Raw genomic sequence first — 222,041 nt, 5'->3', positions numbered from 1 at the left:
ATTTGGTCCATGATGGAGATTCTTCAACCTATACCTGGACGGCACCAGATTTTGGTTCATTGATTGATCAGAATGTGGACATCATAGTTAGGAATACAACTCGTAGCAAAGCAGACACAAGCGAAACCTTTCGAATATATTTCGAGCCGGAAGTGGATATTACATCTCCAACAGATGGCCAATATGTGCTTCAAGGATCTGTTTTGCCAATTACCTGGATCAATGGTGATTTGGGAACTAATGATTATTTCAACATCCGGTATAGTACCAATGGTGGAACGTCATTTACAACAATTGCAAATCCATATTATAGTGGATTAACAAATAATGGAGATCAATCTACCTACAACTGGACGACTCCACTGATTGACAATTCGTCAATAAAAGTTTTGGTAATTAATAGCACTAGAAACGTTAGAGATACGACTCTTTCTTTCAGTATTTGTAGCACTTGCCCTTCTGTAGCTTTATTTACACCTAATGGAGGAGAAATTTTAGCTGCTGGTGCTGAAACAACAATTGGTTGGAATTTAGGTGCTGATTGGACAGGTACCGATGCCGTAACCATTGAGTTTTCTGATGATAATGGAGCAACATACAGTTCCATTTTTGATGGCACTTATGCTTCGGTATCTGAAAATTCATACTCTTGGATAGTTCCTACATTGGTGACATCTCAAGGATTAATCCGTATCACAAACACGACTCTTGGTATCTCTGATGTGAGTGATGCCACGTTTTCCGTGGCGGTTCCTGCAATCGCGCCATCGGATTTTTACATAATCGAAAATAGTAATAACACCGCTACACTATATTGGACAGATAATGACACCTCTGAAACAAACTACAGAGTTCAGTATTCATCCAATAACACCACTTGGAGTACCTACACCAATAGTCTGGCGGCCAATTCCACCCAATACACTCCTAGTATTAACAGCAATGTGGGATATTGGTGGAGAGTTGTAGCAGTTAATGCCAATTTTACAGCTCCTTCAGAGTCTAGGTATGGTACCAACTATTTTGCTCCGGGTAGAGCGTTGAATTTTGATGGTACAGATGATAAAATCACCCTGGATAGTGTTGAGGCCTTTAATTTTGGTACAGGTGCTTATACCATTGAAACATGGTTCAATGTTTCAGATCTAAGCTCTAGTAGGGTTTTACTTTCAGACTATAACAATACTACTTCAGGATCACAGGGAATTTACCTGACCACTTCAGGAACTATCGCGGCATTTATAGGAAGCAACACGCCAGATCTCACCACTTCTGCCTCAGTGAGTACTGATGTTTGGAATCACATGGCATTAGTTAGAGCTGGAGATTCCGCTGTTATTTACCTCAACGGAATAGAAGCTGCAAAAGCCAGTGGACTTGGAAGTCGCGAATTGAATAGCACTCAACCAATGACCATTGGACAACAACCAGCCGGAAGTTCATTTCCTTTTGTGGGATCAATGGATGAAGTCCGTATATGGTCGGATGCACGTTCACTGGCTGAGCTTAATGAATACATGCTTACAACAGTACCTGAGAATTCCGCAGATCTGTTGGCCTATTATAAGTTTGATCATCAGTCTGGTAATTTTTTAGCTGATGTGGCCAGACACAACATTCAAGGAAGTTGGTCTGGTTCTTCTGGGTCGAATACTCAAGCGAATTGGGTAATATCAGGCGCATTGACGGATAATACTCCAACCGTCTCATTGACTTACCCGAATGGAGGTCAATCATTTACCGAAAACCAGCAAATCAACATTACATGGACCTCTACCAACTTTAGTTCTATAGATAATCTTACTATCGGATTGTCAACGGAAGAAGGTGGAGATTTTGTGACTATTCATGAAGGCACATCTGGTGAACTTGGTAGTTCTTACACTTGGGTAATTCCTGACAGCACTACCACTACAGCACTCATTAAAATCAGCAATACCACTAAAGGAGTTGAAGATCTGAGTGATTCTTATTTTTCTATGACTGAATTGATTCCTTCGGTTATAGTGACTACACCAAATGGTGAGCAGGATTATACCGTAGGACAGCAAGTAACCATTACCTGGTCTGCTGCTAATTTTGATGAAACCGACAATTTAGTCATTGGTTTGTCTACTACTGAAGGAGGCGAATTTGCTACGTTAGTTGAAGGTACTCATAGTGAGCTTGCAGGTTCATATACTTGGACTGTTCCTGAAAGTGTTACGACAACTGCTTTGATTCAAGTGGAGAATACAACTCAATCAGTTTCAGATGTTAGCAACAGTTACTTTACAATCAGTCAAACGGTACCAACAGTAACTCTAACTGCACCAAATGGAGGAGAAACCTACACAGTTGGTGATGAAGTAAGCATTAGTTGGACAAGTACCAATTTTACAGCAACAGATGCGATTACATTGAGCTTATCGACTACTGAAGAAGGTGAATTCGCTACGATAGTTGAAGGTACGCATAGTGAATTGGCAGGATCTTACACTTGGATCGTTCCAGACAGCATCACTACAACTGCACTAATCAAGATAGAGAATACAACCCAGGAGATTTCAGATATCAGCGATGCCTATTTCACGATAGCAGAAGTTACCTCGACAATTGTTGTTAATACTCCGAACGGTGGTGAGACTTATACTGTTGGTGATCAAGTGACCATAGAATGGACACAAGCAAATTTTGATGATACTGATGAAATAATAATTGGTTTATCTACTGCTGAAGGTGGTGAATTTGCTGCGATAGTTGAAGGTACTCAGAGTGAGCTTAATGGTTCTTTCAGTTGGACCGTTCCTGATAGTGTTACCACAGCAGCACTGATCAAGGTAGAAAATGTGACCAAGGCTATTTCGGATGTTAGTGATGCTTATTTTACAATCAACGAACTAGTTGAACCATCAGTAACCGTGCTTTCACCAAACGGAGCGGAAATTTTATCTACGCTTTCTGATTTCACGATTAGTTGGGACATGGTTGGCGCCGAGGAAACAGATCAAGTAGCCATTAGCTTGAGTATGGATAGTGGCGAAACATTCGGGTACCTTTCTCAAGGAATTCTAGAAACTACCTATCCGTCAAATTCATTCACCTGGGAAGTTGGTGATAGTGTTTCTACAACCGCATTGATTGTCGTTGAGAATGTGACCAAAAACGTTCGAGATACTTCCGACGCTGTATTTACCATTGAAAATATTGTTAGGAATCTGTCTATCTCGTCTCCTACTGGAGGTGAGCAGTTTATACAAGGAGAGTCATACACCATTTCATTCGAATCGGAAGGCTTATTGCCAACGGATGAACTCAGTTTCGCTCTCAGTGTGGATGGCGGATTGACTTATCCATATACGTTAATACAGGCTTCATTCTCTGTATTTACAGACGAGTCATTTACGTGGACAGTTAATCAGCCTGTGAGCAGCGAGGCTTACCTCAAAGCGTCAGTTGCTGCTTATGGCATTGCAGATACGATAGATGTTGAGTTTACGATCATAGAGCCAACGGATGCACCGATCTTTATCAGCAAGTCTGCATCAATCGTGGGTGATGAAATGAGTCTTCAATACAGTATGGACGATGCAGGAAGTGTCTATGTGGTGGTTTTAGAGGATCAAAGAGCTAAACCAACTGCGGATCAGGTAAAAGCTGCCGCGATTGGCGGAGAGCCTCTAGCCGGCCAGATGACTTCAGGAAGTTATACATATGCTACTGCTAATACAGAATCAACGGAGTTGTTGTCAGCGTCATTTATCAGAGGGTCGGTTTACGATGTTTATCTGACGTCTGAGGATGACCTTGGAAATCTGAATCCAGGAGTGAGCATTCCAAATGTAAAAGCTCAATACACGTTATTGGAACAAGATTCCATTATCATATCCAATGTGTATGTCACTATGGGAGGCGCTGACTGGGAAAATACAGCGGAAGATTGGAACAATCTGACCCTCGCTCAAAGAGAAGAAATTAGTGTTGAGAATAGTAGGATTACCGGAGTAGATTTCACTGATAAAGGAATGACTGGTGATTTCACTAATGAAATTTTAGGTTTGGATGCTTTGAGTGAATTAATACTCAGCGGCAATTTATTGACATCAGTTCCAGATGTGAATTCTCTGGAAAGCTTGACACTTTTTGATGTGTCTGATAATAGTCTTGACTTTGCTGATCTAGAACCTTTAGTTTCTCTGTTTTCTGAATCTGAGCAATACAGCCCGCAGGCACTTTTAGGAGAAGCGGATAGTGTTGCAATTATCCGGGGATCATCCTACACGTTTGAATATGATATAGCTGGTTCTGCCAATTCTTATAGTTGGAAAGTAGACTATTATAAAACTTATGCAGAAGATTTCACGACATTAGAAGGTGCAACTTCGCCTACACTTACGATCTCTTCTTTGCAATATGACAGTATGGGTACCTATCAAATGGAGATCGAAAATGAATTGCTGCCTGGGTTAACTTTAGCTACTGCACCTGTGCGTCTTTGGGGTATGACCATTCTTGAGTTAACCGTTTTTGGTAAGGACAATGAGCTGTTATCAGAAGGAGCCGCATATGCATTGAGAAATCGTGGGCCGGGCATACCATTTGATAGTATACCGAAGTTAGAAAATGGTCAAATCAATCCTGATGGATTCAAGTTCACCAATGGTAAACTGGTTTTTGATAACTTAATCCTTGGGGATTATTTGATTGCGGTAAGAGCCGACCCTGATGAATATCTTCCTACTTACTACAGTAGCACCTATTTATGGGAAGAAGCAGATACCATTTTGTTTAGAGGTGATTTTAAAGATACGATGAAGATGGCAAGCATACCGGAACCACTTACTCCTGACGATGGATCTGGACTTTTATCTGGAACAGTGGAATCAGACTTTGGAGCGAATGGTCGTATCGATGCCCGTAGAAAAGTGAAAAGAGCAGGCTGCTCGGTAAGAAGATTTGTACCAAAGGGAAGGACTGAGCAAGAGGATGGCGAATTTGAGTTGATCGCCTATGTGGAATCTGATGATGAAGGACGTTTTACGATAGAGTTTCTTCCTGCAGGATTGTATCGTTTCAATATAGAATATCCTGGTATCCCGATGGATAAGGATTCTTATGTGGAATTCGAAATTGGAGAAGAAGGTACAACCAACAATAAAATAGAGCTCCAAGCTACTGTAACTGAGGATGGGATTGTGGTGGAACGTATTAATCTGCTGTCAACCAGAACATCTTTAGTCGATGTAAATGTTTATCCAAATCCGGTTTCTGATTATGTAACAATAAGCTTAAAGTCCGATTTAACAGGACACTCAGTTAGCATAATCAATGCAGCAGGTGATAAGCTTTATAACGCCGAATATGATGGAAAAGACTTGATTTGGAATGCACAAAATGTAGCATCTGGAATCTATTACTTGCTTGTTATAGATGAAAGGAACCATAATAGGTTGATAACCAAAAAGATAATTGTTCAGAATTAAGGGTAGACTAACTACCACAATACTGGTATATTTAAAGATAATATTGAAAAATTTATATAGTTAATCGGTGATTCATTACATTTGGTCTGCCAATAAGAAGATCTTATCGAAATGAATCACCGTTCTCTACTCTTACTTGCTGTTGGCACACTATTCCTATGTCTAGCCGCAACAGCACAAAACTCCGTTGGAATTGGTACTGAAACTCCTAACAGCAATGCTGTACTTCATTTGGTTTCACCTGAAGGAGACCAGGGTTTTTTAGTACCACAGCTTACCACAGTACAACGTACTGCCACAACTTTTACAGACAACCTAGCAGCATCTGATGCCGGGCTTCTTGTGTTTGATACGGATGAAGCCGTATTTTTCTATTGGTCTGGAAGTGATTGGTCAACGATTAGTCCCCAGCAATTGACTGCTGGTACAGGCATTACCATCACCAATGGAGTAATCGCCAATTCAGGTGATCTGGATGCAACCAATGAAATTCAAGACTTGAGTCTTTCTGGAAACAGTTTGACAATAACCAATAATGGCGCCTCCACCACTATTGACTTAACGCCATATTTAGATAATACAGATGATCAAACAGCAACAGAAGTTCCTGTGACTGCATCTGGTAACCTTACTTCAACGAACGTTCAGGACGCCCTATCTGAACTTCAGGGTGATGTTGATAATATCAACCTCACTGGAGGAGACAATCAGACGTTAAGTTTGTCAGGCAGCACACTTTCTATCTCAGGAGGAAATAGTGCTGACCTGTCATCTTTGATTGACGATGCAGATGCAGATGCTACTAATGAGATTCAGGATTTGTCTCTCGGTCGCAATTTATTGTTAATTTCTGGGAGCGAATCTTCAGTTGACCTGAGTGGTTACTTGGACAATACAGACGATCAGACACTATCTTTATCAGGTACTGATCTTACTATTTCAGGATCAGAATCAACCGTTGATTTATCAGTTCTAGCAGACGGAACTGGCACTGACAGCCAAAGTTTGACTTTTACAGGAACATCATTATCTATTTCTGGTGGTAACACAGTTAATCTGTCGTCATTACAGGACGGTACCGGTACTGACAATCAAACATTGTCGCTTGCTACAAATACCCTGACCATATCAGGCTCCGGATCTAATGTAGACTTAAGTGGTTACTTGGATAACACCGACGCACAAGACCTCACTTTGACAGGGAATACTTTAGCCCTCACAGGTGATGGTACCAGCGTAGATCTTTCAGGATATTTGGATAATACGGATGCTCAGGATCTTAGCTTGTCGGGTAATACCTTGTCATTAACAGGAGATGGTACTAGTGTTAGTTTAGCTGCTTATTTGGACAATACAGATAATCAAACAGCAACGGAAGTTCAAGTTACACCAGGAAATGGAATGATTTCATCCAACGCTCAAGCTGCTCTAGCCGAACACCAAACAGATATTAATAGCCATACATCAAGTATTTCTTCGTTGAATTCTAGAGTTTCCACTTTAGAAGGTGGGAGTTCAGAAATAATGATCTTGTCGCCAACGGATTTTGCTCCTGTAGAAGAAGGAGGACCGATTCATCAAATTAGGTTAATAAATGGAGGTCAGGTTGGTGTATTTTATACTACTAATGCGGAAGCCTCCGGTAGTATTGGTACAGTTGCAGCGATGTTGAAGCTTCCTAATGGGGCTAAGCTTAATAAGATAACAATATATGTAGATGAAGGATCTAAGTCGGGAAAAACGGTTACTGCAACACTTTATCAGGGATCACTTGGAATTTTAGGAGGGACTACAGAGGGCAGTGGTGCGACCAAATCCCCAGGCACTATTGAGCCTGTTACTATTGATTTGGAAGGTGGATTGGGGATCGATAATTCTTCAAGGTTTTATATGCTGACTATAGAAGGGTCTTTAACGAATGATACCGAAGCTGCTGAATACACCAGACTTATGGCAGTATCATTAGAATACGATAATTGATCATGAAAGCCTTGCGATTTCTGATCATATGGTTATTCGTTTTACCAATAGGGCTATCTGCTCAAATGGTGAATGATGGAGCGCAAATTTCGGTGACTTCAGCTACCACAGTTTCTGGTATTCCTGAATTGAGCAATAATGGAAGTCTTACGAATGAAGGAAAACTTCAACTCCTGGGGTCGTTCACGAACACGGCGACATATAATGGTTCAGGTGAAGTAGAACTTTTGGGGGAATCTCAGTCTTTGGATATCAACGACACTATTTCAGTCCTTACCTTATCAGGTTCTGGGGCTCATTCGCTAGGTAGTTCATTGTTAATTACTGAGGAAATTGTTTTTAATGACTCAAAGCTCGAAACCAATGAAGTCCTTGCTCTAGGAGATGCCGTTACTGTGACAAACGCTTCTTCATCTGCATATTTAATTGGCTCACTTAAGATATTTGGAGAATCTGATCAGCAGTACCCAATCGGTACTGAGACCGCCTATTTACCTGTTAGTTTATCTTCTATTTCAGGATCAGATTTAGCAGTAAGTATCACTCCGAATTCGGCTGATCCATCTGGGGTTGCTGGATATGGATTGCTTTCAGTAGCAAATGATAAGTTTTGGCAATTATCCCACACAGGTATTTTTACACAAGGAACATTGACACTTCCTGTAAGTAATGAATCATTGGTTACTTCCCTTGATGATTTAAGAATTGGAATATCCGAATCAAGCAATACATACTCTGGACTTGAAGTCGCATCAGTATCAGGAGATTTACAGTCTGGACAAATTAGCTCAGCGATTTCTACTTCAGGAAGTTTTACTTTGGGCAGATATTTTGATGAATCTTTGAGAGAGGCCGATTCATTAGCGCTTGTTAATATATATGAGGCTACAGCTGGTGATGGCTGGACTGATAATTCAGGCTGGAAATCAGCAGCAATTGATGAATGGTTTGGGGTGACAGTAACAAATAAAAGACCCGTCAGTTTAGAGTTAGGTTCAAACAACTTAATTGGAGCAATAGCTGGTTTTGATATATCTCTTGACAGTTTAGACACCATTGATTTATCAGACAACTTTCTTACTTCCATAGAGGCAATGAATGCCTTGCCATCTGTGAGCTCTCTGGACATCTCCAATAATCATTTGCAATTCGGAGATATTGAATCGCATCTAGGTGTCACAAACTTTAGCTATTTACCTCAAGGAGAGGTTCTGGACTCCATACTAGCTTTCCAGGAGATTACTACACTTTTCGAGGCGGATAGGACCCTATCTGGATCTGCTAATAATTACCAGTGGTATAAAATTAGGAATGGCACAACTTCTGAACTCGCTACCACCGATCCAGTTCATTCTTTGGAAGTTTCCTCTTTTGCAGACGAAGGCTATTATTACGCATCAGTTTCATCTGATGTAGTGACAGATTTGACATTGACTACAAGACCAGTCAGACTTAAGGTTTCATCTATTGAAAGAGATTCCCTTGCACTGGTAGCCTTTTACATTGAAACGAATGGCACATCCTGGACGGATGATTCTGGTTGGCTTTCTGAGTCTCTGGAAAATTGGAATGGAGTTTCCATAGGAGATTTTAGGGTAACAGAGTTAAACCTTACTGAAAATAATGTGACGGGTAAAATACCTGAAGAATTATTGGATGTTCGTCAAATGACGGCAATTAACTTATCCGATAACAGAATCAGTTCAATTCCTGATTTTCATGACCTTTCAAATCTTACAACACTGGATGTAAGTGGTAACAATCTTGATTTTGGAGACCTTGAACAGGTATCTGATATCTCGTTTATTACCTATTCTCCGCAACGACAAATTGGGTCGGTGATGGTAGATACTTTGGCTATTGGTAGTACTGTGGAGTTTGTACAGTCAGTTGGAGGTACAAATAATTCTTATCAATGGAATTTTGAAGGGTTGGAAGATTCTACAGTGATTGCCGGAGCTACTAGTGATAATTATGAAGTTGTTGCCTTGAATTACTACAATATGGGCTCCTATTCATTGGAAGTGACAAATTCGCTTGTTCCAAACCTTACATTGACCAGTTTCCCAAAAACTGTCTGGGCTTCAAGTTCAGTAAGGCTTAATGCACAAAATCAATCTGGAACATCAGTGAATGAAGGGGTAGCTTACCTGTTCAAAATAATTGAAGGTCAACCATATGATTCATTGCCTTCTGTAGAAGGTTCTACTGAAGGGTATTTGTTTGAAGATGTAGTACTGGGCAACTATTTGGCGTTAGTAGAGGAGGATTTGGATTTATACCTACCTACTTATTATTCGAGCACTGATTTGTGGTCAGAAGCTACCCCAATTGAACTTCGAGAAGACTTTACTGAAACCATCACCATGGTATCTCAACCAGGAGTTGGACCTGCGGGTCCGGGTGAAGTTTTAGGTACAGTTGAATCAGAGTTTGCAGATGAAACAAGCTCAGGGAGAATCAATGCCAGAAGAAAAGTAAAAAGAGCCGGTTGCTCTGTGAGAAGATTTGTACCTAAAGGTAGAAATGATCAGGAGGATGGTGAGTTCCAGCTGGTAGCTTACGTACAATCAGATGATGAAGGACGTTTCGAATTTGATGATTTGATTGCGGGCTTGTATCGCTTCAATGTTGAATATCCGGGTATTCCTATGGATGAAGACTCGTATGTAGAATTTGAAGTTGGAGAAGCTGGATCAGAGAACGATCGCATTGTATTGGAAATCTTGATTACCGAAGATGCAGTGACGGTAGTGAAAGTAGAAGAACTTGGATTCTTTAAGAAGCAATTTGAAGGGTTGAAAGTATATCCCAATCCTGCTGATGAAATGTTGTCTCTAGCTTATGATAGATTAAATAGTGAATCGGTAGAAGTACAATTGATGGATCTTTCGGGACATGTTTTAATGACCAAAGAAGTTAGTCAATCGGTGAATGAAGCCATTGATTTTGATGTGTCAGACCTTGTTAATGGAATCTACCTACTTCACTTCAAGGATTATTCAGGTCAAAATAGGTCTAAGCTTTCTTATAAGGTGATTATTAATCACAAGTGATGACAAGCTGCCATCTAAAAGCCCATTTCCAGGAAAGGCTATAATTTTCGATTTCCGCTTCTTTTAAGATTGTGAGAAGTTCAGCCTTTTTAAAACCTCTGGCCACGGATACGGCAGCATCATTTCTCACCATATAGGACTTGGAAAAGAATCGAGTGATCCATTTGATACTATGATAAGCTAAAAAGTGACGATGTAGGTCATTTACAATGATTGCCTTTTTTGCCTGAGTTTTGAATTGCTTGAATAAGTCTACCAACTCCTGATGAGTAAAATGATGAAGAAATAGACAGCAATGGATTACATCGAATGATTTTGATTTAAACTCCTTTGAGAAGATATTTTCGCAGTGAGCTTTTAGGTTGTTGAAATCAGCAATATGTTCGTTGGCATAAGTGACAATATTTGGATTAGCATCAAACCCAAAATATTGAGCTTTTGGATTGATTTTGTTCATTCTAATCAGAATATCTGCACTACCACAACCAAGATCAGCCAGGGAGTTAATTGAAAACCTCTGACAAATCTGCTTATAAGATGAAAGGCTAATTTGGTTGCCACCTAATAGCTGATTTATGGTATCTAGCTCTTTCAGGGTTTGCGGAACAACCTCTCCGGAGATATCCAGATCATCCATGATTTCAAGTTCGTTTGACCTGGACAATAGATTCATGAGTGAACAACTTTTAGTAACATACTTTCCATTGTTAAACCCGGTCCGAAGGCAAAACTCAAAACATGATCACCGTTTTGTTCGATGGTGAGTTGGTTCATTAATTCTTTAATTACAAAAAGGACAGTAGGAGAACTCATGTTTCCGTAGTTATAGAGCACATCATATGCTATTTTATTGTGCTCAGCTGTTAGGTTTAACTCCTCTTCGATGACCTTCAATATTTTTTTGCCACCTGGGTGGATTGCAAAATGATCGATTTCTGAAGCGGATAGTTCGAGTTGATTGAGAAGCTTTTGAGTGAGCTTGGCAATTCCTTTTTTAATGACCTCCGGTACTTCACTAGTCAGCTTCATGTCAAAGCCGAAATCATCTATGTACCAACCCATCGCATTTTTTCCAGAGGTATCTATATCAGCGTAAAAACCCTTAAGCTCTAAAGCTTTTGATGTTGGATTACTTTCAATAAGAACAGCTGCTGCACCGTCTCCAAATAATGCATTGGAGAGAATGGAATCTTCTGATGTGTTTTTCAACAAATGGATGCTACAAAGTTCTACAGCTACGATTAAAACTTTGCTATTCGGTTCTGAAGAAACCAATGAGTTACCAATCTTCAGAGCATTGAAAGCCGCATAGCAGCCCATGAAATTGATGGAAGTGCGTTGAATGTCGGTTCTCAGACCTAGCTCCTCGATCAACTCAATGTCTATACCAGGTGCATACATACCGGTGCAAGACACGGTTATCAGATGCGTAATTTCTTTCAGTGTTTCGTGACTTACTGCATTTAGTGCAGCCTCCTTGGCTAATTTGATGGCCTCATTTTGATAAAGAGCCATTCTGGATGCTACAGAAGGAAAAGGTTCCAATTCTAAGCTAGGTGGGAAGAATGAATAGTCTTGAATTTCTCTTCCAAAATCTGAAATTACCGAATGTCTGTGGCCAATTCCACTGGCGCGATAGATCAGTTCTATATTTCTTCTGATTTCTTCTGAGGATCCAAGATGTCTAATCATGAATTCTCTAATATCCTTTTGACTCAACCTGTTTTTCGGGACAGCAGTCCCGATAGAAGAAATGAATGATGACATATTTTAATTAAGCTAGTTAATAATAACTAACTTTTCGCAAGAGGTTCACTCAACTGCATGAAAAAGTCGACATTAATACATTTAAGGTTTCCATTTTCGTTTTTTCTTTTACCGGTCTTCCTTTTTGCCATAGCTTGTTTGCCAGATTTTGAATGGTCAAGGTTTGTGGTTGTCTTCGGGATATTACATTTTTTCTTATATCCTGCTAGCAACGGTTACAATAGCTATTTTGACAAGGATGAAGGAAGCATTGGTGGGGTTAAAACTCCTCCGAAGGTTACACGAGAATTATTCTCTATTTCCTGGTTACTTGACCTTCTGGCCATAGCCTTTGGTTGGACCATCTCATGGAAGTTTGCTGTGATGTTATTTATTTATGGTATGGTGAGCAAAGCTTATAGCCACCCGGCCATACGATTGAAGAAACGACCAATAATCGGATGGTTAACTGCTGGTGTTTTTCAGGGTTACTTTACTTTTTTGATGGTGGCAGTTGGCATGAGTCATGAGGAGGTTTTATTCACAACTAAAATACAATGGGGTGCTCTTCTCAGCACGTTGCTTCTTTTTGGGTCTTACCCTATGACACAAGTCTATCAGCATGATGAAGATGGGAAGCGCGGCGACATCACTCTGAGTTTGATTTTGGGCGTGCTAGGAACTTTCCATTTTACTGCCATCTGCTTTACGGTTTCGGTGGCGTTGTATGTGCTGTTTTTCAATGTCTATTTCTCATTGACCACAGCAGTAATTTTTACTTCGGCTCTTAGTCCTGTGCTGGTTTATTTTGGGATGTGGTATCTAAAAGTTCGAAAAAGTCTTCAATTGGCAGATTATGATCATACGATGAAATTGAATCTGATTTCATCAGCTTGCCTGAATGCCTTTTTTCTATATCTAATACTTAACTAAATGGCTCGCCATGAGTCTGACGAATGATGATATCGGTGATGTTGCCGAATAGTTTTCCAGTCAGAACAGCAATGTTTGATGAAAAAGGATTGCTAAAAAATACCTTTTGAATTACTTGACCTCTTTTTAAATGTGCTTTGAATTGGCGGTTCCATTCGGAGGTATAGTGCTTTTCAATTTGTGCAATATTAATCGTCCCTTTCACATGATTGGATAAAATGATTTCTGAAATTAGGGCAGCAGACCGAATTGCCATAGCCATACCATTTCCGGCCAGAGGGGTAATCATTCCTGCAGAGTCCCCAATCATGAGTACCCCATCAAATACGGGTTCTTTGGCTTTGAAGGAGATTTCATTGATTACGAATGGGGAATCAAATACAAAGTCTCCACTTTTCCAGATGTCATTTAAGTGCGGGTTTTGCATGATTACCTTCTTCTCGAAGTTTTGGATGCTTCCATGCTTTTTAACCGGTTCGCGATGAGTTAGGTAGCACAGGTTATAGGTGTTTCCCTCCACTTTGCTAAAGCCACAATATCCACCTTTAAAATTATGCAGAGATATAGACGTTGGATCAAAATTGCCTTTTACATGATACTTCACTCCTACAAATGGTGACCGGTCTTTGAGAAACGGCCTTTTTAGTTTTTGGTCCAGCTTTGCACGCTTCCCATGTGCTCCTATGACTATCTGACCGTAATATGTTGAGCCACTCTTGGTAATAACTTCCCAATTGTCAGTTTTTGTAATTGTTTGTGCTTCGGTGTTTTGGAGTATCTCTACACCGGATTCTCTGGCTTTTTCTGCTAGCCATAGGTCATATACATATCTGCTAATACCAAACCCTCCGAGATCTAATGGCCTTTGAAAGTAACTCCCATTTGTTGAACTGAGTTTGAGTTCATTGATTGATGATGGATCCAGTTCATGGGGAAATAAGTCATGTTTTTCAAGAAATGGAATGACTTCATTCGAGATATACTCTCCACAGACTCTGTGAAAAGGATAGGAATTTTTTTCAATTAATAGTGTGTGAAGTCCACCTCTGGACAATAAAATGCTACTGATCAGACCACCGAGTCCTCCGCCTACTATGATGACATCATACATGATCATCTAAGTTAGAAGAACTAAGTTATATCAATCTTCTAAGCCTGAATTTTAGTTTGATTTTTTTATCATCACGAAGTATCAAAACATGGATTTTACGATTTTCTTTACTTCTTAATAAGGTGCTGATTTCAGAAAAGGTGCTGTTTTCGATACTTTTCCCATTCATTTTGAGAATGTAATCTCCTGTTTGTATATCCACTTCTGATGCGGGAGAATCATCTAGGACTTTCATTACCTGGATGCTATCCAACTCATCCCCAACAACCCCAAGTAGCATACCACTCATATTGAATTCAAATTTATCCCGGTAACGTTGGCCTTTAGTGATGTACAGGTTGTTGCCCTGATAATCGAAAGTAGCATTGAGTCTGGAAAGTATGTCTCCACCAATAGTTCCTTGTCTGGAGCCTCTTTTGATAGCCTTCATATAGCTTCCCGAAACCGGGATAGAAACAAGTGGATCTGAAAAGTTGAACGCGTTTAATTGGCAAGAGGCCATACGCCCAATTACTCCGGGTATTTCACCGCCTAACCCTTGACCTAATGCTGTTGGAAGAACATCATTGGGCAACATAATGTCATCTGTATGATCCACGTCTAATAGCATGGCATGGCTAGCTCCCGAATCAACCATTAAGGTAACTGTATCAGCTTTTTCTTTTTGTTGTACCGTCATGGAGATGTATGGTTTGGTGTTAACCACTTCCATTGGAATTCGAACTTGAGACCTTCTTGGTTTGTAATTTCCTGGGTCATAGAAGGTCAGTATGCGATCATCATAATCAACATTGATGGTAAATCGACTAAAAACATCGTAACCAATGATGCCATAAATCTCTTCCCCAAGGTTTTTATTTAACTCTAGATAATCTTCTTTTAAAACCAGCATATTGATCCCTTTCCCAGATATTCCCCCAGGGAGGCTCATGGTGATATTAGTAGCTACGAAGGCTTCCAGTGAGTCAATTTCACCCGGTGCAGTGATATTGATTTGACGGACATAGTTAAGGCCAAGAATGTCTCCGAATAACTTTTCTGTAAGAATCGCCGATTCTGCTCCGGTATCCAGTATAAATTTTAAAGTAAGGGTTTTATTAATGCTGATAGGAATGACTATCAGGTTATTATAGATCTCGAAAGGCACCTCTACCTTTCTAGCTTTTTCTGGCATGACAAACCCTATTTTGGTTTGTCCATGTCCATCATTGGGGAACCCCAGGGCACTTACAAAAAGTGCCATGTTTATCAGGAGGCAATATAGTCCGAGCTTTTTCAGCATTTGTTTTAATAACAACAAAGCCGAAAGACACCCTATGCTTAATGCAAATATTTCTTTGAATGTGTTCCTCACTAAAGCTAATAGTTCTTAATCCAGCTAGAATTAAGTTAGTCGAATGTTGGGACTTTTCTTAGCGAAGTGAAGAAATAGAAGCTCTACTAATCGAAGAGTTTGGTAATATCCTCTTTGGTTAGGCTTTTGACAAAACTCTCTTCTATAGTGATCAGGTCTTGAGCCAACTGAAGCTTGCTTTGTTGTAATTTGAGGATCTTTTCTTCTACCGTATCTCTGGCGATGAACTTATAGGTAAAGACTTTGTTAGTTTGTCCAATGCGGTGAGCTCTATCAACCGCTTGTGCTTCAATAGCCGGGTTCCACCATGGATCCAACAAGAATACATAATCTGCCTGAGTCAAGTTCAGGCCTAAACCACCGGCTTTAAGTGAAATCAAGAAAACAGTGACATCTTCATTATTCTGGAAACGCTCCACTTCTCCTTTTCGATCTTTTACAGAACCATCCAGATAGGAGTATTTGATTTTCTCATCTTTCAAATACTTTTCAACGATCTTCAGGTGTTTCACAAACTGACTGAAGATTAGCAACTTATGATCTTTGCCCAAGGCATTGGAGATCATGTGACAGATGTCTTCGAACTTTCCAGAATCCCCATCATAGCCCTCATCCACCATAGACGGGTGATTGGCAATTTGACGGAGCTTAGTAAGTCCTTGGAGTAAGATCATTTGTGACTTTTGAATTCCATCATGTTCTATCACATCCAGGATTTGGTTCCTGTATTGATCACGTTCCTTGTCATAATACTCGCGCTGTTTCGCAGACAGATCACAATAACGGATATTCTCCACTTTCTCAGGAAGGTCTTTAGCAACCTGAGTCTTTTCTCGTCTAAGTATGAATGGTTTGATTAACGCATTGAGTTTCCTGGTTCTATTCTCGTCTCTTTTCTTCTCTATTGGAATTTGATATTCCGTTTTGAAGTACTTCTGACTTCCCAGGAGGCCAGGGTTAACAAAGGACATTTGTGACCACAGATCCAATGTGCTATTTTCTATTGGTGTACCAGTAAGAATGAGTTTCCTTCTGGACTTCAATTCACGTACTGATTTGGAAATGATAGAGTCTGGGTTTTTAATAGCCTGAGACTCATCCAAAATGATGTAGTTAAAGTAGAATTGACTTAAAATTTCTGAATCAATTCTTACAATACCATAACTGGTTATAACTATATCATATCGAGCGAACTTTTCAGGGTCCTTGTCTCTATTGGTACCTGTATAGTTTAATATTTTCAAGTTTGGAGTGAACTTGCCGGCCTCCATCTCCCAGTTATAAATAAGCGAGGTTGGCATGATCAAAAGACTGGTAGAGCCATTGTCCTTTTCTTTTTCACTTTGAAGAAGTGTAAGTGTCTGAACAGTTTTACCAAGACCCATGTCATCTGCCAAACAACCACCAAAAGCATATTCATTGAGGAAATGCAGCCAGTTGAATCCAGCCTGCTGATAAGGTCTCAAGTCACCTTTAAATTTTGTAGGCAGAGTCACGTCTTCTATCGTATCAAAGTCCATTAGCTTTTCAAGCTTTCTGGTCATTGCTACTTTGGCGTTGTTGTTGTCTTTCAGGTCTTTTACCAAAGACACGTGCATTTTATTCAGTGTGAGTGTGTCATCACCCTGATGAGCAAAGGCAAATAGATCACTGTATTCATCTACCCATCTGTCTGGAATTACCGCATACTCTCCACTTGGAAGTTTAAACTCTCGTTGCTTATGAAGTATGTGCTTTCTAATTTCAGAAAATGGAATTTCGTAATCACCAAACTTGATAATCGCTTTGATGTCAAACCAATCAATACCTTCAGATATTTCCAGATCAATACTCGTATTGCCAAGGAAATACTTTTTAACCGATTCATCTTGCTGATTTATCTCAAAACCTCTAGACCTAAGTTCAGATAGGTTCTCATTTAACCAGGAAATGGCGTTGGTCTTATTTAATGTAGAACGGGAGCTTTTCAGCTGAAGTCCTGTTTTACTCAATGTTTCGATATAGTCTTTTTCCTGAGCAGAATCTCGTTTGATTCTGTGGAAGATATAGTCGTCGTTATGCTTTTCAATGGAAACACTTACCTGCTTTAGCTTATCTGCTTTATAAGAATAGGTTCCGTATTTGAAGCTTAGTTCAAACAAGATTTTATTGACAGACTCTTCCCCGTTTTCATTGTTGTTATTGTCAAAAAGGGAGCCAGTTGTTTGAGCCGCTGTTGCTAACTCCGAAAATGTAAGAACAGGCGTTGGAGTGAGTGCTTCTGATTTTATTTCAAACCCTTTGGCGTACACATCGAAGGATGCAATCAAAGGAGCAACGAATTTCTTGTAATACGTTTCTTCAACGTTTTTAGGGATAAGGATGAATTTCTTATTGAAAAAAGGTTTGATCTTCTTGCCATTCACCTCTTTCTCAAATGTGAACAAAGTATCATTTACAACGAGCCAAGCCGGCTCTTTGCACAACAAGAGGCTGTTGTTTTGATAGAAATCAACCTTTTCTCCATTCAATTTGATGGTAGGGAAGTAATGAGTATTCTCTTCATTTCTTCTGAAATGAAACAGAATGGTTGCTTTCTCTTCGGAAATATTGATTTTTTTCCAAGCAGGCTCACCATCTTTACCCATCTCATAGAGCTCTTTGCCTGCCATTAATGATAGAACTTTAGCTCTTCTCCGCTCCAGATATCGATCTATTTCTTCTTGAAGAAGTTTGTCTCCTGCCTTTTTATCAAATACTTTCAAGAAGAACTCATCCATTTTAAGTTTCTTCTTGTGGAAATGGTTGAACACAGCTTTTTGCTGCATTTCATCCATAGTTTTGATCAGCTCATAGTCATTAGCATCAAGACCAGAATCAAACTCATCTGCATTTTGTGCAGAGATATTCTGATGCGAAAAGGTAAGGTTACCTTTCTCATTCAGCTGAATAACAAAAGATTCGAACAAGAATCCAAGGTATTCGTGCTCAAAAAGAGAGTAGACTATTTGAAAGGGCTGATCCGGAGAAACTTTCATACTTTTTAATGCTAGGCAAATTTCGAAGCTAATAAAAATCGAGCTAAAAAGCACCAATTTCTAAGTTAGAGATTGGTTAGAATTTTTGACTTAAACTGCGTTGTATGTAAAAAAATTATTGCAACTCGTTGAGCGCAATGTTTTTAGAGGCATTGATGGCCGGTTGTATGGCTGTAATTAAAGTAATGCACACAATACAAAGTATGGTGAAGAAAATATCTAACCATTCAATCTTGACTGGATAGGCATTCATGATGGCTGTTTCCATTCCCATTCCGATCAGGCCATACTCTTGCTGGACAAAACTAACGAGTAATCCCAACGCCAATCCTGTAAATGCGCCTGTAAATGCTACAATGCATCCTTCGAAAAGGAATATGTTTCTTACCAAACTTCTGCTCGCTCCTTGTGCTGTTAATATCGCCACATCTTTCTTCTTATCAATTGCCAGCATGCTAAGAGAAAAGAAAATGTTGATGGATGCAATCCCAATAATTACGGAAAAAGCCAGGAACACAAAAAACTTTTCGTAAGACAATACTTTATAAAGACCTCCATGTACTTCATCATTGGTAAGCACTTCAAACTGGTCACCAATAGCAGTTTGAATTTCTTGCTTGAGGTTTTTAACATCAGCACCTTCGCCTAGCTGAATTTCCAGGCTGGTTCTTTTACCCTTTTTATTGAATAGTTCTTCTGCAAAATCTACAGGAACAAAAACCAGGTTGTCGTCATAGGACTTTTCAATGGCGAATACGCCTGCAGGCAAAATGTTTTTCAATCGATACATTTTGTCTATGTTGGTCATTCCCGGTTTTATCTCATCGGGGAAGACCATTTGGATGGTATAAAAGTCATTTTTTGGATTGATGGAAAGGTCATAGCGAACCCCACTGCCCACAATCGCATAATTCACATCTCCTTCTTTTAGTTTCAGGTCACCGAATGCCAGATGATTATCTAGCCGACCTTCTTCAATAAAATTTTCTGAGATACCTTTTACATTGGCTACTCGCTGGGCATTGTTGTATTTGATCAATGCATTGTCTTCCAGTACATCAGTGATGTAAGTGACGTCTTCAAAGGCTTCGATTGCTAGCTTGATGTCTTCAGTATATTCGAAACTCTTTCCTTCAACCGGTTTCACCACCAGGTTTGAATCTACACTTCCGTAAAGTCCACGCAATAGGTCTTCCATTCCATTGAAAACAGAAAGAACGATGACTAATGCCATGGTTCCTATGGCTACTACCAACATCGATATGATTGATATGATGTTGATGAAGCTCTTCTTTTTCTTAGAAAGGAAATACCTTCTAGCTATGAAGTAGGAAAGGTTCACTCTTCTTCTTCGTCGTTTTCGTCTGCTTTTGGAATATTCAGGCTATCAATAAGTTGGTCCATTTTAGAAGCCTCTTCTTCCGTGTTATCGTGGAAAAAGGCTATTTCTGGAACGATCCGAACCTGTTTGCCTATTTTGTTACCAAGATGCTTTCTTACTTCGCTTTTCTTCTCATCCAATTTAAAGAATACTTCTTCTGCATCTTTGATAGGAAAGACACTAAGAAAAACCTTGGCAAAGCTCAAATCTGGAGACATTTCTACTCCTGTAATAGTCACTAAACTATGACCAAAATAGTGTCTTGGATCCTTTTGAAATATATCTCCAAGGTCCTTCTGAATCTGACGGCCAAACTTTACTTGTCTCTTACTCTGTGTCATTCTGCAAATATCACGGTTTTTGGCTCACCTACCATCAATTTAATTTGTTAATTTCGAACGTTCAAGACCAGAAGACATTACACTTTGCTCCAGTTTTTTCGAATAAACGACCCTTACAGAATCATTTTTGTTTTCCTAATACTCGTGATCATACGCATTACATGGGCATTGATCGGGCTGCCATTATCCATTCCTGAGTTAAAATGGTTGTTGGTAGGTCAGCGATTGGGAGATGGGTTTACTATGTACCGAGATTTGTATGATTATACAGGTCCGGTCGCTGTTTTCTTCTACAAATGGCTGGACATGATCTTTGGCAGAAGCCGATGGGTGCATGTTGTTTTCAGTACTCTGCTGATTACCGTTCAAGCTGGTATGCTCAATGGATTACTAATTAGAAATAAGGCTTATGCTGAGAATAATTACCTACCTGCATTCATTTATGTGATTTGCATGTCGGCTACCATGGACTTTTTCGCCTTGAGTCCCCAATTGATTTCGGTGACATTCATTATCATGGCGCTAAATCATGTGTTTAGAAGAATCGATAACGTTATAACAGATGAGCTTTTTCTATACAGTGGATTTTACCTTGGTTTAGCTCTGATGTGTTATTTACCCTCTGCGGTATTTTTCCTCATCTTTTTACTTAGTTTGATTCTGTTTTCATCAGCGGTTGCCCGAAGAATCCTACTGTTTGTTTATGGTGCTTCTGTAGTGGTATTGATTATTTGGGCATACTATTTTTGGTTCGATGCTAGTTCAGACTTTTTCTATGACTATTTCGCTACACCATTTTTAAAAGAGAAAATGTGGTATGTGAATTTTCTAGGACTAGCCAAGATTAGTGCGGTACTTATTATTGCTATGTTGTTGGGTGTCTCAGTTGTGTTTACTCAGAGAGTCACCAACTTTCAGCAGAAAATGCAACAAGTGATGTTGTTGTTCATCGTAGCAGGATTTGGAGTATTGTTTCTGAATAGTGATCTAATGACCGCCGATCTGGTTTTCTTTGTTCCTTCCATCACCTTTTTCCTGGTTTATTATTTCTTAGGATTAAAGAGAAGAGTATGGAAGTTCATGTTGCCATATGGACTCATCATTTCGTTATTGGTATATCCATACTTCTGGGTCAACTCAGAAGTTTTGAAGAACATTATTGTTCCTTCTGGTGGCCCTAAACCGGTCAGCAAAGAATCACTTATGGGAATAGGCGTGGATATTACTTCTTATGAAAACTATGATATAGCCGGTCCATTTCTCGACCCATTTGTATCAAAGAGGAAAATTGACCAGCTTGATTACTTCGATGGGGTTTCTGGATTGTATTATGGTATTACTTCCTCTGAGCCTGATCTGATTTACGACGAAGCTGAGGTAGTATCGATCCTTTTTCAGAGATTTCCGAAATTCGCCAAAGCTTATGAGCAATCAGCTGCTAATCATTACAAGAAAATTAGCAACTGATTTTATCTACTCTTCTTTGGTGTCTACCCCCTTCAAATTCCGTATTTAAGAAGGTATCGACAATAGTTTCTGCCAATTCATAAGCAGTCCATCTTGCTGCTAAGCAGACAACGTTAGAGTTATTGTGCTGACGAGTAACCGCAGCTAAATCTGTATCCCAACACAAAGCAGCTCTGATTTGCTGGTGCTTGTTAGCTGTGATCGTCACACCTTGACCTGAACCACAGATCAATACTCCAAAATCATAACCACCGTTTTCAATAGAATCGCAAACAGGGTGCACAAAATCAGGATAATCTGCGGAATCGGCAGAGAATGGCCCAAAGTCTTTTACTTCATATCCTTTTGATTCAAGGAATTTCACCATTTTCTCTTTGTGGAAATAACCGGCATGATCGCCTCCGATTGCTATTTTCTTACTCATCTACTTTTTGGAGTTCTGTGGATTGTTCTTTTTTAATAACTCTAGCTGAAATAAAGATACTGACCTGATACAAGCCAAATAAAGGCATGGCTATTAATATCTGGCTAAATGGATCTGGAGGTGTCAGCATAGCACCTAATATCAGAATAACAATGATCGCATGTTTTCTGTACGTTCTCATGATCTCTGGTGTGATAAGTCCAGCTCTTGTCAGGAAATAGACAACAATAGGTAGCTGAAACAAGATCCCGCAGGCCAGCACCAATGTGATGACAGTAGATATGTATGATATGATGTCAAACTCATTGAGAATACTTGGGTCCAATTGATAATTGGAAAGGAAATTGATGGAAATTGGAGTAACTACAAAATATCCAAAAAGCACTCCAATGATGAAGAGGAAGCTCACAAAGAAAGTAGCTCCACGAGCGGCTTTTCTCTCCGTAGGGTAAAGACCAGGCTTTATGAACCTCCAGATTTCCCAGAAGGCATAAGGAAAAGCACATATAATGCCCACAACAAAAGAGGAAGTTACGTGCATTGAAAACTGCCCGGTCATTTTCCGGCTTTGGATAATGAATGGGAGCTCATCAATGCAGAGAGCCTCTGATTTTAGTATTTCCGATAGTCTACATAACATCTCATAGGTCCAGAAATCAATTCGACTTGGACCTAAAAGGATGGTATGAAAAACTAAATTTTTTGCAAAAAATGCAGCTACGGCAAAGACCATAATGGCCCCTAATGACCTTATCAAATGCCACCTGAGCTCTTCCAGGTGGTCTAGAAAGCTCATCTCTACCTCTTCCTCTATCTGATCTAGGGGCATATATGCTTATGAGTATAATGGGAAGTTTTTCATCCACTCGTTGATAGCGGACTTCACTTCTTTCAATTTAGATTCGTTTTCATGGTTACTCAACACTGTGTCTATGAAATCTACAGTTTTAGCCATGTCTGTTTCTTTCATTCCTCTAGTGGTGATTGCCGCTGTACCCACTCTGATACCAGAGGTGATGAACGGTGACTTGTCATCAAAAGGTACCATGTTTTTGTTAACGGTAATATCAGCCTGAATCAACGCATTTTCAGCGTCTTTACCGGTAATACCTTTAGATCTCAGATCTAACAACATTAAGTGATTGTCTGTTCCGCCAGAGATCAAGTTATATCCTTTATCAATGAAAGCTTGTGCCATCACTTTAGCATTCTTCTGAACTTGTAATACATAGTTCATGTAATCGTCAGATAGTGCTTCTCCAAAAGCAATAGCTTTAGCAGCAATAATATGCTCTAATGGACCTCCTTGAGTACCTGGGAATACTCCAGAATCAAGAATAGAACTCATTTTTCTAACCACACCTTTAGGAGTAGTGATACCAAATGGGTTGTCATTATCTTCTCTCACCATGATCAAACCACCTCTTGGCCCTCTCAACGTTTTGTGAGTAGTTGTAGTTACTATATGGCAGTGATCTAACGGATCATTCAATAAGCCTCTTGCGATAAGACCTGATGGGTGAGAGATATCTGCTAATAGAACAGCTCCAACTTCATCAGCAATGACTCTAAATCTTTCGTAATCCCAATCTCTGGAATATGCTGAAGCACCACAAATGATCATTTTTGGCTGAACTTTTTTGGCAGTTTCTTCTACCACGTCCATGTTGATCAAACCCGTTTCTTTTTCTACACCGTAGAAGTTGGCATTGTAGTATTTACCAGAAAGGTTTACTGGTGAGCCATGTGAAAGGTGTCCACCATGTGAAAGATCAAAACCTAAAATACTATCACCTGGCTGAAGGCAAGCTAAAAATACTGCAGCATTTGCCTGAGCACCTGAGTGTGGCTGTACGTTTGCCCAGCTAGCACCAAACAATTCTTTGATACGCTCAATAGCTAATGTTTCAACCTGATCTACTACTTCACAACCACCATAGTATCGTTTACCTGGTAGACCCTCAGCATATTTATTGGTCAATACACTCCCTGCAGCCTCCATCACTTGTGGTGATGTGAAGTTTTCAGAAGCAATCAATTCAATGCCTTCGATTTGTCTCTTCTTTTCTGCTTCAATTAATGCAAAGATTTGTTCGTCTCTTTTCATGTCCTGTGTAGTTATACCAGCGTATCGATTTTGCGGGTAGGTGGTTTAGTAATTGAGCGGCAAAATTAACGGAAGAGTCTCATTTTACCAATCTGAATTTTGCTCGTTATTCTAAATGCAAAAGGTTATTTTAGCTTTTCAATTATTGAGATGCGTGAGATGCTAGATGATCTAAGAAAACAGATAGACCAAATAGATGATGAGCTAATTAAATTGCTCAACGGGAGAATGGACATTGTGAAGAAAGTTGGAGAACTCAAACGCAATGATAAAAGTGCCATTTATCGACCAGAAAGAGAGAAAGCCATCGTAGACAGATTGGAAGCTAATAGCAATGGTATCTTAAGCCGTGCCGCAATTGAAGCTATCTTTTTCGAGATTTTTGCTGTTAGTAGAAATTACGAGCTGCCTGAAAGAATTGCGTATTTGGGACCTGAAGGTAGTTTTACGCATCAGGCAGCCGAGAGTAGATATGGCGCAATGAGTGACTACATTCCTTTGGATACGATTCCCTCGGTTTTTGAAGCGGTAAAAACTTCTCGCGCTCGTTTTGGCGTAGTACCGATTGAGAATAATCAAGAAGGTACCGTACAGGAAACTATAGACTTACTTGCTCAACATAAATTGACGATTGCTGCAGAGATCGTTTTGCCGATCCATTTTGCGTTTGCTAGCAAAGAAGATAATCTCGAAAATGTAAAAGTGGTTTATTCAAGAGATATCGCTTTCCGCCAGTGTAAGAACTTTCTCAATGATTACTTCAAACATAATGTGAAGCTCGTGCCCGTGAGTTCTACCAGTAGGGCTTGTCAAATGGCCGGTGAAGAAGAAGGAGCAGCTGCTATCTGTGCGCCAATCGCTGCCCGTCAATATGGCTTGCCTATTCTTTATCAGAACATACAGGACTCTGCGGATAATCAGACGCGATTCTTGATCATTAGTCAGAATTTTGTGAATCAGATGAGTGGCCAGGATAAGACATCTGTTATTGCTAAGCTTCCTGATGAACCTGGTGCACTAGTAAGGTTTTTACAGAACTTCCAAAACGCTGGTATTAACCTTTGTAAAGTAGAAAGTAGACCTGCTAAAAAGGGAACGACATTCAAATACGTCTTCTTCGTAGAGTTTGAAGGTCATTTCCATGATGAGAAAGTACAAAACACGATTAGGCCATATGCTGATGACATTATGTGGCTGGGTAGTTACGTGCAGTTGTGCTAATTAATTAGCGATTTTCCAGGTGAGTGATATTTGTGTGTAATCATTGGAAATATCACTCATCTGAAGATATGCATCATACTCGCGGATTTTAGTTAAGCCCTTGCTGTATCTGAAATTTACATCCAGGAAGTAAGAGATACTCAAGCTTACGCCTAAGGTTGCGGAGAGTTCAAACCTTTTGTCAAAATCGTCCAATAGCTTAACATGCTCTTCAGGATAGGTATTTTGTGCCTGCATGAGAAAGGCGGGCTCTAATCCAGCATTGAGTTTCACAAAGCTTAATGGATAATAGTCTATTAAGACAGGCATGTTTGCATAATGTAGTCTGTAATTGACAGAATCAGTGTTGGCATTACCTCCTTTTAAAACATATCCGGGCTCGAAAGTAAGTCCAAGTGGAGAATTGTCAAACTCAGAGCATATGACTAATCCGAAAGTGGATGAATGAAATGATTCCATATCAATGGTTGATTCATTATTTCCATTCATTTGCGGCATGGCATAGCCTGTTTTGATTCCGAAATAGGATTCTTGAGCAGATACAGAATAAAGAGTTAGTATAAACAGACAAGAAATTAGTGCTTTCATTACTGGCGATTATTAGATTTGAAATATTCAGGCGATTGCGAAACTACTAATTTTACAGTTCTATTTTTATTGCACTTAAAGGATTTATCAGGTGGCTAAGACAAAAACAACTTTCTATTGTCAAAATTGTGGTGCTAACTCTCCAAAGTGGTTAGGCAAATGCCCTGCCTGTGGAGAATGGAATACCTATGTGGAAGAAGTTGTTTCTAAATCATCATCAGCGTCTGAAAAGGAAGTTTGGCAGGATGAATCCAGAAAAAGAAATAAACCCACCAAGATACAAGAGTTACAGTTTGATAACCACCGACGGATAGAAACTGGAAGTGGGGAGTTAGATCGGACGCTTGGAGGAGGAATTGTCCCCGGATCATTGGTACTGATCGGTGGAGAGCCTGGAATTGGTAAATCTACCCTACTACTTCAGATGGCTATCCAGATGAAAACGGTGAAAACGCTTTATGCTTCAGGTGAGGAGAGTTTGGAGCAAATCAGAATGCGTGCTGAAAGAATAGGGATAGATGCTGAAAATTGCTATTTGTTAGCAGAAACGGCGCTTTCAGATATTTTGACACATGCGGCACAACTTAAACCTGATGTCTTGATTATCGACTCTATTCAAACATTGTATACGGATAATATAGAGGCTTCTGTTGGCTCTATCTCCCAGGTAAGAGAATGTACGGGGAAGCTAATGAAATACGCGAAGCAAACGAATGTTCCAGTATTCCTAATTGGTCATGTGAATAAAGATGGTGCGATTGCAGGGCCTAAGGTGTTGGAGCATATGGTGGATACTGTACTGCAGTTTGAGGGAGATCGACATTTGTCTTATAGAATCTTAAGAACATCTAAAAATAGGTTTGGATCAACTTCTGAGCTTGGCATTTATGAAATGCGCGAATCTGGATTGCGAGAGGTAACAAACCCGTCTGAAGTGTTGATCTCGCCACGAGAAGGATTCCTAAGTGGAGTGGCCATTGGTGCTACATTAGAAGGGAATCGACCTTTACTGATTGAGGTGCAATCATTGGTTAGCCCGGCCACATACGGTAACCCACAGAGAAGTACCACCGGATTTGATGTGAAACGTCTCAACATGTTGCTCGCAGTGTTAGAAAAAAGACTTGGAATACGCCTTAGCGCTCAAGACATATTCCTGAATATGGCTGGTGGTATTAAAGTGAATGATCCTGCGCTCGATTTATCTATTTGTGCTGGGATTTATTCGTCTTTTGACGATATAGCCATACCAAGTTCGATATGTTTCTCCGCAGAAGTTGGTCTTGGTGGTGAGATACGAGCGGTTAACAGAATTGAGTCCAGAATCACTGAAGCTGCAAGACTAGGGTTCTCACAGATTTATGTTTCTACTCACAACATCAAAGGTGTTGATTTATCCAAGTTCGATATTGAAGTGAAAGCATTCAGCAAGCTGGCGGATGCATTTGCTGATTTATTCAACTAGTTTTTACGCTTTTTCTTTCCTTTTGGAATAGGTGAGCTTTTTCTACTTTTTACTTTTTTGCCTCCTGAGGGTATTGGGTCGCTTTTGCCTCCACGTTTGATTTTTTTAGAACCCGGAATTGGATCACTTTTTCCTCCGCGTGCCTTACGTTTCGCTTTTGGTATAGGATCGCTTTTTCCGCCTCTTACTCTTTTATTGGATCCAGGTATTGGTGGGCTTTTGACAGTACCTCTGCTTTTTTTGGTTTCAGAAGGAATTGGATCACTTTTCCCTCCAAAAAACTTTCTTAAACTTTCCGATGGGATTGGTTCGCTAATTACTTCTCCCTCATAATATCCACCTTCCGAAGGAATATCAGCTGCTGGATTGGTGTAGTCTTTTTGCTTTCTTCTATCCTGTTTTTTAATGACTGTATAAATATCATCTTGCCCCTTGACTTTCACTTTTTTGCCAAGGAAACTATTAGCTGATGCTTGTGTTTTTGGTTGTTTGATAGAACTACCACCCGAAGTGGAGGCGCTTGATTTGGCTTTGCGTTTACCAATGATGAAGTTCATTCCTACCCTAAAATCGAATGATTTAGCTTTAGTTAAATCAAACTTCACTAGCTGATCTGCAGCTAAATAGAATTGAACGGGGCCACCCTTTATGGCAAGTCCAGCACCCACATTAAGAAATTGCTGAGGAAGCCGAGTGACACTAGCCGATCCAATGAAGTATTTTCCAAATCGGTGACGATATCCAGCACCTACCAGGTAATTGAATTTACCCTTGATATATCTCGTCCCAAGAGATCCAACCACTTCACCTCCAATTGGGGTTTTGTAAGAAATGCTGGTGTAAATTTTTGGGTTTAGAGAAGTGGTATAGGCATCTGATGTTTTGACCACCCTATTTTTAAACCTGTTGATTAATGAATCTTTGATGTTTTGTTCTAATCCCTTGGGCTCTTTGAGGTTCAGTCCGCCATACCTCATCACAGTATCTGGAATCGTGTAATTTTTGATATCCTCTTGCCAGGAAATGAATCCTAGATCGACAATTGATGCAGAAAAGTTAACATATCTATTGACCTCCATGGACATTCCAAAATCAGCAGAAACTCCTTTATTGGCATTGTTTATCAGGTAACTTACCGGATCTATAGTAGTGTTTCCTTGCAATGTTTCAACACCGCTTGTTCGTAACGCAGCGCCTTCCAAATCAAGGTCAAGCTGATAATCGACATTGTTAGTAGTAAGCTGCGCGGTATAATTAGAAGTACTCGCATTGGCGATTCCTTGTAAATACTTTAGCCTGGCGCCAACATTCATTTTCAACTTGGGAATAGCTCCTGAAAACCCAACTCCTATCTCTCTGAAGTAGGTAGCAGATGCCGCAGTTTTATCAATCTTTATCGTTTCACCTAGATGTGAAATATTGCCTTCTATGGCAAACTGCATCAATTGGCGTGTATACAGTACGTCCGTTTGAACTCTTTCATTCGCGAAAAGTGAGAAGTTCATCCCATTTCTAGCCGTATAGGCTACATGAAATAAATTCAAGTCCACCGTAGCAGAGACCGTATTGTTTTTTTGAAGCGATGCCAGAAAGCCATTCAGATCTATTTTATTTCCGGTTTCAGTTCTAACAAATACGTCTGAATAATCAAACTTATTGTTGATGTTGAGGTGAACGCCAGAAAGTACCGGCAACCCGATGAATAGTTTGCCTTCCGGAATATATGTTGGGTTGTAAAAACTACTCTGGAAAGTAGCATTTCCCATATTATAAAAGCCCATACTCGTCTGTGCTGATAGCCTGGTTGAAACAGCTAATACTAGACTAAGTATAAGGTGAATGCTTAAGACTTTAATACTCCTCATAAGTCAATACTGAGTTTTCCTACTACCGAGACTTTTGCGTCTAGTCTATAATCGGCGAGTATTTTCACAAATATTTCCCTGTTGCTGGATGGGGTATTAAGTGTTAATATCAGTTTTAATCTGCTTCCAATTCCTAAGGCATCAACGCCGCTTTTGTTAATTGGTATATCCGAAACTTGCCTTCTGGATTGGGTTACCAACCCTTGAAGGTTCAAAAACGGTGCTTCCAAAACTAAAACGAAAGGCACAGAGTAGAGTGTAGAGTCATTTTCATCTACAATGGAAAGTTTTACACTGGCAGAGAAAGGAAATCCATTATCCGCCACAATGCGCAGGCTCACAGAATCAGCAGCATCAAATTCAAGACCATCACCAAGATCAAAACCAACTTCTTGAGTCAGATCATCGAGAGATAACTCCATTGGTAATTTCATCTCAATGGTAGTTGATATTTTACTGCTATCTATGACAAAATTTGAAAGTGTTGGATCTTCAGGATTTGTTATTGAAGTCAAACTAAAACCAATGGTATTTGGAGAAACTCCTAATAGGTCTCGAATGGACGAATTATTTGGATTCAGAGAAATTCTAGATGAAATGTTATCTCCTGGAGATGTCGCACCTTCTATGAGTTGAGGAATTGTGGCAGCGTCTCCAGTCAAATAAACGGTGTCTATTCCATTTTCAGTACTATCAACACCATACATGCCATTAAAAAGGATTCCAAGAGGTAGGCCAAACGTACTAGTAAAGTTGAAGTTGATTTCAGGACTACCAAACCTCAATCCTGACTCACCTAAATCTGAGAAGAATTTCACATCCAAAGTCTCATTTCCCACATTTAAAGTGTCTTGTCCGAATTTGCCATAAATAAGGTTAAACTCTTGATTCTGATACCTAAGAGTAATGTCTATACTGTCATTCTCTGGAATGCTTTCGTTTGGTCCTACAAAAATGGAAATGTCAGCATCCAGGCCAAACACGTTACCGTTTTCTTCAGAAAAGGAAAGTAATGTTTTATACCCTGTAAGATCAATTGAAGACGATTTGGAGCTATTTGCCGACAGATCTCCAGCGAATGTAACGAAACTATTGTCCGATACTTTTCTAGTATTGACTATTTGAATATCATAGGTGAGATCGTGTGCAAGGAATGAAGTAACAGTAAGCACCATTTCTCCTGCTTTATAAAAAATACTGTCTATCTGCTCATTGTTTTCTGCAGGATACTTGAAAGTAAAGTTTTCATTCACACGAACTACCTGGCTTTCGGATGATTCATCTGTTTCATCGACAAATATTTTTTCGGAGTTCAAGACATCATTGATCGTGATGATTTCTTCACCAGAACTGAAACTTGCAGTATCATAATAAGCCAAATGGATAAGGGAGCTACTATCTTCTTGCAAATCAAGTTGAGAGTCGCCAACCTTCTCGATTAGTTCACGCATAGTATAGCTGAGTGAACCTAGGGGAATAGCTACTGTAGGTTCAAGGGTAGGTTTCTCGATATTCGAAAAATCTAAATCACCCACATTGCAACTAAAGCAAGTGAGCAAAAGAATCAAGGCGGCGATGGGTGAATTCTTCACTTTTAAACTTGTTACTACAAAACTAAATCAGAATCTTGGTTTTTGCTACTTCATTAAAACCGGCAATTCCCTGTAAACCCCCAGTATGGATTAACAGAATCTTCGATTTTTTAGGAAAAAACTCGTCTGAAATTAATTTTAATGTGGCAAAATACATCTTACCTGTGTAAATAGGGTCCAATTGAAGCCCATTTTTTTGTTTGATTCGATTAATGAAGTCAATTAATTGATCGGTTACTTTTCCATAGCCACCAAAATGGAAGTCTTTCATTATCTGGTAATTAGAAAAATCAATTTTGTTCGTTTCTAACAAATTCTTGATTTCATCATCAATCCAGTTTCCTTTCAAAGAAGAAACACCAAGTAATGTTCCTTTTCCCGCAAGTCCTTTGAGTATCCCACAAAAAGTGCCTCCCGTGCCAATAGGAGTAATGTAATAATCAAAGGTTTCGCTTAGCTCATCGATGATTTCTGAGCATCCCTGAATTGCTAAATTGTTGGTGCCTCCTTCTGGTAAAATGTAATAATCTGGATAGTTATACTTGAGCTCCTCATAGTCCTCCTTCAAACTTCGGAAGTCACCTCTTGATACAAACTTGAGGTCCATTTTCTGCTCATTTACAAAACGTAAGGTTGCATTGGATGATGGGTTCAACTCTTCACCTCTGATGATACCTATTGATTTTAGATTATTTGCTTTGGCAGCAGCGGCTGTGGCAGCTATATGATTAGAATAAGCTCCCCCAAATGTTAATAGTCCTGAGTAACCTTGTTTGATGGCATATTCAATATTGTATTTAAGCTTTCGCCATTTGTTCCCCATGATTTCTTCATGGATCAAATCGTCTCTTTTTATCCAAACCTGTAGCTCATTCTTTTCAAAAAGTTCATCATTTATTGGCTGTACAGGCGACGGCAGGTTAACCATAACGCGAAGTTAGATAAATTTGCAGCATGGCTGAAGTAGAAGAAGGAGCACATGAGGAGGAATTATTTGAGCAGCATCGAATTATAGCTGATCCAAATCAGGCGATTTTGAGAGTTGACAAATTCTTAATTGATCGATTGCCCAATGTGACGAGAAATAAGATTCAACAGGGAATAAAGGATGGGTTTGTTAAAGTTAATGGTCAGCAAATAAAGCCAAACTACAAAATTCATCCTGGAGACGAAATACTTGTATACATCACAGAACCCCCTAGAGATGAAGATGTAGTGCCAGAGGATATTCCTTTGAATATTATCTATGAAGACGAGTATTTGTTGGTTGTAAATAAGCCCGCAGGGATGGTTGTTCACCCGGCCTATCAGAACTGGACAGGAACTTTGGTCAACGCTTTAGCCTATCATTTTCAAAATTTACCTGAAATGAAAGGTAATGAAGGTCGTCCGGGATTGGTACATAGAATAGATAAGGACACGTCAGGGCTTTTGGTAATTGCTAAAACGGAACAAGCTATGAACGGACTGGCCAAACAGTTTTTTGATCATAGCATTGAAAGAACATATTACGCATTGGTATGGGGTGAACCCGATCCGGCAGATGGCACCATTGATGTCAATGTAGGGCGCAGCTTAAAAGACCGTAGAATCACCACCGCATTTCCAAAAGCTGATTTTGGTAAGACGGCCATCACACATTATAAAACCTTAAAAACTCTTAGGTATGTCAGTCTGATCCTGTGTAACCTTGAAACGGGAAGAACACATCAAATCAGAGCACATATGAAATACTTGGGACATACGCTCTTTAATGATGCTACATATGGAGGCGATCAGGTTTTGAAAGGAACCGTTTTTACAAAGTACAAACAGTTTGTTCAAAACTGCTTCAAAGTAATGCCACGTCAGGCCCTTCATGCCAAGTCGTTGGGCTTCATTCATCCCATCAGTAAAAAACAGATGCAATTCGACTCAGAGCTTCCAGAAGATTTTGTAAATGTGCTGGATAAGTGGGAAAACTATGTCACTCACCACTCTGAGTAAAATAATTTTCGTTAGAAGTAAAATTTAAAACTTATCAAGAAGCGATAGGATTTTTTGGCGAAAAAAATGAATTTTTCAATTCAACCTTAGATAGCTGAAAAACTGTCAATGTATTTGCAGTTTGTGCTGATTGTCAATGGATTAGAGTTGATTCACGAATTATGAGATGATCAAATTTCTCATTAATTTCTGTGTTGCTAACCATCTATTTGACACTTATGTTGCGGAAAATTCCTTTGGTACTGACCCTTTTTTTAATGGGCTTGGGCTTCAATAGCCAGGCTCAGGATGATGCCACTATTTATGCTGATGCTGTTCGTTTTATGGAATCAGATGAATTTGATCTGGCCGTTGAAGCATTCGGTTATATTCCTGATTATAGAGACTCTAACTACCGTTCAGTAATTAGCGCCATGTTAAGTCATAAGTTTAGAAATACTCCTCTGGATAAATTTTTAGACTTTAAAGGAGCTCCAGAAGCTGGAGACCTTTTTAATTATTGGTTGGGGCGGATTCAACTGAAACGATTTCAACTCGCCGATGCAGAGGTCTCCTTTAATGCGTTTTTGAATGATGTACAATACAAAGAGGGTTTTGAGGATTATAAAAAGGAAGCCCACAGCAAACTGACAATAATCCAGAGTGCCTCTGATAAAATGGTAATTTCCCCGTTTGAAAGTCCCATCAACTCAAAATTTGCAGATTTGCCTGGAGCTCTATTGGGAAATGGTGAGCGATTGGTATTTATGTCCGATAGAAACTCCGAAGGACATTTTGAAATATATAAAACTGACAAGGGAGTATATGGATGGCTTGCTCCGGAGATTATATCCAGTACCAAAATTCCAGCTGAAGTACTCAATGTGCTCAATGTAAAGGAATCCTTGATGTTTTTCGATCCTGATAATAAGCATTTACAAACTGTAGAGTTAACCGATGCTGGTTGGAATGTCAATGAAGATTTGGACCTGCCCTTCTTGAAAGATGCTCATCATATCTACATGAATAGATACAGCACTAGAGTGATTTTTTCAAAAGAAGTGGACGGCAAGGGGCTTGATTTGTACGAGTCATTCAAACTAAGATCAACAGGAGATTGGATGGAACCTACACCAATTTCTGGATTGGTTAATAGCAACTTCAATGAAGATTACCCTTACATGACGGATGATCGGAAGCGTCTTTACTTCTCATCCAACAGACCTGGAGGATTAGGTAAAGCGGATATATATTATGTAGAAATCGATCCAGAAACCAACCTTTGGGGTAAACCAATCAATGCTGGGATTCCGGTGAACTCTGTAGATGATGACATCAGTTTCTCAATGACATCCGAAAAAGTAGGATTAATTTCTTCGGATCGTATCCATTCCACAGGGGATTTGGACTTGTTTGTTGTTGAAGTAAAAGATTAAACTAGTACCTCAAGGAGGCTGTCTAGATATTCACGATTGTTGGAGAGACGTGGCACCTTATTCTGCCCGCCCAATTTGCCACGGCTCTTCATCCAATTGTAAAAAGTGCCTTTTGGCACATCGTGGACAATAGGAGCTGTTAATGCAAGGTCTTTGTGACGTTTGGCGTCATAGTCAGAATTAATTTCTCTCAATTTTTCATCAAGGATCTGCTTGAACCGTTCCAGGTCGTCAGGTTGGCGGTTGAACTCGATAATCCATTCATGACAACCTTTGGTGCTCGTATCTAGATATTTTGGTCCCGCTGTGAAGTTCTCCATTTCAGCAGAAGTGCGTTCGCATGCCAGGGAGATAGCCTCTTCAGCATTTTCTATAATAAGCTCCTCTCCAAAAGCGTTGATGAAATGCTTGGTTCGTCCGCTAATCTTGATACGATATGGATTAACAGAAGTGAATCGTACGGTATCACCTATTTTATATCTCCACAGCCCTGCATTGGTTGAAATGACTATTGCATAGTTCTTACCAACTTCTACATCTTCCAACCCAAAGGTTTTTGGGTTTTCTTCATCCCATTGATCTGACGGAATAAATTCATAGTAGATTCCATAATCGAGCATGAGTAGCATCTCTGTAGAATCTGACTGATCCTGAATACCAAAGAAACCTTCAGAGGCATTATAGGTTTCCATATAATGCATTTGGTCAGATGGAATAAGGCTTTTGAAAAGTTGTCTATACGGTTGGAATGCAACCGCTCCGTGAATAAATGCTTCCAGGTTTGGCCAGACATCCAAAACAGAGCTACAACCTTTAATTTCCAGAATTCTTTCCAAAAGAACAATTGTCCAGGTCGGCACGCCGGAAATAGAAGTTACATTTTCATTGGCAGTGTAGTGAGCCATCTTTTCAATCTTCTCTTCCCACTCGTCCATCAATGCTATGTCCAAAGATGGAGTTCGCACCATTTGAGCCCAGAAGGGTAAGTTTTTGATTAAAACAGCTGATACATCACCGTAGTATGACTTGGCATTCTTATCAAACTGATTGACCTGCTGACTTCCTCCAATTACCAGATTCTTGCCTGTGAACATTTTCGTTTCCGGATAATTGTTCACGTAGATAGAGAGTAAATCCTTACCACCTTTATAGTGACAATCTTCCAGTGCTTCGTTAGAAACGGGTATGAACTTGCTTCGCGCGTTGGTTGTACCTGATGACTTGGCAAACCAGCGAACTTCAGTTGGCCACAGCACATTTTGACGTCCCTTCATCAAACGTTCGATGTAAGGGAATAAATCTTCATAGGAAACTATTGGAATGTTTCTTCTATATTCTTCAGCCGAACGTACTGACTCAAAGCCATTTTTGATCCCATACTCTGTTTTTGCAGCTTTGGCTAACAGCGAAGAGCGCAATTCTTCCTGCACTTCATGAGGATATTTCATGAAGAGTTCAATGTCATGAATTCGCTTTTTCATGACCCAGGTGAGTATGGAATTGATGATCTCCATTAAGACATTTTAGGTCTTTTCAATTCAAAGTTTTTACCAAGATACACTCTTCTCACTTGCTCATCGGCAGCTAGTTCTTCTGGAGTTCCTGCTTTTAGCAAGTTCCCTTCAAACATCAAGTAAGCTCTATCAGTAATGGAAAGGGTCTCATCCACGTTGTGGTCAGTAATGAGTATACCAATATTCTTTTTCTTCAGCTTAGCTACAATAGACTGAATTTCCTCTACAGCTATCGGATCCACGCCTGCAAACGGCTCATCCAACAAAACAAATTTTGGATCTACTGCTAGTGCTCTGGCTATCTCCGTTCTTCTTCGTTCTCCACCGGAGAGTACCATTCCCAGGTTTTTACGCACATGGGTCAAGCTAAATTCTTCAAGCAGGCCTTCCATTTTCTCTTTTTGCTCTGCCTTGCTGAGCTTGGTCATTTCCAATACAGCAAGTATGTTGTCTTCCACAGACAGCTTTCGGAACACGGAAGCTTCCTGAGCCAAATAGCCTATGCCTTTCTTGGCTCTTCGGTACATGGCCAAGCCAGTAATGTCTTCATCATCTAGATAGATGTGTCCTTCATTTGGTTTAATGAGACCTACAATCATATAAAAAGAAGTGGTTTTACCAGCTCCGTTTGGTCCAAGTAAACCGACAATTTCTCCCTGATTAACAGTAACAGAAATGTCATTTACGACTTTTCTCTTTTTATACTTTTTAATTAAATGCTCTGCTCGTAACTCCATAATGTGGTTTGGCCTTGCAAGATATTAAGCAATTTTTATATCCTTAATAATCAACTGTAGGCTTTTGTTTCCTCTAAATTCATTTTCCTCGATCTGAAAGGCAATATCAAACGGTTGACCAGATGCAATAAGCTCTGCTTTGTCTGCCAATCCAAATCCTATTGCTTCATAAACGAATTCATTGCCATCTTGATATAAAGATGCCTTTAAATGCTCCTCTTTTAGTATCCTGGCAGGGTATTTTAACTGTACATTTCGGCTAATAAAGACTGGCTTCTGATTGTGTGGTCCGAAAGGTGACATCTGTTTGATGATGGAGTAGTTTTTGTAGTTTACAAAATCAAGATTTACTTCCATGTCTACATCCACTTTAGGAGTTAAGATATCACTGGCAATGGTAGAGGAAACTATTTCTTCAAACTTCTGTTGAAATGCCGGTACGTTTTCTATTCGCAGAGTTAATCCCGCAGCATGCGTATGACCTCCAAATTGCTCTAAAAGTTCGCTACATTGAGAGATAGCATCGTGAATGTCAAAACCTTCGATAGATCGTGCACTTCCTGTAGCCTTTTCAGAAGACTCTGTTAGTATAATGGTCGGACGATAATATTTTTCGATACATCGTGAAGCTACGATCCCAATCACTCCTTTATGCCAGTCGTTTTTAAATAAAACGGTACTTCTGGCTACTTTTAACTGCTCGTCGGCTTCTACCATTTCCAGTGCTTCCTCTGTAATGGATTTGTCAAAATCTTTTCGCTCCTTATTTCTAGCATTCAGTACTTCAGCAAATGCTTCTGTCTCAGATTGATCTTTCGCTGTTAATAGTCTTACTGAGTCATGAGCATGCGTTAATCTACCTGTAGCATTGATGCGTGGGCCAATGTAAAATACAATACTTGTTATATCTAGCTCTCCTTTAAGACCTGAAACGTCAATTAGGGCTTGCAATCCAGGACAAGGAGTTTGATTGAGTTTTTTTAGCCCATAGTAAGCCATCACTCGATTTTCTCCTGTGATTGGCACTATGTCTGATGCAATGCTTACTGCTAGCAAATCCAGAAACTGGAAAAGCTCTTCTAAATCGATAGAATTTTGCATGCAAAATCCCTGCATAAGTTTAAACCCAACGCCGCATCCTGACAATTCTTTATATGGGTATGGACAATCGCTTTGCTTGGGATCCAATACCGCTAAGGCGTCTGGCAATTGATCTCCAGGTAAGTGGTGATCACAAATAATGAGATCAATACCATAGGATTTGGCAAGTGCTGCTTTGTCAACTGCTCTTATGCCACAATCCAAGCTTATAATTAATCCAATGCCTTCTTCTTTGGCCGTTTCTATTCCTTTGGAGGAAATACCATAGCCCTCAGTATACCTGTCTGGAATGTAGTACATCAGATTCTCGGAGAACTTTCCTAGAAAACCATATACCAGGGAAACGGAAGTGGTGCCATCCACGTCATAATCACCATAGATCATGATTTTCTCCTGAGAGAATATTGCTTCACAAAGCCGGTTAACAGCTTGATCCATTCCTTTCATAAGAAATGGGTCATGAAGATGATTTAAAGAAGGTCTGAAAAATGTTTTGGCGTCATCAAAGGTGGTGACTCCACGCTGCAGCAACAACTCGGTGAGTTCATTGCTTATGTTGAGTTCCCTGGAGAGAGACTCGTTTAGTTCTTTTGAAAAAGTATCAGCCAGCACCCACCGTTTATCCATGTGGGGAAATTAGAAGAAATTTGGGAAAGAGTAAAGATTGCTAGAGATTGAAACGAGTTGGATTAGATCATTTCATCTAGATCACGCTCTGTGATGAAATAATTCTGATACCAATATTCGTAATCTTCATATTTTACACAGTCAAAATCATTGCGTTCACCCAGTACAACAAAGTTGCCTGGTTGTACCCAACCAGAGAAAAGTGTAGATTGAGAAAATGGAAGATCTGAAATCCTCAAGATCTTGTTCCCTTCATAGAAAATCGGCGCTGCTTTACGAGTCATAGAAACTGGGCAATTTATTATGCAAGCATACTATATTCTGGTATAAATCCCTGCATATGAGCATTATGGTTGTGTTACTATTTCTCTTAAGGCAAAAATTCTAGCTCTTACCCCCAAGGGTTTATGTGATTTCTATGAATTATATTGGGCAATAATTCAAACATGAAGATCTCATTAAGTGAAATATGGAGTTTTACGGAGCTAATTGAGTCAAAAGAACCAGGTTGGTCTTATCAATTAGTAGCAGGAACTTGTGTGGTAGACAATGTCTCTCATGATTTATTACTTCAAATGAAGGAGGATGAGGCTTATGACAAAGAGTTGCTCCCTGAGATTTTTACCTTTCGTGAAATACTTTGGCAGCCAGACGTTTTTATAGAGTCAAATAATAGTTTGCCGGGATTGAGAATTCTCAAGGCTCATTGTGATGAAAAGATAGCGCTCTATCAAGGTGCTGATGTAGATACTCTTCGGATTTATTGTGAATTACTAAATGGTCTGGCGGCAAGTTGCTCTAAGGCCATAAAGTCATTAGAATCGAGTAAAGTTTCTGCCAATAAGGTTTTGGGTATTTTCAGAACCGAAGCATTTCCGATTATAAAATTCTTTATCTATCATCCCAAGAACAAATTAGAGCACTATAGAGATGCTGTTAACCGTTTGAACTATGCGGTGAAGGTCATGCTCACACAGTTTAATGGGAAATACACAGAGTTAATCGATCCATATTGGAAGGTAAACTATAAGAAAGACAAAAACCCTGTTGTAAAACCATCTGAGAACGAAGAAAAACCTTAGTTTTGGCGGCCAAACGACTAAACTTAAGTTTAGGTTAATCGTATGTTCCAAAGATCACTTTCCCCAATCAACTGTATATGGAGCTAAATCAGGAGAATGAACGCCAAGAGAGAATACGCTTTTTCTTGCGCAATCTATTCAGAGGACTGATTTGGTTGGCAGTAGTAGTGGGCGGATATTTTTATCTGGAAGCCAATTACGATATTACATTAAAAGGAATACTAGGAGATCTATATGATCAACCTGTCATCATCTATTCCATTTTCTTTGTTTCAGAGGCTGTTTTTGGAATTATTCCGCCAGAATTATTCATGATCTGGGCCCTTAGGGATGAATTGATCGGTCAGTACATCTTAAATGTTATGGCCTTGTCTGTGATCTCCTATGTGGCAGGAATGCTCGGATATTACATAGGGTCACACTTCAGTACCACGCAATTCTACAGAACGGTACGTAAAAATTATCTTGGAAGATTTGAAAAACACTTAAACCGATTCGGTGGATTCCTAGTTATTGTTGCAGCATTGACACCACTCCCTTTTGCAGGAATCTGTATGTTGATGGGTACTGTAAAGTATCCATACAGAAGATTTCTTCTATTTGCGACTTTCAGGTTTGCAAGGTTTGTGGTATATGCCATGGTGATATGGGAGGCTCATATCCTTTAGTAAATAAGAAATTTTGAGATGAAGAAAGGTGTATTATTGGTTAATCTGGGGACTCCCGATTCAACGAGTGTTGCAGATGTCAGAAAGTATTTGAGAGAATTTCTCAGTGATAAGCGAGTAATTGACATTCCGGATGTGCCTAGATGGATGCTCGTAAACTTGATTATTGCTCCGTTCAGAGCACCAAAGTCTGCAGCAGAGTATAGAAAACTTTTCACTGAGCGAGGCTCACCTCTGAAATACTACACGGAAGATTTATTGGATCCACTTCGATCTATTCTAGGCGAAGAATATGTGGTAGAGTACGCTATGAGATATCAGAGCCCATCTGTTGAGTCAGGTCTGAATCTATTGAAACAAAAGAATGTATCTAGCATTCATGTCATTCCTTTGTTTCCACAATACGCCTCGGCCACTACAGGTTCGGTAATTGACAAGGTGATGGAAATCGTGAAAGATTGGCAAGTAATCCCCGAAATCAAGTTTACCTCTCAGTTTTTGGAAGATGAGAAATTCTTGCAGGTTATTGTCAATAATGGTCAAAAATGGATGGAAAAAACCGAATATGATCACTTCGTATTCAGTTATCATGGACTACCTGAAAGACAAATCAAAAAGGCATCTGTTGGCAATCAATGTCAGCTGGGAAGCTGCTGCAACAAATTTCATGAGCGAAATCAATTTTGTTACAGAGCACAGTGTTTTCATACCACCAGGCTGGTTGCGGAAAAACTTGGCATTCCTGAAGACAAGTACACCGTATGTTTTCAATCAAGATTGGGTAAAGACCCATGGGTACAGCCTTATACTGAAGAGGTACTCCATAAGTTAGCCGAAAAGGGGATCAAGAAGGTATTGGCTTTTTCTCCTGCCTTTGTATCAGATTGTCTGGAAACAACCATTGAAGTTGGCGAGACTTACCAGGAGGAGTTCATTGATGCAGGTGGTGAACAATGGGATTTAGTTGAAAGCCTCAACGATGATCCTTTATGGGTTGAGTCATTAGCAGGACTTGTTACGGCTAATTAATTAACAATCGCTGCTTCTCCAGTCCACCGGAAGTATAAATCTTCAACACATAAATACCTTGTCGTAAGTAAGGAAGCTGCAAGGTATTTTGTTCTACATTGGAGTCAGTTAGATAACTTTTGCCGTCCATTCCAATGATTTCTACCTTATTAATGGTGTTATTCGTTGCAATTACGATTTCAGATAAGGCAGGTGATGGATTAGGAAATACGCTAAACCCAGTGACTTCAATTTTACGATTGGCATGAATAGTATCTCGTCTATCGTCTATCTCTCCTATGAGTAGAGCATCAAATACCCCAGGGTAATTGTAACTAACTACGGCTTCTTGATCAGATGAACTTGAAATGACACCTCCTTCAAAAACCCATTCATAGTCATCATATCCAGAGCTATTGTTCACAAACGTTACTTGCTGCTCTGGTCTAATGAAAAATCTATTTTGATCCATAGAAAGTAAGAGTCTATTCACAACTTTAATGTGATTTTCGATTATCAAGGTGTCTGAGCCTTGCTCCTTGTATCCTATCAGTGTAACATCAAATTCTCCAGCATTTGTGTATGTGGCTTCTCCACTTTCTTGCCAGGTGGGTTGTTGCGGGTCACCACCCTCTAGCAGCCATTTATAGCCATTATATCCTATGCTCAGATTCTCAAAAGTGATCGATTCTCCACTATTGATCTCTTCGGTGTTGGTGCTGAATTCTAGAAGATAAAATTTCTCTACAGTTACAGCATCTGCAATTCTAAGGGTATCCGTTCCAGAGGCGCTTTCTCCAACTAATACGACATCAAACGTTCCAATATCTTGATAGGTGGCAGATCCTCTCGAAGGCCATTCAGCGGAAGAAGTTTCTGCTCCGCTTAAAAGCCAGGTGTAGGTAAAGTAGCCTGTGCTGTTATTGACAAACTCAATTGAACCTCCTTGCTGAACGCTATTCGTACTAAGTGAAAAATCTAACTGCAAGTCAAGGGCATCACAAGAAACCAATGTGTTAGAAGTAGAATCACGAAGCATCTCCAGTTTTTTATAAACATTTTCACCAGGACACGAGGTACTACATCCATCTCTGTGACCAGCTAAGTTGCCGATATAGCCAAGTGGATGATCGGAGTACAACTGAGGATCAAGTGACTCTTTGTTTAGTTTGTATGCAGCCAGTTTTTCTAGCGTATTCCAGGTTTCTACAGTTGGTTCTGCCGTTTCATAGTTTCCAAGAAGACAAATACCCATCGTATGACCATTGCTTCCGCAGAAATGAGCGCCTATAACATTGTCTTGATCTCCACCTTCAGGATCGCGTGCAGCATAAAGGTCTCCATTTTGAGCGATGACATAATTGTAGCCTATATCAGACCAGCCATTAGACTGTGTATGGTAGATGTAGATATCTCTTACTACTTGCGTGTAATCTGTAGCGGTGTTGGATCCTGCGGAGTGGTGAACGATAACATGTTCCACATCCGTAAAGCTTCTTGAATAAGAAGGCTCCGGAAGTCCAGCTCTCCATTCACTTTGAGGAATAGCAGTTGGAGTAAAATCACACTCATCCTGTTGATTTGATCGAAAGTTACTTCCAATTTTTGGAGTAATACCAGAATAAATAAGGTGCAAGGAACCCTCATAATTAGAGCTAAAACTAGTTAATTCTTTAGCTCCGTCAAGTGATTTGTAATAAGTGAATTCAGGTCCATCAGCATCAAAAGGGATTTCTTCGATCTCTCCATTGATTGTCAATTCAACCGTGGTGCCTAGAAACTGATCAGTTTTGAATACAATCGCGGTAACTTTTCCAGATACATCGATTCTGCTATTCGATTTTATATCAAACTTTCGAATCAGCTCTTCTTGTGAAAAAGCTGAAAAAAGTAATCCCGTAAAAAAGAGAAGTAGAGCTGTTTTTCTATACACCTATTGCTAAAATTTCATTCAGTTTACTGATAACGTAATCTACCTGTTCTTTGGTATTGAACCTGCTGAATGAAAAACGTACTGCTCCCCTCATTGGGTCAGATCCCAGGGCAGTTAAGACATGTGACCCAACGTTGGAACCACTGCTGCAGGCACTGCCTCCTGAAGCAGAAATTCCGTTTATGTCCAGGTTGAAAAGTAGCATGTCATTGTCTTCACTCGGTGGTAGACTTACATTCAACACGGTATATAAACTATTGTTTAGGTCAGCTGATGTGCCATTGAACTCTACTCCATCGATATTGGCCTTTAACTGATCGATCATGTATTGCTTAACTCCTTCTATATGAGAACGATGCTCGTCCATATGAGAGTAGGCTAGCTCTAGGGCCTTGGCTAAGCCAATGATTCCATAAACGTTTTCGGTACCACCACGCATGTTGCGCTCTTGTGCTCCTCCATGGATAAATGGATGGATCTTTTTCTCATGATTCACATAAAGGAATCCTACCCCTTTTGGTCCGTGAAACTTGTGTGCTGAACCTACAATGAAGTTGGCCTTAAGCTCCTGAAGATCATGTTTGAAATGACCCATTGTTTGTACCGTGTCCGTATGGAAGGTTGCTCCATGCTCATGACAGAGGTTAGCAATTGCATCTATATCATTGACTGTACCTATCTCGTTGTTGGCATGCATCAATGAAACCAATGTATTGGGATCATTTTTCAGCAATTCGTCAATTTGGTTGATATCGATGTTGCCTTGAGCATCTACATCGAGTAGGTGCAAAGCAACATCGCCTCTTTTGGCAAGCATTTCTGCAGTGTGAAGTACTGCATGATGCTCCAAACCCGTGGTAATGATGTTTTTCACCCCATATTCTTCCACAGTGCATCTAAGTGCCGTATTATCAGCCTCCGTACCACCGGAAGTAAAGAAGATTTCTGAAGGAGAAGTGTTTAAAAGATCCGCGACCTTCTTTCTTGCCTTTTCAATAGCAGCTCTTACCTGTCTCCCATGTGTATGGATAGACGATGGGTTGCCATAGAATTCTAGCATATAAGGCTTCATTTCTTCAAATACAGCCTCGTCTAGAGGAGTTGTAGCGGCGTTATCTAAATAAACTTTCTCCATTGATTTGGGGTATGATTCTATTAATGTTGCAAAATTAAACATTAAATCCACTGAAGTAATAGAACTATGGAGGATAAGCAAATGAACCGGAATATTTTGGAGTACCTGAAGCGTATTCAGGCAATGGCAAAAACGGGATTAACGTATACCGAAAACCCTTATGACATTGAGCGATATGAAGAAATGCGGGATATGACCAATGATTTGTTGGCTAATCTTTCCAATGCTCCATTAGAGTCCATTCAATTTCATTTTGACCATTTGGATGACGATTATCCAACTCCAAAAGTGGACGTTCGAGGAGTCGTATTGAAAGATGACAAAATACTCCTCATTCAGGAGAAAACAGATCAGAAATGGGCCATGCCTGGAGGCTGGTGTGATATTGGATATTCTGCTTCGGAGAATGTTGCCAAAGAAGTGTTTGAAGAGGCTGGAATTACGGTGAAGCCAGTGCGTATTTTATCAGTTTGGGATAAAGCCAAGCAAGATCACCCACATGATATTCGATATGTCTATAAGATCAATTTCTTGTGCGAGATTGTTTCTGGTGAATTGAATGTTGGTCATGAAGCATTGGATGGAGGTTTTTTTGGTTTGGATGAATTGCCACCTCTGTCGGAAGTCAGAAACACAGAGCGTCAAATTCACAAGCTAGTAGAGTTGGCTAAAAGTGGGGAAATAGTATGGGATTAATGATGGATGACAAGCCAATATATCATAAAAATGGTCTTGCATTAGAAGGGTATGATGTCGTGAGTTACTTCCTTGATCGGCCATTGAAAGGGAGCTCAACCTTTTCTCATCACTATCAAGAACTGGAATGGCGGTTTGCCAATCAGCAAAACCTTGATTTATTTGTTGTAAATAACCCTGCAAAATACTTGCCTCAGTATGGAGGGTTCTGTGCTTTTGGTGCAGCAAATGGCTATAAAGCCAAGCCAAAGATGAGTTCTTACCATGTTGCAGAGGAGAAGCTGTATCTCAATTTCTCTGACTATGTGCAAGAGCGTTGGCTTCAGGAGAAAGCTGAGAAAATAATAATGGCTGACCAAAAATGGCCAGCCACAAAATCTTCAAAACCAATTAGTGCCAACCGACACTGGGTTTATATTCGATATAAGTTTTTGAAGTTATTCGGAAAAGATATTCTGGAATAGCTTAAACAGGTGTGATCAATTCCTTGATATCCATCATCAGCTTTTGTGCCAGGTGATCAGCCGTTGACTGGCTTTCCGACTCAGCGTAAATTCTAATAATAGGCTCAGTATTGGATCTTCTTAAGTGCACCCATTCTTTATCAAACTCAATTTTCAACCCGTCGATTGTAGTGAATTTGTTTTTGGAGTATTGTGCTTTTAACCCTTCCAAAACCTTATCCAAGTCAAGTGATGGATCTAACTCAATCTTGTTTTTAGAAATATGGTAGTTTGGATAGGTAGAACGTAGCATCGACACACTCTTGCCGAACTCAGCCAAGTGTGAAAGGAATAACGCAATACCTACTAAAGCATCTCTACCATAGTGAAGCTCTGGAAGAATCACTCCACCGTTTCCTTCTCCACCGATTACAGCGTTTTGTGCTTTCATTTCCGTAACCACATTCACCTCGCCTACGGCAGAGGCAGTGTAGCTTCCACCATTCTTCTCGGTCACATCACGAAGTGCTCTTGTGGAAGAAAGGTTTGAAACGGTATTGCCAGGTTTCTTTTTCAATACATAATCCGCAACAGCAACAAGCGTGTATTCTTCTCCAAATGATACGCCATCTTCACAAACCATTACTAATCGATCCACATCTGGATCCACAACAAATCCAAGATCATAATTGCCTCCAGCTATTTCGCTGCAGATATGGGTAATGTTTTCCGGGAGTGGTTCTGGGTTGTGTGGGAAAACTCCGTTTGGTTCACAGTATAGTTCTGTAACCTCTACATTGAGTTTCTTTAAGAGTTTAGGTACAGCAATTCCTCCTGTACTGTTCACTGCATCAACCGCTACTTTGAATCCAGCAGCTTTAATTGCTTCTACATTGACCAGGTCAAGGGCAAGAATTTGATCTATATGCCAGTCGATGTAGGAATCATTAGTGTCGTAAGAACCAAATTTCTTAGGATCAACAAACTCCAGGTCAGCGGACTCAGCCCACTCCAATACTTTTTTGCCATCTTCTGCAGAAATGAATTCTCCATTCTCATTCAGAAGTTTCAATGCATTCCATCCTGATGGGTTGTGACTTGCAGTTAAGATAATTCCACCTTGAGCATTTTCATTCACCACGGCCATTTCCACTGTAGGAGTTGTTGATAGATCAAGATCTACCACATCAATTCCTTGTGCTCTTAAGGTACTTTCCACGATTGATCTGAAAGTGCTTCCTGATGGTCGGGCATCTCTACCTATGACCACTTTGGGTTCGCTGTGTCTTTCTTTGATCCACATGCCAAAACCGGCAGTGAATTTTGCTACGTCAATAGGCGTGAGAGTCTCTCCAACTTTGCCTCCGACAGTGCCGCGGAGACCCGAGATAGATTTAATTAGTGACAATCTGGTATTTAGGTTTTAGACAAGGCATACAAAGCCCTGTACGGTGTTGACGATATTCTAAACGGTTATACTAGTAGTGGGTCTATTAGCTAAATTTAGCCATAACCTTATTCACCTCGGAATCTTCTTTTCCACAGGATTCTTCTCCTGTCATGGTTTTACCGCAATAGCCACATGTAGCTCCTTCTTTGTTAAGAAAAGGGCTTTGTGAAGCACAAGTGCCTTTAAATTCTCCGTCTTTTTTGAAAATCAGTCTTACTGACATCAATACGAAAAACAATGCGATAAATCCAATTCCAAGTAATACAGTAGCCATAGGGTTACAATTTGACGCAAAAATAAGAATATTTGTATTCAACCCGAATCAATGGCTAGATTTCTCTTATCTATTCATCGAAATTGAGTTGAAAGTCAGTTTTTCTGAACTCACACCTGTAACAATCCTGATCTCACAATGATTTCATTATGTCAAGAAATTTAACGCAACCAGACCCTAAACGTGCCATGAAGCTCAATGCTTTTGATCGTCTACTTACTATCATGGACGAACTCAGGGAAAATTGTCCCTGGGATAAAAAGCAGACAATGGAGTCGCTTCGTCATTTGACTATCGAAGAAACTTATGAGCTGGGCGATGCGATCCTGGAAAATGACATGGAAGAGGTGAAAAAGGAACTTGGAGACCTGATGTTGCATATGGTTTTTTATGCGAGAATCGGTTCCGAGAAAGGTGCGTTTGATGTTTCTGATGTGTTGACTGAGGTCTGTGAGAAGCTAATTCGTAGACATCCGCATATTTATGGAGATGTAAAAGCGGAGGATGAAAATGTGGTTAAGGAAAATTGGGAAAAAATCAAATTGAAGGAAAAAGGTAATAAATCGGTACTTGGAGGAGTGCCTGGTTCATTGCCTGCTATGGTAAAAGCCATGCGAATTCAAGAAAAGGCAAGAGGTGCCGGTTTTGATTGGGAGAAAAAAGAGCAGGTTTGGGAGAAAGTAGAAGAAGAGATGAATGAATTCAAAGAAGAATTCAACATTGAAGATGAGTCTCGAATCGATCGGGAAAAGGCTCAGAATGAATTTGGTGATTTGCTTTTTTCACTGATCAATTATTCAAGATTTATAGACATCAATCCGGAGGAGGCGCTTGAGCGAACTAATAAAAAGTTCATTAAACGATTCAATTACCTCGAATCAGAATCAAAGAAGGATGGGAAAACGCTCTCAGAGATGAGTCTGGATGAAATGGATGAATATTGGGATAAAGCCAAATCACTTTAAAAGGAGCTGTCTCAAAAGCTACTTTCATATGTCATTTCGAGGTAACGAGAAATCTTACTCATATGATTATCAATATGTTAAAATATAAGATGGATTTCTCCAAAGTCGAAATGACACCTTTTGAGACAGCCCCGCTAAGTTCATTTATTCTTTTATGAACATTTTGATTCGGGTGTAACTACCATTGTTTAGTTGAAGCACGTATGTACCTTTTGAAAGAGAACTGACATCAATTTTTTGTTGTTCGTTGGTCAATTTCATTTTCATTACTTCTACACCGCTCAAATCAACTATCCTAAGATTTTCTTGTCCATTGAAGTCTGGTACCGCAATTTGCAACTCATTAAGAGTTGGGTTTGGATAGACAATAACCTCTTCTTTTTGTACTAGTTCATCAGACGGAAGTCCGAGTCTCGAGTTGCTTAGTTTACCTACCCCAGCATTAGCAACCACTACGGAAGGCACATTCACCGCAGTGTTCGTGGAGTAGCTGTAAGGAATAGTAGCAGAACACGCATAGGGTTCGTTAATATCTCCACTAAAGTTCTCTGTGACATTATCGAAAATATTTCCGCTTTCATCAGTGCCTCCTAGATCATCACTATATGCTGAGACTATTGGGTTTTGAGAATCTTTAAAGTAGTTGTTTTCTACTCTAAGACAGGCGCCCATTCGGGAGTTGATTCCGGTAGAAGCTACACCACTGTAATAGTTATTGTAAATATGTCCATTACCAAACCTGAACAGAGGCATGCGTGAATTGACATTATCAAAATAGTTATGATGGATGGTGATTTTTCGATCGTCACTATCACTATCAGAACTGCCTACTAGCATCATTTTCCAGCTGTCGTGCAAGTAGTTGTAGGAATAGGTGATGTATTCAGAATCACTTTTTGCATCTAGAAGTCCGTCATAGTAATCTTTGTCTGCTCCCTGATATTGCGCATATAGTTCACAATGGTCTACCCATACATGATCGGCAGGGCCTTCTATGCTGATAGCATCCTTATCTCCGATATTCACATGATGAACAGTCACGTTTTGTATGATCACATTTCCAGCGCGAAATACTTTGATGCCGATTCCGTCAAATTCACCGCTTGTTCCTACACCGATTAACGAAACATCTCGTACATCTTTGATGTCAATTTTAGTGGCAGATGTGTTGGAAGGTGTAATTGTTCCGTTGACGTAAATCGTTAAAGGCTGAGTGATAATGTCATCCTTTTTTTGATCTATTGCATCCAGAATACAGTCTCCTGTAGAGCAAGTGACACTTACACCTCCAGCGCCTCCAGTTGTTCCACCTGCTTGTGTCGCCCAACCAACCAGGTTGGTATTCACAGGAGGGTTCCCTCCGTTGCTAAAGAGCGCAGTGATGTTTTTGTTTTCATTCATTGTTACAGATATGGTGCTACTAGAGCCGGAAGCATCACCACTCCATCCTACGAAATTGTAGCCACTTGCCGGATTTGCGGTCAGAGTGACTTGAGTTCCTTCCTGGTAGGTACTTCCAGATGGGCTAGCTGATACAGACCCTCCGTTGCCCGGGTTGCTAGAAACTGATAATGAATAGTATTCTGGATCGGGTCCGCCTCCACCATCACATGACGCGCTAGATAGTGTGCCAGGGCCAGTTACCACAATTCTATCTATGTTGGGTAGCCCTTCCCCAGATGTTGCTACAAGGGAAATGCTGTTGTTTCCTGAGGTCAGATTGATGGAAGTGCTGACTGAGTTCCAACTAGCCCAGGCGCCGGTAGAAGGTAGGTTTAGTGAGCTAACTTGTGTACTGGAGTTTACCACAACATTGGCTGGTCTTGATGATGTAGCAGCGTACCTTATTTCAAGGCTGTAACTTCCAGAAGTGGTACTATTTACTGAGAAGTTAACGCTGTTTCCGGAAGCGTTATCAGTATTGGAATAACCAGAACCAGTATATCCTGAATGTTCTGTTTCTACATCACCATCTACTCCACAAAATCCATTGCTGCCTGCAGCATCCAATGAAACCGAACTAGAGCTGTTGCCAGAGATAAAATTGGCAATAATGTTCAGGTTAGAATTAACGGTGACATTTATAGGATTGCTAGTTCCTGAGGCATCACCAGACCATCCATCAAATTGATATCCGGAGGATGGGCTAGCGGTCAATGAGATGACAGAACCTGCAGAATAACTTCCTCCACCTGTCACGGTTCCACTTCCGTTAGTTGAAGTGCTGACGGTGTATTGGGTGGTACCTCCAGAAGAGTTGTAGGTTTCAAATTCCGCTATTTGAGGAGTTCCACTTGAACTGAGGATGATCAAACTTATTTTGTCAAAGGACTGAGAACTAAAGGTGATTAGTCCATTGGAAGGAATTCCGTTTCCTGATGTAACCAGGCTCCCTGAATTATCCTGCCTTATTTCCCAGTTTTGTATGCGATTACCTATTTCTTCTATAACCACTGCATTCAGTGTTTGACCATTCAGGGATTTGATGGAAATTCTTTCATTGGTTGTGCTATTTGGTGACCAATACGAACCTAAATCCCCGTCTCTTACATTGCCATAGGATGTCCCACTTGCTTTACTGGTGCCATCTGATCCTGCTCCTATTGAGTAGTTGGTTCCTAGGGATTGAGATTGTGCAAATTGTGCACAGGAGAATATCAAGATTAAGGTTAGACTAATCCTGATAGAATTTGTGAGTACTTTTTTCATTGTGATTTTAATTGTTTGTTTATTGAATTTTCAGTGCAAACGATTGCGCACTATTTTCTTAAAAAAGGTCTTTTAGTATTTAGCTCACGGTAGGTGGAGTGAGTAGAGTGAAAATACTAATTAGACCCGAACTCATGCGATTAAGCAATGAGTCACTGCGGACACTATAGAATAATTGCAATTAACTACTTAGTCTACTAAAGTAAATTGAAATAATTTTAAATGCAAACGATTGCATAAAATAAAATTAATTGTTTCTGTTGCATCTGAATTTCTATATCCGTGTTGAAGGCGTTGTTAATTTGCTGGATCTCTTCGCTTTGATGTGATTTAATTGACCAAATGCTTATTTTTAGTAAAATGGAAAGAGCGTAAGTCTTTTTCCTAACTCTGATGGTTCAATTCAATATTGATTCTAATCAAACTCAATAAATAGACTCTCTATGAAAATGCTCAAAGAATTTAAAGCCTTCGTAATGAAGGGCAACATATTGGATCTAGCTGTGGCTGTGATCATAGGTGCTGCTTTTAAGGCGATTGTTACTTCGTTTGTGAATGACATCTTAATGCCTCCAATTGGGATTATATTAGGGGGTGTAGATTTTAGTGAATTGGCTTATGTTTTAAAAGAAGCGACAGAAGAGGCAGCTGCTGTTACCATAAGTTATGGGCTGTTCATTCAGCGAGTAGTCGACTTTTTAATCACAGCATTTGTGATTTTTATGGTCATAAAGACCTATAATAAGTACGAGCGAAAGAAAGAAGAAGCAACTCCAATTCCTACACCTCCAAAGCAAGAGGTATTGCTCGAAGAAATTAGAGATTTATTAAAAACACAGTCTGGTAAAACAGAGCAATAAAAGCTCGAATTAAAAGGCTCCTATATCAGAGCCTTTTATTATTGAATATAATTACTACATTTGTAGTATCACTATTATGATTGTAGTATGAAGTTCAATCAAAGCGAAGAGCAAATCATGAAGTATCTGTGGAAACTTGATACAGCCTACATGAAGGATTTAGTAGAAGAGTTTCCAGATCCAAAACCTGCGTACACTACTGTGGCTACTATGGTTACTCGAATGATTAAGAAGGACTATATCGGATTTACGCAGCGTGGAAGTGTAAGAGAGTACTACCCCAAAATTCGCAAGACAGATTATTTCTCAGGCCAGATAAAGACCATGATGAAGGACTTTTTTAATAATTCAGCGGCACAGTTTGGGTCATTCTTCGCTAAGAAAACGGAGCTGTCTGTAGACCAGTTGGAAGAACTCAAACGCATGATTGAGGAGGAAATAGAAGAAAAGCGCAAAGAGTCATGATTAGATATCTAATTCTTTCATCGCTGTTTCTGGCTTTTGGGCTGATCAGTTATCATATATTCCTCAAACAAGAAAAAGCCTTTGTTGCGAACAGGTTCTTTTTGATTGGAGCACTCATCATCTCATTGATTATTCCTTTCATCATTATCCCAGTGGAATTCTTATCGATTGAAAATGAACAATCCCATGGAAGCCTGGAGATTTTGGAAACAGCAACTTCTATCGTACCAACGTTTGAGGAAACAGAAGTTGATGTGAATGATTCTGCCTGGATTTTTTCCTGGACATTATTTCTAGTGATGATTTATCTGGTAGGAGTTGGATTGATGCTGGTTCGTTTTATTAACGGATTGCTTAAAATCAGGCAGATCCGGCTTCAAAGTAATGCTACAGATCAGCAAAATATATTTATCAATGAGCGATTGAGCCAGCCATTTTCATTTTGGAATATGGTATTCCTATGCAGTAAAGAGCAGCAACAGGATGAGCATTTGTTGGCACACGAGTTGGTTCATGTTCAACAGTTTCATTCTGTTGATATTTTATTAGCAGAGCTATTAATGATTGCTTATTGGTTCAATCCATTGGTATATCTCTATAGAAAGTCCATATCACTCAATCACGAATTTGAAGCGGACCAAAAAGCAATACGATACAATTCAGATATTAAAGATTATTTGTACAAGGTCGTTGGCGTCTCCCAAAACCACCGTCCTCAATTGGCTCTGGCAAGTAATTTTTCTTTTGTTTCACTTAAAAGCAGATTGCACATGATTACCAAAAAAGAGTCAACGAGAACAGTAAAAGCACTCAAATGGAGTTCCATTCTAATTGCATCAATGACGCTGTTATCAGCATTTGTTGTAAAACCGGTCAGTGGATTGGCGAATCCTGAAAAAGAATTTGTTGTGGTGATTGATGCCGGACATGGTGGAAAGGATCCGGGAACCAATAATAAAAAAGGCCACCAAGAAAAAGATGTAGTCTTGAGTGTGGCTAAGCTATTACAAGAAGAGTTTGCAGGCACTAATATCAAAGTGGTGATGTCTCGATCAGATGATACCTATTTGACTCTTGAGGAAAGAATAAAACTTACAGAACAAGCTGATTTGAATGTGTCCTTGCATGTAGAGACCATGGATAGTGATCGAGAATTGCAGTTGTTTATTTATGATGAGGGCATGCCGTATGCTGAGCAATCAGAGCGTATTGCCAGAGTGATGGCGCTGCAATTTGATGATGAAGATTGTGGATCTGTAGGTCATTCCAACTACCGAGTATTGCGTGAAGCCAAGTGCCCTTCGGTTATGGCGATCTTAGGTGTTTTTTCAAATCCAGAAATGGAGAAAAGGATGCTTTCCAAGTCTGGTCAGAAAGATATTGCAGATAGATTGAGCAAAGCAATCCGCATCGCATCTCTGTAAATGAATCATTCTTCAGAGAGAATTCACGGATTAGATTTTATTAGAGGGATAGCTGTTCTGGGCATATTCGTTATGAATATGGAGTCATTTAGCTATCCAGCTCCCTTTAAGCCAGCAGCCTATGGGTTTGAGACGTCTCTCGATCATGAAGTTAGATTCTGGGTGTATTGGCTTTTTCAGGGTAAATTCTTTGGAATTTTTGCACTCTTGTTTGCGGTTGGATTTGATATATTTCTTGGCAACTTGGAAAAAAGAGGACTTGGACTTCAATCCATGGACGTCTACGGTAGACGCTTGCTTTGGCTTTTCGTTATTGGTGTGGTTCACTGTATTTTCTTGTGGACAGGAGATATTTTACATCATTACGCCATATGCGGACTTCTTTTGATTCCTTTTCGATCGTTTTCTCAGAAAGGGATTCTATTTTCTATTCTGGCCTTGTCACTAGTTTTGTTTTACAATGACTATCAGCGTGTAGATAGTCGTCAGTCCAAATTTGAAGACTTCCAAGAAGCTATTGCGGTAACTTCTGTAGATCGAAGTGCTGAGCAAAATAAAAGTATTGAATCCTGGGAGAGAGTAACAAGTCAGCCTGAGCAAGAATCGTATGATGATGATAATCCTAGACTTGGAGATTATTGGTCCAACTTTGACGAAAATCTAGAGCATGTAGGTTTTAATTCTGGGAAGATATTTTATTCCGGTATTCTGATCCGAACGCTAATTCTTATGCTGGCCGGAGTCTGGTTATGGAGAATGCAGGTGTTCCAAGATTACCAATCAGTCAAGGGGTATTGGTTATGGACTCTTGTGGTCATATCAGTCGGCTTACTTATTAATTATCTGCGTAGTGCACACTGGACGTTCTACTCACATGAGCCAATTCTCAGTTATTGGCGAGCATGGACAGAAACGTTGGCTAAAGAAATACTTGCTGTTGGCTATGTGCTACTACTGAATGGGTTCTACCAAAAATTGAATCAGCCTTTGACAATCCTTAACAAGGTTGGCAAGATGGCTTTGAGCGTTTACATCTTTCAGACTCTTCAAGGAGTTTTGTTCTTTTATGGATATGGTTTCGGTTACTTCAATCTATTGTCCAGATCAGAACTCTTGGTTGTCATACTTTGTGGCTGGGCTGTGCAGCTTCTGGTGGTTTACTGGTATTCAATGTACTTCAAACAAGGGCCATTGGAGTATGTGTGGCGAAAATTGACGTATCGGGCTGCTAAAACAACTCCTTGATGATTTGGTTTATTAGCCATGAAGATCACCATAAAGACTCGAGTGAACTCAGATCTGCAACGGGTCAAATCAGGTTTTACTGAAAAATTGTTTCTTTCTCTTAATCCACCTTTTCCACCGGTTAGGCTATTGGAGTTCGGAGGGTGTGAAACAGGCGACATAGTGTCGTTGCAGTTGAATTTTATATTTTTCAAGCAGACCTGGACTAGTGAGATTACTCAGGATACCCAAACTGAAAATGAATGGCTTTTTGTAGACCAGGGAATCAAACTTCCATTCTTTCTTAAATCCTGGACACATCGACATGTTGTGGAAAAAGAAGGTACAGGATCCGTAATTATTGATGATATCAAGTATTCTACAGGGACATTCCTTACAGATCTGATCATGTATCCAGTATTGATGGGGCAGTTTCTTTATCGAAAGCCGATTTATAAGAGAGTCTTTAAATAAAAAAAGGCAGCCCCTAACGAGCTGCCTCTACCTGTAACTGGTATCTTTTGGTAATTAAGCATCTTTCCATTTAATGGTGCAACCAATGGCTCTTTTGCTAGTTACCGCAGGTTTTTTGCCTGCTAGTAGCGCATTTACTGCGTCTTCTACATATTTTTCGCTGGCATCTGCTGCTTCTCTTGGGCTATCATCAATAGCACCAATGTACTCAATTTTGTATTTGCCCGCTGCTTCTTTGTTCAAAACATATACGTGAGGAGTTTTAGTAGCTCCATATGCTGTGGCCACTTCCTGGCTATCATCACGCAAATAAGGGAATGTGTATCCTTTTTCTTTTGCTCGCTCCACCATCTTGTCCATACTATCATCAGGTTGTTTGTTGATGTCATTTGGATTGATGGCAATTACAGGGAACCCTTTAGCTGCGTATTTCTTATCAAGATCGATTACTCTTTGCTCATATGCTTTTGCATAGGGACAGGTATTGCAGGTAAATACCACAATAAACCCTTTAGCTGAAGTATAGCCAGATAAAGAGACACTTTTACCATCAATATTTTTCAATGAAAAATCTTCGGCATAGTCACCGACATCATATCCATTTTCGCTGGCATCAGTGGCATTTACAAAAAGGACTGCCACAGTTACTAATAGTCCTGTAATTACAAGTATCGTTTTTTTCATAAGATCACTCATTTCGAAGCTAAACTTTTTACTACTTGTTCGAGCTCACTTTTCTCGAATGCTTTTTCGTAGAAATATTTTTTACCCGATGGAGATACAAAAAGTGTTGCTGGTATTGCACCACTCCATGCCTCACTTATCTTAGGGATGTATTCGTCGTAATTTGTGGAGTTGAGAAGATATGTATCAGATTGAATACTCTTCTTTTCAATAAGTTTTTGCGCTTTGCCCATGTCTTCTGGAAAGTCCAGACTTATAAACACTACATCGGCGCTTTTTGAAGAATTGAGTTCTTCGAAATATGGCATTTCTTTCACACAAGGGCCACACCATGAAGCCCAAAAATTATACACTTTTACCTGATCACCTTTTTCGGCAATCATATTATCAAGTGATTCAACCGAAATCAATTTAACCTCTTGCGCATTCGCTCCAAGACACAATAAAATGATTCCAAACGCTATGATTTGACGCATGCTACTACATACGTATTTCAGTTCAAAAAGTTGGAATATTTTATTCATTGTACTATTCTAAGATTGCACGCTTTAAAATGGTTGTTTGTGATGGTTTACAGTTAATAAATCCATAACATGAATTGTACTGCATAGGTAATTTCCCATGTTGCTTCATAATTTATAAGCAAATCACCTATGACACTTTTCCAATGGGAACTTACAAAAACTAGGTTTTGAGTACAATTCCACAAAAAATTATTTATTCACATTTTATGCACGTTATCCACATACCTCTAAAATGCACTTATAAGTATCTGAAAAACAAGAAGATACATAGCTGTTGCTCAATCAAGTCGATGTGGATATCTCAATTTCGAAAATTTTAAGCCATAAAATGTGGAAAAACAGCTCTCACGCGTTGGAATGACGATTATTCCTTCGTTTGACGTATCAGTTTCTTTCTGTATGCATTGAATATACGGGACTTTGAGACAAAACCGATGTACCTACCCTCGTCTATCACTGGTAGATTCCATGCTTGTGTTAACTCAAATTTATTCATCACAGATTGCATTTTTTCCTGAGGGCTAACTTGTGCAGGTGGTTTCTGCATTATGGTCTTGACTATCAGTGCATTCTGTTTTTCTCGATCAAACATGATCTCTCTGATGTCATCCAGGGTCACAATTCCTTCCAGTTCACCGGCTTCATTGATTACTGGGAATATATTTCGTTTGCTAATCTTTACCAGATCTACCAGGTCCTTCAGCGGAGCATTCGGGTGAATAGAAAGTAGGTCTTTTTCGATGATCTTTTTGAGGTCTATTAAACTCAGTACAATTCGATCTCTATCATATTGGATCAGGTCACCTTTCTCAATCAATTGTTTGGTGTAGATACTGTGTTTTTCAAAATAGGAGATCGTCGTAAAGCTGATAGCAGAGACTATCATCAACGGAACAAACAACATATATCCACCAGTGATTTCCGCGATAAGGAATATAGCTGTGAGTGGAGCATGAAGAACACCACTCATCACACCACACATTCCTACCAGGGTAAAGTTGCTTGAGCTGATAGCGCCCGATGGATGAATGACATTAACTACTTTGGTAAACAAGAATCCAACAACTCCACCCATAAATAATGATGGGCCGAAAACTCCCCCACTACCACCTGAGCCAATTGTTAATGCTGTAGCAAAGGGTTTCACCAGGGTAATTAAGAAAAGAACACCTATGATGACCAGATCTTGATCAGCCAAGGAGTAAAAAAAGCTACCGCTGAAAAAGCGCTCGTGATTGCCTTTTAACAAAGATAAGATGGAGTCATAGCCTTCACCATAGATTGGTGGGAATACGAAAATGATCAGTGCTAGTGCCAGGCCACCTAAGGCTGCTCTAGCATAGGCATTGTTTATGCCTTCGATGAAGTCTTCTGTGATATAATTTACTCTAGTAAAATAGAGTGAAGCCAGTCCTGAAATAACACCTAATAAAATGTAGTAGCCTGTATCGGATGCTTCGAAGCTATCTACAATTTTAAACGAGAAAAGCACATCTTCACCTAATAGAATAATGGAGATTAATTGTCCACTTACAGATGCGATAAGTATAGGAATGAACTTGCTGATCTTGACTTCTGTCAGGATTACCTCTATTGCGAAGATTACCCCTGCGATAGGTGAGTTAAAGATGGCTGAAATAGCTCCGGCAGCTCCACAACCTATAAGTAAGGTTCTCTTTTTATAATCTAGGTGGACAAATTGCCCAAAGTTGGAGCCTATAGCAGACCCAGTTACCACAATAGGTGCCTCTAGTCCAACAGATCCACCGAAACCAACTGTAATTGCACTTTTGACCATGTTAGAAAACATGTAGCGCTTTCTAATCCGGCTGGAATTTTTGGAAATGGCCCGGAGAATCCGGGTGATTCCATGTCCAGGAGTATCTTTTAGTACCAATCTGCGTAACAAAATGGTAAGAATAATCCCAACCGCAGGATAAACTATATATAAGTAGTTGATTTTGGTGAGGTCCAGGTTACGCTGAAGCAGATGCTGAACGTAATGTACTGTGGTTTTGAGAGTAACTGCAGCAAGGCCCGCGGTGAGGCCTATCACTCCGGCAACTATCAGTAGGAAGTTGTTGTCGCTGATGTGCTTGAGACGCCACACCAAAAAGCGCATGAGGTAATGTGAAAATTTCTTACTGATTGTGGACACCTCTCAAAGTTACCATTTAGCGATTAGGGAAATCTTTAATTGAATGCAAAAATCACATGGAATTTACCCAAATCAAAGAGACCTGCCTATATGTATCAGATTTAGATCAATCTTATGCATTTTATCATGATAAATTAGGGCTTCCTCTGATTTCTAAAGTGCCTAACCGACACGTCTTCTTCAGATTGGGAACATCTGTCTTGCTCTGTTTTATTGCTGAAGCAACAAAGGGCGAGAAAGAACTCCCACCTCACTTCGCTTCTGGAAAGCAGCACATCGCATTCGAAGTAGCAAAGGACAACTATAATGAGACCAAAGAGAAATTTAAGGTACTAGGTATTGAAATTACTCATTGTCAGAAATGGCCTGGTAGCTATGAGTCATTTTACTTAGAAGATCCTGATGGACATGTATTGGAAATTGTTCCAGAGGGCATGTGGAGTTGATTCTTATTTTGAGAATGTCTATTTCATTATGATTTATTTTTTAGAGCCAAACCCTCAAAATTTACTCATTTAAAGGGTTGGACTCATTTTGGCATCAGTGTGGGTGTTATCACAATTCACTAATGATCATGAAAAAACTACACATACAACTAATGTCAGTTACGCTTTCCTTATCAATTGCTACTATGCCATTGATGATGACAGGATGTAAAGCCTCAAATGCCGCAAAAGGCGGTGCTATTGGTACAGCTGCCGGTGGAGCAATAGGAGCGGTAATTGGAAATTCTCAAGACAATACAGCCGTAGGTGCTATCATAGGTGCAGCGGTCGGTGGTACTGCTGGTGCGCTAATCGGTAGAAATATGGATAAGCAAGCTGAAGAGCTAAGAGCTGATCTTGAAGGTGCCGAAGTAGAAAGAGTTGGAGAAGGAATTAAAATCACTTTTGATTCTGGATTACTGTTTGCACTGGATTCATACGCTTTGAAGTCTGAAACCAGAAGCAATCTGAAAGAACTAGCGGAAACTTTGAACAAGTATGAGAACACCAACATACTAATTGAAGGACATACAGATGCTTCAGGGTCTGATTCTTACAACCAAACACTTTCTGAGAAGCGAGCGAGTTCTGTATCGTCTTATTTGACACAGCAAGACGTTCAGAATAGTCGATTAACTACTATGGGATATGGGGAAGACCAACCTATAGCCGACAATTCTACCTCTACAGGAAGAGCTCAAAATAGAAGAGTGGAAGTGGCCATTTTCGCCAATGATAAAATGAAGCGAATGGCCGAAAAAGGTACTTTATAATTACAATTACGTATTTTATTTGAACACGCAATATCAAAAAAGGGTCGCATTAAGTGACCCTTTTTTATTTCTTAGCTGATGAAACCTCCGTTTTTCTGGAGTGCTTCTTCTATGTATTTGTAACTAGATAAAATTTCTGGTTTTCCATCTACTATGGCAACATCGTGCTCAAAATGAGCTGAAGGCTTTTTATCTGCAGTGACGATCGTCCAGCCATCCGATAATTGAATAACTCTTCGAGTTCCCATGTTGATCATAGGCTCGATAGCGATCACCAATCCTTCTTTAAGTTTGGCTCCTCTTCCTCTCTTGCCGTAGTTAGGTACTTCTGGAGATTCGTGCATTTTCTTACCAAGCCCGTGGCCTACCAACTCACGTACTACTCCATATCCAAAGCTCTCGGTGTAGGTTTGAATGGCATAGCCAATGTCTCCTATTCTATTACCTGCTACTGTTTGCTCTATTCCTTTATATAAGCTGTCTTTAGTTACACGAAGCAATTGCTTTACGTCATCAGGGATTTCTCCAACTGCAAAAGTGTAAGCGTGATCTCCGTAGTAGCCATTTTTAAAAGCACCACAATCCAGGCCAACAATATCACCTTCTTGTAGAGGTCTGTTGGTTGGCAAACCATGGACTACCTGTTCATTTACTGAAGTGATGATCGTGTTGGGATAATCGTACAGTCCAAGAAATCCAGGTACAGCACCCTGATCTCTGATGAATTCTTCAGCGATTTTATCCAACTCTAATGGAGTGACTCCAGGCTTGATGTGCTCAGCCATGAGTCCTAATGTCTTAGATACGATTAATGCGCTTTCGCGCATTATTTCTATTTCTTCTTTGGTTTTGTATTGGATCATAGGAATAAATGAGCCACAAAATTAACACAAACAAAAAACCCTCCGACAAAGCGGAGGGTTTTTTATGCTTAGAAAGCGTATATCTATTATGATTTTGTCACTCCTTCAAGAACTTCTTTCAGTTCTACACGCTGTCCGTCTTTGTACGAAACAACGAATGCACCAGAAACGCCCATGTTTCTAAGGTATTTCTTCAAGGCATCAGCTTCCCAGTAGTCTCTGAATGCTCCAATGGTGTATTTGTTCAAACCATCTTGAGATTCTTGACTAAAGTTGTCCATGTTTTTAGAAGTATCTCCCATGTCCAAAGCTTTGTAAGCTCCGATCTGAACTTTGAATACAACACCCACCTGGTCATTGATTCCACCTCTGTCAACATTTACTGGTTGAGCTGGTTTAGAACTTGCATCAGCCAATTCGTCTCTCAACTTAGAAACTTGACTTTGTAGAGAAGAGATTTGATCATCTTTATCAGCTAATTTGTCATCCACACCAGCTAGTTCGTTTTTCAAGCTCGCTGTTTGACTTTTTAGTGATTTATTTTCCTCTACGAGTGTTTTGAACTGCTCTGGATCCAATCCTTTGATTCTCTTTTTCCACTCTTTTTTCTCTGATTTGGATAGTTGTGCAGTTGCGTTAAAACCTACTGCAACGAACAATACAAATACTGAAAGTGCGACAATTCTTTTCATACTTATAATCTGTTGATTCATAATTATTTACATAACTAACACTAAAGTATTAAAATAACTAAAAAAAAGCTAAAAATTTACTTTTTTAAGCTACCTATCATATCTTCAGGGCGTACCCACTCATCAAATTGTTCGGTAGTCAAAAGACCCAATTCGATAGCTGCAGCTCTAAGTGTAGTTCCTTCTTTATGTGCTTTTTTCGCGATTTTGGCAGCATTTTCATAACCAATGTGTGTATTCAATGCAGTTACCAACATCAATGAGTTTTCCAGTTTTTCTTTAATGACTGGATAATTTGGCTCAATCCCGATAGCACAGTGATCATTGAATGATTCACATGCATCACCAATCAATCTAGCTGATGTTAGCACATTGTAAACCATCATTGGTTTGAATACGTTCAGTTCGAACTGTCCATACATGCCACCAGCAGAAACTGCTACGTCGTTACCGATCACCTGCGCACATACCATTGTCAAAGCTTCACACTGAGTTGGGTTCACCTTACCTGGCATGATAGAAGAACCTGGCTCATTTTCTGGAATGATGATCTCCCCAATTCCACTTCTTGGTCCTGAGCACAGCATTCTGATATCATTGCCAATCTTCATTAAGCTTACTGCTAATTGCTTCAACGCTCCGTGTGTTTCCACCATTGCATCGTGAGCAGCTAATGCTTCAAATTTATTTTCAGCTGTAATGAAAGGTAGACCTGAGTTTTCAGCGATTTTCTTCGCAACCAACACGTCATATCCTTGTGGTGTATTTAATCCTGTACCAACAGCAGTACCTCCAAGAGCCAATTCGCTTAGGTGTGCGAAGGTGTTCTCTAAAGCTTTCAAACCGTGGTTCAATTGAGATACATATCCAGAGAACTCTTGTCCAAGACTAAGTGGGGTGGCATCCATGAAGTGTGTACGGCCGATTTTCACGACATCCTGAAACTGATCTGACTTAGCCTTTAGCGTGTCTCTTAGTTTCTGAACTTTTGGAATGGTGTTCTCTACGATCAATTTGTAAGCAGCAATGTGCATCGCTGTAGGGAACGTGTCATTGGATGACTGGCTCTTATTCACATCGTCATTCGGGTGAATGATTTTGTTGTCATCTAATAATGAACCGCCATTGATCACGTGCGCTCTATTCGCTACCACTTCATTACAGTTCATATTGGACTGAGTACCTGAACCAGTTTGCCAGATTACTAATGGAAATTGATCATCCAATTTTCCTTCTAGGATTTCATCACATACTTGAGCAATCAAATCTTTCTTTTCACCAGCAAGCACGCCTAGTTCATGATTGGCCTGAGCCGCCGATTTCTTTAGAATAGCAAAAGCTTTTACCACTTCAAGGGGCATTTGCATATTTACTCCACCGATCTTGAAGTTATTTCTTGATCTTTCAGTTTGTGCTCCCCAATATTTGTCTGCGGGTACTTTTACTTCCCCCATGGTATCGTGTTCCGTGCGGAATTCCATATCTATCTATAGATTATTTGATGAATAATTTTGATAACCAAAATTAACCGAAACAACGTGATTTAATGAATAAGGCTGTAATTAAATGAGCCTGACATTAGACACTGTATTGCATGATTTATCCAAGAATAGCGGAGGATTATCAAAAAAATCAAATGATGTTGCTATTGATTATTCAATCAAATGGGAACCAAATTGTCTATTTCAGGTTTACCAACTAGATTTGCTGTTTAGAATGATTCTAAATAAATGAGAAAAATTAAAGTTCTGATTTCAGATTTTCAGTTTTTGACACGTGAAGGGCTCATCCACATGGTGAATGAGAAAGATCAGTTTGAGCTGTCAGGTGTTGTGGAAGGGGCTGATGAAGTGATGAAATCAGTACTTCAGGAGCACCCGGATGTGTTGTTAATGGACTATGAGGGTAATGATCCTGTTCTTAAATCTCTTTTAAACCAGGTAGTACAATCCAAAGCCACCAATGTGTTGGTGATTACCAATGAAGACAAGCGCGAGCATATAAAGCCGCTTCTTGATATGGGCATCAAAGGGATCGTAACCAAACAGTGTAGTCAAAGTGAAATATTAAATGCGATAGAGTCCGTGTCGAAGAATACTCGATTTTATTGCAATCGAATTTTGGATGTGCTGTTGGAGAATGAGGAAGAATTCAAAGAAGTGGATTGCGAACCAACCGATCTTTCTCCTAGAGAATATGAGGTATTGCAGTTGATCACCAAGGGACATAAGACGGTGCAGATAGCAGATGAATTAAACGTTAGTGTTCATACCATAAATTCTCATAGGAAGAATATTTTGAAAAAATTAAATTTGAAGTCTCCAACAGAGCTTATAGTCTATGCATTGGAGACGGGTTTGGTGAAAGCGTAATTCACTAGGACTAGTGATTGTACTTCTTTACCACACGCTGTTATTTTGTATTCAATCTGAAAATAGATGCAAACATTAGATTTACTTCAACTCAATAAAGCCGTTACCGTGAAGAGTCTTTCACCGAATGGTGTAACTTCCAAGCTTGTTGATATGGGATTATACCCTGGAAAAACTGTTGAAGTAGTGTTTAAAGCTCCTTTTGGCGGACCAATCGCCATAGATTTGGATGGATACACATTGTCTCTCAGAATAGATGAGGCATCACTCGTAGAAGTGGAGTAATATGAAGATCTCATTAGTTGGAAATCCCAACTCAGGAAAAACGTCTCTTTTTAATCAACTTACTGGTCTTAATCAGAAAATTGGGAACTTCCCAGGGGTTACTGTTGATAAAAAATCTGGTAAGCTAAAGCGATCAGATAGCGAAATAGAAATTCTGGACCTGCCAGGAATCTACAGTTTATACCCCAAGACTCAGGATGAGAAGGTGGTTTATGACCTACTCAGAGATAAAACACATAAAGACTATCCGGATAGAATAGTAGTAGTAGTGGATGCTTCCAACCTGGAGCGAAATCTATTGCTATTTACACAAGTACTCGATTTGGGTGTGCCTGTGACGATGGCGCTCAACATGACCGACGTGGCTGATAAGAAAGGTCTGGTCATTGATATTGAAAAATTGAGTGAGGTCCTTGGTGGAATAGACATTCTTCCAATTGTTGCCAGGACGGGTAAAGGGATCAATGAATTAATTGACCATTTGATCGAGAACAAGCCGGCAAAAACTGCTGAGCCATTCTTGGGTGGTGAGTTTGATAAAGGGCAGTTCTTAATTGATGATCCAGAGGTTAGAAAAGAACGAGTAGAGAATCGTTACAAAAAGATACGTCAGGTGCTCTCCTTTGTGGTGAAGCAAAAGACTCTCCCAAAATCACTAATTAACAGACACCGTGCGGTAGATAAAATCTTAACGCATCCGTTCTTCGGATATGTGATTTTCCTCGGAGTGCTTTTTGTGATTTTCCAGGCTATTTATGCCTGGTCAGAGTGGCCAATGGATTTGATTGATACTTTGTTTGTATCAGCCAGTGCCTGGGTGAAAGATACCTTGCCAGAAGGAATGCTTACCAACCTAATTGCCGAAGGGATCATTCCTGGGCTTGGTGGCGTGGTGATTTTCATTCCTCAGATTACGTTATTATTTGGTTTCATCTTCATATTGGAGGAGACCGGTTATATGAGTCGTGTGGTGTTTATCCTCGATCGATTCATGAGACCTTTTGGATTGAATGGTCGAAGCGTGGTGCCATTGATTTCCGGTGTGGCGTGTGCTATTCCAGCGATAATGGCCACTCGTACCATTGACAACTGGAAAGAGCGATTGATCACCATCATGGTGACTCCTTTGATGAGTTGTTCGGCAAGACTTCCTGTGTATACTTTATTGATAGCGCTGGTAGTGCCAGACACTATGGTAGCTGGTTTCATTAATCTGAAAGGATTGGTGCTTTTAGGACTTTACCTGATTGGGGTGGTCGCTGCTTTGTTGGCTGCTTTGGCTTTCAAATTATTTGTGAAATCCAGGCAAAAGAGCTTCCTGGTTATGGAACTTCCATTGTATAAAATGCCACGTTGGAACAATCTGATCGTGACGCTTTGGGAAAAAGTAAGATTATTCGTTTTTGATGCGGGTAAAATCATTTTTAGTATTTCCATTATCCTGTGGGTGTTGGCAACCTTTGGACCTGGAGATAGAATTGAGGAGGCAGTAGCAAAGATCCCAGAACCAACCAAAGAAGAGCAAGTAGAAGAATATGAGAAAGAAGTGTCTTCTGTGAGCTTGTCCAATTCGTACATTGGAATTCTTGGTCATGCCATTGAACCAGCAATCAAACCATTGGGATACAACTGGCAAATTGGTATTGCGTTGATTACGTCTTTTGCTGCACGTGAAGTGTTTGTTGGATCCATGGCAACCATCTACTCGGTAGGTGAAGACTTTGATGATGAGGCCACGTTGCTGGATAGAATGCGGTCTGAAAAGATACGTGGTACGCAAGAGCCAGTTTACACATTTGCGACAGGATTGTCACTGATGATTTTCTACGCGTTTGCCATGCAGTGTATGAGTACGCTGGCCATTGTGCTTCGTGAAACTAAAAACTGGAAATATCCATTTATACAGTTAGTCTATATGACGGCTTTGGCCTATGTAGCCGCATTAATTACTTATCAACTGTTAAAATAATATGGCACAAACACTTCTGGTGATCGGTTTATTTGGAGCAGCAGCGTTCTTTTTAGGTCGCCGATTGTATCTACAGTTTTCAGGTAAGAAACAACCCGGCTGTGAGAAGTGTGCGGCTAATCAGATTGCCAGTAGAAACTAAATAATGAATTAGTATTTCGCCTTTTTGCCCTTGATTTCCCTAAAGGGAAGGCGAAAAATTCATTAGGTGCCTTTTAGTTGGAAAACCAGTCTGACTGGCTGGAACTAATGGAATTGATATAAACACAAAAAAGATCCCTGACGAAATTTCTTGATGAGAAATATGTCAGGGCAAACTCACTACTTCTAGTGATATGAATACCTAACCATAGCTATTGCATGCACTAGATTTTTAAGTGATTTTTGCTATCTAGAATTATTCTAAATAATGAATAAGGAGACACCTACAGAGGAGCACGGATTTCAGTCATTCAACCCATTTGATAAAGGGTCAATGATGGAGAGCACGGAGTGTGTTTTCAAGAAATGCTGCAAGAAGTATAAGAAGAAGGGAAGACACTGTAAAAAGTGTCCAAAATTGTAATGGAAAGTACGAAGGAGCTTATATACGAGACAGCCAATGCGTCTTTGCATCAGTGTGATGCGACGGAACACTACATTCTTCACTTTGGTGGAGATACGGTGACGTTTCGTGCTTGTGAACTGATCACCTTTAAGCGTAAGATCCAGAAAATCGACTTAGCTACATTGCTCTCTAGCGAAACTCCAGATGTGGAGATCATCCACATGCCACATTGCGACCGCATTTTCGCTTTATCTATTCACAATGTCCTTGAGCTTAAAGACCTGTTCGGTGGAGCCTTCACCATGCTAGAGCTCAACAGCGTCATCCACAGACAGCTGGTAAGGAAGGTTTTTTGAGGTCAAATCGACAGGATTAACTAAATTTCTAGTATCCTTTGTACCTTTTGGATTAACTCCAAATGTTCCTTATACGCAGATTCCGTAGGATTCTCAATCATTTTCGTTTTGTACCTTGTTTCCAGGTTATCAATAAAAGTAAATGCATCTGGATGATTTGAAAGCTTATAAATAATGGCTTTATCAAGAATACCGCTCCCTGTAAAAAGTTGGCCCAATTCGCGAATTGAGATATTTTCAATCAAAGGAATAAGGTCTTTTTCATTATTGATATGATTGAAAAATGGTAATGCCTGCTGCATTAAATAGTTGTCGAAAACTATAAGGAAGTTATCTAAATTACCGTCATCTGATATTTTTAAGGAGGACGAATTCAAATGATCAATAGATTGTCCTGTAAGATTGAAATAGTTGGTACTCCAGATGTTAATACCATTCTGTTGTGTTTGAAAAATATCAGATCTAATTGCATTTAAATTTTTAAGAGCAATTCCAGCCCCAATGTTTATGGATGGATTTTGATCATTATTGAGGACCAGAGAAATTAAATCAACTTTTTGATCAGACTCTCTGGTGAATTTAATCAGATGATCCATAAAGGAATAGGTAACTACAAAATCGGAGATATTTGCTGAATTAGTCATCAAATATTGACCAATTGATTCAAGGTTGATAGGGTTCATCAGTTCAATTTGATTCTTCTTAGAAGAGTAAATATTTGAAAATAATAATCAAGATATAAAGAACCCATCTTTCTCTCTCCTTACAAAGGGGAGATTTGAACTATCTAAACTCGTTAGGATAATCACTATCAAGAGGGGTTGCTAACATCATCCACAAACAGCTGGTTAGGAAGGTTTTTTAAGGTCAAAGACCTACTAATTACAAAAGGACTTTTTTAGAAACCTTTAGCTACAACCGAGATTTTAGGTTGAGATTATAACCGTTCTACTGAACAACTGATGTAGTGATTGACAATCCAAAATTCAGCTAAATTTGGCATGGGTTATAAATTAGTGCCATAATGAAGTTTATTATAGCTATACTACTTGCATTATTGTTTCTCGAAACTCAATCTCAAAGATTAGTTGATGGTTCTGATGTCTCTATCATGAGTTATTGGAACGTTGAGGATACTCTAGACTTTCAATACAACAGGTCTCGACATGCATTTGAAGATACATCCAGTTTATATGATGTAACCTGGAATATTCAACTTGTAGTTACTGATTCTACAGATGATTCTTACACTCTAGACTGGTATTATAAAGACTTCACTTCAGAGATTAGAAGCAATGGTGAAATTATGGATGAACTAGCAGAAGAAGTTCTGCAAAAGATGAAAGGACTAAGGATAAAGTACCGAACTAATGAGCTTGGTACTTTTACGACCATCATAAACTGGAAGGAGATACGGCCTATTTTAAATAAAATATATGTTTACCAATATCAAAAACTTGGTACTACACAATATGGAACTCAAATGCAGAATGACTTTTCGAGGACCAAGTCCATTTATATAGACCAATCAGCTTTCGAAGCATCTCATCTAATGAGGGAGATTCAACAATTCCATTATTTATATGGAGTTCTTGTAACGGAAGGAGAAGTACAACAATTCCAAATGGAACAGCAATCACCACTAACTAATGGTTCAATTCCAGTGGATGTAAGTCTTCAGCTTTCGAAGCTTGATAAGGTAGCAGCGGTTGGAGAAATAACTATTAAGCAAAAATTCGGTGAGGAGGCAATAGAGATTTTGATTAATGCTACAAAAGATCGCTTCAGGCAAATTGGACGAGAAATTCCTGAAGATGTCGACGTACCTCTGATAGACATTACTGAAGAGTATAAGTTTAAATATGACTTAAATTCGGGGTGGCCAATTGAAATAAGCCATATTAAAGAAACAAAAAGTGAATATTCTCATTCCGTTGATGAATCCACATTTAATTTAAATCCGAACAAAGTCTCTTCTTTAGAATAGTTTTAAATTATGATTCGATAAGCTCAATAACAATCTTTTATTGTTCCTTTGTTGTTGTAGAATTTAAACACTTTGAATGCTATGAAGGATATATTAAGAAGACACTCTGTTCTCAATGACGAGATCGTAGACATAATCAACAAACAAGTAAAGATGGAAGCTCAGTCATCTGCGGCGTACCTGGCAATGGCTGCCTGGTGTGACAAAGAAGGCTATGACAACTGTGCGGAATTTTTCTTCAAACAATCTGATGAAGAACGTAAACATCAATTGAAGTTTTTCCACTATCTTGTAGACATGGAATGCGAGGCTATCTCGCCTGCTGTAGACCAGTCTCAGCATGAGTTTGACAAACTGAGAAGTGTTTTTGAAAAAGCACTTGAAATGGAGATTGCAGTAACTGATGCCATCCACGATATTGTAAGACTTTGTCGTAAAGAAGGAGATCTTGCAACAGAAGAATTTTTGAGATGGTTTGTTACAGAGCAAATTGAAGAAGAATACATCGCTAGAAGATGCTTAGAATTGTTTGATGTATTGGGAGAAGATAAAATCGCTCTTGGTATGATCGAAGAAAGAATTCTAGGTGTTAGCTACGATGCTGGAGAAGCTTAAGATTAACATTCATACACCTGTAAAAGGAGAGTCATTCATTTGGTTCTCCTTTTTTTTATGAGGTAAGTGTAATATTTTGCCATATTACTAATCAATATTCACTGCCTTGAAAAATTATCTATTACTAATCGGAATTGACAAGTACCAAAGTCAATCTACATTATCTAATTGTGTCAAAGATGTCAAAGATTTTAGAGATGTCTTGTATAATCAATATCATTTCGAAGAAGAGCATACATTTGAGCTATTTGACTCTTCCGCCTCAAATTATAATATTCAGGAAGTTTTCAAATCTATAGCTTCAAAAGTTGAGTCTCGCGATAACTTAGTAGTTTTTTATTCTGGTCATGGTCATTATGATTCAGGATCAAAAAGGGGTTTTTGGATTCCTGTAGACGGCAAGAATGATTATACAACTTGGATTGGAAATGATACAATTATTACTCTTTTAAGTCAAATTAGCTGTAAACACTTGTTTTTAATAGTTGATAGCTGTTTCTCACATTCGCTTCTTATTAGTGAAGAGTCATCAAAATCAATTGATGAGTATGGTGAAAGAAATTCAAGATGGGCATTGGTTTCAGCATTTGATGAATCTTGGGCTCCCAAAGATCCACTCTTAAATAGTGATTTTGCTAAATATATAATTGAATATTTAGAAACAGCGGAAAAGGAATTTAGAATAGGAAAATTAATAGATCATGTGAAAGACTCGTTCGCAGACAATGAATTACAGTCTCCCCAAGGCCACCCACTTAGAATGAAAGGTCATAAGGGAGGTGAATTTATTTTTAGTATTCAAAATGACTTAGATAAAAGGGATTTTAAAGGTTATTCAAGATTTCATAATGTGCTAAGGCTATATAAACGTAATGCCGCTTTCACTGAAATTGGTAAGTACGAAGAAAAGAGTCTTAAAATTGGGTATCAACTTTTTCAAGAAATAGATCCAGTAATAAAAAAATTGACGCATTATTTGTACTTGTACTCTGGAATAAATTTGACCCAAACTGTTAAACATTTATTTACTACCCATCAAAAAGTAATTGAAAAACAGAGTTTAGTAATCTTACTTCAAAAAGAAAAAGGACAAACTGATCCTTCAAGAAGATTGGCTAATGTTCAAAGATTGTTTTCTCCAATAAACACTTTTTATATAGATGATTTTATTAGAAATTCATGCACACCCAAAACAGACATAACTAATTCAACAGAGGATTTTCTTCAAATAGCACATTTTATTATCCCCTCCTATTCGAGTACCAATGATGTAACCGACATTGAGAAATACATTGATATTTGGAGAAACAAGGAATCTGAGCCAATCATTATTTTGAAAGGAACAGGAGGGATTGGGAAAACTACGTTTGCCCATTATCTCATGGATAGATTTTTACAATTATCTCCTGAAACTATTCCTCTGTTTATTGATTCATTGTTAATTAAGGATAATTTGCTCAAAAGAGCGAATCACGTAACTAAATTATCTGTTTATAATTTCTATGAAGCCTTATTTAATGATAATCAATTAGAAGGAGAGAAATTATCAGAAGAGCTTTTCTACTTAAACCTGGATGCAGGAAATTTTCTAGTCGTAATTGATGGATTAGATGAGGTTATTTCTAAGGTTCCTGGTTTCGATGTAGAAGCTTTTTTAAAGTCAATTGAAGATTCGTCTAAAGATTTAGGTAGTGGAAAGGTAATCATAACATGTAGGACTCATTTTTGGAATAATGCCATAACGGATTTTAAATTCGATGTTATAGATCTTAAACCTTTCGATCGTAATCAAGCGGTTCAGTTTTTTGAGAAAAGTCTGGATAAAACTTCAAAACAGAAAAAAGCCATGAAGATGGCTGACGAATTCAGGTTTGAGGAGGGTGATGAGCTCTTTCATCCGTACGTTCTTGATATAATTCAATCAGTAATATCGCTTTCTGGCGAAGATTTAGAGCTTGACTTAACAGATTTTGCTAGTTCTAAATTAAATCCAAAAGTGAATAACGATTACATATTATACAGAGTCTGTGATCGGGAAATGAAACGTGTTGGACAAATTAGGGTTGATGAACAGATTCAGTTTTTCTGTTATTTGTCAAATGATAAAAGAGGGAATATTAAAACAAGGAACTTAAAAAGTGAAATGCGTAATGCACTTCATCGACATATTGATGAAGTAAATTTGGAAGCTTTTAAATCACACCCTTTCTTGATTAGCTCTCCTTCTCAAATAAGGTTTAGATATGATTTCTTTATTGAAGTATTCAGAGCTGTAGAAATAGCAGAATTTTTCAATTTCAAGGAAACAAGTAAGCCATCTATAGGCAGAAATCTTATTGAAATAATTGCAGAGAGTTGCTGGTATGATTCTGGTTTGAATATTGAGGTATCAAAAAGGATACGTAGGTGGGAAGAAGATGATCATTTGATGGTTTCTGAAATTATTGAACAAATCAATCAAAATACTATTATTAGCGAGGAGTTAAAAAATAGAGCAAGCGGTAATATTCTGAATATTGCTTTAAGAATAAACCACCGATTTAAACCAAATGATAATGAATCTAACACGCGGTTGATAAGGACATTGTTTGAAAGGTCTCCAAATAAATTGGATAACCTAGCATTGGTAAATTTAAACTCAGAGGTAAAAATAAAGTTTGATTTTTCAGGAATAGTTGTGGAGAACTCAATAATTGACGGTTATTCCTTTTTCTATAATTGTGGGTTTGATAGTGAAACTCAATTTATTCAATGCAAGTTGTTGAATCTGAGTAATGACTATGGGAATGAAAAGATTAATAAGGATATTTTTATTAATTGTACATATGATAAGAATGTAGAGCAAGTAATAAAATATAGTGAAGAATCACTAAAGGAAAATATTGATAGAGCTAAAGCATTCTTAAATGCATATTTTCACCTCTATTTTAGTAATGGAAAATTGGGGAGACAATGGGAAGATAAAGTAATCAAAGTCAGGTTCAATGGGATCGATAAATATAATTATGGATATAAAAAGGTACTTAGGGTTTTAAAAGGGATTGAATTAATTCAGCAATCAGAAGAAAAGGAAGGCAGTAAACTTTTTGTAAATGATAAATTTAAAAATGATGTCGTTAGGTTTGTTAAAGATGGCACGCATTCTCTTATTATTTCTAAAGCAATACAGCTTTTAAAAAATTAGTATCATTTGGTTCTCCTTTTTTTGTGTCTTTTCGGTAGTAACCACGGAGAAATGGAGATCACTGAGAAGGGATTAGATTATTGCTTATTCTATTTTATGAGATTCCTGCCTGCGCAGGAAGGACGATTGTTGGATGGTAATGAAATCGACTCCCTTTAGGGGCGAAGGGCTAGAGGAGAGTTTCTAGGAAAGTTGATCACCTTCACCTAGTGATACCAATACTAATGATTAGTAGCTAGCAATAGTTAATATCGAGTAGCTAATAATAGTACTTAAAAAAACCCTTATCAATAGCGATTGACGTATTGACCGGAGTAGGTCATCTTTGTATTATTTAGAACGATTCTAAATAATATGGATATAGCTAATTACGATACTTTTTTTGTGGATTTGGAGGCTCGTCTCAAGCGTTCTCCTAGTGATCGTAAGCAGATTATTTCCAAAGCTGTAAAGGAAACCCATTGTCCCTACTTGTTAAGCAGGTTGCAGGATCTACAACGAATCTATAGAACAACCATTTTCATTTTTGCTTTCTGCTTGATTCAGCAGGTCATGGCCCAAACTGGCTACGTGGTACAAGATGTTGAAACTGGTGAGTCTATTATTGGTGCTACTGTGCAACTGCAACAGGGTAAAGACTCCAAAATGCTTATCTCAGATGGTGATGGAAGGTTTATAGTATCCCACAAGCCTCCATATACTTTGATGATTAAGCATATTGGGTATCGCACGCTGATTGATACAATAAGCAGTGATGTTCCAGAAACCTTCTACCTCCACCAAACAAGCCAGAACCTCGATGAAGTGATAATTTCTTCCGCACCTGATCACAATGTTTCTATTGATCGTGAATTGTTTGATGTTAAGGAAATAGACCGGAAAACGATTGACCAGTTAGCAGGAAACAACCTTTCTGATGTGTTGAATTTCAATATGAACATGACCATTGTTCCAGATGTGGCCACTGGTCGGTCTACTGTCAATATGTTTGGACTGAGTGGCGAATACGTTAAAATATTAGTGGACAATGTTCCTATGGCTGGCGATAATGGTTCGGGGAATAACATTGACATCTCTCAGATAAATCTCGAAAATGTAGAGCGAATTGAAGTTTCTGAAGGAACGATGGGTGTTCAATATGGGTCTAATGCTGTTGCAGGAGTAATCAACATTGTGACCAAGAAAAACCTCGATCACAAATGGGAAGTGAGCACTTCTGTTCAGGAGGAAACTGTTGGCCCAGAGTATGCATGGTTTGGAAAGGGGCGACATATTCAAAACGTAAAAGCTTCTGTGAATCTTTCAGAGCGTTCTTTTGTAACCCTTGGAGTTTCCCGGAATGATTTCACAGGTTTTTTTAATGACTATCAGGGTAAAAATTACAAGGAAACGGATGGCCTTAGAGGATATGAGTGGAATCCCAAGATGCAGTTGTCATCCAATGCGATGCTCAATTATCAAATAAGTCCTACGGTGAGTGCTCTGTACAAATTTGAATCTTATAAGGAGACCATTGACATTTATAACCACACAGTTAATGCAAGACTTGGAGGAGATCAGGAGCTGGATAACTCAGCTACTGATGAACAGTACATCACCAATAGATATGGACACTACCTCAATGTGAATGGCAAACTAGCTAATAAGCCATTTTCTTTTATAGGCTCATGGCAACAGCAGATTCGAGAAGTAGAAGCGTACACTTACAATCTGGACTATCAGGTAAAAACGGCAAGTACAGGACGGGTAGAGAACCAGTCAAGTAATATTTATTATTCCAGAGGTAGTCTGGATCATCTTCTCACCAATGAAATACTTCATGTTGATTTAGGATTTGAAACAGAATATCAGCGTGGGTATGACGCCATAGCAAGTGGGCCATATTCTGACAACATTTCCATTCAGAATATCTGGTATGCAGATCCTTTCCTGACCACCTCATTCAGCACATCTGAGCGATACTCCATTACACCAGGTCTACGTTTCAACCACAACTCGAAGTATGGAACTCATTTAATTTGGTCTACGACCTTGAGTTATAATCTACCCAAGTTGTTCAAGACAAAACTGGTCGTTGGGTCGGCCTACAAAACGCCTAATTTCTCCCAGTTGTTCTATCATTTTGTGGATGCCAACCATGACGTGAGAGGAAACCCGGACCTTAGTCCTGAAGATGGGATAAGCGTCATGCTAGACATAGATCGCAATCATCGTACTAGAGGTTATTGGAAATGGAATTCAGGAATTAAAGCTTTCCATTATGGCATAAAGGACAAAATTACCCAGGTTCAGATACTGGATGAAACAAGTACTGGCCAGTCAATATCACGATTTACCTATCTCAATGTTGCTGATTATACCAATTATGGATTGACTCTGGAAAATCAAATGAATTACAAAGCATTTGATTGGCTTTTGGGATTCAATTATATCCGAACTATTGAGTACTTGGGAGAAGAGAAAATAAGATCGACCCCTTTTTCTATTACTTCTAGAATGTCTCTTGATCTGCAAAGATTAGGTATGAGACTTGGACTCAACGTAAAATACAATGGTTCTGATCAGCAGTTTTATCAGACGGGAGATACCATAGAGCCAGGTAAACTGGAGGGTTATACTCTCGCAGATGCAAGCATTAAAAAGTCCTTTTTGGACAACAGTCTCGAGCTGACACTAGGAAGCAGGAATTTACTCAATGTAGTATCTATCAATGCATCTGGCTTATCAGCAGGAGGAGGACATGATGGGGTAGCTCCTACCTCCCAGTTTTTTAGTACCGGGAGATCTTGGTTTCTGAAACTATCCTATTCATTTAAATCAAAATCATAAATAGAAGGCAAATAAATGTTTATTAAAGATCAATTTAAATTAATGAAGAATACTTTACGATTTACATGGATGCTATTGTTGGCAATGGCGACCCTGGTATTCACGTCTTGTAATGAGGAGGACGAGGTGATCAGGATTTTTGAGGCAAACTTTGAAGGTTCTAGCGCAGGACTTGAGTCGTTAAATAGTAGTGCAGAAGTCACAGTGAGTTTTTCAACTCCTACAATTCAGGAGACTACAGTGGTTATAGAAATTGAAGAAAATGGTGTGGTGTATGGTTCTGACTATGAAACCAGCCCTGCAGCAACTGATGGTACCATTGAAGTAACAGTGCCATCAGGTTCTGAAAATGCAAGTTTTTCAGTTACCAGAAAGGTTGAGTTCATCGAATCTGGGAATAATGTAAGTTTTACATTGGTATCAGTTGACGGAGAAGAAGACCCGCAAATAGTAGGTAGTTCTTTCACTGTGTCATTCGAAAAAGTGGTTTCTGAGTCTGGACAAATTGATATAGCCACAGGTGGATCTACCCAACCAAATCAGGTTTACATTGACTTTAGCTCTGGAACACAAACAGCGGTAAGAAGAGACGCCTGGGAGCTTGGTTTCTACAATGGTTCAGAAAACAGAGTATTCTTAAACTCCTCGATCAAAGCTTCAGCGGCGGTACTTACTGGTGTAACGGATTTAAATAGTGTAACAAGTGCTTATGAATTCAGTGAGCCAGTAACGCTGTATTACTATCCTGATTTCGCAACAAAGACAGAAATTCAAGTAAGTAATGTAGAGGAGCTAACGGCTGGTTTGCCTGTTGGTTATACTCAGTACGGCGATGAAGACAATGGAGTGGTGTTTACAGATTTAGCTGCTGGAAATTTGGATGAAACGGCAATAGCTGAAATTTCTACTAATGCGGACGAGAACTTTGTATATATCGTTTCTCTTGGAAACGAAATTCCGGATGAAGAAGCGGAAGCTGGTTCTATCAACATTTCTGGTGATCACAGAGGGTTCATGAAAGTTCGTATTTTGACTGATGGAAATTCTTACACTCTTCAATACGCGGAGTTAGACGCTACCACATTCACCGAGGTTAATATTGCTAAGAGTACATACAATACAATGTCAGCTTTTAGTTTGGTGAATGGTGGAGAAGTGGCAGTTGAGCCGGAATCTTATGACATTAACTTCACAGGTGTATTCTCTTATTACAGTGGAGGATTTGGATTAACCTACTCAGACTATGCTATTCACAATACACTAGGAGGTGTTGGTGTATATAAACTGCACACAGAAGATTTACCTGGTGGGTTTGGAGCTCCTGGTGAAACAGCCAATACAGACATTAGCTATGAGAATTTTACCTTGGCTGATGTAGATGAAAACGAGTTTGTTTTTGATGATAGAACAGTCATTAATAGTGGATGGAGAAGTACCTCTCAGGGAGTGGCTTATGATTATATGTATTTTATTGTCAAAGACGTTGATGGGGATTACTACAAAGTCCAGTTTACCGCATTGTTGAGTGCAGATGGAGAGCGTGGTTACCCGCAATTGAGATATGCACTACTCCAGTAATATCAATTACATCTCTTCATATAGAACAAACTCCTCTGTTTTGGCAGAGGAGTTTATCTGGTCTTGACTGTTTTAAAAAATGATATAAAAATGAAACAACTACTTACACTTACTTTATTGACTATTGCCACATTAGCTTATAGTCAAAAACAAAAAAAAGCAGACATTGAATCGATTAAATCCATGTGTGGATGCTATGACATCAGTTTCAATTTTGCTGAAACTTTTAGCCCAAAAGAAGACTATGAGTACCATGACAATTATACTTCAGGTGCTTTGGAGTATGCATTTGTGGTAGAAGAGTCTAAAGATAAGGTAGTCATTCAGCACCTATTGGTCATTATGGATACCATGATCATTAAGCATTGGAGACAGGATTGGCTGTATGAAAACACCGATCTATATACCTATGATCAAGGTGATTCATGGAAATATAAGTCACTTGACCCGAAAGCAGTGAAAGGTCAGTGGACACAAAATGTGTATCAAGTGGATGATAGCCCTCGATACGGTGCCTCGGCTAGTTGGGTTCATCTGGATGGTAAAGACTACTGGGAGAGCTATGCGGATGCTCCATTGCCTAGAAGAGAGTACACCAAAAGAAAAGACTATAATGTGATGGTTCGAAAAAATAGACATGAAATCACAAAGGAGGGCTGGATACATGAACAAGACAACAAAAAAGTAAATAGACAAGCAGGAACTGACGAGCTTATCGCCTGGGAAAAAGGGTGGAACACCTATCAGAAGGTAGAAGAGAGTAAATGTGCTGCAGCTAAAGAATGGTGGAGTGCTAACTCAAGCTATTGGGCAGATGTGCGTGCTGTATGGGATGAACTTTTTGCTACCCAAGAAACACTTACGATCAACAGTGTCGCTGACAATGAGAAGCTCTATAGAAGAATCTTTGCTTTAGGAGATGAAGCTATTGAGAACAATTATAGTTCTGAAGAGACTCGTGCAAAAGTTCGTGATGCCATTAAAATTCATTTAAGTAACGATCAATTATTATCTAGTAAGTAAGTAGAATATTGGGATGGGTTTGTTGAACCCGTCCCTCTTCTTCTCCCACCCTTTTAAAGAAACCCCATGTGTGATAATTTGAATCAAACACCTCTCACTTCTTCTGATAATGGAATGGTGTACTGGTGTAAGAATTGTCGAAACTTCTCGGTAGTTTATAAAACCTCCTGTATGATGTTTAACATCAGAGATTACTCATCGTTTCTTCAATTACTAAATTCTTTGGGCAAGGATGACTTTAAATATGAGATTGGGTCACAAATGAATGTAATACTAAAGAACAATTGTTCATCAGTGGGGCTATCGTTGACTGAAGAAGAATCTCAAGATATGGCCAATCTGATGGCTGAAGGAATGCTGCTCTACGAAGCAAACCGTTTAATTACAACTTAGCTAACTAGTATTAGCTAGCCTAGTAATGCTACAAGTAGTTATTCGTCCCTACATCTAGGGATATGGAATAGCTATATCTAGTACTCTCAAAAACCCTCACCACTAGCGATTGACATAGAAGCGTCTCAAATACACTTTTGCAGTGTTGTTTAGAAACATTCTAAATAAGCAAACAAATAATGAGACCAGCTTTTCTATTCATATTATTTTTCATCTCTGGTACAGTTGTCTGGGGACAAATGACACTTGGTGGTCAGGTGACTGACCAGTCTGGTGTAGGTATTCCGGGTATCACAGTACAGGTAAAAGGAACCAGCAATGGAGTTTCTACCGATATTGAAGGAAACTTCCGCTTGAAAAACCTTTCAAAGGGTCCGTTGACGCTCGTTTTTACAGGAATTGGTTTTCAACAGCAAGAATTAGCCGTTCTGCTGGAAAATTCCTCCAGAATAGACCCGGTAAAACTTAAAGAAAGTACCACCGAGCTAAGTGCTGTACAGGTAGTAGGAAAGTCGGAAACTGCAGAAATTCGAGAAATGCCCTACTCAATTACCGCAATTGATGTAGCTCCGTTGAAAACACAAAATTTAGATGTTAATCAGATTTTGGGAACGGTATCTGGAGTGCGAATCAGAGAAGAAGGTGGATTAGGGTCTAGTTTCAATTTTACTCTAAATGGTTTTTCCGGTAATCAGGTCCGATTTTTTATTGATGGAATACCTATGGACTATTTTGGTTCATCACTTACACTTAACAATATACCATCTAATCTTATTTCCAATATTGAAGTGTATAAAGGAGTAGTTCCTGTACACCTTGGATCCGATGCTCTTGGAGGAGCTATTAACATTACTACCAATCAAAACATCCGACGATTTCTAGATATAAGTTATTCAATCGGCTCTTTTAATACGCACCGAGCGTCGGTAGTGAGTCGCTATACCACCAATAGTGGCTTAAGAGTAAATGCCAACGCCTTCTTCAATTATTCTGACAACAATTATGACATAATGGCCGAGGTGGCCAATACCGAAACAGGAAAGGTAACAGAGCAAGAAGTAGAGCGTTTTCACGACGGATATCAATCTCAAACAGTACAGGTAGAAATTGGTGTGACCAATAAACCCTATGCTGATCAGTTATTGGTTGGCGTAATTGGGTCAAGTAATTATAAGGAGATTCAATCAGGTTATAACCTTACGAAGGTAGTTGGAGAGGCTTATACAGAAGACAAGGCGATATTGGGTACTTTCAAATACAAGAAGTCTGACTTATTCCTGGATGGCTTAACCTTAACAGTAAATGGATTTACAAAATTCGGTAGAATTTTAACTGTAGATACGAGTAGTTATGAGTATAACTGGCTTGGGGAGCGTTCCAGAAAGAAACTAGGAACAACTTCTGGTGAAATAGCATGGTATAAAACCCAGTTTAGGTTTGACGACAAGGCGTCTACTGCTACTTCTTTACTGTCCTATAAAATTAATGAGAATCAATCCGTAGCTATTAACAACACCTTTTCTTACTTCTACAGAATTGGTAGTGATCCATTGGGGCAAAGTGACCCGGTTGGATTAAGTTCAGTGCCATTTACGGAACCAAATACGCTTCGCAAGAACATCACAGGACTATCCTATAGTTTAAAACTGCTAGAAGATAAGCTTCGAATGGTTGGGTTTGGTAAAATGTATTACCTGCATTCAGTTTCCAGAGAAGAGGATGGTTTTGGTGATCAACAAGAAATCAACACCATTCGCAAGGAAAGCCTAACATATGGCTATGGTGTAGGAGCTACGTATTTTTTGTTTGAAGGATTTCAAATCAAAGCTTCTTATGAATATGCTTACAGGCTCCCGGATGTGTTAGAGCTTTTTGGAAACGGGTTGCAAGTAGAGCCCAATGCGCACCTTGATTCTGAACACAGCCAAAACTATAATTTTGGTGTCCTATCTCAGCAAACATGGGGCAAGCACCAGTTGATGACCGAAGCGTCATTTTTATATCGTTTGCCGAAAAACATGATCAGAAATTATGCTGTTGGAAATACCAGTAACTATTTAAACCTGGTAGATACAAAAGTTACTGGCTATGAGCTCAATCTACGCTATGATTATAACAGAAAAATCAATGCTTCTATTAATGGAACCTACCAACCAATAGTTAATACACAAAAGACGGACCCTGTTTCTGGCGGAACTAACTACCTGTATCTTTCTCAAATACCAAATGAACCAATCTTATTTGGTAATGCTCAAGCGGGATATACTATCCTAAACAATACCCAAACCAGCAACAAGTTATTTGCAAATTGGACCACCTCTTTTGTTGAGGCATTTTATCTGAAATGGCCTGCATATGGAGGCAAGAGTTCCAAAGCTGATATACCAAGGCAATTATCGCACAGCATATCACTCTCTTATAGCATGAAGGGAGGCAAGTATAATGCTTCATTGAGCTGCACAAATATTTTTGATGCTGTGCTCTTTGACAACTTTATGCTTCAAAAACCAGGAAGGGCTTTTAGTTTGAAATTGAACTACTTCCTTGATTAACAATAGTGCCAATCAAAAACCAATATTTAGATATGAACAAGTTGAATTTTATAAAAATGATGTTGCTCCTAGCCATCATTTCAGGGTTGTCAGCATGTACTACAGATGACGAAGTAGACACCGCTGGTGCTAATTATGTTATGTCTTTGCGTACTCAGAATGCAAATGATGAAAGTGCAGATTATTACATCACCGTGGATGATCTATTAAATGGAGAAATCAGTGCTGTTGGTCAGGGTGTAGAGCTTATAGGATGGAATTACAATGCCAAATTTGGTGATACTTATTTTGCATTTGGTTATGACCTGAATGAGTGTATCGGTTATAAACTACAAGATGGTGAGTTGATTTCTCAAGGTAAGTTTGTTTTTGAGAGAATAGACGTAATGGAGCCATTGGACAATGATTACTTTTTAGGAATTGGAGCTCCGTGGGGCGGAGGTTCTTATGATTGTAATCTTCAGGTAGTGAGCATTGATGATATTGCTATCGATCACAATGCAGAACACCCAATATATGAAAGTTTCCACTACGTGGATTCATTAGACCAAAGCGTACAATTAAATGCCTGGCCTACCGGTGCATATTTGGATAATGATAAGCTTTTTGTAAGCTTCTATCCTTTGCACGGAACTTCATGGCAAACGCCTAATACAGACACTGCTTATGTAAGTGTGTTCTCTTATCCTGAATTGGATTATATCAAAACAATCAAAGACGATAGAACTGGTCCTATCGGATACTACGGTGGATCTCCAGTGATTTTAGAAAACGAAGGTGGAGATCACTTCTTTGTTTCTACAGGTTGTAAAGCTTGTGGGTTCACGCAGGTGACTAAGTCTTCAGGTATTTTGAAGGTTAATGCTGGTGAAACAGAATTTGATCCTAATTACTATTTTGATGTAGAAGGTAAAACTGGATACAAAGTGCTTTCTGGTACATACGTAGGCAATGGATTAGCAGTAGCAAGGGTTATCTCTACTCAATTGGATGATCAGGCGTCAGCAGTGAATATGTGGGCTACGTTCAGTGAGGTGACTCCTATATTGAATGCTGCAGTTATTGATTTGAATGCAGAGACTTTAACTATTGTTGAAGATGTGCCATTACATGGTGGTCAATATAAGACTCCTTACTTAGTAGAAAATGGTAAAGTATACATTTCAGTAAATACAGGTACTGATGCTCATGTATATGAGGTAGATCCAGCTAGCGCCACTGCTACAAAAGGTGCGAAGCTAATTGGTAACCAGTTCCAGGCATTGTTTGCAACGAAGTAATTGAATTGTTTCTTGAGTAACCGGGGTGAGTTTATTCTCATCTCGGTTTTTGATATTTAATAGGATGAAGAATCAAATAAGAATTTGGGTAACAGCAATGATGCTTGTTATCGCAAGCCAGGTATCTGCTCATTATTTGTGGGTGGAAACAGCTGAAACTGGTAAAATTGGAAAAACACATAAGGTACAGGTGTTTTTCGGAGAGTATACCTATGGTGTAATCGAAGATCCAAGCGGTGAGAATTTTGAAAACGTAAAAAACTTCCAGTTATGGGTAGTTGCTCCTTCTGGTAAGAAAACAGAAATCAAAACCACAGCAGGCAAAGAGTCTTTTGTCGGAACGTTTACTCCGGAAGAAAATGGAACATACACGGTGGTGCTTAATAACAACGAGATAGATGTTATTGACTACACGCAGTATGATTTTGGCATATTCAAAACACACTATCACTCAACAGCCAAAGTTGTTGTGGGTAAAGAAGTAGGTATCACTGAATCAACCAATGCTGATGGTCTTGTGGTGATCAATTCGTCTGCTTCAACTGGAGCAAAAAATGGAGAGGTCACTCTTAATGTTTTGTACAAAGGCGAGCCTGTAGAAGGACAAGAAGTAGCTGTTTACATTTCAGATATGTGGAGTAAAAAACTGTATACAGATGCTGAAGGAAAGGTGAGTTTCACACTTCCATGGGAAACTCGTTATACCGTGGAGACTACCAGAAAAGAGGAAGTTCCAGGGACTTACAAAGGCGATGATTACGAGTTCATCTGGCATTGTGCAACCTACAGTTTGAACTTGAGTAAATGATCTCTTTAGCCACATACCTCACGTTTTTAGGATTCTGGTTTTGCTATCAAACATCCCAAAAGGCCGTATTGGCTGCACCAAATAAAGTGGAAATGTGGCTTAGATCAGACCGTTTAAAAGGCAACTCCCTGGGAGTTGTCTTACTGTTTTCGGGTCTGTTTATGTGTATTATGGCGTTAGGTTTAGGCTCGGGCTTTTTTGGGTTTATTATGTTAGTTTCCACTATTTCCAGTTTGGTGATTGTCTTAGCACCCATCGGGTTGCTCAATTTGGGAATAGGTTCTGCATTTGCCTTATTGTGTTTACTTATTGAAATCATTTTGACGCATGCCAGCTAATAAGAAGTATTTCAGCAGTCCTCTTCAGCGTTTTGCTAAGATTTCAGCGGGATTCATTGGAGGTTATTTTGTTACAGTAAGTTTATTTATGATGCTGTCTCAGTTGTTAGACAGGGCAGGCACCATGGTCACACTAGTTTTTGGTGGTTTCATCATGTGGGCAGGATTACTGATCTGCGCCTTCCTTATCAAAAATGGTTGGGTGACCTGGGGTCTGTACATAATTCTCACGCTGTTTTTTTCGTCCATTTTTTATTTGAATCTCCCGCAGTAGCCTGATGAGTAACAGAATTTACAATATCCTTTTTCATACCCATACAGTCAGTGGCCTGGTCATAAGTGTGGCTTTGTACGTCATATTCTTTGCTGGCTCAATTAGCTTTTTTAGAGATGACATCATCGCCTGGGAAAGAGGTCAATCAATAGCGCCAGATACCCAGATGGAAGCCGATTACAATCAGGTGTTGGATACGCTGGCAGCTAGGTATGGAGCACTCTACGGTCGGAATATCAATATTCGTCAGCCACATCAGGAGCGAAACATCGTGGTATCCATGGAGCCATCAAAGGACTCGTTGGCTTCGGATTTAGCTAAGCAAAGTGTGTTTACCTATATCGATACAAATACCTATGAAGAGGCTAACTATTTCTCCTCTTACACTCTGGGTGAGTTCATTTATCGTCTGCACTTTTTTGCTCAGATTCCATACCCATATGGGTATTTACTATCCGGTTTTGTAGCTTTCTTTTTTCTATTTGCCATCGTTACGGGAGTTGTTGTTCACTGGAAAAAGATCATTTCTAACTTCTACATTTTTCGACCTGCTGCTAAGCTAAAGACCATCTGGACGGATGCTCATACAGCACTTGGGCTGATAGGGTTGCCCTTTCAATTTGTGTTTGCTGTAACTGGTGCAGTGCTCATTATTGGTACAACTATCATGTTAGGGCCAGCCAGTTCATTGATTTATAAAAACGATAACGAGCACATGTTTCGTGAATTGATGGATCAACCAGAACCATTGACTTTTGAAAATGACTCCATCGGTTTTACTGGGGATATGAATGATTTAATTCATCAGGCAACATCACATTGGACAAATGCTAATTTGAGTAGAGTGGTTATTCAAAATTACGGTGATCCAGCTATGCGCATCATCATAGAAGGTAAACCTCAAACCACAGATGCCTTTTTAGGTTTGGGGAGAGTGACACTTGATCGATCCGGGCAAGTAGTTTCGGTAACCGAGGCACAGTCCATCAATTATGTAGTAGGAGCAGATCAAACAATGAGGAGTCTTCATTTTGGCAACTATGGCGGCTATGGATTACGCATCATTTACTTCATTTTTGGAATCGTATCGTGTTTCGTGATCCTGTCCGGAGTACTGATTTGGGTACGTGCCAGAGATAAGAAAAGCACAGAACCCTGGAAGCGAAAAGCTAATGAATGGGTAGGAAGCATCTTCATGGCTGTTTCCTTGACGATGTATCCAGCTATGGCATTAATCTTTAGTGCAGTCAAATTATTCAAAGATCCAGCTGATCCAACACCCCAAGTGATGATCTACAAAGTGTTTTTCATTACGTGGTTGATTCTATCTGTCGTTTTTTCAATCAGAAAAAGCAATTTCATCACTACCAAGTATTCTTTATTGCTCGGATCTCTACTTGGATTCTGTATTCCTGTGGTCAATGGACTTGTTACTGGCGATTGGTTTTGGCAAACCATGCAGAACAACCAAACTCAAATCTTTGTGGTAGATGCATTTTGGCTGATTACTTCTGTTATCACATTGCTAATCTTTTTGAAGATTAAGGAACCTAAAAATGATATCAAAAAAGGAGAAAAATCGACTGATAATGCCAACAATTAGGTGAGTAATTAACGTACGCTCATTTGAAATTGGACCCTCAATTTCTAATCCAATGTATTGATATACTGCACAAGAATCATCAAATCGGCTTCTTTATTCAGGTCGATGTTCTGCTCTTTAATATAGGTTTTGGTTTCTTCGGTGTGACCTACTATGAGCTTGGCAAATTTGTTGGCAGAGCCTGTGATTTTCTCTACTTCCTCCCCTTGCATCAAATAATATTTAGGAGTCATTAAGTATTCGTCATAGGCATTAGCGGACTTATAGGCGCCATTATTTCTAGCTTCTACGAATGTTATTTTTCGCTGTTTTACCAAGGAGAACGGTTCATCTTTCACTAGATACTGCATGTAAATATTCTCGTCTGCCGCCAGTGCCGATTTTACGAAAGTTAAGTCACCAGACTCCAATTGAAGTTTGAATCCTTTTACTTGAGACTTAGGAATATAGATTTCTGAATTGTTTTTACTTAAAATCAATTCATCCTTGAATAGATCCAATTTGAGTTTCAGCCCTTCCAGCGACTGTCCATTTTGTAGATATACATCACCCACTACCCAGTCCTCATTGAAAAACGGAGTCCCTTTGGTGCCTGAACCAATGTTGTTATAGGTGTAAACCATTTGGAAGTTATTGGCTCTACCAACTTCTTCAAGATTGTTTCTAGTATTGACAGGTCCTTCCTGAGCGAAAAGAATTTGTGCGATGATTGTCAATAAACTAAGTAGAATGATGCGCATAGTCTTGGTATAAGTAGCGATTTCGATACCCTAATTTACTAGGAATTAAAAAACTTCGTTTTGGACACAAAATCCCAAATGGTAATCCCAAGACTTACTGAAATATTCAATGAGTGTTTCGTGCCAAATTGAGGTATTTCTAGCACTATATCCGATCCTTTAACAACGTCATCGTTCACACCAAATACCTCATTTCCAAAAACAAAGGCATACTTAGATTCGGCATCTGGAAGGAACTGATCCAGCTTAGTGCTATCATCCGCTTGCTCCACTGATACTATTTGATAACCATCCGCTTTCAGTTGCTGAATCAGACTTTTTATATCTGTTGCATGTTCCCATTCTACCGTTTCAGTAGCACCTAGAGCAGTCTTATTGATATCTCTATGCGGAGGAGTGGCCGTAATACCGCACAAATAAATTTTTTCCACGCGAAAAGCGTCCGATGTTCTAAAGGCACTTCCCACATTGTTCATCGAGCGAATATCATCAAGTAGAATGCACGCATTTAATTTTTGAGCTGACGCAAATTCTTCTGGCTCCATACGGCCAAGTTCCTCGTTCTTTAACTTTCGCATAATCCTAAAATTCACCTCAAAACTACTATCATTTCTCGGGAGAGGCTATTCATTGCCCTTTTGACTCGTTGAAAACTTCATTTGGTTGATTGAATGAATGACTTCTTTGGTTGAATCTATCTTGAGCAATGCAACCTCCACAATAATTTGGAGGTTCAAGAAAGGACTTATGTTGTTGATATACAGATACAACAGAGGTCAATCAATCGAGAAAAGTATGAAGAGAAAGGAATTTTTAAAGAGGTTAGGAATGGGCGCTGCAATGATTCCAATAGTAGCCTGTAGCGCCAGTGATAGCGATGAAATACTATCCAATACAGAAGATACATCTGAAGATGTGTCGTCACCTGATTGTAGTCTGACCAACTCAGAAACAGAAGGTCCCTTCCCGATAAAAGACCCGTCTTCTTTGGTGAAAACGAATATCATAGGAGACCGTACTGGTGTGCCTCTAAGTATTGCCATTACTATTCTAAATATGAATGATGATTGTAACCCATTAGAAGGTGCCTTGGTAGATATCTGGCATTGTGACAAAGATGGATACTATTCGGAATACGGTGGCACCAACATGCAATCAGTAGATTATTCAGATGTTCATTTCTTGCGTGGACGACAAGTCACTACTAGTGAAGGTAAAGTTGAATTTACCAGTATTTTTCCTGGTTGGTATCAGAGTCGATCTACACACATACATGTGCATGTTTATAATGCCTCTGGAAAATCCCTTTTAGTAACCCAAATAGCCTTTCCTGAGGACAGTAGCGATTCACCAGTTGTTCAAGTGAATGCAGCAACAGACTATGGCTATTCCAAAGGGATGTCTGGTTATACATATCATTCTTCCGATAATGTATTCAGCGATGGTGTTGATAATGAATTAGCCACAGTAGAGGGATCAGTAAGTGGTGGCTATGAGTTGACACATTCCATTATCGTTAGCGGGTAATCCGATGAAAGGTCAGGTAAAATTATGCTACAGGAAGTTGGTGACTTCAGAGTCGAAATCGGCCTGGGAAAAGGGTGTCTTCGAAGATTCATTTCGTGAGTTTTTGATCCAATCTCAGCAATTTGACACTGACGGCTCCCTTAGAACCTTTGCGCAGTTTGAGCAGAGTTCGATTGACATGGTTAAGTTCAACTATCTAGTAAGCACTTCCATTGTTGGTTATCTCCGAGGTTTGAATGGCATGATGCCTGACCATTACAATGTTCTAGACCAGGCCTGTGTTCCATTTAAAAATTATCAGTTTGAGATAGTAAAATCAGATCTTGATGATAAGTCAGCACATGTTATTACCATCAATTTCTACAGTGACTGGCTTACCTGGATTGACAACATCAATGGACAGCTATTATTCACCGATGGTGATAAACAACTCTCAATTTTAAGAGGAGAAGAAATATTTACACACATGGTTTCACTAGGTGAGAATTTTCAAATATGTCAGTTTAAATCAAAATAGTGATGATCAATACAATCGAAGAGTCGGCAGTAATTTTTTTAGCAGATCTAAGAAAAATGAATTCAAATGTTGGATGCACGAAACATCACATTCTGTCTCCACAGAACGAATACTTACCACAGCATGGACATTTCTTTGCACTCCAATCTGTAAAGGAGGTTGACCTGATTGCATGTAAAGAAGACATTACAGTTGCCCAATCAGATATGCAAGTAGTGTTGATTCCTATTCAGGGCGAATTGGCCTATAAGGCACTAGCAGAAGTGAAAACCATTGATGTGGGAGATGTTGTTTCATTTTCCATCTCTAAAGGGCAATCGTATGCGGTTTTCAACCCTTATTTTGAAAGCACTATCAAGTATCTGGAAATACAGTATGAATCGTCAGCGTCCGTTAATCATCAGTCCAAATTTGATTTGGAAGAAGGAATTAACTCGATGATTGAAGTGATCAGTCAGGAGAATATTCGAATTTCTCTTGGAATGTATGAAGGTCGTCAGGAAGGGATGGTACCTCCTTCCAAGAGGAATAGAGTCTTCGCCTATGTCATTCAGGGAGCCTTCGAATTTCAGAACAGATTATTGCAACCAAAAGATGCACTTGCATTGTGGGATAATGAACGTGAAGTAGCGTTTGAAGCATTATCAAATGATGCCATTTTGTTAACTATTGAGCTATAGGAAACTTAACCAGCATCAAAATGTAGAATCGTGGCCAATTAAGGTGGCGATTTTTTTACATCTCTCGTGGACTACTTGTAATATTGTGGCTTAGTTGCAGCGCACATAACCACCAATACTCCACAATGGCCAAAGCAAAGAAAAGTTCAGAGACTCCCTTGATGAAACAATACAATGCCATCAAGGCAAGATATCCTGGTGCATTGCTCTTGTTCCGTGTTGGAGATTTTTACGAGACTTTTGGAGAAGATGCCGTGAAGGCGAGTAAGGTTTTGGATATCGTCCTGACCAAAAGAGCCAATGGTTCTGCATCACATATAGAGTTGGCTGGTTTTCCGCACCATTCTTTGGATGCTTATTTACCACGATTGGTGAGAGCCGGAAACCGGGTGGCAATTTGTGACCAGCTGGAAGACCCAAAATCAGTCAAAGGTATTGTGAAGCGGGGTGTTACCGAACTGGTTACTCCTGGTCTATCGATGAATGACAATGTGTTGGAGCAAAGAAGAAATAACTTCCTGGCATCCATTCATTATGATGAGAAAGCATGCGGGGTTTCTTTTCTTGATCTGAGTACAGGAGAGTTCCTGGTTTCTGAAGGAAGTGTTGATTATGTGGAGAAACTGATTCAAGGATTCCAGCCTTCAGAGATTATCTATTCAAAAGCAGAGAAAGCACGATTCGAAAAGTCATTTGGGGCCAATTATATCAATTTTCACCTGGAGGACTGGATCTTCAGTACCGAATATGGGTATGAAAAATTGACCAGACATTTCAGTACCAATAACCTCAAAGGCTATGGTGTAGAGGAAATGAAGCTTGGAATTATTGCTGCTGGAGCTGTGCTTTTTTACCTGGAAGAAACCGAGCACAAGGAGGTCAAGCACATTGGTCAGCTGTCAAGAATTGACGAACAGCAATATGTTTGGTTAGATAAGTTTACCATCAGAAATCTTGAGTTAATTCATCCAAGTCAATCTGATGGCACTGCGCTAATTGACATTATGGATAGCACTCAAACGCCAATGGGAAGTCGATTGCTTCGCAAATGGATGGTGCTTCCGCTTAAGAATAAAGAACAAATTGAGCGCAGACTCAATACAGTAGAAGCATTCATGGAGGAAGATGATCTTCTCAATGAAGTGAATGCTTATTTGAAACAAATTGGTGACCTGGAGCGACTGATTTCAAAAGTAGCTACAGGAAGAATTAACCCTCGTGAGTTAGTTCAGTTGAAGAAAAGTTTGAGTCAGATCAAACCAATTAAAGACGAACTAAAAAAATCATCCAATCCCATTTTTGCTCAACATCTTGATCAGCTCAATGAGTGCGAAGCGCTACTCTCCAACATCGATGCAGGATTAAAAGATGATGCGCCAATCAATGCTACTCAAGGGAATATCATCAAAGATGGTGTTAATGAGGAGTTGGATGAATTGAGAAAGCTTGCTTTCTCTGGTAAGGATTACTTGAAAGGAATTCAAGAGCGAGAGACTGAGCGAACAGGTATTTCTTCCTTAAAAATAGCTTACAACAAAGTGTTTGGCTATTACCTGGAGGTGACCAATGCTCATAAAGATAAGGTTCCTCAGGAGTGGATCAGAAAGCAAACTTTGGTCAATGCCGAGCGATACATCACCGAAGAACTTAAAGTTTACGAGGAAAAAATCCTCAATGCAGAAGGCCAAATATTTGTGATAGAGCAGAAGCTCTACATGGAGTTGGTTTCGTTTGCCACAGAATACATTGAGACCATTCAGCAGAATGCCCGATCGATAGCATCTCTGGATTGTTTGACCTCTTTTGCTTATCTGGCGAAGAGAAATAGCTATGTGAAGCCAATCATCACAGATGAGTATTTGCTGGATATCAAAGAAGGACGTCACCCGGTTATTGAGCAGAACATGCCTCCTGAGGAGGACTACATCCCGAATGACGTGTATCTGGATGATGAGAGTCAGCAGATCATGATCATCACTGGACCGAACATGGCCGGTAAGTCGGCTTTGCTTCGCCAAACTGCATTGATTGTATTGATGGCGCAAATGGGATGTTTCGTTCCAGCAGGCTATGCCCGTGTCGGTCTGGTGGACAAGGTCTTTACCAGAGTCGGAGCTTCAGATAATCTTTCCAGAGGTGAGTCGACCTTTATGGTGGAGATGACCGAAACGGCCAGTATTCTCAACAACCTGAGCAACCGCTCGCTGGTGTTGATGGATGAAATTGGCCGAGGAACAAGTACATATGATGGGATATCCATAGCCTGGTCTATTGTAGAGTATCTGCATAATCATGAAAGTTATAAGGCCAAGACGCTTTTCGCGACCCACTATCATGAGTTGAATGAGTTGACCAACGACTTGCCAAGGGTTAAGAATTTCAACGTGGCGGTAAAGGAGCTCGAAAACAAGATTATCTTCATTCGTAAACTCCAAGCTGGTGGTAGTGAGCACAGTTTTGGTATTCACGTGGCTCAATTGGCAGGTATGCCAAACCAGGTAGTAATACGAGCAAACACCATTCTGAAACATCTGGAGGCAGACAAACTATCTGAAAGCGATAAAGAGAAGTTGGCAGAAGTTCCTAGCAGTCAGTTCCAGTTGAATTTGTTTGAGAGTGATCCTCGATTTGAACAGGTAATGAAGCTTCTTAGAGGGATAGATATCAATACCATATCACCCGTTGAAGCGTTGCTCAAAGTCAATGAAATGAAAGAGGTGCTCAAAGGCAAATCTTAAAGGTTATTCTTAAACACTTTAGGGGAATAAGATAGATTCAGGGAAAATCTGAACATCATCAGGTAATCTTTGATATTCATGCACCACTGATTGTAAATCATCTAGTGAATTGGAAGGGCCATAAACCTCAATGTTGGTATCGGTTATTTGATGAATCATGAGGTATTGTCCTTCAATAGTGGTAATTAGAGATTGATTTTTCTTGGAATCATACTCTCTTTCCGTCTCATAAAAGCTGTCATAGATGCTGTCGCCAACCGAGTAAATAAACAGTATTTTGTGTATTTCATCTTCTCCTACTGGGGTTAGTCCTATTGAAAAATAAAGAGACGTATCTTCAATATTTTGATAATGTCCATATAAAAATTGAGGACCAAAATTTTGATGGGCCGGACATGCTGTAATAATTAAAGCTATGCTGACAATAGGCAATAGGCGTTTCATACATTCCAAGTAACGTATTAATTAGGAAAGATCAAATACTGCTGCCTGATAACGTTTTGATTTTATCTTCATAGAGAGGTACTCAAAGGCAGGACATAAGCCGCTTGTGGTATTCTCTGATTCATCAAATCAAATTTCCAAAATAAAAGAATTAATTCAGTCTACTGGAATTGACGCCACATCTCAATGCTTTGTCATATTGCGAGATGATATTGTTAACTATTGATAGGTTATTTAAATACTGTTGATCCTTTAACGAAAGTTTTTCCAGATGTGATTTAATCTTATAAGCACAAGTCTTGGCTATTTCTAGTTCATCTGGCTCCAATTCTTTGATCAGTGACTCATGGTCGATATTGATTTGATGGTTTAGGTTCATGGTTGAGGGTGTGAAACACGTTAATATTAGCAATTACATAATTAAACGATACACTATTTTATAATATTTAAATTAATATACGAAATAAGGTTAAATAATTATTAAATTTTTAAATAATGCATTTTACATCTTTCGCTGATAGTGGTAGACGTTTTGTTTACTGTGTTCATTAAATTCACTTACCGTATAAAACGAATTGTCAGGAGCAAAGGTGATTGCCTCTCCCTGTGGTTCCACAACATACGGTATAGTGTACTCTGGACCTTTGACGAACCTTTCTTTAAGAGAAAGGTTTGACGCAGACCAATAAAAAATAGTATTATAATTTTTGAGGAGGATTTCACCAGACTCATTGATGTCACCTGCTGTGAACATTCTTAACTGAATTTGCCCTTTTGGTTCTAGAGACTTGGATTCTCCAGCTTCGAACATGAACGAATACAGGTAACAGGATTCATCTCGTTTGCTCACAATGACTAACTCGCCAGTTTGGAAATCATACATGAGTGTCTCCGCATCTCTGGCTCCATTGGTGTATGTTAGTTCCATCTCCAACCAGTCATTGATGGCTATTGAGTCCTCGGTTTCTAATTTTGGTTCTTCCAGCATAAAGATTTTAATGCTTTCTCTTTCCGCACGGTTATCACCGATCTCAGCGATGTATAGATGCTCACCATCACTGGTGATGTCTTCCCAGTCATAGTTTTCTGCACCATTTAAGTATACGGTTAACTTAACTTGACCAAGAGTGTCGATCAAGTAAAGGGAGGGCTGTCCCTGGCTATCATTGTGCGTCCACAGATGACCCGGATTTTTGGTGCTATACTCCAATCCAGAAGTCTCTAATAATCTTTTGTCTGTGATATTAGAGATGATCTTTCCATTCTCAAAAATTGATTGATTGATGGGATAAACTCCATCACGGATATCCACATTGCTTTTACATGCAATAACTGCCAGTAGCAGTGAAATGGGCCAGAATTTCATTAGTTAAAGGTTGATCGTAACTTGGTAAACAACGATCCTGACATAGCTGATGGTAGCTCTAAAATAGTAAAAAAAATCAGCTTCGCAATAAGTCACTGATTTTCTGTGCGTTTATGAAGATCTATCAAGTAGCGATTTTAGATGTGAAGTGATTACGCGATAAAAAGAAGAAGGGAGAAATAGCTAAGTTTCCTTAGTATAACTCCCTTCAAACATTCAATACACCGACATCAAATGTACTAGTTGTTCATCTGCTGCGTTTTGGTTCGTTCCACAAACCAGGCATCAGGAACTATGCCTCTAGTTTTATCGAGCTTATCAATTAATCGATCATCTTTCGGGCTTTCACTGAGCACGACAAAAAACCAATTTCCGGATTCGGATTGAACGAGTTTTAAGTCGTCCTTCAACTCTTCTTTCAATTGATTCAAAGCCAGAGAACCTCTAGCCTCACTCTTTTGTGCTTCAACTACGATGTAGAAAGAACCTGTTGGTTCGATCATCAGTGGTCTTAACTTCTCCAACAAGCTATCCAGTGTGTTTTCCAATACCAGTATTCTGGCATTGGCTGCCGAAAGTTCACCTTTGAGCGATATCAATTCATCTTCTTTCTCCACAGACGAACGAATCATTCTTTTCAGTTCATCAATCTTATTGGCATTCTGAGAAACCAATGTGCTGTCCTGTGATGCCTCCTGTGAAAATAAAATCAGTGGAGCACAGAAAAATAGTAATGCTATTAGCCTCATACTCTATCGATTTAGTTTGTCAAAAATTTGAAGAATCTGGCCTTCCAATTCTTGCAACTTCACCGCGATTTCACTTGAATTAGCCACCGAATTTTTCTCAATCAGATCGTCAAGTTCTCTTTCGATTTCAATCAATCTGCTGCGTAGATAATCCTTGTCATAGCTGCCAGTAGCAAGTTCTTTTGTTTCAGCCAGCAATTGATTGATTTGGCTGTTCAATGCAGAAACTTCTTTCTTTTTGCTGGACTTTAGGGTCACTCTGACAGAGATTTCATGCGTAGTGTTTGTTCTAGCATTGGATCCAAAAGGAGACTCATTGATATACCCTACACTGAAGTCACTCACTTTGATTCTTCCTCCAAATCGTAGACGATCATCTGAACTATATCCAGCAATTCCGCTTAAGAGATCTTTCCACGTTACGGTCAAGAATCCATCAAAGATGTTCTTGTCATCCGGTCTACTCTGATAGATCACTGCTGGTTTTAGACCAATGTTTGCTGACGCAATTTGATAATTGTAAGCAGCAGATGATAAAATTAAAGGTTGAATTCCCTTATCAGATTCTACCAGGTGAGGAGTAGAAACACCCAATTCCACATTTTGGTGGAACAGCAACACTCCCGCACCAGAAGTGAAGTGTGTGTAGTTATATCCTGAAGAAGTCAATACTGGGTCTCCAGTTGCTAATACTTCTTCATTGTTGTTAACTCCGCTTAGGTCAATGGAGGAGTTGGTCACACCAAATGACATCCCGAACCGCAAGAAACTACCTTCTGTATTCAATTGGAATTGCTGAGCATAGATTCCTTCAAATCGTGTAATATCGAATACGCCTCTGCTATCACTGATTATTTTGGCTCCAATAGACTGTACATCAGATATCGCAAAACTTCCAATGGCAACATTGTTTGTTGGACTTCCCGGTACACCATTAAATTGAGATCGTGACATGAAAAGTATGTCAAATCCACCTTGTGTCCCCACATAGGCATTGTTAATATTGGACCAACCCAGAGAGTAGGAATAAAGATTATTCAAATCCTGAGCAAAGACCGACGAGGACGAAATTGTTAGTATTAGAAATAGTAATTTTTTCATGCGAGGGTCATTTTAATAGTGAAATTGTACCAGTAAACTTCTTGCCTGGAAATGTATTGTTCAGCACTTCGTAATAGTACACACCAGTTGAAGTGATCACTCCATTGTTATTTCCATTCCACTCGTTATCGTAGTTGGAAGCAACAGAGAAGACCAATTGTCCATTGGCGTTAAAGATTTTCACACTGTAGTTGGCATAGTCTACTACATTATTGATGGTCCAGGTATCATTAATACCGTCACCATTTGGAGTTACTATATCAATCGATGGAAATTTCGATGCAGAAATAGCTTCAACCTCAATTGTGTACTGAGCTGTAACAGAAGCACCTTCACTGTCAGAGGCAGTCACTTCAATGATCAATTCTTCATTATCCGCAAAGTTGAGTACCTGACTTGTCACCAGTTCCTCATCAATTATTTCTACTAAAGTGTTGTTGTTTTCGCCTAGTGAACTGGTTAAACTAAAGGTGATGGATTCGTTTTTATCGTCATCGTATACCGATAAGTAACCAATCAATGTACCAATTGGCTGATCTTCCTTGATGGTTCTGTTATCCAATTCCAGATCTTCTGGAGTTTCATTTAAGTTAAGGATAGAAATATCCCAACTTGACTCCACAGTCAGTCCATCATTGTCAGTGGCAATCACAGCAATAGAATAGCTAGACTTTTGCTCAAAGTCAAAAACCACAGCTGACTGTAATTCATTACCCACTATCTGGAATGCGTTGACATCTGAATCATTGCCATCTGTGAAACTATAAGTTACTGTTGGGTTGGTATCATCATCTTCTACATCTAAAACGCCGATTACTGTTCCAATAGGAAGGTTTTCATTGATTTCTTGATTGCTAAGTGTGAAGTCGTATGGAGCTTCACTATTATCTAATACATTGATAATAAAAGCTTCTTCATATGTTTCATTGGCAGAATCAGTAGTTCTAATTCTGATCGAGTAAGAAGACTTGGTTTCGAAATCAAATACGGTAGAAACGATCAAACGATCGCCCTCTATAGTGAATGAAGCATTGTCCGTATCTCCATCTCCTGCCACTAACGTATAAGTGAAAGTTTCATCTAAATCTTCATCGGTACTAGTCAAAGCAGCTAGCTCCACAGAAGAATCGTTTCCTTCTAAAAGCTCAGAGTTTGAAAGTTGAATAGCCGTAGGAGCCTCTTCCACATCGAGGATACTTACTGTGTAAGTTTCCTGAATCACTTGATTTTCAGAGTCACTGACTTTCACGTGAAGTGTGTATTCATTTTTGATTTCGTAATTGAATACTTCTTTTGTACGGATTTCCTGATCGACCAATTCGAACAAGCTGTTGTCATTGATGCCATCTTCTACTAATTCAAATGTCAACGTTTCGGGAGCGTCCTGATCAGATACACTCAATGTCCCAAGTACGCTTCCTACAGCTTGATTCTCTTCTATTTCTGTTGATGATAAAATCAAATCGTAAGGAGGTTCATTGACATCCGTAATGGTGATTGTGAAGGATTTCTCAAAGAATTCGTCTGCAGAATCCGTCGTTCTCAAACGAATGGAATACGAAGACTTGGTTTCAAAATCAAACTTCGTGGATGTAAAAAGTGTGTCCCCATTGATAGAGAAAGTAGTGTTATCTGTATCTCCATCACCAGTTACAAGCGTATAAGTGAACGTTTCATCTGTATCGTCATCCGTGCTCGTCATGATAGCTACCTGTAGAGGTGTGAAATTCTCCTCTGCTACAGTTTCCGATGACAGTTGAATATCCGTTGGAGTTTCCTCCTGATCGATTATTGAAATAGTAAACGTTTCTTCAATGCTTACATCCTCTGAATCGGTTACTTTGATGGTTACTGAATATTCGTTTTTCACTTCATAACTGAATACCTCGTTGACAAATAGTTCTGTTCCATTTAGAGTAAATGAAGCATTATCATTTTCTCCTTCTACGAATTCATAGGTCAAGACTTCATCTGTGTCTGGATCATCGGCAGAAAGAGTGCCTAAAACTGTTCCAACTTCCTGATTCTCTTCGATAGATAGGGTGCTTAACGCTAAGTTTGAAGGCGTTTCATTGACATCTGTAATCGAGATGGTGAAAGATTTCTCGAAGAATTCATTTGCAGAATCAGTTGTTCTCAAGCGGATTGCAAACGATGATTGAGTTTCAAAATCGAATGCAGTACTTGTAACCAGCTTTTCTCCTTCAATAGAGAAAGTTGCATTATCGGTATCACCTGTACCTGCCACTAAGGTGTAAGTGAAGGTCTCATCAGCATCATTGTCTTCGCTTGTCAAAGTGGCTATTTCTAACGGAGTATCGTTGTTTTCAGCAACCGTAGTATTAGATAATTCGATATTCGTTGGAGTTTCTTCCAGATCTACTACCGAAATGGTGAAGGTTTCTTCAATGCTAACATTCTCAGAATCAGTTACGCTTATTACTACAGTGTATTCACTTTTTTCTTCGTAATTGAAGATTTCGTTGGTAGACAATTGGATTCCTGATAATTGGAAAGATGCATTGTCATTGGTACCCGTCACGAAAGCATAAGTGAGTACTTCACCAGTATCTGGATCATCAGCAGAAAGAGTGCCTACTGCTGTTCCGGCATCCTGATTTTCATCTACTGTTAGCCCGCTCAAAGCCAAATTGCTCGGAGATTCGTTCAAATCGTTGACAGTAACTTCAAATTCAGCTTCGAAATACTCACCACCAGAATCTGTGGTACGAATACGAATGAAATAAGAAGGTTGAGTTTCAAAATCGAAAGTAACAGGGCTCACTAATGAAGTGCCATCAATTTCAAAAGTGCCATTGTCTGTATCACCAGTGCCAGCTACCAATGAATAAGTGAATGTTTCATCCGTATCTTCATCTTCAGATCCTAGTGTTCCGATAGTGAATGGAGCACTTACGCCTTCATCAATGGCTAGGTTAGATAGAGTTAGATTGGTTGGTGTTTCATTTAGATTGTTTACATCAATCACAAATGCAGCTTCTATAGAGCAGATTGCATCAGCAGCTTCTACCCGGATTTCATAGCTTTCTTTCACTTCGAAATTGGCTACTTCCTGCAATTTCAACTCACTTCCAGTGATGGTGAAACTTGCATTATCTGTATCTCCATCACCAGCAACTAATGTAAACGTGTGGCTATCACCAGTATCTTCATCATCCACTGATAAGTTGCCGATCACGTCACCAACCGCATTGTTTTCATCTACATCCAGATTATCCAATACCAGGTTTACTGGTGGGTGATTGTTTCTAATCACTTGTGGAACAGAAGGTGTACCATAAGAAGCATCATCCTGAAATGCCAGAACGGTCGTTGCATCTATGATTTGATCATTGTCTTCGTCGTAGATTTTGAAAGAAATGTCCTCTCCTGATATGGTGTTGCTATACACCGTCAGTAAAGCCACGTATTTTCCATTAACTACTGTCGCACTTAATACTGATCCTCTGACATTTGCGCCAACAAATGCACCCAATCGATTGGATGCATTCGTAAGCTCAGTACAGTTGACGTCCAAAACGGCCGTTACGGTCATCGAATAGCTGTAAGAGGCGGGGGAAACCGACCATCCCGGATCGGCTGCCCAGCTCTTCAGCATCGCAAATAGTGTTACTATTAAAATGATATATTTTTTCATGTTGGTGTCGGTTATTTGGTCTCTTTAATTACTCTGAATCGGAATTGCTCTACACCATTGTCCAGAAGGACCATATAAATGCCATCAGGCAATAGAGCTCCGGTACTTGAGCGACCATCCCAAACATATTTTTTAGAAGTCACGGTTGCTTCATCTACAAGTCTACCAGCCAGGTCAGTGAACTGAAGTTTAAGCGGTAGTGATGCATTCGCATTTAGCTGAATGTTCAAACCAGACTCAAATGGATTCGGATAGATGCTTACTCCGGCTTTTTCAAGCTGAGCTGCAAGTATTCGAGCACAAGCCTTCTCATCAGTCATGGTTAAACTGATTGGCTCATTTACCGTTCCTTTAAGTGCATCCGACACAAATACTTCCTTGCGATCCAACGCAAACGCTTCTCCTAAATCAGCGCTGAAATATTTGAATTCAAGTGTCTCTTCATTGGTTTCTGCGTGTGCAGTAAGGAAGAACAGTCCATTATCTAAATCAGCATTTTCATAGATTGGTGTGTAGCCTCTGCACTCTCCATTTACAAATACTCCCAGATAATCTCCGGCTCTACTTGAACTTTCACAAAGGTTGACTTGAGCAACAATCGACATGGATTTAGCAAAATTGTAAACGTCAACGTTCCATCCCTCTGGAGCTGAAATAGGCTCTGAGGTCACATTATTGTCTGTTCTCAGCAATGCAGGATCAGGGAATGTCAATGTTCCAGGGCTAGCTACTTGGAGCATATAACCTTTGGTAGGAACCATGAACTCCAAACTACCAATCCAACCCAGCTTATCATCATACAAGGCAAATCCATTTTGTCCTTTGATGAAGTCATTGTTGGTAAAGTTCATGTTGCCCAGGGCAGTGTTTACCTCCATGTTTAGCGAAGAAGGATAACCTATCCAGTTCCAACCAGTAACTAGTGGAATTTCCACAGTATCCACCTTAACCTGTGTTCCTGAAATGTTGAATGATTGAGCTGCGCCCAACTTCATTTTGTATCCAGTGTACACATCAAGACCTCCCTGATTGGTCACTTCACCAATCCATCCGGTTTCCATTCCATACTGATCAAACTTGTCAATCGTCTTTATCAAATCACCTTCTGTGAGGGTCAATCCTCCGAAGATTTGATTGGAATTCACCATGTTGACGGCTGTTACATTGAATGAAATCCAGTTCCAACCTTGCTTCATGTTATAAGTCACCAATATTTCATCTCTTACGGTAAATACTTGAGGACTTGAAGGACTACCAACCACATTGTTATTCAAGAAATCCAATTGTGGAGATACATTCACATGAATCTTTCCTTCGTCTGCATTCCAAACTTTGAAATCAAGCGTCTCACCATTTGACTTATTAGAATACACATCCATGAAGAAGATGTATTTGTCATAAGCAGCTACATACTCCAAGTTGGCAACACCTCTGATTTCTCCTCCGTAATGAGCCGCGATCATGTCATTTGGATCCGTAGACATGATGCCATTCACATCCAAGACACCAATTACACTCATGCCATATTCGAAAGACTCAGGATCAACAGCCCAGTCTGGAGCTTCTTGATACACTCTCAAATTGATATCAAACTTCTCCTGGAAGCCAAAGTCAGAGCTCAAATACAAGGAATGTTCGTACTCACCAATATTGGTAGCTTCCTTCACCGTAAACCTGAGTGTTTTACTGCTGTTTGGAAGCAGGTTACCTGTAGGTTGATCAATGTCTAGCCAGCTAGGAATATTAGAGATCTCGTAAGTCTGCTCAGTACCTCCCAGGTTGAGAATGTCCACTGAGAAAGTAAGCTCTTCGTAAAGCAACTTCTCAAGATTAACCACTTGCTCATCCCAAAGAACCGTATTCTTGTTCACGTATGCCGTCCAGGTAATAGGAGATGCCAACCTGTTTTGATTAAGGTCTTCTATATTCTGAACAGTGATTTCAAGAACTGTTTTCTCAATCACAGATGGATCATCCGTTAAGTTAAGAATGATTTGATCCTCATTAACAACCCAGTTGAAGCCAACATTTTGTACAGGTCTTGGCTCTTTTAGATTCGGAACATCACTATTATCTGCCGATCCACTACTTGCAGTAGCAGTGAGATCATCTTCAGGTGTGTTAGATGCTAAAGAAGGCTGTAAAATCTGATTGATGTCATAGTCATCAAATGGCAGGTAAGCCATTAAACCTATTTCATCACCTTTCAATGCAGCATTTCTATCCAGTTCCAATTGCTCTTTTGTACGAGCTAATTTCCAAAGTCTGAATTCGTCGATTCGCCCAGTAAAGTGACGATCGTATGAGTACGTACCTCCAGAGTAGAACTGACGTGCACCAAGTGCAAACTGTGCTCCGGTAAATCCACCAACATTGCTACTAGAAGTAAATGCTGCCTGATTGCCATCCACATAAACGGTGGTATTTGCGATGCGCTTCAATACAACTGCCACATGGTGCCAGTTGTTGTCGAATACATCAGGAGTAACCACCAAATTGACACCATTATTCTGCACGTAGAGCTTGCCATTAGCATTCGCTCCTACTACCCAGATGTTTGCAAATGGAGGTGTAGAATCATCGCCATTTCCACGTCCATTGGAGAACATTACTGTATTAGACTGAGCGGAAGCTTTCATCCAAAACTCGAAGGTCATGTCCATGGAATTAGAAATAGGAAGTGTTCCTGAAGGCAATGAAACAGTATTTGTCCCATCAAATGGCCAAGCATAACCCACAGGGAATACTCTCCAGTCAGCACCGTTCAGTACGGCATTGTGGTTTCTGGATAAATCGTATGCCGTTAAGGAACGAGCTTCATTCATCGGCCATAAGCCTGACAACCCTACTTCATCTCCACGAAGCGTAGTGCTCATGTTGGCAACGATAGCTCCCTGACCTTTAGAAGCTTCCCAAACTCGTACATCATGAACGTAACCATGATAGAAGTTTGAGCCAGCTTTAGATTGTCCAAAGTAAACTCTACCTGAACCTTCAAAATCACCTGAAACTGTGGTTTTGTTAAGAGCAATCTCGTCATTCATGTAGAATGCAACTTCCTTATCCGTATAATCATAAACTACAGCCCAGTGCATCCAATTATCAGAGGAGGTATAGGTATCGGTAGTTGTGAATGTAGAAGTACCAAGCTTCGCATAGAAGTTGTTAGAACTGTTGAACCCTAACTCAATATCACCTTGTGAGTAAATCACACCATTGGTATTATCAGTTAGTTTTTCTGTCCAGAATTCGATAGTGAATGACTTGTCAGTCAATTTCACCCCCTCTACTACAGTCGCATTGTCATCAATTCCGTCGAAGAACAACACAGAGTTGTGATCGATTGGCTGGCCATTAAGAACGCCTTTTACAGAGAAGTTGAACAATGTCAGTATTCCTGCTTCAATGTCCTCATCCAATGTCAACATGATGTCTTCACCTGGTGAAAGAATGCCGTCACCTGGCTGTGGAGTACCAAACTGAAGTGGACGTTTCACATCTTTGATACCTGACCTGGTTTCTGAGAAGTTCTCTGTTCCATCAGAACAAGTCGTCTTCAATCGGACATCATAAGTTCTGTCCGGAAGATCCTTTGTTTCCAGAATATAGCTCAGGTTGGCTAAGTTGTTCACAAAAGTCTTCGGTTCTGGAGCAGCATTGAATTGTGTTGCATCCACATAGTAAACCATGTCCGTCAACCACTGCGAAGATGAAGTGGCTTTGTACTGAACGGCAATCGTTTCGAAAGATGAATGTGTCAAGTCATATCCAGCTAATCCAACAGTAATTGGAATAGAAGAGATATCATTTCCACTGTACACAATCTGACTGGTATTGACCAACCAAAGATCATCAGGCGAAGTGATTTCAACATCAGAACAAGCTGGTTGGAATCTTGCCGTAACCGAAACAGAATCCGCAATAGTTGGCCATGGAGATGTAGGATCAAACTGACACAATGAGTGTAGAATCACCGTCACATCTTCAAATTCTGTAATGTTCGGATCAACCTGGCTGATAGATAAAGTCTTCTTCAATGTAGATCCTGCAGGAATAAAGAATACTCTACCATCTTTTAAGGACGCACCATCTATTTCTACCAATCCTCCTGATACACTAGACTCATCTATTGAAAGCTGGTACCACGCAGGGTCTCCAGAGTCAGATACGTTGCTTAAGCTAAGTTTAAAATTGGCGGATTTTCCTTCTAACACATCAGAAATGATCGCATTTTCTACTAATAGCTGCGGCACCTCTCGTTGAAGAGTAGCTTCTGATAAAGTAGCGCCTGGTGTATAGTATTTAGTTTGCTCTTCACCTACATATGGACACATACTTTGCCCACCTCTAACTTTGAATACTGGTCCTGTTCTGGATCCAGGATCGCGTACATCCATACTGTAATAATCTCCTTCATCTGAGTCAGATAAAACATATCCGAAAGTTTGAGTAGTAATATTACCAGTAGTTGAACTTTCTGTTTCTCTATGTTCAAAAGACATAGAGAACTCAACTTTTGCTCCTACACCATTTACCTCAATACCAGCCGATCTGGCAATATTTGGGCTTACACTGAATTCAAAGGTTTCAGTTCTTACTTTAGATTCCTCAACTGTTGCTGAACTTTCGAAAACGACACCTGCATCGTAAGAGTAGTTAGTGATTACAGTTGACTCCAGTTTTTCTCGCTCGTTTCTCGCTAAAATGTTTTTCCAACTCTGAATTTGATTGTTGTAATATGCAACACTGTCTACAAATTCATCATCAGTGCCAGGTCCATATCCAGCAGGATAGGTAATGCTGTAGGAATCTCCAGTGATACCTGTTGAAGATCGTGTTTCTGTCGTGTTAGCTTCACCATAGCCAGAATCTGTAGGACTTAAAGAAGTTGAATAAGTCCCGCTTATTACCGCAGACTTTAAGTATTCATTTCTTAAGAATTTCAGATCTGGTAATAAAAAGCCTTCAATGTGATTTTGAGTGTATTGGAATGCGGTAGAAAACTCTGGATTCATTCTCAAGGCATTTTGCTGACCAATTTTGTAATTGGTGCCTCCAAAACTAATCATAGGATCTACTTCTGTTCCGTCCCAGGCGCTTTCTTCGATTAACTCGATGAAAAGACTGTTCCCGTAAACGATGTTGGTAGCATTCCCAATAAATACATCCCCATTTGATCCAACAAAATCAGGGCTATCGCTGGTACTCCAACGCTGGGTATTCGTCACAGAGTGAGTCACTGTATTGTTATCTGCCCATTCAAGCGACTGCTCAAGTCCGATACTTTCATTAGCCTCAATTTTCACTTCATTTTGAACGGTAGCCCCTGGTACCCCAGTGTTTACGGTTACTTTGGCACCCATTTGAACAGTCCCTTTTAAAGAAGAAGCTTCTTTACTTGATGCAGCAAGCGACATTTCAGTGGTATTTGTTGTTCCCGTTTCGTAATACGAGTAACTATTGGATCCATGTGGATCACGCAATATCATGGAAACCACATTTGGCCCAGAAGTCACGAAGTTGTTACCAACTGGTTTACCCCCAAGCACATAACCTTTGAAGGTTGAGCCCCCAGGTAGCCATTCTGTTGTAATTGCTCCTCCTTTTCCGCTATATACAGTCAATGAGAATGTCTTCATATAACTATCAGCTCCAGCAGACGCGGTATTCGGAATACCACCTAAGAAATCATAGAGCACTTCTCCGTTTTCGTCCAATGAGAAGGTTCTTCTAGCGCTTTTATTGGCTAGTGCGTTTTGAATTTGAACTTCTCCGTCAACTACTGGTACCTGATCTGAGGCATTAGAATTGTCTACGTTTACATATTCTTCAAATACGGAAACTAGAACTTCATACTTTTTGCGCTGAGTGAAAATAGGCGCAGCGGTATTCCAATCACCATAGTCATCACCACTTACCACGCTGATTTCTGATTCACCTACAGTTACTACATCATCCCAGAAACGAGGAACAGATGAGTCTTTGGATGTAACAGAAACCGTAGGGTTTACTCGAAGAACTAAATTTTGCATGAAATTATACTGAATACTATCATATGCATATCCGGCTTCCGGATCAGAAGGATCTAAATAAGCAGAATCTATTTCAGTTTTAAGAGAGAATACATTGGTTAGGTCCCAGGTTGCACCAACCAGATTTCCAAAATCACTTGATATATAGTCTCCTGCTTCTAAACTCTTAAGGCTGTATCGTTCTGGTAAGAGATATGCTGTGAACTCACCAGTTTTGGAATCTGCCTCAATGGTGATCCTACGAGAGTTGTACGTATTTAATATTTCATATCCAGTAGTAGCGGTTGTTTCATATTCTACCGTATCACCTTCGTGTACATATTGCATGGCCCATACTCCAGAACTATCAGCTGCTTGTTCTTTCAAGTCATATGGTTTCTGTGGCTCTAGTGCAAAGGAGGCATTACCTATATTGTTCACAGATTGTCCTAAACCTGTAGGTTTTTCACCTTCTACTGGGCCACCTACCACTTTCCCAATCACTTTTATGAGTGTAGAATCTCTAAAGAAAGAAGGGTCAATGTTAAAGTCAGTTTGGAAATCAAAAAAGGTATCTGGTGATGGGAAATAACCATCTCCTTCAAATACGTGACCATTCTTTACTAATTGTAAACGGTGTTCTCCTATTGGTACCTCTAAACTGAAGAAGCCGTTACCATCAGTTACTACTGGTGATCCACCAGAAGCAATTGCTGCTACTCCATCCACGGCGATCTGAACGCCACTAACCGGAAATTTGGTATTGGAATAAAAAACGTAGCCTGTGACAGAAAAGGAGGATTTGTCTACGAAATTCACACCACTGAAAGTAGAGGATCCAGGGCCAATAAATCTACTAGCCTGAGTAGGTGAGAACTTGTGCGTACCAAATGCAGGAGTCAGTGTGTATAGTGACCCATCAGAAGTATAAGGTATGCCGGACACTAAATAGTTACCATTCGAATCTGTGATCCCTTTTACTGCTAGCTGAGTAGCTGTAGGTACTTCCGTAGACCAGGTGATGTTGAACACACTGCCGTGCTGTTCATGAAAGTTGAACCCTTGTCTGGACAAATCATAAAAATAGTCACCAGTGGCTTCGTTCAATCTGTAATAGGCAGACAATCCTGTTTCCGTCCCAGAGATGATTTGGAAGGTTTTCACTCTGATTTGAGCATCCGTTCTGGCTTTTTTCCAGATGCGAATTTCATCTAGATGTCCTTTGAAGAAGTTGCTGCCGCCTTCAGACTGCCCTATGAATACTTCATTGTTGTTTGGTGTAGTTGTTAATCCTGCGATTAAACTGGAAGTTTTGAAGATTTCATCATCCTCATACATCACATAGAGTTTCAAGGAGTCATCAGCAGTTCTTACAGCAGAAATATTGAAGAACTCTCCAGCTTTCTCAGTGAAATTCAGCGTTATGGAATTCGCCGCATTTTCTACCGCAAAAGTAACCTGACCACTTGCTGTATGAGTGATTTTGTACTGATTTCCTTTCTGAAAAATCGTAGCGGGATAGTTAGCAGTAGCATCTGGTTTTACCCAGGCCTGAAAGGTAAACTCCTCTTCGAATTTAAAATCAGCATGATCAGTCTCAGGAGATATTCCTAGATATGAACTTGTACCATTTAATAAAACACTCGTAGAGTTGAACGAATCATCTGTTTCAGCGATAATGGTTACTCCTTCTACTGGTGCTCCGCCTTCGTCTACGAAGGTTACACGTCCGGAAACACTCCCTGATGGCAATCTGAATCCAACACCTTCGAGTGTGTTTTTGAAGTTCTCCTCAAAAGCGTAAAGACCTTCCGCTTTCAATTTGTATTCATACATCACTCCAGCTTCAGCGAACTCATCACGCCAGGAGGTAGCATCTGTAGAAACGGTAGCTACTTGAGTGTATTCCGTATCAGCTTCTGACAGTAATTTTCTGTAGATCCTGAAATAGCTCACTTCATCCTGAAAACGAATCAGTTCCCAGCTCAGCTGGACATATTCGGGATAATACCCTTTGGATACAAAGAGATCTTCATCAAAGGCATTTGGTGCAAACCGTAAAATATACGGGAAGCCCGTTATGACGGTTCCATCAATAAAGGCTGTATTACTGGTGTCTTTAAAAATAGAGCCACCAAAATAGGAGACACTCAGGGTGTCATTCACTTGAACTGATTGACCACTGGTATAACCAATCGCCTGTGGTGGCGATACCGTTTGGGCATAGGAGGTCAGATGCACTAAGCACCCAACACATGCCAGTAAGGAAAACTGTTTCCATCCTGACAGTAGTTTCGGAAACTTCATAGTCAGGAGTGATTAGTATTTGATGATGTAGTTAACAGCTTTGTTGACAGGACGAGTTTCAGAACTACCAGTAGAATTCACAGTTACAGTATGTGAGTGTTGGCCATGAGCGGTATTCGTTGCAGTTGGGAATTCATACATTTTTTCGAGGTTGGCTGCTCCATAGGATAAATCATCATCCGTAGAATTTGCTGTAAAGCTTCCATCGATCCTCATTACGCCGATTGTTCCATTTCCGGTCCTTTGATTTCCAGTTTTTCCGATTCCATGATCATGAATACCTGCATTGCCTGACGATGCAGTGTGACTATGTGATTGGATAGCTCCTCCTTGAGAAGAACCCAGAGTACGGTTGGCATCTGTGCCAGAAGTGGTTTCATTTAGACCTCTTAAAAACTGTCCTCTAAGATCAGGAATATTGAAACTGCCTGCTCCTGTTCCTCCCCAAGCGGTGCCAATTGCATCAAACAATGGTGCGTATTCAATGTCTGTAGAGGAATTTATTGTTGATCCATCGCACAATAACCAACCGTTTGGAACTTTAGTCGCAGGTCCAGCAAACGCCATAATGGTACCCACCGGAACACCGTTAGATGCAGATTGAGCATAAGGAACTGCATTTAAGGTTTTATCGCTGATGGTAGCGTATGTTCCTCCAGATGTCTTTTTTACTTCAACCTTTAGTTTGAAGTCATAATAGTTAAATTTTAGTTCCTCAAAATTTAGATTTGATTCAGCGCTCAGTTTCGAGCCTTCGCCTACGATAGCGCTAAATATACCGTATGGGTCAGTGGTCAAGGCGTGCTCTTCAGCATAATTCTGAGAAGAACTGTATACAGTGAATTTTACGGTGACGTTTGTGGAGGCAATAGCACGATCATCTCCGTCTATTGCATATCCTTGGAAAGAAAAGCCTTTTGTTAAGATTTGACTGAAGGCGAATTGGCAGATAAATGTTAAAGCAAATAGTGTTAGCGTGATTTTTTTCATCTTTATATAAGATCTTGTTTGAATTAAATTTTTAAGATGGATGCTTTGCATCCGTAGGTTTTTGTAATCGTCCTTTGATAACTGTTATCTCTGGATTCTTATCAGTTTTGATGGTTGTATTTAGGACTTGAATCCTAAGGTGAATGTTGGTTGATATACGGTGTGGCGCAAGGTCTAATTAGACAATGGCTACTGATTGTGGTTCTTTGGCGGTGCATTGCGGGCATCATATGTCTTACTTTATATCAGTACTAAACAATCAATAGTGGTCAGTACAGGTCGATTTAATCTATTAAAATGCAGGTTAAAGGCCGATCAAAATTGATTTGCTAGATCAGTCCATACTTTTTCTCGTTGAAATGGGATTTTCTAATTTGAGCTTTCTATCACCATATCGATTTGATTGGTGTTAGACAACTGCCATTTTCTTGAAAATCCTATCAACTAGACGAAGCGCATTGCATTTAATTGAGAAAAATTGGTGCGGATGTCACTGAAAATCAAAAAAATGTTGTGAACGACACGATTTTGTATGAGTTTGACATAGCGATTCGATGAATAAGTGTATTCTACAGACTAAAAAGTTTAAAAAACGCCAGAAATAACTGCTGAATACTTTCTAACGGTTTGGTTAAGGCTGGCCAGTTGGTTGGTTTTTTCAACTGCTTGAAAACCAAATAGGACGGAAAAAAGGGATGTTGGTTATCAGGTGTTGGTCAGATTTGTTCGAGCATATCCATCAGTTCTGATTTATGCTTTCTGGAGATGGGTATCTTTTGATCATCGATCATTAAATACTGACCATTTACCGCTTGAATTTTGGAAATGTTAATAGCGAATGAGCGGTGCACTCTGATAATGTTGGATTCTTCAACATCCTCCAGGAATTTCTCTAGTGAATTTCGAGTAAGATGCTTCTTACGAGATGTGAAAATTTCCAGGTAGTTATTGTCCGATTTCACATAAGAGATATCAGCTACTTCTAACTTGACATTTAGATCGTTTTCCTTGATCATAATTGATTTAGCGGAAACAGCTTTTCTGGCTTTTATCACTTCAACTGTGGCATGAAGATCCCCAACAGTAAAAGGTTTCAATAGATATGCTGCAGGTTCGGTAGATGCTGCAGCACGTATAGTTTGTGGATCCGAATATGACGTTAAATAGACAAACGGAATTTGATATTTCTCTTTAATTAGAGAACCTATATCTATTCCATTTTTATGATCATTGAGATTTATGTCTAATACAATGAGGTCAATAACATCTCGTTTAGATTCCAAGCTGGCAGTAGCTTCTTTATAGTTTTTGGCCACACCTAACACCTGGTAATCCAATTCACTGAGCATTTCTTTGATCATCTCTGCAATCATCAGCTCATCCTCGACGATCAGAATATTGAAACTCATCGGTTTTTGGGTATAGTTAATAAGAATTTTTGTCCTTTATACTCTAAAGTGGCATCTGTCTGCTGCACTAAGATATTCATTATTTTGAAGCCAAACCCTTTCGTTTTAGTGATATCGAATCCTTCAGTAAGTCCTTGCCCATTGTCCCAATATTCGAGGAATGTCTGGGAATCAGATTCTGATACATGTACGTAAATTACGGGCTTTTCGATATAGCTAAAGGCATATTTGAACGAGTTGGTGATCAACTCATTGAAAATCAAACCGATGAAAATCGACGACTTCATGTCCATTTTGATATCGCCAGCCTCTATTTGGATACCAACAGATTTGTTGGTTTCGAACAGGGTATGCAACTCAACGAACAATTCTTTGATAAAGCTTGAGAAATTAATGTCGACAGTATCATCAACGTCATATAAGTTTTGATGGACTAAGGCCATGGTTTGAATTCTTGCCTGACATTCATCTAGTATGATTTTCACTTCTTCACTAGAGGATGCCCGCGATCGTAAGAAGAGTAAACTCTTTAAGAATGTTAAGTTGTTTTTTACCCGGTGGTGTACTTCCTGTCGAAGTACTTCCTTTTCCTCAAGCTGCCTTAATACTCGCTCCTTTTCATATACGAGCTCTTCGGTTCTTTCCGCAACCTGCGCTTCCAGTTTCTTTTTGTCTTGGATGGTCTTCCGCTGTTTAAATAAGAAATACCCAATGATGAGTCCGGAGAAGGACAAGAAAATAAATAGAAGGAACCAGGTGGTTTGATACCAATAGGGTGTGATGGTGAAATGGGTTTTCCAAATGTTGCTCTGTTGATTTCCATCCATGGCGTATACACTCAGTTCATATTGGCCATGTGTGAGTTCATTAAATGGGATGTTGGTGCCTGTAAGCGTATTCCATTTGGCACTACTTGGTTGTCCCTCGCGCTCTAGTTTGTAATACAATGCAGCATTTCGACCCCAGTTGATGACATTGAATATGTATCTGAGGTTGTTCTGTTGTGCTACTTCTAAATCATGTGGATTGGAAATGGTACTGTCATTTATAAGCAGCCTATTGAGACTAAGTTTTGGGTTGTGGCGCTCCAGGTTTCGAAATTCAGGATTAAATGTCATCAACTGATTGCCTCCCAGGAGAAAGATTTCACCATGATGATCAATGTTTAGGTTTTCATTGTCCAATACGTTAATGCCATACTCATTACCGTATAATTTAGCTTCATAATCCTGATCTCCTTCTAGCCAAATGACACCATTTTTTGTCATCAATAAGTACCTATTGGCTCCTATTTCCAGGATGTCTTTTACTGTATTATTTTTAAGGGTTGGGTTTTCCAGTTTTACCTTATTACCGGTTTTATCAATCATTTCGATAAAACCAGGTTGACAAAACCACTGTCTACCTTGAGAATCCTCAAACACAAAGTCAACCAAGTTGCCTGACAGTAAGTTATTGGCATTAATGTGCTGGTATTGATTATTTTTAATTGCAATAACTCCATTAGCTACTGTTAGTGCAAGCACGATCCCACTAGCGGAAGTTGTCAATGATTTGAATCGGTAGTTTTTGAAATCTGCTGTATTTGAGTAGTTCAGAAAGTAACCATCAGAAAAGCAAATCAACCTATCAGCCAGATCTTGCCCCCAAATATTGCCTAAGTTGTCTTTTTGAATAAAGTAAATGGTGGAGTCTTCACTTAGGTTTTCATTAATAGTATAATAAGTGATGTCATTTGACTGGAGAAGAGTCAGTCCTTGATCGGCATTAGATAACCAAATATCATCTTCATTTTCTATGAGACCATCTAGACAATATTTACCGATTCCATTGTAAGCAATCAGTTGGTCTTGGTGTTCTCTGTATATGCCACTATTGGTCAGGTACCAGGTGTTTTCGCTATCCGATATGGCATTTTTTATCAAGCCAACTATGGGTTTGTCGCTATTACTAAAGAGGTATTCATCTATACGCGATACACCATCAAGTGCATCTCCTACCCAGAGGTTGTTAAAATCATCTTTTAATATGGCATAAGATGCATTATTTACTAATCCTTGACGTGCTGTTACTTGTAAAGCTTCCTGGTTATTCTTGATTAGCACTACTCCTTTACTGTAATCGGCGAGCCATAAACCATGTTCGTTGCCTTCTATGTAGAAAATACGATGTTGCTCTGTGTTGTCCCATTTGACGGAAAAAAGTGAATCATTGCGGAACTTCATTAAATACCCGGTAAACTGACCAAAATAAATTTCCTGTTCATATTCATATACTGACCGTGGAGTATTGAAAACTCCAGGTCTGTCATAGTGATAGAGGCTGTCATTTTGTATGTATGAGATGCCATCGTGACTATAGACCAACCATAGCCGATTCTCTGAGTCTCTGATGGTGGCACTTACAGCTAAAACTGGTAGCTGGTCTCGGAAGTGGAGGAGGCTGTCATTTCTAAGGACAAAAAGACCGTTGTATCGAGTGAAAATGAAAACTTCTCCGGTTTTTTTGCATTCATTGAACCCTTTGAGATGAGTAGGGCCAAAAATTTGAGATTCTGGAAGGTATAGATGGCCATCCTGGATGTACCCAGTAAAAGCATCGGTACTAATCCATAAGCGTTCCTGATGATCAAAAAAAAGGCTTCTGATGTTGTGGAATGGGTGGTCTTTAGCTCCACTATAAATTTCTAGTTCTTGACCATTGTAAATGACTAAAGACTCTTCTGTACCAAAATACATGCGTCCATCACTACCTTTGGCCAATGCTAATACCTGATTACTAGGTAGGCCGTGAGCTTTATCCAAATACTTAATGTTGGCAGTAGATTGATCCTTGAACAGCATGCCTCCAATAGTGGCTACTCGTTCTCTTTTTTCAAGAGGGTGCTTTTCATAGGTTGTGGGAATGTGTTTTGGTTTGATTACACACTTAAACTGAAACGGTGACCCCAGGTAATCTGTCTGAATTTTCGTAGGAGGTTTTGCAGAGGCAATGGTGTCAATACTGGCGGTTCCATGTCTTACAAATGCTCTGGTTTTAGAAGGTTCTGGAAGTTTTTTCCATTGCAGAGTTGATTGGACAGAGCAATGTAGGCCAACGCAGAGAAGAATTCCTGTAATTAACTTCAATCGGGTCAAGTGGGTTGGAAGTGATATTGAAAGTTATAAAACAGTCTTTTGACGGGGTAAATATAATGACTAACTATCTAAATCGGTTGAAACCAATTCTCAAGCAGCTGTTCATGGTCAATGAACTAGACCTGATCTAAATAAGAACAAGAGAAATTATAGATATTTGTTCACGTCAACAACCACCATCGATCTTGCGCATAAGTCAGTCGGCATTGTATATTATTCTCATTAATGGCCTGTTAGCACTATTATTGGCTGGTTCATGTCAACAGAAAAAGGCAGTGGACTTCCCTGCTGAAAATATGGAGTACCCATATCCAAATCGGTTCTCTATAGTCCCAAGGCAAGATAGTCTTAGCAAAGAGCCCATCGGTACTGTTCTTTCCAGTCCAAAAGTCAATAGCATTCAAACCCCGCAGGAGTCAAGTAAGAAAGAGGCTCACCCCAATATTCATAAGATACCAGAGCATCTTACACGTCATATCATAGATAGTGATTCACTGCTTAAATCCACATTTATTACGGCGGTAGAAGACCCTGCTACTCATTTTGTGATCAACTCTCTTGGAGATACAATACCCACAGGATCCTGGATGCTTTTAGTTGGTGCTGATATGGATTTCCCTCCAATGCCAAGTACTCCTGGCTCTAGACCAAGGTTTAAAGATCGTTCCACTAGTAACATTCAGTATTTAGATGTAGATCAGGGAATGGCATCTTCTTATGTTTTGTCGATAATAGAAGACAAAGATGGTGCGTTGTGGTTTGGTCACCTGGAAGGAGTAAGTAGGTATGATGGAGTCAATTTTACGCACTATACGCAGAAAGATGGTTTTTTAACCGTATGGTGTTCTTTACTGGCCTCTGACGGTACCCTTTGGTTTGGGACTTTTGGAGGAATTATCAAGTATGATGGCAAGCGATTTATTCGATACAGCGAAGAAACAGGTTTGCTCAATGATGAGATTAAGTCAATAACCGAAGATAGTCAGGGGAATATCTGGTTTGGAAGTTTAGCAGGACTGACTAAATATGATGGGAGTTCCTTTATGCACTATACCTCAAATGAAGGGTTATTGGATGAAACAGTCAATGCTCTATTAGAAGACCGCAATGGTGTCATATGGTTGGGGACAGAAAATGGGGTGATCAGTTTTGATGGTACATTGTTTGAACAGTACACCGTCAATAATGGGCTAAGTCACCGCTCGGTGATCTCGATTTTTGAAGATAGTAACGGCAATTTATGGTTTGGAACGGACGGTGGTGGAGTCAATAGGTTTGATGGTGAGTCTTTTGTGCAATACACTACCCAAGAAGGACTAAGTCATGATGTGGTAAGATCGATTGTAGAAGATGATAATGGAGTGCTGTGGTTCAATACAGATGGAGGCGGTGCTAATCAATATACAGGTGATCGTTTTATTACCTATCAGGAAAGAGAAGGTTTGTATGCAGATGTTTATGCCTCTTTTGTGGATAACAGTGGTAAGCTTTGGTTTGGCACCAATGGCGGAGGAGTAAGTGTTTTGGCTCCTAACAGTTTTTCTCATCTTAGTGAAGAGGAAGGGTTATCCAATAGCTATGTATATGCCATTGCTGAAGACCGCCATGGGAATCTATGGTTTGGTACAGACGGTGGAGGGGTTAATAAATATGATGGTCAACTTTTGATTCACTTCACAGAAAAAGATGGGTTGGCGGGTAATTCTATAGCTTCTATTATTGAGGATAGCCATGGCAATCTGTGGTTTGGAACTAGTTTCAGTGGATTAAGCAAGTTCGATGGCGAGAACTTTGTTAATTACAATGAAAGTCATGGACTCCCAAGTAATAGCATACAAGCTATTCAAGAAGATGAACATGGAGGTCTCTGGTTAGGTACCGATGGAGCGGGAGTTTTGTGGTTTGATGGCGAGCGGTTTCTTCAGTTTACTACCGAGGACGGACTGAGTGATGATATTGTCAATGCTATAATTCAGGACAAGAAAGGTGATTTGTGGTTTGGGACAGATAATGGCCTTACCAAATTTAATGGAGAGGTTTTCACGAGATATAGTGCCAACGAAGGCTTTGATGTTGGTGATATTATTGATTTAACATTGGATCATAGCGGTAACATTTGGATTGCAACACGAGGAAGTGGAGTGTTTCGGTTTGATGGAATAGAGTTTATACAGTATACTACTTCGGAGGGCCTGTCTTCAGATGTCAACTGGTCTATTGTGGAAGATCATAACCACCATATCTGGGCAACCTCAGAAAAAGGACTGAATGAGTTTATTCCAAAGTCCCCAGATGGGATGTACAAAATCATTTATTATCAACAAGGGGATGGCCTTAAAGGAATTGATTTTCTAACCAATAGTATTTGTCTGGATCACAAAAACCAGCTGTGGCTGGGTAGTGGTAAGAGCCTAACAATGGTTGACCTAAACACTCATCAAAAGCCACAGCATATACCCAATGTATTCTTACGACAGTTGGATATTAACGGAAAGATGATTGATTATCAAAAGTCAGAAAAAAATGAAGACATTGGGATTCATTATGACAGTGTTCAGCGGTTTGAAAACTACCCAATTAATGCGGAGTTAACTGCCGAAAACAATCACTTGACATTCCATTTTACCGCTATAGATTGGCAATCTCCTTTCGACCTTGAATATAGTTTTGTTCTGGATGGATTCGAAAATGAATGGAGTAGCCCTATTGTCGATTCCAAAGTCGACTATCGAAATATACCACCCGGGGATTATACTTTTAGAGTACGAGCAAGAGGCAAAAGTCAACTATGGAGTGAAGAGGCTACACTACAATTTTCCATACTTCCACCCTGGTATCAAACCTGGTGGGCTTATTCCTTGTATGTAGCGTTGATCATTTTAATTGGATACAGTTACACTTATTGGCGTACTCAAAGCCTCTTACGTCAGAAAAAGATGCTTGAAGATACGGTAGCCAGTCGTACGGCTGATCTCAAGAAACAAAAAGAAGAAATAGAGATTCAGGCTTTTGAATTAGAAAAGCTCAATGACCTGAAGAGCAAATTTTACTCGGTAGTAGGACATGATCTTCGCTCACCGCTCACCAAACTATTTGCTACAGTGTTTAATATCAAGCGAAAGCTGGCTATTAAAGATGAAGAGACGAGTAAGGCTTTTTCTGAATTTGATAACTTGTATCATAACTTTAATGAATTGCTGGACAATGTGCTCGACTGGGGGTTGATAGACTCTAATAGTAAAAAAGTGGTTTTGGAATCTCAATACCTTGATGAGATTGTAGAAAACATTGTTGAATTATATCAACCACAGGCCATTGATAAGAACATTGATCTGATTTACAATGCCTCAATTTCGGAAGACCTTCAGGTGAACATTGACAAAGGAAGTATGGAAATCGTCCTTAGAAACCTCATCAGTAATGCACTCAAATTTACTTACGAAGGTGGCTCTGTATCCGTACAAACATCGGCTGAAGAACAATTCGTCTATGTAAAGGTGAAAGATTCAGGAATCGGGATCACGGAGGATAAACTTGAAACTATTTTCGAAATCACAGAAAAAAAACAAACCACAGGAACCAAAGGTGAAAAAGGCACTGGTTTAGGCTTGAAACTGGCTCATGATTTTGTGCTTTTGAACAAAGGTGAGATTAACATAGACAGTACACCTGGAATAGGTACTAGCATTACTATTAAACTACCGCTTGATTAAGCAAATCGCTGAAATAGTTCTTGCTTGTAAGACCTGGAAATGGGGCATTTGATATCTCCTACGATTACGTGTTGTCTGCTAAAAGAGCTCACCTTCAACAAATTCACCACATATGAACGGTGAATTCTGACAAAGTTGGAATAGTTGTTTTCCTTCAAAAATGATTCTAGAGAGCTTCTAATAAGGTGCTTCTTCTGGTTCACATAAACTTCCAGGTAGTTATTGTCTGATTTTACCAGAGCCACATCATTGGCAGCAACTTTGATCACTTCGATACCGGTGTTAATTTGAATCGTGTAGTCAATTTCTTTTTTGCTTCGAATAACTTCAATCGTAGTGAATAAATCCTCTTCAGTAAATGGCTTAATAAGATAAGCTTCCGGGACCGTTTTGGCTGCTTTTTTAACCGTGTCTATATCAGCAAAGGAAGTGAGAAACAGGAATTTAAGATCAAAGTGTTCTTTGATGTAAATCGCTAAGTCAATGCCGTTTTTTTCTTCCTTCAGATCAATATCCAGAATCACCAAATCGATTTGCTGAGATTCCATTTGTGAGATTGCTGATGCATAAGTATGAGCAATTCCGACTACTTCATAACCCAGGTCAGATAGCATAGAAGAACACATCTCAGCGATGGATGCTTCGTCATCTACAATCAGTATTCGATAGCTCTCTTTGGTTCTCATGTGGTTGAAATGAATTCGGAAATTTAGTGAAGTGATGGTGATTTATGAAGCTGTTAGCCTTTTATCATGATAATAAGCGTTACATCTGTCAGACTTTCTATCTCCAGATTTTAGTCCAATTAACATGCCGTTTCGTCGAATGGCTATGTCAAACTCATACAAAAACGTGTCGTTCACAACATTTTTTTGATGATGACCTTACTTCTCCACTAGATTTCCGAGACATTAAATCCGCCTGATATATGAAAGTGAAAGATTACAAAATTGTTCCATTTCATTTCTTGACAACCTTGAAAACATTAGACCTTTTCGAGAAGCTCTGTCACAAAAGAGCATTTGACAAGAACCTAAATTCAACTACAAATATGAAGTCAATAAAAATTTATTTGGCTGTAGTACTCTCCTTAGTATCTATGGCTATTATAGCTCAACCCGCCTGGAATCAGCTTGGTTCTGATATTGATGGGAGTATGGGCGATGGACTTGGCAATGCCATGGCCATGTCTACAGATGGATCGATCGTGGCAGTAGGTGCAGCTAGTGCTAATTCCCTGCAGGGATTAGTCAAAGTGTATCAATATAATGGATCTTCCTGGGAACAACTAGGGTCAACCTTATCTGGTAGTCAGGCAGGTGATTCATTTGGATCGTCAGTAAGTTTAAGTGCTGATGGAACAACCCTGGCAGTTGGGGCTCGCACAGCCGATGGTACATTTGGATCAAATTCTGTAGCTGGATATGTTAATATCTATACATATGATGAGACTAATGGTTGGCTACAGAAAGGATCTACAATTAATGCTCAGGCTGCCCAGGAGAATTTTGGGCAATCAGTAAGTCTTTCTTCGGATGGAAATGTATTAGCCATAGGAGTGCCAGGTGCTGATGGAAGTGCTTCTGCTGCAGGGACTTCCAGAGTATACAAATGGAAAACTTCTGCCTGGGGGCAGGTAGGAGCAGATTTGGATGGCGATACCGACTATGAAACAAGTGGTATGTCGGTCAGCTTGGCTGTTGCAAACGGAGATACCATCGTAGCTATTGGTTCACCAATTTATACTACTGGTTTTGAGAACGAAGGAAGGGTTCGAATTTTTAATCGCAATACAGGTGTCTGGAGTGTATCTGATGAATTTGTAGGTAAAGATTATTTTAATTTAGGAACATCAGTTAGCTTATCGAATGATGGAACTCGCTTGGGGGTTGGTGCACCGCAAGATCTGATCTTCTCACCTGGCCCTTATTTTGGGTTAGTGATTGTATACGAGTATAGCACGAGCTGGGAAGTACTGGGTGATACGATTAAATCATCACTTGAGCTGGATCAATTTGGTAACTACTTAGATATTTCTGGTGATGGGAGTCATGTCATTATTGGAGCACCAGGGTATGTAACAAATGATAATCAAAACGGCCGTGCGGAAATTTGGTCATATAGCACTAATTGGGAAAAAGTAGGTGTTAGCCTGGAAGGTGAAGCAGAGTTCAACGTTTTTGGAACAGCCTTGGCTATTTCCGAAGATGGGTCGATTGTAGGAGCTGGTAGCCCTATTAATGATGGTGGTGGTGCCGATGCAGGCCATGTAAGAATATTTAAATATAGTACACCAAATGTAGTTCCGGTCATTACAGCAAATCAGAGTTTTGATGTGTCTGAAAATGCCGCCAATAATACAAGCGTAGGAACGGTTCTTGTCACTGATGTGAACGAAGAAACAACATTTAGTAGCTGGACAATAACTGCTGGTAATAGTGATGGTGTTTTTGCGATCAATGGAACTACTGGTGAGATCACAGTAGCTGACAATACCAGTCTGGATTCAGAGGTAACTCCAAGCTATACATTGACGCTTACTGTAAGTGATGGAGAGCTCACCTCAGATGCAGAGACAATTACCATTAATGTAGTAGATCCAGCAGCGGAATTTACTTCTGCTTCTGCGATTAATTTCGCGGAAAATAGCATGGCAGATGCTTATACGGCAGAGACTAATGAAACATCCGTTACGTTTAGTCTCGGTACTGATCGTGACGAAGCTTTGTTCAGTCTGATGAACGAAAATCAGATCAGCTTCACTGATGCTCCGGATTTCGAAACGGCACTTGATGCAAATGCCGACAATGTTTATGAAATAGAGGTAATCGCGGAAGATGACGGTGGTAACATTACTACATTGGTGGTGTCAATCACTGTAACTGACGTAGTATTTGAATACTCTGGTGGAGCTGGTACGGCAGCTAGCCCATTCCTATTAACTACCAAAGCAGACTTAAAAGACCTAAGTGAGAACAGCTCAGAATGGGCCTTACACTTTAAGCAGACAGCTGATATGGAGTTTGACGTTCCGGATTTTGAGGAAGGTGGGGATTTTTACAATGATGGCCTGGGATTTAGCCCAATTGGGAATGATGATATTAGTTTTTCTGGTAGCTATGATGGAAGTGGACATACCATTACCGGACTTGTCATAGACCGGCCAGACCAGGACTATATTGGGTTCTTTGGGAACATTAACTCCAGTGGTTCTGTGCAAGATTTAGGCCTTGTTAATGTGAATATAAAAGATGGCCACTATTATGCTGGAGGTTTTGTCGGTTATAATAATGGTACTATTAGTAGATGTTTTGTAACAGGGTCAGTTTCAGCATATGAACACTTGGGCGGTTTTGCAGGGGCTAATTCAAGAACCATAATCAACTGTTATTCTACAAGTGATGTTTCTGGTAATTATACTATTGGCGGATTTATTGGTAACGCTCTAGATGGGCAAGTATCAAACTCCTTTTCGGCGGGATTTGTAGAATCGGAATATGAAGGAGCAGCAAGCGGTATGATTGCAGAAGTTGAGTATACCGCTTTTACAAGTGCCTTCTGGAACACGGAAACAAGTGGGCATACAAATGCTGTTGGTCTTGGCGGTGGTTCAGGTATCTCGGGCTTAACCACTTCTGAAATGCAGGATCAGGCCTCTTTCACAGGTTGGGATTTCACAGATACATGGCAGATGGACAATGGGTGTGCGAATAATGGATTTCCTATTCTCGCATGGCAGGCAAACCCAGAGATACCAATTATTACTGTAGAGTCGGCATTCACCTTTGACACTCCAGAAGAGGTTTCTCTTGTAACTACTGCTAATGAAGGATCAACCATCAGTTGGTTTGCTTCGGAAGATGCAAGTGAGGCACTATCAACAGGAAGTCCCTTCGTGCCGACAGGTATTGATTATGGAGTTACCTCCTATTGGGTCTCTGCTTCGAATGATGATTGCTCTTCTGCCAGACAAGAGGTCACCGTAACGGTACAGTACTTATACAGTCCAGACGCTGAAGGAAATTATGGCGATGGATATGAAGAGAATCCATTCCTTATAGCAACTGAGGCAGATTTAATATTCTTGAGCGAACATAGCGGTGACTGGGATAAACATTTCGTGCAGTCTGCTGATATAGAAATGACTCAATTTATGAGATGGATAGGTGGATATGAGGAGGTTTTTTCAGGAACCTATGATGGTGATGGGTTTAAGATCATAGGAATGCAAAATACTATGTTTGGAAAAACTGCTAATTCTTTAATTGCTAATGTCTATTTAGTTGATGTAGACATTGATGGCTATTATGAGGCAGGAGGTTTGGTAAACACTAATGGAGAAGGAGCAACAATTAGAAATTGCGCGGTAATTGGTACAATAAATTTAGAACCTTCATCTGGCAATGGACATGCTGGAGGTTTGGTAGATTATAATCTGGGGTCAATTTATAATTGTTATACTTCCGGTACTCTCATAGGTGATGGAGCTGCCTTTGGTGGACTTGTAGCCTCAAATGGAGGTTATATAGAAAAGTCTTATTCTACAATGAACGTTAGCGGGTCAGGTACTCTGGGAGGGTTGATAGGATCACTTTCTACTGGGACTGTTTCAAGTTCCTACTGGAATACTGAAACAAGTGGTTTAACCATTAGCGATGGAGGTATTGGCCTCACAACTGCTGAAATGCAAGATCAGACTTCATTCTCCAACTGGGATTTCTCTAATACCTGGCAGATGGACAATGGCTGTGTTAACAATGGCTTCCCAATTCTGGCATGGCAGGAAAATTTGGCTCAGCCGGAAATTACGGTTTCTAATCCCGAGCCTCAATGTGATGAAACAGGTGGATCGTTAAGTTTTACACTTGTGGCTACAAGTACGACAGGAGAGATTAGTTGGTATGATTCTGAAGCAGATGGAACTCTATTAAGTACAGGAGCTACCTTCGAAGTATCAATTAATGAGACCACATCCTATTGGGCAGAGGCTACTAATGGCCAATGCAGTACAGATAGAGTAGAGGTAATAGCAACTGTATTATCAGCATGTATAGAAGGATCCGGAACGGAGGCAGAACCTTATTTAATCAGCAATAAAGCAGAGTTTTTATTGGTAAGTGAGAACCCTGGACTTTGGTCTTCAAATTTTAAACAAGACGCAGACATAGTCTTCGAGACATCAGATTTTGATTCATATGTTTTCCAGCCAGTTGGATCTTTGGATAATCCATTCACTGCAACTTACGATGGTGGAGGTCATACGATAAGTGGCTTAAAAGTGGATCAAACAGAAGGAGCACTTTCTGGAATGTTTGGCTATGTTAAAAATGGAGTGATCAAAAATCTAGGATTGATTAATGCTGAAGTGATAGGTGGTTCGTTTGCTGGCGGCATAGTAGCTGTGGTTGAAGAAGCTACCTTAGACTCTGTTTTCTACAGAGGATCAGTTTCAGCTGATCAGGCTGCTGGTGGACTGGTAGGTTTGGGTGTGGGAGTAAGTTCCATTAGCCATTCATATTTCGTAGGTACTGTAAAAAGTGGTATTGCTGCTGGTGGACTTGCTAGTACCGCTGAGGGTGGCTCTGTTAGTATTCACAATAGTTATGCAAGAGGAACTATTGAAGGCACTTCGTTTTTGGCTGGTTTAGCAATAGCCACCACCACTGTTACCAACTCCTATGCAGCGGTGCAATTCATCGGAAGTGAGACAACCGTCTATCCAATCTCATATAATGGGACTGTTGTGAATTCATTCTGGGATGTAGAGCTTAGTGGTGTCACCGAAAGTGAGGTTGGAGAAGGATTGACTACTGCCGAAATGAAAGATCAAGCATCATTTACTGATTGGGATTTCACCGATATCTGGCAGATGGATAACGGGTGTGGCAATGGTTCTCCGATTTTCGTATGGCAGGAAAATCCTCAACCCCCTACCCTTACCATGAATCAGACAGAGTACGTTTATACTGACCCGAATGATGTAGCATTAGTAGCTACAGTGGGAGAGGAGGCTGTCGTGAGATGGTATGAGACCAGTATTTCAGAAGAAGTACTATTTGAGGGCAGTCCATATGCTCCTGCCTTGAGACCTGGCACCTATACCTATTGGGTAGCGGCTGTTTCTGGTACTTGTGCCAGTGAGCGCATTGAGGTCACTGTAGATATCGATTATGAATATGGCGGAGGAGACGGTAGTGCAGGGAACCCTTACCGAATTTCTATTAAAGAAGACCTACAGGTACTAGCCCAAAAATCAGCTGACTGGAACAAGCATTTCATACAGACAGCCGATATCGTTTTTGAACCTGCAGATTTTCAGGAGGGTGGAGATTATTACAACAATGGGTATGGGTTTAAACAGATTGGTAAATTCCTTGGAACGTACGACGGAGACAGGCATAAAATAGCAAATATCGAAATGTACGGCAACCAATCCTATTCTAACGGAGTTTTTGCCTGGGTTATAGGAGATATTATGAATCTCACTCTGGAGAATATTACCATAATGAATGCCAGCACAACATGGATAGGTGGATTGGCGGGTTATTTAGGTGATGAAGGAGTAGCAGCGTCCGTTAAGAACTGCCATGTTTCTGGAATCATTGAACACAATAACACTTCTTCATGGGTCGGAGGGATAATTGGTGAAGCCTGGACTGGCACTATTCACCAATCCTCAAGCCATGTAAATATACCTAATAAATCCACGGCTATTGGAGGTATTGTTGGAGCGATAACTAATAGTACGGTTAGTGAGTGTTTTAATGCTGGAAACCTTAACCCTACCGCCTCAATTGAGTCTAGATCTGGAGGAATAACTGCCTTTATAACGTACGACTGCAAAATCGAAAATTGCTATAACAAAGGAAATGCCGCTATAGGAGTGTTTGCTGTTAATAACGGTTCTGGAAACAGTGTGAAAAACAGCTTCAATATTGGCCAAACCCCTTATGGTTTCGGAACCAATGTTGCAGAATTTAACACAATATCAATTTCGAATAGTTTTTGGGACACAGAGGCAAGTGGCACAACAGACGGTGGAAATGCAGGTGGTGTTGGTAAGAGCACTGCGGATTTGAAAACCCTTAAAACGCTTATTGCTGCAGGTTGGGATTTCACAGGTGAGTCGACCAACGGAACGGGTGATATCTGGCAGATGGATGAAGAGACGGGGTATCCTATTCATGCCTGGTCTAAAGAACAAGATCCGATTATTTATATTGAAGGATCAGTGGTGGATGAAAATGATGCTGTATTTACAGCTGGTGAGGTTAGACTGAGAATAGATCAAAATACCGATCCTGAGATCATTACACTTTCTGAATCAGGAACATTCTATGCTGAGATATTAGCCGCAGAATATGTAGTGTCAGTTAAGCCATCGGCTGCAGATACTTATTACCAAACTTACCTGGGTAATACAGTTACATCCTCTGCTTCTACTAAGCACTCTGGCAATCAGTCTGGTCAGAACATCAAAATGCAAAAAAGAGAAGTGTCAAACTTCTTGACTGGTCCTAATAGCTTAAGTGGTGTAGCGATATCATCTGATCTAGGTGGTGGGAGAGTTGTTCTGGGAAGGATACTTGAAGGAACCCCACTTGTAGGTGTATCAGTCTTTTTAATTAGGATTTCTGATCAGCAAATTATGACAGAAGTAATTACAGATGATAATGGAGCGTTTGAAATTAAGGGAATTCCTGACGGAGATTATCAATTAGTGGTTAATATAGATGGTGTGCCAGTGAATCTTGCAGCATCCACGATCACTTTTGATGAAGAGAATTCTAAACTGACAGTAACAGCATTAGTGAGCGATGAAGGAGTGACTTTGTCTGTGGAAAATGTTCTTGGCGTGGAAGACCAAATCAAACTTTCCATCTACCCGAACCCTGCCACAAAGTTTGTAAACGTACAGGTATCTGGTGAAGCTTCAGTGCGCATCATAGACCTGAAGGGAACAGTGATCACCGAGAGAACATTTATCGATGAGATTGAGCTAAATGTAGAAAATCTGAAAGAGAGCATCTATCTGATGGAGATCCGAAATACAGATGGCGTATCAGTAAGGAAGTTGATTAAGAAGTAGTTAGTTATTCTTTGTCAAGCAAATAATCAATTTGACATCCTCTAGGGTCAGGGGTAAATCAAATTGATTTTCTCTTCTTTCCCTTTAGTCCCGATAATTATCGAGAGGGGTAGAAAGAAAAACTTGTAAATAAAACTAAGGCGCAGACCGCTATTTAGCGGATTTGCAAAGAGTCGGCCACCTGGGGTGGTCGACCTTTTTTACTAGACTAAAGAGAAACTCGTGATTAAGCGAAACGAGGTGTATTGATAATAGAAGAAAAAGGCTGCCTTAAAGGTGGCCTTTGTTCTTTCAATAAAAAAAAGGCTCCCCTTCGGAAGCCTTTTAGAAAATAGGTATTTGAGAAAATGTTATTTACTTAAGATGCGTTTTTCCAAATCACGCCAATCGTAGATTTCAAAGGTTTTGTTATCTGACATGGCCACAAACAATCCTTTTGGAAAGTCCGGACCTAAAGCAACTGAAGTAGTTTCAGACCCATCACTAGACATAGCAGTCACAGGAATCGTGGTGATTAACTCATGCAGATGTGGGTTTTCTGATGATCCTTCGCGAGCAAAAACCTGAAACTGATGGGCTCCCTGATCGGATACGATGATGTAACCCGTTTTAACTCCTGTTTTGTAGATCGAAATACCTTCACGATCATCCGCAAAACCTGTTAATCCGAACTGAGCCAATTCTTCATTGCCTTTTTCTGGGTCCGCATAGTACTTGCGAACTCCAAAATGCTCATCAGAATAGTACACATAACCAAGCTCTGCATCTACGGCTATCGCTTCGATTTCTTTGGTGCCACTAAACTGCCCAAACTTTCGAACCAATTTGCCAGTAACTCCCAGTGAGTCGCTCACTAGCTCATATTGGTAGAGGTAGTTGTCAACATTGGTAGTTCCTTCTTTTCTGCTGACGATAGCATATAGTTTGTTATCTGCCGTCCGCTTATATAGTGCTACACCCATCACCTGGTTGTTTAGGCTATCATCTTCAAAAACTTTGATGCCACCATTGTCAACCGGTTGTAGGTCTGGTACCCTAAATACTCGTATCTGACCTTTGCCTCTTTCTGTTGCTACAGCGACATCAATAGTGTCTCCATTCAGGACAAAATCATAAGCTAGATCTACGTTATTGGGTCTATCCAAAGGATATGCTTTACGGTCTGTTAGTAAATTACCTTTCAAATCAAAAGCATAAACTCCTCCATCCTGTTCTTGCTTGTCTGTTCCCAGAATCAAGCTATTGGCGGGATCTTTTTTGTTGATCCAGATGGCTGGATCATCGCTATCATAAGTGACAGAGTCGGTAACGTAAATGGGTTTTATGGCGGCATTCTCTGGTTGCTTGGACATGCAAGATGCCAAAAGACCAACCACGAGTATGCTATATGAATATCTCATTTTCTATCAAATATTTAATTGAGGAGGTCTCAAAAGGTGTCATTTCGACGCAGCCTGCCTGCCGGTAAGGCCATAGCCGTCAAGGCAGGGAGAAATCTTTCTCTTTTTTAAAGAACTGGATTTCATTGCCCTGTCTACTGACTGGTTAGCTACAAATGACTTTTGAAAAGGACTTTTGAGACACCGTTTGTAGTTTTATTTGTTATTGAATAAATCAAATTTCACACCGGCATTGAAACGCGAGTTATAATATTCCATTTGCATGGTTCTATCTTTTGTTCCCTGATAATATCTCAGTGGCTGATTAGTCAAGTTGTTACCTTCTACGAAGAATCTCCAGTTCTTGGTGATAGCATATGAAGCGTTTACATCCAGGAACAACTGTTTATCATAGTACCTGTCAGAGAATGCATCTCCTCCCACTTCATCTACATAGTCACCAGAGTAGTTCAATGAAGCTCTCACAATCAATTTCTTGGTTTCGAAAGATAACGATGCATTAAAAAGGTTTTTAGCCGTTCCTGGTAAGCCTAAGTCATCTCTAAGGTCACCATCTTCGTTGGCTAAGCCAGTTGCGTTTGAATTTGTATAAGTGTAATTCAAGTAAATACCCAGACCTTTCAATGCTCCAGGAAGGAAATCCAGTTGTCTTTGGAAAGAAGTTTCTATTCCATTGATTGTTCCTGTTCCGCCGTTTTGTGGTTGATAGATATCAAATCCATCTGCATTTTCAGTAGCCTGCACGTAGATGAAACCATCCACGTTTTTGTAGAAATAACCGAAGGAAATTAAACCTATTGTTTCAAAATAGTTTTCAGCCATAAAGTCTAAGTTCATAGAAGTTGTAGGCTGTAATTCTGGGTTTCCAAGAAAAATTTCTTCATCATCTGGCCTGTTATCAACATACGGTACCAAATCAAAGTAATTAGGTCTTGCTAATGAATTAGTCCAAGCAGCCCTTAAGATGAGGTTCTCAGTAGCATTGTACTTGAAGTGAACACCAGGCAACAAATTGGTATAACTGTCAGTATTGGTGATTTCTTTTACGAAATCTTCTTCATTTTCTACTTCGTTTCCTGTGTATTCTAGCGAGGTATTTTCTACTCTTATACCAAAAGTGGTACTCAAACTAGGTGTCAAATCATATTTAGCCATTGCATAGCCAGCAATAATCGTTTCTGTCGCCAGATAGTTTTCAGCTAGGTACTCATCTGGTTTAGCTTCACTTTCAAACCGATTGGCATTTGTGAGATCTAAAGATCCAAGCCATTCACTTGTTGCAAACGAGCCTGCTTGATATTGACTTCCAGGTAGGAATCCATCATCTGTTTTGTTGGTCAAAGGAACTTGATTTAATGACTCGAACTCATCGTCGATAAAACTGTATGCAAAGAACGACGTGTTATTACGCTCTTTTTCTTTTAACCTAAATCGCGTTCCTACTTTCACAAACCCTTTTTGAGCCAAAGGGAGCTTAAGGTCTATTCGTCCATTGATATCAGTCTCTTGTGTGTACTGCTCTTCTTCAGTAATTTCATCCAATTCAAATGCAGAATAATCTGTAAGGCTTGGATCATTTCCTGCTAATGAAAACCCATCACTCGCGGCAGGGCTGAATAATGGTTTTCTTGGATTTGATAGATCCTGATAATAGAGTATTCCTTGAGGCTCGTCCTCACCATCTATTTCCACTTCTGGCTCTGCTACGAACACAGCATATCTTTCATTCAGTCGTTCTTCAGAAGCTCTGGACCATGCACCCATCCAGGTAAGTTCAGCTTTACCCAACAGATGCTCACCACCTAATGTAAATGTTTTTACTCGTTGATCTTCCAATCTATGATTGTTTATTCGGTCATTTCCTATGCCTCCTTTTGTTTCACGCTCTACTTTCTCTACAAAAGAGATTCCATTAGCATCCGGTTCGCCAATGTCTGCAAGTACTACTCTGTATCTGTTTTCCCAATCATCTCTCCAGTTGTACATGCTGGTTAAGAATATCTTGTGGCTTTCATTGAATTTGTAATCAAGATTCAATGAGGCACTTCTTCTCACGCGCTGTACTTCATAAGCTCTGATTTGGAACTCCTCAATATATGCGTCGATATCATCACCTTCAGTCCATTCTGCTTCGATATTGTCCGAACCAAAATTGTGATTGTTGTATGAAACAGAAGCAACTGCTCCTAATTTGTCATTGAAATAGCGATTTCCATAAATCAAACCTCCGGTCCAGATTGGTTTTTGTGACAATGCATTGTAACCACTTGCCAACGTACCAGAAATACGCTCTCCGGATGGATTAGATCGAGTCACTAGGTTTACAGAACCACCTATAGCGTCCGCATCCATATCTGGAGTGATGGCTTTGTTCACCTCAATAGACTGAATCATGTCTGAAGGAATAAGGTCCATTTGTATGTTTCTGTTGTCACCCTCCGCAGATGGAATCCTGTTTCCGTTGATCATTACCGAGTTGAGCTGTGGTGCCAAACCTCTGATAATGATATTTCTAGCTTCACCTTGATCACTCTGCATGGTGATGCCTGGGATACGCTTCATAGCATCACCAATGTTAGCATCTGGAAAACGACCAATCTGGTCAGCAGCTACTACGTTCGTGATGTTGTCATTAGTGCGTTGCTGGTTTAGTGCTTTGGCCTGACCTTTCAATCGGTCTCCAAGTACCATTACGCCAACTCCCATGATCACACCTGGCTCCAGATCTGCATTCAGTTCATTAACGCCATCGGTCAAATTGATTTTTTCTTCTTTAGATGCGTATCCAATGTAAGATACCTTTATGGTATGCTCGCCAGTTGGCAAGTTTTGGATCAGGTAAAATCCATCAATATCGGTAATACCACCTGTATTTTGCAGGTCAGTAACCTGAATAGTAGCTCCAGGCATTCCCAGGCCATTCTCGTCTAAAATTCTTCCTTTTAAACTTACCTGTGCATGCACTGCTATGCCTATAAGCAAGCAAAGTGATGTAATAAGTAAAGATTTTTTCATCGGTTGTCTTGTCAGTGTTTTGTTCGATGGGCCAATGATAGATTCGGCATATTAACTAGGTGTGAAATGGCCATCAACAAAACGGCAACAAGGGGGTGTGTGACCGTATACAAAAAAGCAACAGGATTTTATAACTATCAGTAATACAGGTGGATATATGTTAAATCGATGTTAATCTCAGTGATTTTTAATATCGCTTAAACTGGAGTTAATTAACCTATGTTGAGGATATAGGTATACAAGTTAGAGCCTTTGTCCAATCCTAGTTTTTTACGAAGACGATATCTGGCGATACGCAAACTATCCTGAGAAATACCCATGATGGCTGCCATGTCTTTGGAGTGCAGATTCAAGCGGATCATAGCACAAAGTCTCACTTCCGCAGGGGTTAGCTTTGGGTACAACATTTTCAGTTTTTCGAAGAAATCAGAATGTACCTGCTGGAACACCGTTTCAAATTCATGCCAATCATCGTCAAGAGTGAAATTGAAATCAATGGATTTGATGAGTTTCTTGATTCGTTTCTCCTGAAGTTCTGGTTCCCCTTTTCTGATGTCTTTAAGTCGTGATTTGATGTCATTCAGAAATTCATTTTTCTGGATCATGTGCAAGGCACTTTTGGTCAGTGACTTACTTTTCAAATCCAACTCCTGGAGCAATTGCTGTTCTTTGAGTGAAGTGTTCTCCAGTTCTGTTTTGAGTTTTTGTTCATTCAGTTGAGTATTCTCTAGCTGTGTTTTTGCCAATGAAGCTTCTGCTTCAAGTAATCGGTGCTGTTTGGCGTTTTTAGATTTTTGCTGATAGAATATAAATCCTCCTAATAGGAAAAACAGGCATACAGCTCCAGAAGAAATGATGGTAAGTGTATGATTGAAGGATCGCTCTTGTTCCAGTATAGTGATTCGCTGTTGTTTTTGCTCCAGTTCATAAATGGATTGGGTTTTAGCAATTTCAGTTGCTATCTGATTGCTAAAGATCTCATCGGTGAGTTCATAACTTCGGTTCAGGTAATAAAATGCTTGTTTGGGATCATTGAGTGCTTCAAATATTTTGGAAAGATCTCTGCAAGCACTTTTAATTTGATAATCTAGGTTGGCTGCTTCAGCCAAATGCAGAGCTTTTATACTATAAGAAAGTGCAGAGTCAAGGTTTCCCAGTTTACGAAAGGAATCCCCTATATTATTGATGTTGACAATCGCTGCTGCCTGATTGTTGTTTTCCTGGTTGATAGCAAAGGCCGTTTCGAAATGTTTTTTAGCTTTTTCAAACTGGTTAAGGTCCTCATAGATACTGCCTATGTTGTCATGAATATCTGCAGTGGTGTTCTTACCAGCTTTAGAGAGGATGCCTAGCGCTAAAAGCTGATAATGGAGTGCACTATCGTACTGTTCGGATTTTTCATAATAGTGTCCCAGACTGCCAAAGACTTGAGCTTTTCCTTGATCGTCATTTAGTTGAGTAAAGAGATTTTGAGCTCTATGCAAATAGAGGAATGCTTGATTGGCGTTGCCAGAGCGTTGGTAGACTTTGGCTAGCAGCAGATTAGTTTGCGCTTCTTCTATAGGCAATTCCAAATCTTCATATGTAGATAGCGCCTTGTTGAGATGTTCAATGGCTTGACTTAGGCCTCCCATTTGATACAGAAGACTACCCATGAGTTCAGATGCAGCCCCTATGCCATTAGAGTAATTCGCTTTTTCGCTTTGATCAAGGGCTTGACGGGTAATAATTAAAGCCGTATCACTTTGTGTGAATTGGATATTTTCAGCTAATGCAAGTAGTTCATCCACTTCAGGGTTTTGAGATGGAAAGTTGCCGTCATCACAAGCAAAGAGTGATGCTGTAAGTAGAGTAACAAGCAAAAGTCGCTGCAGCAACATGTAGAAGTTGATGGGTTCCTTACGAAAATAGGTGAGCTAAAAAGAATTTCGAGTACTTTAAAAAAACGATAACATCGATTTAATGTGTAGGAAATGGAGGGACTAAAAAACAAAAAAGGTGACTCATTGCTGAATCACCTTTCTGTACCTCGGGCGGGACATAGCCGTTTTTGAGATTGGTTTTTTCTGATTTTTTTTATCTTCAGTTTAAGATGGGTTTAATGGTTTCGTTTGTTTAAACCCACTTAAATGAAGTTAATGTTTTTGTTTGCCACCAATCTTTCCACCCATGGTTAATCTGAGTTTTTATATAAATAATCAAAAAATTTCTCAGTCCGGGTTTGCTCCGATCTATATGCTCATCACCTTCAATGGTCAAAGAATCCGGAAAGCGGTGAAACAAGTACGTGTTAAACCCGGACATTGGAATTCCAATAAAGAACTTGTAAAGAAGCCCACATCTTCGGAAGACTATAATGGTCATGAAGAATTTAATGAGCGCCTGGAGAATATTCGGGAATCTGTGCACAAGATCAATCGTCATGTACTGAAGTTTGGTTCAAAATTGTCCAAGGAATTTATTCTGAAACGTATCGACAATCCAAATCTAATTGAAGTTGATCGAAAGTCTTTTTTCCAAACGTTTGATGAATTCATTGAGGTAAGCAAGTCTTATAAAAAGGAGCGAACAATCAAAGGAATTCAAACTGTCAAGAGTCTTCTGGAGACCTACCAGGCAGACAAAATGCTAAAGCATGACTTTGAAGAGATCGATCAGGAATATTTTGAATTACTGCGGAGCTACAGTTTCCAAGAGAAGAAATGGAGTATTAATTATTTCAAGAAGATCATACAAGTCTTAAAAGCATTTATGCGGTGGTCAAAAGAAAGGGGATATCATTCAAATGAGCATTACAAAAATTTCAAAGCCAAGGAGTCTGAGAAGGAAATTATATACTTAACAATGGATGAGTTTCAAACTCTCTATGAATTCAATTTTAAGTCTAAGAAGTTGTCTCATGTGAGAGATATTTACTGTTTTGCATGTGCGACTGGCCTACGTTTTTCTGATGTTATCAGCTTAAAATCATCCGAGGTTTATGAGGATCATATCTTAAAGCGTATTCATAAAACGAACGAGGTAAATGTTACCATCCCATTGAATAAGTTTAGTAAACAGATCCTTAATAAGTATAAAGAAACCATTTGGGATCCTCTTCCGAAGATTTCGGCCCAGAAGTTCAATGAGTATATAAAAGATTGTTGTAAAGATGTCGGTATTACTAAGCCTGTAACAATCTACAATGATTCGGGAGGAGTTCGTACACAGGAGACTAAGCCGAAATATCAATTGATCACTAGTCATACAGCACGCAAGACCTTTGTGACTAATTCTTTGATCTTAGGCATGCATGAGACAGTTGTAAAAGAGATTACAGGCCACAAAAAACAGGAATCATTTAGAAGGTATGTCAAGGTAGCCGATAGTTATAGAAAAAGTGAAATGGACAAAGCATGGGGTTAGACATCAATTCTAGTCTATACGTTTTAGGTTTGAAAGACCCACTTAATGATAAAGGTTCAATCCAAAGTGAAATAGAGGAAAAGGTCATTAGTCTGGAGCATGAACTTATACCACTAAATGACCCCTTTCTTGTTAAGCTCTATGCTGCTTTCTGGATTGATCAAACCCTAGATGCCATAAGGCTATTGAGATCATATGATGAGTCAAAAAGTCAGTTGTGGTTTATTAGAAAGCAACTAACCGATGATATTAAGAATGATCCATTTGAATTACTCGAATACGTCCACTCTCCATTTTACATACATCAATTTCATAACCGCCTTCAGGAACTATCAAGAAATCGGGATCCAGAGCAACTTATAAAATCAGAGCAGTTAAGACGTAGTATTCGCAATTACTTGTCTCAACTGCATACTCAGTTTGAAAGAGTGGACTATTCAAGGGTGCAAATGTTATTAGGCGTTGAATTGAATATTTCTTTAGTTCCACAAATAGGCTTTCACACTCAATGCTTAAAATCAAAAATTTATAGTTCTGATCTACAGCTTGATAAGAACGAAATTGAATATAATGAGTATCTGAGTTGCACGACTAGACAAAGTCTATTTCAGTTCTATGAGGTATCGGCTTTTTACCATTCATTACTCCATGATATTGATTTTTACTATGACTTGGATGAGCTCGACAGTGGGTCTTTTTATACTACCAGGTTCGTTCAGTGTAATAATCCCATTCCTTTAAGAAAGTTCTTAAAAGCCGCGAATGACTTGAATATTATTACTATCGATCAACCCACAATTGATGAGATAATATTTCTATTTTCTGAACCTAGAGGCAACATTCAAAACTTCATGGAGGACCATCTTCCAAGTCATGAAATGCCTACTTTTTCTGTTGTTGAAGATGTCTTTTATCATGATCTTAAAGTATTGATCAAGAAAATGTTTGAAAGAGGATATATCACAGGAAATAAAACAAGTACATCTAAGCTTCTCGCTAAATTATTTCCAGGTCCAAAAGGAATGTCTTTTGATTCCATCTATGAGAGCCTAAAAAAATATAAGAAGATGAGGTTTAAACGAGTTAATGAATACCTCATTTTAGGCCATCCGAATATTTCTTGAATTATTTTTCTTGGGATTTGACGTGCTGTATTGGCTTTTCTGGGCCAACTAGAAAAAGGGGTGTTTTTTCGTGAAATCATTGTTCAGCTTAGCCACATACAAATCAACTAAAGACGATTATGAGAGAGTCAGTGATGGTCAACATGTCATTAAATGAATTTAAAGACTTTGTGAAAGGGATTCTTTTGGAGGCATCTGAGGATAGAATAAGACTGGGTGAGCGAGATGAAGAGGAGCGTCCAATTAACCAAAGAGAGGCGGCAAAATTCCTTGATGTTTCAGAAGTAACTATTATCAGTTGGAAAAAACAGGGGAAAATACCTTATGAACAGTTACCTGGAAGTGCCAAGGTTAGGTTTTACAAATCCCAATTGAGAGCAGTGATACAAAGAAATCCTCATCTACTCCAAGCATCTAGAAAATAAAAAAGCAACTCATCTCGAATGGGTTGCTTCTTATATAGAAACACTATGTGCTCCTCAATGTTCTTGCCAAGCTAAGGTAGGCATAGTGGTTTTCAAATCAAAATATCGCTATGAACAATTATCTTGTACCTAAATGGGTGTTGGAATACAATATACCTAAGAAGGATGCCTTTAATTCCCTTAAGAGCTATAAAGAAAGGAGTATTTCGTCTCAACGAATTCGAGGATCTCACCAACTTCTCGCTCGCTACCTGCTCAATTTTGTGATTGAGACTTGGAATGAATCCTCAGAAAAGGAACGTGAATTAGGGTTTTGTACAACCACTAACTGCAATTCGCTAGCTAAGTTATGTGATTGTACTTCACGTAGTATTCGTAATCAGATTAAACGACTTAAAGAAACTGGCATTATATGTCGGTCGGAAATGACCGGCAGGGGGCTTAAGGTATATCTTAATCCAAACGCTATACTATGTTCTTTCAAACCAGAGAGGAAAAAAGATCACCCTTTAGTTCTTGAACCTTTAACTGTAAAAAATAAAACTATAGGTGTTGATAACACGACCAAGAACTATCCCAAGAACACTGAGGAGCAACGGGTTTCCCGAGACACTATGACCGGTTTATATGTCAAGTGTCCGGGGACCGGCTCTATGAATGAACATGCCAAGGTTTTTTGGAACTTCGCCAAATTCAAGATTTACCGGGATGTTCGATTTACCGAAAGACGCGAAAAAGTACTGATTGGCTTAGTTGAAAAGCTATTTACTACAAAAATGACTCATTCTGACAAAGACTTGGGGGATGTTTATTTATTACAAATGAAATACCTGAGTTATGCCTCTGATTGGTTTGATAGGCACCCTGAAGTGTTACCACCTGATCCTTATCATTTTTTCTCCCTGGAGAGATCTGGCTTCAGGTTCAATAAGATAGAGGCTTGGCACAATCAAAAAGAACGAAACTTGAAGCAAAGACGAGTAAGGGTCTCCGTGAAGAATGAAATTAAAAACTCCAAAGAGTCTCTAGGTACTGGCTTAGGCATTATGATTAAAAAGCATAGTGAGCAGATTTCCTCATTTGGCACCCAAAGAATGAACCGTTGGCTCATTAATCAATATGTAAACCACAAAATATTATGAGTATCACCTTCACGCCCAAAATGAAATTAAAGTCTCAAACCAGAATGTGGGTGAAATGGAAATATCTAATTAATGGATATCCAGATATGATTTACTGGAGTTTTGAAACGGAAAAATCCGTTAGATCAAGAGACCTAACATATGGTATGAAGAAATTAATTAGTCTGGCTAGATCAAGTCATCTTGTAGGCAAATACGAAGTAGCAATCATCTATAATACACAGACCGATTTACCACTAATGAAATTTGTAGATGGGAAGGAAGTTACTATTGATTAGGCTTTATCAAAACCATCTGAGAATAAGGTGTTCTGATATTCACAGTAATCCTTCTGGAACATCGGGAATACCATTAATACCATGTTCACCAATAACACTAGTAATACTGTATTCAAAGGGTAATACGGTGTTTACACAACATACTCACAATACACTATTAATTGAAAAACACTTACCATGAAATGCATAGTTTTTAACAACCTCAAAGGAGGCGTCGGGAAGACAACTTCAGCCATTAACACAGCTGCTTGCTTGAGTCGGGCAGGATATAGAACCTTGCTTATCGATATGGACCCGCAGGGGAACGCTTCTAAAAATCTCGGCATGCCTGAATCTGATTTTACAATCACAGATATACTTCTTCAGAATGCTAAAATTAAGGCCTTCAATGTGAGGGAAAATCTAGTTCTTATTCCAAGTTCTACTCAATTTGCCAGATTTGAAACCGAAGCAAAAGAGAAACTCCGGAGAGAAGAACTATTATCAAAGGCCATAGAGCCCATTAAAGATAAGGTTGACTTTATCATCATTGATACTTCACCCTCGGTGGGTTTAGCTACTGTGAATGCTTATTGCTGCGCTGATTATCTCATCGTACCAATGGAAGCGCAGCAATTTGCACTGGACGGATTAAATCAGGTCTTAGATCTCTATAAAGCCATTAGAGAACAGCTTAATAGTAATCTTGATCTCCTTGGTATTCTCTTTACAAGACACCGAAAGAATGTCATCCTAAATAAAGATCTGTACAATGCTATGACAGAGGCCTTTCCAGGAAAAACATTTGAGACTGTAATCAGAGAAAATGTGGCACTACGTGAGGCTCCGCATCATACTCAAACAATAGTTGATTATGACCTTGACTCTAATGGAGCCAAAGACTATGTCAAATTCACTCAGGAAGTTCTAAATCGATTGGGAATATGAAAAAAGGCAAATCATTTACTCTCGGAAACGATGCTGGAAAAAGTAATGATTTCTTGTCTGATTACTTACAACCAGGAAACACCAAAGAGGAGAAAAAATCTCAATCAAGCATTTCAGAAACTACAACCAGGCAGACTTTCATGATTAAGGTATCTAGCCTTGAGAAGCTTAAAAATTTCGTCCATACCAAACGTAAATATGAGGACTACAACTACAGTCAAAAACAAGCACTTGAGGATGCCTTTTCACTGCTCTTCGATACACTCGATCGTATCGAGGAGCGCCCGGAATAACCTACTTAACAAATCATCTATCATGTCATATAACAGCATACTTCCACTCACACTTTCAAACTACTTTGATACATTATTCCACCTATTTCAGTACTACACACTTTCTGTTTTTCATCATTCCTTTTTACCAACTGTTTACTACCCAGTCGGACCTGGTCTACCCTCAACTCAGGCTGACCTTCAACGCATCTTTCACCGTATATCATTCCTCCACTTCGACGAACCAACATCGCACCTATTTCCATTCGCTCCGTGCTTTACTTTGATTCAGACTTCCAGGATACTCAGACGCATCGTCTTACTTGTTTCGACTTTTGTACTACAACCTATCTACTGCGTACACATCTCCATGCAACACTGCTTTTTCAACATACCCAACAAGACAAACTACCATTCACTTTTTAACTATCGTCTCTTTCACCATCTACCATACACCTGACTCAACCATCGCGGGTTCCAGCTTTTCCTATGAGACCCGCTAGGAAAAGCTAGAATCCATCACTAGTGATTAGCTTCTTAGCTTTTCCTCTTAAGCGGGCCCTACGGGAAACAACTAAATCAAACTTCCATGAGCTTTCCAATCTGCAGAGTAAAAAAGATAACCTCAATGTCAGCACTTAATGGAGCTGAAGAACATAATGCTCGTCTCTATGAAGAGCATGGAAAAGAACTTCCAGCCAACATAAAACCCGAAAGAAATGGGCAAAGAGGATATACCTCTTATGAACAGTTAATGGAGGGTAAAAACTTGAAATCATCAATCGAAAAAAGGCTTCAAGAAGTGGGAATAAAGCCACGAAAAAATTCGGTAATTGCTCATGAATATGTCTTGGGAATTAGCAAGGATTGGTACGATAAGGCTAATTATGATGAACAGGGTATGTTGACCAATTTGGTGAAGTTCGTGGCTGACAAATACGGGCTTGACAATATCGCATCTGTGGCCTTTCACTTTGATGAAACAACCCCTCATGTTCACGTCATTACATTGCCCATTATTGAAAAGACGAGGAAGTGGAAAAATAGAAATGGACAAGGCGAGAAAACTGTCAAAAGTCTAAGTGGATCTGATTTCATTAATGGTAGGGATACCCTTAGAAAATTGCAGGATGACTACTTTGAATTTGTGAGTAAATATGATCGAAATGATGGAAGGATTTACAGAGGTATGCTGGTGGAAGAACAGGTGAAAGAATACGCCCAACGAACAAATCATCTGTTAGGTGAACTAAGAGATATTCAAGATCAAATCAAGGAAACTGTTCGTCATATAAAAGAAGGTATTGATGTTGATCTGAATAAGGAGAAATTAACCAGACAAGAGCAGAAATCGGAGCAACTGATTGATCAAATCGAAGAGATTAAAGTTGATTCTGAAAAAGCAGAGAAAAAATTAGACTTTAGGAAAGATCAGAACAAAGGTGATGGTTGGAAAAAGGGCTTTGACTTCTGATTCAAAAGTCATGAAAGAATTTGGATAAGCTTGTGTTCAAGACATTACAAATCTTACTTAGATTTTCAACAGATGGTGAAATAATACCTCGCTCAATTCGGGAGATATAAGACCTATCTAGATCAGCTTGGTTAGCAAGCATTTCCTGACTCAGATTATTATTAGATCTGAGGTTCATTAGACGTTCTCCGACTTGTTTGCGAAAATCACTTTCCATTGAGAAAGTGAAGCTATCGGAGCCAAATCAATATATTTGAGGATTATAATCCTCATTTTAATTATGAAAGAAGACCGTAAAATCATTAGGAACTATATGAAAAAGATTGATCAGAAACTGGAGTGTGTCGTAATTCCTTTATGCTTTGACCCACAGCGTCCTTCGGAGCAAATTGCTTTTATTGATTATCATGAAGCGAACGAGTTCTGTCATGAGACATCATATGAACTGAAGGAGTTGATTCTCTATTTGCCTCAAAACTCGAATATTGGTAAGGAGGATATTGAGAATAATGCTAGCTATTGGCGAAGACACCGACCAATTGTCAAGGATCAATCATTAAAAATTGAGGATCATATCATCAACTTTAGAGTAGTAAATGATGGAGTGATCTACTTGATAGATCCTAAAGGGAAAAGCACAAAAGAGCTAATGGCTTTAAAGGGCTCTAAAGAGCTGATCTCTGAACGCAACTACTGGTGGGATGAAATGGATGAATTTACGTTCAAACTCAAAGTGCACGGCAATGGAGATTAAATGTCAAATTAATGGTAAAGAGTACACAAAAGCAGAGATTTTTTATCTCGAGACTCTGGTTTCTGAAATGGAAAGGGCTAACGATCTTACGGCTACAGCTGGAGAAGTTGTTCTTACTGAAATCACTGAACTGGACTTAGGTCGAGTGGATGAGTATTGTCAACGGATGGTACTCAATAAGGTGTTTGGCTCTGGTCAGTAAGCAACTACTTAGAAGGAGTAAAGTAGCAAACCCTTTTGGGAATGCTACCTCATTTTGTGTTTACCATGGATACAAATCCTTGATTCGATTTATAATGATTTGATCTTATCTGCCGATTAGATTATTAAGTAACCAAGGAAGTATTTAAAAATCACTATCTCTTAAGTATGCAATAGTACGATCTGCATATTGCTCAATTCGATTTTCTTCTATGATCTCTTTATTAACCTTAAGATCACTTAAAATATCCAGAGCACGGTCATAATCCTTGAAAGTACTTTTCTCAGTTGGCCGAGCTAATAACAAATCAAACCTAGAGTTGCGTTGTTCTGCGAACTCACGAAAATGATTCAAATACCCAACAGACTGAGCAATCTTATTATTAATTTGACCAGAATCTTTATAATCGAAACTTATTGCTTTTACCAAGTTAGTTGTACCGTTTTGCCATTCAAAGTCAATTTTGAATGATAGATGGTTAAACTCGATTTCTTGGTCTTTTTTAATTTTATTCTCAATACCTCTCCATTGGGAAAGTGATCTAAACAATCTTGATTTAAGATAGACTTCATCATGCCTTTCCTCTCTTGATGTTTCACTGAATAGGTTAGGCACAAATCCAGTTATAAACCTTTGAATACTATCAGAAACAAGTGCAGGCTTGAATTCACCAAACTCCAATGAGGTATCATCTGGCCGTAGAATGAATGATCTAGGGTCTACTTGATCTTCAATTATCAACTGAAACTTCTGTGCATTTAACTCATCGGTTTTTTGCTTCAATGATGTTAAATATGTTTTGAGAAAACCAGGTCTAAAATCAGAGTATAATATGCTCAAGCGAGATAAATCACTTGGAATGAATAGCTCGAACTCTCTACTATCTACTTTCTCTACCAATACCCCAACATTCAGAATTTCATTAGAAACCCTGGAATGGATGTACTTTAATATTGAGTAGTTAATTTTAGTTTTCATGAGATCACACTCTTCAGCACTCTAATAAACAAACCATGATTTGCTTTCGCAAATTCCAGAAAACTTTTGATATCAGCAAAATTACCTGAATGAACGTCCAAATTTTGTAATTGTTCATGGTATGGATCCAGAATATTTGTATCTAAAGTTCTCAATAACTCCTCAAAGGTCTCGAAGTAACTCTTCTTCGTGTTGTTGTTTGCTTTACTTAGTAACTCGTAACAAATGTGACCATGAATTTGCGGATTGCCTGGATTGGCATTTCTGATATTATTCTGAGCATCTGTCATATTGCGGAATCCTAGTTCATGATCAATAAGCATTATTCCATCATCTCTGTAAAGAACGTTTGGTTTATTATGTTGACGATCTACGTTGTTGATCAACTGATCAAAAGCGAAAAAAGTATCTATGGCAACTCTTTTCTTAATTTGATCCTTGTGGAGTTTTTTCGAATAGGCAAGAGAGCCTTGATAGTACTTGCAGCCAAATTTTACTCCAAACCCTTTTTCTTCAATTTCTGCTTGTTGGTCAGGCGGAAAACTGAAAATGTTTTCTTGGTTCAAATCAAATAATGCCACTTCGGGTGTAGAAAGATCAAACTCTCCAGCCAAAATAGAACCAAAAACTTCTGCGGCAGTAAAACTATGTTCTAATTCTGCTTCTTGTGAGAAAAGTTTGATTACATATTCTTCATAAGTATCATTAATCAATGCTCGTATTAACCAAGGCTTGTTTCGTCCACCTTTTTCAAGCAATTCTAGGAAGGTTATATCATCATATATGGGCAGCATTTTCTCTTAGTTAATCATTGAATTGATTATCAGGTAGATATAATTTAATCCAATTTAGTCAGTGTTATTTTAATTTCCATTCCAGAATCATTAATGCTTGCAATCAACTCATGTATTGATTTCTCAAACTCATTGAGACTTCCTTCACTTTGTGAGTCTTGACCAAAAACTAAATATTGAAATGTAGAGTAGTATCACTTCCAAAATTAGACTTTTCCCGTTTTATATCTTCAATCCTGAACATTCGCTATCATTGGAAATGATGATGTATTCTTCGGAGAAATATTCATCAGAATATGATATGGCAAGGTGAAACTAAAAGTCTTTATTTGGTTCCTTAAACTATTTGATGATCAAATAGCTTGAATTCTTCTTGGGTAAATCGACCAATGTTTGTTACACTCTCAACAACTTGGAGACAAAAATTCCTTTCCTGGCTTCCAATAATTGGTGCTTCTTTAAAAGTCATTTTGGGATGTTTATGTACGAGCTTTATTTCAAAACGAAAATCAGTACAATCACAACAACCAACAAACCAACGGATACGAATTGAAGCGTTTTATTGAACTTCACTGACTCATTCAGTTCATTTATCCTCTGATTGTTTTCTCTCTCTATTCTCAGGATATCATCTTTCAAAGTAGTAGTAACTCCTTGCAGATTGTTAAAGCCTGAGGAGATATTGCTCACATGACCTGAAATAGAGTTTAAACGTGCTGGAAAATCTATCAGATTAATTTGATCAATAAAGTCGTGATTCTCCTTTAATTGTCCATCAAGCTTATCTGCAAATGCTTTAATAGTCTCCATTCTCTCTGTAAGGGAATCCGTTAAAGAAGATACATTCTTACTAATATCTGATGCACTTAATTGAAGCTCATCAACAAGTTTATTTCTAAAATCGGTTTCCAGAGTTTGAATTTGAGCTATCAAGTTTTTATGAAGATCCGGAATGGTCTTAGCTGCATCAACAGCCTGATTAGCTCTGGCCACCAGGTCAATAGCCGGTGATAGTTTTTCAAGTTCCTTATGTAAGAGATCTATCGATGAGGTTATTTCTTCGCTAAGCATAGTTTAAGCCTTTAGTAAATTGATTTGAAAATTTAGAAGTCCACTGGGCATAATACTTTATTCTGAAGGTAGAGCGAACAGTAGATAGAACTTCACGAACGAGTTTGTTATTAATATGAGATAGTATTTTCTTTTCGATTAAATCAAATTGTTCCATCACAGAAAGATCCGCCTCTTCTTGTTGCCAACGAACCAAGCCATCCAGAAGCTCTTTCTGAGCCTCTTTAAGTAAACCTTGTGTGTTTTCTGATAAGACTATCAAGGCATATGCTTTGAGTATTCTAAATCCTGCATGGTCAGGCAATACTCTTAGCATTCTCATACAAGCTCCTCTAAGGTGTTTGATGTTGGTTTTTAGAGATGCAGTTCTATCCCATTCTGTCAAATCCAGGTATTTGTTGATAAGGTCAAAAGTGTTCATTTCCTTATCATCGAAAAATGAAGCAGGAGTCTTTTCACCATCATCTTTTAATGCAAAATTGTTCAGTCGAGAGTACTTGGCATTGAAGTAGTAATAGATATGATCTTTGATTTCACTATTCTGCTTAAATGGATCCTCAATCCTTAGAGCCGTCTCACAAAGATTGATCATATCATCAATGGCCTGTGCTCTCTTGTCAGCTATTTGACCATAAACAAAGTCTGTGAGATAGTTGATACAGACACCTATCTCTGTTGCTTTTCCATTCTCGATAAGTGGATCGTACTCTTGATGTAATCTTTCTATTTGAATTTCTGCAAAGCCTCTGGATGTATATCTTGTTATTAGTAAGCCAAGATTTTTGAAATACTGATCAGGTTTCTTCTTTATTGCCGTGACGTAGTAAATATGGTTTTGAAAATCAACTGTATAGTCATCTATCACACCAATGGAGGCCAATCTGTAAATAGCTTTAGCTGTGTCAGACTTATCTCTAGGGAGATAATATGCTCTTTCAAGCGTCTCATCCATTAACTCAACTAGAAGATTCTCCGAATCTGTCAGTGAATGTATGAATTGATCAAATGTCGCATCATTCTCAACGGCATTTGATAAGGTATTACTAATGGACTCTTGTGAGAGTTGGTTTTCCAGTAACAACTTCTTTATAACAGGGACGGTAAGTACCTTATTAAAATGGTCGGCGTTTAATATGAAAATCCTATCTACTTTTCTCGAAACATAGGTATTAGAGAACGCAATTTTCATCTGAATTTCTTCACCATAGCTAGCTTCTAATAGCCTGGTTTCAATTCCAGAGGCGGGCTCTATTCCTACGGTATCTTGCAGCCAACTGCTACGACTATCAATACTCTGGCTTTCTATTCTTGATTTAATTAGAGCTGCGATTAGAGTGAGATCATTGCTATTGATGGATCTCAATTCATGAGACGAAGAGAAAGCTAAGGATTTCAAATCCATTCGTCCGAGGTAGGAATTATCCTCTGCATCATTTAGATAAAGTGTGTTGTTGTTTATGTTTAATTTAATATTTGCCTTGTCAAGTCTCTCAGCAATCTCCACCTGAAGCAGATGCAATCTTGAAGCTGACGGATAAGTGATTTTGTTTCTTAACTCATAGATTACCTGACGTTCCTTTATTTTACCTTTAAAGGATTTCCTATGAAAGAAATCCAATACTTCACGGTCATTAAAAAATTCGTTATCATCCTTTAAGTGAACTTTTGGGCTATAGAATACGGCTGAAATAGAAAGTTTTTTATCCCTACCTGCCCGACCAGTTTCCTGTACAAAAGATTCTATTGAACCAGGTACGTTGGCGTGTACTGTGGCTCTTACGTTAGGCTTATCTATCCCCATACCAAAAGCTTTCGTTGCAACCATAATTGATTGCTCATTAGCCAGAAACTTCTCTTGATTTTCAAAAGAGGCCCTGTCTATCTCCTCTGAGTTCACAGAATCACTAGCACCCATGAAAGTGCCTATTGATTCAGAAGGAATGTCTTTTTCGAATATTCTTGCAAATGATTCTACACCTAATGCTCCAGTACGATGCGGACAGAAAACTACAATTGCAGAATTAAAAGATGTCTTTTCTATTTCTGTAGACCCTACTTTTTCAACTTTTGAATCCTTATTGAAGGTCTTATCATCTAAGCCAAGCCGTTTTAATTGATCTTGAATATATTCCTGATCACTTGTTATCTTTCTTATGCTATCTGGTAGATAAGAATCGAAGCTTGTTTTTAAAATGTCCGGTAATGCGGGTTGAAAAGAAGTGAGTCTTGATTGGAGATCTTGGATCCATCTTACAGCTGCTTTTTGCTTACGCTCTCCAATTTCTGATCTAATAGCACGAGGGTTTAGATTCTCCAATTTGTGTGAAGGGATCGATGATTGAAGAATTTGATAGTTCACTTCATCTCTCACTGTATTTTCATAGCGGACTATGGCATTGCCATCATCTTCCTGAATCTCCAGCTCTCTTTCTATATCTGCCAATACATCGTAAGATGCTGTAGCGGTGAGACCAAATAATGGAATACTCTTTCCTGTCTTGGTTTTGGTGAATTGAACAATGTTTTTGCCTAGTTTCAGATAATCTGCACGGAACTCATGCCCCCATTCACTCACACAGTGAACCTCATCTATTACGGCATAAGAGAAATAAAATTCGTTTTGAGTAGCTTCAAAAAGACTATCTCGGAAAGATTTGATCACATAACGTTCCGGAGATACGAAGAGGAATTGAAGTTGCCCCTCGGTGAGTGATTTCTGTATATATCTTCTTTCAGAACCGGACTTACTAGAGTTGACAAACTCTGCTCTATTGATGCCAATTTTGACCAGGCTATTGTACTGATCCAGCATCAACGATCTAATAGGGTCAACAACTACTGTAATCCCCGGCTGCATTAAACTAGCAAGCTGATAAGTAAGTGATTTTCCACCACCTGTTGGCAGGAGTCCAATGACAGATTTGCCCCTTAAGGCTCTGTTTAATATGGGTAATTGACCAGGTCTAAACTTCCTTTTTCTGAAAAAGAGCTGAATGAAATACTCCAGGTTATCAACAGTCTGCGGAATTTCTTCATATTCTTCATTGTCTTTTTCAACCACCAACTCTTTATACTTAATGGATTCGGCTGAAATAAATGAATGTTTTTGAGAGGTGTCTTCATAGTGGCTGTTGCCGATGACTATTAGGGAATTATGTTTAACCTCTGGAGTATGCCTAACGGTGAAAAAACGTGAGAGCAACGTAATATCCAAGACCAAATCAAACCCATCTGCCTTGAATCCACTGATTAAATTAGTTGGTACGCCTAAATGCAAATCATGATTTACAAACTCCTTGCTGGAGTAAATAGACAATTCTATTTGTGGAATCTCTATTGATTCATCAACTAAACTATTTAGGCGTGACAGTAATTGCTCCAAATCTTGAATGGCTAATGCAGCACATGGCAAATCTCGTTCAATAACCGCTAGTTTAAGTTTGCCTTTAAGACTTTTTGCTGAGACACTCATCAGATACTTTAGTATCAGATACTGGATGCGACCAACACCAAGAGGTGTAAGCATGAGAAGATAGTAATTGAGTAGATCATCTAGTCCTTTTGAAAAGTTTGTTTTCAAGATTTTCAGATAATCTTCTCTAGAAATAGTTCGAAGGAAAGAATAAACATCCTGGAAGAGTGTGTCTTCCCTAACGTGCTGTGTATTGTTGGGCAGCTCAGCTAGTTCAAAATCCTTTAATGCATCAATTTTGAGATCATGATAACGCCTGCCATCTACTTCTACAATATACTTTTTTTGGAAGCGTACCTCGGTATCTTTTTTATATCGATTTTGCCTTACATCGTTATCGAAATAAGGGATTTGTAAGCTAAAATCAACTCGTCCCAAATTGCCATTTGAAGCTCCAAGGGTGTTTCTTGCCCTCTGAAAATCTAGTACCAACGGGAGGTAGGATTCAGACTCAGGAATGTACTTGAATAAGAAGTCTCGCTCAAATGTAGAATCAAGAACATCCGTATTTACATAATCTCGACGATTCTTCTTCCTGGAGTCGATAGGGTGAAGGGCCCGAACTACGCTGTTGAGATCAAAGGATTCACTTCTGCCAAATTCAATTTCAAACTCATTAGAATTTTCCTGAGTCAGACCAGTTGATTTTGAAAGTGCAGATTCTAAAAAAGGACTGGCTAAAGTAGGAGTACCCCGAGAAATGATATTGAAGGCTACGGCATAGACACTACTGACAGATGTGCTCGGATCGAGATGGAAATTTGCGAAGTAGTCAAAAGTGATCAATGAATCAATCAAACCTTCCATCTTGAGCTTCTGAGCATCTTCGAAACCTCTCACTCCATCTAATACTGGTTTAGAGATATATCCTACTTTGCCTTGCTTCATGTATTATTAATCCATTTTTAGAATGAATACAATGTTTGCCACACTTTCACCTTTCTCATGTTGTTATTCCTCGGGGTAACTATATGGTATAGAATAGTTGAGAGAAAAGACAAATCAGGAATAATTGCAAGAAGTTGCTTTACACTCCATTGAATATGGGCGAAAATTCATCTTGGCATCTTGATATATTTTAAGAAGCTCACTGTATGCATTATTTGCTTTTTTTGAATTGATGATGATATTTTCTGATCCTGCCATTAGTATGGTTAAAACATCTTTCTTTTCCTCAAAGATTATGTTTTGGATATTGTCAAGATTAATAAATACACGTTTCACTCCATTTCTCCAGATCATTTCTGCTCCAAAATAGGAAGCACGAAAGCCTGTAAATTCTTCTTCGTTAATTTCTATCATTGTTTAAAGGTTTAGTTCAGTTTTTGCCATACTCCCCCCTTTCTTCTGCGGCTATGCTGAGTGGTGGTTCCGGATTCGTATAGCTTTTGTCTTCTGACTCAAATGCCTCCTTCAGCACAGCTTGCATGAGGTGCTGGGCATGTTGTTCACTTTGGGTGATTTCGGTTTCCAGGGCACGACACTTGTCCATCAGGGATTCTACTTTATGGACGATGGCTTCAATTTCTAATAATGTTGGAAGCGGAACAACAATATTGAGCACCATTGGTCTATCGATTCCAGGAATTAAACTTTTAGCCTCGTCTTGAAACAAGCTTAGCTTAGTAGCAAGTAAATATTTGATATATGAAAGATCTATGATACCACTCCTTATTGCCATTAATTGTCTTGCAATATGTACTTCCTGATGATCTAAAAAGGCCATCTTACCAACCCCGGACCCTTTGCATGTCAACAATAGATCTCCATTCCTGGCAATAGATCTTGGTGCTTTTGTCCAACGATTCAATATCACCTTTTCATCCTTCAAATTGCTGGCACCAGTTAAATATGGAACTCCTTCTTTATTATCTTCTGAAAACCCACTTTTATCGAAATCCTGTCCTGAGATTAACTCGATTATTTCTCCCAACCGACACCACACCCAGCCTTCGGGAAGATCGAATGGGATTTCATCTGCGGTGATGGGTGGTAGTGGTTTTTCTTTCTTGATCTTCTTCTCGTCGATGAGTTTTTGTTTCTCGGATTTGATGCGCTCTAGTAAACCACTGGCGGGTTCCACATTAGGGTTTTGTACACGCCAGTCTGTGGTGAGCTTACCCTGGATGGCTTCCTGAAGTATGGATTGTTTGAGTTGTGAAAGGAGCTGCTTTTGGGTTTGGATTTCAGTAAGGCAATTATTCGAAATTTTTGATAATCCCTTATAGCGCTTAACCATTTTAGCTTGATCTGAAATAGAGGGAAGATCAATTTTGTGATTCAAAAACCTTGTTTCATCCAAGTATTTTCTATGGGTGGTTCCGGCACTTGATTCCTTGCAAATTTCAATGAAATTGTAGGAATGGGTAAAGTAGAAAAACCATTCAGAATCTACCAAAGAAGTATCCACCCTGTATGTCCAAAAATTACCAGTGATAATAGCTCCATCTAATTCTTGTGGAATTATACCAAAGGCACCATATCGAGCGTCTATTTTTGATAGAATAAAGTCACCTCCATTAATAACAAACTGTTTTTTTGTACCAATCCTAGCGCCAATTTCTGTATCTCTTAGATATACTCCCTGATGATTGGTCTTTATCGTAACACGCTTATAACTTGTCGAATCATCCAAATCGATTGGATTTTTTACTCGCCGAAGAAAATCTGAAATTGTGTAAGATTTCATCAGCTGAGAAGGTTTTCTAATTCTGAGATGTAACCATTTGATTTCGAAATCGACTTTTTCAATTTCTCTAAAGCTTGACTTGTGGATAAGACTTCTTCTTCATCTACTTTGCTAGGATTCTTGATGTCCAGATCCCAGTTTTTGAGGTCTTCTATTTTCACCTTCCAGGCTTGTTCTCCTTCTTCACGGTTTTCCCACCACTTGATCAGCGGTGCAAACTCATCAAACTGGATGGGCTTGGTCTTGGAGTAGCTTTTCTGTCCTTCGGGTAGTCGGTGTTCATAGTACCAGATTTCTTCTGTTGGGCTGCCTTTTTCGAAGAAGAGCAAGTTGGTGCTGACAGTGGCCGGGAAGAACGTACTCTGGGGCAAGCGAACAATGGTGTGCAGGTTGGTGTCGGTCAGGAGCTTTTCGCGGATGCGGGCTTTTACGCCTTCACCAGTGATAGATCCATCGGGCAAGACGATGGCACAACGGCCATTGGGTTTGAGCAGCTGCAGCATCAAGATTACAAAGAGATCAGCAGATTCCTTGCATCGGTAGCTGGCCGGGAAGTTGGTTTCTACTCCTTCGGCTATGCTTGCCCCAAATGGTGGATTGGCCAGGATCACGTCCACCTGGTCTTTTTTGCCAATGCTGTTGTATTCTTTTTTGAGACTATCCATGTAGTGATAGTCCGGCACATCCATCTCGTGCAGGATGAGGTTGGTGAGTCCCAGCACATATGCCACCGGCTTCAGCTCCCAACCTGTGATGCTTTTTTGGAGGATGTGTTCGTCATCCACTGTTTTCACATATTGCTCTCGCACATGGTCTATAGCTGCCGTGAGGAAACCACCTGTCCCTGCGGCCGGGTCCAGGACTTTTTCACCAAGCTTCGGATCGGTCATCTGGGTCATGAGCTGTGTCACCGCACGAGGCGTGTAGTACTCGCCTTTGTTGCCCGCATCACGGAGTTCCTGAAGGATGCTCTCGTAAATGTTGCCAAAGATGTGTTTGTCCTCCGAGCTGTTGAAGTCTATCTCATTCAGCTTATTGATGACCTTACGCATCTCATAGCCGGACTTCATGTAGTTATTAGAACCTTCGAACACTTCCTTAACTATGGCTGCACGTTTAGGGTGTGCTGGCACATTTAAGTTTCTCAGTGAAGCAAAAAGACCCAGATTGCTTTCTGCATTACTATCAATGAAGTCTAATAGTTCGTCTCCGGTGATTCCTTCCGGATCAGATGCCCAGTTGCGCCACTGGAATTTCTCAGGGATTACAGAGATGTAATTGTCTTTGATCACCTCCAGCTCCTGGTCTTTGTCATCCATGATTTTGAGGAAGAGCATCCAGCCGAGCTGCTCCAATCGCTGAGCGTCACCAGAGATACCTCTGTCCTGACGCATGATATTCCTTACGCTACTTACAACTGCACTTACGTTGGCCATATTTATTCTGATTCTTCAGATAATTCGAATTCGATGTTTTCTTCTATTATGTCTTTATCTTCAAGTGATTGATTATCTGCATATTCACCCACTCTTACTTTACTATATATTGCATTTAAAATCATCTGCCCACGAGTTTCTCTGAACTTTTCATAGTCATCAGCTAAAGCATAATTAAAAGCCTCAGTGGAAATGAAATGACTATCCAAGTCTTCACCAATATTATTGTTTTCATAGGCGTAAGCTTTTAAATAATCAGATGGGAATTTGTTACTTATTTCTCGATTTAGTCGGGCAGATATGAGTGCAAAATTCAGCAAACTATTAATCCCTTTAGCATCCGTATTGAATGATTCTTTGAGGGAATATGGGAAGAAATGATGATTTTCCTTACCATTGGACTTTGATATATTGGATTTGTCCAGAATAACAATTTGTCCATTGTCAAAATCTTTAGGATTGTTCAATGCCATTAAGCATAGAACCCCGTTCTTTACCACGGAATTATTTTGCATGCTAACCCTGGAAAGCTCTTTTAATGTAAGAGTAACGCCAAATATATTCTCAGTTAAGTTTCCTGAAATTAATGATTTGATCCAGTCAGCATCTTCCTTCATTTTTGTCAAACTAGAACTTGAGTAATGTTGGGAGAAAGTAGCCGTCCAAAACCAGTTTTCAATAAATGGTTTATGCTCCTTCTTGACAGCTTTATTTCCTGAATGATAGAAATACAGCTGTAGGACTGGCAAAAATGAATTATAAGGCAAAAACGTCACAAAACGAACTCCAAATCCTTTAACAAAATCCATGGAGAGTTTAATGGATTCTGTGGTCTGTTTCCAGTGCTTTTCACATAATTCATGATTAAGCTTTAACTGGTTTTGATTTCGGCAATCTCCGAAACTATTTAATGCTAAAGCTTGCGTAAAAACTTCATTCTCAATTCCTCCAAATGACTTAATGTTTTCTTCGGAATTGAATTCTTTGATTTTGTCTCGCAAGTCAAAAGATGGAGCCCATGTACTTGCATGTACTAAATCAAACAAAGAAAGTCTCTTACCTCCCTGATTGATTCTTTCAAATATGTCTACAACTTCTTCTAAGTCCATTTTCAGCGTCTTAATTATACTAATTGGATAATCGCTGAAAACTTGCAAGCATTCACTCCATACTTCAGAGTAATTGGTATCATTCTCTACATCATATAGAGTATACTCTTTTAAAACTGCTCCATATTCTTTTGTGTCAAAGAGTTTGAAAGCAGGTATGTTATGCTTTTCTGTTTTTAATCTTGGGATTTGAAATTCAGCCTTTTCCAAATTAAAACAGATTGAAGCATAGTCTGTATTGTTCAGATTTTTACCTCTTAGAGCCACATATAAGGATGTGATCCTTTGTTGGCCATCAAGGATAAAGCTGTACAGGTTGGATTCTGGATCAGTTGGCAAGTTTAGTCCATCAATTTCCCTTGAAAAGTTCTTGTATTGCTTATTTGCCATCCAAATGAAGAAAGAACCGATAGGGTATTGAGCATATATACTGTTTAGGAGTTTTACAATTTTGGACCTCTCCCAAACATACCCACGTTGAAAACGTGGGATTTTCATATTGCCGTTTTCGATTTCTCCTATTACTTTTTTTAGGTTCCAGTTGTTGATTATTTCAATCCGTTGTTCCATTAAGCAGATTCGTAAAGTTCTTTTTCTAATTCTTTTAAAGCCTCCAGATATTTGGATTTGTCTCCGAAAGCCTTGATTAATTCCAATGGTGTGCCAAGCTTATTAATGGGAGCCATTTTGAGTACTTCAGTATTCTCGATGGTCACTAGTCCATCTACGGCATATTTGTCAAGAAGACTTTCCAGAACAGCTTGTGCTTTTTCACCATATTTGGTGAAATAGTTTCTTTTTTTGACGTTTTCTGCTCTCTCTTTTCTAGTCAGAGGCTTAGCTTCAAAAGCCACATGACAGATCAAATCAAATGGGTCAAAGTCTTTACCAACCTCTTCTCGGAGTGCTTCAAACAAAATTCCTTGTTCTTCTAACTCTTCTATGATGGCCTTTTTTTGATCAGCAGCATTCCAACGATTCAGGAAGTCTTGAAGAGAAGCAAACTGTTCGGTGATGTTCTTCTTAGAATAATCTTTTAAGTCTTCTGTGATCAACTTACCAGTAGCTGGATCTATGTATTGAACCCTTTCATTAACAACCTGTACACGAACTCCATCAACTCTGATTTTTTCGAATGGTTCATTAACAGTTGTGCCTCCTAATTCTATATTGGGATATTCCTGGGGTTCTGGGAAATCAACAGGCTCTCCATCGACAATATCAATAACCTCTTCATCAGGTTGATTATCCTCAACATTGTCAAGATCATCTCCTTCTCCAAACTCTTTGACCATCACTGGATCTCCATCGAAATCCGAATCCGCAAAAAGGTTTGTAGCATTTCTGAAATCCATGATGGTAAAGTAGGATTTGCCGTATTCTTCATTGATTCTAGTGCCACGTCCAATGATCTGTTTGAATTCGGTCATTGATCCTATGTTGCTATCCAGAACAATCAATTTACAGGTTTGAGCATCTACTCCAGTTGTCATCAATTTTGAAGTAGTAGCTATCACAGGGTACTTTTCTATTGGGTTGATAAAGCTATCAAGCTCACGCTTACCCTCTTCATTATCTCCCGTGATCTGCATGATGTACTTGTTGTTTTTAGCATACAAATCAGCATTTGCATTTACCAAAGCCGTTCTCATTCCTTCAGCATGCTCTATATCTACACAGAAAACAATGGTCTTTGCAAACCGGTCATGACCTTTTAAGAACTCAGTAATCTTGGCAGCGACTAACTTCCTTCTTTCGTCAACGACTATGTTTTTGTCAAAATCTGTTCTGTTGTAAATGCGGTCTTCCACAGGATTACCGGATTTATCCAAATAATCTTTAGGCGGTCTCCAGCCATCAGCATCAATATCAAGGGTTATTTTAACTACCTTATATGGAGCCAAGAAACCATCATCTATTCCTTGCTTTAGGGAGTATGTATAAATTGGTTTGCCGAAGTACTCGATGTTAGAAACTTCTTTCGTCTCTTTTGGAGTGGCAGTCAACCCAACATGTGTGGCATTGCTGAAGTATTCAAGAATTTCACGCCATTTACTATCCTCTTTGGCGGAGCCTCTATGACACTCATCAACTATAATTAGATCAAAAAAGTCAGGGCTAAAATCTTTGAATGCATCTGGAATTTCAGGATCTGAATTACTCAACCCCTGGTATAGTCCCAAGAAAATGTCATAGGCTTTATCTGAAGAGTCAATACCTCTCTTGTTGTTAGAAACCAATGTTTCTTTTCCATCTATCACCTTTACTTTTTTCTTGATGACCGACATAGCATCTTTGAAATGGCGAAAGTCTCCTCGAACTGTTTGGTCTACCAGTGCCGTGCGATCAGCAAGGAAGAGGATTTTTCTCTTGGCTTTCGATTTGAAAAGTCTGTAGGCAATTTGAAAAGCGGTATAGGTTTTTCCAGTGCCAGTTGCCATTACCAACAGAATGCGATCTTGCTTTTTAGCCACAGCCTGAACTGTTCGGTTGATGGCGATCTGTTGATAGTATCTTGGCGTTCTACCTGTTCCATCCTGAAAATAATCCTGAGCAGCTATATGCTCTGCCTCTTCCGTTTCGAGCCCTTTATATTTTCGGTACTTGGACCATAATTCATGAGGTGATGGAAACTGATCCATTGTCAGTTCCTTTTCTATATCACCATCTATTGCGGTCTTGTCATGGAAATAGAAACCGTCACCATTACTACTGAAAACGAACGGTATATCCAATGTGTTGGCATAGTTCAAAGCTTGTTGAATCCCACTCTTAATCGTATGAGTATTATCCTTTGCTTCAATAATGGCTATTGGAATATTGGGTTTGTAATAGAGGATATAGTCTGCAAACTTTCTCTTACCCCTAGCAGTCATTTTCCCCTTCACATAAATACGGCCATCTGTGAAATAGATTTCTCTGCCAATTTGTGTAAGTTCATCCCAACCACTCTTAGTAATGGATGGGGTAATGAACTTTGCTTTAATATCGGATTCTGAAAGTCCTTTCTTATTCATACCTTTTGGATATCTAAAAAGCGTTAGCTCTAGCAGGATGAATAAATCTTAGATTTAAAATAGGGGTTTTAAGAGTTAAACAGTTTCCGGCGATGGTTAACGTTTCCGTTAAATCTAATGAAATCCGTTTAACTGTACTTAAATAAATCGGCGAACTGGCAGATTTGTCTAATTAACATATATTGACAGGCTATTGGTGTCCAAATTATGCAAACATATTGATTACAGTTAGGATGGAAATTATAGATATTGAGAATGATTTTGTAGAGTGATCGGGTTTTATTTTTTGATCTTTATGGAATACTTATTTGTAGTTCATCTGTCTCTATAGGTTTTAATTTTTGTATTTATTGGTAATAAAAGACCTTGTTGATAATGTTCTCAAATAGAATATGACTCCAACTCTAGGGTGTCACCGGCAAGTTCACAAATAGTAAACCTTTTACTGTTATATTCGACCAATACACCATATCGATAATTGTATTGTCTTATCAGTGCATCAATTTTCACTTCATCTTCTTCAGTTATTTTCTTTTTCTTGCATTCAAAGGCTATTTGATTATTGTCGTCAGTTCCAATTTCGTGAATGACAATATCGGGCCGCAAGCGCTTTGTTTCTCCTTCTATCGTTTTGTAGTTTTTATCTCCGTCAATATGCTTATCATATTCTGGCTCTACAGTGATTTTCTCTACTTCAAAATAATCTCTTAAATAAGTGATGAAGCGTTCATTGATTGTTTCCTCACGAACTTGCTTCTCAATCAGTATCCCATAATTTCTATAAAGACTGGTTAAACAATTTTTAATAATTTCAATAACTTCTTGCCTATTCATTATCCTTTAAATAGAAGTAACTAGATCTTTTTTCATCCCATGCACTGAAAGAGTTGATGGTGTCAAAGTTTGTTGATGACTCTGAAGGAAGTTTCCATCTTGACAGAGCAAAATTGACTAAATCGATTTCTCTTTTGTCAATAAGGCTTGTAGCTATGTCTGCAAAGTATCTATTGGTTTTTTTTTGCCTCCAGGAATCAACATAAGTTATTGATTGGTTCAAATAATCAGATAGATCAACTACTTGACGCATTGAGTAGAGGTTGTTTTCTATCAAATACTTGACCTTATTCTGAATGTCGTCATTTTTTAATTGTATGTTGCTTTTGAGTCCTAGAAGCACAAAGTTGCCTAGTCGTCTTTTTTCACGAATGTCTGATGAAAAATGATCAGCTCTATTTTTAGAAGCCCAAATATGTTCAATTGATAAGTAGTCGTTACCCTTATCATCTTCTGCATCTTTTCTCTTGATAAGTATTTTCTCTATGTCCCAGCTTTCATTTTTCTGTAGATGTAAATGTTCTTCATAACTAGCTAATAGATATCTTATTCCGTTCCAGTGATAATAGTCTATGGATTCTCCATCATCAATTGTCAGAGATTCTATGAAGGTGGTTTCTGGACAAAGTGTTTTGATGCATTCGTCAAATTCGAGATTCAACCAATCGAATTCATTTCCATGGACTTCCTTGTTGCCAAAAGAGGTAAAGTATTGATCATCATCAGATTCAGAATCCCAGTCCTCACTCCAATAGAAGTCATGAGCCCACCAAAATAAATCACCTTGTTTGCTGTCAGCTCTAGCTACTCTTTTATTTGGAATTACATAAATCCTGAAATTCAATATTTCAAGCTTACCGAGGAGCTGACTTACTTCATTTGGTGAGTCATAAACTCGAGACATTAGCGCTAAGTATAAAGGTAGAATGGAAGCGTTGACCGGGTGACACCTTAATCGACTTAGAGCTTCTGCAATTTGAGGCTTGTTTGGTCCATCGTATTTCTGGTTGAATAAAGATCCGTCCCTAAAATACGCATAGTGTTTTGCGGCCTGACAGATAAAATCTATAAAACTCGAGATTTCCTCGATTTTCTCATCAATCTTCTCTGTGCTTTCCGGGCGGTACCTATTCTTCAGTTCGTCATAAACATCCCAGCTTTTAGATTTGTTGGATGAGTAATAAACTATATAGCAGTTTCTGAGATATCTATTCTCTGCTTCATTGTTTGTTATGCCAGCACTATTAAGAAATTCCAGGATTATTCCCCAAATATCATTGACTTGATTTTTAAGTTTTTTGTTATTGTGAATGGTTGCATAATAAATGAAGTAATTCTTGATTTTTTCTAGCTCGGATAGTTCTTTGCCTCTGTTATTGATTACTTCGAACATTATCCCTATCTCATTAGTATTTTGAGGGGAAAAGCAAATGAATCCAAGTTGGTTGGTTATTATTTGAAGTAATTTTTCGTGGGGGATGTTGGTTTTCGATAACCATTCATTAAAAAATGCTTTGGCGTTTTTAAGGTTGGCTAGAGACTTGATCTTGATTTCAAGGTGCTTTTTGTCCTCAATAACTGATTCCTTAAAGAAGAAGTTTGTCTCCTTGTTGGTTTCAAGAACATATTCACCATCTCGATAAAGAAATTTGGATTCTATCTCCTTAAATTTTGTTTCATTAGTGCTATACAGGCATTTCAAAAGTATGATTAATGTTGTTAGCCTTTGCTGACCATCAACCACATCATATCTATTAGTTAGACTATTTGAGGTTATTACAATTGTTCCCGTGTAATGTTTATGTGACTTGTCTTGGATGTGGTCTATATCCTTTATTAAATCAGTCAATTGTCTCTTTCCCCATGAGTATCCTCGTTGGTAGTCTGGAATCTTGAAAAGTTTATCGGAAACAATGTCGTTAAGTGTTAATAAATCTTTAATCATGATGGGTATATTGATGGCGATTAAGTTATAAGCCAAACAATATAGTTATATCCGATTCTTTTTTCTTATTCAATAATCAAAATACCCAGAATTGGGTATGATGTATGCTTCTTTGGTGGGCTTCAAAAAATTGATCGAATGAAATCGCGAAAAGGCGTTGAGTTTTTTGAGCCAAAGTGGCTTGGCCGATAATAGCCTATTCGTTTTCAGTAGTATTCTCAAGAAAACCCATGGCAGCCCAGGAATGGAAATAGTAAAATGCCCAAAATTGGGAAGTGATTTAAATTATTGTTCGAAAGATTAGAAGACACAGTAATGAAAGCGTGATAACGATTGAGAATATCAAGGGCAACCAAGAAGAAATTCCGAATTTTGAATGTTGATTGTTAATCATTTCTGTAAAGCCTGATATGTTAGAATACCTGTTGTGTATTTCAAGTATGCCTTCTGATTTACAGATCTCATGCCTCAAGTAGTTCATTCTATGAACACACTGCCTTCTCCTTTTAAAAATTCCGATCTGAGCTATAGTTACAATTAATCCCAGGGATATTAATAAAACTAAAATTAGGACTACCATTAATTGATTGCTAAGCAAATCAGATGTTAATTCTGGCTTGACCAAAAATCCAATAAAAAATATTGAAATGATAGTCACAAAAAATTTCAGAACGTCCAGGTTGTGCTGAAAAGTATACTTATAGTTGTCATAAGTTAATTCATATTCCTTAATCAAGAATATCATATTATTTTATCTTTTGCTTTGAAAGAAATATAATCAATCTATTGATAGGGCTTCAAAAAAAAGTCTGTCATTCTGTACAAACAATTCGTTTTCGCCAATATACCTTAAAGTATCCTTGGCCGTCAAGGCCGAAAAGGGAGAGAAATTTGGATTTTTTTGAGGCATTTGGCGACTCTGAATAAATACTTGAAAAAAGTTTTGCCACCAAAATTGCCACCTGTAAAAAACAAAAGCCTGATAACCAATGAGTTATCAGGCTTAAATGTACCTCGGGCGGGACTTGAACCCGCACGACCTTTAAGGGTCACAGGATTTTAAGTCCTGCGTGTCTACCAATTCCACCACCGAGGCGTCCACCTATTTTTGTCTAGGTGTGGCATTGCTGCCAATTTCGTGGTGAGAAAGCTACTTCCTAGCCTTGCATTTAAAAAATAAAAGCCGCTTTTGTGCGGCTCTTTTTTATCGAGCGGGAGACGGGATTCGAACCCGCGACCCCAACCTTGGCAAGGTTGTGCTCTACCAGCTGAGCTACTCTCGCTTATCCCTCTCGTTCAAAGGGACTGCAAATTTAAATGAACACTTGAATTTTGCAATGCCTTAGAAAAGAAATTTTCACTTTTTTCAACACTAATTTTTCAATGCCCACACTTCCAATCATTTACGACGTATAAAAAGTGCTAATTTGGCTAATTTTCTTCGATTTAGACTGGTCAATCCTATTAGAGCAATAATGATAAGCAATAAATAATAGGTCATCATTTCATCCCCACTTTCAGAAATAGATGCTTTTTGCTCTACTGGTTTGGTGAAGCTAATCGTCGTTTGAAAATTATTTTCTTCAGTTAACACTACGTGATCAACATTACCTAGTGCTGGGACTCGCAAAATATTTTGCTGATGATCGTTTTCAGCCAGACAGCTGATTGAAACGTCAATTGATTCTGGCATATGGTGCAGTTTTGAAAGAACAAACTTCACATCACTTTGATGATTGCCAAGCCTTACTCCTCCTTCTTTTAGGTTCCAATGTGAGCCATCAGATAGTCTAATTTCGATGTGACTCTTTACATATTCTGCAATTGCTTCTTTGTAAGATGCTGTGTTTTCAGCAATGATTCCGGGATGAACTTCGCTAATGGCTGCATGTAAACCACTTTGGGCAAACGATCCTTCTAATATCCAGACATGATCTAACTGCCTCAAACTATAGGAAGCGATGGTCGGATTATGAGCATAAGCCAATGTTGTAAGAGCTATAATAAATAGGGATAAATAGGTTTTTAGATGTTTCAAGACTTTGTTATTTAAAATCAAGGTGTGGTCGTGATCACACCTTGATTGATTCTGTTATTGTACTACAAATGGATTAGAAACGGCTGCACCCTTGATGCAAGGAGGCATGTTAGGGGCCTCGGTCTGACTTGCATGGTAGTGGTATACTCCATCAGGATACTCATCAGTTGCTGCGAAGTGGCCATTGCAATTATCCAAATCGGTAGGTAAACTGCCATCACTGTCAGTATATGCATAAATCGGGTACCCATCTTTTGCGAAACCTGACAAAGCACTTCCATCTTGAGTGATATTGGTACACGAGATTTCTGTTATTTGGAAGGCATTCAATACTTCATTCACTGATTGCGGAATGAAATGCCAGTGGTAATAGCCAGATGGATCGTGATGTCCACCACAAGGATCCAATGAAGGGATATTCCCGTTACCCATTTGCCCTGTTGTCACGGATGGAGGATCTCCATTCATTGGTACACCATCTAAGGACACACCTATAAGTTCTACACTTTCTATTTGGTTTGGTGAGCTTAGATCTTCTGGAATGGCTGGAATTGTGAATTTCAATACCAGGTTGTCATTTACCGCAGGCTGAAGACAATAGTCAAAGTTTGGATTGTCTTGCGAACTGAAGTCACTCACACGAATATTGCCTTGATTATCAATGATGTCATACCCATCATTTTCCATCGCTTCGAAAAGCTCTCTTTTCATTACCTGGAATCCTGCGTTTGTCTGACCATCATAGATTCCCATTCCACCAATATCATCAACAGTGGCTGGACAGAATGGCCCATCATCAGGAACTCCATTAGCAATGAATGTTAATTCATAACATTTAGTAGAAGATCCATTTTCCAGCGTACAGTCTACTAGTTTGGCTTCTACTGTGAAGTTGTCACTATTAAAAAGACTAGGATCTAAGGTGTATTCGGTAGTTGAAGATCCAGATCCTGTTTCAAAACTGAATGTGGATTCAATACTTCCGCCTTTTCCGTCTTCGGCAATCACTCGACCATTATAGGTGGTACTTGCGGTCAAAGTTTCCAATGTGTAGCTCGTTTGCGATAAACCTTCTGCAACTACATTTCCTGCTAGACGAATAACATAAGTTACGTCATCACCGTCTGGATCTATAGAAGCTGTCCAGTTTAGTTGAGCAGTCGACTCAGTAACATTATTTACTGTTACAGAAAATGCGCCCGGATCATTGTTTTCTGCTGATATAGTCGTAAAAGAGTAGCTGGTAGAAGACATCCCACCATTTCCGTCTGCTGCTTCGATAGTTCCACTGTATTGAGTATCCGCCATCAATTCAGTAAAGTTGTAACTCAACGCATTAAGGCTCTCAGCTACTACTTGTCCATCTAGATATACTGTGTAGGTAATGTCATCTCCATCTGAGTCTATTGCTGCGGTCCATTGTAATACGGCACTTGAAGCTCCAATCTCTAATACTTCTGCTGTAAACGTAGAAGGGTTTTGGTTTCCATTCGTCACAAAACTGAATGACGCTTCAGAAGTACCTCCATTACCATCAGAAGCGATGATTTTACCGGAGTAATTAGTGTCTTCACTCAATGAGGACAATTGGTAAGAAGTACTGGTTAATTCTGAATCTACAATACCATTTCCAAGTTGAAGTTCATAGGTGACATCATCCCCGTCTGGATCAGTTGCAGCAGACCAGTTGATGTTTGCACTGGATTTGGTGATATCGGACACAGTAGCAGAAAAGCTTCCGGGGTTTTCGTTGATTTCTTCCTCTCCTGACTCATCTGTACAGGCAAAACAGCATGCTCCGAAGAACAGTAGGGCTAATAACTTGTCTTTCATCGGTTATTTAGTTTCGGTATAACTCCAAAACGGGAAACCTGCTGAATACCCTACTTTGAAACTGGCGGTTCTAGTTCGTCTAACTCAGGATGGTACGTTTGACTCACAGGGAGGTATATTTTTACTTTTGTACCCAAACCAGGCTTAGATATGAAAGAGATACTTCCTTTATGTTCTTGAACAATAGACTTGGCAATGGTGAGGCCAAGACCCGGATTGGAGTCTTTAGTGGTGAAGAATGGCTCAAACACCTTTTCGTTTAAATCACTAGAAACACCTTCGCCATCATCTGAAATTTCAATCGCAATGCGTTGATCGTCTTTTCTATAATATCTGATGGTTATCTCCCCTCTGTCTTTAATTGCTTGAATACTGTTGATGAGAATGTTTACCAGCATTTGATTGATTTTGGCAGGATAACACTCTATTGGCGGGATGTTCCCAAACATCTTGTTCACGATGATGCGGAAACCTATTTCATTATTGAGAAGTGTTAGAGAGGTTTCTACTTCCTTTTGAAGATCAGTGAAAGAATAGAAGTTTTGAGAATCAGCGGTAAAAGAGCCTAAGCTTTTGACGATTCCGGTACTTTTAGTTGCTCCTTCAAAAATAGATTCAGCAAGCATTTTGCTTTCTTCCATGATGGTTTTAATGTCAGCTTTTTTTCCTTTTGGTTTATGGAGTATTTCTGATAGTTCGTCCAGGTTTCTAATGATGCATTCAGCACCACCTCTGATATAATTCAGTGGATTGTTCAGCTCATGTGCGATACCAGAAGTAAGGTGTCCCATAGAAGCTAGTTTTTCGGATTGAATTAACTGACCTTGAGCAGCCTTCAGGTCATCAATGGTATTGATAAGTTCCTGATTTCTCTTTTCTAACTGTTGCGTTTTCTCCAGAACTCTAAGTTCAAGTTCTTGTTTTTGTTCATTCAGTGTTTTACTCCGGTATTTATAAAAGGAAACCAAGCCAGTAATGATGAGTACGACAAATAGAATTCTAAACCATACGGCTTCAAAAAATGCCGCTTGAATTACAATTTCAGGACTCGAAGCAACTTTGCTCCATTGGCCGTTCCCTATTCTGGCTTGCACTTCAAATCTATATTTCCCGGGTTCCAGATTTGGGTAAAGGGCTGTGTTCTGTTCAGCAAATTCAATATTCTCCCATTCATCCGTAAGCCCGAGTAATCGGTACCGGTAATTAAGTTCTTCAATATTATAGTAAGAGTGAGATCTGAAATTGAACCGGATATTGTTGGTTAAATACGATAATTTATAATCTTCAATTGGTTTTTGATTGGCTTCAATTGAGGTGATTTCTATCGCCGGAATTGGGACTGTGAGTTCTTCAGTTGGGTTGTCAATAATGGACAAGCCTTCGTCTGTACCAACCAATAGTTGATTAGTTTTTGAAAATACGAAAGCGTTTCTATTAACCTCATTTCCTATAAGTCCATTTCCTTTATTATAGTTGAAAGATTTTCCATCATATAAATGCCAAACACCAGAACCGCTGCCTACCCATAGACCACCCTGATCATCCATTTCAAGAGCATAAATTGGGCCGGGGACAGTGAAGTTCGATTTGACGATTTTACCTTCTTTGATAGTACTCAGACCAGCGGCTGAGCCAACAATAATTTGACCCTTATACACAGTGGCAGTGTAGACATTATCCGTGTAGAGGTCATCACCGACGTATTTTTGACCTGTTTCGATATCGTAAATGCCATTTTCAGCAAGAAGGAGTTTGTGATCCTTATCGATCAGTATTTTTCTGATTGTTTGGTCACCTATGTCGTAAATGGTATTCCATTCACCATCTTCCAATAACCATAATTCACCTCTGTTAGAGCAATATAGCTTTCCATCATAACTCAATAAATCAGAGCTTTGAGTAGCTTTTTTGGTAGTCGTTAAAGGCACAATTTGACCGTCAATATATTTGAGGACACCGCTGGAATAAGTGCTAAAATATATTTCAGAATCATGCTCTATGATGTCCATAATCCTAAATTTTTCCATGGGGTTGGCCAATTGATACTTAGTTACTTTTCCATTGTTATGAAGAACATTCAATCCTGAATTTGAGCCCAATAAAAGATCTCCATTTGGTGCTTCGAGTATCGCACTAACTTCGTTTTCCAACAGAGTTTCACTAGCGTAATTATATATTGATGGGTTTTTGAGACTAAATGCTCCTCTCATGGTTGCCACCCAAATGCTCCCTTCGTAATCGATGAGTGCATCCATGCAAGTGTGATCTAACTGAAAATATTCGGTGATCAACGGATGATGTGATTCAGTCTTAGGGTTGTATTGGATCAATGGAGAATTGGCGCTGTAATATATCAGGTGATCCCTTACAAATAAGTTACTGTAGTTGCCATTTTGGTAATTAATTATTGGATGGTCTTTAAAAAGAAATGTTACTGACCGATCTTCATAATCATAGTAGGCGAGAGAATTGGTGTAAAGTATATAACACCCATTATTGTATTGATTGGAAGAAACATTGAGTATGTTTTGAGATTTAAATAGTTCATCTCTGCCTTTAGGAGTTAAAAGAAATACTCTTTGTGACGTTGCAACCAATGTGGAGTCATTACCTAATGGAACAATGGAAATATAATGTTCATTTACAGAGTCCAGTGGGAAATATACGCTCTCCCATTTCTCTTCAATATAGGTATACAGCGAATCCCTATATCCGAGTATCATTTTGTTAAGATGTCCATTGGCGGGTTTGGCCATTTTGTAGTGGGCATCTTTGACATCTTTTAGGGCATTAGGCGGATCTATAGAAGTCCATTGACCGTTCTTATAATAACTTATGTCAAATCCTTCACTATTGGAACTTGCCATGTAAATAGTAGAGTCGTCCGTAACCTCCATCCTTATTAAACCAACCGCAGTAGGAATATCTAAACTATCTGGAAATGTTGACCAGTACAAGCCGTCAAAAGTGCTGACACCCTCTTGAGTAACTGTCCATATTTCACCACTTGCGGATTGTACTATTTGAGTAATACGGTTAGAGGCCATTCCTTTCTCATCTTTATATATGGAAGCTGCAAATGACTGACTGATCGCATCAGCACTTTGAAGTGCAATGCAAATTATCAGTAAGTAAACATGAGTTTGCCGGTTGATGATAGGGGTCATATAGAACAAATTGGCATGATAAACCTATTGCATATCAGACATAAACAGTGTCTTTGTGAAAAAAATATTTTCGAAAAACCCTTAAAAATGAGCGTTTTATCATGATTTAAGTCAATTGGCAGGATTTTGCACCACTTTGGCAGGATCGGATAAGAAATATATGCCATATTCGTAATGTAATTCAGACCGCCTTAAAATGAAATACTTAATCTGGTACAGTTCTAAAAGTGGTTGTTATAATCACGGTTCTGAAATGGACTACAAAGTTAACGCGTCGCTTACTGGTGAGAGCCTGGAGGTTCTATATGAATTGGATGAATCCGAGATCGGGTTGGTGCAGAAAATCGTGGCGCAGTTAAACAATGCTAGGAATGAATCTCCTGGCAGATATGCGAGTGCATAAAATAAAGCCCGTTGCAAAGCAGCGGTCTTGTCTATAGCTGGTTGGGGCCCCGACGTTTGTCGGGGTTTTTTTGTTTTATTTGCCATTCAGTTTTCATCAATCTTTTAATCAAACAAAGGCGGTAGAGTTTTGACAGAAAAGATCTGGGATATCATCATTGTTGGAGGTGGTCAGTCGGGATTAGCAGTAGCTTATTATCTGAGACGATTGGGTCTCGATTTCCTCATATTAGATGCAGAAGAAAAACCTGGTGGTTCCTGGCAGAATTATTGGGATTCACTGACGTTATTCTCTCCTGCACAGTGGAGTTCTCTGCCTGGTCGATTAATGAATGGCGGAGTGGAGTATTATCCTTCTAAGGATGATGTGGTCGATTACTTTTCGGATTATGAAAATCATTACCAATTTAAGGTCAATCGACCAGTTAAAGTAGAGGAGGTTAATTATACGGAACAATTATTTTACCTATTAACCAATCAAGGTCAGTTTAGAAGTAAAGTACTAATTAGTACCACAGGAAGCTTTTCAAAACCAGTCACACCAGAAATACCCGGTTTTGAGTCCTTTAAAGGAAAGGTGATACATGCAGCCGACTATCGAAATCCGTCATCATTTAAAGATCAAAAAGTAGGCATCATAGGTGAAGGGAATAGTGGAGCACAAATTTTGGCCGAGCTGTCTCTTGTTGCAGATACTTATTGGTTTACCAGGAAAGCACCTGATTATCTCCCAGATCATGTAGATGGGAAATATCTATTTGATGCAGCGACCATGTTGTTTGAGGCTAAAAAGAAAGGTAGAGCATTTATCCCTCCTTCGCTTGGAGATATAGTCATGGTGCCGTCTGTCAAAGATGCCCGTGAGCGAGGTGTACTTACTTACTATCCAGAAGTTGCTTCTTTTACAGAGAGAGGTGTGACGCTAAGTGATGGTAGACAGTTTGACTTAGATAGTGTGATATTTTGCACGGGTTACTTACCAGCCATAGATTACTTGAAGCAGCTGAACATTAGCTTTAGACATCATAAAGTAGACACCCATGGTACCAGATCGCGTGAATTGGAGGGTTTGTGGATGGTAGGATATGGTAGTTGGACCGGATTTGCATCGGCCACAGTAATAGGAGTAGGTAGGTCTGCGAAAGCTACAGCCAATGAAGTCAAGGAATTTCTTGAAAAGTGCAAACAATAGCGCCGGACCAGGACGTTGTATGCTTAATCATTCGTTTTTTAACATTTTTTTGAAACTTACTGTAGGAAATTGCCGTCGATGTAATCGAAATTTACGTTTTGCAGAAAGGCGGTTATTTTTGCAGCCGATTATAAATTAGAAAAGACACTATGGAGCAATTAGATCAGGATATCAAAAAAGAGCACCAGGCCAAGATCCAACAAGTAATAGGAGAAGTAGGAAAAGTAGTGGTTGGTCAGGAGTACATGGTGAACCGATTGCTGATTGGTCTATTTACCCAGGGACACATATTATTAGAAGGTGTACCAGGTCTTGCAAAGACTTTGACTGTCAATACGCTTTCTGATGTATTGAAGCTTGACTTCAAAAGAATACAGTTTACTCCAGACCTTTTGCCTGCCGATTTGATTGGTACCATGATTTACAATCAGCAGAAAGCTGACTTTGAGGTAAAGAAAGGTCCGATCTTCTCCAATTTGATTTTAGCAGATGAGGTAAACAGATCTCCAGCTAAAGTTCAGTCAGCGCTACTTGAGGCTATGCAGGAGAAAACAGTAACGATTGGTGATACCACTTTTAAGCTAGATAGACCATTCTTGGTACTGGCTACGCAGAACCCAGTTGACCAGGAAGGTACTTACCCACTTCCAGAAGCTCAGGTTGACCGTTTCATGATGAAGGTACACGTAGATTACCCTTCTAAGGAAGACGAATTGGAGGTAATGCGCCGAATGGCAAATATGTCATTCAAGCAAGAGATAAATACTGTTCTTTCTAAGGAGGACATTTTCTCAATTCGTGAAGAAATCAATCAGGTAAGTCTTTCTGAGAGTTTAGAGAAATACATCATTGAGCTTGTATTTGCTACACGTAATCCAAAAGATTATGGATTAAATGATGAGGCTCAATACATCCAGTTTGGTGCATCTCCAAGAGCGTCTATCAATTTGAACCTTGCAGCTAAAGCGGTAGCATTCTTCAACGAGAGAGATTATGTGCTGCCAGAAGATATCAAAGAGATTGCTGATGATGTGATGAATCACAGAATTCTTCTGAATTACGAAGCTGAAGCTGATGGGGTATCTACTCATGATATTATAAGTAGAATTCTAAATAAGGTTCAGATAGCTAAGTAAGACACACGAAATATCAAAATAGAAGGCAGCCCCAGGGTTGCCTTTTTTCTTGTTCACCATTTCTTAACAAAAGTAACAGCGGGATAAAAGATGCAATATTAGTTTAATGATATGGTAACAAGTGAAGCTAAACCAGTTAACATACTACTTACACCTTTGCATTCGTAATTGATTGAATCTATCAACAACTAGAAAAAGAATTAAAAGGTATTAAATCATGAGAAAATTTTTAGCAATGTCATTGTTCCTTTCTGGAGCACTAGTATTCACTTCTTGTAGTGAAGATGACGCACCATCTGACGCTGAAGTACAACAAGCTGCTTTGGATCAAGTATCTGCAGCAGTAGACGGAATCGTATCAACAGACGCTTCTGCTTCTGGTGCTGATGAGTCTGTATTCGGATGGACACTTACAATGGGTGGTACATACAACTCTACTGCAACTGAAAGAGTAGACGTAGAAGGTAACATCTCAGCAGATGTAACCTGGACTGCTGACAAAATTTATGAAATTAACAAAAGAGTTACTGTTCTCGATGGTGTTACTTTAACTATTGAGCCAGGAACAAGAATCGAAGGTGATGTTCAATTCACAGGTGCGGATGCTTCTGTATTGATGATCGCAAGAGGTGGTAAAATCATGGCTGAAGGTACTGCTGAGCTTCCTATCATCATGACTACAACTGATGACGATGGTACTTTAACTGCTGCAGATAAAGGAAAATGGGGTGGACTAGTAGTACTAGGTAAAGCTTCTATTTCTGCTGAGCAGGCTGAGGTTCAAATTGAAGGTGTGGATGCAAGTGACGTAAACGGTCTTTACGGTGGAACTGCTGACAATGATAACTCTGGTGTTATCAAATATGTATCAATCAGACACGGTGGTGCTGTAATCGATGCTGCTGCTGGTGATGAGATCAACGGTCTTACATTAGGTGGTGTTGGTACTGGTACTACCATCCAAAACGTAGAAATCTTCGCTAACAGTGATGACGGTGTTGAATTCTTCGGTGGTTCTGTGAATGTAACTAATATCCTTGTTGCTCAAGTTGGTGATGATGCTATTGACATTGACCAGTCTTACAAAGGAAAAGTAACAAACTACTATGTGACTGTAGATGAGGATTCTGACGAAGGACTAGAAATCGATGGTAGAGAAGGTGATGCTCTTGGTAGCTTTACCCTTGTAAATGGTACTATCAAAGCAGTGGCTGGATCAGTAACATGTGACTTCAAGTCTAAAGCTCAAGGTACTGTAACTAACCTTAACGCAAACGGTGGTAGAATTAAATTAGATGCTTCTTTCGACGAAGTAACATTTGAGTCTACTGAAAATGCTGCTCAAAACGTAATCGATGGAAAATTAAACTTCTCAACTGTTAATGCTGAGTGGTCTGTATACACTGACGATCTACCAGCTCTAATTGAGGAATAAGAATACTAAGTAGTATTTTTCATAAAGCACTTGCCTAACGGCGGGTGCTTTTTTGTTTTTAGGCTGTGTAAACCTATTATGATATTTATTAACCAAATGTTAATAGATCAGTCACTCCAAAGATAATTTCATAATTAAAGCATAAAGTTTTCTTGCATGCTTGTGAATTCTGCTAAATCTACTTTTGCACAAATTTTTATTTGAAGATGAGAAAAACGGTATTAACATTAATCGTGGCAATTGCTGCTGCATATTCCTATGCACAGGAGGGCTTTATCCGAGGAAAGGTGCTAGAGGAAGCCACAGGAGAACCACTATTCGGTGCAACCATCGTAAAACAAGGTACCATCACTGGTACATCTACAGATTTTGACGGAAACTATTCTTTAAAGCTTCCGGTAGGTACTCACAACATTATATTTCAGTCGGTTTCATTCCAGTCTATCGTATTAGAAGGCGTTGAGGTGAAGGCGAACGAGCCAACCATTCTAGATGTGGTAATGAAAGAAGATGTGCAGCAGCTAGGTGAAGTTGTTGTAACAGCTACAGTGGCTAAGGACAATGAATTTGGAGTAATGCTTGTTCAGAAAAAATCGGTGAATACATTGGATGGAATTTCTGCTTCTACTTTCAGAAAAGTAGGTGATAGCAACCTTTCTTCTGCAATGAAGCGTGTTACTGGGGTTTCTGTACAAGGTGACAAATATGTTTATGTAAGAGGTCTTGGTGATAGATATACACTAACATCAGTTAATGGTATGGTGATCCCTGGTATTGATCCAGATAGAAATGACGTTCAAATAGACATTTTTCCAACAGGAATTCTTGAAAACGTATTAGTATACAAAACATTCACACCAGATCTACCAGGTTCATTCACAGGTGGATTAATTGATATTCAAACAAAAGCATTTCCTGAAAAGAAAAACACTTCTATTTCAATGAGTTTGGGGTACAACCCATCAATGCATTTTAATTCCAATGCGCTTTCATATAAAGGATCTTCTACAGATTGGTTAGGATTTGACAATGGCGCTAGAGACTTGCCTGTTACTCCAAAAACAAGACTGCAACAGGATAATGAAACTACAAGTTTGTTTGATCCAACTCTTGGGGCTGAGAGAGGTAGCAACTTCATGAACAGTAGCTTATCATTTTCTCACAGAAATCAATTGGTTGGGAAGAAATTGACCTGGGGTTACAATGCACTATTCACTTACAGAAATAGAAACAGTTATTTCCAGGATTTCGAAAGAAGACAATACGAAAGAAACGCAATTGGTTCCGGCATTGGTTTGGTTAGAGATTATACAGCAAAAGGTGATCTTTCTCAAAATGAAGTATTGTGGAGTGGTCTAGCGTCTATCGCTGCTAAGTCTGCAAACACAACAATCGGTACTACCTTCTTGAACATTCAGAATGGTGTTACTTCAGCTGTAAAAAGAACTAGAAGAAACACGGCGTTGAACAACCCTACTTTCTTGTATAATGATATTTTGACTTATACTCAAAGAAACATGTTCAACAACATTACTTACGGTAAGCACCAAATTGGTGATGTAAGATTGAACTGGACGAATTCCTTCATCTTGTCAAGCCAATATGAGCCTGATTATAGAGAAACTGCAATCAACGAAGATGATGGCCAATTAGGATTCAGAAACGGTGGTTTGATGAACAGATTCTGGAGAGAGCTTTCTGAAGTAAACGAGAACTTCAAAGTTGATGTGGAATTTGAAGCAAACGAAAACAACAAATTGAAATTCGGTGGACTGGGGTCTTTCAGAGCAAGAGAATTTGATGTTTACAACTACGCTTATGGCAACCTTTCTGCTAGTAACGTAAACTCTACAGATCCTAATGATCTATCTCAGTTCATTATCAGTGATAGTAGAACTAATGGCCTATACATTCAGAATGCAACAGATGAAAGCAATGCTTATGATGGTACTCAAACATTGTTCGCTGCTTATGCTATGAACGAAATGAGAATTGGCGAAAGATTGAAGTCGGTTTACGGAGTGAGAATGGAGAGTGTAAAAATGAACTACACAGGAATCATTGAGCAAGACAATGGAATTGAAGAGAAAGTGACAGATCAAGAGACACTTAACGAGACTAACTTCTTGCCTTCATTAAGCTTAATCTATTCACTAAGTGAAACAATGAACCTTAGAGGGTCATTTACAAAGACTTTAGCAAGACCTTCATTCAAAGAAAAATCAGAAGCGTTCATCGTTGACCCAATTACTGGTATTTGGTTCATTGGTAACATTGATACGAAACAAGCTGAGATTCTTAACTACGACGTTAGATGGGAAAACTTTTTCAGACCAGGTGAGAAAATTGCGGCGTCTTTGTTCTTCAAGGATTTCACAAACCACATTGCAATTGTAGCATTCGAGGTTGCTCCTAATCAGGTGACTCCAAGAAACGTTGGTAGCGCAGTGGCATATGGTGCAGAGTTGGAAGGTTCTAAAAACTTGTGGAACACACCGGCAGGAACACTTTCAGTAGGTGGTAACTTCACGTACACCATCTCCAGAGTAGACAGAACTACCGTTACGGTAAGTGAAACTGGTCAAAATGAGTACCAAAGTGAGGTGAACTTCAAGGGATCTGAAAACGGTGTTGAGAGATATAGAAATATGAGTATGCAAGCTCCTTTCTCTATCAACGCTAACTTGAGCTATGAAACTACTGAGCAAGATTGGTCAGCAAACCTATCGTACAACGTACAGGGTGAAACATTGACTTACGTAAGTGCATCTATAGTACCAGAAGTTTACACTAGCCCTTTCCATAGCTTAAATTTCAAAGGTTCAAGAAACTTTGGTAAAGACAACAATCAGTCTTTGAGCTTAAGAATCCAGAACATTCTAAACGATGACAATGAGTTGCGTTACCGCACAGAGTCTGATTCAGAATTGTTCTCACTAAGAAATCCAGGCACAACGTTTACAGTGTCTTATAGCTATTCATTTTAAATTCTCATCTTCATTACATTTAAAATGAATTAGGGCCCGATTTATCGGGCCTTTTTTTATGCTTTACAGTTGAGAGTAGAAGAATCAATAAGCGTCATTAACTTCCGTAAGCTGTTGCTTGATGACTTCTATTTCTTCTTCCAGTTTCTGCATTTGATTGATATGTTTCTGCTTCGAGTTGCCAGAAGATTTAGCTACTCGTTTACTAACTGTTGCTGCTCGGTCTTCCAGGTCTTCTAGCTTTTCACTAAGCTCGCTTACAAAGTAGTTGACCTTAAACGTCTGCAAGATCACTTTGACCTGATTCATATAGGCAGACTTTTTGTCTTTAGGAATCCCTTGCTCATCTATCGTCAAGAAAAAAGTGCTTCCTTTCTTATTTGCCAGTGATTTACTCAGTAATACCAAGTCTACATTGCCACTATTGAGATGACTCGGAATAGTTACCTGATAATAACCTTTCATATTCAGCGGTCTACCAAACTCTCTGCTGTAGCTCCACCAGGCTCTTTCTAGCTTTTTAGCTGATATACCAAATCTAGATTGATAGCCTTCTCTGGCTTTATGATTGATAGTTAGCGTTGATTTTTCTATTCTTGGATCAAATTCTTGTGAATAGCTGAGCCATCCAATAAAAAAAAGCACATAAAAAAAGAGGATTCGCTTAGTCATATGTTATTCTTAGTATGGCAAAAATAGTAATCACCGGAGGAACCGGACTTGTTGGTAGTTATCTAAGCAAAATGCTTTCCAAAAACAATCACGAAGTGGTTCACTTAAGTAGAACGCCAGATTCTTCTGCCGAGTATCCTACTTTCGAGTGGAATATCGGCAAAAAATACATTGATCCCAACGCGCTTGATGGTGCAGATTACGTCATTCATCTTGCTGGAGCGGGAGTGGCTAATAAAAGATGGACCAAGCAAAGAAAAAAAGTAATAATCGATAGCCGTGTAGAGTCTATCAAACTCCTTAAGTCTCAAATAGAGAAGCAACAGGTCAAATTGAAATCATTCATCAGTGCAAGTGCAATTGGCTATTATGGTATGGATACAGGAGCAGCAGAACTAACTGAAGAATCTAAACCTGGCAATGATTACCTGGCTCATGTAGTAAAACTCTGGGAAGCCGAGGCAGATACCTTAGAAGAATTTACGTCAGTAGCTAAAGTCAGAGTTGGTGTTGTTTTGGCTAAAGAAGGTGGTGCTTTAAAGGAAATTGCCAAACCAGTTAAGCTTTTTGCGGGTGCTCCATTGGGTTCTGGAGACCAATACATGAGTTGGATTCATATTTACGATCTCTGTGCTATCTTCAGACAAGTTCTTGAAAATAAATTGGAGGGAACATACAACGCTACAGCACCAAATCCCGTAACAAATGAGGCATTAACCAAATCGCTGGCCAAAGCATTGAAAAGACCATTGATTTTACCAAACGTTCCTGCGTTTGTGATGAAATCCATGCTGGGAGAAATGGCACAAATGGTTTTAGGAGGAAACTACGTCCTCTCTGATAAAATTCAGTCCACGGGCTTTACGTATAAGTTTACGCAGGTTGATGCTGCGGTTAAGGATATCCTTTGTTGATCACAGAATCGCAGAAAAGGGATTATCTTAAAGCCAACATTATTAACCTTAATGCATTTTTATGTCAGAAAAACAAGCAAACAACGAGGAGGAGAAAATCATTGACGCCTTTAAGGATAAGGATTGGAATGAGATTAAAAGTTCTGACTCTTGGGCCATTTTTAAAATCATGTCCGAATTTGTAGAAGGATTTGAAAAACTGGCCAAAATCGGTCCTTGTGTGTCTATTTTTGGATCTGCAAGAACCAAAGAAGATCACAAATATTTTAAAATGGCAGAAGATATTGCCGCCAGACTTGTTCGTCATGGATACGGGGTAATCACCGGAGGTGGCCCAGGTATCATGGAGGCTGGTAACCGTGGTGCTCATAAGCAAGGAGGAAAGTCAGTAGGATTAAATATTGATTTACCTTTCGAGCAACACAATAACATTTACATAGATCAAGACAAACTCATTAATTTTGACTACTTCTTTGTGAGGAAGGTCATGTTCGTAAAATATTCTCAGGGATTCATTGTTATGCCGGGAGGTTTTGGAACACTAGATGAACTTTTTGAAGCGATTACATTGATTCAGACGAAAAAGATTGGTCAGTTTCCAATTGTACTGGTAGGTAGGGAATATTGGAGCGGACTATTCGAATGGGTCAAAAATGTATTGCTTGCAGAGAAAAACATAAATGAATCGGACCTTGATTTATTCAAGTTAGTAGATACAGCTGAAGAAGCAGTTCATGAAATTGATGACTTCTACAACAAGTACCTATTGAGTCCGAACTTCTAAGAGCATATTAGAAAAGGATAGAATGACAGTGGCAAATGCGGAAGTGAGTCGCAAAAGCGGTTCAGTAGAAAAACAGCAATCCATAGAAATATTTGGTGCCAGAGAGCATAACCTGAAGGAGGTAAATCTGACCATTCCTAGAAATCAAATGGTGGTGATCACCGGGATTAGTGGGAGTGGAAAGTCTTCTTTGGCATTTGACACCATCTATGCCGAAGGGCAAAGACGGTATATGGAGAGCTTCTCTGCATATGCTCGAGCGTTCATTGGTGATATGGAACGACCGGATGTAGACAAAATCAATGGTCTAAGTCCGGTAATATCCATTGAGCAAAAAACGACTTCACGAAATCCCCGATCTACTGTAGGTACGGTAACTGAGATTTATGACTTTTTGAGATTGCTGTATGCTAGGGCTGGAGAAGCGTATTCTTACATCTCTGGTAAGAAAATGGTCAAGCAGTCCGAAGACCAAATTCTAGAACATATTCTCAAAACCTACGACGGACAGAAACTCATCGTTCTGGCGCCAGTGGTAAAAGGTCGTAAAGGGCATTACAGAGAACTATTCGTTCAGATCAGAAAACTTGGATTTACCAAGGTGCGTGTAAATGGTGAAATCCAGGAGCTACTGCCTAAGATGCAGGTAGATCGATACAAGACACACGATATTGAAATTGTTGTCGATCGTATCATCGTCAAAGAATCGGATGAAAAGCGAATTCGTCAGTCCATACAGGCTGCGTTTAAACAGGCAAATGGGATTTTGATGGTTCAGGATCAGGACGGTGAAACAGCTCACTTTTCTAAGTATTTGATGGATCCAGAGTCTGGTTTGTCTTATGACGAGCCTGCACCAAATACCTTTTCTTTTAATAGTCCGTACGGAGCTTGCCAGACATGTAATGGTCTTGGTGTAATAGAAGAAATATCAAGAGACTCAGTTATTCCAGATCCGAGTCTGTCTATCAGCAGAGGAGGAATAGCTCCGCTTGGTGAATATCGTGATATATGGATCTTCAAGAAAATTGAAGCTATCCTCAAAAGAAATAAAGTCAACCTCACCACTCCTATTAAGGATATTCCAGATAAAATCATGGATGTGCTACTTTATGGAGATGAGGTGCCGGTAGCAGTCAGTTCGGTGAAATATCCGGGGACTGACTGGAACACTAAGTTTGAAGGCATTATTAAGTTTTTAGAAAAACAGAAAGATGCTGGAAGTGATAAAATTCGTCAGTGGGTTGAAGAATTCACTGATGTAGCTACTTGTCCTGATTGTAATGGCTATCGATTGAAGAAGGAGTCGTTGCATTTCAAAATCGATGAAACCCATATTGGTGAGTTAGCCGAGCTAAATATTAACAAACTCGCAGAGTGGTTTGAAGGTGTAGAAGATCGCATGACTGAACGCCAAAACGTGATTGCTGCGGAGGTTCTGAAAGAGATTCGCAAGAGAATTGGATTCCTTCTAGATGTGGGATTGAATTATCTCAGCTTGAACCGACCGCTGAGAACCTTGTCTGGTGGTGAAGCGCAACGCATTCGATTGGCTACCCAGATCGGTACTCAACTTGTGAATGTACTGTACATTCTAGATGAGCCGAGTATCGGTTTGCATCAGCGTGATAATGTGAAGTTGATTCAGGCACTGAAAGACTTGAGAGATCTTGGTAATACGGTCATTGTTGTAGAGCACGACAAGGACATGATGTTGGAGTCTGACTTTATAGTAGATATCGGTCCAGGAGCAGGACGTCATGGTGGTCACATCATGGCTGCAGAAAAGCCAAAAGATTTCATCAAGAATAAATCACTCACCTCAGATTACCTGACTGGCAAACTTCAAATTGCAGTTCCAAAAGAGCGTCGCAAAGGAAACGGTGACTTCTTAGAACTAAAAGGTGCAACTGGACACAACTTGAAAAGTGTTAATCTAAAGCTGCCTCTCGGTGCTTTGACATGCGTTACTGGAGTATCGGGTAGCGGAAAGTCTTCTTTGATTCATGAAACTCTCTACCCAATCTTAAGAAAGCATTTTTACAAGTCAAGAGCTGAAGCACTTCCTTATAAGAAATTAACAGGTTTGGAACATATCGATAAGGTGATCGAAGTAGATCAGTCACCTATTGGTCGTACTCCAAGATCCAATCCAGCAACATATACTGGTGTTTTCACAGACATCAGATCGCTATTCTCAGAGCTTCCAGAGGCGAAAATTCGAGGATACAAACCAGGTCGATTCTCTTTCAACGTAAAAGGTGGAAGATGCGAAACTTGCCAGGGAGGAGGAATGCGCGTGATTGAAATGGATTTCCTTCCAGATGTTCACGTACCATGCGAAACGTGTAAGGGCAAACGATACAATAGAGAAACACTGGAAGTCAGGTTTAAAGGTAAGTCGATCTCTGATGTTCTCGATATGACAGTGGAGCAAGCTGTAGAGTTTTTTGAGAATCAACCTAAGATCTTAAAAAAGATTGAAACACTCAACGAAGTTGGGTTAGGCTATATCTCATTGGGTCAGCACGCTACTACACTTTCTGGAGGAGAAGCCCAACGCGTAAAATTGGCTACGGAGCTTTCGAAGCGTGATACGGGTCAGACATTCTACATATTGGATGAGCCAACTACAGGGTTACACTTTCAGGACATTCAACATTTGCTAGAAGTAGTTCAAAAGCTGGTAACTAAAGGAAACACCGTATTGATCATTGAGCACAACCTGGATGTGATCAAAGTCGCTGACCATATTGTAGACATTGGACCGGAAGGTGGAGAAGGCGGAGGTCAGATTATTGCTTCGGGTACACCAGAAGAAGTGGCTAAAGTGAAGATCAGTCACACAGCAAAATTTCTCGTTGACGAATTGAAGTAGCTTTTTAACCAATATTTTGATTCATATTTACGGCCATTGAGAATAATTTAGTTGTTTTGGCCTCGGAGGTCAGGATTGGATGAATAAGAGGCTGATATATTGGGTGTGTCAAATAGGTGGTTGGTCCCTTTATGGGGGATTGCAACTTGCTCTATACGCAAGTGCCAGATCAACTCCGGGTATCGATTTGACTCACATTATAGGTGAGTTTACTCAAATGGGATTCTACCTGCTCTCAACACATTTCTTGAGGTACATCTTGGTGAATTTTGGTTGGCTAAACTATAGTATTGCTCGCCTGACACCTCGGATTTCAGCATTGATTTTATTGCTAAGTTCACTGAACTTTTCAGTGTTGTTACTCTATGCTTTTTTCGCTGGTGAGCTCACATCCAATGATTTTCTACCAAAGACAGTCATTTTTAACATTATCGGGACTGCTGTAGTTTATATTTTGTGGAGTATGATTTATTTGACGTTCCATTATTTTGAGCGGTACAATAAGTCTCTCAAATACGAAGCTGCCGCAAAGGAGATAGAATTGCGAAACCTCAGATCGCAGCTAAATCCACACTTCATATTCAATGCCTTAAATAGTATCAGAGCCTTGGTAGATGAAGATCCAATAAAATCAAAAAGTGCGATTACGCAGTTATCGAATATATTGAGAAACTCTTTAACAGTAGATCGTCAGCGAATGGTCACCTTCTCTGAGGAGTTGGAAATGGTAAAGGATTACCTGGCTCTTGAAACTATTCGCTACGAAGAGCGTTTGAAGACAAAGTTCGATATCGATAATCATTCACTTCACTACTTGATTCCACCTTTGATGATCCAGACACTAGTGGAGAATGGTATCAAACACGGTATCTCTACTTTGAGAAACGGAGGAATGGTTGAAGTTCATTCCAAGGTGGAAGACGACAGGTTGCTAATACAAATTCGAAATGCTGGTCAATATGTCGATGGACAACCGGCTACCGGCACTGGTTTCGGGATCAGTAATACCATGAAAAGATTGGAGTTGATCTATGGTGATCAAGCCTCTTTTCGCATAGTAAATGAAAATAAAAAGACTGTATTAACAGAAGTAGTTTTACCAAAGACCTTATGAAGACACTTATCGTAGACGATGAACGCCTGGCTCGAAAAGAGCTGATGTCCTTATTGGAACCACATAAGAAAATTGAAGTAATAGGTGAAGCCACCGATGTGGATGATGCAATTGAAAAAATCAATGAGCTCAATCCGGAGCTAATATTTTTGGATATCCAAATGCCTGGGAAAACTGGCTTTGACTTGCTAGAGTCTCTGGACACAGTGCCGAAGGTAATTTTCACAACTGCCTATGACGAATTTGCGTTGAAAGCTTTTGAAGTTAATGCTTTAGACTATTTGCTAAAACCTATCCAGCCAGAAAGACTAGAAGAAGCCATAGCCAAATTGAAAGTAGAAGATACCAAAATAGCTAGATCAAACGAAAAACGTTCTTTAGGTAAAGATGATCAGGTCTTTGTAAAGGATGGTGACAAATGCTGGTTCGTTAAACTCTCTGAAGTTCGGCTTTTTGAATCAGATGGAAACTATATCAAAGTATACTTTGGCTCCAATAAGCCAATGATACATAAGTCGTTGAATGCACTGGATGAGCGTTTAGACGATCGGACGTTTTTCCGCGCAAGTAGAAAACACATCATTAACTTGGGATGGGTAGAAAATATAGATACCTGGTTTAATGGTGGCTTGTTAGTGCAGCTGAAAGGTGGAGAGAAAATAGAAGTAAGCCGCAGACAAGCTGCTCGCTTCAAGGAAAAAATGTCTCTTTAATTCTGTATAACTTCTAGAAACTCCTTTTCAACCTGCCAGTCTTTGGACAGGTTGATCATGGCAGTAGTTTCCATTTCAGTTACATATCCTTTTTGATGATTTTCTTCCCATGCGTCTTTAAGGTGGGTAAGTTTTTCTTCTTTGGTGATTTTGGCTATTGTTTTAGCAAAGAAATCACGGGATCTCTCAAATGCGGATAAGTAATCTTCGGAAATGAATTGATTGGCCCAGTCCAACTCATCTCGACTGTCAAGACGCTCAGCAGCTAACTCCAGAATTTCACGCTCATCGTCATCCAATCCATGATAGTGGAGGATGAGTGATTTGAGGAGCATGACCGCCTTTTTTTGTTCCTTATCCATTAATCCTTAGTGGTTGACTGTTAAAAGTAAGAATTCTAATCGTGATAAAACAACCTCCAGGTTATTTCATCCGCAATCATGAAGCCTTTTGAGGTAAGTTTCAAGACATTTTCGTCTAATTCGATTAGTTCTTCGGCGAGCCACGTGTCAAACAGGTAGTTATAATCCTGCTTCAGGTCCACTTCATGTCTTTCTTTTAATTCTTGGAAATTGATACCCTTATTTGTCCGTAGATGAGTGAAAATGTAATCATTCAGACGATCATTGGGTTCCATCGACTCGGTAGTTAGAGCAAGCTCTTGATTACTGATAGCTTCCAAATATCTTGCATTATTGCTGATATTAAAACTGCGATTGACACCATTATATGAATGTGCCCCCGGGCCAATGCCTAGATATTTCTGATCTTCCCAATAACCAGTGTTGTGACGTGAGTAATAGCCACGCTTGGCAAAGTTGGACACCTCGTAGTGTTCATATTTCGCGGCTTTAAGCTCTGAGATAGCTAGCTCGTACTGCTTCGCTGCTGTTTCCTCTGGAACTTCCTTCAGCTTTCCTTTTTGCCTCCAGTTACCAAATGCTGTTTTCTCTTCGATAGTGAGCCCATAAAGTGAGATGTGCTCCAGGTCATAAGAAAGAAGTTTCGCAAGGTCTGATTGCCAGTATTCCATGTTATCAGGAGGAATGGCATAAATCAAATCAGCTGAGATGTTGTCAAATCCAGCATTTCGTGCATTGAATAAGCAAGATTCTGCTTCTTCGCTGCTATGTGCCCTGTTGATATATTGTAACCGAGTATTGTCAAAGGTCTGAATGCCGATACTCAACCGATTGACACCAGCAGTTTTTATCTCTTGTAATTTCGCAAGACTCAAATCATCCGGATTTCCTTCTAAAGTTATTTCTGGATTGAACGCCACCTCATATTCATTTTTAATGGTTTTAAGGATTTCTGTCAACTCTGCACCGGAGAGCAATGAAGGTGTTCCACCACCGAAATAAATGGTTTGAATAGGTTCTCCATTCAACTCATCTCGCCGCATTTCTAATTCTTCAATCAGTGCTTTAACCATGTCACTTTTCCGAGAAAGATTGGTGGAAAAGTGAAAGTCACAATAATGACATGCCTGTTTGCAGAATGGTATGTGTAAATAAATGCCGGCCATTGCGTTTCGATTATCTTGCAAAGGTACATTGGATAATCTACGGTGAGTCGAATATTGACATTATGTATACTAGCTCTTGTTATAGATTCTGGCCTTCATGGGCAATCTAGTTCCTATCGTATTGTCCTGGAAGGTGAAGTAAGTGCTCAGCAATATCAAGATTCATTGTTAGCGACACAATCAGCGTCAGAAATGATTAGAACTTGGTGGCGGCAAGGCTACCTGTTTGCAGGAGTTGATAGTGTTAAATCATCATCCGTATATCTGCACAAGGGAGAACAAGTGAAAGACTTTGATATCTCCTTCACTTATTATGATGCCTACATTGACTCATTGATTGAGCTTAAACCTGCCAGGAGTGCCAAACTTTGGAAGTCAATCGATATGCAATTGGATCATTATGCGAACAATGGATATCCATTTGCTCGGGTTTCTTTAACAACTATTCAAAAAGCAGATAAATGGAGTGCTGAAATGAGCATCGAGCGAGGACCATTTATTGAATTTGATACATTGATCCTAATTCAAAATGTCGGTCTTGGCCGGAAATACCTCTACAACACGCTGAAAATAACACCAGGACAACCCTATTCAGAATCTGATTATGAAAAAATCCCTGATCGATTGGAACGTTTGCCATTTATAGAGATCCAGCGTGAGCCAGAGGTTACTTTTGTTGATAATGGTTCCCAAATCTATTTGGATCTTCAAGAGTCCAGACAAAGCTCCTTCGAAGGGGTTATTGGTTTTTTACCAGGTCAGTCAAGTACGAATGATCTGATTGTTACAGGATATTTAGATTTGAATTTGGCCAATTTATTTAAATCTGGGAAAGGAGTTCATTTTTCATGGAATCGTTTTGCTGACCAATCACAATCTACTTCCATTTCTTATTCACATCCTTATTTATTGTCATCTCCACTATTCTTAAATGTAGATTTTAATTTGCTCAAACAGGATACGAGTTTTCTTAATCAAAGTTGGCAATTGGAATCTGGCACCTATCTGTGGAAAGCCTCAGAATTGTTTTTTGGATTTACTTCATACAATGGAACACTCATAGAACCGGATATTTTAGATTTAACAGAAGGTATTGCTGATTATGAAAGTAAAAGTTATCATATCGGGTTGCGTAGCTCCTATCCAGAGTTGCCATTTGGTATAGGAAAACATTTTAAGTACGCAGTAAAGGGCTCAATAGGTGATAAGAGCATTGATAAGAATCCAGCAGTTATGGCGGAAGTGTATGACACGCTTGAGCTTAAAACTCAACGATGGTCTGTGACAGGTATGTCTAGAGTTCAGGTACCTATCAAGAATCAGCTGGCATTATATCATGAATTGAGAGGACAGGTTTTGTATAACAATCAGTTACTCTTAAATGAACTAACAAGGCTGGGTGGTTTAAGAAGTATCAGAGGATTCAATGAAAACTTTTTTTATGCCAAAGATTTCATACTGTCTAGATTAGAATTACGTCAATATTTCGAAAAAAGATCGTTCGTTATGCTCTTTTACGATGCTTTATATCTTCAGTCTTTTAATGCAAATCAGCTTGCTCAGGGATTTGGATTAGGTCTAAACCTGAATACTTCCAATGGCTTATTTACATTTGCTACGGCTGTTGGCAGGGCAGACGATATTTCTCTGGATTTCACCAACATTAAAGTACATATCGGATATTCATCAAGGTTTTGATTAGAACATTAGGAACACTTCTTCTTTTTCTCTTATCCAGTACGCTGTTTGCACAGAAGGATACTGTTTTTGTAAAGGATTTAACTTCATCCTGGCAAACGTTTGATGAGCCTGGGCTTTCCGTTCCTTATATCGAGCAAGAATCAGAGATTATTTATTTTGAAGTACCACGAGAAACAGGTTCTTTGATTAAGATTGAGTGTAAGGCGGATATGGATCTTTGGGTTAATGATCAGATTTATCTGAGTCATTTTAGAGGGATTACTTATATCAATTTGGACTCGCTCAATAACAACCATCTTGAGCTGCCAACTCTTACATTTTTTGGAACAGACTGGCATGAAGGTGATTTAATTACTGAGTTGTATGAGGTAGTGCATACTTCACGCGAGAAGGCATATGGAAAAATCAATGAGCAAGGTCATTTAGATAAGAATAGTTATCTGATTATTCTTGTCATCCTGATTTTGCTAGTGGGTGTATACCGTAGGTTTTTTCCAGGGACTTTTTCTAAATCATATAGCAACCCGCTGAGTTTTAAGCTACGGGGTTTGAGTGCAGAAGATAATTATCAAAATTTTCTGGGGTTTGACAACCTGATGGCAATAATCTATTTGTCTATTATGGCTTCCTTACTCAGTTACTACCTTGGATATCAAATGGTTAAGCTGGGGATTACCCCTAGTTGGGAGGTGTCGGTTCCGATTATCCTACTAGTGGCAATAATTGGAGCCTTGATGTTAATAGCTAAATTTTTGTGGAGTCTTGTGGTCAGTGCTATTTTTCAGTTTAGGGATTTTCCAAACATTCAAAATCAGGATTATATTCATTTTCTTATATTACTAACCACCTTGTGTTTAGGATTATCAGTTATAGACTATACACAGTACAATTTTACCTCTGAATTTTTGAGGTCTGCAATAATTATGATTTACGTTATCATGCTGATTTTCTTCCAGTTCTGGATGGCAATCAAATTGGATAAATTATATAGCCATAGGAAACTAATGATTATTTCATACCTTTGCACCACCGAATTCTTACCAAGTTTTATAATCATTATTTGGTTATTGAAATCGTAAGACCAACAGCCGTACTTTAACAGTATTTGAAAGGAATGAGTGAAGAATTGTTAGTTACAGACAAAGAGAGGCTTAATAAAGTATCATCTATACTTGTATCTCAACCTGAGCCCTCAGATAAAAATTCTCCTTATCATAAACTCGCCGAAAAGTATAATCTTAAGATTGACTTCCGCCAATTTATAGAGATTGACCCGGTCGACTCAAAGGAGCTTCGTAAACAAAAAGTGAATATCCTGGATCACACTGCCGTAATTTTCACTAGTAGAAATGCCGTAGATCATTTCTTCAAGTTGGCAGCAGATACCAAAGTGGAAATTCCAACAGACATGAAGTACTTCTGTATTTCTGAGCAGACAGCTAATTACCTTCAGAAGTACATTGTGATCAGAAAGAGAAAGATTTTCACAGGGGAAAGAACAGCTCAGGATTTGCTTGAAGTGATGAAAAAGCATAAAAAGGAGAAATATATTTTCCCTTGTTCAGATATCAGAAAGGATGACATTCCAGAGTTCTTAGATAAGAATGGATACACATGGTCCGAACTTATTATTTACAGAACAGTTGCTTCTGACTTGTCTGACTTAGAAAATGTATATTACGATATTCTTGCGTTTTTTAGCCCATCAGGAATTAAGTCTTTGTTTGACAACTTCCCTGATTTTAAGCAAAATAAAACCAGAATTGCCGCTTTTGGGCCTACTACAGCCAAAGCAGTAAAGGATGCTGGATTGATTTTAGATATCCAGGCTCCACTTCCTAATGCTCCATCTATGACCGGTGCGTTAGAGTTATACATTAAAAAAGCTAATAACTTATAACAATCACCAAGTAATAAGGGTATTTTTGTTAGAAGCGGTTTTTTAATAAGTTGCCCATATGAAAAGATTTGTGATTAGCATAATGATATTATCAGGAGTATTCAGTGCATCCGCACAGAATACTCCTTTTTTTGGTCATTACATGTTCAATCCAACCTATTTCAATCCTGCGTGGGGTTCGAACGAATCACAAGCTTTTGTTGCTTTTCAGCATAAAACGCAGTGGTTGGGTTACAATACCACATTCGATGGATCAGGTGGTGCTCCCAGCACTCAGATGTTGACATCCGTAGTTCCCATAAAAAACTTCCCATTATCATCCCTAGGACTCAACATCGTTAATGATAACCTGGGCCCACTTACGAATATGCAAGTGAGTCTGCCTTTAACCTACTCTCTGAGTTTAAGGTCAGGAACATTAGGAATCGGAGTTGCTCCAATGCTTTTTTCACAATCAGTAAACTCTGATTTATACAGACCCAATGAACCTAATGATCCTTCTATTCCTAAAGGAGGAAGACAAACTCAAATTGGTTTTAATTTAAATGCAGGATTACTTTACAGAGCAGATAACGGGCTATTCGTTGGTGCTGCTATTCAAAATATAACAGAGCCTGGTTTTGATTTCGGGCTTACTGATTTAGAAAACAGAGTTGAAATGACCTATGCTGTTCATGCTGGTCAACGTTTTACTGTGAATTCTCAATTAAGTATTTCTCCAACGGTACTAGTAAGAACTAATCTGAGTACTTACACTTATGATGTTGGAGCTATAGTAACAATAGGTGAAAGAATTTGGACGGGATTATCTTACCGTCGACAGGAATCAAGTATTCTTTATTTAGGATACTCGTTATTGCAAAACAAGGAATTAAAAGTAGGTTACTCTTTTGACTATGTATTTGTGGGGCAAGAAGCAAAGGCTGTTACGTCCCACGAAATCTTCGTTAGATATGATTTGCCGGACTTGATTTTTGGAGGAAGAAAAAAGGTAAAAACTCCAAGGTTTAGTTTTTAGGAATAGTTTATCGACAATTCATCCACAAAAAGGGGTATTTTGAAGATAAAATTTGTGCGGAATTCAGAGAAGGTTATATATTTAGGCTTAGGAAGTGACAATATTTTTTGATAAAGTTTGTTTATTTTACATACTTGCAAGTTCAAATAAGGTGTTATGAATAATATGCGTGTTTTAAAGTTTTCCACTTTAAGCCTTCTTGCACTGGGATTTTTATCTCAAAGTTGCGGACTTTTTGGTGGAGGATCTTCCGATAATGGTGAGCTCGTTGGAGTTCCAGATCGAGAAGGTTGGGAGATGACCCGTCCATACGGTATGGTGGCGGTACCAGCAGGTACGTTCCACATGGGTCAAGCAGACGAAGATGTAGCTGCTACACAGATTAACCTGAATAAACAGGTTACGATCGGTGCATTCTTTATGGATGAAACCGAGATCACTAACAATGAATACAGACAATTTACTCAAGCTATTACCGAAGGTTCTGAAGTAGACCTTCCAGCAGGTTATGCAATAGCTGATCTAATGCCAGATACAATGGTATGGATGGAGGATTTCACTCACCACATGGGTGATCCAATGGTAACTTACTATTGGTCACACCCTGCGTTTGATGAGTATCCTGTAGTTGGAGTTGATTGGAATGCTGCTCAGTATTTCTGTACTTGGAGAACTCAACACTTAAACGAATATCGTCAGAGTGTAGGTCTTCCAATTATGCCTAACTTCAGATTGCCTTCTGAAGCAGAGTGGGAATACGCTGCAAGAGGTGGAAGAGATATGGCTAAATATCCTTGGGGTAACCCATATGTGAGAAATCAAAGAGGATGTTTGTTGGCTAACTTTAAGCCAGGTAGAGGAAACTATTTTGATGATGGTTTTGCATACACTTCACCAGTTGCTACTTATTTCTCTAACGATTACGGACTATTTGATATGTCTGGAAACGTAGCAGAGTGGTGTGAGGATGCATACAATCCATCAGCTATGCCACTTGTTTGGGATTTGAACCCAACATACTTTGATGAAAGAATTGATTACAAAATTGTTCGTGGTGGTTCGTGGAAAGATATCGCCTATTACCTTGAAACAGGCACTAGAACATATGATCATAGAGACTCAGCTAGATCTTCAGTAGGATTTAGATGTGCAATGACTTATCTTGGTAGATCATCAGGATACGAATTTTAAGATAAACTAACCTAAATTTTATAGAAAAATGAGCAAAAAAGGCGGATTTCAGGAGCTTCTCTTTAGCACGATAATGCCAAAAATCTACGGTATTGGAGCTGCCATCGTTATTGTAGGAGCGATGTTTAAAATATCACACTGGCCAGGAGCAACAGCGATGTTGGTAATTGGTCTGACTACTGAGGCTGTCATTTTCTTCCTTAGTTCATTCGAGCCTAAGCACAAAGAAATTGATTGGTCAAAAGTATATCCAGAATTAGCAGATGATTATGATGGTCCGGTTGCGGCTCCAAGAAAAGTAACTACTGGTAGCAATGCTGGTACTGGTGTTTCTGCAAGCATGGATAAAATGTTGGCTGATGCTAAGGTTGGTCCAGAATTAATTAAGAGTTTAGGTGATGGAATGAAAAATCTGTCTGACTCAGCTCAAAAAATGGCGTCATTGGGTGATGCTGCTCTTGCTACTAACGAGTACGCGAAGAATGTGAAAACTGCTTCAGGTACATTAGTGGAAATGAATAAGTCTTATGCTACTTCTATCGAAGGAATGAAGACTATGACTGCAGCAGCTAACGATACTAAGGAGTATCACACTCAAGTTCAAAATGTAACTAAGAGTCTTGGTGCATTGAACGCTGTTTATGAAATGGAATTGAAAGATGCTCAAGGACATGTTAAGTCTATGAATAAGTTCTATTCTAATTTGACTCAGGCTCTTGAAAGCATGGGTGATGCTGGAAAAGAAACAACTGCTTTCCAAGCTGAACTTAATCAGCTAACAACAAATATTGCCTCTCTAAACAAAGTATATGGCAATATGTTGAGCGCTATGAAACAAGGTTAATTTTCTAATCTAACACCCTAAAAAGAAACTAATATGGCTGGAGGAAAGGAAACACCACGGCAGAAATTGATCGGTATGATGTACTTAGTACTAACAGCCTTGTTAGCACTAAACGTATCTACTACCGTAATTGATAAGTTCGTGTTCTTAGATGACTCACTTGTAAGAGCCAATGGAGAAACAGAAAAACGAAATACTCAAGTTCTTGAGAATATCGTGAAGACTGTTGACGACACTGGTAATCGTGCTGCAGATGTGAAAGTTGTTGAGGCGGCTCAAGAAATCCGCGCCGAGGCAGCTAAAGTATTGAAAGAACTTACGACGCTTAAAGGTACTCTTGTAGATCTTACTGGCGGCTATGAGGAAGGTCATGCTCCAGAATATACAGGGGATGCAAAGCATTTGAAAGGTAAGACAGATTATGACAAAGTAGGTCACTACATGATGCCTGAGGAAGAAGGCGGAGAAGGTAATGGCGTGGTTTTGAAAGAAAGTCTTAATGGTTATGCTGAATTGGTAAAAACCAAGTTGAAAGAGCTTGGGGCTGAAGAAAACGAATTGGAATTCTTCAAAGCAATTGCAGTAGATGCGGACGAAGATCCTATCTATAGCCAAGACCCTAACCAAAAAGGGAAGACGTTCTCAACTTTAGCTTTCGATAGTTCTCCTACACCTGCGGGTCTAGCAACTATCAGTGACTTCCAGTCAAAAGTATTAAGATATGAGACTGCTGCTCTAGATTTCTTATCTGGAAAAGTCGGAGCTGGTGATTTGAAGTTTGATGTGATCGTACCAATGGTTAAACCTGAGTCTAAGTATGTGGCTGCAGGTACCAAGTACACAGCAAAAATGTTCATTGCTGCATCTTCATCTGGAATAACACCAACCATGACTTACAATGGTTCTGAAATTCCTGTTGATGCTTCTGGTCAAGGAGCGGTAGAGTTCACTGCTACTTCTGCTTCTTTCGATAAAGAAGGATTAGCAAGAAAAACTTACGAGGCTGCTATCTCAGTAACTTTGCCAGGAGGTAAGGATACTACTTTCACTAGTGAAATAGAGTACTTTGTTGTAAAGCCTACCATTCAAATTCAATCAACTGCTGTTCAAGCGTTGTACTTGAGATGTGGTAATAATCTGGATGTTCAAGTGCCTCAGTTAGGGGTGGCTTACAATCCATCTTTCACAGCATCAAATGCTAGAACATTCCAAAGTTCAACAGAAAAAGGACAAGTAACTGTAGTTCCGTCAAATGGACAAGATGTAGAATTGAAGGTTTCTAGTAGTGGAAACTTCATTGGAGCAAGAACTTTTAAGGTTAGAAGAATTCCTGCACCGACAATCACTCCGTTCTCATCTCAAGGCCCTATCAATTTGAAGGATGGTATTCCTGCAAAAACACCTAGAATTTCCTTAAGAGCTTTAGCAGATGAGAGTTTCCAGCAGTTTTTACCAGATGATGCCAAGTTTAGAGTAGCTGAAGCAACTTTGACATTGGTAAGTGGTGGAATAGGAAGAGCGTCAGTGACATCAGGTCCAGATGTAAATTTGGGGCCTATTGCAGCACAAGCTAGAAAAGGTGACAACATTGTTGTCGAAGTAAAAAGAGTACAACGTCAGAATTTTAGAGGAGACGTAGAAGATTTTAATAATTTCAACCGAATCATTACGATTCCTTTGAAATAAATAATGTCACAGGTTATGAAAAAGTTATGTTATGCATTATTGATTGGTTTTGCCACCGTTTCTGGAGTTAATGCTCAGGAAATGGAAAGTAAAATTCCGATCATCAAAGCTGATGTCCAAAAAGAACATATCATGTTTGAGCGCATGGTGTGGAGACGAATGGACTTGAGAGAAAAACAAAACGCACCATTTTTCTCAATTAATGGTGAGTTATCAACATTGTTGATTCAAGGAGTAAAGGATGGTTTGATCAAGCCTTACATGACTGATTCAGTAAAAACGATCATGCCTGATAGTATATTCGAATCTAATATCTCTGTAGAAGTACAGGGTGGAGGATTTGATGCAGGAGGCTTCGGAGGTGGTTTCGGAGGCGGTTTCGGAAACGAAACGTCGACTCAGCAATCTTCTGGTCTACAATATGATCCAATTCCTCCATCTGTAATTGATGTGGTTTATCTAAGAGAAAGAGTTCTGTTTGATAGAAATAGATCTAGAATGTATTGGTACATTCAGTCAGTATCTCTATATCTACCAGGAAGAGCTGGATCTGTTTACAATCCTGCTGGGTTTGAAAAAATGGTTGCTAACTTCAAATACGAAGATGTAATCAATTTATTCAGAGGACCATATGCTGATAAAGCTGTTTGGTATAACAATCAAAATCAAGCGCAACATAGAAATTATGGTGATGCATTCGAGTTGAGATTGTTCTCTGCACCAATAACTAAGATGTCAAATGCACAGAACTTAGATATTCGTCAGCAAACTACAGATCCATACGAAGCTGTTATGCTACAGCAGAAAATGGAGTACGATTTAATGGAATATGAAAGTGAACTTTGGGAATATTAATCTCAAAACACCATAATATAGAAAGGGTCAGCTTTTAGCTGACCCTTTTTTATTGTAATGATTATATATTTTTTCTGCTTTGGCTTTTCCAATTAGTTGCGACAGTTCATCTAATGGTACTTTGGCTATGCGGTTGCTGCTCTTATATTCTTGAAGAAGTGTTTTTTTAGTACTGGGACCTATGCCTGCAATTTGATCTAGTTCTGATACTATTGCTGCTTTACTTCTTTTCTGTCTATGGAAGGTAATAGCAAAGCGGTGTGCCTCATCTCTCAGATGTTGGATTAGTTTAAGCGAAGGAGATTTTTTGCTAATATGAATTGGAAACTCATCTTCCGGATAATAAATCTCTTCGAGTTTCTTTGCAATGCCAACAATGGGAATTGACCCGTATAAGTCTAATTGCTTTAAGGATTCACAAGCTGAACTTAACTGTCCTTTACCTCCGTCTATGATGACAAGATCAGGAAGAGAAAGCTCTTCTTCTTTGAGGTGCTTATATCTCCTAAAAACTACTTCTCTCATACTTGCGAAATCATCTGGGCCAACAACCGTTTTAATATTGTACTTTCTATAGTCCTTCTTAGATGGTTTACCATTTTTGAAACAGACCATAGAAGACACTGGGTTGGTTCCCTGTATGTTACTATTATCAAAGCATTCAATATGTTTGGGAAGAGACTGCAGATTAAGATCCTTTTGAAGGATTTCTAACACTCTTTCTGTTGGTGTTTTTGATTCTTCTTGCCTTCTTAGTTTATCTGCTCTAAAGAAGCTGCTATTCTTTAGAGATAGATCGAGTAATTTTTTCTTGTCACCAATCTTAGGGTTTGTAATTTCTACGTTTTCCCAACCAGAGATTTCTTTATTAGTTACGACTTCTCGTGAGAAACTGCTGAATTTACTTCTTAAATTGAAAAGTAAAATTTGTAGAAATTCCTCTTCCGGTTCATCTATTTTTGATTTGGCTTCAATTGTTTCCGAAAGCTTAATTGAACCATGTTGGATTTTCATGTAATTGACATAGTACTTATCCTGGTCCTTTAGAATTCCTAAAACATCTATATCATTGATGGATGGGTTGACAATTAAGGATTTTGATTGGAATTTCTCTAGTAAATCTAATTTGTCTTTGTATTGTTGTGCTGCCTCAAATTTCAATTCAGAAGCTGCTTCATTCATTAGTTGTTTATAATTCTGGCGGACTACTGATAAGTTTCCTTTGAGAATATGTCGCGCACTCTCTATATCCTCTCTATACTTCTCTTCTGTTTGTAGCCCCTCACATGGCCCCAAGCAATTGCCTATATGATATTCAAGACATACTTTGAATTTGCCAGCACGGATATTTGCAGGAGATAGGTTAAGAGAGCATGTACGAATGGTGTAAAGTTTTCTTATCAACTCTAATACGCCATTCATCGCTTTTACACTAGTATATGGGCCATAATAGACTCCTTCACTGGTATTTATCCTTCGAGTCGAATAAATCCTGGGGAAACGCTCATTTGATATACAGATGCTAGGAAAACTCTTGTCATCTTTAAGAAGAATATTGTACTTAGGCTGATATTCTTTTATGAGGCTATTTTCAAGTAATAGCGCATCAAATTCACTATTTACGATGACAACCTCAATGCTTTCTATCTCCTTAACCAATCGAGCCGTTTTACGATTAATATCACTTGATTTAGTAAAATAGCTGGATACTCGCTTTGTCAGGTTTTTAGCTTTCCCTACATATATGATGGTATCCTCGGAATCAAAAAACTTATAGACTCCTGGATCGTTCGGTAGAGATAGGTATTCTGAGGTTGCGAACCTGTTGGTGATCATAGTTAGAAATCGAAATCATCTTCACTTGGAAGTACAGACCGAATGGAGTCTGCTGGCTGAATCACGTCTTGATATCTATTACAATCAAGTTCTACATTAATTGGTTTCACCGGTTTAGGGAAAGATCCTTTTTCTATTCCCAACGTAGGATCTGCATATACTTTGGTCATGAACTTCTCCCAGATTGGCATGGCGGTTCTTGCTCCCTGACCCATGGGCCAATATTTAAAGTGGATTGCTCTGTCATCACCTCCAACCCATGCTCCAGCCGCCAGATCTTTGGTAACTCCCATAAACCAACCATCAGATGCATTTTGGGTAGTTCCAGTTTTAGCTGCGATCTCATTGTTTACTCTAAGAGATCTATCTAACGCCATACCTGTTCCACCTGGTTCTTCGGTAGTTCCTTTGAGCATATGAAGCATAACATAAGCTGTTTGTTCATTAAGGGCTTCTCGTGTTTCAGGGACGAATTGTTGCAATACGTTGCCATTTTGATCTTCAATTCTTGAAATATAGAATGGCTGTGTATAGACTCCTTTATTCACATACGTGGAATAGGCTCCTAACATTTCATATAAACTGACGTCACTTACACCAAGAGCTAATGATGGTACAGCAGCCAGATCACTATCAATTCCCATTCTGTGAGCATATTCAACCACTGTTTGAGGACCTACTTTATCCATGACATATGCAGTGATACTATTTACCGATTGAGCCATTGCTCGTCTAATAGTCATGGTTTCTCCTGAAAATTTACCATTGGAATTTTCTGGTTGCCAGGCAGGTTGTCCTGGAATCGCAATGGTAACTGATTGATCTACTACTTGTTGACAAGGAGACCATCCATTATCGATTGCAACAGTATAGATAAATGGTTTAAAAGTTGACCCTGGCTGACGTTTACCATAGCGTACATGATCAAATTTGAAATATTTATGGTCTATACCTCCAACCCAAGCTTTGATATGACCTGTCTTAGGATCCATGGCCATAAAGCCGGCTTGGAGAAAATGTTTATAATAAGCTAAGGAGTCATATACACTAAATAAGGTGTCCTTTTCACCTTCCCAGCTAAATACTGTCATTGGTGTTTTTTGATTTAGATAGTATTCTAAAGAATCCTTTTCATCTTCATCAAACCTTTTAGCAAGTGCTCTGTATTGTGTGGTTCGTTTGATGGCATCTTGTAAAAAGCCAACCATTTCATTTCCTTCTTTATCAATCCATGGAGCATCGCCTTGCAAGTGATTAAAGAACTTTTGCTGTAGCGTGTCCATGGCTTCACGCATTGCTTCTTCTGCGTACTGTTGCATGCGGCTATCAATGGTTGTATAGATTTTTAATCCATCATCATAAAGATCATATCCATGATCTTTGGACCATGCTAAAAGGTCTCTACCGATTACTGTTCTGAAGTAAGTCGCTAATCCTTCGTTATGATTGTCTACTTTGTAATTCAAGCCGAGATCAGAAACTTTTAAAGTATCAAATGATACTTTATCTATTCGGTCATACTTATATAAGTTATAAAGAACTTCAGTCCGCTTAGCTAATGCATTCTCAGGATTGTATACAGGATTATAACGTGTTGGTGCATTAATGGATCCTATTAAGATGGCAGACTCCTTGTAGTTTAGATTTGCAGGGAGCTTATTGAAAAAAGTCTTGGCTGCCACTTTGATGCCATAAGAGTTACTGCCATACTCAACAGTGTTGAGGTACATGGCTAAGATTTCTTCTTTGGTATATGATTTCTCCAGTTGAACTGCGATTATCCACTCCTTTAGTTTGGTAATAAATTGTCCAGCTCCAGGCACATCATAAAGACTTCCTTTGTTGGCAGTATTGGTACTGTATAAATTCTCAGCTAGCTGCATGGTAATGGTAGAACCACCACCATTAAACGAGCTTGTCAGTTTTCCAACAACCGCTCTGATTAATCCCTTTAGGTCAATTCCAGAGTGTTTTTTGAACCTTATATCTTCTGTCACCAGAAGGGTATTTACCAATTCGGCAGATAGCTCATCATATGATACCGGAGTTCTATTTGTTCGATAGTATTTTCCAAGTAGCTGGCCATCTGCACTCAAAAGCTGTGAAGCTTGAGCAGGGTCTGGCTTTTCGAGATCTTGTAAACTAGGCAATCCTCCAAACCATCCATTGAAATCATTTTTCACCATTGAGAATAAGGTGAAGAGTGATATGGTACCTACTAAGAATAAGGTCCAGATGGAAATAATGATGATTCGAAGAGTCCTCTTGCTCATTTATTTGTAATGTTTATCAAAAAAGTTGAGATATGCATTGATATCTCGTGTTTGGTAGAAGATGTTAAAATTATCTTCCGTGATTGCAAAATTGTAAATTTTTTCACCCTTATACTTCTCTCCAAAATCAATTTCTGCACGCATCAATTTCAAGAAATTGTTCGCACTTTCTTTGCCTGGGAATTCATTAACAAGGGCTAAGGCATTGTTTTCATCCAATATCAAATTACCTGTTGTTAAGCCAAAGTTTTTCGATTTAATGAATGCATCTAAATCGGAAGAAATTGACTGAGATAGGTCGTCTTTATTCGGATAAACAATAACAATATAATGTTTCTGCTTGAAGTATTCCACAAAACGTGCTTTGGCACTGTTGTAAAGATTGATTTGATAATCTTCACTTGCTTTTAACAACGATTGCGCATAGGTGACCACATCGCTTTCTGGATATTCCTTAATGAAATTGTTCAATTCAAGCTGGTATTTGTATTGACCTTCCATTTTACCGACATTCAACACTTTTAGCAAAGCCAGGTTATCACTAAACTGATTCTCTGGAATAGCCATTAATGCACTGTCCAGAAGGTATAAACTTTTAGAATGCTCATTGCTACTGTAAAGTTGGTACGCCCGTGAGTAGATTTTTTTAAGGAGTTCGGTTTCCATTTGACTTTCCTCACGATAATTCGGATTATCTATAAGTTTGGCATAAATGGAATCAGGATATTTTTCTTTAAGAGTTTGAGCTTTACGACCAGCCATTTCTGATTCGTCAAGCTGGTTAAACAGCAAAAACAATTGATACAATACTTCAGCTTCGTACTCCGTATCTGGGAATCTCAACAAAAGCATTTCGAATGTTTCGATAGCATTTCTTTTTTCTTCCAGATTGAAGTTGTAGATATTACCAAGTTTGTAATGAGCTACTTCTACTTCAGACAACATGGTATTGATTTGATCTTCTGATGTAGGAACAGCTGCTACTAATTCATCTATTCGAGATGCTAAAAGATCTTCTTCTGTTATTGCTGCGTCTAGAGACTCCTGTCCCTTGTCAGCTAATTCAGAGGCGTTTGCATCAACCCCGGATTTGTTGCTTCTCCTCCAATTATCCTCTAGGGCCCTTTCTCCCCAAATTCGTTTGAATTCAGAAACACCTCTTCCTATAGAAGACGGAGTGTAAAAATACCACTCTGCTCCGCTTACAGGACTTGTGCCTATTAGATTTCCTCCATTTACGTCTATTGTTCCATTTCTTGCGATATTGGCTTGACGCTTCTCTTCTTTTAGTTTCTTTTCTTTCTCCTGTGCTGCTTCTTTTTTAGCTATTGAAGAGGCTATGGCTCGGATTGAGTCTTGGGGTAGATTGGATATAGCTATCAAACTATCATTTACTCTGATTGTCGTTAATTGCAGCACAAAATCTTCTAAAATTTCCTGACGTTGCTTGATTTTGGCATAGTCGTCTTCATCTTGGGGAAGGACGGCAATAGTGCTGTCGTAATAAGCTTTGGCTAATTCGAAATTTTTGATGCTATCATAGTAAATGCGTCCTAGCTTCAAATAGGCATATGCTTTTTGTCTCTTGTTATTCACAGAAGAAGCCGCAGACATTTTATAGAATTCTATGGCTTCATCAAGATTACCTTGTTTCAATTCGAAGTTGGCCATTTCATAATAGATCTTGTCTTTGTACTCCGTGTTTTTGGTGTCTTTAAGAAGTTTGCGGAAGTACTTTCTGATTTTTTTGATGTCTCCTGAATTCGTGAGCTGACTTACCTGAGCCATATTTAGCTTAGTGTAGAACTCTAGCTCATATTCAGGCCCATTCTTTAGGGTGCTTTGATAATAATTATATGCTTCAGATTCAAAGCCTAATTGTTGATAGACCTGGCCGATGATAAAATCAATACGTGCTCGCTGTTGTCCTCTATTCATTAATGCTTCTGCCTGTACAAGATTCTGCACCAGCATATCCAAATCATCTCTTTTTTGATAGAGATATGCACGAACCATGCTCAACTCGCGCTTATTTTTTGTATTAAGATCTTCTTTTTTCAGGTAGTCTGAAACCACTATGGCATTATTGATTTCATTGAAATCTACGAAGGCCTTGATCAACTCAATTAATGCTTCATGCCTTGCATTGTCATCTCTACCTTCTTTATTTACATATTTGAAGGTTTCAATAGCATCAGCATACTCCAAAGCATAGTATCGAGCCTTTCCTACCAAAACATACGAGTCATCTTCCCATCTGGAGCCCTCATGACGTTGAATAGCAATGGATGCTTTTTCAACACAATCAGTGATGAGCTCCTCCATGCTGTTCGCATCGTTGGAATCAACGGGAACATAAATAGGTAAGATTTTATTGTAATTCCATTGATAATTATCGTATAAGGTAGTTTCAATCTCTTTGATATGCTCATTTGCTATGAAGTAAGCATTGTAGTGAGCAGTGAGATTATGATATGATGATCCTACCGGGTTGCTGCTGTAAGTAGAACAACCTGCTACGACTATCGTAATAATGGTTAAATAAATGAAGAGATTCCTTTGCACAATAGATATTTGCAAATTAACGTATATCCTTAGAGAATCTTGTAAAGATAAACAGTAGGGTTTCAATATATTTGACACTTAATAAAAAACGTCGATTTGTCACCAAAAAAGACTTTATCCAATTGGCTTACCAACAGGTATCTCCTAATTATTAGGAATGAAGAGAATTTTGCTGAAAAAAAGACAGTTAGCTTTAATTATGCTCGACTGATTTTATTGGCAACAGCTGCTTTTATTGTTACCCTGGCACTATCTGTATATATCGTTACAGTTGTGTTAGAAGAATGGTTGGATCCAAGATTTGCCATGATGCAGTCTAACCGACAGCTTGTAGGCTTGACGATGAAAATTGATTCCTTGGAATATGAAATTCAACAAAAGGATCAATACTACGCCAATATCCAGCGAATAATTGGTGGAGATGTGAGCTCTATGGAGACCATGGAGCAAGTTGATGCTAACTCATTGACAAATGCTGAAATAGGCATGCGTGAAAGTATTCAGCCAATAGATTCTCAGTTTAGAGCCGAATTTGAAAATCAAGAAATAGGTTCTTTAACTTATGAGACCTATAGCTATGACGAGTTTAGAGAAATGTATTTATTTACTCCTCTAGAGGGAGTAGTGGCCGTGACTGATGGATTCAACCCCAAGAAAGATCACTATGGTATAGATCTGGTTGCTAAGGAGAACGAGCCTGTAAAAAGTGCCGCCGATGGTGTGGTGGTTTTTTCATCCTGGACTCTGGATAGTGGATATATTATAGGAATTCAGCATCGTGGCAATCTTATTTCCGTATACAAACACAATTCGGAATTATTAAAAAACGTTGGTAATTTTGTAAGCGGTGGTGAGGTTATTGCCATAATTGGTAATACCGGCGAACTTACAACAGGACCACACCTACATTTTGAGCTGTGGCATAATGGAAACCCAGTGAATCCACAAGAATATGTCGCATTCTAACGAACACAAAAAAGAACCCATGTTTAACAAGCAGGAACAAAAAGTAGCAGAAGAACTTAGCAACTCAAGCAATATTATTGGTAAAGGCACCATATTAGAAGGTAATCTGGAAACCTTTGGCAATATAAGAATTGAAGGAAAAGTGGTTGGTAATATCAAAACCAAATCCAAAGCTGCGTTTGGCCAGTCATCTCAAGTGGAAGGAAGTGTTTTGGCTCAAAACGCTGAAATAGCAGGCCACATTACTGGTACTGTAGAAGTTACTGAAATTCTGGTTCTCAAACCTACAGCTGTAATTGATGGTGACATAATTACCAACAAGTTAATTGTGGAGTCTGGAGCAGCATTTAATGGTAGCTGTAAGATGGGTGTAAAAAGTAAAGAGATAAAAATTGGCAAACCCGAAGGAGACGACAAACCACTCCTCAAAGCACAGTCCTGATAAGAAGAGTTCTAAGTTCGGTGCAGATAATGCTTATATCAAGTACACCGGACTTGGCTTTCAGATGATTACAACAATCCTTCTAGGAGTATTCGGTGGTATGTATTTGGATGAATATTTTGAGATGTCTTTTCCAGCATTTACAGCTGGTTTATCTCTGTTCTCCGTCATCGCTTCTATGTATCTGGCCATTAAAGAATTAATCAAATGAAACTGTTTATCAGATTGACCCCTTTGCATATTGTTTTTACAATAGTGCTGGCAGGCATTGTATATCTATTGAAGCTATCTGATTTTGAAGAATATATTCATACAGCAATTTGGGGTACGCTTATATTTTATTTTGTTCAGGGTTTAGTGATTAACCTGTCTATTGATTGGGCAAAAAAAAATAGCCAGGATAAACTTCATCTGTTTCTCCTTGGTTCTGTGGCATTTAGGCTGCTCACTTCTATTTTTGCATGTATCTTTGTGCTGCTATTTGGGATCGGAGACCAAGAGATGTTTATTATCAACTTCTTTGGAGTTTATTTACTCTATTTAGTCTTTGAAATGACGAGTCTTGTCGCTAATTTGCGCCCGAATTTGAATAGCCAATAATATTTTATCAGAAAACCTTAGATGATGGGCGTTTCCTTGAGGAAAATTATCGGACTTGCTGGTCTATTTTGTCTTTTGACTTTTGCTGGTCTTAACACAACGTTTGCAGCTGAAAAAGCTGGCGGAGAGGGTGAAGCTTTTAGCCCTGGTGACATGATTACACATCACATCACAGATGATTATGTGTGGCATTTCTTCGATGGTCATTATGGTACATTGTACCTCCCTGTGATTCTTTACACAGATAATGGGCTTGAGGTGTTTTCTTCAAGCAACTTCTACGATGAGCATCATGAAAAAGTTGCTTATGGTAACTACATGATTGATCATGGTCACATCAAAACATTGGATGGAGCGTCTGTTCTAGACTTCTCTATCACTAAAAATGTGGCTTCTATGTTGGTGAGTATCTTCTTGATGCTTTTGGTCTTCTTATCGATTGCTAAAACGTATAAGAAGAATCCAGGAGAAGCTCCAAGAGGCATGCAATCATTTTTTGAGCCAATCATCTTATTCATTAAAGATGAAATTGCTATTCCAAATATTGGTGAGAAGAAATACAAGAAGTTCCTGCCTTTCCTATTGACATTATTTTTCTTTATCTGGTTCAACAACCTGTTAGGTTTGATGCCGGGTGGAGCTAACCTTACGGGTAATATTTCAGTGACTTTCGTATTAGCATTTATCGTCTTGATTGTGACGTTGGCTAGTTCTGGAAAGGCTTACTGGCAGCACATCTTTGCTATGCCGGGAGTACCTAAGCCAATTCTTTTGATTCTTATACCAATTGAATTGATCGGTATCTTAACAAAGCCATTCTCATTGATGGTTCGACTTTTTGCGAACATTACTGCGGGTCACATTATCATCTTGAGCTTACTTAGCTTAATCTTTATTTTCGAAAGTGTTTGGATCGCACCTGCGAGTGTGGCCTTCTCTATATTTATGAACTTCCTTGAGCTATTCGTAGCATTACTTCAAGCGTACATCTTCACATTGCTTTCAGCGATGTATTTTGGAGCTGCGGTAGAGGAAGCTCATCACTAAAATTGAATGTTTTAATTTTTAATTATACACAATTATGTTAGCTAGTTTATTAATGGACATGAGCTTGGCAATTATGGGCGCTGGTATCGGTGCTGGTCTAGTTGCGATAGGCGCTGGATTAGGTATTGGTAAAATCGGTGGTTCTGCTATGGAATCTATCGCTAGACAACCAGAAGCTGGAGGTAAGATCCAAACTGCGATGATTATTGCAGCGGCTCTTATCGAGGGTGTAGCTCTTTTCGGTGTGGTAGTTTGTCTACTTATATCGTTCAAGTCGTAAAACATTAAGTCCCTCCGGTTAGCGGGGGGACTTTACTATTTTAACAAACAACTACAATTAAGATATGGAACTGGTAACTCCTGGTATTGGTCTAATAGTTTGGCAAGCGGTTGCTTTCATCATCGTGCTTTTAATTTTAAGAGCATTTGCATGGAACCCAATCATGAGTGCTTTGAGAACCAGAGAAGGTTTGATCGAAGATTCATTGAAGGCTGCAGAGAATGCAAAAGCTGAGATGGAGCAAGTAAAGCTTGACAATGAATACTTACTACAGGAAGCTAAAATAGAGCGAGACAAATTGCTTCAAGAAGCTTCTGTAATAGCTAACAAAATTAAAGAAGACGCTAAGAAAGAGACTTCTGTAATCACAGACAAAATGATCGCTGATGCCAAATCATCTATCGAGTCTGAGAAGAAAGCAGCTTTGGCTGAGGTGAAAAACCTTGTAGCTGAATTGTCTCTTGAAATTTCTGAGAAACTTCTAAGAGAGAAACTTTCTGATGACAAATCACAGAAAGCCCTTATTGACAAGTTTTTGAAAGAAGTAAAAGTAAACTAAGAAGATGTCTATCACTAGAATAGCGGTTAGATACGCCAAGCCATTGTTGGAGCTTGCTGAAGAGAAAAAATCTCTTGATGCAGTGAGAGCAGATATGCTTGGATTTGCAGAATTGTGCAAAACTAACCGTGACTTTGTATTGATGCTTAAGAGCCCAATCATACCACATTTGAAAAAGGCTCAGATTCTTAAAGCAGTGTTTGATAAGAAAGTAGATGCATTGACAGCTACCTTCTTTGATATCGTAGTGAGAAAGAACAGAGAGAAATTCCTTCCGGAAATTGCTAAAGAGTTTAACACTCTTTACAATGAAAAGATGGGATTCCAGGAGGCTACTGTGACTACTCCTATTGCTTTGGATGATAAAGAAAGAAAGACTTTTGAAAAACTTGTATCTGATATCACAGGTAAGAAGCCTTTGTTGTCTGAGAAAGTAGATCCTGAATTGATCGGTGGTTATCGATTGAGTCTAGGTGATAGACAAATAGATGAAAGTATTAGCGGTCAATTGAAAGACCTGAAATTGAAGTTCCAAAAAGAAACGATTTAATCAAACCCCGTCCTGCGGGACCTAAAAAAATAAAACTATGGCAGATGTTCGACCTGATGAAGTTTCAGCGATCCTTAGAGAGCAGCTATCTGGCTCAAAGTCTGAGGCTGAACTAGAAGAAGTTGGAACCGTACTTCAAGTAGGTGATGGTGTAGCTAGAATCTATGGTTTAACTAAAGCACAAGCTGGTGAGCTTCTTGAGTTCGAAGACGGTTTGAAAGCGATGGTTTTGAACCTTGAAGAAGATAACGTAGGAGCTGTACTACTTGGAGAGTCACAAGAAGTAAAAGAAGGTGACACTGTAAAAAGAACAGGTATGATTGCTTCCATCAAAGTTGGTGATGGAATGAGCGGTCGTGTTGTTGATACATTGGGTAATCCTATCGATGGTAAAGGTGCTATCGAAGGAGAGCTTTTCGAGATGCCAATCGAAAGAAAAGCACCAGGTGTAATCTACAGAGAGCCTGTAAGTGAGCCTATGCAAACTGGTATCAAGGCGATTGACTCAATGATTCCAATCGGAAGAGGTCAAAGAGAGTTGATCATCGGTGACCGTCAGACAGGTAAGACTGCTGTAGCGATTGATACAATCATCAATCAAAAAGAATTTTATGATAGAGGTGAACCTGTTTACTGTATTTATGTTGCAGTAGGTCAGAAAGCTTCTACTGTTGCTGGTATCCAGGCTTCTCTAGAGAAAGCTGGAGCAATGGCTTATACAACAATTGTAAGTGCAGCTGCTTCTGATCCAGCTCCTATGCAGTTCTTTGCTCCATTCGCAGGTGCTGCTATTGGTGAGTACTTTAGAGATACAGGACGTCCTGCACTAGTAGTATATGATGACCTTTCTAAGCAAGCGGTTTCTTACCGTGAGGTTTCTCTTCTTCTAAGAAGACCTCCAGGGCGTGAGGCTTATCCAGGTGATGTATTCTACCTTCACTCAAGACTTTTAGAAAGAGCTGCTAAAGTGATCAACAATGATGAGATCGCTGCTCAAATGAATGACCTTCCGGATTCCCTTAAAGGAAAAGTAAAAGGTGGTGGATCATTAACTGCTCTTCCAATTATCGAGACACAAGCTGGTGACGTATCTGCATATATCCCAACAAACGTGATCTCTATCACAGATGGACAGATCTTCTTGGAGACTAACCTATTCAACTCTGGTATCAGACCAGCGATTAACGTAGGTATCTCAGTATCTCGTGTAGGAGGTTCTGCTCAGATTAAACCAATGAAAAAAGTATCTGGTACTTTGAAGCTAGATCAGGCACAGTTCCGTGAACTAGAGGCATTTGCTAAGTTCGGATCTGATCTTGATGCAGCTACTAAGAGAACTATCGATAGAGGTAGAAGAAACCAGGAGATCTTGAAGCAAGCACAGTATTCTCCATCTTCTGTAGAGGATCAAGTGGCAATCATCTTTGCTTCTACTAAAGGATTCTTGGATAAAGTACCTGAAACAAAAGTAAAAGCTTACGAAACTGAATACCTGACTGTATTGAAAAACTCTCACAAAGATGTGTTGGAGTCTATTAGATCAGGAAAGTGGGATGATTCAATAACTGATACATTGGCTACTGTAGCCAAAGATCTAGCATCTAGATATAACTAAGAACTAGTCCGAAATGGCAAACCTTAAGGAAGTAAAAGGAAGAATTCAGTCGGTCACTTCAACGCAGCAGATCACTAAAGCGATGAAGATGGTGGCTGCAGCGAAGCTGAGAAGAGCTCAGGATCGTATCACTCAGATGCGCCCTTATTCTCAGAAGCTTTCTGCCATCATCCAAAACGTTTCTGCTGGAGTAGACAGTTCTGAAATCGATAATCCATATGCTGAAGTAAGAGAAGTATCCAAGGTATTAATCGTGGTAGTTACTTCTGACAGAGGTTTATGTGGTGGTTTTAACAGTAGTATTTTCAAGTCGACTAAAAACTTGATTGCTGAGAAATATGCAGATGTAGAAGCTGCTGGCAATTTGGTTTTGATGCCGATAGGAAAGAAAGCTTACGATCACTTCGTGAAGAGAGGTTACAACATAGTAGATGATTATCACTTGATGTTCGGAAACCTTGATTTTGGACATGTGATGGATGCTGCTGAGTACGCGATGAAAGGTTTCGTGGAAGGTGAGTTTGATAAAGTGGATATTGTGTATAACGAGTTCAAAAACGTAGCTACACAAATCACACGTCAAGAGTCTTTCTTGCCGATTCAAAATGAGGCAACTGAGGAAGCTGAGCAAACGGAAGTGATTGATTACTTATATGAACCTAGTCAAGAGTTCATATTCTCTGAAATCGTTCCTAAATCATTGCACATTCAGTTCTACAAAACATTGTTGGAGTCTAATGCTTCTGAGCAAGGAGCCAGGATGACTGCAATGGATCAAGCTACTGACAACGCTGGTGAGTTGTTGAAAGATCTGAAATTGACTTACAACAGAACTCGTCAGGCTGCTATTACTAAAGAGATCCTTGAGATCGTTGGTGGTGCAGAAGCATTGGCACAAGGTGGATAATGATGATCCAACTGGATCGTATATATAAATACTTTAGATGGCTCTCATTGGACATTGTCCTGGGAGCCATCTTTTTTTTGGCCTTTCTAGAAAGGTATTACCAGGTCAATCTATCCATTCATGTATATTTCGCGTTAGGAAGTGCTGTGTGGCTTATTTATACCACGGATCACCTTATGGATGGTGCAAGCCTTGCAAACCCTTCTAGTGATCGTCATAGATTCCATAAACGCTATTTTAAGTGGTTGATTAGTGCAGGAGGTCTAGTCCTGATTTTGGCTCTTGTCAATGTATATTTTTTGGAAATCGATATAGTACGCAATGGTGCAATTGTTTCTGCATGCAGTGTTAGCTATCTCCTGTTGGTTTATTTCTTTAGAAAGCTCTGGGTAAAGGAGATTTTAGTAGCTCTTGTATATAGCATAGGTATCTATTTAGCACCGATCAGTATGGTTGATTCGTTTAGTTATTTAGATGTCATTTTAATCTTCCAATTGTCAGGTGTGGCATTTCTAAATCTTTTGATTTTCTCTTTTTATGACCGCCATTCAGATAACAAAGACGGATTTAATTCACTTGTTCTTCGGCTAGGAGACTATAGATCGAGACTCTCGATTGTTACTTGTGCAATGGTGATTGTTCTGAGTTGTCTTGTGACAGGGTTGGGTTCACCTATTCAAGTGCTTTATCTTTTAATGACAGCCATTTTATTGTTGGTGTTTTTAATGCCTAAGCTCTTTAATACCTCAGCTTTGTATAGAACTATCGGCGATGGAATATTCTACCTGCCAGGGATTTTTGTCCTACTGTTATGAAGATAGGTCGACTTGCCTCTATATATGATTGGCTAGCAAATTTAGTTTTTGGAGCGAAATGGAATGCTATTCAATTAAATGCATCTGCTGATCTTAATGAGCATGGTCGTGTGCTAATAGTCGGTGGTGGTACTGGACAAATACTTGATCAACTGGTTGATTGCAAATTGACCTTTGTGGAATTGTCTGCGACTATGATCCAAAAAGCTAAAATGAGACCAAACACTGAAAAAGTGGATTGGGTGAATCAGGATTTTTTGACTTGGCATACTAATAAGAAATTTGATGCAGTTTATTGCCCTTTTTTCCTTGATGTTTTTCCGGAACCTGAATTAAATAAGGTCCTTGATAAAATTGAAATCTGCATGAAGCCAGGAGGCAAATTTTATGTTCTGGACTTCCAGAGAGGGAATAGGTTTCAGCAAATGCTTACAATTTTGATGATCCTATTCTTTAAAATGGTCTCAGGCTTGAAGTCTGATGGATTGCTGGACATAGATCAACAGATACGACAATGTAATTTCAAATTACAGAAAGAAGAAGTTTTTTATGGTCATTGGATCTTTTACAGATCTTATGTCATGTCGAGTTAATTCTATTTGTCAGGGTGTTTTGTCAATAACAATTTCGGTTTGTTATTTTTGTCTCGTAACCCTATTAGAAAGAATTTCCCTCCATCCTTTAATTTCAATTTTTTCTTCAATTCATCCGGTTTTTGAGGGTAGTTTTTCGTGAGAACATTCACTTTGCCATCTGAAATAGCTTTCCCAATATTTTTCTTATTGATATCAGAATGAATGATTTCGAATACTCTCCCTGGGAAGTTATCTATCAATGAATCTGAAGTGTATAAATGAGTGTTAATAGCTATTTTGTGGAGTTCATACTGTGAGCCAATGAGTTTAAATGCTCCAGCCTTAAGGATAGAACTGTTCGGGTCGTATAAATACCTTTGAGGCTCAGAAAAACTGGATGAAGCAGTCTTCTCGTTGCTAGTACAAAAAGAAAAGGATGGTTGTGTCGTTTCCAGATTAACACACTTAATGATGGGCTCATCTAGTGCCTCAGTTTGATAATCTAGAAGAAAAAGAACTTCTTTCACTTCATTTCTTACACTCACTACATGGACTTCTTTTACCTGCTCTAGTTGGCTAACGGCAAGCGAAATGTCGATCATTGGAGCTGCTTTAATCAATACTTTGTCTGCTTTTTCTCTGAAGGAAGGCAGAAGCTCAATCACATTCGGAAAACAGTCCTCAAAAAGGAAGACACGCGACTTTTGCTCACTTCGTCTGGCAGGGTCGATGAAGAAAGAAGTATTGGATTCTACCTCATTGATAAACTCCTCCGCCGTACTGTGGTGAGCAGTGATGTCAGGTTTTGAGAGTACTTTCAGGTTATGTTGGAATGTTTCATGGATTTGCTCATTCATCTCCACATGATGCACTTTCTCAAATTGATTGGCCAGATAGAGTGTATCAATTCCCATTCCTCCCGTAAGATCTACCAGGGTGTTTCCTGAAAAAATGCTCGCTTTGTAAGCCCCAGTTGCTGGAGATGAACACTGCTCTAGTGACAAAGGTGGTGGCATGATCAGGTCGTAGTTGTCATACCATTCCGGAAGCTTGGTTTTGGCTTTTCTCCTACTAAGAATTTGATCAGCTATAAATGAAATGTCTGCTTTGAATTCCGCAGGCGGATTAAGGATGAGTTTTTGAATATCAGCTGACTCATTTTCTCGAATAAAATTAACTATGTCAGGAGAAGTGAGGGTTTCAATAGAATCCATGAATGTACTATTTCAGCACATAGGTAGCGAGTAATTTTTGGATATCGTAAACGTTTACTGACTTATTGAATTTCTTTTGGATGGAAGGCACTGATTCACTGGAAATCCATATTTTGAGTTCTGCATCCAGGTCAAAAGTACCAACAGTTTCAATGCTAAAACGAGTGATGCTTTTGTAAGTAACAGAAAAGTATTCCACCTTCTTTCCCGTGACTCCCTGCTTGTCTACAAGGATTAATCGCTTATTCGTAAAGATGAAGGTATCTCTAATTAACTTAAACCCTGTTTCGATGGTCTCTTCTGGAATTAGCAGCTGAGCGTAATCCGCTTGTAATTTGTCATTGTCTACAGTTCCTGCATTTCCAAGTATTGATGAAAGTATTCCCATTGGAGTTCTTTTTAATTGATAACCGCTACGTTAGTAGTAATGTTAGAAAATAAAAACGGCTTGTGGAAATGTCCACAAGCCGTTTATTGTATTTGAAATCTGATTGGTCAATTGAAGTTTGACTGGCAATGCCAGTTAGAATACGAGACTATTCTCCATCATAAACTCTGCGATTTGCACTGCATTAGTAGCTGCGCCTTTTCTTAAGTTGTCAGCTACGATCCACAGATTCAATGATTTCGGCTGTGTTTCGTCTCTTCTTACTCTACCCACAAAAACCTCATCTTTCTGATGTGAATTTAACGGCATAGGGTAGATATTATTTTTCGGATCATCTTCTAAGATTACTCCTGGAGTCTTAGCGATGATTGATTTTACTTCTTCTAGATCAAATTCATTGTCGAATTCAATGTTAACAGATTCAGAGTGTCCACCTATAGTTGGGATTCTTACGCACGTGGCTGTTACTTTCACGTTCTCATCCTGAAGAATTTTTACGGTCTCTTTTACCATTTTCATTTCTTCCTTGGTGTAATCGTTCTCCTGGAACACATCAATATGAGGCAATACGTTCATATCGATTTTGTATGGATAAGCCATTTCACCTTCCACTCCGGCACGCTCATTCATCATTTGATCCACCGCTTTTTTACCAGATCCAGTTACGGACTGGTAAGTAGAAACAACTACACGGTTGATGCCATATTTTTTATGTAATGGTCCTAACACCAATACCATCTGAATAGTAGAACAGTTTGGGTTGGCGATGATTCGATCGTCTATTCTAAGATCGCTTCCGTTTACTTCAGGAACGATCAATTTCTTTTCTGGATCCATTCTCCAGGCAGATGAGTTGTCAATTACAACTGTTCCTGCTTCTGCGAATTTTGGAGCCCACTCTAAAGAAGTACTACCACCAGCAGAGAAAAGTGCGATATCTGGTTTTTGATCTACCGCATCCTTTAGTCCAATTACCTTGTAAGTCTTACCTTTGAATGTGTACTCTTTACCCACAGATCGCTCTGAAGCGACTAACAACAATTCATCGAACTGTACATTTCGCTGCTCGATGACTCTCAACATTTCCTGGCCAACCAAACCGGTGGCACCCACAACAGCAATTTTCATTTTTTTAAGGATTACGACTAATGTCTACAAAATAATATTTTAGTAAATTTAATTTTTGGCGAATTTAATATAAGATGAGCTTAAGAACCACTCTTTTTCCAATTATCCTTCTTTTTTGTTCCTACGGAATGGCTCAGGTTTCGGATGACTTTTCGGATGGGGATTTTACAAGTGATCCAGTATGGAGTGGTGATGTATCTCTTTGGCAGATTACCTCAGGTCAATTGAATTCTAATAACACAGGAACCAATACCTATTATCTTTCTACTGTTTCTGATTATAATGAATTGACCGAATGGAGTTTTTACGTCAATTTGAAGTTTTCAACAAGTGGCTCAAACTATGTAGATGTTTTTCTATCTTCTGATAACTCAGATTTAACCAGTACGCAAAATGGTTATTTTGTGAGAGTTGGGAACACACAAGATGAGATTGTATTGTATAAACTCATAGCCGGTGCGGAGACTCCATTGATAGACAATGCTGAAGGTACTGTTAATAGCTCATCAAATAATCCATTTGGGATAAAGGTTACTAGAGATGGATTAAATAACTGGACCTTATTTTATGACGATGGATATACAGGAAGCTATGTGGAAGCGGGTTCAATTGTTGATAATTCATTTACTTCTGGTACTCATTTTGGTTTTCAAATTATTCAATCATCTGCTTCAGGTCCAATTGGTAATCATTTTTTTGATGACATTGCCATTAAAGGACTTGATATTGATACGGTGATTGTTAATTCTGCTACTGAAATCATTGTTGATTTTTCTATGCCGATTTCTCAATCAGATATTGAAACTACCAGTAATTATTCGATATCTGGAATAACCATCTCTTCAGCAACTCAGGATGCTGCGGGTCCATCTAAAGTTGCGCTTACTCTTGATGGAGCAACTCCATTACTCACAAATTCATATACTATAAGCGTTTCCACTGACCTCACGAAAAACGACGCAATCAATTATGACTTTGATTACACGCAACTAGAGTTGAGTCAATTACTAACGCTTTCTGAAACAGAGATTCAATTAGTCTTTAACGATGAGTTGGATGAAGCTTCAGCTGAGACGGCATCAAACTACTCGATTGACAATGGTATTGGCCAACCACTATCTGCCTCTCTCGATACTGAGGATCAAAAGAGAGTTAACTTAACACTTGGAAATTCTCTTATAGAATCAACCACATTTCAGTTATCGGCATCCGGAATCGAAAACTCTTCTGGTAACAGTACATTTTCCGGTTCTCAAGATTTCACTTTTGTGATTCCTGTGGTAATAGATACCCTTTACGCTACATCGGAAAACTCTTGTTTAGTTGTCTTCAACAAATCCCTTAGTGAGTCCGTTGCAGAAACTGTTACTAACTATTCTCTGGATGGAGGAGTAGGTCTTGCAAGCTCAGCTGTTTTACAATCTGATGAGAAGTCAGTTGAACTGGCTTTTGATGCCACTTTCAGCGATCAGGCCTATACTTTGACAGTCAGCAATGTTGAGGACTTGGATGGCAATGTAATTGCTGATAACAGTATAGGCAGTTTCGATTATTTAAATCTAGCCATCACATCTCTTACTCAGGAAGGAGACAATGGTATTGCTGTGACTTTCAATCAAGACATAGATCCTACTAATATATCAACGCTCACTAACTATTCCTTAACAGAGATGGGTGCACCGAGCTCAGCATCTTTAAACAGTTCCAATCAGTTAATACTCACCTGGAGCAAATTGTACAATTCCTTGTATGAACTCAGCATAACAGGAATTGACAATATAGATCAGAATTCATCTCCAGAAGTGTTAACCAGTTCCATACAAATTGTTGTTGCAACAGAAGAACTTCATCTTGTCATCAATGAATTTTTGGCAGATCCCACACCATCAGTTGGCATGCCTATAGTAGAATTTGTTGAGATCTATAACACTAGTGATTATAGTATCAATATTGAAAATTTCACACTAGATGGCCAGACAATCGGAGCTTATCAAATTCCTGGTAACGGGTACGTGGTTTTAACAGATGAAAGCAATTTAGAAGACTTTGTTGTAAGCAATAAAATTGGAGTGAGCTCCATGGGTGCTTTGACCAATTCTGGTGATCAAATTGTATTGAAAGATCAATTTGGGAACCTGGTAGATAGCATCAATTATGTCACTACGGAGTGGTTTTCTGACTCGGAAAAAAGTGCCGGTGGATATAGTTTAGAGCGGGTCGACCCGTTACAACCTTGCTCGGACGGAAGCAACTGGATTGGCACTGAAAATGAAGGTGGTGGAACACCGGGAGAACAGAATTCAGTGTTTAATGACGTAGATGAAATGGCACCTAATCTAGTGTCAATTGAGGTGATCGGAGGAGACACTTTACTTTTGGTTTTTTCCGAGCCGATTGATGAATCCTCTTTAAGTATTTCATCATTTAGCTTAGAGGGATTTACTTTCAGCGAAGTTATTCCTATCTCATTTTCGTCATATTATGCTGTGATCTCTTCAGAGCTTGTTTCCGAGGAGTCATATACACTTGAGATAACAGATGTTTCAGACTGCCGAGACAATATCCAAGTGAGTCAATCTTCTGAGTTTTACTATGATGCAAAACCTCCTGTATTAGATTATCTAGCTCTAATTTCATCCAGTGAAGTTGCATTGGTGTTTGATGAGAAATTGCATATTTCCAATGCAGAAGATGAAGGTAGTTATTATCTCAATGGCTTTACAGTAGATCGAGCAGTAGTTCAGGATTCTGCAACGAACAGAGTGCATGTGTCTTTTGAAGAAGAATTCACATTGGGTGAAAGTTACGCATTAGGGTTTGCCAATCTAGCTGATGAAAACTCAAATGTTTTAGACTCCACTGGAGTCGTGTTTGAATACCGTAGTGCTATTGATTCTGTATGGATTGAGACTGCTAATGTGCTCCTAGTGAAGTACAACGATGAACCCTCTTCTACGGCTTTGGCAGTTACCAACTACCTGCTTGATGCTGATGTCAGGCCTACTCAGATTGTAGGAGACCTGTCTAGTAATTTGCTTTACCGATTGTCTTTTAGCGATAATTTTGAAGCTAATAATGAATTCATTTTATACATCTCAAATATTACAAGCCAGACAAGTTCGGAGAGGTTAATAACTCCTGCTGTTACTTTACTATATGACACTCGACCTCCAACGGTGTCTCAGGTTTTAGTTGAAAATGCTAATCAATTGTTAGTTGTCTTTGCGGAACCTATCAACTCAGAGACCGCCCAGAATTCAGCGAATTTCGAATTGGAAGATGGAGAGCAACCCATTGAGGTATCTGTGGAGTCATCAACCAATGTTCGACTAACTTTCAATCGCGACTTTCGAAAAGCGGAAACCTTATCAGTGAAAAACATTGCTGATATCTACGGAAACATAATGACATCTACACGGCGAGTTGAATTTGCTTATGATGTTACTCCACCAGTCATCAGCAATTCCTATCAGATATCTACAGATGAAATTGCCATTGATTTCAATGAGCAAATTGCCTTGATTAGTGCCCTAACATTAGCTAATTATTCAATAGCTGGCATCAACCCAGTAGAAGTTAAAATCCTAGGTCCTGATTCCACTCGTATGCGATTGAGGTTTGAATCTCTTGGACAGCAGATTGATTTGAATTTATCAGTGGTGGCAATTGAAGACCCTTACGGAAATGTGTCAACTGAGCAGGTGGTTCAGATCAATACATTACAGCCTAGAATTGTAGAGCTAATTGGATCAGTCAAATCCTCTGTGAAGGTCTCCTATAGTCAACCTGTGCAATTCGCGGATGTTGTTACCAATTACATTCTCCCAGGGTTCACTATTAATGAGGTGGTTAGGCTATCGCCATCAGCATACGAACTGAAAATTAGCGAGGAATTTCAGAGTGGAGACTCACTTCATCTTTCTGTACAAAATATTATAGGAACTAATAATCAAGCCCTTCAGAACACCTCTTTTGAGTCTCTTTATTCTACAGGGGTTGAGTCCATCAGCGTTCTGAATGATCAAACCATCTCGATTGATTTTGAATCAAGTATCTCCAGTTTGACTTCTGAAAATTTCGAAATCATGGGTTATAATGTACTGCTTGTATCACAAGACAGTGATGATCCTTCCTTTGTGAGGTTAACTTTAGAAAATAAGATTCAACCAGATGAGCCTTTTTTATTTAGCTGGATGGACATCATAGATGTGTTTGGAAGTTCATATCCAGACTATTCGCAATGGTTAATATTGGATCAAACTGCTCCTACATTTGCATCCATTCAGTCTGGGTTCTTTGGCAAAATGACATTGACATTTAGTGAGCCACTGGAAGAGTCTAGTATTGCTTCTATTAACAAATATCAAATTGAAGGTATAGGAACACCTGATGGAATTGAAGTCTTAGCCGATTCTATTGTTCTTTTAGACTTTAGCGATCAATTAAATATTGGTCAAACCTATACGATGTTTTTAGCAGCACTTTCTGATCAGTCTGGAAATGTCTCTATGCAAGACACGATCAGCTTTGAATATAATCCTCCTACCTTGCCAGAATACCAGGACCTAATTATCACTGAAATTATGGCTGATCCAACTCCATCAGCCGGCCTGCCAGAGGTGGAGTATATCGAGATCTACAATTTATCAAATAGAGCCTTCGATCTTCAAGGTTTGATTTTGTATGATGAGAACAATGAAGTTAGACTGCCTTCATATCTATTAGAAACGGATAGTTACGTGGTATTGATGTCTGATAACAATCGCTATCTGTTTGAGCGGGAGAATGTACTCGGTGTTGATGGGTTTCCTGGTTTGACGAATAGTGGAGAATCGCTTACTCTGAAAACAGTACTTAATCTGTTAATCGACTCTTTACACTACGAGTCATCCTGGTATCATGACAGTGTGAAGGATGAAGGAGGCTTTTCTTTAGAAAGAATAAGTTTCACAGGAACATGTTCTGATGAACAGAACTGGAAAGCCACCACAGATGAAACTGGGGGTACTCCAGGTGAGCAAAACTCTGTATTTCGTGAAGGATCAGATAGTGTTGCTCCAACGGTTTCAGTTTTTTCTAAAATCTCTAATTCCGAGGTTCTGATTGAATTCAGTGAACCAATGGATAGTTTGTCACTTCTGAATGTTACTTTTTCAGTAGAAGAGACCAATGTGATTAGTCGAGACGTGTCTGGTGACAATCATGAGTTCCTATCCATTCGATTTAACGAGTTGGCCGTTGGAAGTTATTATGTAGCCATAATTTCTGGAGCCAGAGATTGTACCGGGACTCTAATGAACGATACCACTTTTGTTTTTGGCTATGGTAGAGATCCTCAGCCCGGCGAGTTGGAGATTACAGAAGTGATGGCAGATCCTGATCCTTCCGTTGGGCTACCTTCAGCAGAATACATAGAAGTTTACAACAATACTGATGAATTACTCTCACTGGCTAATGTGCGATTTAGAGATAGTAACACATCGAGGTTGTTAGGTGATTATTTGATCACAGACAGTGCTTATGTGATTATAACAAGCGCAGAGGCTGCCATAGAATTTGCTGATTACGGTCAGGTAATAGGTTTGGCCGATTGGCCTTCTTTGACCAATTCAGGAGAAACTATTTCTCTAGCCACAGATATCACTATTGATGAAGTGAGTTATGAAGATGATTGGTATTTGGACCCTGAGAAAAAGTCTGGAGGGTATTCCCTGGAAATGATTAATCCTAATAGCGCCTGCCCAACATCGAGTAACTGGAGTGAATCACAAGATGTAAGTGGTGGTACACCAGGACGACAAAACAGTATCTACAGTGATGGGCCTGATGGGACAAAGCCTTTGGTCGCATCGTTTGAGGTTGTTGATAGTTATACTCTCCGGTTTACATTTAATGAAGTGATGGATAGCCTGTCCTTGTTATCTGCTAATGTTGAGGGTGTAATAGCAAGGAATAGGCTGGTAACAGATGATCGAAATCAAGAGTTGACTGTTGAATTATTGACAGAGATCGATGCTGCAACAGAACAAGTAATCCGACTGTCAAATGTCATGGATTGTTCAGGAAATTCAATTGATCCGGTTGAGTTTACTGTGGCATTAGGAGTAGCTCCCCAGTATAATGATTTAATCATCAGTGAAATTATGGCCGATCCAGATCCAACCATTGGGTTGCCTTCGGCAGAATATCTGGAGCTATACAATCGATCTACCTCCGTTTTAACGCTTGAAGGAGTTCAATTAATGGATGCCACAGATACAGTTGATCTTCCTGCGGTAACCGTGTTGTCAGGCGGATATTTGGTGTTGACTTCTACATCAAGAGTTGGAGATTTTGATCCTTCTATTCAGGTGGTAGGTGTTTCTGGTTGGAGTGCATTGAATAACTCTGGAGAGCGCTTATCACTAGTCTATAGAAATCAGGTAATGTTTGAAGTGACTTATGACGTGTCCTGGCATATAGAGAGTGCAAAAGATGGAGGTTACAGTTTGGAAATGAAAGACCTGAATAATCCTTGTGGTGGAAAAGAAAATTGGACGTCTTCTTCAAGTCCAGACGGAGGTACACCTGGAATAGCTAATGCTGCTTCAGAAGGAGTTCCTGATAATTTTGGCCCAACACTTCTTGCTGCTCGTGCAGTGAATACTTCTGTTGTTGAGCTCGTTTTTAATGAGCCTTTGGGAATCAATAGTCCAGAGAATACGGTATTGATATTTGAACCCTCACTAGCGGTTAGATCTATTTCTTTTGGTGAAACCAATCGCTCGCTTAATGTCTACCTGGAAGATAACCTGGTTAAAAATCAGCCTGTACAAATAGAGGTTTTTGGAGCTATAGATTGTCTGGGAAACTCAGTTCAAACTAATTCCGCCAGTTTTGTTTTGTCTGATGAAGGTGTTGTGGGAGATGTGGTTTTGAATGAAGTATTATTCAACCCAAGAACAGAAGGAGTAGATTTTATTGAATTACTTAATACCTCCAGCAAATATATTGATCTGTATGGTTGGGCTCTTGGCAATGAGCGAGAAGGAGGAGTAGCAAGCGGTAACTTGATTTTGGAACATTATATATTGAAACCTTCAGAATCTGTTGCTATTTCAACTGACACCATTACAGTAAAGAATCAATATCCTCAAACGACCAAAAATCAATTGCAGGTTTCGTCAATCCCGTCAATGCCGAATACTAATGGAGAGGTGTTGGTGTTCAATTCATCGGGAGAAATAATGGATCTGTTCTCTTATGATGAAGATTTTCATTTATCATTCCTGGAAAGTGTAGATGGAGTTTCACTGGAGCGTATTGATCCTAAAAGTGAAACTCAAGATCCAGATAACTGGACATCTGCATCATCCGCAGTTGGATTTGCAACTCCTGGAGCACTGAATTCACAGCAGTTTGATGTGCCTTTGGCTTCAGCTACAGTATCTATAGAGCCGAAAGTATTTGTTCCAGGAAATAGAAGTGCGGCTCATCAATCGTTCACCACCATTAATTATCAGTTAGATCAGGCGGGACAATTTGCTAATGTGACGGTTTATAATCAAATGGGGCAACCGGTGGCAGACCTGGCACGAGGTGAGTCACTAGGTACAACTGGGTTTTTCCGCTGGGATGGCACTTCTTATGGTGGCTCTGTAGTGCGAAGAGGTTATTATGTAGTGTTATTTGAGTTGTATGATAACTCTGGCAATGCACAAACGCTCAAACAAACCGTGGTTGTGGGCAAATAAATCCCCAGATTGATAATGATTTTCTACGATTGAGTAAAATCTCAACGATTCTGAAATTTCTCCTTTTCTATTTTGGATTGAGATTCAGTGACTTAGGTTATTTCCATGGTTTCTTGGCATGAAGCTGGCACTAAGGCTATTCGAACTAAAAATTGAATACATTATGAAAAGGACAAAACTTAATTTCTTAGCGGTAGCCAGTGTTTGCACAGCAATGGCTTTTACGTCATGCGATTCTAATGATGATGTGGAAGAGCCACAAAATACCAACTCGAAAGGAACAGTAAATGTAGCTGCTACAGATGCGGCAGTAGATGCGGAAAATGTAACAGGCGTTTTCTTGAATGTGAAGGGTATAGAAGTGGATGGAGATGACGATGCAAATGACGCTACTGTGATGTTTGATGCAACTCAGGAATTTAACCTGATGGCTTATCAAAACGGAAGAACTTATGATATGGGAAATCTGGAATTGAATGCAGGTACTTATTCTAATATTACATTTATTTTAGATGAAGATCAGCCAGCATATGTCCAATTTACCGATAATACTACTTCAAATGTGGACCTTGAGAGTAATACCAATGAGTATGAAATTATGGGTGACTTTGAAGTGATGGCAGAGTCTCAAACAGATCTAGTTGCCGATGTGGACTTGAGAAAGGCGTTTGTTGAAACGACTACAGAAGGTGAGTTTATGTTGAGATCAACTGCTAGACTTGTAAATGCAAACGTATCGGGTACCATTACAGGTACAGTAGAAAACTATGAGGAAATGAAAAGCCAAATGGAGGCTACTGGAGTAGAGGGCAAACTTGTAGTTTATGCCTATACAGATGGTATGTTTAATGATGCGGAAAAGGAAGATCAAGATGGGTCTGGACTAGAAGGTAGATTTGAGAACTCTATTAACAGTGCAGTTGTTGCTGATGATGGTACGTTTACACTTGCCTTCATGGAAGAATCAGATTATGAAATGGTAATTGGCGTATTTGAAAAAGACGCTTTGGAATCAGAGGAAGAAGAATATGAGTTTACTTCATTGATTCAAACCGAATTGGCAGTTGGAGGTTCTTTGGACGTAGTATTGGATATCTTAGGAGTAGAAGCGAACTCCAACACTGATATTTCTATCAGAATTGACCTTGGATCGTAATCCTTACATATGATTAAGGGTTACCAGCTTTAAGAATTTATTCCCTTTCATACACCTGGCCCATCGATTGACTATAATCGGTGGGCTTTTTTGGAAAACATCATCTTATGAGTATTACTAAGTCAAATTTAAGAGTACAACATGATCTAATTGGGAAAGTGTTGTTTATCAAAGTACGATCTGGAAATGCAGAGATGCATTATAAAAGACATGGAGACCAATATATCGAAATTATATCCACTTCTGTACCTACCGAGTCCAGAGGATTAGGAGTAGGCAGCGCTTTAGTAGAAGCAGTTATCAATTTTGCCATTGAACAACATTTAAAAATCAAATCGTCATGTGAGTTTGCAACGGCGTATTTTGAAAAGAATAAGGATTTCAAGAGCCTACTTGTATAAATGAGCACCATGCCATATCTTGCTAGTGATCAGATTGATTAGCCGAGGGTATATATGTCAAACCGCATTATGTTTCAACCCCCTCGGCTTTTTGTATAAATAAGGGTTTCACAAACATAGATTGTTCTCTTGTCAAAATGGCGTGAGTCGTTTCAAGAGAACCGAGGTGATAAATGTATAACTAAGCATTATGTTTCAAACTCCTCGGTTCTTGCTTTTTCTCAATTATTTCGATTTTCTTTGTTCTGTTTAAACCCTATTGACACACTGAGTGTCTTTGTCAATAGAATGAAGTATACCAACCTTTTATTATTATTTTGTGGGTTTGTCCTCTCCAGCTGTCTGGATACAGCTTTAGAAGCTACTGATAGTTATATCGTAAACCGATTGAGTTACCTGGATGGTGAATTTGACGATTTGGGTATTTCTAATGATCCGTTCAATATCATTGCCGTAACTCCTAAAAATAGGAGTAGTTGGAATGTCATAGTTGAATACTCTGGAGGATGTAATGAACACAGTTTCTATACGTGGTGGGATACTAATTGGGAAACTGCAGGACAGGAGCGATTTTTTCTCGCGCATCATGGCAATGGGGATGACTGTGATGCTACTGTGAGAGATACGCTCAATTTAAGTATCAATGAAATTTTTAACCAGAGTATAGCAGATTCTACGATCATTAGAATTGTAAATGAAAGTAACGGCAGGGATATCAGCGTAAATCCAAAATTGGCAAACATCATTCAGGGTGAGCAGTGTGGACTTGGGGCAGACATCATCATCAATCCATGTGGTAAAGGTATTTGGGATGATCGATGGATAATATTAGAAGATTCTGTAGACTCCTTGCCTGTTTGGATAATCCCAGTTAGGGCAGCTTCCGGTGTAAGTTTGGAAACCCCGAAAGAAGATGACTACTACGTAGGGTTTACTCTTCTATTTGGATTTGAATCAGCAGAATTGAGTAATTCCTGTTATTTGACCGATGCAGGATATGCGGTACCTGCGTTTATCAACTGTTTTGAAGAACTATAAAAAAGCCTCCTTGCTTGTAGAGGAGGCCTTAGTCAAACCGCTTGAGGAAGGGGATCTAACTTAACCAATCTGAACCCCATTATACTATTTTTAGCTATAGAAAATCCGCCGATTGATTTTCTATTGATTCAAATATCATTCATCAATTAGTTTTATTTATAGGTCAATTTCGTAAATCGAAAAATTAGGCATTACTCCTAATTTCTATTGGAATAACCCATTTTTAAGAGTTAACTGAGAGGATCCCTCCACCACAAATATCCATTGAATAAACTCTTCAGTACATCTGAACTGATAGGTTTGAATGTTGTCAAACTTGACCCTCACTCCTAGTTTATGCTTGATTGGAGTGCTGGCAATTCCTTTTACAATAAGCTCATCCAACTTCTCAAAAAATGGTTTTGTGTCAATTTGTACTTGAGAGGAAAGGTATTCTTCTATGAATTGATGTGATAACCAGTCGGCCATGTTCAACAAGTTATCATCTGATTTGATTTCATACTTAAATTCAGACAAACTCATCGATCGATCAGTATTCAAAACCGGAACACCGCTGACCTTCACTTTGCCCTTTACATCACCTGAAACAGTCAGGTCTATCTGTAATCGTTGACCAGAGGGCTTCACATCTGCAGACTCGATATTGATTTCGTATCCTTCATATTCAAAGGACTTTCCAGACAATGTTTTGGAGAGCAATGAAGAAAGATCTGAGTAAGATATTCTCACATCTGGATATAGCATCAATCTATTGTCCGTATTTAATGGGTTTTTTCTAACTGGGAGAGCGTTAGGCTTTACCGATTTTACGTTAGGCGAAAGCTGAATATCCGAACGGTATTCTACATGAAGTGAAAGGGTGTCTCTTTTATTGGTTAAAAGTTCTCCGTTTAGCGCTGAAGGATTGGTATACAAATAAAGTGGTAGTGGATCTTGTGCCACTCGCAAAGGAGATTGAATTTCTGAATAGACATTGCTAAGAATATCTCTGAAATTAAAGGCACTTTGAACGGCCTGACATATCACATTGGATAAATCATCTGTATGAGATTCAATAGCATTTTCAACGGCTTTTTGTACATTAAAGGAGATGCCCATAATGGAAAACTCATCCATTCCTTCCAGATCAAAGCTGCGATATTGACAAGCTAACTCCATGTCCCAATTATTATTAAGGCCGACTTGAGCAGATGCTCTTAGAGTGCCAGAAAATGCTATGGGACTGTCCTCATTTGAGAAAGTTATTCCCAAAACCTTCTTCTTAATGGCAGCCTCTACATCCAGCGGAATAGAGGCAAATACTTCATTGCCTTTCATGTTAAGAGACAGCTCTCCTTTTCGAACAACCTTAAGAAAGAGCGTGTCTTTGTCATCTTTCAAGGCAACAGCATCGTCAAAGAGTGTTTCTGGAAGCACTCTGTTAACTCCAGTTTGCAATTCCTTAATCGGAAACTCAACCCGAAAACTTAAGTAAGAAGGAGGGGTCTCCTGAGGAGGTAATAATTGATCCGATTCTTTGGTAAGCTGATCACATCCTAGTACCAAAGACAACACAAGTATCCATAGCTTTTTCATCTACCTGTGAAGTAATAAAAAAGCTATGGAAATATTGGCTATTCGTCCTTCAAATAATTCACGGGATTTGCTTTTGTTGCTTTCAACGATTGGTAGCCCACTGTCAGAATGACCAGTGCACACATGATAATTAATGTCTCCACTATCGTGAACCAGGAGAATTCGGATTGGTAATAAAAATCAGAGACCCACTGATTGATAAAATAGACTACCAATGGCACACCAATGATGAATGCTGCTCCTATCCAAAGGGCAAACTCTTTGAAAATCAATTGCAATAACCCGGATATTTCGGCTCCTAGCACTTTTCGGATACTTAGCTCTTTTTGACGTTTTTGAATAATGAACAGTGTTAATCCATACAACCCCATACAAGCAATGATGATTGATATTACAGAGAAGAGCGATATCAATCCAAGAAAACGCGCTTCCGACTCATAGAGCTGTTTGATTCTGTCATCCAAAAAAGTGTAATTGAAATTGGTAGTGGCTCCCAGCTCGGACCACATGTCTGCGATCTCACTCAGCTCCGAATCGATATTGGTCATGTCAATTTTGCAACTGATAAATCGATGTACTGGATGTTGTGCAGTTCGATGGAAAATGAGTGTAGGTTCTATTTTATTTTGGAGAGACTCAAAGTGAAAGTCTTCGACAATACCAATCACATTAATGCGGTGATCTCCGATCTTGATCACGTTGTTTGCATCTGTCTCAAATTCAAAAGCTTTCATCGCTGCTTCGTTGAGAATGACTGAGGTGCGTTGATCGCCTTCAGAGTCAGCAAGGAACGAGTTCCCGCTTTTTAAAGTAATGCCATAGGTGTCCAGGAAGTTGGCATCTACATAGGTGTAACTCATGCGTAGTGGATTGCCGTTCCACCCATCAGGTTTGACAAATGTGAAACTACGAGACCATTCAGTAGGTACAGATCTGCTGATAGAAAGATCTTTGATATACGATTTGTTCTTAAGCTCATTTTTAAATGTGTTTAACCGCGTAATGCCTTCTTCTCTGTTTGTGAAATCTCTTGCGGAAGCACTTATGATTAGCGTTTCTTCTGAGTCAAAACCCATGTTTTTGTCAGACATGTACATGATTTGATTTTTTACTAGCAGAGTGGCACTAATCAGAATGACAGCTATTGTGAATTGAACGATAACTAGAACATTTCTAAGGTTGGCAGATTTTCCAAAACTCAATCGTTGTTTCAGTACATCCAAGACGCGAATAGATGATAGATAGAATGCTGGATAACTTCCACTTAAAACGGCAAGAAGAACAATCAAAACTGCAATGCCTCCTGCGAAAGGAGTCCAACCAAGTAGGTCAATGGAGATAGCTACATCAAACAAATGATTGAAATAGGGCAATGTGATGAGTACAATAGTTACTCCTATCAAAGTGGCGATAGTTGACATGACCGTAGCTTCAGCCATGAATTGCGTTTTTAACTGACCTTGATAGGCGCCAAGCACTTTTCTCAATCCAATTTCTTTAGATCGCTGAGATGCATGTGCAGTTGATAGATTCATGAAATTGATAATGGCAATAAGTAGTATGCCCAATCCGATGTAGAGCAGAGTTGAAGCAGTTGATTGATCTCCAAGAAAGGTGTTGTAGTATTCAGAATAAGGTAATAGCTTAAAATTGGTGTTGTTTCGTGCTTCTTTGTCCCATAGACTTTCTACAAGATCTGGAAATGCAGCTTCCAATTCCTCTGGATTTGATCGGCTTACTATAAAAGTTTCAATAAATGAACTTCCCCAGTTGTTAACAAAGTCTGGATACGCAGGAATAGAGCTCATTTGCAGAACCATTTGTGGTCTAATCGAAATGTTTGCAGGGTAGTCATCAATCACTCCAGATACCAGGTAGCGTTTGGTTGTATCTTCTTCAGGCAGATATAACTCTAGCTCTTCTCCAAGAGCATTCTCTTTGCCAAAATGTTTTAAAGCAAGTTCCTTACTTAAGATAACAGAACTCTTGTCTTGAAATGGTTTACTTGCTGAGCCATGCAGCAGTTTGAAATTAAATACTTCAAAAAAGTGTTCATCAGTGTAAAGGAGTTCCTCATTGATAAATTGGGAACCTTTCACCACTTTGGCTTCTGCGGCAAATGTTTTGGTTCCATTGGTGATTTCTGGATACGTCTCAACGAGTTTGTTTCGCATGGGTACCCACGTATCATAGGTGGGCTGCGTACCATCTGGTGTGATGCGCTCCTTATAAGCTAAATATATTTGATCCTTGTTCTCGAAAAAGCTGTCATGCATCAGAATCTGAAAAGCATATAGTGAAATGAGTATAAATGCAGCGACTCCTGAAGCCAATCCGAAGATGTTGATTGCCGAAAAGGTCTTACGCTTTTGGAGGTTTCTAAAGGCAATTTTGAGGTAGTTGGTAAAAATCATGTTGTTAAGTCGTAGTTGGTAGATTGATTTAAGATTAGATGGTTTTAGTGAACCAATGGCTTCAAGCACGTACTTTCTTCTTGCTTTGCGTTCGCCTTCTGTTTCTGCACGCCACATAAATGCTTCATGCAAATCCCCAATGATTTCATCTGCCAGATCAGGTCTACAAAACCTGGAGAGCACTCTTTCTGGCCATTTTGGAGGATTTATCATGCGCTAAAATTGAATTTTGGAATTACTTTCCACATTTCAGTGCGTTTTTGTTGAAGATCCCTGGCTGCCTCAAAGCCCTTATTAGTTGCTGTGTAGATGCGTTTGCGCCTACCACCTCTCTCCGCTGTTGGTTCGCCCATTTTAGAGTTTACAAGGCCTTTGTTTTCCAATCGTTTAAGAACCACATGAATAGCAGGAAGTGAAATGGACTGGTTTAGCTGTTTTTGGTATTCTTTGGCAATATCTACTCCATAAGTTTCCTCCTTCATCAGTAGGATGATCAAAATCATTTCTTCAAGCGTACCGAGCTGTAAATTCATATGATTAATAAATGTTTAAGTAATCAATACGGGTATGATTAATTTTTGTTTAACTAATAAGCGAACAGCTATGCTTTTTTTGCTAGATCGGTCAGAAAATGGACATATTGGTAGTTATTTCACATTAATTAATCTTCATACAAATTCGTTAATCTCAACTTTATATAATTTGTGTAACGACACATAAATTCTTTCGTATAGGGTGACATGCAGAAGTTAACAGTGATTTTGATGGTCCTTTCCTTGGCCTCATGTCAATATAGTGCTGAGCAAGCACAACAAGTGGTAGATCAAGCCATTGCCGCACATGGACAGACGAAACTGGATCAGGTTAAAATCTCATTCGATTTCAGAGACAAAAGGTATTCAGCTTATCGGACTCCTGAAAAGTATGTGTATACAAGGCTTTTTGTAGACTCCTTGGAGTTAGTAGAAGATGTGCTCGTTAATAGCTCCAAATTTACTCGTCTGATAAATGGTGACACAACGGAGGTTATTGACAGTATGGCGACGAAATACAGTAATTCGGTTAATTCAGTACTGTACTTTGTTCAGTTGCCATATTTATTAAATGATCCTGCAGTCATCAAATCATATGAAGGAACTCAACGAATTGAGGGAGCTGAGTATGATGTGATTAAAGTACAGTTCAGAGCAGGAGATGGTGGAGCAGATTTCACAGACGAATACCGCTACTGGTTCAATCAACAAACCTCGATGCTGGACTATCTTGCTTATAATTACCAGACGAACGGTGGTGGTGTAAGATTCAGAGAGGCTTACAATCGATCAGATAGAATGGGTATAACCTTTCAGGACTATATCAACTATGAAGTGCCTATTGGTACCTCACTTGGTGATATTCCTTCACTATTTGAAAAAGGTCAGTTGAAAGAACTGTCCAGAATAATCAATGAAGATATTAAGGTGACCAAAAGGTAATTACCTTGGGTCACCACTCATTGTTTTCTTTCCGCTATTCAAAAACAGAATTAGCATCACCACTCCGGATAGAGCAGCAGGTATACTTAA

General features: G+C 39.2%; 165 protein-coding genes and 2 tRNA genes (1 of these 167 cut by a window edge). 91 read left to right on the top strand and 76 right to left on the bottom strand.

All coding sequences use genetic code 11. The features are described from left to right. The 3 genes from NXS00_RS13090 to NXS00_RS13080 form a co-directional block, all read left to right on the top strand. The coding region (locus NXS00_RS13090; RefSeq protein ID WP_258099660.1) for a LamG-like jellyroll fold domain-containing protein at positions 1–5,462 on the top strand (5,462 nt) is incomplete at its 5' end. A 111-nt stretch (positions 5,463–5,573) separates the two neighbouring features. Then, positions 5,574–7,442: a beta strand repeat-containing protein gene (locus tag NXS00_RS13085; RefSeq protein WP_258099659.1), complete on the top strand. Its 1,869-nt coding sequence runs from the start codon at positions 5,574–5,576 to the stop codon at positions 7,440–7,442. A 2-nt stretch (positions 7,443–7,444) separates the two neighbouring features. Then, positions 7,445–10,498, top strand: coding sequence for a T9SS type A sorting domain-containing protein (locus NXS00_RS13080; RefSeq protein WP_258099658.1), 3,054 nt, complete (start codon positions 7,445–7,447; stop codon positions 10,496–10,498). On the opposite strand, the gene NXS00_RS13075 is transcribed toward NXS00_RS13080, so the two are convergent. Together NXS00_RS13075 and NXS00_RS13070 are read right to left on the bottom strand one after the other, a co-directional pair. Further along, complete coding sequence (locus NXS00_RS13075) at positions 10,485–11,171, bottom strand: methyltransferase domain-containing protein (RefSeq protein WP_258099657.1); 687 nt, start codon at positions 11,169–11,171, stop codon at positions 10,485–10,487. The genes NXS00_RS13080 and NXS00_RS13075 overlap by 14 nt on opposite strands. Continuing rightward, the gene (locus tag NXS00_RS13070; RefSeq protein ID WP_258099656.1) at positions 11,168–12,265 is read right to left on the bottom strand and encodes a type III polyketide synthase; all 1,098 of its coding nucleotides are present in this window, start codon (positions 12,263–12,265) and stop codon (positions 11,168–11,170) included. The genes NXS00_RS13075 and NXS00_RS13070 overlap by 4 nt, the downstream gene beginning before the upstream one ends. A 57-nt stretch (positions 12,266–12,322) precedes the next feature. Between NXS00_RS13070 and NXS00_RS13065 the strand changes: the two genes are divergently transcribed. Beyond that, positions 12,323–13,177, top strand: coding sequence for a UbiA family prenyltransferase (locus tag NXS00_RS13065; RefSeq protein ID WP_258099655.1), 855 nt, complete (start codon positions 12,323–12,325; stop codon positions 13,175–13,177). On the opposite strand, the gene NXS00_RS13060 is transcribed toward NXS00_RS13065, so the two are convergent. The 5 genes from NXS00_RS13060 to rbfA all read right to left on the bottom strand — a co-directional run bounded on the left by NXS00_RS13060 (position 13,170) and on the right by rbfA (position 20,381). Beyond that, positions 13,170–14,288, bottom strand: a complete 1,119-nt coding sequence (locus NXS00_RS13060) for an NAD(P)/FAD-dependent oxidoreductase (protein WP_258099654.1) — start codon at positions 14,286–14,288, stop codon at positions 13,170–13,172. The genes NXS00_RS13065 and NXS00_RS13060 overlap by 8 nt on opposite strands. Before the next feature lie 25 nt (positions 14,289–14,313). Further along, complete coding sequence (locus tag NXS00_RS13055) at positions 14,314–15,531, bottom strand: aspartyl protease family protein (protein ID WP_258099653.1); 1,218 nt, start codon at positions 15,529–15,531, stop codon at positions 14,314–14,316. Positions 15,532–15,728: 197 nt separating this feature from the next. Continuing rightward, complete coding sequence (locus NXS00_RS13050) at positions 15,729–18,659, bottom strand: DEAD/DEAH box helicase (protein ID WP_258099652.1); 2,931 nt, start codon at positions 18,657–18,659, stop codon at positions 15,729–15,731. A gap of 115 nt (positions 18,660–18,774) precedes the next feature. After that, positions 18,775–20,001 (bottom strand): ABC transporter permease, encoded by a 1,227-nt coding sequence (locus tag NXS00_RS13045; protein ID WP_258099651.1) that lies wholly within the window; start codon positions 19,999–20,001, stop codon positions 18,775–18,777. Next, positions 19,998–20,381 (bottom strand): 30S ribosome-binding factor RbfA, encoded by a 384-nt coding sequence (rbfA, locus tag NXS00_RS13040; RefSeq protein ID WP_258099650.1) that lies wholly within the window; start codon positions 20,379–20,381, stop codon positions 19,998–20,000. Before rbfA ends, NXS00_RS13045 begins: the two co-directional genes overlap by 4 nt. Before the next feature lie 144 nt (positions 20,382–20,525). On the opposite strand from rbfA, the gene NXS00_RS13035 reads away from it, so the two are divergent. Beyond that, positions 20,526–21,848, top strand: a complete 1,323-nt coding sequence (locus NXS00_RS13035) for a hypothetical protein (protein WP_258099649.1) — start codon at positions 20,526–20,528, stop codon at positions 21,846–21,848. Here the strand turns inward: NXS00_RS13035 and rpiB are convergent. From rpiB to glyA, 3 genes are read right to left on the bottom strand one after another with little or no spacing between them, the layout of a single operon-like run. Further along, positions 21,838–22,272, bottom strand: coding sequence for a ribose 5-phosphate isomerase B (rpiB, locus tag NXS00_RS13030; RefSeq protein WP_258099648.1), 435 nt, complete (start codon positions 22,270–22,272; stop codon positions 21,838–21,840). The two genes, NXS00_RS13035 and rpiB, sit on opposite strands and share 11 nt — an antisense overlap. Further along, the gene (gene tatC, locus NXS00_RS13025) at positions 22,265–23,101 is read right to left on the bottom strand and encodes a twin-arginine translocase subunit TatC (protein ID WP_258099647.1); all 837 of its coding nucleotides are present in this window, start codon (positions 23,099–23,101) and stop codon (positions 22,265–22,267) included. Before tatC ends, rpiB begins: the two co-directional genes overlap by 8 nt. 6 nt (positions 23,102–23,107) lie before the next feature. Continuing rightward, positions 23,108–24,379 (bottom strand): serine hydroxymethyltransferase, encoded by a 1,272-nt coding sequence (gene glyA / locus NXS00_RS13020; RefSeq protein ID WP_258099646.1) that lies wholly within the window; start codon positions 24,377–24,379, stop codon positions 23,108–23,110. A 150-nt stretch (positions 24,380–24,529) separates the two neighbouring features. Here glyA and pheA point away from each other — a divergent pair, with 150 nt between their 5' ends. Beyond that, positions 24,530–25,600: a prephenate dehydratase gene (gene pheA, locus NXS00_RS13015; protein WP_258099645.1), complete on the top strand. Its 1,071-nt coding sequence runs from the start codon at positions 24,530–24,532 to the stop codon at positions 25,598–25,600. Here pheA and NXS00_RS13010 read toward each other — a convergent pair whose 3' ends face one another. Continuing rightward, entirely contained in the window at positions 25,601–26,188 is a 588-nt protein-coding gene (locus NXS00_RS13010) for an outer membrane beta-barrel protein (protein WP_258099644.1), read from the bottom strand. Between the two features lie 91 nt (positions 26,189–26,279). On the opposite strand from NXS00_RS13010, the gene radA reads away from it, so the two are divergent. Continuing rightward, on the top strand, positions 26,280–27,653 hold the full coding sequence (gene radA / locus NXS00_RS13005; RefSeq protein WP_258099643.1) for a DNA repair protein RadA: 1,374 nt from the start codon (positions 26,280–26,282) through the stop codon (positions 27,651–27,653). On the opposite strand, the gene NXS00_RS13000 is transcribed toward radA, so the two are convergent. The 3 genes from NXS00_RS13000 to NXS00_RS12990 form a co-directional block, all read right to left on the bottom strand. Then, on the bottom strand, positions 27,650–29,518 hold the full coding sequence (locus NXS00_RS13000; RefSeq protein ID WP_258099642.1) for a DUF5723 family protein: 1,869 nt from the start codon (positions 29,516–29,518) through the stop codon (positions 27,650–27,652). The two genes, radA and NXS00_RS13000, sit on opposite strands and share 4 nt — an antisense overlap. After that, positions 29,515–30,969 carry a hypothetical protein gene (locus tag NXS00_RS12995; protein WP_258099641.1) on the bottom strand — a complete coding sequence of 485 codons (1,455 nt, stop codon included), beginning with the start codon at positions 30,967–30,969 and terminating at the stop codon, positions 29,515–29,517. The genes NXS00_RS13000 and NXS00_RS12995 overlap by 4 nt, the downstream gene beginning before the upstream one ends. Positions 30,970–31,132: 163 nt before the next feature. Further along, on the bottom strand, positions 31,133–32,038 hold the full coding sequence (locus NXS00_RS12990) for a 1-aminocyclopropane-1-carboxylate deaminase/D-cysteine desulfhydrase (protein ID WP_258099640.1): 906 nt from the start codon (positions 32,036–32,038) through the stop codon (positions 31,133–31,135). 26 nt (positions 32,039–32,064) lie between these two features. On the opposite strand from NXS00_RS12990, the gene NXS00_RS12985 reads away from it, so the two are divergent. Next, a complete protein-coding gene (locus tag NXS00_RS12985; RefSeq protein ID WP_258099639.1) occupies positions 32,065–33,096 on the top strand; it encodes an RluA family pseudouridine synthase in 1,032 nt (343 codons plus the stop codon). 218 nt (positions 33,097–33,314) lie between these two features. After that, the gene (locus tag NXS00_RS12980; RefSeq protein ID WP_258099638.1) at positions 33,315–34,511 is read left to right on the top strand and encodes a hypothetical protein; all 1,197 of its coding nucleotides are present in this window, start codon (positions 33,315–33,317) and stop codon (positions 34,509–34,511) included. Here NXS00_RS12980 and NXS00_RS12975 read toward each other — a convergent pair. The 4 genes from NXS00_RS12975 to NXS00_RS12960 form a co-directional block, all read right to left on the bottom strand. Further along, the gene (locus tag NXS00_RS12975) at positions 34,508–36,025 is read right to left on the bottom strand and encodes a GH3 auxin-responsive promoter family protein (RefSeq protein ID WP_258099637.1); all 1,518 of its coding nucleotides are present in this window, start codon (positions 36,023–36,025) and stop codon (positions 34,508–34,510) included. The genes NXS00_RS12980 and NXS00_RS12975 overlap by 4 nt on opposite strands. Further along, complete coding sequence (lptB, locus tag NXS00_RS12970; RefSeq protein WP_258099636.1) at positions 36,025–36,762, bottom strand: LPS export ABC transporter ATP-binding protein; 738 nt, start codon at positions 36,760–36,762, stop codon at positions 36,025–36,027. The genes NXS00_RS12975 and lptB overlap by 1 nt, the downstream gene beginning before the upstream one ends. A gap of 24 nt (positions 36,763–36,786) precedes the next feature. Next, positions 36,787–38,490: a single-stranded-DNA-specific exonuclease RecJ gene (gene recJ, locus NXS00_RS12965; RefSeq protein WP_258099635.1), complete on the bottom strand. Its 1,704-nt coding sequence runs from the start codon at positions 38,488–38,490 to the stop codon at positions 36,787–36,789. A gap of 62 nt (positions 38,491–38,552) precedes the next feature. Beyond that, positions 38,553–38,774: a hypothetical protein gene (locus NXS00_RS12960; protein ID WP_258099634.1), complete on the bottom strand. Its 222-nt coding sequence runs from the start codon at positions 38,772–38,774 to the stop codon at positions 38,553–38,555. A gap of 162 nt (positions 38,775–38,936) precedes the next feature. On the opposite strand from NXS00_RS12960, the gene NXS00_RS12955 reads away from it, so the two are divergent. The 3 genes from NXS00_RS12955 (at position 38,937) to hemH (ending at position 41,269) form a co-directional block, all read left to right on the top strand. After that, the gene (locus tag NXS00_RS12955) at positions 38,937–39,572 is read left to right on the top strand and encodes a hypothetical protein (RefSeq protein ID WP_258099633.1); all 636 of its coding nucleotides are present in this window, start codon (positions 38,937–38,939) and stop codon (positions 39,570–39,572) included. A gap of 77 nt (positions 39,573–39,649) precedes the next feature. Beyond that, positions 39,650–40,240 carry a YqaA family protein gene (locus tag NXS00_RS12950; protein WP_258099632.1) on the top strand — a complete coding sequence of 197 codons (591 nt, stop codon included), beginning with the start codon at positions 39,650–39,652 and terminating at the stop codon, positions 40,238–40,240. 18 nt (positions 40,241–40,258) lie between these two features. Further along, entirely contained in the window at positions 40,259–41,269 is a 1,011-nt protein-coding gene (gene hemH, locus NXS00_RS12945; protein WP_258099631.1) for a ferrochelatase, read from the top strand. Here hemH and NXS00_RS12940 read toward each other — a convergent pair. Together NXS00_RS12940 and NXS00_RS12935 are read right to left on the bottom strand one after the other, a co-directional pair. Then, on the bottom strand, positions 41,262–43,181 hold the full coding sequence (locus NXS00_RS12940; protein WP_258099630.1) for an N-acetylmuramoyl-L-alanine amidase: 1,920 nt from the start codon (positions 43,179–43,181) through the stop codon (positions 41,262–41,264). The two genes, hemH and NXS00_RS12940, sit on opposite strands and share 8 nt — an antisense overlap. After that, positions 43,174–44,316: a cysteine desulfurase family protein gene (locus tag NXS00_RS12935; RefSeq protein WP_258099629.1), complete on the bottom strand. Its 1,143-nt coding sequence runs from the start codon at positions 44,314–44,316 to the stop codon at positions 43,174–43,176. The genes NXS00_RS12940 and NXS00_RS12935 overlap by 8 nt, the downstream gene beginning before the upstream one ends. 66 nt (positions 44,317–44,382) lie before the next feature. On the opposite strand from NXS00_RS12935, the gene NXS00_RS12930 reads away from it, so the two are divergent. Both NXS00_RS12930 and NXS00_RS12925 read left to right on the top strand, forming a co-directional pair. Beyond that, positions 44,383–45,012 carry an NUDIX hydrolase gene (locus tag NXS00_RS12930; RefSeq protein ID WP_258099628.1) on the top strand — a complete coding sequence of 210 codons (630 nt, stop codon included), beginning with the start codon at positions 44,383–44,385 and terminating at the stop codon, positions 45,010–45,012. Then, positions 45,003–45,476 carry a YHS domain-containing (seleno)protein gene (locus NXS00_RS12925; protein ID WP_258099627.1) on the top strand — a complete coding sequence of 158 codons (474 nt, stop codon included), beginning with the start codon at positions 45,003–45,005 and terminating at the stop codon, positions 45,474–45,476. Before NXS00_RS12930 ends, NXS00_RS12925 begins: the two co-directional genes overlap by 10 nt. Position 45,477: 1 nt before the next feature. Here the strand turns inward: NXS00_RS12925 and glmM are convergent, their stop codons facing one another. After that, positions 45,478–46,863 (bottom strand): phosphoglucosamine mutase, encoded by a 1,386-nt coding sequence (gene glmM, locus NXS00_RS12920; RefSeq protein WP_258099626.1) that lies wholly within the window; start codon positions 46,861–46,863, stop codon positions 45,478–45,480. Positions 46,864–46,948: 85 nt separating this feature from the next. After that, positions 46,949–47,179 carry a hypothetical protein gene (locus tag NXS00_RS12915; protein WP_258099625.1) on the bottom strand — a complete coding sequence of 77 codons (231 nt, stop codon included), beginning with the start codon at positions 47,177–47,179 and terminating at the stop codon, positions 46,949–46,951. 149 nt (positions 47,180–47,328) lie between these two features. Here NXS00_RS12915 and mazG point away from each other — a divergent pair, with 149 nt between their 5' ends. Beyond that, on the top strand, positions 47,329–48,144 hold the full coding sequence (gene mazG / locus NXS00_RS12910) for a nucleoside triphosphate pyrophosphohydrolase (RefSeq protein ID WP_258099624.1): 816 nt from the start codon (positions 47,329–47,331) through the stop codon (positions 48,142–48,144). 144 nt (positions 48,145–48,288) lie between these two features. Here the strand turns inward: mazG and NXS00_RS12905 are convergent, their stop codons facing one another. After that, positions 48,289–50,853, bottom strand: coding sequence for a pectate lyase family protein (locus NXS00_RS12905; RefSeq protein WP_258099623.1), 2,565 nt, complete (start codon positions 50,851–50,853; stop codon positions 48,289–48,291). Positions 50,854–51,296: 443 nt separating this feature from the next. Between NXS00_RS12905 and mscL the strand changes: the two genes are divergently transcribed. The 5 genes from mscL (at position 51,297) to NXS00_RS12880 (ending at position 55,300) form a co-directional block, all read left to right on the top strand. Continuing rightward, a complete protein-coding gene (gene mscL / locus NXS00_RS12900; protein ID WP_258099622.1) occupies positions 51,297–51,713 on the top strand; it encodes a large-conductance mechanosensitive channel protein MscL in 417 nt (138 codons plus the stop codon). Positions 51,714–51,800: 87 nt separating this feature from the next. Beyond that, the gene (locus NXS00_RS12895) at positions 51,801–52,178 is read left to right on the top strand and encodes a BlaI/MecI/CopY family transcriptional regulator (protein WP_258099621.1); all 378 of its coding nucleotides are present in this window, start codon (positions 51,801–51,803) and stop codon (positions 52,176–52,178) included. Then, on the top strand, positions 52,175–53,602 hold the full coding sequence (locus NXS00_RS12890) for an N-acetylmuramoyl-L-alanine amidase (RefSeq protein ID WP_258099620.1): 1,428 nt from the start codon (positions 52,175–52,177) through the stop codon (positions 53,600–53,602). Before NXS00_RS12895 ends, NXS00_RS12890 begins: the two co-directional genes overlap by 4 nt. Then, the gene (locus NXS00_RS12885; RefSeq protein WP_258099619.1) at positions 53,603–54,847 is read left to right on the top strand and encodes a DUF418 domain-containing protein; all 1,245 of its coding nucleotides are present in this window, start codon (positions 53,603–53,605) and stop codon (positions 54,845–54,847) included. Positions 54,848–54,865: 18 nt separating this feature from the next. Then, positions 54,866–55,300: an SRPBCC family protein gene (locus tag NXS00_RS12880; RefSeq protein WP_258099618.1), complete on the top strand. Its 435-nt coding sequence runs from the start codon at positions 54,866–54,868 to the stop codon at positions 55,298–55,300. A 54-nt stretch (positions 55,301–55,354) separates the two neighbouring features. Here the strand turns inward: NXS00_RS12880 and NXS00_RS12875 are convergent, their stop codons facing one another. The 3 genes from NXS00_RS12875 to NXS00_RS12865 all read right to left on the bottom strand — a co-directional run bounded on the left by NXS00_RS12875 (position 55,355) and on the right by NXS00_RS12865 (position 58,666). Continuing rightward, on the bottom strand, positions 55,355–55,984 hold the full coding sequence (locus NXS00_RS12875) for a thioredoxin family protein (RefSeq protein ID WP_258099617.1): 630 nt from the start codon (positions 55,982–55,984) through the stop codon (positions 55,355–55,357). Between the two features lie 8 nt (positions 55,985–55,992). Beyond that, positions 55,993–56,508, bottom strand: a complete 516-nt coding sequence (locus NXS00_RS12870; RefSeq protein WP_258099616.1) for a TlpA family protein disulfide reductase — start codon at positions 56,506–56,508, stop codon at positions 55,993–55,995. A 364-nt stretch (positions 56,509–56,872) separates the two neighbouring features. Beyond that, positions 56,873–58,666: a chloride channel protein gene (locus tag NXS00_RS12865; protein WP_308709065.1), complete on the bottom strand. Its 1,794-nt coding sequence runs from the start codon at positions 58,664–58,666 to the stop codon at positions 56,873–56,875. A gap of 56 nt (positions 58,667–58,722) precedes the next feature. Here NXS00_RS12865 and NXS00_RS12860 point away from each other — a divergent pair, with 56 nt between their 5' ends. Further along, entirely contained in the window at positions 58,723–59,112 is a 390-nt protein-coding gene (locus NXS00_RS12860; RefSeq protein ID WP_258099615.1) for a VOC family protein, read from the top strand. 152 nt (positions 59,113–59,264) lie between these two features. Next, entirely contained in the window at positions 59,265–59,924 is a 660-nt protein-coding gene (locus NXS00_RS12855) for a YiaD family glycine zipper/OmpA-like lipoprotein (protein WP_506530936.1), read from the top strand. Between the two features lie 71 nt (positions 59,925–59,995). Here the strand turns inward: NXS00_RS12855 and map are convergent, their stop codons facing one another. The 3 genes from map to fumC all read right to left on the bottom strand — a co-directional run bounded on the left by map (position 59,996) and on the right by fumC (position 62,960). Next, positions 59,996–60,787, bottom strand: a complete 792-nt coding sequence (gene map / locus NXS00_RS12850; RefSeq protein WP_258099613.1) for a type I methionyl aminopeptidase — start codon at positions 60,785–60,787, stop codon at positions 59,996–59,998. An 86-nt stretch (positions 60,788–60,873) separates the two neighbouring features. Continuing rightward, positions 60,874–61,479 carry an Ezrin/radixin/moesin family protein gene (locus NXS00_RS12845; RefSeq protein ID WP_258099612.1) on the bottom strand — a complete coding sequence of 202 codons (606 nt, stop codon included), beginning with the start codon at positions 61,477–61,479 and terminating at the stop codon, positions 60,874–60,876. 77 nt (positions 61,480–61,556) lie between these two features. Further along, on the bottom strand, positions 61,557–62,960 hold the full coding sequence (gene fumC / locus NXS00_RS12840) for a class II fumarate hydratase (RefSeq protein ID WP_258099611.1): 1,404 nt from the start codon (positions 62,958–62,960) through the stop codon (positions 61,557–61,559). Between the two features lie 249 nt (positions 62,961–63,209). Between fumC and NXS00_RS12835 the strand changes: the two genes are divergently transcribed. The 5 genes from NXS00_RS12835 (at position 63,210) to NXS00_RS12815 (ending at position 67,008) form a co-directional block, all read left to right on the top strand. Further along, entirely contained in the window at positions 63,210–63,851 is a 642-nt protein-coding gene (locus NXS00_RS12835; RefSeq protein WP_258099610.1) for a response regulator transcription factor, read from the top strand. Positions 63,852–63,917: 66 nt separating this feature from the next. Beyond that, entirely contained in the window at positions 63,918–64,136 is a 219-nt protein-coding gene (locus tag NXS00_RS12830; protein WP_258099609.1) for a FeoA family protein, read from the top strand. 1 nt (position 64,137) lies between these two features. Then, positions 64,138–66,105: a ferrous iron transport protein B gene (gene feoB / locus NXS00_RS12825; RefSeq protein WP_258099608.1), complete on the top strand. Its 1,968-nt coding sequence runs from the start codon at positions 64,138–64,140 to the stop codon at positions 66,103–66,105. 1 nt (position 66,106) lies between these two features. Then, positions 66,107–66,247 carry a hypothetical protein gene (locus tag NXS00_RS12820; protein ID WP_258099607.1) on the top strand — a complete coding sequence of 47 codons (141 nt, stop codon included), beginning with the start codon at positions 66,107–66,109 and terminating at the stop codon, positions 66,245–66,247. Between the two features lie 422 nt (positions 66,248–66,669). Next, a complete protein-coding gene (locus NXS00_RS12815; protein WP_258099606.1) occupies positions 66,670–67,008 on the top strand; it encodes a hypothetical protein in 339 nt (112 codons plus the stop codon). 20 nt (positions 67,009–67,028) lie between these two features. Here the strand turns inward: NXS00_RS12815 and NXS00_RS12810 are convergent, their stop codons facing one another. Then, positions 67,029–67,691, bottom strand: coding sequence for a hypothetical protein (locus NXS00_RS12810; protein WP_258099605.1), 663 nt, complete (start codon positions 67,689–67,691; stop codon positions 67,029–67,031). Positions 67,692–68,032: 341 nt separating this feature from the next. Between NXS00_RS12810 and NXS00_RS12805 the strand changes: the two genes are divergently transcribed. From NXS00_RS12805 to NXS00_RS12745, 13 genes are all read left to right on the top strand, one after another. Then, positions 68,033–68,995: a hypothetical protein gene (locus NXS00_RS12805; RefSeq protein ID WP_258099604.1), complete on the top strand. Its 963-nt coding sequence runs from the start codon at positions 68,033–68,035 to the stop codon at positions 68,993–68,995. A gap of 81 nt (positions 68,996–69,076) precedes the next feature. Further along, positions 69,077–69,610 (top strand): ferritin, encoded by a 534-nt coding sequence (locus tag NXS00_RS12800; protein ID WP_258099603.1) that lies wholly within the window; start codon positions 69,077–69,079, stop codon positions 69,608–69,610. 106 nt (positions 69,611–69,716) lie between these two features. Next, positions 69,717–72,794, top strand: a complete 3,078-nt coding sequence (locus NXS00_RS12795; RefSeq protein ID WP_258099602.1) for a caspase family protein — start codon at positions 69,717–69,719, stop codon at positions 72,792–72,794. Positions 72,795–73,148: 354 nt separating this feature from the next. Continuing rightward, positions 73,149–75,623 (top strand): TonB-dependent receptor, encoded by a 2,475-nt coding sequence (locus tag NXS00_RS12790; RefSeq protein WP_258099601.1) that lies wholly within the window; start codon positions 73,149–73,151, stop codon positions 75,621–75,623. A gap of 42 nt (positions 75,624–75,665) precedes the next feature. Next, the gene (locus NXS00_RS12785; RefSeq protein WP_258099600.1) at positions 75,666–77,201 is read left to right on the top strand and encodes an HmuY family protein; all 1,536 of its coding nucleotides are present in this window, start codon (positions 75,666–75,668) and stop codon (positions 77,199–77,201) included. Positions 77,202–77,291: 90 nt separating this feature from the next. Beyond that, a complete protein-coding gene (locus tag NXS00_RS12780) occupies positions 77,292–78,224 on the top strand; it encodes a DUF6607 family protein (protein WP_258099599.1) in 933 nt (310 codons plus the stop codon). Between the two features lie 66 nt (positions 78,225–78,290). Next, on the top strand, positions 78,291–78,617 hold the full coding sequence (locus tag NXS00_RS12775) for a DUF6686 family protein (RefSeq protein WP_308709058.1): 327 nt from the start codon (positions 78,291–78,293) through the stop codon (positions 78,615–78,617). 179 nt (positions 78,618–78,796) lie between these two features. Continuing rightward, complete coding sequence (locus tag NXS00_RS12770) at positions 78,797–81,169, top strand: TonB-dependent receptor (RefSeq protein ID WP_258099597.1); 2,373 nt, start codon at positions 78,797–78,799, stop codon at positions 81,167–81,169. 56 nt (positions 81,170–81,225) lie between these two features. Further along, positions 81,226–82,449 (top strand): DUF4374 domain-containing protein, encoded by a 1,224-nt coding sequence (locus tag NXS00_RS12765; protein ID WP_258099596.1) that lies wholly within the window; start codon positions 81,226–81,228, stop codon positions 82,447–82,449. Positions 82,450–82,513: 64 nt separating this feature from the next. After that, positions 82,514–83,257: a DUF4198 domain-containing protein gene (locus NXS00_RS12760; protein ID WP_258099595.1), complete on the top strand. Its 744-nt coding sequence runs from the start codon at positions 82,514–82,516 to the stop codon at positions 83,255–83,257. After that, positions 83,254–83,595, top strand: a complete 342-nt coding sequence (locus tag NXS00_RS12755; protein ID WP_258099594.1) for a hypothetical protein — start codon at positions 83,254–83,256, stop codon at positions 83,593–83,595. Before NXS00_RS12760 ends, NXS00_RS12755 begins: the two co-directional genes overlap by 4 nt. Further along, positions 83,585–83,869, top strand: coding sequence for a hypothetical protein (locus tag NXS00_RS12750; RefSeq protein WP_258099593.1), 285 nt, complete (start codon positions 83,585–83,587; stop codon positions 83,867–83,869). The genes NXS00_RS12755 and NXS00_RS12750 overlap by 11 nt, the downstream gene beginning before the upstream one ends. A gap of 4 nt (positions 83,870–83,873) precedes the next feature. After that, a complete protein-coding gene (locus NXS00_RS12745) occupies positions 83,874–85,472 on the top strand; it encodes a PepSY-associated TM helix domain-containing protein (protein WP_258099592.1) in 1,599 nt (532 codons plus the stop codon). A gap of 44 nt (positions 85,473–85,516) precedes the next feature. Here NXS00_RS12745 and NXS00_RS12740 read toward each other — a convergent pair whose 3' ends face one another. Continuing rightward, entirely contained in the window at positions 85,517–86,212 is a 696-nt protein-coding gene (locus NXS00_RS12740) for a hypothetical protein (RefSeq protein WP_258099591.1), read from the bottom strand. 38 nt (positions 86,213–86,250) lie between these two features. After that, positions 86,251–86,790, bottom strand: a complete 540-nt coding sequence (locus NXS00_RS12735) for an RNA methyltransferase (RefSeq protein ID WP_258099590.1) — start codon at positions 86,788–86,790, stop codon at positions 86,251–86,253. A gap of 217 nt (positions 86,791–87,007) precedes the next feature. Here NXS00_RS12735 and NXS00_RS12730 point away from each other — a divergent pair, with 217 nt between their 5' ends. From NXS00_RS12730 to mutS, 4 genes are all read left to right on the top strand, one after another. Continuing rightward, complete coding sequence (locus NXS00_RS12730; RefSeq protein WP_258099589.1) at positions 87,008–87,739, top strand: dioxygenase family protein; 732 nt, start codon at positions 87,008–87,010, stop codon at positions 87,737–87,739. Positions 87,740–87,743: 4 nt separating this feature from the next. Continuing rightward, positions 87,744–88,256: a hypothetical protein gene (locus NXS00_RS12725; RefSeq protein ID WP_258099588.1), complete on the top strand. Its 513-nt coding sequence runs from the start codon at positions 87,744–87,746 to the stop codon at positions 88,254–88,256. A 2-nt stretch (positions 88,257–88,258) separates the two neighbouring features. After that, complete coding sequence (locus tag NXS00_RS12720; protein ID WP_258099587.1) at positions 88,259–88,936, top strand: pirin family protein; 678 nt, start codon at positions 88,259–88,261, stop codon at positions 88,934–88,936. A gap of 125 nt (positions 88,937–89,061) precedes the next feature. After that, entirely contained in the window at positions 89,062–91,674 is a 2,613-nt protein-coding gene (mutS, locus tag NXS00_RS12715; protein WP_258099586.1) for a DNA mismatch repair protein MutS, read from the top strand. A gap of 18 nt (positions 91,675–91,692) precedes the next feature. Here the strand turns inward: mutS and NXS00_RS12710 are convergent, their stop codons facing one another. From NXS00_RS12710 to NXS00_RS12665, 10 genes are all read right to left on the bottom strand, one after another. Next, complete coding sequence (locus NXS00_RS12710) at positions 91,693–92,118, bottom strand: hypothetical protein (protein ID WP_258099585.1); 426 nt, start codon at positions 92,116–92,118, stop codon at positions 91,693–91,695. 151 nt (positions 92,119–92,269) lie between these two features. Beyond that, complete coding sequence (locus tag NXS00_RS12705) at positions 92,270–92,497, bottom strand: hypothetical protein (RefSeq protein ID WP_258099584.1); 228 nt, start codon at positions 92,495–92,497, stop codon at positions 92,270–92,272. Positions 92,498–92,620: 123 nt separating this feature from the next. Then, entirely contained in the window at positions 92,621–93,484 is an 864-nt protein-coding gene (locus tag NXS00_RS12700; RefSeq protein WP_258099582.1) for a hypothetical protein, read from the bottom strand. Between the two features lie 239 nt (positions 93,485–93,723). Then, positions 93,724–94,233 carry a hypothetical protein gene (locus tag NXS00_RS12695; RefSeq protein ID WP_258099580.1) on the bottom strand — a complete coding sequence of 170 codons (510 nt, stop codon included), beginning with the start codon at positions 94,231–94,233 and terminating at the stop codon, positions 93,724–93,726. Positions 94,234–94,236: 3 nt separating this feature from the next. Beyond that, positions 94,237–95,334, bottom strand: coding sequence for a PorP/SprF family type IX secretion system membrane protein (locus NXS00_RS12690; protein WP_258099579.1), 1,098 nt, complete (start codon positions 95,332–95,334; stop codon positions 94,237–94,239). 7 nt (positions 95,335–95,341) lie between these two features. Further along, positions 95,342–98,992: a cadherin domain-containing protein gene (locus NXS00_RS12685; protein WP_258099577.1), complete on the bottom strand. Its 3,651-nt coding sequence runs from the start codon at positions 98,990–98,992 to the stop codon at positions 95,342–95,344. Positions 98,993–99,003: 11 nt separating this feature from the next. Then, positions 99,004–107,310 carry a LamG-like jellyroll fold domain-containing protein gene (locus NXS00_RS12680; protein ID WP_258099575.1) on the bottom strand — a complete coding sequence of 2,769 codons (8,307 nt, stop codon included), beginning with the start codon at positions 107,308–107,310 and terminating at the stop codon, positions 99,004–99,006. Between the two features lie 12 nt (positions 107,311–107,322). Beyond that, positions 107,323–108,300, bottom strand: coding sequence for a tail fiber protein (locus tag NXS00_RS12675; RefSeq protein WP_258099574.1), 978 nt, complete (start codon positions 108,298–108,300; stop codon positions 107,323–107,325). A 716-nt stretch (positions 108,301–109,016) separates the two neighbouring features. Next, positions 109,017–109,709 carry a LytR/AlgR family response regulator transcription factor gene (locus tag NXS00_RS12670; protein ID WP_258099573.1) on the bottom strand — a complete coding sequence of 231 codons (693 nt, stop codon included), beginning with the start codon at positions 109,707–109,709 and terminating at the stop codon, positions 109,017–109,019. Continuing rightward, complete coding sequence (locus NXS00_RS12665) at positions 109,706–112,837, bottom strand: histidine kinase dimerization/phosphoacceptor domain -containing protein (protein ID WP_258099572.1); 3,132 nt, start codon at positions 112,835–112,837, stop codon at positions 109,706–109,708. Before NXS00_RS12665 ends, NXS00_RS12670 begins: the two co-directional genes overlap by 4 nt. A 194-nt stretch (positions 112,838–113,031) precedes the next feature. Here NXS00_RS12665 and NXS00_RS12660 point away from each other — a divergent pair, with 194 nt between their 5' ends. Next, positions 113,032–116,559, top strand: a complete 3,528-nt coding sequence (locus NXS00_RS12660; RefSeq protein ID WP_258099571.1) for a sensor histidine kinase — start codon at positions 113,032–113,034, stop codon at positions 116,557–116,559. Here NXS00_RS12660 and NXS00_RS12655 read toward each other — a convergent pair. Beyond that, a complete protein-coding gene (locus NXS00_RS12655; RefSeq protein ID WP_258099570.1) occupies positions 116,556–117,245 on the bottom strand; it encodes a LytR/AlgR family response regulator transcription factor in 690 nt (229 codons plus the stop codon). The genes NXS00_RS12660 and NXS00_RS12655 overlap by 4 nt on opposite strands. 365 nt (positions 117,246–117,610) lie before the next feature. Between NXS00_RS12655 and NXS00_RS12650 the strand changes: the two genes are divergently transcribed. Then, positions 117,611–124,648: an Ig-like domain-containing protein gene (locus tag NXS00_RS12650; protein WP_258099569.1), complete on the top strand. Its 7,038-nt coding sequence runs from the start codon at positions 117,611–117,613 to the stop codon at positions 124,646–124,648. 350 nt (positions 124,649–124,998) lie between these two features. On the opposite strand, the gene NXS00_RS12645 is transcribed toward NXS00_RS12650, so the two are convergent. The 3 genes from NXS00_RS12645 to NXS00_RS12635 all read right to left on the bottom strand — a co-directional run bounded on the left by NXS00_RS12645 (position 124,999) and on the right by NXS00_RS12635 (position 130,943). Then, positions 124,999–126,048, bottom strand: coding sequence for a phytase (locus tag NXS00_RS12645; RefSeq protein WP_258099568.1), 1,050 nt, complete (start codon positions 126,046–126,048; stop codon positions 124,999–125,001). A 195-nt stretch (positions 126,049–126,243) separates the two neighbouring features. Beyond that, positions 126,244–129,063 carry a TonB-dependent receptor gene (locus tag NXS00_RS12640; protein ID WP_258099567.1) on the bottom strand — a complete coding sequence of 940 codons (2,820 nt, stop codon included), beginning with the start codon at positions 129,061–129,063 and terminating at the stop codon, positions 126,244–126,246. A 212-nt stretch (positions 129,064–129,275) separates the two neighbouring features. Beyond that, positions 129,276–130,943, bottom strand: a complete 1,668-nt coding sequence (locus NXS00_RS12635; RefSeq protein WP_258099566.1) for a tetratricopeptide repeat protein — start codon at positions 130,941–130,943, stop codon at positions 129,276–129,278. Between the two features lie 289 nt (positions 130,944–131,232). Between NXS00_RS12635 and NXS00_RS12630 the strand changes: the two genes are divergently transcribed. From NXS00_RS12630 to mobV, 8 genes are all read left to right on the top strand, one after another. After that, positions 131,233–132,468, top strand: a complete 1,236-nt coding sequence (locus NXS00_RS12630; protein WP_258099565.1) for a site-specific integrase — start codon at positions 131,233–131,235, stop codon at positions 132,466–132,468. Continuing rightward, positions 132,459–133,592 carry a hypothetical protein gene (locus NXS00_RS12625; RefSeq protein WP_258099564.1) on the top strand — a complete coding sequence of 378 codons (1,134 nt, stop codon included), beginning with the start codon at positions 132,459–132,461 and terminating at the stop codon, positions 133,590–133,592. The genes NXS00_RS12630 and NXS00_RS12625 overlap by 10 nt, the downstream gene beginning before the upstream one ends. 119 nt (positions 133,593–133,711) lie before the next feature. Further along, the gene (locus tag NXS00_RS12620) at positions 133,712–134,017 is read left to right on the top strand and encodes a helix-turn-helix domain-containing protein (RefSeq protein WP_258099563.1); all 306 of its coding nucleotides are present in this window, start codon (positions 133,712–133,714) and stop codon (positions 134,015–134,017) included. Positions 134,018–134,127: 110 nt separating this feature from the next. Further along, positions 134,128–135,159 carry a hypothetical protein gene (locus tag NXS00_RS12615; RefSeq protein ID WP_258099562.1) on the top strand — a complete coding sequence of 344 codons (1,032 nt, stop codon included), beginning with the start codon at positions 134,128–134,130 and terminating at the stop codon, positions 135,157–135,159. Next, positions 135,156–135,437, top strand: coding sequence for a hypothetical protein (locus tag NXS00_RS12610; RefSeq protein ID WP_258099561.1), 282 nt, complete (start codon positions 135,156–135,158; stop codon positions 135,435–135,437). The genes NXS00_RS12615 and NXS00_RS12610 overlap by 4 nt, the downstream gene beginning before the upstream one ends. 177 nt (positions 135,438–135,614) lie before the next feature. Then, entirely contained in the window at positions 135,615–136,364 is a 750-nt protein-coding gene (locus tag NXS00_RS12605; protein WP_258099560.1) for a ParA family protein, read from the top strand. After that, positions 136,361–136,657 carry a hypothetical protein gene (locus NXS00_RS12600; RefSeq protein WP_258099559.1) on the top strand — a complete coding sequence of 99 codons (297 nt, stop codon included), beginning with the start codon at positions 136,361–136,363 and terminating at the stop codon, positions 136,655–136,657. Before NXS00_RS12605 ends, NXS00_RS12600 begins: the two co-directional genes overlap by 4 nt. Positions 136,658–137,225: 568 nt before the next feature. Next, positions 137,226–138,110 carry a MobV family relaxase gene (gene mobV / locus NXS00_RS12595; protein ID WP_258099558.1) on the top strand — a complete coding sequence of 295 codons (885 nt, stop codon included), beginning with the start codon at positions 137,226–137,228 and terminating at the stop codon, positions 138,108–138,110. 1 nt (position 138,111) lies between these two features. Here mobV and NXS00_RS26945 read toward each other — a convergent pair whose 3' ends face one another. After that, positions 138,112–138,327: a helix-turn-helix domain-containing protein gene (locus NXS00_RS26945; protein WP_373418665.1), complete on the bottom strand. Its 216-nt coding sequence runs from the start codon at positions 138,325–138,327 to the stop codon at positions 138,112–138,114. A gap of 96 nt (positions 138,328–138,423) precedes the next feature. On the opposite strand from NXS00_RS26945, the gene NXS00_RS12590 reads away from it, so the two are divergent. Together NXS00_RS12590 and NXS00_RS12585 are read left to right on the top strand one after the other, a co-directional pair. After that, positions 138,424–138,864 (top strand): hypothetical protein, encoded by a 441-nt coding sequence (locus tag NXS00_RS12590; protein ID WP_258099557.1) that lies wholly within the window; start codon positions 138,424–138,426, stop codon positions 138,862–138,864. Beyond that, the gene (locus tag NXS00_RS12585; RefSeq protein ID WP_258099556.1) at positions 138,854–139,066 is read left to right on the top strand and encodes a hypothetical protein; all 213 of its coding nucleotides are present in this window, start codon (positions 138,854–138,856) and stop codon (positions 139,064–139,066) included. The genes NXS00_RS12590 and NXS00_RS12585 overlap by 11 nt, the downstream gene beginning before the upstream one ends. A gap of 144 nt (positions 139,067–139,210) precedes the next feature. Here the strand turns inward: NXS00_RS12585 and NXS00_RS12580 are convergent, their stop codons facing one another. The 16 genes from NXS00_RS12580 to NXS00_RS12500 form a co-directional block, all read right to left on the bottom strand. After that, positions 139,211–140,044, bottom strand: coding sequence for a DUF3037 domain-containing protein (locus NXS00_RS12580; RefSeq protein ID WP_258099555.1), 834 nt, complete (start codon positions 140,042–140,044; stop codon positions 139,211–139,213). Then, positions 140,041–140,838 carry a HipA family kinase gene (locus NXS00_RS12575; protein ID WP_258099554.1) on the bottom strand — a complete coding sequence of 266 codons (798 nt, stop codon included), beginning with the start codon at positions 140,836–140,838 and terminating at the stop codon, positions 140,041–140,043. The genes NXS00_RS12580 and NXS00_RS12575 overlap by 4 nt, the downstream gene beginning before the upstream one ends. Positions 140,839–141,330: 492 nt before the next feature. Further along, positions 141,331–141,909, bottom strand: coding sequence for a DUF2203 domain-containing protein (locus tag NXS00_RS12570; protein WP_258099553.1), 579 nt, complete (start codon positions 141,907–141,909; stop codon positions 141,331–141,333). Continuing rightward, a complete protein-coding gene (locus NXS00_RS26875) occupies positions 141,902–146,269 on the bottom strand; it encodes a DEAD/DEAH box helicase (protein ID WP_308709043.1) in 4,368 nt (1,455 codons plus the stop codon). The genes NXS00_RS12570 and NXS00_RS26875 overlap by 8 nt, the downstream gene beginning before the upstream one ends. Before the next feature lie 114 nt (positions 146,270–146,383). Next, on the bottom strand, positions 146,384–146,683 hold the full coding sequence (locus tag NXS00_RS12555; protein ID WP_258099552.1) for a hypothetical protein: 300 nt from the start codon (positions 146,681–146,683) through the stop codon (positions 146,384–146,386). Positions 146,684–146,699: 16 nt separating this feature from the next. Continuing rightward, the gene (locus NXS00_RS12550) at positions 146,700–148,070 is read right to left on the bottom strand and encodes a restriction endonuclease subunit S (protein WP_258099551.1); all 1,371 of its coding nucleotides are present in this window, start codon (positions 148,068–148,070) and stop codon (positions 146,700–146,702) included. After that, on the bottom strand, positions 148,070–149,506 hold the full coding sequence (locus NXS00_RS12545) for a class I SAM-dependent DNA methyltransferase (protein ID WP_258099550.1): 1,437 nt from the start codon (positions 149,504–149,506) through the stop codon (positions 148,070–148,072). The genes NXS00_RS12550 and NXS00_RS12545 overlap by 1 nt, the downstream gene beginning before the upstream one ends. Before the next feature lie 2 nt (positions 149,507–149,508). Then, positions 149,509–151,185: a DUF262 domain-containing protein gene (locus NXS00_RS12540; protein ID WP_258099549.1), complete on the bottom strand. Its 1,677-nt coding sequence runs from the start codon at positions 151,183–151,185 to the stop codon at positions 149,509–149,511. Beyond that, the gene (gene hsdR / locus NXS00_RS12535) at positions 151,185–153,632 is read right to left on the bottom strand and encodes an EcoAI/FtnUII family type I restriction enzme subunit R (RefSeq protein ID WP_258099548.1); all 2,448 of its coding nucleotides are present in this window, start codon (positions 153,630–153,632) and stop codon (positions 151,185–151,187) included. The genes NXS00_RS12540 and hsdR overlap by 1 nt, the downstream gene beginning before the upstream one ends. Before the next feature lie 381 nt (positions 153,633–154,013). After that, on the bottom strand, positions 154,014–154,466 hold the full coding sequence (locus NXS00_RS12530; protein ID WP_258099547.1) for a hypothetical protein: 453 nt from the start codon (positions 154,464–154,466) through the stop codon (positions 154,014–154,016). Then, on the bottom strand, positions 154,459–156,411 hold the full coding sequence (locus NXS00_RS12525; protein WP_258099546.1) for a DUF262 domain-containing protein: 1,953 nt from the start codon (positions 156,409–156,411) through the stop codon (positions 154,459–154,461). Before NXS00_RS12525 ends, NXS00_RS12530 begins: the two co-directional genes overlap by 8 nt. 1,010 nt (positions 156,412–157,421) lie before the next feature. After that, positions 157,422–157,507, bottom strand: a tRNA-Leu gene (locus tag NXS00_RS12520). 114 nt (positions 157,508–157,621) lie between these two features. Then, positions 157,622–157,694, bottom strand: a tRNA-Gly gene (locus tag NXS00_RS12515). Between the two features lie 116 nt (positions 157,695–157,810). Further along, positions 157,811–158,449: a hypothetical protein gene (locus tag NXS00_RS12510; protein ID WP_258099545.1), complete on the bottom strand. Its 639-nt coding sequence runs from the start codon at positions 158,447–158,449 to the stop codon at positions 157,811–157,813. Between the two features lie 54 nt (positions 158,450–158,503). After that, a complete protein-coding gene (locus NXS00_RS12505; RefSeq protein ID WP_258099544.1) occupies positions 158,504–160,282 on the bottom strand; it encodes a fibronectin type III domain-containing protein in 1,779 nt (592 codons plus the stop codon). A 50-nt stretch (positions 160,283–160,332) separates the two neighbouring features. Then, complete coding sequence (locus NXS00_RS12500) at positions 160,333–163,449, bottom strand: sensor histidine kinase (RefSeq protein WP_258099543.1); 3,117 nt, start codon at positions 163,447–163,449, stop codon at positions 160,333–160,335. A gap of 196 nt (positions 163,450–163,645) precedes the next feature. On the opposite strand from NXS00_RS12500, the gene NXS00_RS12495 reads away from it, so the two are divergent. The 5 genes from NXS00_RS12495 (at position 163,646) to NXS00_RS12475 (ending at position 170,601) form a co-directional block, all read left to right on the top strand. Continuing rightward, positions 163,646–163,852, top strand: a complete 207-nt coding sequence (locus NXS00_RS12495) for a hypothetical protein (protein ID WP_258099542.1) — start codon at positions 163,646–163,648, stop codon at positions 163,850–163,852. 129 nt (positions 163,853–163,981) lie between these two features. Continuing rightward, the gene (locus tag NXS00_RS12490) at positions 163,982–165,043 is read left to right on the top strand and encodes an ArsO family NAD(P)H-dependent flavin-containing monooxygenase (protein WP_258099541.1); all 1,062 of its coding nucleotides are present in this window, start codon (positions 163,982–163,984) and stop codon (positions 165,041–165,043) included. A gap of 149 nt (positions 165,044–165,192) precedes the next feature. Next, a complete protein-coding gene (locus NXS00_RS12485) occupies positions 165,193–166,179 on the top strand; it encodes an AAA family ATPase (RefSeq protein WP_258099540.1) in 987 nt (328 codons plus the stop codon). 217 nt (positions 166,180–166,396) lie between these two features. Then, the gene (locus NXS00_RS12480; protein ID WP_258099539.1) at positions 166,397–167,614 is read left to right on the top strand and encodes a beta-helix domain-containing protein; all 1,218 of its coding nucleotides are present in this window, start codon (positions 166,397–166,399) and stop codon (positions 167,612–167,614) included. A gap of 206 nt (positions 167,615–167,820) precedes the next feature. Continuing rightward, positions 167,821–170,601: a TonB-dependent receptor domain-containing protein gene (locus NXS00_RS12475; RefSeq protein ID WP_258099538.1), complete on the top strand. Its 2,781-nt coding sequence runs from the start codon at positions 167,821–167,823 to the stop codon at positions 170,599–170,601. Positions 170,602–170,685: 84 nt separating this feature from the next. Here the strand turns inward: NXS00_RS12475 and NXS00_RS12470 are convergent, their stop codons facing one another. Then, positions 170,686–171,273, bottom strand: coding sequence for a hypothetical protein (locus tag NXS00_RS12470; RefSeq protein ID WP_258099537.1), 588 nt, complete (start codon positions 171,271–171,273; stop codon positions 170,686–170,688). A gap of 14 nt (positions 171,274–171,287) precedes the next feature. Here NXS00_RS12470 and NXS00_RS12465 point away from each other — a divergent pair, with 14 nt between their 5' ends. From NXS00_RS12465 to NXS00_RS12445, 5 genes are all read left to right on the top strand, one after another. Next, entirely contained in the window at positions 171,288–172,187 is a 900-nt protein-coding gene (locus tag NXS00_RS12465) for a TIGR01777 family oxidoreductase (protein WP_258099536.1), read from the top strand. Positions 172,188–172,248: 61 nt separating this feature from the next. Beyond that, positions 172,249–172,971 carry an LOG family protein gene (locus NXS00_RS12460; protein ID WP_258099535.1) on the top strand — a complete coding sequence of 241 codons (723 nt, stop codon included), beginning with the start codon at positions 172,249–172,251 and terminating at the stop codon, positions 172,969–172,971. 22 nt (positions 172,972–172,993) lie between these two features. Beyond that, positions 172,994–175,849, top strand: a complete 2,856-nt coding sequence (gene uvrA / locus NXS00_RS12455) for an excinuclease ABC subunit UvrA (protein ID WP_258099534.1) — start codon at positions 172,994–172,996, stop codon at positions 175,847–175,849. Between the two features lie 79 nt (positions 175,850–175,928). After that, entirely contained in the window at positions 175,929–176,963 is a 1,035-nt protein-coding gene (locus NXS00_RS12450) for a sensor histidine kinase (RefSeq protein ID WP_258099533.1), read from the top strand. Next, positions 176,960–177,676, top strand: a complete 717-nt coding sequence (locus tag NXS00_RS12445; RefSeq protein ID WP_258099532.1) for a LytR/AlgR family response regulator transcription factor — start codon at positions 176,960–176,962, stop codon at positions 177,674–177,676. Before NXS00_RS12450 ends, NXS00_RS12445 begins: the two co-directional genes overlap by 4 nt. On the opposite strand, the gene NXS00_RS12440 is transcribed toward NXS00_RS12445, so the two are convergent. Both NXS00_RS12440 and hemW read right to left on the bottom strand, forming a co-directional pair. Then, positions 177,673–178,038, bottom strand: coding sequence for a hypothetical protein (locus NXS00_RS12440; RefSeq protein WP_258099531.1), 366 nt, complete (start codon positions 178,036–178,038; stop codon positions 177,673–177,675). The two genes, NXS00_RS12445 and NXS00_RS12440, sit on opposite strands and share 4 nt — an antisense overlap. A 35-nt stretch (positions 178,039–178,073) precedes the next feature. Further along, the gene (gene hemW, locus NXS00_RS12435; protein ID WP_258099530.1) at positions 178,074–179,204 is read right to left on the bottom strand and encodes a radical SAM family heme chaperone HemW; all 1,131 of its coding nucleotides are present in this window, start codon (positions 179,202–179,204) and stop codon (positions 178,074–178,076) included. A gap of 42 nt (positions 179,205–179,246) precedes the next feature. Between hemW and NXS00_RS12430 the strand changes: the two genes are divergently transcribed. The 8 genes from NXS00_RS12430 (at position 179,247) to porN (ending at position 188,399) form a co-directional block, all read left to right on the top strand. Further along, complete coding sequence (locus tag NXS00_RS12430; protein ID WP_258099529.1) at positions 179,247–180,902, top strand: BamA/TamA family outer membrane protein; 1,656 nt, start codon at positions 179,247–179,249, stop codon at positions 180,900–180,902. Continuing rightward, a complete protein-coding gene (locus NXS00_RS12425) occupies positions 180,899–181,984 on the top strand; it encodes a DUF4271 domain-containing protein (RefSeq protein WP_258099528.1) in 1,086 nt (361 codons plus the stop codon). The genes NXS00_RS12430 and NXS00_RS12425 overlap by 4 nt, the downstream gene beginning before the upstream one ends. Positions 181,985–182,019: 35 nt before the next feature. Next, entirely contained in the window at positions 182,020–182,805 is a 786-nt protein-coding gene (locus tag NXS00_RS12420) for a uroporphyrinogen-III synthase (protein WP_258099527.1), read from the top strand. 58 nt (positions 182,806–182,863) lie between these two features. Further along, positions 182,864–183,823: a PorP/SprF family type IX secretion system membrane protein gene (locus NXS00_RS12415; RefSeq protein WP_258099526.1), complete on the top strand. Its 960-nt coding sequence runs from the start codon at positions 182,864–182,866 to the stop codon at positions 183,821–183,823. A 165-nt stretch (positions 183,824–183,988) separates the two neighbouring features. Beyond that, positions 183,989–185,014, top strand: a complete 1,026-nt coding sequence (gene porK / locus NXS00_RS12410; protein WP_444701424.1) for a T9SS ring complex lipoprotein PorK/GldK — start codon at positions 183,989–183,991, stop codon at positions 185,012–185,014. Positions 185,015–185,042: 28 nt separating this feature from the next. Then, complete coding sequence (gene porL / locus NXS00_RS12405) at positions 185,043–185,858, top strand: type IX secretion system motor protein PorL/GldL (protein WP_258099524.1); 816 nt, start codon at positions 185,043–185,045, stop codon at positions 185,856–185,858. Between the two features lie 33 nt (positions 185,859–185,891). After that, entirely contained in the window at positions 185,892–187,544 is a 1,653-nt protein-coding gene (porM, locus tag NXS00_RS12400) for a type IX secretion system motor protein PorM/GldM (RefSeq protein ID WP_258099523.1), read from the top strand. Between the two features lie 15 nt (positions 187,545–187,559). Beyond that, on the top strand, positions 187,560–188,399 hold the full coding sequence (gene porN, locus NXS00_RS12395) for a type IX secretion system ring subunit PorN/GldN (protein ID WP_258099522.1): 840 nt from the start codon (positions 187,560–187,562) through the stop codon (positions 188,397–188,399). Between the two features lie 27 nt (positions 188,400–188,426). Here the strand turns inward: porN and uvrC are convergent, their stop codons facing one another. The 3 genes from uvrC to porW are packed head-to-tail and all read right to left on the bottom strand — an operon-like array spanning position 188,427 to position 195,073. After that, positions 188,427–190,235: an excinuclease ABC subunit UvrC gene (uvrC, locus tag NXS00_RS12390; protein ID WP_258099521.1), complete on the bottom strand. Its 1,809-nt coding sequence runs from the start codon at positions 190,233–190,235 to the stop codon at positions 188,427–188,429. 2 nt (positions 190,236–190,237) lie between these two features. Beyond that, positions 190,238–192,508: a penicillin-binding protein 1A gene (locus NXS00_RS12385; RefSeq protein ID WP_258099520.1), complete on the bottom strand. Its 2,271-nt coding sequence runs from the start codon at positions 192,506–192,508 to the stop codon at positions 190,238–190,240. Beyond that, entirely contained in the window at positions 192,509–195,073 is a 2,565-nt protein-coding gene (gene porW, locus NXS00_RS12380; RefSeq protein ID WP_258099519.1) for a type IX secretion system periplasmic lipoprotein PorW/SprE, read from the bottom strand. It abuts the gene before it with no gap. 96 nt (positions 195,074–195,169) lie between these two features. Here porW and NXS00_RS12375 point away from each other — a divergent pair, with 96 nt between their 5' ends. The 12 genes from NXS00_RS12375 (at position 195,170) to NXS00_RS12320 (ending at position 203,447) form a co-directional block, all read left to right on the top strand. After that, positions 195,170–196,039, top strand: a complete 870-nt coding sequence (locus tag NXS00_RS12375; protein ID WP_258099518.1) for a M23 family metallopeptidase — start codon at positions 195,170–195,172, stop codon at positions 196,037–196,039. A gap of 19 nt (positions 196,040–196,058) precedes the next feature. Then, positions 196,059–196,481 (top strand): bactofilin family protein, encoded by a 423-nt coding sequence (locus NXS00_RS12370; protein WP_258099517.1) that lies wholly within the window; start codon positions 196,059–196,061, stop codon positions 196,479–196,481. After that, entirely contained in the window at positions 196,432–196,692 is a 261-nt protein-coding gene (locus NXS00_RS12365; RefSeq protein WP_373418664.1) for an AtpZ/AtpI family protein, read from the top strand. The genes NXS00_RS12370 and NXS00_RS12365 overlap by 50 nt, the downstream gene beginning before the upstream one ends. Next, on the top strand, positions 196,689–197,081 hold the full coding sequence (locus tag NXS00_RS12360; RefSeq protein WP_258099516.1) for a hypothetical protein: 393 nt from the start codon (positions 196,689–196,691) through the stop codon (positions 197,079–197,081). Before NXS00_RS12365 ends, NXS00_RS12360 begins: the two co-directional genes overlap by 4 nt. A 24-nt stretch (positions 197,082–197,105) precedes the next feature. Continuing rightward, positions 197,106–198,128, top strand: coding sequence for a F0F1 ATP synthase subunit A (atpB, locus tag NXS00_RS12355; RefSeq protein WP_373418666.1), 1,023 nt, complete (start codon positions 197,106–197,108; stop codon positions 198,126–198,128). A 34-nt stretch (positions 198,129–198,162) separates the two neighbouring features. Continuing rightward, entirely contained in the window at positions 198,163–198,408 is a 246-nt protein-coding gene (atpE, locus tag NXS00_RS12350; RefSeq protein WP_258099515.1) for an ATP synthase F0 subunit C, read from the top strand. A gap of 64 nt (positions 198,409–198,472) precedes the next feature. Beyond that, the gene (atpF, locus tag NXS00_RS12345) at positions 198,473–198,967 is read left to right on the top strand and encodes a F0F1 ATP synthase subunit B (protein WP_258099514.1); all 495 of its coding nucleotides are present in this window, start codon (positions 198,473–198,475) and stop codon (positions 198,965–198,967) included. A 4-nt stretch (positions 198,968–198,971) separates the two neighbouring features. Then, entirely contained in the window at positions 198,972–199,517 is a 546-nt protein-coding gene (atpH, locus tag NXS00_RS12340; RefSeq protein ID WP_258099513.1) for an ATP synthase F1 subunit delta, read from the top strand. 37 nt (positions 199,518–199,554) lie between these two features. Next, positions 199,555–201,132 (top strand): F0F1 ATP synthase subunit alpha, encoded by a 1,578-nt coding sequence (gene atpA / locus NXS00_RS12335; RefSeq protein ID WP_258099512.1) that lies wholly within the window; start codon positions 199,555–199,557, stop codon positions 201,130–201,132. A gap of 13 nt (positions 201,133–201,145) precedes the next feature. Beyond that, the gene (gene atpG, locus NXS00_RS12330; RefSeq protein ID WP_258099511.1) at positions 201,146–202,039 is read left to right on the top strand and encodes an ATP synthase F1 subunit gamma; all 894 of its coding nucleotides are present in this window, start codon (positions 201,146–201,148) and stop codon (positions 202,037–202,039) included. Continuing rightward, the gene (locus NXS00_RS12325; protein ID WP_258099510.1) at positions 202,039–202,854 is read left to right on the top strand and encodes a UbiA family prenyltransferase; all 816 of its coding nucleotides are present in this window, start codon (positions 202,039–202,041) and stop codon (positions 202,852–202,854) included. Before atpG ends, NXS00_RS12325 begins: the two co-directional genes overlap by 1 nt. After that, positions 202,851–203,447, top strand: coding sequence for a class I SAM-dependent methyltransferase (locus NXS00_RS12320; RefSeq protein WP_258099509.1), 597 nt, complete (start codon positions 202,851–202,853; stop codon positions 203,445–203,447). The genes NXS00_RS12325 and NXS00_RS12320 overlap by 4 nt, the downstream gene beginning before the upstream one ends. Before the next feature lie 2 nt (positions 203,448–203,449). Here the strand turns inward: NXS00_RS12320 and NXS00_RS12315 are convergent, their stop codons facing one another. The 3 genes from NXS00_RS12315 to NXS00_RS12305 form a co-directional block, all read right to left on the bottom strand. Then, positions 203,450–204,643, bottom strand: a complete 1,194-nt coding sequence (locus tag NXS00_RS12315; protein ID WP_258099508.1) for a THUMP-like domain-containing protein — start codon at positions 204,641–204,643, stop codon at positions 203,450–203,452. A 7-nt stretch (positions 204,644–204,650) separates the two neighbouring features. After that, complete coding sequence (locus tag NXS00_RS12310; protein WP_258099507.1) at positions 204,651–205,031, bottom strand: PH domain-containing protein; 381 nt, start codon at positions 205,029–205,031, stop codon at positions 204,651–204,653. Positions 205,032–205,166: 135 nt separating this feature from the next. Beyond that, entirely contained in the window at positions 205,167–206,159 is a 993-nt protein-coding gene (locus NXS00_RS12305) for an aspartate-semialdehyde dehydrogenase (RefSeq protein WP_258099506.1), read from the bottom strand. Positions 206,160–206,233: 74 nt separating this feature from the next. Between NXS00_RS12305 and NXS00_RS12300 the strand changes: the two genes are divergently transcribed. From NXS00_RS12300 to NXS00_RS12285, 4 genes are all read left to right on the top strand, one after another. After that, complete coding sequence (locus tag NXS00_RS12300) at positions 206,234–213,892, top strand: lamin tail domain-containing protein (RefSeq protein ID WP_258099505.1); 7,659 nt, start codon at positions 206,234–206,236, stop codon at positions 213,890–213,892. A 163-nt stretch (positions 213,893–214,055) separates the two neighbouring features. Next, entirely contained in the window at positions 214,056–215,048 is a 993-nt protein-coding gene (locus tag NXS00_RS12295) for a DUF4382 domain-containing protein (protein ID WP_258099504.1), read from the top strand. A gap of 107 nt (positions 215,049–215,155) precedes the next feature. Beyond that, on the top strand, positions 215,156–215,449 hold the full coding sequence (locus NXS00_RS12290; RefSeq protein WP_258099503.1) for a GNAT family N-acetyltransferase: 294 nt from the start codon (positions 215,156–215,158) through the stop codon (positions 215,447–215,449). Between the two features lie 288 nt (positions 215,450–215,737). Further along, positions 215,738–216,487, top strand: a complete 750-nt coding sequence (locus NXS00_RS12285) for a hypothetical protein (RefSeq protein WP_258099502.1) — start codon at positions 215,738–215,740, stop codon at positions 216,485–216,487. A gap of 204 nt (positions 216,488–216,691) precedes the next feature. On the opposite strand, the gene NXS00_RS12280 is transcribed toward NXS00_RS12285, so the two are convergent. The 3 genes from NXS00_RS12280 to NXS00_RS12270 are packed head-to-tail and all read right to left on the bottom strand — an operon-like array spanning position 216,692 to position 221,009. Next, entirely contained in the window at positions 216,692–218,062 is a 1,371-nt protein-coding gene (locus tag NXS00_RS12280) for a DUF4403 family protein (protein ID WP_258099501.1), read from the bottom strand. Positions 218,063–218,100: 38 nt separating this feature from the next. Then, entirely contained in the window at positions 218,101–220,689 is a 2,589-nt protein-coding gene (locus tag NXS00_RS12275; RefSeq protein WP_258099500.1) for an FtsX-like permease family protein, read from the bottom strand. Further along, positions 220,686–221,009 (bottom strand): PadR family transcriptional regulator, encoded by a 324-nt coding sequence (locus NXS00_RS12270; protein ID WP_258099499.1) that lies wholly within the window; start codon positions 221,007–221,009, stop codon positions 220,686–220,688. Before NXS00_RS12270 ends, NXS00_RS12275 begins: the two co-directional genes overlap by 4 nt. 207 nt (positions 221,010–221,216) lie before the next feature. Between NXS00_RS12270 and NXS00_RS12265 the strand changes: the two genes are divergently transcribed. Further along, positions 221,217–221,951: a DUF6503 family protein gene (locus tag NXS00_RS12265; RefSeq protein WP_258099498.1), complete on the top strand. Its 735-nt coding sequence runs from the start codon at positions 221,217–221,219 to the stop codon at positions 221,949–221,951. Here NXS00_RS12265 and NXS00_RS12260 read toward each other — a convergent pair whose 3' ends face one another. Then, positions 221,952–222,041, bottom strand: partial view of a prolipoprotein diacylglyceryl transferase gene (locus NXS00_RS12260; protein ID WP_258099497.1) — the end only. 1,023 nt of this gene lie beyond the right edge of the window; 90 of the gene's 1,113 nt are visible here — the last part of the coding sequence; its start codon lies beyond the right edge, outside the window; the stop codon is at positions 221,952–221,954.

Origin of the sequence: Marinoscillum pacificum, from assembly GCF_024714495.1 — a bacterium.
Classification (GTDB): Bacteria; Bacteroidota; Bacteroidia; order Cytophagales; family Cyclobacteriaceae; genus Marinoscillum; species Marinoscillum pacificum.
The sequence above is the reverse complement of the archived record's forward strand: the minus strand, read 5'-3'. Positions and strand labels throughout refer to the sequence as shown.

Excerpts from the sequence above, each read along its gene's own strand:
- NXS00_RS12975 (WP_258099637.1), bottom strand. The coding sequence starts at position 36,025 with ATGGAGATCATCAATTCCATACTCACCTGGGTCATGAAAAAGCGAATT.
- NXS00_RS12285 (WP_258099502.1), top strand. The coding sequence starts at position 215,738 with ATGAAGTATACCAACCTTTTATTATTATTTTGTGGGTTTGTCCTCTCC.
- uvrA (WP_258099534.1), top strand. The coding sequence starts at position 172,994 with ATGACAGTGGCAAATGCGGAAGTGAGTCGCAAAAGCGGTTCAGTAGAA.
- NXS00_RS12275 (WP_258099500.1), bottom strand. The coding sequence starts at position 220,689 with ATGATAAATCCTCCAAAATGGCCAGAAAGAGTGCTCTCCAGGTTTTGT.
- NXS00_RS12385 (WP_258099520.1), bottom strand. The coding sequence starts at position 192,508 with ATGAGCAAGAGGACTCTTCGAATCATCATTATTTCCATCTGGACCTTA.
- NXS00_RS12650 (WP_258099569.1), top strand. The coding sequence starts at position 117,611 with ATGAAGTCAATAAAAATTTATTTGGCTGTAGTACTCTCCTTAGTATCT.
- NXS00_RS12580 (WP_258099555.1), bottom strand. The coding sequence starts at position 140,044 with ATGAAAACTAAAATTAACTACTCAATATTAAAGTACATCCATTCCAGG.
- NXS00_RS12465 (WP_258099536.1), top strand. The coding sequence starts at position 171,288 with ATGGCAAAAATAGTAATCACCGGAGGAACCGGACTTGTTGGTAGTTAT.
- NXS00_RS12855 (WP_506530936.1), top strand. The coding sequence starts at position 59,265 with ATGTCAGTTACGCTTTCCTTATCAATTGCTACTATGCCATTGATGATG.
- NXS00_RS12625 (WP_258099564.1), top strand. The coding sequence starts at position 132,459 with ATGGGGTTAGACATCAATTCTAGTCTATACGTTTTAGGTTTGAAAGAC.
- NXS00_RS13010 (WP_258099644.1), bottom strand. The coding sequence starts at position 26,188 with ATGAAAGCACTAATTTCTTGTCTGTTTATACTAACTCTTTATTCTGTA.
- NXS00_RS12495 (WP_258099542.1), top strand. The coding sequence starts at position 163,646 with ATGAAATACTTAATCTGGTACAGTTCTAAAAGTGGTTGTTATAATCAC.
- NXS00_RS12830 (WP_258099609.1), top strand. The coding sequence starts at position 63,918 with ATGCAAACATTAGATTTACTTCAACTCAATAAAGCCGTTACCGTGAAG.
- NXS00_RS12640 (WP_258099567.1), bottom strand. The coding sequence starts at position 129,063 with ATGAAAAAATCTTTACTTATTACATCACTTTGCTTGCTTATAGGCATA.
- NXS00_RS12280 (WP_258099501.1), bottom strand. The coding sequence starts at position 218,062 with ATGAAAAAGCTATGGATACTTGTGTTGTCTTTGGTACTAGGATGTGAT.
- NXS00_RS12770 (WP_258099597.1), top strand. The coding sequence starts at position 78,797 with ATGAGACCAGCTTTTCTATTCATATTATTTTTCATCTCTGGTACAGTT.
- NXS00_RS12500 (WP_258099543.1), bottom strand. The coding sequence starts at position 163,449 with ATGACCCCTATCATCAACCGGCAAACTCATGTTTACTTACTGATAATT.
- NXS00_RS12700 (WP_258099582.1), bottom strand. The coding sequence starts at position 93,484 with ATGAAATTCTGGCCCATTTCACTGCTACTGGCAGTTATTGCATGTAAA.
- hsdR (WP_258099548.1), bottom strand. The coding sequence starts at position 153,632 with ATGAATAAGAAAGGACTTTCAGAATCCGATATTAAAGCAAAGTTCATT.
- NXS00_RS12870 (WP_258099616.1), bottom strand. The coding sequence starts at position 56,508 with ATGAATAAAATATTCCAACTTTTTGAACTGAAATACGTATGTAGTAGC.
- mobV (WP_258099558.1), top strand. The coding sequence starts at position 137,226 with ATGAGCTTTCCAATCTGCAGAGTAAAAAAGATAACCTCAATGTCAGCA.
- NXS00_RS12880 (WP_258099618.1), top strand. The coding sequence starts at position 54,866 with ATGAAGATCACCATAAAGACTCGAGTGAACTCAGATCTGCAACGGGTC.
- fumC (WP_258099611.1), bottom strand. The coding sequence starts at position 62,960 with ATGGAATTCCGCACGGAACACGATACCATGGGGGAAGTAAAAGTACCC.
- NXS00_RS12690 (WP_258099579.1), bottom strand. The coding sequence starts at position 95,334 with ATGAAAAAATTACTATTTCTAATACTAACAATTTCGTCCTCGTCGGTC.
- NXS00_RS12475 (WP_258099538.1), top strand. The coding sequence starts at position 167,821 with ATGAGAAAAACGGTATTAACATTAATCGTGGCAATTGCTGCTGCATAT.
- NXS00_RS12590 (WP_258099557.1), top strand. The coding sequence starts at position 138,424 with ATGAAAAAGATTGATCAGAAACTGGAGTGTGTCGTAATTCCTTTATGC.
- NXS00_RS12550 (WP_258099551.1), bottom strand. The coding sequence starts at position 148,070 with ATGAAATCTTACACAATTTCAGATTTTCTTCGGCGAGTAAAAAATCCA.
- NXS00_RS12600 (WP_258099559.1), top strand. The coding sequence starts at position 136,361 with ATGAAAAAAGGCAAATCATTTACTCTCGGAAACGATGCTGGAAAAAGT.
- NXS00_RS12545 (WP_258099550.1), bottom strand. The coding sequence starts at position 149,506 with ATGGCCAACGTAAGTGCAGTTGTAAGTAGCGTAAGGAATATCATGCGT.
- NXS00_RS12670 (WP_258099573.1), bottom strand. The coding sequence starts at position 109,709 with ATGAGTTTCAATATTCTGATCGTCGAGGATGAGCTGATGATTGCAGAG.
- rpiB (WP_258099648.1), bottom strand. The coding sequence starts at position 22,272 with ATGAGTAAGAAAATAGCAATCGGAGGCGATCATGCCGGTTATTTCCAC.
- NXS00_RS12985 (WP_258099639.1), top strand. The coding sequence starts at position 32,065 with ATGGCTGAAGTAGAAGAAGGAGCACATGAGGAGGAATTATTTGAGCAG.
- NXS00_RS13080 (WP_258099658.1), top strand. The coding sequence starts at position 7,445 with ATGAAAGCCTTGCGATTTCTGATCATATGGTTATTCGTTTTACCAATA.
- NXS00_RS12575 (WP_258099554.1), bottom strand. The coding sequence starts at position 140,838 with ATGCTGCCCATATATGATGATATAACCTTCCTAGAATTGCTTGAAAAA.
- NXS00_RS12905 (WP_258099623.1), bottom strand. The coding sequence starts at position 50,853 with ATGAAAAAAGTACTCACAAATTCTATCAGGATTAGTCTAACCTTAATC.
- atpG (WP_258099511.1), top strand. The coding sequence starts at position 201,146 with ATGGCAAACCTTAAGGAAGTAAAAGGAAGAATTCAGTCGGTCACTTCA.
- NXS00_RS12835 (WP_258099610.1), top strand. The coding sequence starts at position 63,210 with ATGAGAAAAATTAAAGTTCTGATTTCAGATTTTCAGTTTTTGACACGT.
- NXS00_RS12605 (WP_258099560.1), top strand. The coding sequence starts at position 135,615 with ATGAAATGCATAGTTTTTAACAACCTCAAAGGAGGCGTCGGGAAGACA.
- NXS00_RS12585 (WP_258099556.1), top strand. The coding sequence starts at position 138,854 with ATGGAGATTAAATGTCAAATTAATGGTAAAGAGTACACAAAAGCAGAG.
- NXS00_RS12895 (WP_258099621.1), top strand. The coding sequence starts at position 51,801 with ATGAAGTTCAATCAAAGCGAAGAGCAAATCATGAAGTATCTGTGGAAA.
- NXS00_RS12320 (WP_258099509.1), top strand. The coding sequence starts at position 202,851 with ATGAAGATAGGTCGACTTGCCTCTATATATGATTGGCTAGCAAATTTA.
- hemH (WP_258099631.1), top strand. The coding sequence starts at position 40,259 with ATGAAGAAAGGTGTATTATTGGTTAATCTGGGGACTCCCGATTCAACG.
- NXS00_RS12775 (WP_308709058.1), top strand. The coding sequence starts at position 78,291 with ATGTGTGATAATTTGAATCAAACACCTCTCACTTCTTCTGATAATGGA.
- NXS00_RS12765 (WP_258099596.1), top strand. The coding sequence starts at position 81,226 with ATGATGTTGCTCCTAGCCATCATTTCAGGGTTGTCAGCATGTACTACA.
- NXS00_RS12995 (WP_258099641.1), bottom strand. The coding sequence starts at position 30,969 with ATGCGTGAACTAATCGAGAAGGTTGGCGACTCTCAACTTGATTTGCAA.
- NXS00_RS12645 (WP_258099568.1), bottom strand. The coding sequence starts at position 126,048 with ATGAGATATTCATATAGCATACTCGTGGTTGGTCTTTTGGCATCTTGC.
- NXS00_RS12740 (WP_258099591.1), bottom strand. The coding sequence starts at position 86,212 with ATGCGCATCATTCTACTTAGTTTATTGACAATCATCGCACAAATTCTT.
- NXS00_RS12875 (WP_258099617.1), bottom strand. The coding sequence starts at position 55,984 with ATGAAAAAAACGATACTTGTAATTACAGGACTATTAGTAACTGTGGCA.
- NXS00_RS26945 (WP_373418665.1), bottom strand. The coding sequence starts at position 138,327 with ATGGAAAGTGATTTTCGCAAACAAGTCGGAGAACGTCTAATGAACCTC.
- NXS00_RS12745 (WP_258099592.1), top strand. The coding sequence starts at position 83,874 with ATGAGTAACAGAATTTACAATATCCTTTTTCATACCCATACAGTCAGT.
- NXS00_RS12695 (WP_258099580.1), bottom strand. The coding sequence starts at position 94,233 with ATGAGGCTAATAGCATTACTATTTTTCTGTGCTCCACTGATTTTATTT.
- NXS00_RS12890 (WP_258099620.1), top strand. The coding sequence starts at position 52,175 with ATGATTAGATATCTAATTCTTTCATCGCTGTTTCTGGCTTTTGGGCTG.
- NXS00_RS12325 (WP_258099510.1), top strand. The coding sequence starts at position 202,039 with ATGATGATCCAACTGGATCGTATATATAAATACTTTAGATGGCTCTCA.
- porN (WP_258099522.1), top strand. The coding sequence starts at position 187,560 with ATGAAAAAGTTATGTTATGCATTATTGATTGGTTTTGCCACCGTTTCT.
- NXS00_RS12675 (WP_258099574.1), bottom strand. The coding sequence starts at position 108,300 with ATGAAAAAAATCACGCTAACACTATTTGCTTTAACATTTATCTGCCAA.
- atpF (WP_258099514.1), top strand. The coding sequence starts at position 198,473 with ATGGAACTGGTAACTCCTGGTATTGGTCTAATAGTTTGGCAAGCGGTT.
- NXS00_RS12415 (WP_258099526.1), top strand. The coding sequence starts at position 182,864 with ATGAAAAGATTTGTGATTAGCATAATGATATTATCAGGAGTATTCAGT.
- porM (WP_258099523.1), top strand. The coding sequence starts at position 185,892 with ATGGCTGGAGGAAAGGAAACACCACGGCAGAAATTGATCGGTATGATG.
- NXS00_RS12800 (WP_258099603.1), top strand. The coding sequence starts at position 69,077 with ATGAAGGATATATTAAGAAGACACTCTGTTCTCAATGACGAGATCGTA.
- NXS00_RS12845 (WP_258099612.1), bottom strand. The coding sequence starts at position 61,479 with ATGAAAAGAATTGTCGCACTTTCAGTATTTGTATTGTTCGTTGCAGTA.
- NXS00_RS12270 (WP_258099499.1), bottom strand. The coding sequence starts at position 221,009 with ATGAATTTACAGCTCGGTACGCTTGAAGAAATGATTTTGATCATCCTA.
- NXS00_RS12705 (WP_258099584.1), bottom strand. The coding sequence starts at position 92,497 with ATGAACCTAAACCATCAAATCAATATCGACCATGAGTCACTGATCAAA.
- NXS00_RS12300 (WP_258099505.1), top strand. The coding sequence starts at position 206,234 with ATGAGCTTAAGAACCACTCTTTTTCCAATTATCCTTCTTTTTTGTTCC.
- NXS00_RS13060 (WP_258099654.1), bottom strand. The coding sequence starts at position 14,288 with ATGTATGATGTCATCATAGTAGGCGGAGGACTCGGTGGTCTGATCAGT.
- NXS00_RS12555 (WP_258099552.1), bottom strand. The coding sequence starts at position 146,683 with ATGATAGAAATTAACGAAGAAGAATTTACAGGCTTTCGTGCTTCCTAT.
- NXS00_RS12360 (WP_258099516.1), top strand. The coding sequence starts at position 196,689 with ATGAAACTGTTTATCAGATTGACCCCTTTGCATATTGTTTTTACAATA.
- NXS00_RS12295 (WP_258099504.1), top strand. The coding sequence starts at position 214,056 with ATGAAAAGGACAAAACTTAATTTCTTAGCGGTAGCCAGTGTTTGCACA.
- NXS00_RS12780 (WP_258099599.1), top strand. The coding sequence starts at position 77,292 with ATGAAACAACTACTTACACTTACTTTATTGACTATTGCCACATTAGCT.
- NXS00_RS13055 (WP_258099653.1), bottom strand. The coding sequence starts at position 15,531 with ATGGCACTTTTTGTAAGTGCCCTGGGGTTCCCCAATGATGGACATGGA.
- NXS00_RS12885 (WP_258099619.1), top strand. The coding sequence starts at position 53,603 with ATGAATCATTCTTCAGAGAGAATTCACGGATTAGATTTTATTAGAGGG.
- pheA (WP_258099645.1), top strand. The coding sequence starts at position 24,530 with ATGCGTGAGATGCTAGATGATCTAAGAAAACAGATAGACCAAATAGAT.
- atpA (WP_258099512.1), top strand. The coding sequence starts at position 199,555 with ATGGCAGATGTTCGACCTGATGAAGTTTCAGCGATCCTTAGAGAGCAG.
- feoB (WP_258099608.1), top strand. The coding sequence starts at position 64,138 with ATGAAGATCTCATTAGTTGGAAATCCCAACTCAGGAAAAACGTCTCTT.
- NXS00_RS12290 (WP_258099503.1), top strand. The coding sequence starts at position 215,156 with ATGAGTATTACTAAGTCAAATTTAAGAGTACAACATGATCTAATTGGG.
- NXS00_RS12785 (WP_258099600.1), top strand. The coding sequence starts at position 75,666 with ATGAAGAATACTTTACGATTTACATGGATGCTATTGTTGGCAATGGCG.
- NXS00_RS12305 (WP_258099506.1), bottom strand. The coding sequence starts at position 206,159 with ATGAAAATTGCTGTTGTGGGTGCCACCGGTTTGGTTGGCCAGGAAATG.
- NXS00_RS12445 (WP_258099532.1), top strand. The coding sequence starts at position 176,960 with ATGAAGACACTTATCGTAGACGATGAACGCCTGGCTCGAAAAGAGCTG.
- NXS00_RS12805 (WP_258099604.1), top strand. The coding sequence starts at position 68,033 with ATGAAGTTTATTATAGCTATACTACTTGCATTATTGTTTCTCGAAACT.
- NXS00_RS12925 (WP_258099627.1), top strand. The coding sequence starts at position 45,003 with ATGGGATTAATGATGGATGACAAGCCAATATATCATAAAAATGGTCTT.
- NXS00_RS12735 (WP_258099590.1), bottom strand. The coding sequence starts at position 86,790 with ATGCGAAAGTTAAAGAACGAGGAACTTGGCCGTATGGAGCCAGAAGAA.
- NXS00_RS13000 (WP_258099642.1), bottom strand. The coding sequence starts at position 29,518 with ATGAGGAGTATTAAAGTCTTAAGCATTCACCTTATACTTAGTCTAGTA.
- NXS00_RS12815 (WP_258099606.1), top strand. The coding sequence starts at position 66,670 with ATGGAAAGTACGAAGGAGCTTATATACGAGACAGCCAATGCGTCTTTG.
- NXS00_RS12760 (WP_258099595.1), top strand. The coding sequence starts at position 82,514 with ATGAAGAATCAAATAAGAATTTGGGTAACAGCAATGATGCTTGTTATC.
- NXS00_RS12450 (WP_258099533.1), top strand. The coding sequence starts at position 175,929 with ATGAATAAGAGGCTGATATATTGGGTGTGTCAAATAGGTGGTTGGTCC.
- NXS00_RS12685 (WP_258099577.1), bottom strand. The coding sequence starts at position 98,992 with ATGAAAAAATATATCATTTTAATAGTAACACTATTTGCGATGCTGAAG.
- NXS00_RS26875 (WP_308709043.1), bottom strand. The coding sequence starts at position 146,269 with ATGAAGCAAGGCAAAGTAGGATATATCTCTAAACCAGTATTAGATGGA.
- NXS00_RS12370 (WP_258099517.1), top strand. The coding sequence starts at position 196,059 with ATGTTTAACAAGCAGGAACAAAAAGTAGCAGAAGAACTTAGCAACTCA.
- NXS00_RS12960 (WP_258099634.1), bottom strand. The coding sequence starts at position 38,774 with ATGACTCGTAAAGCAGCGCCGATTTTCTATGAAGGGAACAAGATCTTG.
- NXS00_RS12540 (WP_258099549.1), bottom strand. The coding sequence starts at position 151,185 with ATGGAACAACGGATTGAAATAATCAACAACTGGAACCTAAAAAAAGTA.
- NXS00_RS12810 (WP_258099605.1), bottom strand. The coding sequence starts at position 67,691 with ATGAACCCTATCAACCTTGAATCAATTGGTCAATATTTGATGACTAAT.
- NXS00_RS13065 (WP_258099655.1), top strand. The coding sequence starts at position 12,323 with ATGAAAAAGTCGACATTAATACATTTAAGGTTTCCATTTTCGTTTTTT.
- NXS00_RS12315 (WP_258099508.1), bottom strand. The coding sequence starts at position 204,643 with ATGGATTCTATTGAAACCCTCACTTCTCCTGACATAGTTAATTTTATT.
- NXS00_RS12310 (WP_258099507.1), bottom strand. The coding sequence starts at position 205,031 with ATGGGAATACTTTCATCAATACTTGGAAATGCAGGAACTGTAGACAAT.
- atpB (WP_373418666.1), top strand. The coding sequence starts at position 197,106 with ATGGGCGTTTCCTTGAGGAAAATTATCGGACTTGCTGGTCTATTTTGT.
- glyA (WP_258099646.1), bottom strand. The coding sequence starts at position 24,379 with ATGAAAAGAGACGAACAAATCTTTGCATTAATTGAAGCAGAAAAGAAG.
- NXS00_RS12990 (WP_258099640.1), bottom strand. The coding sequence starts at position 32,038 with ATGGTTAACCTGCCGTCGCCTGTACAGCCAATAAATGATGAACTTTTT.
- NXS00_RS12710 (WP_258099585.1), bottom strand. The coding sequence starts at position 92,118 with ATGAAACGCCTATTGCCTATTGTCAGCATAGCTTTAATTATTACAGCA.
- NXS00_RS12440 (WP_258099531.1), bottom strand. The coding sequence starts at position 178,038 with ATGGATAAGGAACAAAAAAAGGCGGTCATGCTCCTCAAATCACTCATC.
- tatC (WP_258099647.1), bottom strand. The coding sequence starts at position 23,101 with ATGCCCCTAGATCAGATAGAGGAAGAGGTAGAGATGAGCTTTCTAGAC.
- NXS00_RS12955 (WP_258099633.1), top strand. The coding sequence starts at position 38,937 with ATGAAGATCTCATTAAGTGAAATATGGAGTTTTACGGAGCTAATTGAG.
- NXS00_RS12480 (WP_258099539.1), top strand. The coding sequence starts at position 166,397 with ATGAGAAAATTTTTAGCAATGTCATTGTTCCTTTCTGGAGCACTAGTA.
- NXS00_RS12720 (WP_258099587.1), top strand. The coding sequence starts at position 88,259 with ATGATCAATACAATCGAAGAGTCGGCAGTAATTTTTTTAGCAGATCTA.
- NXS00_RS13075 (WP_258099657.1), bottom strand. The coding sequence starts at position 11,171 with ATGAATCTATTGTCCAGGTCAAACGAACTTGAAATCATGGATGATCTG.
- NXS00_RS12680 (WP_258099575.1), bottom strand. The coding sequence starts at position 107,310 with ATGAAGTTTCCGAAACTACTGTCAGGATGGAAACAGTTTTCCTTACTG.
- mutS (WP_258099586.1), top strand. The coding sequence starts at position 89,062 with ATGGCCAAAGCAAAGAAAAGTTCAGAGACTCCCTTGATGAAACAATAC.
- NXS00_RS12755 (WP_258099594.1), top strand. The coding sequence starts at position 83,254 with ATGATCTCTTTAGCCACATACCTCACGTTTTTAGGATTCTGGTTTTGC.
- NXS00_RS12485 (WP_258099540.1), top strand. The coding sequence starts at position 165,193 with ATGGAGCAATTAGATCAGGATATCAAAAAAGAGCACCAGGCCAAGATC.
- NXS00_RS13070 (WP_258099656.1), bottom strand. The coding sequence starts at position 12,265 with ATGTCATCATTCATTTCTTCTATCGGGACTGCTGTCCCGAAAAACAGG.
- atpH (WP_258099513.1), top strand. The coding sequence starts at position 198,972 with ATGTCTATCACTAGAATAGCGGTTAGATACGCCAAGCCATTGTTGGAG.
- NXS00_RS12655 (WP_258099570.1), bottom strand. The coding sequence starts at position 117,245 with ATGAGAACCAAAGAGAGCTATCGAATACTGATTGTAGATGACGAAGCA.
- NXS00_RS12820 (WP_258099607.1), top strand. The coding sequence starts at position 66,107 with ATGGCACAAACACTTCTGGTGATCGGTTTATTTGGAGCAGCAGCGTTC.
- NXS00_RS12460 (WP_258099535.1), top strand. The coding sequence starts at position 172,249 with ATGTCAGAAAAACAAGCAAACAACGAGGAGGAGAAAATCATTGACGCC.
- NXS00_RS12570 (WP_258099553.1), bottom strand. The coding sequence starts at position 141,909 with ATGCTTAGCGAAGAAATAACCTCATCGATAGATCTCTTACATAAGGAA.
- NXS00_RS12635 (WP_258099566.1), bottom strand. The coding sequence starts at position 130,943 with ATGTTGCTGCAGCGACTTTTGCTTGTTACTCTACTTACAGCATCACTC.
- NXS00_RS12725 (WP_258099588.1), top strand. The coding sequence starts at position 87,744 with ATGAAAGGTCAGGTAAAATTATGCTACAGGAAGTTGGTGACTTCAGAG.
- NXS00_RS12950 (WP_258099632.1), top strand. The coding sequence starts at position 39,650 with ATGGAGCTAAATCAGGAGAATGAACGCCAAGAGAGAATACGCTTTTTC.
- NXS00_RS12420 (WP_258099527.1), top strand. The coding sequence starts at position 182,020 with ATGAGTGAAGAATTGTTAGTTACAGACAAAGAGAGGCTTAATAAAGTA.
- NXS00_RS12980 (WP_258099638.1), top strand. The coding sequence starts at position 33,315 with ATGTTGCGGAAAATTCCTTTGGTACTGACCCTTTTTTTAATGGGCTTG.
- NXS00_RS13085 (WP_258099659.1), top strand. The coding sequence starts at position 5,574 with ATGAATCACCGTTCTCTACTCTTACTTGCTGTTGGCACACTATTCCTA.
- NXS00_RS12935 (WP_258099629.1), bottom strand. The coding sequence starts at position 44,316 with ATGGAGAAAGTTTATTTAGATAACGCCGCTACAACTCCTCTAGACGAG.
- NXS00_RS12750 (WP_258099593.1), top strand. The coding sequence starts at position 83,585 with ATGCCAGCTAATAAGAAGTATTTCAGCAGTCCTCTTCAGCGTTTTGCT.
- NXS00_RS12730 (WP_258099589.1), top strand. The coding sequence starts at position 87,008 with ATGAAGAGAAAGGAATTTTTAAAGAGGTTAGGAATGGGCGCTGCAATG.
- NXS00_RS12930 (WP_258099628.1), top strand. The coding sequence starts at position 44,383 with ATGGAGGATAAGCAAATGAACCGGAATATTTTGGAGTACCTGAAGCGT.
- NXS00_RS12265 (WP_258099498.1), top strand. The coding sequence starts at position 221,217 with ATGCAGAAGTTAACAGTGATTTTGATGGTCCTTTCCTTGGCCTCATGT.
- porK (WP_444701424.1), top strand. The coding sequence starts at position 183,989 with ATGCGTGTTTTAAAGTTTTCCACTTTAAGCCTTCTTGCACTGGGATTT.
- NXS00_RS12915 (WP_258099625.1), bottom strand. The coding sequence starts at position 47,179 with ATGGCTACTGTATTACTTGGAATTGGATTTATCGCATTGTTTTTCGTA.
- NXS00_RS12530 (WP_258099547.1), bottom strand. The coding sequence starts at position 154,466 with ATGAATAGGCAAGAAGTTATTGAAATTATTAAAAATTGTTTAACCAGT.
- mscL (WP_258099622.1), top strand. The coding sequence starts at position 51,297 with ATGAAAATGCTCAAAGAATTTAAAGCCTTCGTAATGAAGGGCAACATA.
- lptB (WP_258099636.1), bottom strand. The coding sequence starts at position 36,762 with ATGGAGTTACGAGCAGAGCATTTAATTAAAAAGTATAAAAAGAGAAAA.
- atpE (WP_258099515.1), top strand. The coding sequence starts at position 198,163 with ATGTTAGCTAGTTTATTAATGGACATGAGCTTGGCAATTATGGGCGCT.
- NXS00_RS12525 (WP_258099546.1), bottom strand. The coding sequence starts at position 156,411 with ATGATTAAAGATTTATTAACACTTAACGACATTGTTTCCGATAAACTT.
- NXS00_RS12790 (WP_258099601.1), top strand. The coding sequence starts at position 73,149 with ATGGATATAGCTAATTACGATACTTTTTTTGTGGATTTGGAGGCTCGT.
- mazG (WP_258099624.1), top strand. The coding sequence starts at position 47,329 with ATGTCAAGAAATTTAACGCAACCAGACCCTAAACGTGCCATGAAGCTC.
- hemW (WP_258099530.1), bottom strand. The coding sequence starts at position 179,204 with ATGGCCGGCATTTATTTACACATACCATTCTGCAAACAGGCATGTCAT.
- NXS00_RS12470 (WP_258099537.1), bottom strand. The coding sequence starts at position 171,273 with ATGACTAAGCGAATCCTCTTTTTTTATGTGCTTTTTTTTATTGGATGG.
- rbfA (WP_258099650.1), bottom strand. The coding sequence starts at position 20,381 with ATGACACAGAGTAAGAGACAAGTAAAGTTTGGCCGTCAGATTCAGAAG.
- NXS00_RS12505 (WP_258099544.1), bottom strand. The coding sequence starts at position 160,282 with ATGAAAGACAAGTTATTAGCCCTACTGTTCTTCGGAGCATGCTGTTTT.
- NXS00_RS12630 (WP_258099565.1), top strand. The coding sequence starts at position 131,233 with ATGGTTAATCTGAGTTTTTATATAAATAATCAAAAAATTTCTCAGTCC.
- NXS00_RS12615 (WP_258099562.1), top strand. The coding sequence starts at position 134,128 with ATGAACAATTATCTTGTACCTAAATGGGTGTTGGAATACAATATACCT.
- NXS00_RS13050 (WP_258099652.1), bottom strand. The coding sequence starts at position 18,659 with ATGAAAGTTTCTCCGGATCAGCCCTTTCAAATAGTCTACTCTCTTTTT.
- map (WP_258099613.1), bottom strand. The coding sequence starts at position 60,787 with ATGATCCAATACAAAACCAAAGAAGAAATAGAAATAATGCGCGAAAGC.
- uvrC (WP_258099521.1), bottom strand. The coding sequence starts at position 190,235 with ATGATCACCAACAGGTTCGCAACCTCAGAATACCTATCTCTACCGAAC.
- NXS00_RS12610 (WP_258099561.1), top strand. The coding sequence starts at position 135,156 with ATGAGTATCACCTTCACGCCCAAAATGAAATTAAAGTCTCAAACCAGA.
- NXS00_RS12860 (WP_258099615.1), top strand. The coding sequence starts at position 58,723 with ATGGAATTTACCCAAATCAAAGAGACCTGCCTATATGTATCAGATTTA.
- recJ (WP_258099635.1), bottom strand. The coding sequence starts at position 38,490 with ATGGATAAACGGTGGGTGCTGGCTGATACTTTTTCAAAAGAACTAAAC.
- NXS00_RS12620 (WP_258099563.1), top strand. The coding sequence starts at position 133,712 with ATGAGAGAGTCAGTGATGGTCAACATGTCATTAAATGAATTTAAAGAC.
- porL (WP_258099524.1), top strand. The coding sequence starts at position 185,043 with ATGAGCAAAAAAGGCGGATTTCAGGAGCTTCTCTTTAGCACGATAATG.